The 222,598-nt window shown below is 71.8% G+C and carries 220 protein-coding genes, 3 tRNA genes and 10 pseudogenes (2 of these 233 cut by a window edge); 115 read left to right on the forward strand and 118 right to left on the reverse strand.

The features are described 5' to 3' along the window. The 3 genes from QE370_RS04330 to QE370_RS04340 all read left to right on the forward strand — a co-directional run. Positions 1 to 386 carry the 3' portion of a universal stress protein gene (locus tag QE370_RS04330; RefSeq protein WP_067860848.1) on the forward strand. 1 nt of this gene lie to the left of the window's left edge, so the window shows 386 of its 387 coding nt (coding positions 2–387); the start codon is cut by the window's left edge — 2 of its three bases fall inside, at positions 1 to 2; its stop codon occupies positions 384 to 386. Between the two features lie 155 nt (positions 387 to 541). Beyond that, positions 542 to 712 carry a hypothetical protein gene (locus QE370_RS04335; protein WP_202967686.1) on the forward strand — a complete coding sequence of 57 codons (171 nt, stop codon included), beginning with the start codon at positions 542 to 544 and terminating at the stop codon, positions 710 to 712. Between the two features lie 192 nt (positions 713 to 904). Continuing rightward, positions 905 to 2,080 (forward strand): MFS transporter, encoded by a 1,176-nt coding sequence (locus QE370_RS04340; protein ID WP_253021438.1) that lies wholly within the window; start codon positions 905 to 907, stop codon positions 2,078 to 2,080. 28 nt (positions 2,081 to 2,108) lie between these two features. Here the strand turns inward: QE370_RS04340 and QE370_RS04345 are convergent, their stop codons facing one another. Beyond that, positions 2,109 to 3,107 carry a LacI family DNA-binding transcriptional regulator gene (locus QE370_RS04345; RefSeq protein ID WP_253021439.1) on the reverse strand — a complete coding sequence of 333 codons (999 nt, stop codon included), beginning with the start codon at positions 3,105 to 3,107 and terminating at the stop codon, positions 2,109 to 2,111. Positions 3,108 to 3,181: 74 nt separating this feature from the next. Here QE370_RS04345 and QE370_RS04350 point away from each other — a divergent pair, with 74 nt between their 5' ends. Further along, the gene (locus tag QE370_RS04350; protein ID WP_253021440.1) at positions 3,182 to 3,973 is read left to right on the forward strand and encodes an HAD-IIB family hydrolase; all 792 of its coding nucleotides are present in this window, start codon (positions 3,182 to 3,184) and stop codon (positions 3,971 to 3,973) included. Positions 3,974 to 3,998: 25 nt separating this feature from the next. Here the strand turns inward: QE370_RS04350 and QE370_RS04355 are convergent, their stop codons facing one another. Together QE370_RS04355 and QE370_RS04360 are read right to left on the reverse strand one after the other, a co-directional pair. Then, positions 3,999 to 4,754: a helix-turn-helix domain-containing protein gene (locus QE370_RS04355; RefSeq protein ID WP_309633565.1), complete on the reverse strand. Its 756-nt coding sequence runs from the start codon at positions 4,752 to 4,754 to the stop codon at positions 3,999 to 4,001. 41 nt (positions 4,755 to 4,795) lie between these two features. Further along, positions 4,796 to 5,716, reverse strand: a complete 921-nt coding sequence (locus QE370_RS04360; protein ID WP_253021442.1) for an oxidoreductase — start codon at positions 5,714 to 5,716, stop codon at positions 4,796 to 4,798. Between the two features lie 112 nt (positions 5,717 to 5,828). Between QE370_RS04360 and QE370_RS04365 the strand changes: the two genes are divergently transcribed. Continuing rightward, positions 5,829 to 6,806, forward strand: a complete 978-nt coding sequence (locus QE370_RS04365; RefSeq protein ID WP_253021443.1) for an SDR family oxidoreductase — start codon at positions 5,829 to 5,831, stop codon at positions 6,804 to 6,806. A 15-nt stretch (positions 6,807 to 6,821) separates the two neighbouring features. Continuing rightward, positions 6,822 to 7,706: an alpha/beta hydrolase gene (locus QE370_RS04370; protein ID WP_309633566.1), complete on the forward strand. Its 885-nt coding sequence runs from the start codon at positions 6,822 to 6,824 to the stop codon at positions 7,704 to 7,706. Between the two features lie 129 nt (positions 7,707 to 7,835). Here the strand turns inward: QE370_RS04370 and QE370_RS04375 are convergent, their stop codons facing one another. The 11 genes from QE370_RS04375 to QE370_RS04425 form a co-directional block, all read right to left on the reverse strand. Beyond that, positions 7,836 to 8,348: a barstar family protein gene (locus QE370_RS04375; protein WP_309633567.1), complete on the reverse strand. Its 513-nt coding sequence runs from the start codon at positions 8,346 to 8,348 to the stop codon at positions 7,836 to 7,838. A 106-nt stretch (positions 8,349 to 8,454) separates the two neighbouring features. Beyond that, on the reverse strand, positions 8,455 to 9,057 hold the full coding sequence (locus QE370_RS04380) for a hypothetical protein (RefSeq protein WP_309633568.1): 603 nt from the start codon (positions 9,055 to 9,057) through the stop codon (positions 8,455 to 8,457). 58 nt (positions 9,058 to 9,115) lie between these two features. Next, entirely contained in the window at positions 9,116 to 9,523 is a 408-nt protein-coding gene (locus QE370_RS04385) for a hypothetical protein (RefSeq protein WP_309633569.1), read from the reverse strand. Positions 9,524 to 9,599: 76 nt separating this feature from the next. Beyond that, a complete protein-coding gene (locus tag QE370_RS04390; protein WP_309633570.1) occupies positions 9,600 to 9,842 on the reverse strand; it encodes a hypothetical protein in 243 nt (80 codons plus the stop codon). A gap of 473 nt (positions 9,843 to 10,315) precedes the next feature. Further along, entirely contained in the window at positions 10,316 to 10,624 is a 309-nt protein-coding gene (locus QE370_RS04395; RefSeq protein ID WP_309633571.1) for a hypothetical protein, read from the reverse strand. A gap of 179 nt (positions 10,625 to 10,803) precedes the next feature. After that, positions 10,804 to 11,133, reverse strand: a complete 330-nt coding sequence (locus tag QE370_RS04400; protein ID WP_309633572.1) for a hypothetical protein — start codon at positions 11,131 to 11,133, stop codon at positions 10,804 to 10,806. Between the two features lie 78 nt (positions 11,134 to 11,211). Next, entirely contained in the window at positions 11,212 to 11,445 is a 234-nt protein-coding gene (locus QE370_RS04405; RefSeq protein WP_309633573.1) for a hypothetical protein, read from the reverse strand. Positions 11,446 to 11,943: 498 nt separating this feature from the next. Next, on the reverse strand, positions 11,944 to 12,294 hold the full coding sequence (locus QE370_RS04410; protein ID WP_309633574.1) for a hypothetical protein: 351 nt from the start codon (positions 12,292 to 12,294) through the stop codon (positions 11,944 to 11,946). 81 nt (positions 12,295 to 12,375) lie between these two features. Further along, the gene (locus QE370_RS04415; protein ID WP_309633575.1) at positions 12,376 to 12,822 is read right to left on the reverse strand and encodes a PH domain-containing protein; all 447 of its coding nucleotides are present in this window, start codon (positions 12,820 to 12,822) and stop codon (positions 12,376 to 12,378) included. A 156-nt stretch (positions 12,823 to 12,978) separates the two neighbouring features. Beyond that, positions 12,979 to 13,461 carry a hypothetical protein gene (locus QE370_RS04420; protein ID WP_309633576.1) on the reverse strand — a complete coding sequence of 161 codons (483 nt, stop codon included), beginning with the start codon at positions 13,459 to 13,461 and terminating at the stop codon, positions 12,979 to 12,981. A 314-nt stretch (positions 13,462 to 13,775) separates the two neighbouring features. Next, positions 13,776 to 14,129 carry a hypothetical protein gene (locus QE370_RS04425; RefSeq protein WP_309633577.1) on the reverse strand — a complete coding sequence of 118 codons (354 nt, stop codon included), beginning with the start codon at positions 14,127 to 14,129 and terminating at the stop codon, positions 13,776 to 13,778. A 376-nt stretch (positions 14,130 to 14,505) separates the two neighbouring features. Between QE370_RS04425 and QE370_RS04430 the strand changes: the two genes are divergently transcribed. Next, positions 14,506 to 14,712: a hypothetical protein gene (locus QE370_RS04430; protein ID WP_309633578.1), complete on the forward strand. Its 207-nt coding sequence runs from the start codon at positions 14,506 to 14,508 to the stop codon at positions 14,710 to 14,712. An 8-nt stretch (positions 14,713 to 14,720) separates the two neighbouring features. Here the strand turns inward: QE370_RS04430 and QE370_RS04435 are convergent, their stop codons facing one another. The 11 genes from QE370_RS04435 to QE370_RS04485 all read right to left on the reverse strand — a co-directional run bounded on the left by QE370_RS04435 (position 14,721) and on the right by QE370_RS04485 (position 29,932). After that, a complete protein-coding gene (locus QE370_RS04435) occupies positions 14,721 to 15,374 on the reverse strand; it encodes a hypothetical protein (protein ID WP_309633579.1) in 654 nt (217 codons plus the stop codon). A gap of 89 nt (positions 15,375 to 15,463) precedes the next feature. Continuing rightward, positions 15,464 to 15,721, reverse strand: a complete 258-nt coding sequence (locus tag QE370_RS04440; protein WP_253021458.1) for a hypothetical protein — start codon at positions 15,719 to 15,721, stop codon at positions 15,464 to 15,466. 159 nt (positions 15,722 to 15,880) lie between these two features. Further along, positions 15,881 to 16,372, reverse strand: coding sequence for a hypothetical protein (locus tag QE370_RS04445; protein WP_309633580.1), 492 nt, complete (start codon positions 16,370 to 16,372; stop codon positions 15,881 to 15,883). Between the two features lie 42 nt (positions 16,373 to 16,414). After that, positions 16,415 to 16,693 carry a hypothetical protein gene (locus QE370_RS04450; protein WP_309633581.1) on the reverse strand — a complete coding sequence of 93 codons (279 nt, stop codon included), beginning with the start codon at positions 16,691 to 16,693 and terminating at the stop codon, positions 16,415 to 16,417. Positions 16,694 to 16,938: 245 nt separating this feature from the next. Then, positions 16,939 to 17,355, reverse strand: a complete 417-nt coding sequence (locus tag QE370_RS04455) for a hypothetical protein (protein WP_309633582.1) — start codon at positions 17,353 to 17,355, stop codon at positions 16,939 to 16,941. Positions 17,356 to 17,632: 277 nt separating this feature from the next. Next, positions 17,633 to 17,998 carry a hypothetical protein gene (locus QE370_RS04460; RefSeq protein ID WP_253021461.1) on the reverse strand — a complete coding sequence of 122 codons (366 nt, stop codon included), beginning with the start codon at positions 17,996 to 17,998 and terminating at the stop codon, positions 17,633 to 17,635. A gap of 377 nt (positions 17,999 to 18,375) precedes the next feature. After that, the gene (locus tag QE370_RS04465) at positions 18,376 to 18,786 is read right to left on the reverse strand and encodes a hypothetical protein (protein ID WP_253021462.1); all 411 of its coding nucleotides are present in this window, start codon (positions 18,784 to 18,786) and stop codon (positions 18,376 to 18,378) included. Between the two features lie 1,066 nt (positions 18,787 to 19,852). After that, a complete protein-coding gene (locus tag QE370_RS04470; RefSeq protein ID WP_253021463.1) occupies positions 19,853 to 20,086 on the reverse strand; it encodes a hypothetical protein in 234 nt (77 codons plus the stop codon). Next, positions 20,083 to 26,820: a polymorphic toxin-type HINT domain-containing protein gene (locus QE370_RS04475; protein ID WP_309633583.1), complete on the reverse strand. Its 6,738-nt coding sequence runs from the start codon at positions 26,818 to 26,820 to the stop codon at positions 20,083 to 20,085. Before QE370_RS04475 ends, QE370_RS04470 begins: the two co-directional genes overlap by 4 nt. Before the next feature lies 1 nt (position 26,821). Next, a complete protein-coding gene (locus QE370_RS04480; RefSeq protein ID WP_309633584.1) occupies positions 26,822 to 29,461 on the reverse strand; it encodes a hypothetical protein in 2,640 nt (879 codons plus the stop codon). Positions 29,462 to 29,846: 385 nt separating this feature from the next. Next, positions 29,847 to 29,932, reverse strand: a tRNA-Leu gene (locus tag QE370_RS04485). Between the two features lie 283 nt (positions 29,933 to 30,215). Between QE370_RS04485 and QE370_RS04490 the strand changes: the two genes are divergently transcribed. From QE370_RS04490 to pknB, 6 genes are read left to right on the forward strand one after another with little or no spacing between them, the layout of a single operon-like run. Continuing rightward, on the forward strand, positions 30,216 to 30,941 hold the full coding sequence (locus tag QE370_RS04490; protein ID WP_309633585.1) for a DUF3662 and FHA domain-containing protein: 726 nt from the start codon (positions 30,216 to 30,218) through the stop codon (positions 30,939 to 30,941). Then, entirely contained in the window at positions 30,938 to 31,423 is a 486-nt protein-coding gene (locus QE370_RS04495) for an FHA domain-containing protein (RefSeq protein ID WP_286690954.1), read from the forward strand. The genes QE370_RS04490 and QE370_RS04495 overlap by 4 nt, the downstream gene beginning before the upstream one ends. 4 nt (positions 31,424 to 31,427) lie before the next feature. Continuing rightward, on the forward strand, positions 31,428 to 32,741 hold the full coding sequence (locus QE370_RS04500; RefSeq protein WP_309633586.1) for a protein phosphatase 2C domain-containing protein: 1,314 nt from the start codon (positions 31,428 to 31,430) through the stop codon (positions 32,739 to 32,741). Beyond that, on the forward strand, positions 32,738 to 34,114 hold the full coding sequence (locus QE370_RS04505; RefSeq protein WP_309633587.1) for an FtsW/RodA/SpoVE family cell cycle protein: 1,377 nt from the start codon (positions 32,738 to 32,740) through the stop codon (positions 34,112 to 34,114). The genes QE370_RS04500 and QE370_RS04505 overlap by 4 nt, the downstream gene beginning before the upstream one ends. Next, positions 34,111 to 35,580, forward strand: coding sequence for a penicillin-binding protein 2 (locus tag QE370_RS04510; protein ID WP_309633588.1), 1,470 nt, complete (start codon positions 34,111 to 34,113; stop codon positions 35,578 to 35,580). Before QE370_RS04505 ends, QE370_RS04510 begins: the two co-directional genes overlap by 4 nt. Before the next feature lie 28 nt (positions 35,581 to 35,608). Further along, on the forward strand, positions 35,609 to 37,387 hold the full coding sequence (gene pknB / locus QE370_RS04515) for a Stk1 family PASTA domain-containing Ser/Thr kinase (RefSeq protein ID WP_309633589.1): 1,779 nt from the start codon (positions 35,609 to 35,611) through the stop codon (positions 37,385 to 37,387). A gap of 30 nt (positions 37,388 to 37,417) precedes the next feature. Here the strand turns inward: pknB and QE370_RS04520 are convergent, their stop codons facing one another. Then, positions 37,418 to 38,161 (reverse strand): DUF881 domain-containing protein, encoded by a 744-nt coding sequence (locus QE370_RS04520; RefSeq protein WP_309633590.1) that lies wholly within the window; start codon positions 38,159 to 38,161, stop codon positions 37,418 to 37,420. Positions 38,162 to 38,246: 85 nt separating this feature from the next. On the opposite strand from QE370_RS04520, the gene QE370_RS04525 reads away from it, so the two are divergent. Next, a complete protein-coding gene (locus tag QE370_RS04525; protein ID WP_253021478.1) occupies positions 38,247 to 38,702 on the forward strand; it encodes a cell division protein CrgA in 456 nt (151 codons plus the stop codon). A 3-nt stretch (positions 38,703 to 38,705) separates the two neighbouring features. On the opposite strand, the gene QE370_RS04530 is transcribed toward QE370_RS04525, so the two are convergent. Beyond that, positions 38,706 to 39,338, reverse strand: coding sequence for a histidine phosphatase family protein (locus QE370_RS04530; RefSeq protein WP_309633591.1), 633 nt, complete (start codon positions 39,336 to 39,338; stop codon positions 38,706 to 38,708). 98 nt (positions 39,339 to 39,436) lie between these two features. Between QE370_RS04530 and idi the strand changes: the two are divergent. The 3 genes and pseudogenes from idi to crtI form a co-directional block, all read left to right on the forward strand. Next, positions 39,437 to 39,967 (forward strand): annotated as a pseudogene (gene idi / locus QE370_RS04535) (isopentenyl-diphosphate Delta-isomerase); the annotation flags it as partial. Positions 39,968 to 40,171: 204 nt separating this feature from the next. Then, positions 40,172 to 41,092, forward strand: a pseudogene (locus QE370_RS04540) (polyprenyl synthetase family protein); the annotation flags it as partial. Then, complete coding sequence (crtI, locus tag QE370_RS04545; RefSeq protein WP_309633592.1) at positions 41,089 to 42,573, forward strand: phytoene desaturase family protein; 1,485 nt, start codon at positions 41,089 to 41,091, stop codon at positions 42,571 to 42,573. The pseudogene QE370_RS04540 and the gene crtI, both read left to right, overlap by 4 nt. A gap of 99 nt (positions 42,574 to 42,672) precedes the next feature. Here the strand turns inward: crtI and QE370_RS04550 are convergent, their stop codons facing one another. Beyond that, entirely contained in the window at positions 42,673 to 43,809 is a 1,137-nt protein-coding gene (locus QE370_RS04550) for a lycopene cyclase family protein (protein WP_309633593.1), read from the reverse strand. A gap of 62 nt (positions 43,810 to 43,871) precedes the next feature. On the opposite strand from QE370_RS04550, the gene QE370_RS04555 reads away from it, so the two are divergent. Then, positions 43,872 to 44,828 carry a phytoene/squalene synthase family protein gene (locus QE370_RS04555; protein WP_309633594.1) on the forward strand — a complete coding sequence of 319 codons (957 nt, stop codon included), beginning with the start codon at positions 43,872 to 43,874 and terminating at the stop codon, positions 44,826 to 44,828. 71 nt (positions 44,829 to 44,899) lie between these two features. Here QE370_RS04555 and QE370_RS04560 read toward each other — a convergent pair. The 4 genes and pseudogenes from QE370_RS04560 to QE370_RS04575 form a co-directional block, all read right to left on the reverse strand. Next, positions 44,900 to 47,593 (reverse strand): annotated as a pseudogene (locus QE370_RS04560) (FAD-dependent oxidoreductase); the annotation flags it as partial. A 3-nt stretch (positions 47,594 to 47,596) separates the two neighbouring features. After that, positions 47,597 to 48,331 carry a methyltransferase domain-containing protein gene (locus QE370_RS04565; RefSeq protein ID WP_253021490.1) on the reverse strand — a complete coding sequence of 245 codons (735 nt, stop codon included), beginning with the start codon at positions 48,329 to 48,331 and terminating at the stop codon, positions 47,597 to 47,599. A gap of 105 nt (positions 48,332 to 48,436) precedes the next feature. After that, on the reverse strand, positions 48,437 to 49,096 hold the full coding sequence (locus QE370_RS04570; protein ID WP_253021492.1) for a fasciclin domain-containing protein: 660 nt from the start codon (positions 49,094 to 49,096) through the stop codon (positions 48,437 to 48,439). A gap of 32 nt (positions 49,097 to 49,128) precedes the next feature. After that, positions 49,129 to 50,700 (reverse strand): molybdopterin-dependent oxidoreductase, encoded by a 1,572-nt coding sequence (locus QE370_RS04575; RefSeq protein WP_309633595.1) that lies wholly within the window; start codon positions 50,698 to 50,700, stop codon positions 49,129 to 49,131. A gap of 149 nt (positions 50,701 to 50,849) precedes the next feature. On the opposite strand from QE370_RS04575, the gene QE370_RS04580 reads away from it, so the two are divergent. Beyond that, positions 50,850 to 52,295: a hypothetical protein gene (locus QE370_RS04580; RefSeq protein WP_309633596.1), complete on the forward strand. Its 1,446-nt coding sequence runs from the start codon at positions 50,850 to 50,852 to the stop codon at positions 52,293 to 52,295. Positions 52,296 to 52,416: 121 nt separating this feature from the next. Here the strand turns inward: QE370_RS04580 and QE370_RS04585 are convergent, their stop codons facing one another. From QE370_RS04585 to QE370_RS04595, 3 genes are read right to left on the reverse strand one after another with little or no spacing between them, the layout of a single operon-like run. Then, on the reverse strand, positions 52,417 to 53,082 hold the full coding sequence (locus QE370_RS04585) for a nitroreductase (protein WP_309633597.1): 666 nt from the start codon (positions 53,080 to 53,082) through the stop codon (positions 52,417 to 52,419). Then, complete coding sequence (locus QE370_RS04590) at positions 53,079 to 53,852, reverse strand: enoyl-CoA hydratase-related protein (protein WP_253021500.1); 774 nt, start codon at positions 53,850 to 53,852, stop codon at positions 53,079 to 53,081. Before QE370_RS04590 ends, QE370_RS04585 begins: the two co-directional genes overlap by 4 nt. Continuing rightward, complete coding sequence (locus QE370_RS04595; RefSeq protein ID WP_309633598.1) at positions 53,849 to 54,718, reverse strand: alpha/beta hydrolase; 870 nt, start codon at positions 54,716 to 54,718, stop codon at positions 53,849 to 53,851. Before QE370_RS04595 ends, QE370_RS04590 begins: the two co-directional genes overlap by 4 nt. 86 nt (positions 54,719 to 54,804) lie before the next feature. Here QE370_RS04595 and QE370_RS04600 point away from each other — a divergent pair, with 86 nt between their 5' ends. Continuing rightward, entirely contained in the window at positions 54,805 to 55,659 is an 855-nt protein-coding gene (locus QE370_RS04600) for an NAD(P)-dependent oxidoreductase (RefSeq protein ID WP_309633599.1), read from the forward strand. 69 nt (positions 55,660 to 55,728) lie between these two features. Next, on the forward strand, positions 55,729 to 56,355 hold the full coding sequence (locus QE370_RS04605; protein ID WP_309633600.1) for an AraC family transcriptional regulator: 627 nt from the start codon (positions 55,729 to 55,731) through the stop codon (positions 56,353 to 56,355). A gap of 10 nt (positions 56,356 to 56,365) precedes the next feature. On the opposite strand, the gene QE370_RS04610 is transcribed toward QE370_RS04605, so the two are convergent. From QE370_RS04610 to QE370_RS04625, 4 genes are all read right to left on the reverse strand, one after another. After that, the gene (locus tag QE370_RS04610) at positions 56,366 to 57,136 is read right to left on the reverse strand and encodes an EAL domain-containing protein (protein ID WP_396127800.1); all 771 of its coding nucleotides are present in this window, start codon (positions 57,134 to 57,136) and stop codon (positions 56,366 to 56,368) included. Positions 57,137 to 57,242: 106 nt separating this feature from the next. Continuing rightward, positions 57,243 to 57,740, reverse strand: coding sequence for a hypothetical protein (locus QE370_RS04615; protein ID WP_309633602.1), 498 nt, complete (start codon positions 57,738 to 57,740; stop codon positions 57,243 to 57,245). Positions 57,741 to 57,747: 7 nt separating this feature from the next. Then, entirely contained in the window at positions 57,748 to 58,353 is a 606-nt protein-coding gene (locus QE370_RS04620) for a hypothetical protein (protein WP_309633603.1), read from the reverse strand. Positions 58,354 to 58,387: 34 nt separating this feature from the next. Further along, positions 58,388 to 58,957, reverse strand: a complete 570-nt coding sequence (locus tag QE370_RS04625) for an RNA polymerase sigma factor (RefSeq protein ID WP_253021515.1) — start codon at positions 58,955 to 58,957, stop codon at positions 58,388 to 58,390. 21 nt (positions 58,958 to 58,978) lie between these two features. Between QE370_RS04625 and QE370_RS04630 the strand changes: the two genes are divergently transcribed. Next, entirely contained in the window at positions 58,979 to 59,827 is an 849-nt protein-coding gene (locus QE370_RS04630; RefSeq protein WP_309633604.1) for a serine/threonine-protein kinase, read from the forward strand. 13 nt (positions 59,828 to 59,840) lie between these two features. On the opposite strand, the gene QE370_RS04635 is transcribed toward QE370_RS04630, so the two are convergent. Next, the gene (locus tag QE370_RS04635) at positions 59,841 to 60,254 is read right to left on the reverse strand and encodes an OsmC family protein (protein ID WP_067860915.1); all 414 of its coding nucleotides are present in this window, start codon (positions 60,252 to 60,254) and stop codon (positions 59,841 to 59,843) included. A 121-nt stretch (positions 60,255 to 60,375) separates the two neighbouring features. On the opposite strand from QE370_RS04635, the gene QE370_RS04640 reads away from it, so the two are divergent. From QE370_RS04640 to QE370_RS04650, 3 genes are all read left to right on the forward strand, one after another. Beyond that, positions 60,376 to 60,699: a 4-fold beta flower protein gene (locus QE370_RS04640; protein WP_253021520.1), complete on the forward strand. Its 324-nt coding sequence runs from the start codon at positions 60,376 to 60,378 to the stop codon at positions 60,697 to 60,699. A 54-nt stretch (positions 60,700 to 60,753) separates the two neighbouring features. Beyond that, positions 60,754 to 62,259 (forward strand): SDR family oxidoreductase, encoded by a 1,506-nt coding sequence (locus tag QE370_RS04645; protein WP_253021522.1) that lies wholly within the window; start codon positions 60,754 to 60,756, stop codon positions 62,257 to 62,259. Between the two features lie 67 nt (positions 62,260 to 62,326). Further along, on the forward strand, positions 62,327 to 63,799 hold the full coding sequence (locus QE370_RS04650) for an amino acid permease (protein WP_253021524.1): 1,473 nt from the start codon (positions 62,327 to 62,329) through the stop codon (positions 63,797 to 63,799). Here QE370_RS04650 and QE370_RS04655 read toward each other — a convergent pair. Genes QE370_RS04655 through QE370_RS04675 form a run of 5 tightly spaced genes read right to left on the reverse strand, consistent with a single transcriptional unit; the run spans position 63,796 to position 68,440 of the window. Beyond that, positions 63,796 to 64,464 (reverse strand): class I SAM-dependent methyltransferase, encoded by a 669-nt coding sequence (locus QE370_RS04655; RefSeq protein WP_309633605.1) that lies wholly within the window; start codon positions 64,462 to 64,464, stop codon positions 63,796 to 63,798. The genes QE370_RS04650 and QE370_RS04655 overlap by 4 nt on opposite strands. Before the next feature lie 52 nt (positions 64,465 to 64,516). Next, entirely contained in the window at positions 64,517 to 65,359 is an 843-nt protein-coding gene (locus tag QE370_RS04660; RefSeq protein WP_309633606.1) for an ABC transporter ATP-binding protein, read from the reverse strand. Beyond that, complete coding sequence (locus tag QE370_RS04665; protein WP_309633607.1) at positions 65,356 to 66,399, reverse strand: iron ABC transporter permease; 1,044 nt, start codon at positions 66,397 to 66,399, stop codon at positions 65,356 to 65,358. The genes QE370_RS04660 and QE370_RS04665 overlap by 4 nt, the downstream gene beginning before the upstream one ends. Then, on the reverse strand, positions 66,396 to 67,451 hold the full coding sequence (locus tag QE370_RS04670) for an iron ABC transporter permease (RefSeq protein ID WP_253024502.1): 1,056 nt from the start codon (positions 67,449 to 67,451) through the stop codon (positions 66,396 to 66,398). Before QE370_RS04670 ends, QE370_RS04665 begins: the two co-directional genes overlap by 4 nt. Then, the gene (locus QE370_RS04675; RefSeq protein WP_309633608.1) at positions 67,448 to 68,440 is read right to left on the reverse strand and encodes an ABC transporter substrate-binding protein; all 993 of its coding nucleotides are present in this window, start codon (positions 68,438 to 68,440) and stop codon (positions 67,448 to 67,450) included. The genes QE370_RS04670 and QE370_RS04675 overlap by 4 nt, the downstream gene beginning before the upstream one ends. Before the next feature lie 151 nt (positions 68,441 to 68,591). On the opposite strand from QE370_RS04675, the gene QE370_RS04680 reads away from it, so the two are divergent. Together QE370_RS04680 and QE370_RS04685 are read left to right on the forward strand one after the other, a co-directional pair. Continuing rightward, positions 68,592 to 69,182, forward strand: coding sequence for a hypothetical protein (locus QE370_RS04680; protein WP_309633609.1), 591 nt, complete (start codon positions 68,592 to 68,594; stop codon positions 69,180 to 69,182). A gap of 58 nt (positions 69,183 to 69,240) precedes the next feature. Further along, the gene (locus QE370_RS04685) at positions 69,241 to 70,446 is read left to right on the forward strand and encodes a DUF222 domain-containing protein (protein ID WP_309633610.1); all 1,206 of its coding nucleotides are present in this window, start codon (positions 69,241 to 69,243) and stop codon (positions 70,444 to 70,446) included. A 116-nt stretch (positions 70,447 to 70,562) separates the two neighbouring features. On the opposite strand, the gene QE370_RS04690 is transcribed toward QE370_RS04685, so the two are convergent. Both QE370_RS04690 and QE370_RS04695 read right to left on the reverse strand, forming a co-directional pair. Then, on the reverse strand, positions 70,563 to 72,749 hold the full coding sequence (locus QE370_RS04690) for a 3-hydroxyacyl-CoA dehydrogenase NAD-binding domain-containing protein (protein WP_309633611.1): 2,187 nt from the start codon (positions 72,747 to 72,749) through the stop codon (positions 70,563 to 70,565). A gap of 20 nt (positions 72,750 to 72,769) precedes the next feature. Then, positions 72,770 to 73,984 (reverse strand): acetyl-CoA C-acetyltransferase, encoded by a 1,215-nt coding sequence (locus QE370_RS04695; RefSeq protein ID WP_309633612.1) that lies wholly within the window; start codon positions 73,982 to 73,984, stop codon positions 72,770 to 72,772. 130 nt (positions 73,985 to 74,114) lie between these two features. Between QE370_RS04695 and QE370_RS04700 the strand changes: the two genes are divergently transcribed. Next, entirely contained in the window at positions 74,115 to 74,843 is a 729-nt protein-coding gene (locus tag QE370_RS04700) for a MerR family transcriptional regulator (protein WP_236749767.1), read from the forward strand. A gap of 195 nt (positions 74,844 to 75,038) precedes the next feature. Further along, positions 75,039 to 76,004, forward strand: a complete 966-nt coding sequence (locus tag QE370_RS04705; protein ID WP_309633613.1) for a TerC/Alx family metal homeostasis membrane protein — start codon at positions 75,039 to 75,041, stop codon at positions 76,002 to 76,004. Positions 76,005 to 76,060: 56 nt separating this feature from the next. On the opposite strand, the gene QE370_RS04710 is transcribed toward QE370_RS04705, so the two are convergent. Continuing rightward, a complete protein-coding gene (locus QE370_RS04710) occupies positions 76,061 to 77,203 on the reverse strand; it encodes an acyl-CoA dehydrogenase family protein (RefSeq protein WP_309633614.1) in 1,143 nt (380 codons plus the stop codon). A gap of 13 nt (positions 77,204 to 77,216) precedes the next feature. Continuing rightward, the gene (locus QE370_RS04715) at positions 77,217 to 78,362 is read right to left on the reverse strand and encodes a CaiB/BaiF CoA-transferase family protein (RefSeq protein WP_253024520.1); all 1,146 of its coding nucleotides are present in this window, start codon (positions 78,360 to 78,362) and stop codon (positions 77,217 to 77,219) included. Between the two features lie 97 nt (positions 78,363 to 78,459). On the opposite strand from QE370_RS04715, the gene QE370_RS04720 reads away from it, so the two are divergent. Then, positions 78,460 to 79,248 carry an alpha/beta fold hydrolase gene (locus tag QE370_RS04720; RefSeq protein WP_253024532.1) on the forward strand — a complete coding sequence of 263 codons (789 nt, stop codon included), beginning with the start codon at positions 78,460 to 78,462 and terminating at the stop codon, positions 79,246 to 79,248. A gap of 81 nt (positions 79,249 to 79,329) precedes the next feature. Here the strand turns inward: QE370_RS04720 and QE370_RS04725 are convergent, their stop codons facing one another. After that, a complete protein-coding gene (locus tag QE370_RS04725) occupies positions 79,330 to 80,943 on the reverse strand; it encodes a GMC oxidoreductase (protein ID WP_309633615.1) in 1,614 nt (537 codons plus the stop codon). A gap of 69 nt (positions 80,944 to 81,012) precedes the next feature. On the opposite strand from QE370_RS04725, the gene QE370_RS04730 reads away from it, so the two are divergent. Continuing rightward, positions 81,013 to 81,558, forward strand: coding sequence for a helix-turn-helix domain-containing protein (locus QE370_RS04730; protein WP_309633616.1), 546 nt, complete (start codon positions 81,013 to 81,015; stop codon positions 81,556 to 81,558). A 7-nt stretch (positions 81,559 to 81,565) separates the two neighbouring features. Here the strand turns inward: QE370_RS04730 and QE370_RS04735 are convergent, their stop codons facing one another. Then, positions 81,566 to 82,336: an AraC family transcriptional regulator gene (locus tag QE370_RS04735; RefSeq protein ID WP_309633617.1), complete on the reverse strand. Its 771-nt coding sequence runs from the start codon at positions 82,334 to 82,336 to the stop codon at positions 81,566 to 81,568. 50 nt (positions 82,337 to 82,386) lie between these two features. Between QE370_RS04735 and QE370_RS04740 the strand changes: the two genes are divergently transcribed. Further along, positions 82,387 to 82,803: a DUF2000 domain-containing protein gene (locus QE370_RS04740; RefSeq protein WP_289016691.1), complete on the forward strand. Its 417-nt coding sequence runs from the start codon at positions 82,387 to 82,389 to the stop codon at positions 82,801 to 82,803. Between the two features lie 37 nt (positions 82,804 to 82,840). Further along, positions 82,841 to 83,974 (forward strand): FAD-dependent oxidoreductase, encoded by a 1,134-nt coding sequence (locus QE370_RS04745; protein WP_309633618.1) that lies wholly within the window; start codon positions 82,841 to 82,843, stop codon positions 83,972 to 83,974. Here the strand turns inward: QE370_RS04745 and QE370_RS04750 are convergent. The 7 genes and pseudogenes from QE370_RS04750 to QE370_RS04775 all read right to left on the reverse strand — a co-directional run bounded on the left by QE370_RS04750 (position 83,952) and on the right by QE370_RS04775 (position 88,716). Then, positions 83,952 to 84,305 (reverse strand): adenylate/guanylate cyclase domain-containing protein, encoded by a 354-nt coding sequence (locus tag QE370_RS04750; RefSeq protein WP_309633619.1) that lies wholly within the window; start codon positions 84,303 to 84,305, stop codon positions 83,952 to 83,954. The genes QE370_RS04745 and QE370_RS04750 overlap by 23 nt on opposite strands. Positions 84,306 to 84,678: 373 nt before the next feature. Then, a pseudogene (locus QE370_RS18145) lies at positions 84,679 to 84,942 on the reverse strand (adenylate cyclase regulatory domain-containing protein); the annotation flags it as partial. After that, positions 84,939 to 85,946, reverse strand: coding sequence for an alpha-hydroxy acid oxidase (locus QE370_RS04755; RefSeq protein WP_309633620.1), 1,008 nt, complete (start codon positions 85,944 to 85,946; stop codon positions 84,939 to 84,941). The pseudogene QE370_RS18145 and the gene QE370_RS04755, both read right to left, overlap by 4 nt. A 9-nt stretch (positions 85,947 to 85,955) precedes the next feature. Further along, positions 85,956 to 86,696, reverse strand: coding sequence for an amino acid ABC transporter ATP-binding protein (locus QE370_RS04760; RefSeq protein ID WP_309633621.1), 741 nt, complete (start codon positions 86,694 to 86,696; stop codon positions 85,956 to 85,958). Then, a complete protein-coding gene (locus QE370_RS04765) occupies positions 86,696 to 87,583 on the reverse strand; it encodes an amino acid ABC transporter permease (RefSeq protein WP_253024550.1) in 888 nt (295 codons plus the stop codon). Before QE370_RS04765 ends, QE370_RS04760 begins: the two co-directional genes overlap by 1 nt. Beyond that, a complete protein-coding gene (locus QE370_RS04770; protein ID WP_253024552.1) occupies positions 87,538 to 88,404 on the reverse strand; it encodes an ABC transporter substrate-binding protein in 867 nt (288 codons plus the stop codon). Before QE370_RS04770 ends, QE370_RS04765 begins: the two co-directional genes overlap by 46 nt. Before the next feature lie 27 nt (positions 88,405 to 88,431). Next, positions 88,432 to 88,716 (reverse strand): YciI family protein, encoded by a 285-nt coding sequence (locus QE370_RS04775; RefSeq protein WP_253024553.1) that lies wholly within the window; start codon positions 88,714 to 88,716, stop codon positions 88,432 to 88,434. A gap of 59 nt (positions 88,717 to 88,775) precedes the next feature. Between QE370_RS04775 and QE370_RS04780 the strand changes: the two genes are divergently transcribed. Beyond that, on the forward strand, positions 88,776 to 89,321 hold the full coding sequence (locus QE370_RS04780; RefSeq protein ID WP_253024554.1) for a PadR family transcriptional regulator: 546 nt from the start codon (positions 88,776 to 88,778) through the stop codon (positions 89,319 to 89,321). On the opposite strand, the gene QE370_RS04785 is transcribed toward QE370_RS04780, so the two are convergent. Then, complete coding sequence (locus QE370_RS04785) at positions 89,269 to 89,520, reverse strand: SCO4848 family membrane protein (RefSeq protein ID WP_253024555.1); 252 nt, start codon at positions 89,518 to 89,520, stop codon at positions 89,269 to 89,271. The two genes, QE370_RS04780 and QE370_RS04785, sit on opposite strands and share 53 nt — an antisense overlap. Before the next feature lie 9 nt (positions 89,521 to 89,529). On the opposite strand from QE370_RS04785, the gene QE370_RS04790 reads away from it, so the two are divergent. Together QE370_RS04790 and QE370_RS04795 are read left to right on the forward strand one after the other, a co-directional pair. Beyond that, entirely contained in the window at positions 89,530 to 91,623 is a 2,094-nt protein-coding gene (locus QE370_RS04790; protein WP_309633622.1) for an NADPH-dependent 2,4-dienoyl-CoA reductase, read from the forward strand. Between the two features lie 29 nt (positions 91,624 to 91,652). After that, complete coding sequence (locus QE370_RS04795; RefSeq protein WP_309633623.1) at positions 91,653 to 92,690, forward strand: NADP-dependent oxidoreductase; 1,038 nt, start codon at positions 91,653 to 91,655, stop codon at positions 92,688 to 92,690. Positions 92,691 to 93,190: 500 nt separating this feature from the next. On the opposite strand, the gene QE370_RS04800 is transcribed toward QE370_RS04795, so the two are convergent. Beyond that, positions 93,191 to 94,135, reverse strand: a complete 945-nt coding sequence (locus tag QE370_RS04800; protein ID WP_309633624.1) for a lipid kinase — start codon at positions 94,133 to 94,135, stop codon at positions 93,191 to 93,193. 40 nt (positions 94,136 to 94,175) lie between these two features. Then, positions 94,176 to 95,357 carry a macrolide family glycosyltransferase gene (locus QE370_RS04805; protein WP_309633625.1) on the reverse strand — a complete coding sequence of 394 codons (1,182 nt, stop codon included), beginning with the start codon at positions 95,355 to 95,357 and terminating at the stop codon, positions 94,176 to 94,178. 57 nt (positions 95,358 to 95,414) lie between these two features. Here QE370_RS04805 and QE370_RS04810 point away from each other — a divergent pair, with 57 nt between their 5' ends. The 7 genes and pseudogenes from QE370_RS04810 to QE370_RS04840 all read left to right on the forward strand — a co-directional run bounded on the left by QE370_RS04810 (position 95,415) and on the right by QE370_RS04840 (position 99,322). Further along, positions 95,415 to 96,002: a TetR/AcrR family transcriptional regulator gene (locus QE370_RS04810; RefSeq protein ID WP_309633626.1), complete on the forward strand. Its 588-nt coding sequence runs from the start codon at positions 95,415 to 95,417 to the stop codon at positions 96,000 to 96,002. A gap of 61 nt (positions 96,003 to 96,063) precedes the next feature. Next, complete coding sequence (locus QE370_RS04815; protein ID WP_309633627.1) at positions 96,064 to 96,318, forward strand: GlsB/YeaQ/YmgE family stress response membrane protein; 255 nt, start codon at positions 96,064 to 96,066, stop codon at positions 96,316 to 96,318. Between the two features lie 88 nt (positions 96,319 to 96,406). Next, positions 96,407 to 96,922, forward strand: coding sequence for a DUF1697 domain-containing protein (locus QE370_RS04820; protein WP_309633628.1), 516 nt, complete (start codon positions 96,407 to 96,409; stop codon positions 96,920 to 96,922). Positions 96,923 to 96,931: 9 nt separating this feature from the next. After that, a pseudogene (locus tag QE370_RS04825) lies at positions 96,932 to 97,204 on the forward strand (PhzF family phenazine biosynthesis protein); the annotation flags it as partial. A 91-nt stretch (positions 97,205 to 97,295) separates the two neighbouring features. Then, positions 97,296 to 97,778: a PhzF family phenazine biosynthesis protein gene (locus QE370_RS04830; protein ID WP_309633629.1), complete on the forward strand. Its 483-nt coding sequence runs from the start codon at positions 97,296 to 97,298 to the stop codon at positions 97,776 to 97,778. Between the two features lie 47 nt (positions 97,779 to 97,825). Further along, the gene (locus QE370_RS04835; protein WP_309633630.1) at positions 97,826 to 98,686 is read left to right on the forward strand and encodes a nuclease-related domain-containing protein; all 861 of its coding nucleotides are present in this window, start codon (positions 97,826 to 97,828) and stop codon (positions 98,684 to 98,686) included. Between the two features lie 24 nt (positions 98,687 to 98,710). Next, complete coding sequence (locus QE370_RS04840) at positions 98,711 to 99,322, forward strand: Pr6Pr family membrane protein (protein ID WP_309633631.1); 612 nt, start codon at positions 98,711 to 98,713, stop codon at positions 99,320 to 99,322. 3 nt (positions 99,323 to 99,325) lie between these two features. Here the strand turns inward: QE370_RS04840 and QE370_RS04845 are convergent, their stop codons facing one another. Next, positions 99,326 to 99,922, reverse strand: a complete 597-nt coding sequence (locus tag QE370_RS04845) for a TetR/AcrR family transcriptional regulator (RefSeq protein ID WP_309633632.1) — start codon at positions 99,920 to 99,922, stop codon at positions 99,326 to 99,328. Positions 99,923 to 100,028: 106 nt separating this feature from the next. On the opposite strand from QE370_RS04845, the gene QE370_RS04850 reads away from it, so the two are divergent. Next, positions 100,029 to 100,862, forward strand: coding sequence for a Sir2 family NAD-dependent protein deacetylase (locus tag QE370_RS04850; RefSeq protein ID WP_309633633.1), 834 nt, complete (start codon positions 100,029 to 100,031; stop codon positions 100,860 to 100,862). Between the two features lie 20 nt (positions 100,863 to 100,882). Next, on the forward strand, positions 100,883 to 101,515 hold the full coding sequence (locus QE370_RS04855) for a DUF4389 domain-containing protein (protein WP_309633634.1): 633 nt from the start codon (positions 100,883 to 100,885) through the stop codon (positions 101,513 to 101,515). On the opposite strand, the gene QE370_RS04860 is transcribed toward QE370_RS04855, so the two are convergent. From QE370_RS04860 to QE370_RS04895, 8 genes are all read right to left on the reverse strand, one after another. Next, complete coding sequence (locus tag QE370_RS04860) at positions 101,502 to 102,512, reverse strand: class I mannose-6-phosphate isomerase (RefSeq protein ID WP_309633635.1); 1,011 nt, start codon at positions 102,510 to 102,512, stop codon at positions 101,502 to 101,504. The genes QE370_RS04855 and QE370_RS04860 overlap by 14 nt on opposite strands. A 4-nt stretch (positions 102,513 to 102,516) precedes the next feature. Next, positions 102,517 to 103,773, reverse strand: a complete 1,257-nt coding sequence (gene serA, locus QE370_RS04865; protein ID WP_253023060.1) for a phosphoglycerate dehydrogenase — start codon at positions 103,771 to 103,773, stop codon at positions 102,517 to 102,519. A gap of 165 nt (positions 103,774 to 103,938) precedes the next feature. Next, positions 103,939 to 104,274 carry a hypothetical protein gene (locus QE370_RS04870; protein WP_309633636.1) on the reverse strand — a complete coding sequence of 112 codons (336 nt, stop codon included), beginning with the start codon at positions 104,272 to 104,274 and terminating at the stop codon, positions 103,939 to 103,941. 2 nt (positions 104,275 to 104,276) lie between these two features. Continuing rightward, complete coding sequence (locus tag QE370_RS04875; RefSeq protein WP_253023064.1) at positions 104,277 to 104,705, reverse strand: PaaI family thioesterase; 429 nt, start codon at positions 104,703 to 104,705, stop codon at positions 104,277 to 104,279. Positions 104,706 to 104,727: 22 nt separating this feature from the next. Next, positions 104,728 to 105,576, reverse strand: a complete 849-nt coding sequence (locus QE370_RS04880; protein ID WP_309633637.1) for a tetratricopeptide repeat protein — start codon at positions 105,574 to 105,576, stop codon at positions 104,728 to 104,730. 1 nt (position 105,577) lies between these two features. Beyond that, positions 105,578 to 106,816: an AAA family ATPase gene (locus tag QE370_RS04885; protein WP_309633638.1), complete on the reverse strand. Its 1,239-nt coding sequence runs from the start codon at positions 106,814 to 106,816 to the stop codon at positions 105,578 to 105,580. Next, positions 106,813 to 107,682 carry a tetratricopeptide repeat protein gene (locus QE370_RS04890; RefSeq protein ID WP_309633639.1) on the reverse strand — a complete coding sequence of 290 codons (870 nt, stop codon included), beginning with the start codon at positions 107,680 to 107,682 and terminating at the stop codon, positions 106,813 to 106,815. The genes QE370_RS04885 and QE370_RS04890 overlap by 4 nt, the downstream gene beginning before the upstream one ends. Next, entirely contained in the window at positions 107,679 to 108,125 is a 447-nt protein-coding gene (locus QE370_RS04895) for a hypothetical protein (protein WP_309633640.1), read from the reverse strand. The genes QE370_RS04890 and QE370_RS04895 overlap by 4 nt, the downstream gene beginning before the upstream one ends. A 95-nt stretch (positions 108,126 to 108,220) precedes the next feature. Here QE370_RS04895 and QE370_RS04900 point away from each other — a divergent pair, with 95 nt between their 5' ends. From QE370_RS04900 to QE370_RS04955, 12 genes and pseudogenes are all read left to right on the forward strand, one after another. Next, the gene (locus tag QE370_RS04900; protein WP_309633641.1) at positions 108,221 to 108,781 is read left to right on the forward strand and encodes a DUF305 domain-containing protein; all 561 of its coding nucleotides are present in this window, start codon (positions 108,221 to 108,223) and stop codon (positions 108,779 to 108,781) included. Positions 108,782 to 108,832: 51 nt separating this feature from the next. Further along, a pseudogene (locus QE370_RS04905) lies at positions 108,833 to 109,087 on the forward strand (metal-sensitive transcriptional regulator); the annotation flags it as partial. A 43-nt stretch (positions 109,088 to 109,130) separates the two neighbouring features. Then, positions 109,131 to 109,349: a heavy-metal-associated domain-containing protein gene (locus QE370_RS04910; RefSeq protein ID WP_309633642.1), complete on the forward strand. Its 219-nt coding sequence runs from the start codon at positions 109,131 to 109,133 to the stop codon at positions 109,347 to 109,349. An 83-nt stretch (positions 109,350 to 109,432) separates the two neighbouring features. After that, positions 109,433 to 111,574, forward strand: a complete 2,142-nt coding sequence (locus QE370_RS04915) for a heavy metal translocating P-type ATPase (RefSeq protein ID WP_309635234.1) — start codon at positions 109,433 to 109,435, stop codon at positions 111,572 to 111,574. A gap of 147 nt (positions 111,575 to 111,721) precedes the next feature. Continuing rightward, entirely contained in the window at positions 111,722 to 112,405 is a 684-nt protein-coding gene (locus tag QE370_RS04920; RefSeq protein ID WP_309635235.1) for a hypothetical protein, read from the forward strand. Positions 112,406 to 112,505: 100 nt separating this feature from the next. Next, on the forward strand, positions 112,506 to 113,024 hold the full coding sequence (locus QE370_RS04925; protein ID WP_253023085.1) for a hypothetical protein: 519 nt from the start codon (positions 112,506 to 112,508) through the stop codon (positions 113,022 to 113,024). A 34-nt stretch (positions 113,025 to 113,058) separates the two neighbouring features. Then, entirely contained in the window at positions 113,059 to 113,613 is a 555-nt protein-coding gene (locus QE370_RS04930) for a copper resistance protein CopC (RefSeq protein WP_309633643.1), read from the forward strand. Continuing rightward, a complete protein-coding gene (locus QE370_RS04935; RefSeq protein WP_309633644.1) occupies positions 113,610 to 114,164 on the forward strand; it encodes a copper chaperone PCu(A)C in 555 nt (184 codons plus the stop codon). The genes QE370_RS04930 and QE370_RS04935 overlap by 4 nt, the downstream gene beginning before the upstream one ends. Next, positions 114,157 to 115,353: a Dyp-type peroxidase gene (locus QE370_RS04940; protein WP_309633645.1), complete on the forward strand. Its 1,197-nt coding sequence runs from the start codon at positions 114,157 to 114,159 to the stop codon at positions 115,351 to 115,353. Before QE370_RS04935 ends, QE370_RS04940 begins: the two co-directional genes overlap by 8 nt. Positions 115,354 to 115,377: 24 nt before the next feature. After that, positions 115,378 to 116,811, forward strand: coding sequence for a PepSY domain-containing protein (locus QE370_RS04945; protein WP_309633646.1), 1,434 nt, complete (start codon positions 115,378 to 115,380; stop codon positions 116,809 to 116,811). A gap of 154 nt (positions 116,812 to 116,965) precedes the next feature. After that, a complete protein-coding gene (locus tag QE370_RS04950) occupies positions 116,966 to 117,460 on the forward strand; it encodes a DNA starvation/stationary phase protection protein (RefSeq protein WP_309633647.1) in 495 nt (164 codons plus the stop codon). A 602-nt stretch (positions 117,461 to 118,062) separates the two neighbouring features. Further along, positions 118,063 to 118,410, forward strand: coding sequence for a hypothetical protein (locus QE370_RS04955; RefSeq protein WP_309633648.1), 348 nt, complete (start codon positions 118,063 to 118,065; stop codon positions 118,408 to 118,410). 22 nt (positions 118,411 to 118,432) lie between these two features. Here QE370_RS04955 and QE370_RS04960 read toward each other — a convergent pair whose 3' ends face one another. Further along, positions 118,433 to 118,915, reverse strand: a complete 483-nt coding sequence (locus QE370_RS04960) for a GNAT family N-acetyltransferase (protein ID WP_309633649.1) — start codon at positions 118,913 to 118,915, stop codon at positions 118,433 to 118,435. 80 nt (positions 118,916 to 118,995) lie between these two features. On the opposite strand from QE370_RS04960, the gene QE370_RS04965 reads away from it, so the two are divergent. The 11 genes and pseudogenes from QE370_RS04965 to QE370_RS05010 all read left to right on the forward strand — a co-directional run bounded on the left by QE370_RS04965 (position 118,996) and on the right by QE370_RS05010 (position 136,815). Beyond that, positions 118,996 to 119,679 (forward strand): 4'-phosphopantetheinyl transferase superfamily protein, encoded by a 684-nt coding sequence (locus QE370_RS04965; protein ID WP_309633650.1) that lies wholly within the window; start codon positions 118,996 to 118,998, stop codon positions 119,677 to 119,679. 37 nt (positions 119,680 to 119,716) lie between these two features. Beyond that, the gene (locus QE370_RS04970; protein WP_253023094.1) at positions 119,717 to 120,526 is read left to right on the forward strand and encodes a phytanoyl-CoA dioxygenase family protein; all 810 of its coding nucleotides are present in this window, start codon (positions 119,717 to 119,719) and stop codon (positions 120,524 to 120,526) included. 22 nt (positions 120,527 to 120,548) lie between these two features. Then, positions 120,549 to 123,746, forward strand: a complete 3,198-nt coding sequence (locus QE370_RS04975; protein WP_309633651.1) for an amino acid adenylation domain-containing protein — start codon at positions 120,549 to 120,551, stop codon at positions 123,744 to 123,746. A gap of 1 nt (position 123,747) precedes the next feature. Further along, complete coding sequence (locus QE370_RS04980; RefSeq protein WP_253023096.1) at positions 123,748 to 123,936, forward strand: MbtH family NRPS accessory protein; 189 nt, start codon at positions 123,748 to 123,750, stop codon at positions 123,934 to 123,936. Positions 123,937 to 123,955: 19 nt separating this feature from the next. Beyond that, positions 123,956 to 126,130 carry an AMP-binding protein gene (locus tag QE370_RS04985; protein WP_309633652.1) on the forward strand — a complete coding sequence of 725 codons (2,175 nt, stop codon included), beginning with the start codon at positions 123,956 to 123,958 and terminating at the stop codon, positions 126,128 to 126,130. Next, positions 126,030 to 129,605 carry an amino acid adenylation domain-containing protein gene (locus QE370_RS04990; protein WP_309635236.1) on the forward strand — a complete coding sequence of 1,192 codons (3,576 nt, stop codon included), beginning with the start codon at positions 126,030 to 126,032 and terminating at the stop codon, positions 129,603 to 129,605. Before QE370_RS04985 ends, QE370_RS04990 begins: the two co-directional genes overlap by 101 nt. Next, positions 129,602 to 130,456 carry a class I SAM-dependent methyltransferase gene (locus QE370_RS04995; protein ID WP_253023100.1) on the forward strand — a complete coding sequence of 285 codons (855 nt, stop codon included), beginning with the start codon at positions 129,602 to 129,604 and terminating at the stop codon, positions 130,454 to 130,456. Before QE370_RS04990 ends, QE370_RS04995 begins: the two co-directional genes overlap by 4 nt. After that, positions 130,456 to 131,088: a phosphopantetheine-binding protein gene (locus QE370_RS05000; RefSeq protein ID WP_309633653.1), complete on the forward strand. Its 633-nt coding sequence runs from the start codon at positions 130,456 to 130,458 to the stop codon at positions 131,086 to 131,088. The genes QE370_RS04995 and QE370_RS05000 overlap by 1 nt, the downstream gene beginning before the upstream one ends. Positions 131,089 to 131,091: 3 nt before the next feature. Further along, positions 131,092 to 134,253, forward strand: a pseudogene (locus tag QE370_RS05005) (amino acid adenylation domain-containing protein); the annotation flags it as partial. A gap of 79 nt (positions 134,254 to 134,332) precedes the next feature. Next, positions 134,333 to 135,619, forward strand: coding sequence for a condensation domain-containing protein (locus tag QE370_RS18150; RefSeq protein ID WP_396127830.1), 1,287 nt, complete (start codon positions 134,333 to 134,335; stop codon positions 135,617 to 135,619). Beyond that, the gene (locus QE370_RS05010) at positions 135,616 to 136,815 is read left to right on the forward strand and encodes an MFS transporter (RefSeq protein ID WP_309633655.1); all 1,200 of its coding nucleotides are present in this window, start codon (positions 135,616 to 135,618) and stop codon (positions 136,813 to 136,815) included. The genes QE370_RS18150 and QE370_RS05010 overlap by 4 nt, the downstream gene beginning before the upstream one ends. Before the next feature lie 23 nt (positions 136,816 to 136,838). Here the strand turns inward: QE370_RS05010 and QE370_RS05015 are convergent, their stop codons facing one another. Together QE370_RS05015 and QE370_RS05020 are read right to left on the reverse strand one after the other, a co-directional pair. Further along, entirely contained in the window at positions 136,839 to 137,063 is a 225-nt protein-coding gene (locus QE370_RS05015; protein ID WP_253023105.1) for a phosphopantetheine-binding protein, read from the reverse strand. Positions 137,064 to 137,108: 45 nt separating this feature from the next. Continuing rightward, a complete protein-coding gene (locus QE370_RS05020; RefSeq protein WP_309633656.1) occupies positions 137,109 to 138,107 on the reverse strand; it encodes an LD-carboxypeptidase in 999 nt (332 codons plus the stop codon). A 130-nt stretch (positions 138,108 to 138,237) separates the two neighbouring features. On the opposite strand from QE370_RS05020, the gene QE370_RS05025 reads away from it, so the two are divergent. Both QE370_RS05025 and QE370_RS05030 read left to right on the forward strand, forming a co-directional pair. Continuing rightward, positions 138,238 to 139,182: a TauD/TfdA family dioxygenase gene (locus QE370_RS05025; RefSeq protein ID WP_309633657.1), complete on the forward strand. Its 945-nt coding sequence runs from the start codon at positions 138,238 to 138,240 to the stop codon at positions 139,180 to 139,182. A gap of 67 nt (positions 139,183 to 139,249) precedes the next feature. After that, positions 139,250 to 140,086: an SDR family oxidoreductase gene (locus tag QE370_RS05030; RefSeq protein ID WP_309633658.1), complete on the forward strand. Its 837-nt coding sequence runs from the start codon at positions 139,250 to 139,252 to the stop codon at positions 140,084 to 140,086. A gap of 4 nt (positions 140,087 to 140,090) precedes the next feature. On the opposite strand, the gene QE370_RS05035 is transcribed toward QE370_RS05030, so the two are convergent. Next, positions 140,091 to 141,068 (reverse strand): NAD-dependent epimerase/dehydratase family protein, encoded by a 978-nt coding sequence (locus tag QE370_RS05035; RefSeq protein WP_309633659.1) that lies wholly within the window; start codon positions 141,066 to 141,068, stop codon positions 140,091 to 140,093. Positions 141,069 to 141,141: 73 nt separating this feature from the next. Between QE370_RS05035 and QE370_RS05040 the strand changes: the two genes are divergently transcribed. Genes QE370_RS05040 through QE370_RS05050 form a run of 3 tightly spaced genes read left to right on the forward strand, consistent with a single transcriptional unit; the run spans position 141,142 to position 144,259 of the window. Continuing rightward, positions 141,142 to 141,444, forward strand: a complete 303-nt coding sequence (locus QE370_RS05040) for a YbaY family lipoprotein (protein ID WP_309633660.1) — start codon at positions 141,142 to 141,144, stop codon at positions 141,442 to 141,444. Next, a complete protein-coding gene (locus QE370_RS05045; protein ID WP_309633661.1) occupies positions 141,444 to 143,405 on the forward strand; it encodes an ABC transporter ATP-binding protein in 1,962 nt (653 codons plus the stop codon). Before QE370_RS05040 ends, QE370_RS05045 begins: the two co-directional genes overlap by 1 nt. Before the next feature lie 53 nt (positions 143,406 to 143,458). Continuing rightward, positions 143,459 to 144,259, forward strand: coding sequence for an alpha/beta hydrolase (locus QE370_RS05050; protein ID WP_309633662.1), 801 nt, complete (start codon positions 143,459 to 143,461; stop codon positions 144,257 to 144,259). Between the two features lie 15 nt (positions 144,260 to 144,274). On the opposite strand, the pseudogene QE370_RS05055 reads toward QE370_RS05050, so the two are convergent. Beyond that, a pseudogene (locus QE370_RS05055) lies at positions 144,275 to 145,730 on the reverse strand (NAD-dependent succinate-semialdehyde dehydrogenase). Positions 145,731 to 145,840: 110 nt separating this feature from the next. Between QE370_RS05055 and QE370_RS05060 the strand changes: the two are divergent. Next, positions 145,841 to 146,890, forward strand: a pseudogene (locus tag QE370_RS05060) (DUF222 domain-containing protein); the annotation flags it as partial. Between the two features lie 164 nt (positions 146,891 to 147,054). On the opposite strand, the gene QE370_RS05065 reads toward QE370_RS05060, so the two are convergent. Together QE370_RS05065 and QE370_RS05070 are read right to left on the reverse strand one after the other, a co-directional pair. Continuing rightward, positions 147,055 to 147,945, reverse strand: coding sequence for an ABC transporter substrate-binding protein (locus QE370_RS05065; protein ID WP_309635237.1), 891 nt, complete (start codon positions 147,943 to 147,945; stop codon positions 147,055 to 147,057). Beyond that, complete coding sequence (locus QE370_RS05070) at positions 147,942 to 148,634, reverse strand: DedA family protein (protein ID WP_253026951.1); 693 nt, start codon at positions 148,632 to 148,634, stop codon at positions 147,942 to 147,944. The genes QE370_RS05065 and QE370_RS05070 overlap by 4 nt, the downstream gene beginning before the upstream one ends. A gap of 65 nt (positions 148,635 to 148,699) precedes the next feature. Between QE370_RS05070 and QE370_RS05075 the strand changes: the two genes are divergently transcribed. After that, positions 148,700 to 150,175, forward strand: a complete 1,476-nt coding sequence (locus QE370_RS05075) for a hypothetical protein (protein ID WP_309633663.1) — start codon at positions 148,700 to 148,702, stop codon at positions 150,173 to 150,175. 42 nt (positions 150,176 to 150,217) lie between these two features. On the opposite strand, the gene QE370_RS05080 is transcribed toward QE370_RS05075, so the two are convergent. After that, positions 150,218 to 150,694, reverse strand: coding sequence for a MarR family winged helix-turn-helix transcriptional regulator (locus QE370_RS05080; RefSeq protein WP_309633664.1), 477 nt, complete (start codon positions 150,692 to 150,694; stop codon positions 150,218 to 150,220). A gap of 109 nt (positions 150,695 to 150,803) precedes the next feature. Here QE370_RS05080 and QE370_RS05085 point away from each other — a divergent pair, with 109 nt between their 5' ends. Further along, on the forward strand, positions 150,804 to 151,463 hold the full coding sequence (locus QE370_RS05085; RefSeq protein ID WP_309633665.1) for an NAD(P)H-dependent oxidoreductase: 660 nt from the start codon (positions 150,804 to 150,806) through the stop codon (positions 151,461 to 151,463). A 45-nt stretch (positions 151,464 to 151,508) separates the two neighbouring features. Continuing rightward, the gene (locus QE370_RS05090; RefSeq protein ID WP_309633666.1) at positions 151,509 to 152,654 is read left to right on the forward strand and encodes an MFS transporter; all 1,146 of its coding nucleotides are present in this window, start codon (positions 151,509 to 151,511) and stop codon (positions 152,652 to 152,654) included. 56 nt (positions 152,655 to 152,710) lie between these two features. On the opposite strand, the gene QE370_RS05095 is transcribed toward QE370_RS05090, so the two are convergent. Next, positions 152,711 to 153,295: a M23 family metallopeptidase gene (locus tag QE370_RS05095; RefSeq protein WP_309633667.1), complete on the reverse strand. Its 585-nt coding sequence runs from the start codon at positions 153,293 to 153,295 to the stop codon at positions 152,711 to 152,713. 149 nt (positions 153,296 to 153,444) lie between these two features. On the opposite strand from QE370_RS05095, the gene QE370_RS05100 reads away from it, so the two are divergent. Beyond that, positions 153,445 to 154,296, forward strand: a complete 852-nt coding sequence (locus QE370_RS05100) for an MOSC N-terminal beta barrel domain-containing protein (protein ID WP_309633668.1) — start codon at positions 153,445 to 153,447, stop codon at positions 154,294 to 154,296. Positions 154,297 to 154,307: 11 nt separating this feature from the next. Here the strand turns inward: QE370_RS05100 and dnaB are convergent, their stop codons facing one another. Then, positions 154,308 to 155,708: a replicative DNA helicase gene (gene dnaB / locus QE370_RS05105; protein WP_083516529.1), complete on the reverse strand. Its 1,401-nt coding sequence runs from the start codon at positions 155,706 to 155,708 to the stop codon at positions 154,308 to 154,310. Between the two features lie 393 nt (positions 155,709 to 156,101). Here dnaB and QE370_RS05110 point away from each other — a divergent pair, with 393 nt between their 5' ends. Further along, a complete protein-coding gene (locus QE370_RS05110; RefSeq protein ID WP_309633669.1) occupies positions 156,102 to 157,436 on the forward strand; it encodes an MATE family efflux transporter in 1,335 nt (444 codons plus the stop codon). A gap of 3 nt (positions 157,437 to 157,439) precedes the next feature. Here the strand turns inward: QE370_RS05110 and QE370_RS05115 are convergent, their stop codons facing one another. The 6 genes from QE370_RS05115 to rpsF form a co-directional block, all read right to left on the reverse strand. Further along, the gene (locus QE370_RS05115) at positions 157,440 to 158,243 is read right to left on the reverse strand and encodes a siderophore-interacting protein (RefSeq protein ID WP_309633670.1); all 804 of its coding nucleotides are present in this window, start codon (positions 158,241 to 158,243) and stop codon (positions 157,440 to 157,442) included. Between the two features lie 19 nt (positions 158,244 to 158,262). Continuing rightward, a complete protein-coding gene (locus QE370_RS05120) occupies positions 158,263 to 159,897 on the reverse strand; it encodes an ABC transporter family substrate-binding protein (protein WP_309633671.1) in 1,635 nt (544 codons plus the stop codon). A gap of 103 nt (positions 159,898 to 160,000) precedes the next feature. After that, positions 160,001 to 160,447, reverse strand: coding sequence for a 50S ribosomal protein L9 (gene rplI / locus QE370_RS05125; RefSeq protein WP_067861074.1), 447 nt, complete (start codon positions 160,445 to 160,447; stop codon positions 160,001 to 160,003). A gap of 19 nt (positions 160,448 to 160,466) precedes the next feature. Further along, the gene (gene rpsR, locus QE370_RS05130) at positions 160,467 to 160,703 is read right to left on the reverse strand and encodes a 30S ribosomal protein S18 (protein ID WP_067861076.1); all 237 of its coding nucleotides are present in this window, start codon (positions 160,701 to 160,703) and stop codon (positions 160,467 to 160,469) included. Positions 160,704 to 160,747: 44 nt separating this feature from the next. Further along, on the reverse strand, positions 160,748 to 161,311 hold the full coding sequence (locus tag QE370_RS05135; protein ID WP_253027239.1) for a single-stranded DNA-binding protein: 564 nt from the start codon (positions 161,309 to 161,311) through the stop codon (positions 160,748 to 160,750). Positions 161,312 to 161,438: 127 nt separating this feature from the next. Next, complete coding sequence (gene rpsF, locus QE370_RS05140) at positions 161,439 to 161,729, reverse strand: 30S ribosomal protein S6 (RefSeq protein ID WP_083516666.1); 291 nt, start codon at positions 161,727 to 161,729, stop codon at positions 161,439 to 161,441. Between the two features lie 150 nt (positions 161,730 to 161,879). Here rpsF and QE370_RS05145 point away from each other — a divergent pair, with 150 nt between their 5' ends. Continuing rightward, positions 161,880 to 162,476 (forward strand): molybdenum cofactor biosysynthesis protein, encoded by a 597-nt coding sequence (locus QE370_RS05145; RefSeq protein WP_253027240.1) that lies wholly within the window; start codon positions 161,880 to 161,882, stop codon positions 162,474 to 162,476. Here the strand turns inward: QE370_RS05145 and QE370_RS05150 are convergent. Together QE370_RS05150 and QE370_RS05155 are read right to left on the reverse strand one after the other, a co-directional pair. Next, positions 162,467 to 162,811 carry an MGMT family protein gene (locus tag QE370_RS05150; RefSeq protein WP_309633672.1) on the reverse strand — a complete coding sequence of 115 codons (345 nt, stop codon included), beginning with the start codon at positions 162,809 to 162,811 and terminating at the stop codon, positions 162,467 to 162,469. The two genes, QE370_RS05145 and QE370_RS05150, sit on opposite strands and share 10 nt — an antisense overlap. A 40-nt stretch (positions 162,812 to 162,851) precedes the next feature. Further along, entirely contained in the window at positions 162,852 to 164,258 is a 1,407-nt protein-coding gene (locus QE370_RS05155) for a PLP-dependent aminotransferase family protein (RefSeq protein ID WP_309633673.1), read from the reverse strand. 55 nt (positions 164,259 to 164,313) lie between these two features. Here QE370_RS05155 and QE370_RS05160 point away from each other — a divergent pair, with 55 nt between their 5' ends. Next, positions 164,314 to 165,000 carry a pyridoxamine 5'-phosphate oxidase family protein gene (locus QE370_RS05160; RefSeq protein WP_309633674.1) on the forward strand — a complete coding sequence of 229 codons (687 nt, stop codon included), beginning with the start codon at positions 164,314 to 164,316 and terminating at the stop codon, positions 164,998 to 165,000. Positions 165,001 to 165,120: 120 nt separating this feature from the next. Here QE370_RS05160 and QE370_RS05165 read toward each other — a convergent pair whose 3' ends face one another. Continuing rightward, on the reverse strand, positions 165,121 to 166,227 hold the full coding sequence (locus QE370_RS05165; RefSeq protein ID WP_309633675.1) for an aldo/keto reductase: 1,107 nt from the start codon (positions 166,225 to 166,227) through the stop codon (positions 165,121 to 165,123). Positions 166,228 to 166,372: 145 nt separating this feature from the next. Here QE370_RS05165 and QE370_RS05170 point away from each other — a divergent pair, with 145 nt between their 5' ends. Continuing rightward, positions 166,373 to 166,792: a hypothetical protein gene (locus tag QE370_RS05170; protein ID WP_067861093.1), complete on the forward strand. Its 420-nt coding sequence runs from the start codon at positions 166,373 to 166,375 to the stop codon at positions 166,790 to 166,792. Here QE370_RS05170 and QE370_RS05175 read toward each other — a convergent pair. The 3 genes from QE370_RS05175 to QE370_RS05185 are packed head-to-tail and all read right to left on the reverse strand — an operon-like array spanning position 166,776 to position 170,148. Further along, positions 166,776 to 167,669, reverse strand: a complete 894-nt coding sequence (locus tag QE370_RS05175; protein WP_309635238.1) for a transglutaminase family protein — start codon at positions 167,667 to 167,669, stop codon at positions 166,776 to 166,778. The two genes, QE370_RS05170 and QE370_RS05175, sit on opposite strands and share 17 nt — an antisense overlap. A 2-nt stretch (positions 167,670 to 167,671) precedes the next feature. Then, the gene (locus QE370_RS05180) at positions 167,672 to 168,598 is read right to left on the reverse strand and encodes an alpha-E domain-containing protein (RefSeq protein ID WP_253022419.1); all 927 of its coding nucleotides are present in this window, start codon (positions 168,596 to 168,598) and stop codon (positions 167,672 to 167,674) included. Next, a complete protein-coding gene (locus tag QE370_RS05185) occupies positions 168,598 to 170,148 on the reverse strand; it encodes a circularly permuted type 2 ATP-grasp protein (protein ID WP_253022417.1) in 1,551 nt (516 codons plus the stop codon). The genes QE370_RS05180 and QE370_RS05185 overlap by 1 nt, the downstream gene beginning before the upstream one ends. Before the next feature lie 128 nt (positions 170,149 to 170,276). On the opposite strand from QE370_RS05185, the gene QE370_RS05190 reads away from it, so the two are divergent. The 6 genes from QE370_RS05190 to trxA all read left to right on the forward strand — a co-directional run bounded on the left by QE370_RS05190 (position 170,277) and on the right by trxA (position 175,323). Further along, a complete protein-coding gene (locus tag QE370_RS05190; protein ID WP_309633676.1) occupies positions 170,277 to 171,353 on the forward strand; it encodes a YihY/virulence factor BrkB family protein in 1,077 nt (358 codons plus the stop codon). A gap of 19 nt (positions 171,354 to 171,372) precedes the next feature. Continuing rightward, positions 171,373 to 171,705: a hypothetical protein gene (locus tag QE370_RS05195; RefSeq protein WP_253022413.1), complete on the forward strand. Its 333-nt coding sequence runs from the start codon at positions 171,373 to 171,375 to the stop codon at positions 171,703 to 171,705. 79 nt (positions 171,706 to 171,784) lie between these two features. Beyond that, complete coding sequence (locus QE370_RS05200; protein ID WP_253022411.1) at positions 171,785 to 172,222, forward strand: HNH endonuclease; 438 nt, start codon at positions 171,785 to 171,787, stop codon at positions 172,220 to 172,222. A gap of 66 nt (positions 172,223 to 172,288) precedes the next feature. Beyond that, positions 172,289 to 173,869, forward strand: a complete 1,581-nt coding sequence (locus QE370_RS05205; protein WP_309633677.1) for a protein kinase family protein — start codon at positions 172,289 to 172,291, stop codon at positions 173,867 to 173,869. Positions 173,870 to 173,960: 91 nt separating this feature from the next. Beyond that, positions 173,961 to 174,959: a thioredoxin-disulfide reductase gene (gene trxB, locus QE370_RS05210; RefSeq protein ID WP_253022397.1), complete on the forward strand. Its 999-nt coding sequence runs from the start codon at positions 173,961 to 173,963 to the stop codon at positions 174,957 to 174,959. Between the two features lie 40 nt (positions 174,960 to 174,999). Beyond that, positions 175,000 to 175,323: a thioredoxin gene (gene trxA, locus QE370_RS05215; protein WP_067861107.1), complete on the forward strand. Its 324-nt coding sequence runs from the start codon at positions 175,000 to 175,002 to the stop codon at positions 175,321 to 175,323. Positions 175,324 to 175,511: 188 nt separating this feature from the next. On the opposite strand, the gene QE370_RS05220 is transcribed toward trxA, so the two are convergent. The 8 genes from QE370_RS05220 to rpmH all read right to left on the reverse strand — a co-directional run bounded on the left by QE370_RS05220 (position 175,512) and on the right by rpmH (position 180,375). Beyond that, complete coding sequence (locus tag QE370_RS05220) at positions 175,512 to 176,411, reverse strand: ParB/RepB/Spo0J family partition protein (protein ID WP_253022395.1); 900 nt, start codon at positions 176,409 to 176,411, stop codon at positions 175,512 to 175,514. After that, positions 176,411 to 177,424: an AAA family ATPase gene (locus tag QE370_RS05225; RefSeq protein ID WP_308207023.1), complete on the reverse strand. Its 1,014-nt coding sequence runs from the start codon at positions 177,422 to 177,424 to the stop codon at positions 176,411 to 176,413. The genes QE370_RS05220 and QE370_RS05225 overlap by 1 nt, the downstream gene beginning before the upstream one ends. A 50-nt stretch (positions 177,425 to 177,474) precedes the next feature. Continuing rightward, positions 177,475 to 178,026 (reverse strand): 16S rRNA (guanine(527)-N(7))-methyltransferase RsmG, encoded by a 552-nt coding sequence (gene rsmG, locus QE370_RS05230; RefSeq protein WP_309633678.1) that lies wholly within the window; start codon positions 178,024 to 178,026, stop codon positions 177,475 to 177,477. 79 nt (positions 178,027 to 178,105) lie between these two features. Further along, complete coding sequence (locus tag QE370_RS05235) at positions 178,106 to 178,579, reverse strand: R3H domain-containing nucleic acid-binding protein (RefSeq protein WP_253022383.1); 474 nt, start codon at positions 178,577 to 178,579, stop codon at positions 178,106 to 178,108. A 7-nt stretch (positions 178,580 to 178,586) separates the two neighbouring features. Then, a complete protein-coding gene (yidC, locus tag QE370_RS05240) occupies positions 178,587 to 179,558 on the reverse strand; it encodes a membrane protein insertase YidC (RefSeq protein ID WP_067861118.1) in 972 nt (323 codons plus the stop codon). Next, positions 179,543 to 179,860, reverse strand: a complete 318-nt coding sequence (yidD, locus tag QE370_RS05245) for a membrane protein insertion efficiency factor YidD (RefSeq protein WP_309633679.1) — start codon at positions 179,858 to 179,860, stop codon at positions 179,543 to 179,545. Before yidD ends, yidC begins: the two co-directional genes overlap by 16 nt. Further along, positions 179,857 to 180,234 carry a ribonuclease P protein component gene (rnpA, locus tag QE370_RS05250; RefSeq protein ID WP_308207021.1) on the reverse strand — a complete coding sequence of 126 codons (378 nt, stop codon included), beginning with the start codon at positions 180,232 to 180,234 and terminating at the stop codon, positions 179,857 to 179,859. The genes yidD and rnpA overlap by 4 nt, the downstream gene beginning before the upstream one ends. 3 nt (positions 180,235 to 180,237) lie before the next feature. Continuing rightward, the gene (rpmH, locus tag QE370_RS05255) at positions 180,238 to 180,375 is read right to left on the reverse strand and encodes a 50S ribosomal protein L34 (RefSeq protein WP_067862010.1); all 138 of its coding nucleotides are present in this window, start codon (positions 180,373 to 180,375) and stop codon (positions 180,238 to 180,240) included. A 344-nt stretch (positions 180,376 to 180,719) separates the two neighbouring features. On the opposite strand from rpmH, the gene dnaA reads away from it, so the two are divergent. From dnaA to QE370_RS05280, 5 genes are all read left to right on the forward strand, one after another. Next, complete coding sequence (gene dnaA, locus QE370_RS05260) at positions 180,720 to 182,267, forward strand: chromosomal replication initiator protein DnaA (RefSeq protein WP_253022370.1); 1,548 nt, start codon at positions 180,720 to 180,722, stop codon at positions 182,265 to 182,267. Positions 182,268 to 182,718: 451 nt separating this feature from the next. After that, positions 182,719 to 183,861: a DNA polymerase III subunit beta gene (gene dnaN / locus QE370_RS05265; protein WP_067852972.1), complete on the forward strand. Its 1,143-nt coding sequence runs from the start codon at positions 182,719 to 182,721 to the stop codon at positions 183,859 to 183,861. 46 nt (positions 183,862 to 183,907) lie between these two features. Next, positions 183,908 to 184,828, forward strand: a complete 921-nt coding sequence (gene gnd, locus QE370_RS05270) for a phosphogluconate dehydrogenase (NAD(+)-dependent, decarboxylating) (protein WP_309633680.1) — start codon at positions 183,908 to 183,910, stop codon at positions 184,826 to 184,828. A gap of 3 nt (positions 184,829 to 184,831) precedes the next feature. Next, positions 184,832 to 185,965 (forward strand): DNA replication/repair protein RecF, encoded by a 1,134-nt coding sequence (gene recF, locus QE370_RS05275; protein WP_309633681.1) that lies wholly within the window; start codon positions 184,832 to 184,834, stop codon positions 185,963 to 185,965. 1 nt (position 185,966) lies between these two features. Next, entirely contained in the window at positions 185,967 to 186,485 is a 519-nt protein-coding gene (locus tag QE370_RS05280) for a DUF721 domain-containing protein (protein WP_253022364.1), read from the forward strand. 729 nt (positions 186,486 to 187,214) lie between these two features. Here the strand turns inward: QE370_RS05280 and QE370_RS05285 are convergent. Then, positions 187,215 to 188,057: a phosphatase PAP2 family protein gene (locus tag QE370_RS05285; RefSeq protein WP_309633682.1), complete on the reverse strand. Its 843-nt coding sequence runs from the start codon at positions 188,055 to 188,057 to the stop codon at positions 187,215 to 187,217. Positions 188,058 to 188,277: 220 nt separating this feature from the next. Here QE370_RS05285 and gyrB point away from each other — a divergent pair, with 220 nt between their 5' ends. The 6 genes from gyrB (at position 188,278) to QE370_RS05315 (ending at position 194,498) form a co-directional block, all read left to right on the forward strand. Then, positions 188,278 to 190,308, forward strand: a complete 2,031-nt coding sequence (gene gyrB / locus QE370_RS05290) for a DNA topoisomerase (ATP-hydrolyzing) subunit B (protein WP_370201035.1) — start codon at positions 188,278 to 188,280, stop codon at positions 190,306 to 190,308. 55 nt (positions 190,309 to 190,363) lie between these two features. Further along, positions 190,364 to 192,982 carry a DNA gyrase subunit A gene (gene gyrA / locus QE370_RS05295; protein WP_253022359.1) on the forward strand — a complete coding sequence of 873 codons (2,619 nt, stop codon included), beginning with the start codon at positions 190,364 to 190,366 and terminating at the stop codon, positions 192,980 to 192,982. Continuing rightward, positions 192,979 to 193,815, forward strand: a complete 837-nt coding sequence (locus QE370_RS05300) for a DUF3566 domain-containing protein (RefSeq protein ID WP_253022357.1) — start codon at positions 192,979 to 192,981, stop codon at positions 193,813 to 193,815. Before gyrA ends, QE370_RS05300 begins: the two co-directional genes overlap by 4 nt. Positions 193,816 to 193,888: 73 nt before the next feature. Then, positions 193,889 to 193,966, forward strand: a tRNA-Ile gene (locus tag QE370_RS05305). Positions 193,967 to 194,117: 151 nt separating this feature from the next. Further along, a tRNA-Ala gene (locus QE370_RS05310) sits at positions 194,118 to 194,190 on the forward strand. A gap of 119 nt (positions 194,191 to 194,309) precedes the next feature. Further along, positions 194,310 to 194,498, forward strand: coding sequence for a hypothetical protein (locus QE370_RS05315; RefSeq protein ID WP_253022329.1), 189 nt, complete (start codon positions 194,310 to 194,312; stop codon positions 194,496 to 194,498). A gap of 88 nt (positions 194,499 to 194,586) precedes the next feature. Here QE370_RS05315 and QE370_RS05320 read toward each other — a convergent pair whose 3' ends face one another. Then, positions 194,587 to 195,162 carry an ImmA/IrrE family metallo-endopeptidase gene (locus tag QE370_RS05320; RefSeq protein WP_253022327.1) on the reverse strand — a complete coding sequence of 192 codons (576 nt, stop codon included), beginning with the start codon at positions 195,160 to 195,162 and terminating at the stop codon, positions 194,587 to 194,589. A 91-nt stretch (positions 195,163 to 195,253) separates the two neighbouring features. Continuing rightward, the gene (locus QE370_RS18155) at positions 195,254 to 195,535 is read right to left on the reverse strand and encodes a helix-turn-helix domain-containing protein (RefSeq protein WP_396127803.1); all 282 of its coding nucleotides are present in this window, start codon (positions 195,533 to 195,535) and stop codon (positions 195,254 to 195,256) included. Positions 195,536 to 195,820: 285 nt separating this feature from the next. Between QE370_RS18155 and QE370_RS05325 the strand changes: the two genes are divergently transcribed. From QE370_RS05325 to QE370_RS05340, 4 genes are read left to right on the forward strand one after another with little or no spacing between them, the layout of a single operon-like run. Beyond that, a complete protein-coding gene (locus QE370_RS05325) occupies positions 195,821 to 196,057 on the forward strand; it encodes a hypothetical protein (protein WP_253022323.1) in 237 nt (78 codons plus the stop codon). A 2-nt stretch (positions 196,058 to 196,059) separates the two neighbouring features. Next, complete coding sequence (locus QE370_RS05330) at positions 196,060 to 196,425, forward strand: hypothetical protein (protein WP_253022321.1); 366 nt, start codon at positions 196,060 to 196,062, stop codon at positions 196,423 to 196,425. Between the two features lie 23 nt (positions 196,426 to 196,448). After that, positions 196,449 to 197,789: a ThiF family adenylyltransferase gene (locus tag QE370_RS05335; protein WP_256474915.1), complete on the forward strand. Its 1,341-nt coding sequence runs from the start codon at positions 196,449 to 196,451 to the stop codon at positions 197,787 to 197,789. Further along, positions 197,786 to 198,376: an SDR family NAD(P)-dependent oxidoreductase gene (locus tag QE370_RS05340; RefSeq protein WP_309633683.1), complete on the forward strand. Its 591-nt coding sequence runs from the start codon at positions 197,786 to 197,788 to the stop codon at positions 198,374 to 198,376. Before QE370_RS05335 ends, QE370_RS05340 begins: the two co-directional genes overlap by 4 nt. Positions 198,377 to 198,428: 52 nt before the next feature. Here QE370_RS05340 and QE370_RS05345 read toward each other — a convergent pair whose 3' ends face one another. From QE370_RS05345 to QE370_RS05355, 3 genes are all read right to left on the reverse strand, one after another. Continuing rightward, on the reverse strand, positions 198,429 to 199,904 hold the full coding sequence (locus QE370_RS05345; RefSeq protein WP_309633684.1) for a M4 family metallopeptidase: 1,476 nt from the start codon (positions 199,902 to 199,904) through the stop codon (positions 198,429 to 198,431). A gap of 239 nt (positions 199,905 to 200,143) precedes the next feature. After that, positions 200,144 to 200,617, reverse strand: a complete 474-nt coding sequence (locus QE370_RS05350) for a GNAT family N-acetyltransferase (protein WP_309633685.1) — start codon at positions 200,615 to 200,617, stop codon at positions 200,144 to 200,146. 35 nt (positions 200,618 to 200,652) lie between these two features. Next, a complete protein-coding gene (locus QE370_RS05355; RefSeq protein WP_309633686.1) occupies positions 200,653 to 201,489 on the reverse strand; it encodes a hypothetical protein in 837 nt (278 codons plus the stop codon). Between the two features lie 107 nt (positions 201,490 to 201,596). On the opposite strand from QE370_RS05355, the gene QE370_RS05360 reads away from it, so the two are divergent. From QE370_RS05360 to QE370_RS05380, 5 genes are all read left to right on the forward strand, one after another. After that, a complete protein-coding gene (locus QE370_RS05360; protein WP_309633687.1) occupies positions 201,597 to 203,480 on the forward strand; it encodes a penicillin-binding transpeptidase domain-containing protein in 1,884 nt (627 codons plus the stop codon). 89 nt (positions 203,481 to 203,569) lie between these two features. Next, a complete protein-coding gene (locus tag QE370_RS05365; RefSeq protein WP_309633688.1) occupies positions 203,570 to 204,517 on the forward strand; it encodes an ABC transporter ATP-binding protein in 948 nt (315 codons plus the stop codon). After that, positions 204,514 to 205,290 (forward strand): ABC transporter permease, encoded by a 777-nt coding sequence (locus QE370_RS05370; RefSeq protein WP_309633689.1) that lies wholly within the window; start codon positions 204,514 to 204,516, stop codon positions 205,288 to 205,290. The genes QE370_RS05365 and QE370_RS05370 overlap by 4 nt, the downstream gene beginning before the upstream one ends. A 17-nt stretch (positions 205,291 to 205,307) precedes the next feature. After that, the gene (locus QE370_RS05375) at positions 205,308 to 206,429 is read left to right on the forward strand and encodes a histidine kinase (RefSeq protein ID WP_309633690.1); all 1,122 of its coding nucleotides are present in this window, start codon (positions 205,308 to 205,310) and stop codon (positions 206,427 to 206,429) included. Further along, positions 206,426 to 207,034, forward strand: coding sequence for a response regulator transcription factor (locus QE370_RS05380; RefSeq protein ID WP_309633691.1), 609 nt, complete (start codon positions 206,426 to 206,428; stop codon positions 207,032 to 207,034). Before QE370_RS05375 ends, QE370_RS05380 begins: the two co-directional genes overlap by 4 nt. Positions 207,035 to 207,056: 22 nt before the next feature. Here QE370_RS05380 and QE370_RS05385 read toward each other — a convergent pair whose 3' ends face one another. Continuing rightward, a complete protein-coding gene (locus QE370_RS05385; RefSeq protein ID WP_309633692.1) occupies positions 207,057 to 207,614 on the reverse strand; it encodes a copper resistance protein CopC in 558 nt (185 codons plus the stop codon). Positions 207,615 to 207,743: 129 nt separating this feature from the next. On the opposite strand from QE370_RS05385, the gene QE370_RS05390 reads away from it, so the two are divergent. Together QE370_RS05390 and QE370_RS05395 are read left to right on the forward strand one after the other, a co-directional pair. Beyond that, positions 207,744 to 208,139 (forward strand): metalloregulator ArsR/SmtB family transcription factor, encoded by a 396-nt coding sequence (locus QE370_RS05390; protein WP_083516142.1) that lies wholly within the window; start codon positions 207,744 to 207,746, stop codon positions 208,137 to 208,139. Further along, positions 208,139 to 209,053 carry a cation diffusion facilitator family transporter gene (locus QE370_RS05395; protein ID WP_309633693.1) on the forward strand — a complete coding sequence of 305 codons (915 nt, stop codon included), beginning with the start codon at positions 208,139 to 208,141 and terminating at the stop codon, positions 209,051 to 209,053. Before QE370_RS05390 ends, QE370_RS05395 begins: the two co-directional genes overlap by 1 nt. Before the next feature lie 241 nt (positions 209,054 to 209,294). Here QE370_RS05395 and QE370_RS05400 read toward each other — a convergent pair whose 3' ends face one another. Beyond that, positions 209,295 to 210,119, reverse strand: a complete 825-nt coding sequence (locus tag QE370_RS05400; RefSeq protein WP_309633694.1) for a DUF3152 domain-containing protein — start codon at positions 210,117 to 210,119, stop codon at positions 209,295 to 209,297. 82 nt (positions 210,120 to 210,201) lie between these two features. On the opposite strand from QE370_RS05400, the gene QE370_RS05405 reads away from it, so the two are divergent. Further along, positions 210,202 to 211,191, forward strand: a complete 990-nt coding sequence (locus QE370_RS05405) for a pirin family protein (RefSeq protein ID WP_309633695.1) — start codon at positions 210,202 to 210,204, stop codon at positions 211,189 to 211,191. A gap of 26 nt (positions 211,192 to 211,217) precedes the next feature. Next, positions 211,218 to 211,562, forward strand: a complete 345-nt coding sequence (locus QE370_RS05410; RefSeq protein WP_309633696.1) for a GNAT family N-acetyltransferase — start codon at positions 211,218 to 211,220, stop codon at positions 211,560 to 211,562. 19 nt (positions 211,563 to 211,581) lie between these two features. Here the strand turns inward: QE370_RS05410 and QE370_RS05415 are convergent, their stop codons facing one another. Continuing rightward, positions 211,582 to 212,046 (reverse strand): PGPGW domain-containing protein, encoded by a 465-nt coding sequence (locus QE370_RS05415; RefSeq protein ID WP_309633697.1) that lies wholly within the window; start codon positions 212,044 to 212,046, stop codon positions 211,582 to 211,584. A gap of 266 nt (positions 212,047 to 212,312) precedes the next feature. Between QE370_RS05415 and QE370_RS05420 the strand changes: the two genes are divergently transcribed. Beyond that, positions 212,313 to 213,401, forward strand: a complete 1,089-nt coding sequence (locus QE370_RS05420; protein ID WP_309633698.1) for an S-(hydroxymethyl)mycothiol dehydrogenase — start codon at positions 212,313 to 212,315, stop codon at positions 213,399 to 213,401. Further along, positions 213,401 to 214,039: an MBL fold metallo-hydrolase gene (locus QE370_RS05425; protein ID WP_253022283.1), complete on the forward strand. Its 639-nt coding sequence runs from the start codon at positions 213,401 to 213,403 to the stop codon at positions 214,037 to 214,039. Before QE370_RS05420 ends, QE370_RS05425 begins: the two co-directional genes overlap by 1 nt. Positions 214,040 to 214,057: 18 nt before the next feature. On the opposite strand, the gene QE370_RS05430 is transcribed toward QE370_RS05425, so the two are convergent. After that, positions 214,058 to 214,642, reverse strand: coding sequence for a TetR/AcrR family transcriptional regulator (locus tag QE370_RS05430; RefSeq protein ID WP_253022281.1), 585 nt, complete (start codon positions 214,640 to 214,642; stop codon positions 214,058 to 214,060). A gap of 81 nt (positions 214,643 to 214,723) precedes the next feature. On the opposite strand from QE370_RS05430, the gene QE370_RS05435 reads away from it, so the two are divergent. Continuing rightward, a complete protein-coding gene (locus tag QE370_RS05435) occupies positions 214,724 to 215,215 on the forward strand; it encodes an FBP domain-containing protein (RefSeq protein ID WP_253022279.1) in 492 nt (163 codons plus the stop codon). Positions 215,216 to 215,217: 2 nt separating this feature from the next. Here the strand turns inward: QE370_RS05435 and QE370_RS05440 are convergent, their stop codons facing one another. From QE370_RS05440 to QE370_RS05475, 8 genes and pseudogenes are all read right to left on the reverse strand, one after another. Further along, entirely contained in the window at positions 215,218 to 215,421 is a 204-nt protein-coding gene (locus tag QE370_RS05440) for a DUF3618 domain-containing protein (protein WP_253022277.1), read from the reverse strand. Further along, positions 215,418 to 215,807: a phage holin family protein gene (locus tag QE370_RS05445; RefSeq protein ID WP_253022275.1), complete on the reverse strand. Its 390-nt coding sequence runs from the start codon at positions 215,805 to 215,807 to the stop codon at positions 215,418 to 215,420. Before QE370_RS05445 ends, QE370_RS05440 begins: the two co-directional genes overlap by 4 nt. After that, positions 215,804 to 216,217 carry a hypothetical protein gene (locus QE370_RS05450; protein ID WP_309633699.1) on the reverse strand — a complete coding sequence of 138 codons (414 nt, stop codon included), beginning with the start codon at positions 216,215 to 216,217 and terminating at the stop codon, positions 215,804 to 215,806. Before QE370_RS05450 ends, QE370_RS05445 begins: the two co-directional genes overlap by 4 nt. A 96-nt stretch (positions 216,218 to 216,313) precedes the next feature. Continuing rightward, positions 216,314 to 217,174 carry an oxygenase MpaB family protein gene (locus QE370_RS05455; RefSeq protein ID WP_309633700.1) on the reverse strand — a complete coding sequence of 287 codons (861 nt, stop codon included), beginning with the start codon at positions 217,172 to 217,174 and terminating at the stop codon, positions 216,314 to 216,316. A 241-nt stretch (positions 217,175 to 217,415) separates the two neighbouring features. Continuing rightward, positions 217,416 to 217,781 (reverse strand): ABC transporter ATP-binding protein, encoded by a 366-nt coding sequence (locus QE370_RS05460; RefSeq protein WP_309635239.1) that lies wholly within the window; start codon positions 217,779 to 217,781, stop codon positions 217,416 to 217,418. A gap of 85 nt (positions 217,782 to 217,866) precedes the next feature. Next, positions 217,867 to 220,182: pseudogene (locus QE370_RS05465) on the reverse strand (ATP-binding cassette domain-containing protein); the annotation flags it as partial. Further along, positions 220,182 to 221,276: an ABC transporter permease gene (locus tag QE370_RS05470; protein WP_309633701.1), complete on the reverse strand. Its 1,095-nt coding sequence runs from the start codon at positions 221,274 to 221,276 to the stop codon at positions 220,182 to 220,184. The pseudogene QE370_RS05465 and the gene QE370_RS05470, both read right to left, overlap by 1 nt. 84 nt (positions 221,277 to 221,360) lie before the next feature. After that, positions 221,361 to 222,598: the 3' portion of an ABC transporter substrate-binding protein gene (locus QE370_RS05475; protein ID WP_309633702.1), read on the reverse strand. 346 nt of this gene lie beyond the right edge of the window; 1,238 of the gene's 1,584 nt are visible here — the last part of the coding sequence; its start codon lies off the right edge, out of view; the stop codon is at positions 221,361 to 221,363.

A 222,598-nucleotide genomic window follows, 5' to 3' on the forward strand; every position in this document is an offset into this window, starting at 1 on the left:
TGACCACGATCGTCGCCGGATACGTCCCGACCCCCGAGGGTGAGGCCGCGCTCGCATGGGCACTCGCTCAGGCCCAGCGCGATTCCGCGCGGCTCACGGTGGTCGCGACGCCGGGCGCCGACACGGCCGAGGCGATCTCCGAGGAGCAGCAGATCGACGCGCTGCAGGCGCGGCTGGCGGAGGCCGGCGTCGAGGGCGACGTCGTGCACTTCCGCGGCGCGGGCGGTGCCGCTGACTCGATCCTCGACCACGCGAAGGGCGACGACGTGTCGCTCGTCGTCATCGGCCAGCGCCGCCGCTCGCCCGTCGGCAAGCTGGTGCTCGGCAGCACCTCGCAGCGCATCCTCCTCGAGGCCGACGCGCCCGTCGTGGCCGTCAAGGCCTGACCCTGAGCGACGCGGGCCCCTCGGACGGCCCTGCCGAGGACGAGCACTACTTCGTCGTCAGGGGTCGACGCTGGCGCCGCACCGACCCCTGCCTGCCCGACGACGTCGTCGAGCGGCTGACGTCGCACCTGGGTCGCGGCCGCTCCGGCGTGCGCGTGGCGAAGAAGGCGGGCGACGACGACGCAGTGGCGGCCGCCCGGCACCGCGTCGGCCTGGCGAAGCACGGTCTCGGGGAGCGCGGACCCCGCTGGTGGGACGACGAGCCCGCCGCCCGCCTCGCCCGAGCCCGCGAGGCGCTCGACGAGCTGGACGCGCTCGACGACTGACCGAGGGCGGTGTCCGAGGCACCGTGGCGGGTCGTCGCGGGACGGCTCACTGTCACCCCGTCTGCTGGTCCTCGACGGTCTTGTCCACGCGTCAAGTCATACGTATGATCTCTCGTCGACGACGAGGATGCCTCCGACGCGGGAGCTGACCGAGGTCTCGCTGAGCCGTCACGACGTCGAGAGGAGGCTCGCATGACCAGCCAGATCGCGGTCCTGCAACGAGCGCACGTCCCCCGCCTCCTGACGAGTGGACTCATCGGACGGATTCCGAGCGCGATCGCTGCGCTGGCGGCGACCCTCGTCATGCGCGACGCGGGACTACCGTTCGACCGCGTGGGCGCTGCGGTCGGGCTCTTCGCGCTCGGGCTGGCCGTCGGTGGACCCACGCTGGGACGCTGGGTGGATCGACGCGGACAACCACGCGTCCTCGTCGTCTCGTCCCTCGTCGCCGCCGTGGGCTTCCTGACGGTCGACGCCGTGGACGACCACTGGCAGCTGATCTGCGTCGCGATGTTCGTCGCCGGCTTCGCGACGCCACCTCTCGAGCCCTGCCTCCGCGCCCTCTGGCCGGACCTGGTCGACGACGACCAGCTCGACGCGGCCCTCAGTCTCGACGCGGCGGCCCAGGAGATCGTCTTCATCGTCGGCCCCCTCATGGTCGCGGTCAGCACGGCCGTCGTAGGCCCGTCGGCCGCCCTGTGGCTCGCCGCCGCGCTGGGGGTCGCCGGCGCGCTGGTGTTCGCGCGCTCCGAGCCGTCCCGGCTCTGGCGACCGCAGCCCGGCGAGCGGCACTGGTTCGGACCCCTGAACAGCGTCGGCCTCGTGCTGCTGTTCTCGACGCTCTTCTTCTCGGGGGCGGCGATCGGTGCCCTCACCATCACGGCCGTCTCCTACGCCGAGGACACCCGCTCCCCCGGCGGCGCGGGCCTCCTCCTGGCCGTCAACGCCGTCGGCGCGCTCGCCGGGGCCCTGATCTACGGGTCCCTGCGCTGGACCATGCCGCACCCCCGACGCCTGGTCGTGTGCTGCGTCGGCATGTGCGCCACCTATCTCACCCTCGTCACGATCCCGAGCCCCCCGGGGATGTTCGCAGCGATGTTCGCGACTGGAGTCTTCCTAGCCCCGCTGCTGGCAGTGTCGTTCTCGATGGTCGGCCGCCTCTGCGATCCCGTGCACGTCACGGAGGCCTTCGCCTGGCTCGTCACGCTGTTCACGATGGGCAACGCGGTGGGCTCGCCGCTGGCCGGCCTGGCCGCCGACGGCGGCCTCTCGGGCTCCGCCTGGGTCGCAGCCGGCACGACAGCCGTCGGTCTGCTGGTCGCCGTCGCGTCCCTACGACGGTGGATGACTGCCGAGGAACGCACGTGACTGCGCGCCCGTCGCCCGAGGCGCGAGCTCAGCCGACGCGGACTCGCGTGACCGAGCCTCGGATCACGATGCGCGGCGGCGCCACGGCCGCGACGGGTGCCGCCGTGTCGAGGACCGCGCGCACCCCGCCCGCGCCGAGGTCCTCCGCCGGGAAGGAGATGGTGCTCAGCGGCGGGTCGAGGAGGCGCGCCGTCGGCGAGTCGTCCATGCCGAGCACGCCGACGTCGCCCGGGATGCTCAGCCCTCGCGCGCGGGCCGCGTGGTAGACACCCGCAGCGATGACGTCGTCGTCGCAGAGGATGACCGTCGGAGGGTCGGGAAGGTCGAGCAGGAATCCCGCTGCCGCGGCACTGCCGCTCACGCCCTGCTCCAGGTCGACCGGCGCACGGACCACGTCGAGGTCCTGCGCCGCCACGTCGAAGGCGAGCTGCCGCGCCCGGAAGGTGTGGGAGGCGATCGATGACTCGAGCCGACCGACGCGCACGTGTCCCAGTCGGCGGGCGTGGGACACCAGGAGGTTCATGCCCTCGGCGACGTCGAGGGTGATGACGCGCTCGACCCCGCTCGTGTGCGGGTCGGCGTCGACGAGGACCACCGGCGTCGCGCCGAGGTCGCCGCGGAGCATGCCGTCGGTCGGCGAGCACAGGATGGCACCGTCGAACCGAGCGCCGGCGACCGCCTCCGAGACCTGACGTCCTGACCATCCGGAGGCGAGGACCACGGAGGCGCCCGCCTCCTCGGCCGCCCGCTGCGCGCCGTGCAGGACGCGAGCGAAGAAGGTGGAGCGGACGTCCGGGACGGCCAGCAGGAGCAGTCCGGTGCGGCCCAGCCGGAGGGCTCGTCCCGCACGTTGCGGTCGGTATCCGAGCTCGTCGGCGATCTGGACGATGCGCGCACGGGTCGCCGCGGAGACACGCGTGGACGACGGGTCGGAGAGGGCCAGCGAGACCGTCGCCTGGGAGACGCCGGCCCGTGCGGCGACGTCGTGCCCCGTGGGACGGGCGGGCCTCTCGGGCGACTCGGACATCGCTGCATCCTCTCGTCATTCCACCTGTCGGTCCAGCAGCGGGGCCCCTCCCCCGACGTTATACGTTTGACCTCATGCGGCGCGCGTTCGTCTTCGACCTCGACGGGACCCTGCTCGACTCCGATGGCCAGCTGTCCGCGGCGACCGTCGAGGCACTGCGAGAGGAGAGGGCGCGGGGGTCGCTCCTCGCGGTCGCGACAGCGAGACCGCTGCGGCTCGCGCGGTCAGCGCTCGGGCGCCACGTCGGGCTCGTCGACGCGCTCATCGTGTCCAACGGTGCCGCGACGCACGAGGGCCCCTCGAGCACGCTGGTCGACGAGGCACCTCTGCCCGCCCGCCGCGTCGCCCACGTGCTCTCCCGCTCACGTCGCCTGTGGCCCGGCTGCGGGATCGGGTGGGAGCGCGGGGACGGCTTCTTCCACGATCCGTCCTTCGCGGGCATCGCGACCCAGCGCAGCATCACCCGCTTCCTCGACCACCCCCCGGCGGACGGGCCGACGGGACCGATCCACCAGCTGGTGATCGCCACGACGACCCCGCACAGCTCTGCGGACCTGCAGCGGCTGAGGTCCCACCTCGGCCGCCGCACCTCGGTCACCGACTCGGCCGGCGGCGTGATCGAGGTGTCGTCGCGCCGCGCCGACAAGGCGATGGCGATGCTGCGTTGGGCGAGCAGGCACGGTGTCGGCGCACCACGGATCACGGCCTTCGGCGACGGGCTCAACGACATCGGCATGCTGCGCTCGGCCGGGACGTCGGTGGCCATGGGGAACGCGGCGGCCGAGGTCGCGGCCGCCGCCACTCACCGAGCCCTTGCCCACGACCAGGACGGCGTCGCCCAGTTCCTGCAGTCGCTACGTCGATGAGTCCGGCGTCGTCGCCTCGCGCGTCTCAGCCCCCGACCGCACGGGGCGACGCCGAGCCGACCTGAGCGAGGACGCGGACGAGTCGTTGGCCGGTGGTCGCGTCGGTCGATCCACCGAGGACGGCGGCGTGGACGCCGCGGACCCCGGCGACGATCCCGACCGCGAGGTGGTCAGGGTCGTCGTCCGGGCCGAGCTGGCCGAGCCGCTGCGCCTCGTGCAGGAGCCGCGCGACCACGTCGACGAACAGCAGGTGCCAGCGGCCGGTGTCGACGACCTCGCGCGGGAGGCCGACGTCGCAGAACAGCACGTGGGCGCCCTGGACGGCGTAGACGCATCGCGCCGCGACCACCAGGAGCTCCTCCAGCTGCTCCAGGGGCTCCGGGCTGAGGTGGCGAGGCGTCTCCTGCGCGATCCGCTCGATGATCTCGGTCGCGGCCGCGTCGACGGCGGCGCCGAAGACGTCCTGCTTGGTGTCGAAGCGCTGGTAGGCGGACCGCACGGAGACCCCGGCGCGGCCCGCCAGCATCTTCATGGTGACGGCCGCGTACTCGTGCTCGCGCAGGAGCTGCTGGGCGCTGCGCACCAGCCGGCTCGACACGTCCTCGTGACCGTCGGGACGCTGCTCGGCGCGGCTCCCGATGAGCTCTCCCGCCCACCGGTAGATCGTGGCGGGGTGGACGTCGAGCTCGGTCGCGACCTGCTCGGGTCCCACGCCCTCGTCGAAGGCGCGGACGACCGCGGCGCGACGTCGTGCGACGTCGAAGCGGGACGGTCGGCTCACGGGCTCAGCATAGGGACGCCGCCGACGGTGACCGTCGCCCGTCAGACGGGGAAGGCGAGACCCACCGCCTGCTCGGAGGCCGACCAGAGACGCTCGGCGAGCTCCTCGTCGCGCGCGCGGGACGGCATGCGCACGAGGACCGGGCGACCGCGGGTGTGGCCCGGCCACGACGGTCCGACGTAGTCGCCCGACGCGAGCGTGGTGTCGAGGGCGGCGCGCAGGATCGGCTGCGCACCGGCGTGCGCGCTCTGGAGCCCGGGTCGGATCGCACGGGTGAGGAGCCAGCCGAGGACCGGGTGGCCCATCGCCATGCCGGTCTGGGTGATCTCGGTCGCCGCGAGGCCCGGGTGGGCGGCCACGGCCGTCCGCGCGCTCCCGCCAGACGACAGGCGTCGCGCGAGCTCGCGCGTGAACAGCAGGTTGGCGAGCTTGGACTCCGCGTAGGCGCGCCAGCGGCGGTCGCGGCGTCGGGCGCCGGGCGACGTCCACGTGTCGAGGTCGAGGCGGCGCGCGCTCGCGGCGGCGACGGAGCTCACGGTGACCACACGACCCGTGGGCGTCAGGTGCGGGAGCAGGTGCGCGGTCCACGCGAAGTGGCCGAGGTGGTTGGTGCCCATCTGCAGCGGTAGGCCGTCGGCCGTGGGCACGTCGGGGGCGAGCATGATGCCGGCGTTGTTGACGACGACGTCGATCGACGGCGTCCGCTCGCGCACCTCCTGGGCTCCGCGGGCCAGCGACCCGAGGTCGGCGAGGTCCGCCTCGACCAGGTGCAGACGTTCCTGCGAGGCACCGGAGGTCAGCCGGTCGAGCAGGTCGGCGCCGCGGCGGAGGTCGCGCACGGTCATGTAGACCTCGGCCCCACGGTCCGCCAGCGAACGTGCCACGTGGAAGCCGAGGCCGCCGGTGGCACCGGTCAGCACGACGCGTGTGCCGGCGACGTCCGGCGGAGGTGTCCAGGTCATACGACGGGACGGTAGAGCAGATCTGCGAGTTTTGCGAATGACGTCTGCATCGTGCATAGTTCGCATCAAGGAGCCCGCGGCCGAGGCCGCCAGAGGTGAAGGGTGGACGCTCATGTCGGACCTGATCGTCGTGACGAGCGCTGCGGGCGGGGTCGGTCGACCGCTCGTCGAGCGCCTCGCCGCCGCGGGCGAGCACGTTCGCGCCTTCGTCAAGAACGACCAGCAGGCGGGCGTCGCGCGTCGGGCGGGCGCCGCCGAGGTCGTCGTCGGCGACCTGCGCGACGCGTCCGCCCTGACCGACGCGCTGCGCGGCGCGGGTCGCGCGTACCACGCGGCCCCGACGCAGATCATCGACGAGCAGCCGCTGCTCGACGCCTTCATCGACGCGGCGACGAGCGGCGACCTGCGGCACCTCGTGTTCCACTCGGTGGTCCACCCCGACCTGCACGTCCTCCCGCACCACCACCAGAAGGACGTCGCCGAGCAGCGGTTGAAGGAGTCCGGGATCCCGGTCACCGTGCTGCGGCCGTCGCACTACATGCAGAACTACCTCGAGCTGTGGGACTTCATCCGGGTCGGCTCCATGCCCTACCCGGTGAGCACGCAGAGCGTCATGGGCGTGGTCGACGTCGAGGACGTGGCCGAGGCGGCCGTGCGGGTGCTGCGCGACCCGTCAGGTCACGTCGGGCAGACGTACGACCTGTCGGCGCAGGAGCTGACGCGGGAGGAGATGGCGGCCGCGTGGTCGGAGGTCGTGGGTCATCGCGTCACGGCGGTGCGGATCCCGCCGGCGTCGATCACGAACCCGCTGCGGTCGGTGCACGTCCTCCCCCGCCTGGTCGCCGCACTGCCGTCGCCGCGGGCGACGTCGGCGGTGCGTCTGCTCAAGGCGCTCGACGGTGCGCGGAACGTCCGGGGCATCAACACCTGGAGCCGGGATGCCGTCGACACGTACCGGATCATGATGAGCCACTACGACCAGCACGGCCTGCCGGCCGGCGACCTCTCCCACCTGCCGACCCTGCTCGACCGAGCACCGACGTCGTACGCGCAGTTCGCGCGTCGCGAGGCCGCGCGCCGCGGCATCTGAGGGGAGGGTCGGGCGATGGGTCGCGAGGTCGAGTGGGAGAGCAGCGAGCGCACGGTGCAGGTGGGCGGGGCGGACCTGCGGCTGGTCGACGTCGGCGACCCGGACGCCGAGCGGGTCGTCGTGCTGCTGCACGGCATCGCGGCCAGCTGGCGCTGGTTCACGCCCGTCATCCCGGCGCTGTCCGAACGGGCACGCGTGCTCGCGGTCGACCTTCCGGGGTTCGGGCGCTCGGCGATGCCGCCCGGCGGGCTGACGTTCGACGGCATGGCTGCCGCGGTCGACGAGCTGGCGGACCGGCTGGGGCTGGGGGTCGTCGACGTCGTGGGCCACTCGATGGGGTCGATCGTCGGCACCCGACTCGCCGTCGACCACCCGCAGCGGGTCCGGCGTCTCGTGCTCACCGGAGGTCCGGTGCTCGCCCTGACGGACCTCCCGCGGCACCCGTTCCGCACTCTGACCAGCGAGCCGCGCGCCGTGACCACCCTCGTCAAGCAGCTCGCGACCATCGGGCTCCCGCTGCCGGCGGCGGCGGCCAGCGTCGTCGCGGAGTCGGCGCTCGTGCGACGCGTCCTCATGCGCGGCTACGTCGCGCGCCCCGCGGACCTGCCGCCCGACGTCGTCCGCGACGTGATGCGCGAGCTGGGCGCCCGCGGGTCGCTGCCGGCGCTGCTGTCGGCGTTCAGGAGCGACCCGTCCGCCGGGCTCGAGCGCATCTGCGCGCCGACACTCATCGTCCGCGGCGCCGAGGACCCCCTCTCCACCGCCCGCGACGTCGAGCGCTTCGCCCGCACCGTCCCCGACGTCCGCGTCGTCACCCTCGACGGCGTCGGGCACTGGCCGCAGATCGAGGCGCCGGAGAGGTTCGCGCGCGAGGTGGTGGGGTTCCTCGACGAGGAATGAACCGTGAGATCCGCCCCGCGCGCGGCTGCCGCGGTGACGTGCTCGGCTCCAGGACTGAGGGTCCTTCAACGTCCACGCGGCGAGGCAGGCGCTCGCTCGGCGCGGAGACACCGTCAGCGCTCACCTGTCTCAGTTCCCGGCTGACCCGAACGCAACACCAGGCAGTCCGACGTGCGCCCACCGGCGCGACTCGGCCTCGAGCCGTGCACGATCCCCAGCCAGCACCACGTGAAAGGCGACGGGAGGCCGATCCCACCACGCACCGACCTCGACGGGCTGGGCCCACTGACTGGCTGCCGACGCCAGCGAATGCGCGAACCACTCGAACGCAGCGTCGCTCTCCTCCGCCAACAACTCAGCCGGCTCGACGATCACGACGACGTAGCCGTTGCCGCGTGGAAGCCCTTCGAGGTCTGCGATGCACTCGTCGAACGCGTCGAGATTCTCGCCGAAGTAGGTGGGGAACTGGAGCGCGGCCGCGAACTCATCGAACAGTCCCTGAAGAGTCCGGGCCTTCCTCCCTCGAACAACGCGGGCGGCAAGACCACCCTCGAGCCACGCCGCCACGGTCGAACTGACCGAGTCCGCCTCGCTCTCGAGAAGATAGGGCCGGAGTGTGGCGTCGACCTTGGTCAGGGACATGGGATCCATCGTCTGGCCGGCTTTCGTCTCGTCTCGTCGGGAGGCTGACGTCGTCGTCGCCCGTGCCGCGGCGCTCCAGGAGGAGGTCGCCGATGCACGGCGCGCATCAGTGCGCTCGGAAGGTCGCGAGAAATCGTGCGCGGTCTGCCGGGGCTAAGGGGATCTTGAAGTCGGGCTCGGTGAACCAGTCCAGCGCTTCCTGCGCGGACACCCAGGCGACGTCACTCGCCGCAGGAGGCTCCCACGGTCGCTCCGTCGCGACCACGCCGACATCCCACGACCGCTCGGCCCAGACCGCCCACCGGTGGGAACTGCCCCACATCGCGACGATGTCCGCCGACTCGAAGATCGAGCCGGTCGGGTCATCGTCCGGCTCGTGGCTGAGCGCGTCCCAGAACCTCTCCTCCAGGTCGGCTGCGGCGATCCTGAAGGCGGGATAACCGCCGTAGTGCAGTCGGTAGGAGGTCGGCGAGGGATCTCGCGCGACGCAGGAGACCTGGTCGTCCCCGAACGCCTGCACGAGGTCGGACAGGTCAGAGCCGAAGCGTCCGGAGAGGACCGCGTCGAACTGACCCAGACGGAAGTTCGTGAGTCGACCGGCGAACGGTGAGTGCGGCAGCGTCCGGGCGCCCGGGGCGACGGACGCGCGATCGTCCTCGAAGGCGGCGAACGCGTCGCCGTCCCGCGGGAAGAGGTCGAAGCCGGTCATCGCTCGCAGACTAGTAGCGGCTCCGGACGTCGCGTCGTCCGTTCTCTGGGCGCGTCGCTCACCTCCGGATGATCATCCCAGGATCGATCCCTCGTGCGCTCAAGTCCGTCGCGACCCTGTCGACGAATCGCCTGCAGCACCGGACGACGTCGGCGAGCTCGACTGGCCGGCTGGTGGCGTCAGGCTCGAGGACCGACCCGAACGTCCAGCCCGAGGCAGTGCGTCGGATGAAGACGGTGCCCCGCTCCTCGAACGACATCGAGTCGAACTCGAAGTCCTCGCCCTCAACCCGCGGCAGCCATGACAGCAGGCTTCGCGCGAGCTCCACGACAGGGAACGCCGGCTCGTCGAAGATCACGGCGTCGTTCTCCAGCATCTGGAGGTGGGCGTCGAGGGCGATCAGGTAGTCCGCCTGCGTGGTCCCCCTCAGCTCGTCCGCGCAGAGCCGGTCGTACGTGAGCTGCATGCTCCTCCTCGTCGCTGGCACGGGCCCCTGGTCATCCTGTCCCCAGCCGTGTTCACCACGCCAGCACGACCCGGGCTCAGCCGATCATGCGTCCACCTCTCACCCGGCCCGTCGCGAGCTCGACCGCGACGTCGCGTGGCTCGTCATCGTCCGGATCCGCCACCCCTCGGACCCACCCGCCGTCGGCCTCGTCCAGGCGGATGCAGTCGACGGCGAGGCGTGGGGTCGTCCAGAGCACGCCGCGCCCGCCGACGGCCGTGATGGCCCACGGGCTCAGGAGGAGCAGCACCTGCTCGCGCGGCAGTGCTTCCGCACTCACGACAGGCCCTGTGGTCGCGATCTCCTCGAAGCTCGCGGGTTCGAGCACGTCGCCGAGGAACGCGGCGCCCCGCTCCACGATGCACAGACCCGCTGGATCGGGAGTGCCGAGCAGCGCACTCAGAGCAGGGCGGCCGGGGTCGGGCGCCGCGAACGTCCCGGTCCACACCTGCCCGCCCCGCGGTTGCACCGTCACCACCCTGGACCGCGACCCAGAGCCCTCGGCAGCACAGGTGACGTCGGGTGGACCCGTCGGCAGGTCAGCCGTCGTGGCATCGAAGGTGGAGACGAACCGGCCGTGATTGATCATGAGTGCCCGTTCCGCGCCGTCCGATCGCTTTTCGCGACTCTCTCATCCCGTGGCCACGCGTCGGCTCACGTCGGATCGGTGTCGACGTACTGATGGACAGACAGCACCGCGCCCGCCGCCGCGAGCCACCTGATGGCTGCGGAGTCCAGGTTCAAGCCGGTGTCCTAAGGCCGCTCGGCGAGCTCCTGGTGGACGATGAGCACGACCTCGCGCCCTGTCGCGGCGAGCTTCGCTGCTCGTTCGGCCATCGCCATGCCCAGCGATGCGATCGCCGTCGCCAACCCCCCGGTGCCTGCATGAGTGTCACGTGGCAGCCGCAGTTCCATCGACCACGAGGTCCAGTCCCTTGTCCATGTGGAAGAGGGCGCGACAGATCCGCGTTCGAAGCCTCGATCGGGCTCGCGCGTCATGGCGGCACTGATCTCGTCGAGCGTCAGGTCGCGGCTCTCGATGGCAAGAGATGCCTTGATCATGGGCTCGATCTTCCCAGGACGGAGCCGCACGTCAGGCTCACAAGGCTCAGTTCGCGATCAAAGGCGTGGCCACTGAATGTCGTCTCCAACAAGGCCTCCCGCGCCCCACGCTTCTCCCGATCGGTGTTCGAGGGTCGTGCGAACTCCCGCGTCGCGAGCGAGATGTTGTTCCTGCCGCACTACCCGTCGCGCAGAAGGCGATCACCATCCACGCGCCACGCATGCTCGCCGTCCGCCGCGTCACGGACGAGCAGAACCTCGCCCTCCCATCTGGCGACGTCGATCACCGTCAGCCCGGAGTCCGCCGAAGTGGGCAGCTCGACCAGCTCCCGAGCCGACCAGACGTAGCCGACGTCACCGCAGGCACCGAACGACACCGTTCGCCACCCCGCAACGGTCGTCGACCATTCATACCGACTGTCCACCGTCACCGTCAGCACCGCCAACCGGGCGGCGCCATCCCCCGACAGGCGCACGTCGTAGACACGATCGCCGAGGATGAAGGTCATGGCGTTCACGGTGACACTCGTGCCTCGGCGAACTTGCCGATGAAGTCTGCGCCGGGACCGGCGCAGCTTTTGCGAACCTCACGGGCGCGGCGGGTTCCAGTGCTCTCCCGTGGCTCGCGCCTCGTCCTCAGCCGCGCCAATGCTGTCCAGGAACCGCTCCGCGTCCTCTCGGAACATGCCCAGGATGTTGCGGAAGTCGTGATCTTCCATCGCGACCCCGTACAGCGCATGCGTCAGCAGCAAGTACACGAAGATGTACTCGTCCTTCGTCAGGTCGAGTTCGACACCATCACTTCTGAATCTCGCCATCATGGCTGTCACCGTCCCACCGCGTTCTCTCGAGAGGAGCCTCGTGAGTCGAGTCCGACCCGGACGCGAAGTCTGACGATCTTCGGGGGCGGTTCCACAAGATCTTCACGAAGTACTCGACACCATCTCGCGTGACCTCATTCAGTCGCGCGGCCTCGGCGTCCGCCTCGGCGAGGTCGGTGAACCACCTCATCAGATCGACGCACTGAGCAGGTGTAGCACCGTCGTAGTGCCTGTACCGAACGACGACGGCCAGTTCCTGCCCCTCAACCGCCATGAGCATTGCTCCCCATCAACTCGTCCCCCGTCCTCGGATCTCAAGTATCGCCGGTCGGACCGAACGAGACAGCGGCGTCAGGTGGCAGAGATTCTGCCTTCCTCGTTGTATGGATCTGCATCCGAGACTGGCCTCCGTCTCCCTTGGCCTCCCGGGCGGGGGGCGTCACGTCTCTCGAAGCTCGCTCCACCGGGTGCGCAGGTGCCGTGACCGGCGGAACAAGACTAGAGCTTGATCAGTGCCTCGGAGGCCAGCTCCCGCACCCGCGCCCACTCCGGGGACTCACGCAACGAGTCGACGTGCCAGAAGTCCTTGTGAACCGAACCGCTCCACTCTCCGAGCACAGCATCCAGTGCTTCGACAGCCCGGCGAGCCTCAGCCGTGACCCAGCCGGCTCGTTCGAACTGCGGCAGCAAGAGCACACCGCTCTCGAGCTCGAGTGCGAGCTCATCGGCGTACAGAGGAGCGCCCAGACCCAGCGACTCGAGCCAGGCGATCTGAGCGTCGGCCGGCATCGCCAGCAGAGCGACACTCCGCACGAACGTCGCGAGAGTACGAGGGTGGAGGTCCGTCATCGCGAGACCGTACCGTGCCAGCGATCCCGCGACGATGCTGCTGATCGTGGCGCAGCCGCATCTCCAACGTCCAGCAGAACCTCAGGGCTCGGGCGAATCGACGTACCCCTCAAGGATCACCTCACGGCCGCGTCCGGCAGCCACGTCCCGGATGGCTCGGACCGCGCGGTCGGTTGCCGTGTCGAGACGAAGCATGAGACTCAGGTTCCCCTTCTGAAGGGCACTGGCAGTGACCGAGCGACCGTCCACCGTCGTGAAGCGTGCACCCTCGTAGGTCGACTCGATCCGGGCGAGGTCTTCGACCGGCAGACGGACGGTGCGGCGCCAGGTCCTGATCACCACCGTCGCCTCGTCGAGCGACGCTTTGGGCCACCAGATGACCCACAGGAGCGCTGCTGTCATCGGTGTGACGACGAGCGCGACGGACCACCCACCGCTGGCCGCCACGACCGTGCAGAAAAGACTCATGACCACGCCGAGCGTGACGATGACGAGCCACCGCCATCGCCCGAAGGTTCGCCACTCCATTGCGTCATCCGCCTTCTCTCGACCGTCGAGGCGCGACCAGCGAGACCGTCGGGAAGAGCGCTCTCCGTCGTGAGCGCGGCAGTCCGCCTGGAAGCAGCATCGGACGGCGACCGTCATGGACGTCAGCTCCTTCGCTCGCGATGCTAACCAGCACTGTCAGTCGGTGCGGATACCCGTGACCTCAGCCACGCGCCCGGGAATCTCCTCGTCCGAACGGACGCAGACTTTTGGGAAGGTCACGTGCGTCCCGTCCCGGAGGGTGAAGACTGCCCGTGGAGTGTCCGGCGAGTAGAGGGCCTCGAACGACGTGTTGTACGTGTACCAACCTTCCGCGAGAGCGACGACGTCTCGAATGAGGACGGATGCCACCTTCTCGTCGCCCCGCCAAGCCTCGACACGATCCTGGAAGAACCGGTACTCGACCGGCAGGATGCGGCGACGTATGTACACGTGGACCGCCAGGAGGTACGCGCCGATGACGAGGGTTGCTGCTGTCAGACCGTAGACCTGACCGGACCGCAGCGGGCTGCCGTCCTCGTTGCCCGCCACCATCAGGAGCAGGGGGACGAAGGGGATCCATCCGCGACTCTTGAGCCAGAACCTTGGGTAGCTCGGGTCTCCGCGAAGCACGAGCATCATGCGCTCCTCATGCATCGAACGGCCGCGCGGGTACCGGCGGCCGATACGACGCGCACGGGCTCAGGCTCTGCCATGGCAGCCGATCGCGACGCGCACGCCACACGTGACGAGCCAAAACACGTACACGAACGGCCCAGGTCGTCGAACCGACCACTCCATCAGTACCCCTGACTCATGAAGAAGGCTCGCGACCCAGTATGCCCGCATCGTGTCGCTGCGATGACTGCAGGAACTCCCCGCCGGTGCAGTCGACGCCTGCTTGGTGCACTGACGCGCGCTTCTGCTGCCACAACCACCTGGGCGGACGGTTCACGTCATCCGAACCAGCTCACCACTCCGATGGCGACGATGAGTGCGACCTGAGACGCGCGGCCCCATTGCAGGTCTCGTGCGCTCTGAGCCTCCCGGTCGGGCCAGCCGTCGACCATGACGAGAGCCGGCCTCGCGCCCGTCACCACCGTCACGACCACCAGCACCACAGCCGCATCGCGCAGCGCCTGAGCGGCATCAGCGTTTCTCGTGATCGCGCCACTGAGGCGCAGCGCGGGATACACACCGAGCCACGACAACGCCGGCAGCCAACGATCCTCATGACGCCACACTCGGTCCTGCCAGGTCCGAACGACAAGAAGAGTGGTGAGGAGGACGACGAGTCCTAGCTCGAGCATGCGCGATCCCTTCACCCCACACCATGGCCGAGGCCGTACCCGGTCACGCGAATGTAGCCACGACGCGAGTGTCCTCTTCCACCGGCGAGGCTCTCAGCACGCCGCCACCCAGCCGGCCCACGGCACTCCGCCGCTCCGAGATGGCCTCTCAAGCGCCTCTCAGCTGGCCCGACCTTCCCCAGGCGGCGGCGTCTGTCTGCCGGCTGGACGAGCTTCAACTCGCATGCTCGAGTTGCCGGCACGCCGCCTCATACTGGACCCTTCGCGCCAAGTCGAGCTCCCGTCTGAAGGGGCGCCAGTGCGCGCCCGCTGCCTCGGCGTCGGACCGCTTCCACGCCTCGTCGCCCGCGGCGAGCGCGGCTCTCCGCCCTAGCCCGTGACGACCTTGACCAAGCTCGTCGCGAGGACGTCCGCCAGCGCCACGAACATCGCTCCCGACGAACGCGGACCCCAAGACGAATCCCTGCGGCCCCACCTCGCCGCGCTCGACCAGCTCGACCCCAACGAACGCAACAGCATCCGCGCCCGCATCGAATGCGCCCTCCTCCGCCACCAAGCACGGCGACTCGCCGAGACCAGCTGATCGGACGGTTAGCGGGAATTCTCGACGAAGCGGCCTAGAAAACCGACGACTCGTTCCAAGCCGGGCTCATCGGCCTGGGGTTCGCTCCACGGTCGCCAGGCTCGGAAGATCGTGCCCGCATTGGATCGCGACAGGGCGCTCTGGTTCAGGCCCGACAACAACTGCTCCTCTTCGGCCACTGCACGCGAGCCAAGTTGAGGTGCCCAGAACCATGTCGTCGGCCAGAGCCTTGAGCGCTGGCTCCCCACCAAAGCGGCCGGCGTCGGGAAGGTTGCCTCGATCCCGATCGCTCCGTACTGAGCCTTGGTCGGCCCGACCAGGGCGAGCAGCAACCTCTCCATCCAACCCATGAGGCGCTTCGCGGATTGCCGGTCGGACTTGGACCAGAGCTCGACCGGCATGGACAAGGGTCCAGCGTGGATCGCGACTTCAAGCGGATGCGGTTCACCAAACTCGCCGGCCGACGAGAGACCCAGCGCAACAATGCCGATGCTCCGGTGACGGAACTGGATCCGAAGAACGTCGCGTCGCACCAGCAGGTCGCGCGGCGAACCGCTCGGCCGGATCACCTCGCGCTCGACATCGCTCACGCCTCGGAACCACTCGTGTTCGCGCGCGACCAGGACCTCGCCAGCGAACGCACAGCCCTGGCCGTTGAGCACGTCCCAAGCCAGTCCGAGCGCCTCCCACGAATCCAACGCGGGCGCGACGAATGCTGACAGGTGGGGCGGGTCTGGATACAGATCTGTCATCACTGCCCCAGCAGTCGCAGCATCGCGCTGCGCTGATCGTTCTTCGGGACGAACGCGGTGACCAGGTCACCGCTCCCGCGGTCGAACTGCGCCACGAAGTACTTGCCGTCAGTTCGGGCGATGTGCGCGTCGGTCAACGTGCTGCCAGAGCTCCACAGGCCCCTCCGAGCTGCCCGCAACCACGACCACCACCCACGATGCCAGAACGCCGAGGTCCAGCAGGGCATCACGGGATTGAAGAAGGTCCGGATACGCATCAGTTGAAAATCTCGCCCACCGTGTCGTTCGCCTCGGGAGTGTGCTCAGTCGCGCCATAGAGTGCGACGACTTCGCCGAGTCTACGAATCATCAGAGAGGCGCCGTGCCGTGTCGGCCAAACGCCATACGCTGGCGTGGATGCGTCCGCGGTGATTCCGTCAGTTCGGTCGACATCGCAGCCAGATGCACCTGTTGAACGGCCACCCGCTCTCTTCCTCAGGGCTGGAACGCCACGCCGAGTAGACCACGTCGAAACCTTCCGGCGCTCGTGGATGTTCGAACACCCTCCGGTACTCCACGCTCTCTTCCTCACGCAACCAACGCACGCGTTCAAGCAGATAGAGGCCCGGGACCTCGTGGCCGGGACCGTTCCGCCACGCGCGGTCGAGAAGCTCTCCCAGGTCGGGAACGGCCGTCGGAATCCGCTCATCTTCGAGCGGCGGCAAGGGAACGCACGCAGCGACCTCGAGCACAGAGTGCGCCTCATCGAGCACGGAGCGCACAGCGCGGACACAGTCCACCGCCAACGGAACTGCCGCAGCGGGCAACTGCTCGTCAGTCAGCTCGTCGATATCAACCTGCTCGAAAGTGGATCCGCGAGCCAGCGACCGACGGGCCCAATCGGCAGCAGCCGTAGTCCAGTCGCTCATAGGTTCCATCCGTTCGCCATCAGCCGCGATGGAATCTGGCCATCATGGCCGTTCACCGTCCTTCGCATGTTCCTCCTCGGAGGCAGGCCGCGAGTCAAGTACGACCGGGCCCACAGCTGGTCGCTTGGGCGAACGGTTCTGCAAGATCTTCACGAAGTACTCAACGCCTTCGACCCGAACCTCATTCAGACGGACGGCCTCGGCGTCAGCGTCATCGAGATTGGTATACCACCGCATCAGATCAACGCACTGTTCGGGAGTGGCGCCGTCGTAGTGCGAGTAACGCACCACGACGGCCAGCAGTTGCGCTTCATGTGCCATAGAGGTTCCCCCGTCAACTCGCCCGCTGGCCGATTCCGCACGTTGATGGTCGGACCGAGCGAGACATCGAACTCAGGTGGCAGAGCTTCTCTCTTCCCCATCCTATAAATGTGCGTGCCGAACTGGCTGCATTTCCCCTGACCCCCCGGGTGGAGGCGGGGCGTCACACCTCTCGAAACTCCGGCCCTCTGAGTACGGCACCTTGAGCGAAGTGCTGTCCTCCGCGCTCTTCGCGGCTCGCCGGATCACTCTTCGTTCGCATACCACGAGTCCAACTCCTCACGCACGAGTCCGCGAGTCGGCAAGCGATGCCACCACCACCTCGAGGACAGGCTGGGCTCCGGCTCGCCGTAACGGACCACCACGCCACGACGGTCTTCCTCGGTGATCTCGCGCAGCAGCTCGTCCGTTGCCGCCACGCTGGCCGCGACGAGGTGATCGTGTCTGCGGGCCAGGCCGTAGCGGCCAGTCTCGACGAGATCCCGAAGACTGAGCGCAGCGAAGTAGTCGTGCGCTCCCCACGTCTCCTGACGCACTGGACCTCGCATCTCCTCAGCGAGGCGCGCGATGTGTCGCTGCCAACCAACGACCACTCCCTGCATCGTGAAGGTACGGTCATGCGCCAGCTGGACGCGGATGCCTTCAAGGTCTGTCATGATCACCGTCCCGGTGAGTACCTTGCAGGGACGCCAAAGCGCCGCGCAACCAGGGGTCGTTGGCGTCGCAGGTATTGCCTTGGTCGTGCTTCGTAGGCGGGCAGCGGTGCGCGAGTCGCGCGAAGCCCGGCACGCAACTGGCGGGGTTGCAGCAGCGGAAAGCCAGGCGGGACGGCGCTGACGTCTTGGCGGCGGCCGCTGCGGGAGGAGCGAGTCCTCTCCGGGCAACCAAGGCCCGGAATCCTGGCGATCACGCACCCCACGAGGTGCCTCCCAGGGAGTCTCATCGGCTCCCTTCCGGCCGATCCGCGCCATCGCCGGACTGCGGCGACTGCGTCAGGTGAATTCGACGCGCCGTCGCTACTCGTCTGCTGAGCAAGTCAAGTTCCGTCATGGTGAGACCTACTCTGATGGCCATCTCCCAAGGCTCGATCGACACTGCGACATGGCGAAGAGAGCGATCAATGACCTCCAGACTGGCGACATCGCCTGAAACCTGTCTCCCGCTCGATAGGTCTGCCAGGAGTTCGTCGGCTCGAGCGAGGATGTCAGGCTCAACGTCAAAGATCTCGTCGGTGACCGCCTCCAGCACAGCCGCCCGAGCGCCGTGGAGCTCTCTGTACGTCACCTCAAGACTGATCTCGATCATAAGAACTCGTCATGGTAATGGATTGCGGCCTCGATACTCGGCTCACTCGACGCGGTGCCGCCGTGTGCTGGTGTGGGGTCGCTGATGATGATGTTGCGGCCGTCCCGCCATAAAGCCCGCCCGGGTTCGCCGGGCCACCAGATGACTCACAGGAGCGCTGGTCTGACGACGAGCGCGACGGACCACCCACCGCTGGCCGCTACGACTATGCAGAACAGGCTCATGACCACGCCGAGCGCAACGATGACGAGCCACCGCCATCGCCATCGCCATCGCCATCGCCATCGCCCGAAGGCTCGCCACTCCGTTGCGTCATCCGCCTTCTCTCGACCGTCGAGGTGCGACCAGCGAGCCCGCCGGGAAGAGCGGACCACGCCCTAGTCCAAGAAGTCTTTCAGCTCAACCAGAGGATCCCACTCATCGACCCTCGCGAGAACTCTCCGGCGTCCAGTGCCTCTCGCCACGTGGGTGGGGGGCGGGGTGTCGCGGCTCTCGAAACTCGCTCCACTCAGCGCAGGAGTTCCAGACAGCCGTCTTGCGACGTCCCGGAACTTCCCCAATCTCGTTGCCGTGTACGCCAAAAGCTCCAGCACGACTGCACGGTCGCGACGCTCGACGGCATCCTCAACGAGGAGGACCGCACGCGTCCCAGCGACGAGCCATTCGGTATCCCCGCTGCCCAGGGCAACTGAGGCGCACCGCTCGCTCCAACCGAGCAGGGCCCAGACTTGTTCGACCGTCAAGTGCTGGAACTCAACCGGCGCGGCTTTGGAGACCGCCTTCTTCACGGCCTGGTCCCAGCGTCCTCCCAGGTCCTCAAGTGCCGCCGGCGCATCTTTCAGGCTTTCCGTCAACCTCATGAGGGCGGTACCAGGTAGTCCCCGTTTCGCCTGTAGCCAGCATCTCGAAGTTGTCGAAGCTCTCGGGCGAAAATGGTCGGTTGGCCTGCGAAGGAACCTTTGCGCTGCACCATGTTTCCCTTCGTCGGAGAGGCACGGCAGACGGTCCTATTCTGCGCTATCGCGCCTCGGATGAACTCGTCGTTCAGGTCCAGCGACCACTTCTTCGATGCCAGGACAGAATGCCCCGGCCAGGACTGCGCGATCGCCGTAACGGTCTGCCGTCCAAGCACCACGATGTTGCCTGCGGGCCCGAGTTGTGCAGCGGCCTCCCCCTTCAGGGCCACCGTAGCGCGTGCCCCTGTGCCGAAGCGCGACGCGCCGAGACAACTCGTGGAGTCCCGCTCCCAAGGCCTCGCCCTCAGCATCGGTGAGTTTGATGCGGTCGACCTCGGCGCTGGCAGTACCTCTGTCGATGATCTTGAGCACGCTATTCAGCAGTCCGCGCATCCCTTCCCGACAAACCTCGTGATGCTGGTGGGCTCGACGGATCGACATCCGCGCGAGCCGACGGGGAGATCGTGGCTCTGCCCCCGCAAGACGTCGAGGCCCACTGCCGCCACTGCCGTCCCACCTGAGAAAGATGCCTCTCCTGGCTCGCGCCCGGCACGCCGCCTCCCTCACGGGTTCAAAGAGGTCGCCGGTCACCTCCGACTCGTCGCGCGAGCAGTTTTCTGGACGAGCGTTTCCCTATGGCCTGTACGAAGCACTCCATGCCGTGTTGCCGGACTCCACCCCAGCGCGGCCGCCGCGTCGGAGTCCGCGACGTAAACATGCCACCCCTACTATTCGACACTATGAGCGTGAGGGACGCCGTCCTCGTGCGAGTCCACCACGATGATAAGCAATCTCGCGTCGTCCTTCATGATCGATGCACCCATCTCGTTTGCCGTCCGTGGATGTCGGGGGCCGACACTCCACAGCAAGACGGACGGCGCCCGCCGACTGGCCTGCCTCACGCGCGCAGCGGATTCCAGTGATCTCCCCTGGCTCGCGCCTCGCGCTCAACCGCGCGAATGCTCTGCATGAGTCGCTCCGCGTCGACTCGAGACATACCCAGGATGTTGCGGAAGTCGTGGTCCTCCAACTCGACACCGTGCAGTCCGTACGAAAGCAGCAGATACACGAAGATGTACTCGTCCTTGGTCAGATCGAGTTCGACACCGTCCCTTCTGAAACGTGCCTTCATGACTTGTTTACCGTCCTATCCATTGCCTCATCAACAGCATGCGCAAAGTTGTCCGGGCGGTAGACCGAGCCCGGAACGCCAGCATTCGGACCTCGGAAGACGATAGCGGAGTTGCCATAGTCGACCCAGAACCGTGAACCGTCCTCACGAAGATGCCCAGCGCTGGAACTCATCACCTTGTCGACGTATGCTCCCATCTCTTCAACGGACTTGAAACCCATCTTGGCGCCGTGCTTGTCGAACGCCTTCATCGCGATGTCCCACGCTGCATCCGAGCAATCGTTATGGACGAGGATCGCATCGCCGCCGACGTGATAGGTGTGCACCCCAGCGATGGAAAGGTTGTAGGCCAGCGCGGTGCGGTTCGTGCCGGGCCGGAACCCGCGAACCTTGACGTGACGACCGCCGTCACCCAACACGAGCTCGCCTGCACCAAGGTCGTCAGCTCGTTCGAACTGCTGATCTGACACCGACCAGAAAAGGTGGTCCTCGGTAGTGGTGATGACCTCGCCGTCAAGAACCAGGTCGAGAACTTCGTCCTCATGGACCCAGAGACGCGTGACCCTGCGGATCACTCTCTCACCGGTCTCGGGATCGGTCGCGACGACCTTGTCGCCGACCCTGATCTTGCTGATCGGTCGTTGCGAACCATCAGCCATGAGCACAGCGGTCTCGCCTGCGAAGGAGCGCAGACAGGAGCGCGCGCCTGTGGTGCCGGCGCGTTCAGCGTCTCCCGCACTGCGAGCCGAACCGCTGCCCTTCTTCGCCTTGGAGCCGGCTCCACCGACGTTGTCGATAAGTTTCAGCGGCTTCGCGACCTTCAGGATCGGGATGGCCATCGCGATCTCGGCCGCGCACGCTCCCTTGCTTCCCTGTGTGCAGCTTCTCTCGTCGAAGACCCCCACTCGCCAGAGGCCGAGCGCCATGTCCTTGAAGGACTTCGCGGGCGCAGTGCGTTGCTTCTGGTACTCCGCGACGAGCGCGTCGTGGCTGGCCTGGACCCGCTTGCTCGCAGCGTGGTTCTCGCCCAGCGCACGAGCCGTGTCATAAGCCTGGATCCGAGACTCGGTCAGCTGCCACGGATCGCCCGAGTACCCGACGTAACGCCCCGGCGTCACCGTGCCCGCCGTCTGGTGCCACCCGTTCTTCGTCTTCGTCGGAGCCGTCCGGTTGCTGCCACACTCACACGAGACGAACTCACCACTGGGGTCAGAGAGCGTCACCGGCGAGTTGTTCGCATACGCGTACCCGTTCAGCTGCTGCGGGTCGCCATAGTCCGCGATCGGGTCGACCGAGATGAACCGCCCCGCACCCGGATCGAGCTCACGCGCCTCCAGGTGCACCGTCCCCGGACCAGCATCAGTGATCTTGTTCAAGAAGCCCCGGTTCGACAACCACGTCGCCGACGCATCCGTCAACGCCTCCCCGAACGGGGAGTAACGACGCTTCTCCACACTCGCCGTCGTCGACGTCACCGACACCAACGGCGTGCCCTGATGATCCACCGCCGTGTGCTTGAGCCCACCAGAGTCACGCGTGGCCACCGCCTCACCGTCCAGTGAGTACGTACGCACCGCCGAGCGGGTCGTGCCCTTCACCTTCAGCTGCGTCGACCCGAACAACAGGGTCGTCGAACCATCGAACCCGTCACGCTCGATCAGACGATTGCCGTCAGCGTCGTAGAGGTACTCCACGCTCTTGCCGGTCGCCAGGTCCGTGACCTTCTTGACGTTGCCCTCACGGTCCCACTCGTACGACTTGCCCTCCGTGCTCGAGGTCGACCGCTTCTTCATGTTGCCGACCTCGTCGTACGCGTACGTCGTCGTACCCGTCTGCCCACCAGACCTCGTCGTCGTCAGGGCAGCGTGAGGACGATCCGAAGTCGCCGCAGGGTAAGCCGGATCATGCGTCGTGGTGACGATGCCCGACGTCCCCGCGCGCATCGAGACGACCTTCTCGCGGTTGCCGTTCTTCGCGAACGTGTACACGTCCGAGTACGGAGCCGTCGAGCCCAGGTTGCTCGCCGTGGGAGCGACGCACGAGTTCCCCGACGACGTCCAGGCGTTCGTCATCCGACGCAGGTAGTCGTACGTGAAGCACTGGCGCCACGTCGTCGCGGACGTCTGGTTCGTGTCACCTGGAGCGACGTCGTTCAGCTTCTTGACGTTGCCCATGGGGTCGTAGGTGTAGCGCAGGTCCAGCTTCGGAGCCGTGGCACTGCCCTGCAGCGAGAAGGCACGTCGCGTCGTCCGACGCGTGGCGTCGTCGTACTCGCGGGTGTCGTACACGGCCTTCCCGGCCGTGCTTCCCGACGTCCGTTGGAGCACCTCGCCCAACGGCGAGTAGAGGTTGTCGGTGACGATCACGACGGCGCCGGTCAGCTTCTTCACGTTGCCGAGCCGGTCGTACGTGTACGTGAGGTTCTCGTTCGTGATCCCCGTGACCAAAGGCTGGGTGATCTTCTGCACCGAGCCGTCCGGGTTGTAGTCCACACCCGTCACGTAGCCGCCGGAACGCGAGAGGAGGCCCTCCTCCGTAGGGATCGTCAGCGTGCTCGACGTGGGTCGACCTGCACTGTCGTAGGCCGTGACCTCGTCCTTGTACTCCTTGCCGTCAGCCACACGGACGGCGGACGCCAAGGCGCCCTTGCGGACGGTGTCGTACGTCCACCTCGCTCGGACGAGACCAGTGGCGGAGTCGTCACGCAGCGCGATCTTCCGGCCGAGCGCGTCGTAGTCAGTCCACAAGGTCACACCGCGCTTGTCCGTCGCCGAGACCGGGCGGTCGAGCTCGTCGTACGTGAAGGTGCTCTCGCCCTTGTCCGGGTCGTCGTCGGCGATCAGGCGCCCACGGATGTCGTAGGTCTTCGACCACTCGGTGCCCGAGGCGTCGGTGACCTTCTTGAGCTGGCCCGACGGCGTGTACGTGTAGGAGGTGACGTCACCCCCGCCTGTCGGAGTCGACGCGGTGTGCTGAGTGAGGCTCGTGACCTGCCCTCGCGCGTCGGAGACCGTGGTCGTAGCGGTTCCGCCTGTCGGCGGCGTGACGAGGACCCGATCGCCCCCGTAGGCCGTGCTGGTCGACCACTTGACTCCACCGAGGGAGGCAAGCGCCTCCCTCGTGACGCGGCCGGCGAGGTCGTACGTGTAGTTGGCGTAGCGGGGGACGGCGTTCTCCGCGGCCGACACGAGCGTCGTATCGACGTCGCCGGAGTTGTAGTACGGGCCGCGGGACGAGCTCACCCACCCGCGGTCGTCGTAGATCTTCTCGGTGATCACGCGTCCACCATCGGCGCTCGGCGAGGCCTTCTGCGTCGACCTCTCCCGCATGAGGCCGTCGTAGAATGCCACGGTCGCGACGTACTCCTGCGCAGCGTTCAGCCGCTCGGTCGTGACGGTGTTCGGTGCCGTCGCGCTCACCTTGTAGGAGAACTTCACCGACGGCGTCTGCGTCGCCTTGTCCCGACCCGGTCCCCAGACCGCGACCACACGGCCCAGGCCGTCGTAGGAGTAGTTGGTGACAGCGCCGGCAGCGTCGGTCTCGCTCGTCGGTGTGCCCCACGAGCGGGAGGGACTGACGACCGTGACGTGGTCCAGTGCGTTGGTCACCCTCACCTCCTCGGCCGGTCCGCCGGTGGCCGGGACGTAGGCAGTCGTCGTGGTCTTGCCCTTGGCGTCGGTGACGCTCGTCGGACGGCCGTACACGTCGTACTGGGTCTCGGCGTCCACTTGGTAGGTGATGCCGTTGGACCAGCCGGAGACCGTCTCGAGGCGCGTCGGGCGCCCCTGCGTCGGCGCTGCGCCGAACGCCTGCCCGTCGTACGACGTGCGGCTCGCGGAGATGATGTGACCAGGCGCCGACGGTGCCGTCCCACACGCGAGTGCCGTGGTGACCTGGGACGCGGGGTAGTCGTACATCCCGAGAGTGGCGTTGGTGGCGAACGACGTCGTGGTGCACCGGTTGTCGGCCGCCGTCGACGTGTCCCCGAGGTCGTTGACGGCGACGGGCTGACCGCGGTCGTTGTAGTCCGTCGTCGTCTTCACCGTGCGGTACGAGCCTGACGAGAGCCGCGTCCGGGTCTCGGTCTCCCCGAGCCTCACGATGTGCGCGGACCGCCCGTTCGACGTGGCGGTCGCGGGGGAGGTCCAGGGCGTGTTGACCGTGATGTCGACGACCGCGCCCGAGGCTCCCAGCTGGGTGCGTGTCCGGCGCTCGAAGCCGGCCCGTTCGTCACGGTCCTGGATGTCGGCGCTGTCCCCGAGCGGGTCGGTCACGGTGACCGACTTGGTCCCTCCCCCTGCCGCGCGGTCACCGTGCATGCCTCGCAGGTACAGCGACTCGCTCCAGGTCTTGCCCGACTCCGCCCCGACCTCGGTCCTCACCCGGGAGTAGCCACGCCACTCGCCCCAGGTGCGGTACTTCGGCTCGACGAGGTTGGACGTCGTGTAGTGCCAGCCGTCGCCTCCGCCGTAGGTGTAGCTCGTGGTGACGTTCGCTCCGCCCGAGGTGTTGTCGGCCTCCACGACACTGTCGACCCGGTACTTGTGGAAGAACTCGAGCTGGGAGTCCTCGCTCCACCACGGCCTGAACCAGACCGGGAAGCAACGCCTGGCGTTCGTGTCGAGCGAACCGGCGGCCGGCTTGTCGCTCGCCGTGCAGTCGCGAGGCGAGTAGTTCACCGCGATGGACCCGCCGGTGCCGTTGTCGATGGCGTTGACGCGGAAGCGGGCGAAGGAGTCCACGCCGTTCGTGTCGTAGACCCGGTTGTCGAGAAGCTCCTTGTTGAAGCGCACGGGCGGCAGGCTGACGTCGGTCCCCACCTTGCCCGTCTGCTGCACCTGCGCGAGCCAGAGCGTGCGGACCTGGGCCTGCTCCGCGTTCTCCTCGTTCGTCATGTCGCCGGTCGCAGGGAACTCGTGCGTGAGGTTCCACTCGTTCACGGCCGACCACGAGTTGCTCGTCGCCTTCACGAAGGTCGTGATCTTCGCGAGACGCTTTCGGGAGAAGAACGTGGGAGAGGTGCGCGTGGCGCAGGAGGTGTCGCTGGTGCAGATCCGGTCGTAGGGGACGTCCGGCCAGTGCGAGGCGGTGTCCTTGGTCAGGGACTCGCAGGTGACCTCGCTGGTCTTCAGGCACCGCTCGGCGGAGGTGAAGACGACCTTCGCCGAGGCGGCGTCGCTGCCCTGACGGGTGCCGTACTCGATCGACGTCAGCAGCGCCGCGCGTCGGTCGTAGCTGCGGACGATGGCGTTCTTGTTGGCGCCGTACTTGTTCTTCTCCTGGTCGTAGAAGTACGACATCGTGTTGCCGTTCGGGTCGACGACGTAGTCGAGACCCCAGCGCCACGCCTGGTCGCAGGCCGACGCCGCGAAGGTTGAGCCGTGGCACGGCTCACCCGCGCGAGCGCCGTAGACCGGGACGGTCGAGACCGAGTCGGTCCGGCGGTCGTCACCGTCGAAGCGCTGGTTCCTGCCGTAGTAGTACCGGGTGCCATCGGGCGTGGTCACCCGCCAGTACTCGCCGTTGTCGTCGCGGTTGATGCCGTCCTGCTTGAGCAGCTCGACGCGCGTCCCGTCGTCGTTCTTCATCCGCCACTGGCTGGTCGAGCCGTCCTGGACGAGCTCGGAGCTCTGACCGTTCAGCGAGATGGTGAGGTTGTCGTCGCGCCAGCACATGTCGCCGACGTCCTCGGGGGTTCCGCCGACCTGGTCGCACGACTCGTAGGACCGCTCGACGAACCCGGGATCGAGGGAGAAACCCTCACCGATCCACGACGTCTGGTTGTTGGTGGACGAGGTCCGCCCGTCGACGGAACCTGAGGAGTAGCTCAGTGCGAGGTCCGGCGTGGGGCCGTTGATCGCCGGCGGCGTCGCGATCGGGTACGACCACGCGAAGTCGCCGGACTGGTTCCCGGCGGACCACGACGACGAGGGCGCGAGGGAGGACGCCTTGTAGTCGCCCTGCGGTCCCGAGGGACCCGGCGCTGCCGCCACCGTCATGGTCGAGGCCGACGTCGAGCTGGAGCGCTGGGTCGGCACGGTCGCGGTGAGGGTGTTGTTCTTCGCGTCCGCGGTGGTCTTGAGCGCCTTCATCGCGCCGCAGTCCAGGCCGCTCCCTGACTCGTCGCAGTCCTCGAAGGTCACCAGCCGCAGCCGACCTGCCCAGTCGGCCCCGAAGGCGTTGACGAAGTCGGTGTAGTCGAGCTTGACGTCGACGGTCGCAGGCAGGTCCTCCTGGCGCGCGGTCGCGGCAGAAGGTTCCGGGGAGGGGCTGGCCACCGACGCCGACGGAGCTCCCTCTTCCTCGCTCGCGTCGGTCTTCGCCTCTTCGGCAGCGACCGGCTGGGGTGTCAGGTCGATCGTGTACGCCGGGGCGGCAACCGGCTCGCCGTCGAGCGTCACGGTCTCGGTCGAGAGCGTGGCCTTGGCCGACTCCTCGGCCCCCTTCGAGCGGACCGAGAATCCCTCGACCTCCCGCGTCCACGAGTCGGCGACGCTCGTCTCGATCTCGACGCCCGCACGCGGGAGCTCGTCGGCCGTGACGGGTTCGCCCGACGGCTTGATCGACAACGTGTCAGCGTCGACCGGTGCGACCGGCACCGAGGGCATCACCTGCGTCTTCGGAGGTGCGTCGTCCCCCTCGGCAGAAGCGGACACAGTGGCCGAGACGGCCAGGAGGGAGGTGATCAGAGCTCCCACGAGCGCCCAGATCGTCCAGCGACGACGTGTGGTCATGTCAGCAGCCTCCGCTCACGGCGACGCACTCGGTGCGGTCCCAGATCTTCAGGAAGTTGGATATCTCGTCATCGGTGAGAGGACCGCGGGCGACGACGACCTGGTCGAGGAAGCCGGTCCACCGACGGGTCGCGTCGTAGGAAGCTCCCACCGTCAACCGCTGGCGGACGAAGGACTCAGGGAGCGTGGCCGTCCCTGGCGTGACCGCGGTCGCGGCGTTGGCTCCGAGCACTCGGAGCGTCGCCTTCTTCGTCACGACGTCGTACGAGGCGACGACGGGTCGCGTCCCCGGTTGGCCATCGTCGCCCGGCACGCGCGCGACGACCCACGCTGCCGTCTGGCTGTCCCAGACGCGCAGGACGTAGTCGAAGCCTGTGCCGTTCACCTCCGCGCCGATCTCGAGGCCGGGAGAGTTCTCCCCTCCGAGCGAGAGAGCCGTCATCTGGTTGCTGCTCGTCGCCGTCTTCGCGGGATCGACGAACAAGGCCAGGTCGAAGGACCTCTTCGGGTCGACGAAGGAGCCGACCATCGCCGGAGGCTGCGAGCTCTCGGAGAGGCTGATCATGGCGTCACGAGCACGGTTGTCGGGGTCGTCGTCCACGTAGAGCGAACGCGTCGAGCGGGTGGCGTCGCCGATGTCGAGCGGGAACTCACCGGTGCTGTCGACCGCCAGCGACCCGTCCTCGTCGTCGAACGTGTAGGTCGAGCGGACGAACCGTTCAGGGTCGAGGACCTCGAACTCGTGGACGAAGGGCACTTCGCTCCGATTCCCTGAGGCCTCGTAGGCCCAGACCCTCAGCTTGTGCGTACCGACGCTCTGCGCAGGCAGGTCGAGAGTGTGGGTCTTGCCCGAGCCGGACGCAGCGAGCATCGCCGTCGTGGGAGGTTGGTCGGACGTGAAGCTGTACCGGTAGCCGACCACGTCGTCCTTCGTCGATCCCGGCGCGAAGGTCAGCTGGTAGGACTTGTCCGGTTCCCAGCTCGTGGACGGGTCGTCGACGCCGGGCAAGCCGAGGACCCGAGGAGGTGCGGCAAGGGTGGAGTCGATGGTGAAGGTGCACTCGTCGGAGGCCGCGCTCCGCAAGCCTCCGGAGTCCTCGGCAGATACCCTGAAGGTCCAGGTACCGGACTTGACGGTGTCGTTCTCGTCCCGGCTCAGCGCGCTGAGGCTGCGAGCGGCGGTGGAGCCGCTCGCCACGTAGCTGCCCGTGATGTCACTGTGGGCGGAGGTGATGTCGGAACCCGCGTTCCAGTCCCAGAGAGCGCGGACATTGTTGCCGTCGGGGTCGGCCAGCTTGGCCCGCATGACCGGGTAGGACGTCATCCTGCCGAGCCGGACGGCGCCCGTCGTCGGGCAGGCGATGCCGTTGATGGTGCGGGACGTCGGGACGCTCGGGCGTCGGTTGTACTCGACGGTGATGGACGCGTTGTGCTTGAAACGCCTCCAGTTCACCGGGTCTGATTCGTCCTCGGCGATGAGCGCGAGGCCGATGGTGGGGCGGCCGTCGCCGGCCGCGGCGGCCATGCCGTTCTTAATGTTCCACACGACGTCCCGACCGCCGGGGTTGCACCCGGAGTGGCCGGCTGAGTACGACTTCCTGTCCTGGAAAGCCCCCAGCGACGGCTGGTCGTTCCAGGTCGTGTCCGACGACACTCCCCCGGACCGGTAGACCTTGATCGGCCGCGTCGTGCACGAGGGCGACCACACCATCGTCGCCTTGAAGGTCGCCGATCGGATCTGGTGCCCCGAGAGCGAGCTGATGCCGTACTGGAAGAAGAGTCGTTTGTTCGAGACCCCGATGTAGTTCTGGTAGCCGGTGCCCTGACCCTCCTCGTCTGTCCACTTGTAGAACGAGGAGCTCGGGTGCTGCTTGAACACCATGGCCCACGCGAACGCGCGCCCGCCGACCTTCGGATCGATGTAGACCGGATACTGCACGTCTGCACCCGTCAGAGCGTCGCGGTGCGGCTCCAGCACGATGTCGCCGCCCGTGACTGCCAGCTTCACCGGGGCGACGTCGTCGTTCTCCACCGGCCCCTGGGTCCGCCGATCGACAGCCTCCGCGCTGCTGTCGACGACAGGATGGCCGCCGTCGCCGACGACCGTCCCGCTCGAGTCCCACATGATCGGAGCGGGCGCATCGCCGACCGTGCGCCCCACGTCGTCGAGGACGCTGAGTCCGCCGCCGTCCGCCACCTCGACGCGTCCGTTGTCCACGTCCGTCGCGAGCTTGAGCTGGGCGAGGCGCGGGTCCGCTGCCGCCGCTGCCGTCCTCACCACCAGGACCTGGGAGACACCGCCGTCGGTGACCGTCATGCGGAGGTCGACGTCATCGATCACGTCGACGTAGGTCGCGGTCGGGCCGTCCAGCACGGGCGCCGGCAGCGCACCGGGCCAGGAGATCGACGTCGTGACGTCTCCGACGGTCACCTGGAGCAGCGGGTCGCGCCCACCCGCCGAGAGCTCGACGTCGCCAGGCGCGGCTTGAGGTCGAACCACGCCGTCACGCTCGACGAGATCGAAGTCGATGGACTCCCATCCGTCGTCGCCCTTGACCCGCACGGGCGCGTTCGAGATCTTCGTGGAGAAGGTTCCCCGCGGCGTCGCCCACACGGTCTCGGTCTCCGTTCGGTCCTCCACGATCTCGACGTTCTTGCCCGTCGCCGCGGCTTCCGCGAAAGCCTTCGCCTCAGGATCGAGAGGAGCCGTGTCCTCGCCTTGCGCTTGCGCCTGCAGGCCGGTCACCACCAGACACGACGACACCAGACCAACGACAAGACGGCGCACGGCGACCTCCAGAGCAGCTCACAACGCCACCCCGAGTGAGTTGCGCAGGCACTGTCTACCAGCGGACGTCCTGGTCACGAGTCTTTTTCTCAGAAATTTTTCATGTTTTAGTGTGAGCGGACGGAAACTGGGTAGGAGGCGCATCCTGAGGACCAGAGCGAGGGGAGGTCCTGGCGCAAGAAAAGAGCCGCGGGCGCTGTCGCCCACGGCTCTTGCCATCTCCGTCATGCTGCTTGCTTGGTGCGCGAGGGGGGATTTGAACCCCCACGCCCTTGCGGACACTGGCACCTGAAGCCAGCGCGTCTGCCGTTCCGCCACTCGCGCGTCGTTCCCTGAGGAACAGTCGCCGAGTCTAACACCACGGCTCCGCCGCCCCCGCACCCGCCCGTCGGCGGCGGGGCAACCGCAGCAGGGCTCCTGGGGGTGCTGAGGCACCGATGCCGGCGCGCGGGTTGCTGAGCCACCGATGGAGAGGGCGGCGGGGCTGGGGTGGGGCAGGAAGAATGGAACGCGTTCCCACGTCAATTCGCGTGCGTCGTGCCTGCCGATACCATCGTCGGGACCACCGACGACCCCACGCACGTGACCCGGCAGGAGGCGAGAACCGATGGCAGGTGTGCTCAGCCGCTTCGAGCAGCGGCTCGAGGGCGCAGTCACCGGCGCGTTCGCCCGAGCCTTCCGCAGCGCCGTGCAGCCGGTGGAGATCGCCGCCGCGATCCAGCGCGAGGTCGACAACTCCGCCCACGTGCTCTCACGCCAGCGGATGCTCGTCCCCAACGACTTCACCGTCGAGCTCTCGCCCACCGACCACGGCCGGCTCGCCCCCTTCGGCGACACCCTCACCACCGAGCTCGCCACGCTCGTGCAGGAGCACGTCACCGAGCAGCGCTACACCCTCGCCGGGCCCCTGCGCATCGAGCTCGTCGAGTCGCCCGACCTCGGCACCGGACGCTTCCGCGTGCGCAGCCGCACCAACGCGGCCGTCCGGCCCGTCGAGGGCGCCCGCATCACCGAGACCGCCGTCCGCAGCTCGCAGGTCGTGCTCGAGGTCAACGGCCTCAAGCACCCCCTCAGCCCGCCCGGCGTCGTCGTCGGACGCGGCAGCGAGGCCGACCTGCGCATCGACGACCCCGGCATCTCCCGCCGGCACGCCGACATCAAGGTCCACGAGTCCGGCGGAAACACCACCGTCACCATCACCGACCTGCAGTCGACCAACGGCGTCGTCCTCAACGGGCACCGCGTGCAGACCGCGTCGGTCGGAAACGGCTCGGAGATCCGCCTCGGCAACACGGTCCTCACCATCCGCATCACGACGAGCGAGGACCGATGACGGACCTGACCCTCACCCTCATCAAGATCGGCTTCCTCGCCGTCCTGTGGCTGTTCGTGCTGTCCGCCGTGTCGGTCATCCGCTCCGACATCTTCGGCGCGAAGGCACCGAACCAGAAGCCCGCCAAGCAGCCCCGCGCCGCAGCCGCCGCGAAGCCCGCCAAGAGCCGCAAGCAGCGCACCCCGCGCGGCGCGCCCACCAAGCTGCAGGTCGTCTCCGGCCCCAACTCCGGCCAGAGCGTGCCGCTCGGCGACGGACCCGTCCTCCTCGGCCGCGGCACCGACGCGGCCATCCGCCTCGACGACGACTACGTCTCCACCCGCCACGCCCGCTTCGCCACCAACGGCGAGCAGTGGTTCGTCGAGGACCTCGGCTCCACCAACGGCACCTACCTGGGCAGCCAGCGGATCACGTCCCCCACCCCGATCGGCCTGAACATCCAGGTCCGGCTGGGCAAGACCATCGTCGAGCTGCGGAAGTAGGACGATGTCCCTCACCCTGCGCTACGTCGCGCTCACCGACGTCGGTCTGCGCCGCTCCAGCAACCAGGACTCCGGCTACGCGAGCAGCCGCCTCATCGCCGTCGCCGACGGCATGGGCGGCGCGGCCGCCGGCGACCTCGCCTCGGCCGAGACGATGAACGTCATCCGCCAGCTCGACCGCGAGCTGCCCGAGATCGACCCGCTCGAGGCGCTCCAGAAGGCCGTCGCCCACGCCAACCAGCGGCTCGGCGAGCTCGTCGCCGAGGACCCGTCGGTCGAGGGCATGGGCACCACGCTCGAGGCGATGCTGTGGGACGGCGAGCGCTTCGCGACCGCCCACATCGGCGACTCGCGCGCCTACCTCCTGCGCGACGGCGAGCTGACCCAGATCAGCACCGACCACACGTTCGTGCAGAGCCTCGTGGAGGAGGGGAAGCTGACGCCCGAGGAGGCGCGCGTGCACCCGCACCGCTCCCTCCTGCTGCGCGTCATGCTCGGCCGCGACGACAACGACGCCGACCTCGAGTGGTTCGAGGGCCAGGTCGGCGACCGCTTCCTGCTCTGCAGCGACGGTCTGTCCGACATGGTCGACGACGCCACCATCCAGCAGCTGCTCAGCGCCGAGACCATCGACCAGGCCGCGTCCGACCTGGTCCGCACCGCGCTCGAGAACGGCGGCTACGACAACGTCACCGTCGTCATCGGCGAGCTCGTGCCCTCCGGCGCCGTGTCCGAGGAGGAGCTCTCGTCGGCCGACGGACGCCCGCAGCTCGTCGGCGCCGCCGCCGAGGGACCCCGCCCCCGCACCGGCAACGCCGCCGGTGGCTCCGGGAAGGCCCGCTCGCGCGAGGAGCGCAAGGAGCGCAGGCGCGAGAAGGAAATCGACCCAGAGGAGCTGCGCTACGCGCCGCGCCCGCCGAGCAAGTGGCGCTGGGTCCGCCGCCTCGTCGCCCTCGCCGTCGTCGTCGGCATCGTCGCCGCCGGCGCGTTCTACGCCTACCGCTGGTCGCAGGACCAGTACTACGTGGCATCCGCCGACGGCAAGGTCGTCATCTACCGCGGCGTCCAGGCCGACCTGCCGCTCGTCACCCTCAAGCACGTCGACGAGGTCACCGACGTCGAGCTCGACACCCTGCCCACCTTCCGCGCCCAGCAGGTGCGCGGCGGCATCGAGGCCGACAGCCGCGCCGACGCCGAGCAGATCGTCGAGAACCTGCGCGGCCTCGCCGACGAGCCCGAGCCGTCGCCCTCGCCGAGCCCCTCCCCCTCGCCGTCCCCCTCCGCGTCGCGCACCGCCGACCGGGAGCGGTCCGCATGAGCACACCCACCCTGGTCCCGCGCAAGCGACGCGGGGCCGAGCTCACCCTGACCCTGCTCGCCGTGCTCATCGGCGTCGGCGCCTACTGCGCCGTCGGCCTCGGCGCCGAGGGTCGCGTGCCCGCCGACGCGCTGCGGCTCGTGATCTTCCTGGTCGCGGCCGCCGTCGCCACGCACCTGCTCGTCCGCAAGGTCGCGCCCTACGCCGACCCCGTGCTGCTCCCGCTGGTCATCTGCCTCAACGGCCTGGGACTGGCGATGATCTACCGCATCGACCTCGGCTACCAGGCGATGGGCAACGACGCGTTCGGCCCGCTCGCCACCAACCAGCTCCTGTGGTCGGGCATCGGCATCGCGCTGTTCGCCGTCGTGCTGCTCGTCATCCGCGACCACCGCCGCCTGCAGGCCTATACCTACACGTTCGGCTTCGTCGCCCTCGCGCTGCTGGTGCTGCCGCTGCTGCCCGTCATCGGCCAGAACATCCGCGGCGCGCGCATCTGGATCAACATCGGCCCGTTCAGCTTCCAGCCCGGCGAGGCCGCCAAGATCTGCCTGGCCATCTTCTTCGCCGGCTACCTCGTCGTGAAGCGCGACGCCCTCGCGCTCGCCGGCCGACGCTTCGCCGGCATCGACCTGCCGCGCGGTCGCGACCTCGGCCCCATCGGCGCGGCGTGGCTGATCAGCATCGCCATCCTCGTCTTCCAGCGCGACCTCGGCTCGTCGCTGCTGTTCTTCGGCCTGTTCGTCGTCATGCTCTACATCGCCACCGAGCGGCCCGGCTGGCTCGTCGTCGGCGGCAGCCTGTTCGTGGCCGGCGCCTACTTCGGCTACCTCGCGTTCGGGCACGTGCGCGTGCGCTTCGACGCCTGGCTCGACCCGTTCTCCGACCCCGACCGCAACGGGCAGATCATCAACGGCCTGTTCGGCATGGCCTACGGCGGCGTGCTCGGCACCGGCTGGGGGCAGGGCAGTCCGCAGCTCACCCCGTTCGCGTTCTCGGACTTCATCGCCTCCGCGATGGGCGAGGAGCTCGGCCTCACCGGACTCATGGCGATCCTCGTCATCTACGGCCTCGTCGTCGAGCGTGGCATGCGCATCGCGCTGACCTGCCGTGACGCGTTCGGCAAGCTGCTCGCCGCCGGCCTCGCCGTCTCGATGGCTCTGCAGATCTTCGTCGTCATCGGCGGCGTCACCCGCCTCATCCCGCTGACCGGCCTGACCACCCCGTTCATGGCACAGGGCGGCTCGTCCGTCGTCATGAACTGGGCCATCATCGCGCTGCTCCTGCGCATCAGCGACCAGACCCGACGCCCCGCGCCCGAGGTGTCGCAGTTCGACCACGACGAGGAGACCCAGGTGGTGAAGCTGTCGTGAACAAGCCCATCCGCAACCTCGCCGTCGCCTGCCTCGTGCTGTTCGCGGCGCTGCTGATCAACGTCAACTACGTGCAGTTCGTCGAGGCCGGCGACCTCAACGCGCGCCAGGGCAACAAGCGCGTCATCGACGCCGACTTCAGCCGCGACCGCGGCGCGATCCTCGTCGGCGACGAGCCCGTCGCCGAGAGCAAGCCGAGCAAGGACCAGTACAAGTTCCAGCGGGTGTACCCGCAGTCGACGCTGTACGCGCCGCTCACCGGCTACTTCTCCTACATCTACGGCAGCGCCAACCTCGAGCGCTCGCAGAACCAGGTGCTGTCCGGCAGCGACAACCGGCTCTTCGTCAGCCGCGTCGTCGACCTGCTGGCCAACAAGAAGCCCCAGGGCGGCAGCGTCGAGCTGACCATCAACCCGCGCGCGCAGAAGGTCGCCGCGAGCGGCCTGGAGGCGCTCGGCGAGGGCACCAAGGGCGCCGTCGCCGCGCTCGACCCCAAGACCGGCGCCGTGCTCGCGATGGTCAGCCAGCCCTCCTACGACCCGAACGTGCTCGCCAGCCACAACTTCTCCAAGGTCACCGAGGCGATGAAGCGTCTGCAGGCCAACGAGGACGACCCGCTGACCAACCGTGCGACGCAGCAGATCCTCCCGCCCGGCTCGACGTTCAAGCTGGTCACGGCGGCCGCGGCACTCGAGGACCTGAACCTCAAGGCCGACAGCCGCGTGAAGGGTGGCGCCAGTCTCTCCTTCCCCGGCATCCAGTACACGCTGCCCAACGAGAACGGCGGCAACTGCGGCGGCGACCCGATCACCTTCGAGCAGGCGCTGCAGGTCTCCTGCAACGTCTCCTTCGGCGACCTGGCCGGCAAGATCGGCCAGGACAAGCTCGAGGAGCAGGCCCGCAAGTTCGGCTTCGGCACCGACCCGCTCGAAGGCCTGGCCAGCAGCGCCAGCCAGTTCACGGCCGAGGGCACCGACCTGGAGGCCCCGCAGCTCGCGCAGAGCGGCATCGGCCAGTTCGAGGTCGCGGCCACCCCGCTGCAGATGGCCATGGTGGGCGCCGGCATCGCCAACGACGGCGTCGTCATGAAGCCGCAGGTGGTCAAGTCGGTCCGCTCGCCCAGCCTGCGCGTCCTCGACTCCCTCGAGCCCGAGGAGCTCGACCGCGCCATGAGCGCCGACAACGCCGCGATCCTGCGCTCGATGATGGTGGCGACCGTCCAGTCGGGCACCGCCACGTCGGCGCAGATCCCGGGCGTCCAGGTGGGCGCCAAGACCGGCACCGCGCAGTCGACCCCCGACCGACCCCCCTACGCCTGGTTCGTGGCTCTCGCGCCGGCGAACGACCCCAAGGTCGCCGTCGCCGTCGTCGTCGAGTCCTCGAGCACGGCCCGCAACGAGATCGCCGGTGGACGCCTCGCCGGCCCCATCGCACGCTCCGTCATCGAGGCGGTGCTCGGTGAGTGACTTCGACCCCCCTAGGGAGAGTGACCCCATGACCGGATCCGGCGACGAGCCCATCCTGCTCGGCGAGCGCTACGAGCTCGGCGGGCTGCTCGGTCGCGGAGGCATGGCCGACGTCCGCGTCGCGCGCGACCTGCGCCTCGGCCGCACCGTGGCCATCAAGCAGCTGCGCGCCGACCTGTCCTCCGACGACACCTTCCAGGCCCGCTTCCGCCGCGAGGCGCAGTCGGCCGCCGCCCTGAACCACCCCGCCATCGTCGCCGTCTACGACACCGGCGAGTCGACCGACAAGCACGGCAACCACATCCCGTACATCGTCATGGAGTACGTGGAGGGCCAGACGCTGCGCGAGATCATGCGCGACGACCGCAAGATCCTGCCCGAGCGCGCCCTGTCGATCACGGCCGACGTGCTCAGCGCGCTCGACTACTCGCACCGCTCCGGCATCATCCACCGCGACATCAAGCCCGCCAACGTCATGCTGACGCCGTCGGGCCAGGTCAAGGTCATGGACTTCGGCATCGCGCGCGCGATCGCCGACTCCTCCAGCGCGATGACGCAGACGGCCGCGGTGATCGGCACCGCCCAGTACCTGTCGCCCGAGCAGGCGCGCGGCGAGACCGTCGACGCCCGCTCCGACATCTACTCCACCGGCTGCCTGCTCTACGAGCTGCTCACCGGCCGTCCGCCGTTCGTCGGCGACAGCCCGGTGTCGGTCGCGTACCAGCACGTCCGCGAGGACGCCCGCCCGCCGTCGCAGCTCAACCCGGAGGTGACGCAGGCGGTCGACCACATCGTCGCGAAGTCGCTCGCGAAGCGCACCGACGACCGCTACCAGTCGGCCGCCGACATGCGCAAGGACCTCGAGCGGGCCATCGCCGGCCAGCAGGTCGAGGCCCCGACGGCCGCGACATCGGTCGTGCCGGCCGCCACCGCCGTCGCCCCGGCCGTCGCTGCCACCGCGGCCACCGGCACGCAGCCCGCCGTCGAGGACGAGGAGGAGCGCAAGAACCGCAAGCCCCTGTACTGGGCGCTCGCGATCCTGCTGCTCCTGCTGCTCGCCGGCATCGGCATCTACGCCTACAACCAGGCCAACCAGCCCCCGCCGGCGCCCGCCCAGGTCGAGGTACCCGACGTCACCGGCCAGGACGCCGTCGCCGCGCAGCGCACGCTCGAGCGCGACGGGTTCACCGTGCAGACGCAGGAGCGCGCCGACGGCGACGTCGAGGAGGGCAACGTCGTCTCCCAGGACCCCGAGGGCGGCACCGAGGTCGACAAGGGGACCGAGGTGACGCTCGTCGTCTCCACCGGGCCGGCGCAGGTCCAGGTGCCCAACGTCGTCGGCTACACCTTCGACGAGGCGAGGGCCGCGCTCGAGGGGCAGGGGCTGAAGGTCAAGCGCGAGGAACGCGCGTCCGACCAGAGCCGCAACTCCGTCATCAACACCAACCCTGCGGCCGGGGTCAGCGTCGACGCCGGCACGACCGTGACCGTCATCGTGTCGCAGGGCGAGGTGCAGGTGCCCAACCTCGTCGGCATGACGCAGGAGGAGGCGGAGAAGACGCTGCAGGAGGCCGACCTCGAGGTCTCGGTCACCGAGGACCCGGCCGCCACCGCACCGAAGGGCCAGGTCACCAACCAGGGCACGCCGGCGGGCACGTCGGTGCCGCCGGGCACCACCATCGAGATCACGGTGTCGAGCAACGAGGGCGACGACCAGGGCGGCGACCAGGCCGACGGCAACGGCGACGCCCCCGCGGACGGCAACGTCGACGGCGGCGCCGACCTCGACATCACCCCCGGGCAGTAGCCGGGCTCTCCTGGCCGGCGGCGACGGCGGTCAGGAGAGCGCCGACGCGTACCGCAGGACGGTCGCGCCGCCGTAGGGCGCGACGACCAGGTCGTCGCTGGTCGCGACCTTCAGGCCGAGCCGGAACTTCGTCACGTAGCGCTCGAAGTTGGCCACCTCGGGGGACGAGCCGAGCGAGTAGGTCATGCCAGGCACGTCGCCGACCGCCTCGATGACGTACGGCGGCGAGAAGGGCCGCCCGTCGATGATGACGTTGGAGCCGACGCACACGATCGCCGTCGTCGACACGAGCCGCTGACCCTGCAGGCTGACCGCCTCGGCGCCCCCGGCCCAGAGGGCGTTGACGAACGCCTGCAGGTCCTGCTGGTGCACGACGAGGTAGTTGGGGTCGATCCCGGCCGAGTCGGCGTCGCGCGGGGCGTCGGTCAGCGTGACCCGCATGCCGGGCCCGCGGACGGTGCTGAGCCCGGCCAGGTCGCGCATGGTGCGCAGCCGTCGCACGATCGACTCGACCCCGCTGGCGTCGTCGGCGGCGGCGGTCGCGGCGTCGATCTCGCGCTGCAGGTCGACGACGTCGGCCTGGCGTCGCTCGACCCGACGCTCCCGCTCGCCCACCAGCGACGCGACGTCGCCGCCCGCCGGCCGAAGGTCCTGGCCGTCGGACGTGCGGTGCGCGGCCGCGGCGGTCAGGCCGGCCACCAGGCAGACGCCCAGCACCGCGACGGACCAGGCGCGCGACGACGTCGTCCGCGAGCGTGCACGCGTCCCCGACATGCGAGCACCTCTCCCCACTCCGACACCGTCCGCGACGCCGACTACGCTAGCCCAGAACCCGCAGACGGCACCGAAAGAGATCCCCGTGGCCAAGAACAGCACCCCGAGCACGGTCCGCACGCGCCGAGGCGGCTGGGCGCACCCGCTCGCCCTGCTGCTCCTGGTGGTGGCCGTCGCCTGGGCGGTCGGCGCCTTCTTCACGGTCTCCGACCGCTCGTTCCCCAAGATCGGCGCCATCCCCGGCCTCTTCGACCTCGGCGGCTGGAACTTCGCCATCGCCGCGGTCATCGCGTTCGCCGCGTCGTCGATCGCCTCGCGCACCCGCCCGGAGCCCGAGCCGGGCACGCCCACCGGCAGCCGCTTCGCCGCGCCGCTGATGATCGCGTCGGCCGTCGTCGGGCTGCTGTGGATCGTCGTCTTCTACGTCATCTCCGGCACCGACATCACCATCCCGGTCTACTCCGACCTCGGCGACTGGAACATCGTCATCGGCATGGGCTTCATCGTGGCCGCGTTCGGCTTCGCGATGAAGTGGGAGTGAGCCCTACCGGAAGGTGACCTGGTCGGCGGGCACGTGGCCGTGCTCGTTGTAGGTCAGCAGGCGTGTGCCGCCACGGCCGACGATGAGCGTCGTCACCGACGCGTTCACCACCACCCGGTTGAGCGGGATGAACAACGACGCGTCGCCGGCCAGCAGGTGCGACGCGACCAGCGCGATCGGCCCGCCCGACGTGAACACCGCGACCCGTCTGCCCGACCCCGCCCGCGCGACGGCCTCGTCGAGCGCGCGCAGCACCCGGGCGGAGAACTCCGCGAACGACTCCACCGGTGACGGAGCTCCGCTGACCCACGCCCCGAGGGCGGCGTCGAGGTGCGCCTGGAACTCGCGCGGGTCCGTCGTCGGCGTGACCTTCTCGCCAGCCAGCGCGAGGTGGTCGTACTCGTCCCACCCGGCGTCGAGGTCGTAGAGGTCGCCGTCGACCGCGTCGAGCACCGCGACGGCGGTCTGGGCGTGGCGTCGCAACGAGCCCGCCACCGACCAGTGCGGCCGGAAGTCGGCCGCCTCCCACGCGAGCCCGAGCCAGCCGCCCTGACGGGTGCCGAGGGCGGAGAGCTGGTCGTAGTCGTCGCTGCCGAACGAGGCCTGGCCGTGACGGATCAGATGGATGGCGCCCACCGTCGCAGGCTAGCGGGTGCCGGCCGGTCACGTCGCCGGGCGGACTCGGCCCGCGTCCCCGAGGATGGAAGCACCGACCGAGCGGAGGATGCGGCGCGATGACCGCGATCGAGAACGAGCAGGACCTGGTCGTCCTGCTGGATGACGACGGCACGCCCGCAGGCACGGCACCACGGCTCGACGTGCACGGAGCCGACACGCCGCTGCACCAGGCGTTCTCGGTGCACCTGTTCGACGACGCCGGCCGCGTGCTGCTGACCCGCCGGGCGCTGTCGAAGCGGACCTGGCCCGGCGTCTGGACCAACTCCTGCTGCGGGCACCCGCGCCCCGACGAGCCGATCGCCGACGCCGTGCAGCGCCGCGTGCGCGAGGAGCTCGGCGTCGGGGTGCACGACCTGCGGCTGCTGCTGCCCGACTTCCGCTACCGCGCGGTCGACGCCAGCGGCGTCGTGGAGAACGAGATCTGTCCGGTCTTCGTGGCCCGCGTCGACGGGCCGCTCGCCCCCGACCCTGCCGAGGTCGGCGAGCACACGTGGGTCGCCTGGGCCGACCTCGTGGCCGCCGCCCGCGCCACGCCCGCGGTCTACAGCCCGTGGTCGGTGCTGCAGGTGCCGCAGCTCGACGCCGAGCGTGCCCGGCTCCCCCTCGGCCCCCAGCCCGCGGTCCCGCTCGAGCCGTCGGACGCGGACGCGTCGGTGCACGTCACGCTCGACGCCGTCAGCGACCTGCTGACGGCCGAGCTCGCGTGGGTGGGCACCGTCTGGGACGGCCTGGCGCCTGCGGGCACCCCCGGTCCGCTCGCCGACGACCTGCCCGGCTGGCTGCACACGCTGCTGCAGGGTCGGGGCAAGCGGCTGCGTCCGCAGATGTGCCACTGGGGGTTCGTCGCCGCTGGCGGGTCGCTCGGCACCGCGGCGCACGACGACGTCGTCCGGGTCGCTGCGGCGCTGGAGACCCTGCACCTCTTCGCGCTCGTGCACGACGACGTGATGGACCAGTCGAGCGAGCGTCGCGGGGCGGCGGCCGCGCACGTCGTGGCCGCCGCGCAGCACCGCGGGGCAGCGGCCCACGGCGACGCGACCCGCTTCGGCGAAAACGTCGCGATCCTGCTCGGCGACCTCGCCCACCACGAGGCCGACCGCCTGGTGCACACGCTCCCGCCCGCCCTGCGCGACTTCTGGTACCAGCTCACCCTCGAGCTGATCGCCGGACAGCGCGCCGACCTCACCGGAGCGGCCAGCCGGCGGACCGACCTCGCGCACGTCGAGGCCGTCGCCGCCCTGAAGTCGGGCGCGTACACCGTGGGCCGACCCCTGCAGCTGGGTGCGATCGCCGCCGGCGCCACCGCCGCGCAGCGCGACGTGCTCGAGCGGTTCGGGCTGCACCTCGGCCGCGCGTTCGCCTGGCGCGACGACGTCCTCGGCGTCTGGGGCGACCCCGACGTCACCGGCAAGCCCTCGGGCGACGACCTGCGTGAGGGCAAGGCCACCGTGATCTGGGCTCTCGGCGCCGAACGCCTCACGGGCGAGGCCGCCACCGCGATGGCCCGCGTCGGCACGTCCGACGCGCGTCCTGGCGACGTCGCCCTGCTGCAGCGCGCGCTGGAGGAGTGCGGCGTCCGCCAGGACGTCGAGCAGCGCATCGTCGACGAGACCGAGCGTGCCGCGCGCGCCCTCGTCGGCTCCCCCCTGACCGCGGCCGGCGTCGCCGGGCTGCGCGCGGTCGCCCGCACCGTCTCCTGGAGGTCCGCATGAGTCACGTCGTCGTCGTCGGAGCGGGGCTCGCGGGCCTGGCCGCTGCCTGCCACCTGGTGGGTGATGGGCACCGCGTGACCGTGCTGGAGCGCGAGGACGTGCCCGGCGGCCGGGCCGGCATCCTGCAGCGCGACGGGTTCACGTTCGACACCGGACCGACGGTGCTGACGATGCCCGACCTGATCGACCGGCCGCTGCGCGCGGCAGGGTCGAGCCTGGCCGAGCGGCTCGAGCTCACGCTCCTCGACCCCGCCTACCGCGCGTTCTACGCCGACGGCTCGACGCTGGAGGTGCGGCACGGCCACGAGGCGATGCGGGCGGAGATCCACCGCGAGTGCGGCAGCGTCGACGCCGCCGCGTTCGACGAGTTCGTCACCTGGCTGCGGCGGCTGTACCTCACGGAGATGCCGCACTTCATCGACCGGAACTTCGACCGGCCGACGGACCTGCTGTCGCGGCCCGCTGCGGCGGCCCGGTTGCTCGCGATGGGTGGCTTCGGACGGCTGGGTCCGATGATCCGGCGCCGGTTCGCCGACGAGCGCCTGCACCGCCTGTTCTCGTTCCAGGCGATGTACGCCGGGCTCGCGCCCGACGACGCGCTGGCGCTCTACGCCGTGATCACCTACATGGACTCGATCGAGGGCGTCTACTTCCCGAAGGGCGGCATGCGTGCCGTGCCCCGGGCACTCGCCGACGCGGCCACCGACGCCGGCGCGGAGATCCGCTACGGCACCACCGTGACGGCGCTCGTGCGCGACTCCGGAGGTCGGGTGCGCGGGGTCGCGACGGGCGAGGGCACGGTCGCCGCCGACGCCGTCGTGTGCACCATCGACCTGCCGACCGCGTACACGTGGCTGCTGCCCGACCTGCGCCCGCCGCGTGCGGTGCGCGGCGTGGGTGGGCGGCTGGGCGGCGACTACTCGCCGTCGTGCGTCGTGTGGCACGTGGGCGTCAAGGGCGTGCCGGAGGGCAAGGCGCACCACAACATCCACTTCGGGCAGCAGTGGAACGAGGCCTTCGAGGACCTCATGAAGCGCGGCACGCTGATGCGCGACCCGTCGCGGCTCGTCACCGTCCACTCGCTCGACGACGACGAGGCCGCGCCCGAGGGACACAGCACCCTCTACGTGCTGGAGCCGACCCCGAACCTCGACGTCGGACGTCTGGACTGGAAGGCCGAGCGCGAGCCGATGCGCGAGCGACTGCTGGCGTTCCTGGAGCGGTCGGGCTACCCGACCGACGTGGTCGTCGACGAGCTCGTCAGCCCGCTGGAGTGGCAGGAGCAGGGCATGGCCGCAGGCACCCCGTTCGCGCTGGCGCACACGTTCGCCCAGACGGGCCCGTTCCGTCCGGCCAACGTCGACAAGCGGGTCCCCGGCCTCGTCTTCGCCGGCTCGGGCACCGTCCCCGGCGTCGGCGTCCCGATGGTGCTCCCGTCGGGCCGTCTCGCGGCGGAGCGCGTCAACCAGCTCGTCCGCTGACCACCCCTCCCCCTCCCCTCCCCCCCCCCCGCGTTTTGTGGAGTTGGTGACGGTTCTCGGTGCAGAAATCGTCACCAACTCCACAAAACGCGGGGAGGGCTAGGGGAGGAGGGTGGCGCGGGCGAGCTCGCGGCGGCCCGACCAGGGCATCTGGCGGAACATCGACCACATGGCGGCGGCGACGTCGGCGAGGTCGCCGTCGCGCGACATGTAGGCGCGCTGCAGGTGGGCGGGGAGGTGGCCGAAGCCGTCGAAGAGGGCGAGCGTGCCGTCGACGTCGAGGCGCAGCACCGCACGCAGGCCCGCCTCGCGCAGCGCGTCGGCCGGCGCCAGGGCGTCGACCCGACGCGGCACCTGTCCGGCAGCCAGCTCGTCGGCCAGCGCACGGGACCGACGCAGCGCGTGCGCCACCGAGTAGCCCGTGACGACGTGCCCGCCGCGTCCGGCGACCCCGTGCGCCAGGGTCCCGTCGACCGGCGGACGACCTCGACCGCGCATCGGGATGTGCACCGCCTCGCGGTGCAGGGGAGTGTCGACGGCCGACGGGTCGACGCCGCGCGCCGCGAGCCGGCGGCGCAGCCGCGCCTTCAGCTCCTCGACGGGCAGGGGCGGAACGGCGGCGAGGCAGGTCTCCTCCAGCAGGACGGTCCCGTCCCCCAGGGGGATCGCGTAGAGGAACGACGGACGCAGACCTGCGGTCCCCGCCCCGACCTGGTCCGTCCGCCAGTCCGTCCGCCAGTCCATCAGCAGCGCCTCCGCGTCCTGCAGCGCCGGGGCCGCGACGTCGGCGGGCACGACCACGCCGAACGCGGTCTGCGCGGGGGCGGGATCGTCGGGACGCAGGCCCTGCGTGCGGGCGCCGCGCGCGTCGACCACGACCCGCGCCGACGACGTCAGCGCTGCGACCTCGGCGTCGTCGAGCCGGGCGCGGCGCACCTCGACGTCGTCCAGCGGCAGGGCACCCTGCAGCGCGGGGTTGTCGAGCACGACGTACGGACGCGCGAGGCGGTGCACGCCGACGGCCCGGACCTCCGGCGCCGCCAGACGGGACCGGACCACCGTCGGGGACAGCTCGGCGAGCTCGTCCTCCCAGACCCCGTACGTGGGCGTCCAGACGGCGGCGGGACGCGGGTCGACGGCGACGACGCGCAGTCCCCGCGCCGCGCACGCCGACGCCAGCGAGCGTCCCGCGGGCCCGAGACCCACGACGGCCACGTCGACCCGTCCGCCGCTCACGTCCGCCCGCGATCCACGGGACCCATCGTGGCACGGCCGCTCGCCCTAGGCTGGGTGTCACCATGGCCCGACCCCTGCACCCCGACCCGCGGCTCGCGGCCGGCTACGCCCGGTGCGCCGAGCTCACGCGGGCGCACGGCACCACCTACTACTGGGGCGCCCGGCTGCTGCCCCGCGAGCAGCGGATCGACGTGTACACCGTGTACGCCCTCTGCCGGCTGGCCGACGACATCGTCGACGAGCCCGAGCGCGTCGACCCCGCGGTGCCCGGGCACGACGAGACCGACCCGGCCGCCCGCCTGCGTCGCTTCGAGCAGCACTTCTGGGACAGCATCGCGGCGGGCGGGTCCGACGAGCCGGTCATGGCGGCCGTCGTCGACAGCCTCCAGCGCAGGGGCACCGACCCCGAGTGCTTCGACCGGTTCTTCCGGGCGATGGAGCTCGACCTGACGCGCACCACCTGGGCCACCTGGGAGGAGCTGCGCGACGGCTACATGGAGGGCTCCGCCGCCGTGATCGGGGAGATGATGCTGCCCGTCCTGCAGCCGCTCACGCCCGCGGCGAAGGAGCCAGCGCGCGCGCTCGGCCACGCGTTCCAGCTCACCAACTTCCTGCGCGACGTCGGCGAGGACCTCGACCGCGGTCGCGTGTACCTGCCGCAGGAGGACCTCGCCCGCTACGGCGTCGACCCGGCCGAACGTCGTGTGACGCCGGCGTGGCGCTCGATGATGGCCGAGCAGGTCGAGCGCAACCGGGCGCTCTACCGTCAGGCGGCACCGGGCGTCGCCATGCTGCCGCCACCGGGTGCGCGCTGCGTCGCCACCGCCCTGCGGATGTACGCCCGCATCCTCGACCTGGTCGAGGCCGCCGACTACGACGTCTTCTCGGGCCGCCACCGGGTGAGGCCGCGCACGAAGGTCGCGATCCTGGCCGACGTGCTCGTGCGGGGTCCCCGCCGCGGGCTGCCGCCGTCGGGTCCACCGTCACCGAGGGCGAGCCTGGCCCCGCGCAACCAGTAGCCCGCGACGAGGTGGTCCCACCCCAGCTCGGGCTCGGCCACCAGACGCGGCTCGAGGGCGAGCAGCCGGAGGAGCAGCGCGTCGGTCTCGAGCAGGGCCAGAGGCTGGCCGGGGCACTTGTGCTCGCCGTCGCCGAACGCCAGCACGGGCTCGCCCACGCCGGCGGGCAGCGTCCGCCCGGGGCAGAGGTCGAGCGGCGCTGCGCCGACGGCCTCGGGGTCGGCGTTCGTGGACCGCACGCACACGTCGACCAGGTCGCCCGGCTGGATCGTCCAGGACTGGTCGCCGTCACTGACGTCGATGGGCCGCTGCGCGCGCCGGTAGAGGTGCCCGACCACCGGCTCCAGACGGATGACCTCGCCGAGGATCGCCAGCCGCTCGGGCTCCGACGCGACGAGGTACCGCGCGCGCAGCGCGTCGTCGTCGAGCAGGTGCAGTGCCGCCATGACCACGAACTCGCGCGTCGTCACCATGCCCGCGGTGCCGTAGGTGACGCACTCGACGAGGATGCTGGCCGTCGAGTACCCCTCGGCGAGCAGGTGGCTGACGATGTCGTCGCGCGGCTCGCGCCGACGTGCCCGGACCGCGGGGCGGACGTCGGCCAGGAAGAGCCGCCCGACGGGGACGAGCCCGTTGACGGCGGCCTGCATCCACTGCCGTCGGGTGCGGCCGAGGTCGCGGCGGGTGACGTCGAAGGGCGGCTGGCTGAACATGGCCTCGAGCCGCCGGGCCATGCGCGGCACGGACGACTCGGTCAGTCCGACCACCTCGGCCGTGACCTCGACGGTGTAGAGCAGGGCCAGCTCGTCGAGCGTGCAGCCGCCCGCCGCGACCGCCTCCGCGAGCAGACGGTCGGCGGTGGCGTGCATGAGGTCGGTGTAGCGGTCCGCGACGACGGTGGGCGCGAGGAAGCGCGCGACCTTGCGTCGCTGCTCGTCGTGCTGCGGACCGTCGGACACGAGGATCGGGTGGTGCTCGAGGTAGCCCTGCGGGATGGCCTCGGCGGTGAACCCCGCCTGCGTGGTGGCGTGCCGCGCACGCAGCACCTGGCGCGCGGCCTCGAGCGAGCGCAGCCGCCACACGGTGCTGACGCCGGGCCTGCCCCCGCCGTCGACGCGCTCGACGCGGGGTGCGTCCGGCTCGTCCTCCACGACGGCACGCCGCCGGCCCTGCCCGGTCGGGCTCACGACGGTCGCCGACCGCGACCGGGGAGCCGGTGCGCGAGACCCTGCAGGGGCACCGTCCACACGTCCTCGCCGCGCACGCCCCAGCCCTCCAGCAGACGGTTCGCCGCGAGGACGCCGGTCGTCGCGGCGCGCTCCATGAGGGCGATCGGCCAGTCGACGCGCAGCCCGTCGCCGGCCAGCACCAGCCCGGGGTACGGGGTCTCGACGGTGAGCCGGTCGCGCCACAGCCCGGTGCCGACGAGCCCGCAGTCGTCCTCGACGAGCAGCTCCTCGTGCACGACGCCGAGGTCGCGCGTCCTCCGGGTAGACCTCGTGCAGCCCGGCGAGCAGCCGTGCGCGCAGCCGCTCGACGTCGATCCCGTGGGGTCCGTCGCCCGCCAGCTCGGTGTCGCGGGTCGGGTCGGCTGCGTAGGCGTGCAGCTCGACGACCGATCCCCCGTGCTCCGCCGTCCACCGTGCCGCGCCCGCCTCGAAGCGCTCGAGGACGGTGACGTTGTCGAGCAGGTCGTAGCCGCTGGTCCCGAGGAACGCCTCCCGCTCGGGCGCGACCCGCCCGTCGAGCCACACGCGCAGCACCCCGAAGGGTGGCGCGTTGCGGCCCGCCGCGACCCTGCGGTGCCAGGCGGTGCGCTCGTCGTCCCCCGCCGGCAGGGACGAGACGAGCGCACGGGTGGTCCGCGGGTCGGTGGCGACGACGACCGCGTCGGCCGTGAGCGACCCGCCCGCGCCGTCGACCCGCCAGCCGTCTCCCTCGGGCTGCAGGCCCTGCACGACGGTCCCGAGCCGCACGTCGGCGCCGAGCCCCTCGAGGTAGCGGCCGAGCGGCGCCCACAGGACGGTGTCGTAGTCGTCGTCGGGGACGTCGAACATCAGCCCCTCGGAGCTGCCCGTGAAGTACGTGTGGAACATGCCCACCAGCTCGCCGGCCCCGAACTCGCTCGGGTGGGCGAAGAACGACCGCGCGAACACCTCCAGCGCCAGGTGGCGGGCACCCTCCGGGAAGTTCAGCCGGTCGAGGAAGTCCTGGGCCGACTCGCCGTCGTAGCGCTCATGGCTGGCGGGGTAGTTGGCGGCGACGAGCTCGAGCGCGCTCGGCACGTGCACCGACGGCAGCGCCGCGACCGGGAACGTCGGGCTGCGCAGCACGAAGGCGAGCAGGTTGAGCGGCGGCGTCGTGGGGAGCGCGGCGAAGGAGTCGGTGAGCCCGTCGCCCCGCCGCAGCGGGTAGTCGGGCACCGGCACGAGGTGCGCCAGCGTCGGGTCGACGCGGCGCAGCAGGGAGCGCAGCGTGTAGTACTGCCGGAAGAACGCGTGGAACCCGCGGCTCATCGTGCGCCCTCCCCCGGCGGCGCCCGTGTCGTCGAGCGGCCACGACCGCACGCGTCCACCGAGCTGCTCGCACGCCTCCAGGAGCGTCACCCGCACCCCGCGCTCGGCCAGCACGACCGCAGCCCCGAGACCGGCGATCCCGCCGCCGACCACGACGACGTGCCGCGGCTCCGCCAGCCGGGCGCTCCCCGGCGCGGCCGCGTGCAGGACGGCGTGGCGGTCACGCCCCGGCGGGATGCGTCGGACCATGCGTCAGAGGGGCTTGCGGGCGAGGACGGTGTGCAGGATGCCGTGCTGCCAGCCGCCGGCGGTCGACCAGGTGACGTCGGTCAGCCCGGCCCGCTCGAGCCGGGCCTGCAGCTCCGCGGTGGAGTCGTTCTCGAGCACGCTGCGCCAGAGGTAGCGGTAGATTGAGGGGTTGCCGCGCACCGCGACGGACAGCGGAGTGACCACGCCCCAGCAGACGGCGCTCCACACCGCCTGCGCCGCCGCGGAGCCCTTCACGTGGTAGTCCTGCAGGGCGATCCAGCCGCCCGGACGGACCTGGTCGGCGATCGCCGCGACCGTGGCGTCGCGCTGGTCGACCGGCACGTTGCGCAGCAGGTAGGCGCCGAGCGCGCCGTCGGCGGGGCCGTCGAGGTGCAGGCGCGCGACGTCGGGCAGGTCCTGCGCGAGGGCCTGGACGAAGCTGACGCCGTCGGGCCAGGTCTTCTCCTGCGCCTCGGCGAGCATGCCAGCGGAGGCGTCGAGCCCGACGATGCGGGCCTCGCGGCCGGCCGCCTCGACGAGGGCCTGCGTGGAGAGCCCGGAGCCGCAGCCCAGGTCCCACAGGGTCGGCCACGTCTCGCGGCGGGGCAGCCGGGCCACGAGCTGGCGCGCCGCGTCGCGCAGGGCGCCGTGGTAGCCAGGGTTCAGGGCGGTGAGCAGGTCGTAGCGTGGGGCTGCGCGGTCGAACTCGTCCGCGAGCCGGGTCCCAGGTGTCCGCACGTCAGCAGCCTACGGGCGAACCAGCCGGGCCGCCGGGCCCGGCAACGGGACGGGGCCCGACTCCCCCGAGGAGAGCCGGGCCCCGTGACCGGAGGGATGCCGTGATCAGCTGGCCGGCGGCATGAGCACCGAGTCGATCAGGTACACCGTGGCGTTGGCGGTCTTGACGCCACCGCAGATGACGGCGGCGTTGCCGTTCACCTTGATGTCGTCGCCGGAGCCGGTGACCTCGAGGTCGGCGCCGTTGACCGTCTTGTGCGTGCCGTCGATCTCGTCGGGCGCGATCTGGCCGGGGATGACGTGGTAGGTCAGGACCGACTCGAGGGTCTTGGCGCCCTCGGGGGTCTTGAGCGTCGCGACCGTGTCGGCCGGCAGCTTGGCGAACGCGTCGTCGACCGGCGCGAACACCGTGAACTCGCCACCGTTGAGGGTGTCGACGAGGTCCACGTCGGGGTTGAGCTGGCCCGAGACGGCCTGGACGAGCGTCTTCAGCAGCGGGTTGTTGCTGGCGGCGGTGGCGACCGGGTCCTGGGCCATGCCCTCGACCGAGCCGGCGCCGTCCGGGACGGCCTTGGCGTAGTCGGCGCAGCCCGGGCCGACGAGGTCGGAACCGGCGTCGGACGCAGCCTCCGACGACGGGGTCGAGGAGGACTCGCTGTCGGACGAGGCGCTGTCGTCGCTGGACGAGCCGCAGGCCGCGGTGAACAGGGACAGCGAGGCCACGGCTGCGATCGCGAGGCTCTTGCTCTTGGTGGTCGTGCGCATGTTTCTTCTCCTTGGTTGGGTGTTTCGTCCTGCTACTCGACGCGGAATCTGACGTTGTGCCAGCCGGTCGACCCGTCCGGTGCGATGGGCACACGGTCGGAGGTCTGTGTGGTGCCGTCGGCGTCGGTCGCCCGGACGGTCACCTGGTGGGTGCCCTCGGTGGCGTCCTCCCAGGTCCAGGACCACTGACGCCACGTGTTGACGTTGTCCTGGGCGGCGAGGTCGACGTCCTGCCAGTCACCGTCGTCGATCTTCACCTCGACGCGCTCGATGCCGACGGACTGGGCCCAGGCGACGCCGCCGATGCGGACGTTGTCGCGCGGGAGGGCCTCGAACGCCTTCGGGACGTCGATGCGGGAGGAGAGCTTGATGGGTGCCTCGGCGTCGTAGCCGCGGGTCGTCCAGTAGGCCTTGAAGTCCGAGAACTTCGTGACCTCGATGTCGACCAGCCACTTGGTGGCGGAGACGTAGCCGTAGAGACCGGGGACGACCATCCGCACCGGGAAGCCGTGCTCCAGCGGGAGCGGCTCGCCGTTCATGCCGACGGCGATGAGCGCACCGCGCTCGGTGTCGGTGAGCGCCTCCAGGGGCGTGCCGATGGTCATGTCGTCGGCGCTGGTGGTCTTGACCGCGTCGGCACCGTCCTTCACGCCGGCCCGGGCGAGCAGCTCGGCCACGGGGACGCCGAGCCACGCGGCGTTGCCGACGTAGGGCCCGCCGACCTCGTTGGAGACGCAGGTCAGGGTGATGCGGCTCTCGACGAGGCGCTCCTTGAGCAGGTCCTCGAAGGAGAGGTTGAGCTCCCTCTCGACCATGCCGTGGATGCGCAGGTTGAACGTGTCGGCCGGGACCTGCGGGACGCGCAGGGCGGTGTCGATGCGGTAGAAGTCGCGGTTCGGCGTGATGTAGGGGCTGACGCCCTTCACGTCGGCCTGGGCGCCCGCCGGGACGGCCGGGGCCGGGGTCGCGGGCTGGGGCAGCATGACGTCGGCCCGGGAGTCCTTGGCCGCCGACGAGCCGAGGAAGCGGGTGACGCCACCGCCGATGGCCATGGCGGCGCTGGCGATCAGCACGGCCTGCAGGAACGCGCGGCGGTCGAAGCCGGCGGGGGTCTCGTCGCCGACCTTGCGGGACAGCTCGAGGGCCTTGAGCAGACGGGCCAGCAGCAGCAGGCTCACGGCCAGCGTGACGAGCGAGGGGATGACGGTGACGACGACGTTGGCGGTCGACGTCCGGTCGAGTGCGGCGGTGACGAGGGCGGCCAGGCCCAGCAGGGCGGTGATGCCGAGGGCGAGCCGCGGCCGTCGCAGGCCCAACCAACCGGCGACGGCCGCGGCGACCAGGAGGGTCGCGGCGACGCTGCCGATGAGCACGGGCTTGTCGTTCGTCCCGAACTGCTCGATGGCGAACTCCTTGAGCGGCCTCGGGACGAGGTCGATCACCCGGTTGCCGACCGACTCGATCGGGGTGGGCACACCGAGCAGCGTCGCGACACCCGATCCGAGGGCGACGCCCGCGACCGCGGCGAGCAGACCCGACAGTGCGCCGGTCCACCACGGGGCGGTGGCCCGGGTGGCGGGTGCTGCGGTGGTCGTCTCGCTCATGCCCCTGATTCGGGGCCCGTCGCCGTCTGGATGGGTGCTCACGGAAAAAATTGTTCAAGGGGTCTGCGGATGAGCAACCTGGTACGTCACTCCCAGTTACCTTCGATGCCCGTTCTGCCCTGCCCTTGCAGGGTTCCTAGGGTGGTCCCATGAACACGCACGAGGGAGTCGCGTTCCGTTCCGAGAGCACGTCGGCGACCGCCCGGGAGGTGCTGGCGGACGCCCTGCGGCCCGCCGACCCGGTCGGCTCGCGCGCCGTCGAGCGGGAGACCGCCTGGCGTCGGCAGTACCTCGAGCACTTCCGTAGAGCCGTCGAGGCCGGGATCGGCGACGCAGCAGCCGCGCAGGCCATCGCGGCTGCCGGGCTGCGCAGCGCGCACGCGGCGATGCGGTTCGGCGACGTCGGCCTCGACGCCGCCGTCACCGACGCTCCGCTGGACCAGGTGCTCCACACGACCACCGTCGAGGGCGGCGCCGAGCCGGAGACGGAGCTGACGCTGCCCTACCGCGGGGAGCGGCTCCGGGGCGACGCCCTGCTGCGCCAGCTCGACGCGTGGGTGGAGCGAGGCGTGGTGACGGCCTCGTGCGCCGAGGCCGTGCGGCACGTGCACGAGAACCCCGACTGGCTGCGGCTCGAGGGCGACGTCGTGGCGGTGCTCGGCGCGGGAGCGGAGATGGGCCCGTACCGGGCGCTGCAGCGCTGGGGGGCCGAGGTCGTCGCGCTCGACCTGCCCCGCGCCGACGTGCAGGAGCGCATCGCCCGGGTCGCGACCGACGGTGCGGGGCGGGTGCACGTGCCGACGCGGATCGTCACGAGCGGGCGGGGCGACGGCGGGGCCGACGTCGGCGCCGACCTCGTGCGCGAGCTGCCGGCGGTCGTACACTGGCTGGGCTCGTTCGCCGGGTCGTCGCGGCTGGTGCTCGGCAACTACTGCTACGCCGACGGCGGCCTGCACGTGCGCGTGTCGATGGCGGCCGACGCGCTCGCCGCGCACCTGGTCGCGGAGCACCCGCGGACCGCGCTGGCGTTCCTCGCGACCCCGACCGACGTGTTCGCGGTGCCCGCCGAGGAGGTGGCCCGGTCGCAGGAGGCGTACCGCAAGGGCCGGGTGGGGCGGGTCGCCCGGCACGCGACGCGGGTGGTGAGCGGCGGCCGGCTGCTGCAGCGCAACTACCCGCCCGGCGCCGACCCCGGGCTCTGCGACGCGCTCGTGCCGCAGCAGGGCCCGAACTACGCCCTGGCCAAGCGCGTCCAGCGCTGGCGTGCCACCGACGCGCGAGCCGGGGGCACGACCGTGTCGCTCAACGTCGCGCCCGCCACCCGCACGCGGTCGGTGGTGAAGAACAAGGCGCTGGCCGCCGCGTACGCGGGCGCGCACCGCTTCGGCGTCGAGATCTTCGATCCGGCGACGTCGAACACGCTCATGGCGGCGCTCCTCGTGCACGACCTGCGGGCCGGTCTGGCGCCGGAGGCCGAGCCGTGGCGGGACGAGGCGCGCGGAGCCGCGCACGGCGGGCTCTGGACCGCGGCCTACCACCCCCGCTCCGCCCTCGGCCTCGCCGCCGTCCTCGGCGTCGGGGCCCTCCGCAGCTGATTCCCCCCTACCCTCCCCCCACCCGCCCCCTGCCCTCCCCGCGTTCTGTGGACTTGGTGACGGTTTTCGGGACAGAAACCGTCACCAAGTCCACAGAACGCGGGGAGGGGGCGGGCTGGGGTCAGAGGCGGAGGTCGGCGGCCTGGTCGAGCGGGGCGCGGGTGGTGCGGTAGGAGGCGGTGGGGTGGTCGGGGTCGGGGTGGCCGAAGGAGATGCCGCAGACCACCTGACGGTCGTCGTCGAGCTCGAACCACTCACGGAGCAGCTCCGAGCGCATGGCGAGCGCCGCCTGCGCGCACGCGCCGAGCCCGAGCGCCTGCGCGGCGAGCAGGAACGACTGCACGTAGAGCCCGCAGTCGACCGCGCCGTACACGCCGAGCGAGCGGGTCGTCGTCACGATCGCGACGTGGGGCGCGCCGAAGAACTCGAAGTTGCGCATCGTCTGGGCGGCCGAGCCGGCCCGGTCGCCCTTCACGACGCCGACCGCCTCGTAGAGCTGCCAGCCCGACTCCCGGCGACGCTCCGCGTAGACACCCTCGTAGGAGGGCGGGAACTCCAGGTCGGGCCCGAACCGCTCGTCGTCGGCCATGGCCTGCTTCAGCCGCTCGGTCTCGCCGCCGGCCGTGACGACGACGTGCCACGGCTGCGTGTTGCACCACGACGGCGTGCGCTGCGCGGCGGCCAGCAGCCGCTCGATGGTGGCGGTGTCGACCTGCTCGTCGGTGTAGCCGCGACAGCTCCAGCGGTCGGCGAGCAGACCCTCCAGGACGTCGATCGGCGCGCTCATCGGCCCTCGAAGCGGGCGGGCCGCTTGTCGAGGAAGGCCTGGATGCCCTCCTGGGAGTCGGCGGTGTCGGCGAGCTCGCGCTGCAGCCGCAGCTCACGCTCGAGGGTCTCGTCGAGGCTGCGCAGCGTGGTGGCGTTCATGGCCTGCTTGGTGGCGGCGTAGGCGCGCGTGGGACCGCCGGCCAGCGTGGCGACGAGCCCGGCCACCTGGTCGGCGTAGTCGTCGCCGCAGCACCGGTCGATGAGTCCCATCTCGGCCGCCCGGCTGGCGGGGAGGCGTTCGCCGAGCAGCGAGAGCCGAGCCGCCCGGGCCCGACCCACCGACGCCGCCAGCAGCTCGGTGGCGCCGCCGTCGGGCATCAGGCCGATGTTGACGAACGCCTGGAGGAAGTACGCCGACTCGTGCGCGACGGTGACGTCGGCGGCGAGCGCCACCGACATCGCGATGCCGGCGGCCGGACCGTTCACCGCGGCGACGACCGGACGCTCGGTCGCCACGATCGCGCGCACGAGCCGGTTGCCGTTCTCGTGCGTGCCGCCGCGCTCGAGCCGACGCAGGTCGGCGCCCGCGCTGAAGGCCGCGCCCGCTCCGGTGACCACGACGACGCGGGCGTCGGTGGTCTCGACGGCCTCGGCGGCCCGCGCGAGCATGGCGCCGTCGACGGCGTTCATGACCTGCGGCCTGTTGAGGGTGATCGTGAGGACGCCCTCGGCGTCGTCGAGCAGCAGCTCCGACGCGGTGTCGGGCTCGTCGGTGGTCGACTCGGTCACGGTCGTCTCCATTCTCCGGTGATCGCTTGCACGACGGCGGCGAGGACGAGGGGTTGGTCGAGCATCACGTGGTGCCCGGAGTCGCGGACCACCGTGACCGGCACGTTCCCGCCGAGGCGGGCGGCGACGGTGTCGGTGATGTCGGTCGTCGCCATGCCGCGGTCGCCGCGCAGGAGGGCCACCGGGCAGTCGGCCTCGGCGAGCTCCTCGGGCTCCATGCGCGAGCGCAGGAAGATGCGCGGGTCGAACTTCCAGCGCCACCCGCCCTCCACCTCGCGGACCGACGTGCGGGCGACGTGCTCGTGCACGTAGTCGAGGGTCGCGTCGTCGGCCGGCAGCGTGCGGAAGCGACGGAGGATGCTGGGCAGGTCGGGGTAGACCTTCTGCGGCGGCAGCCCCCGGCCCGACGCGACCCAGGCACGCGTCTCGCTCGACATCTCCTGGACGGGGGAGTCGACGGCGACGGCACCGGCGAGCGAGGCGCCGTGGTCGCGTGCGGCCGTGAGGGCGACGAAGCCGCCCATGCTGTGCCCGACGACGACCGGCGGTGACGGGCTGAGCTGGTCGGCCGCCACCGCGACCACCTCGTCGGCCCACGTCTCGAGCGTGTAGGCGTCGCGGTGGTCGCTGTCGCCGTGGCCGCTCAGGTCGAGCGCGACCACCCGGTGCGGGGAGGAGGGCGCGTCGAGCAACGGCCCGACGTGGTCCCACCAGCCGGCGTGCGCGGCGCCGCCGTGGACGAGCACGGTGACGGGCGCGTCGGCCGGGCCCCAGGCGCGGTAGGCGATGCGGGCGCCGTCGACCTCGACCGACGCGTGCTCCGGAGCGCAGGCGAGTGCCTCGTCGAACCACGCGGGTCGCTCCACGTCGCCTCCAGAGAAACCATCAGCCTTGACTGTTCCTGATCCCCCCAGCAGGCTACCGATGACAGCAGACCACCTCGGAGGCACCCATGACCCTGGCCGGAACCACGATGATCATGTCCGGCGGGAGCCGCGGGATCGGCGAGGCGATCGCCGTCCGCGCGGCCCGTGACGGCGCGAACGTCGTGCTGCTCGCGAAGACCTCCGAGCCGCACCCGCGGCTGCCCGGCACCATCCACACCGCGGCCGCCGCGATCGAGGAGGCGGGCGGTCGCGCGCTGCCGCTCGTCGGCGACGTCCGCGACGACGCGTTCGTGGAGGACGCGGTCGCCCGGGCCGTGGAGACCTTCGGCGGCATCGACCTCGTCGTGAACAACGCCAGCGCGATCGACCTGTCCCGCACCGAGGACATCTCGATGAAGAAGTACGACCTCATGACGCAGATCAACGCCCGCGGCACCTTCCTGCTCTCGAAGCTGTGCATCCCGCACCTGCGCGCGTCGGCCAACCCGCACGTCCTCACCCTCAGCCCGCCGATCAGCACCGACCCGCGCTGGTTCGGCACGTTCACGGCCTACGCGATCGCGAAGTACGCGATGAGCCTCGTGACGCTCGGTCTGGCCGAGGAGCTGCGCGCCGACGGCATCGCCTGCAACTCGCTGTGGCCGCGCACCGCCATCGACACCGCCGCGGTGCGCAACGTCGTCGGACCGGGCCTGGAGTCGAGCTCGCGGACGCCGGCGATCATGGCCGACGCCGCCTACGCGATCCTCACGCGTCCGAGCCGCGAGTGCACGGGGAACTTCTTCATCGACGACGACGTGCTGGAGGCCGAGGGCGTCACCGACTTCTCCGTCTACCTCAACGGCGGACGCGAGGAGGGCCTCGCGCTGGACTTCTGGGTCGACCCGAAGGGTCCCCACGACGCGAGCAAGCGGCTGTAGGAGATGCCGCCGGGCGTCGGCCGTGCGACGGTCGGCGCATGAGCCCTGCGCCTCACCGCTCCATCGCGCGTGCCGTCGTCGGCGGAGCCGTCCTGCTGGTCCTCGCCGTCGTCGCGGGCGCCGTCGCGATCGACCTACGCGACGACGGCCGCCGTCGGCGACCGGCTCCTGCGGGCGCTGCCCCCCGTGGTGGTGCTCGCGCGGGAGAGCTGGTCGGCCGACCTCGTCGACCTGCTCTGCGCGGAGGTGCAGCGCGACGCCCCGGGGCAGGACGTGTTCCTCGACCGTCTGCTCGACCTGGTGGTGCTGGCCGCCGTCCGCGCCTGGCTCGCGACCGACGACCGGGCGCCCGCCTGGCACCGCGCCGGCGCCGACCGGGTCGTCGGGCCGGCACTGACAGCGGTGCACGAGCGACCCGAGCAGCCCTGGACGGTCGCCTCGCTCGCCGCCGAGGCCGGTGTGTCCCGGGCCGCGTTCGCACGTCGGTTCACCGAGCTGGTCGGCGAGCCTCCCGGGCAGTACCTGACCTCGTGGCGGCTCGCCGTCGCGGCTGACCTGCTGGAGCGGACCGACGCCACCCTCGAGTCCGTGGCCCGCCAGGTCGGCCACGGGAGCCCGTTCGCGCTCAGCGCCGCGTTCAGCCGGGTGAGGGGCGTCAGTCCGGCGACGCACCGCGCTCGCGCGAGGGTCGGCTGACGTCTCGGCCTCACCGCGCGGCTGCCGCGACCGCAGCGGCGTCCGGATGGACGGGGGAGAGCGCCTCGAGCGTGGGACGGCCGAACCAGTACCCCTGGAAGAGGGGTACGCCGAGGTCGAGGAGGGTCGCGTACTCGGCCTCGGTCTCGACCCCCTCGGCCAGCACGACGACGTCGAGCGTGGAGGCCATGACGACGACGGCCTGGACGACGGCCTGGCGGGCAGGGTCGGTGTCGATCCCGCGCACGAGGTGCATGTCGATCTTCACCAGGTCCGGCCGCAGGTCGACGAGCCGGGTGAGTCCGGCGTGGCCGGCGCCGAAGTCGTCGACGGCCATCGTGAAGCCCTGGCGGCGGTACTCCTCGACGATCGACACGAGGTGCTCCGGCTCGTCCACGCGCTCGTCCTCGGTGAGCTCGAAGACGAGGGAGGCGAGCGGGAAGCCGACACGGGCCGCGGTGGCCAGGGTGGCGCGCAGGCAGGCCACCGGCTCGTAGACCGCGTTCGGCAGGAAGTTGATGGAGAGCCGCAGGTCGTCGTCGGCGGGGAACAGCCGCGCCGCCAGCTCGATCGCCCGCACCCGGCAGTCCTGGTCGAACCGGTAGCGGTTCGCGTCCGTGACCTGACCGAGCACCGACGTCGCCGACTCACCGCCGGGGCCGCGGACGAGCGCCTCGTGCCCCCACACCCGCCCGTGCTCGGCGTCGAAGATCGGCTGGAAGGCCATCGTGAAGTCCAGCGACTCCGCGTCGTCGCGACATCCTGCACACCCCACGAGCACACTCCCTGGTGTCCCGGTCCGGCCAGGACGCGAGTCTGATTATTCTCTCAGGTTTTCCGCCACGCCGCAGGCGCTGCTCCGCGGCGGGTCGGCGTCCGGGCCCGGCTCACGGGACGACCTTGACGAACTGCGCCCCGCGCAGGGCGGCACAGGCAGAGGGGAGAGTGACGGATCCCTCCGTCGCACCGCTCTCCAGCGACCTGACGACGCCGCCGACCTCGATCTCCTGCCCGATGCGCGTGACCTCCCGGGTCCCGTCCACCCGACGCCGGACGAGCGTGGTCCCGTCCCACGAGACCAGCGTCCGCGCGAAGGCGGGGACCACGACCTCCGTCCCCGTTCCGATCACGACGCACCCATTGCGCGTGGAGAGCGTGCTGCTCAGCAGGGGCAGCCTGAAGGACTCGTCGGGGTCGTAGGTGAACGTCGCCAGCGCGGCCGACGGCCCGGTGGGCTCGGCCGACGACGTCGGGCTCGGCGTCGCGCTCGCCGCCGTCCGCGGTGCAGGAGCGTCGCCTTGAGCGACCACCGACGCGACCACACCGGTGGCGCCGCCGAGCGCGAGCGCGACGCACAGGGCGGCGACCGCGAGCCTCGTCCTCATGCCGGCCTCAGCAGCCGTCGCGGACGAGCTCGGGCCGCGCGCCCTTCGTCACCTCGACGAACGAGACGCGCGACGCGTCCGTCAGCCGGTCCGGCGACTCGTCGAACAGGAAGCCGATCCAGGTGCCGGCCGCGCTGTCCTCGATGAACACGCCGGTCTGCCCGTAGCCGACGGCCTCGGGCTCGGACGTCGACCCCTTCAGCTCCCCGTACCTGCTGCCGACGCCGAAGCCCGCCTCGGTGTCCACGCCCTCGCCACGCACGCCGATCGAGCGCACCTCGCCGGCCCGCGACGTCTGCACGTCCACGGCGTCCACGTACTCGTCGCGCCACGCGAGCGGCCGGACGGGGCACCCGTCGGTGGGGTCGGCGACGTCGGCGACGAAGTAGCCCGTCGCGAGCGCCTGCTGGCGAGTCATGCCGACCCGCACGGGACCGACGGCACCCGGCGCGACGACGAGCCGGTCCGGCGCCAGCAGGCCCGGTCCGGCCGACGGCACGCCCTGCTCCCCGCCCTGCGAGCCCCGTTCGGGGGCTGCGGCGACCCACGCGGTGGCGACGCCGAGCACGACGGCGACCCCCAGCACGGCGGCGGCGATCCTGGTCCTCATCATGGTGTTCCTCTTCCTGAAGGTGTCTGTCCACCCTTCAGATGCCGGCCGGGCCCGAAAAGTTGTCGACGTCGCGCAGCTTCTCGCGCACCTCGCGGCGCGCGGCGTGGATCCTCGCCTTCACGGTGCCGAGCGGCGCACCCGTCAGCGCCGCGACCTCCTCGTAGGGCAGCGTGCCCAGGTCGCGCAGGACGAAGGCCTCGACCGCCGCGGGGTGCGTGCGCTCCAGCTGCTCCAGCGCCTCGAGGAGGTCGATGCGCGTGCCCGCGATGACGCTCGTCGTGCGGGGGTCGACGGCGTCCGGCAGCACGTCCCTCGACTGCTCGTCGAAGCGGCGCCGCAGCGAGCGGTAGACCTGACGGGCGGTGTTGGAGGTGACGACGGTGACCCATCCGCCGAACGAGCCGCGACCGCTGTACGTGTCGAGCTTCTGCGCGACCAGCAGGAGCGCCTCCTGGGCGGCCTCCTCCGCGTCGTGCGCGTACGGGAGGAACGCCGCGCACCGGCGCACGACGTGCGGACGCAGCCGACGCAGCAGGTCGTCGAGGGCGTCCGGATCCCCGGCCCGGGCACGGTCCACGAGCGGAAGCAGCTCCTGGTCGTCCATGAGACCCCATACTGTCGCGTGATGAGACAGATCGGACGCTACCGGCTGGACGCCGTCCACGGGTCGGGCTCGTTCGCGACGGTGTGGCGCGGGCACGACACGGCCCTCGACGTGCGCGTGGCGGTGAAGGTGCTCGCCGACAACTGGTCGCACCATGCCGACGTGCGCGAGCGGTTCCTCGAGGAGGCGCGGCTGCTGCGCCGCATCGAGAGCCCGCGCGTCGTGCGCGTCCACGACGTCGGCACCGACGAGGACGACCGGCCGTACTTCGTCATGGACTTCGCGGGAGGCGGGTCGCTCGACGCGGTGGCCGACGGCTCCCTCGAGCCCGACGTCGCCCTCGGCCTCGCGGTCGAGGCGTGCCGCGCCGTGCAGGTGCTGCACGACGCCGGGGTGGTGCACCGCGACGTGAAGCCCGCGAACCTGCTCCTCGCCGACGACGGCCGCGTGCTCGCGGCCGACCTCGGCAGCGCCAAGCGGGTCGCCGAGGCGTCGGGCTACACGGTCACGACGGGGACGCCCGCGTACATGGCCCCGGAACAGGCTCGCGGCGACGGGATCAGCGTCCGGACCGACGTGTACGCGCTCGCGGTGCTCACCTGCGTCCTGCTCACCGGCGCGTTCCCGTCGGACCCGTTCCGTCCGCTGGCCCGCACCGATCCGCGGACCGCCGCGGTGCTGCAGCGTGCGCTCTCCGCCGACCCGGCCCGACGTCAGGCCAGCGCCGCCGACCTGGGCTCAGAGCTCGACGCCGTCCTCTCGGGCGAGGCGGCGGAGCGGGGTCGTCGCTGGCCGACGCGGTGGGTCGCGGCGGCGGCCGTCGGCGCGTACGCCGGGTCGGCCACCGGCGCCTATTACCTCCTGACCTGAGGAGGGTCCGCGGCTACTGCGTGTCGACCGGCGTGCCCAGCTCGACCGTGCGGCTCACCGTGCACAGGCGGTCGTGGGAGCGGCGGATCGCGTCGGGGAGGCGCTCCGTCGCGGCGCGGCCGGCCTCGTCGTCGCCGAACGCGACGTCGAAGCGGACCGTCAGCCCCTCCATCCGGTTGCCGTCGTCGTCGCGCACCTTCTCCCCCGCCGAGGTCACCGAGAACCGCTCGGGCTCCGTGCGCTTGGTGGTGAGGAGGTCGACGTCGATCGCCGTGCAGCCGGCGACGGCGGCCAGCAGCAGCTCGACGGGCGTGAAGTCGTCGCTCGAGCCGTCGCCGATCACCATCTCCCCGCCACGGGCGTTCGTGACCCGGTACCGGCCCCGGCCGAGCCGCTCGAGGCCGACCTGACGATGCGTGTCGCTCATGCCCCCATCCTGCCGAACTAGTCCGACCGGATCATCTTCGGCGGGTTCGACCCGCGTCATGACCTCGCCGTTCTACCGTCTTCATCACGACGGCAACAGCTGGATCTCGGGAGCTGAACCCATGAGTGACTACCTCTACGACCTCGACGGCGACGTGATCGCCTTCCGACGGTCCTGGGACGACGAGCACGTCTTCGACACGTCCGGTCGCTGGATCGGGTGGATCCCGTGGGACGGCACCGACGTCGTCGACGAGCGCGGCCACTACCTCGCCTCGATCGTCGGCGACCGGCTCGTGCGCCGCAACGACTGCGGCAACCGGCGCTGCGCCCAGGCCGTCGAGCACCCCGACCGCGCCGAGCCGTCGGGCCGGCCGACCCGTCCGCTCGAGTTCCCCAACCGGTTCGCCTACGACGACGTGGAGCAGCTCCACCGCGCAGGCTGACCGGCCGCGGCGACTCGGGATGCCCCGAGCACCCGCCGCCCCGACGATGGAGGCATGACCCTCTCGCTCGTCACCGGTTCGACCGGCTACGTCGGCGGACGCCTCGTGCCCCAGCTGCTCGACGCGGACCACGACGTCCGCGTCCTCGTCCGCAGCCCCGAGAAGGCCGAGGCGCACGAGTGGGCCGACCGCGTCGAGATCGTGCCCGGCGACGCCACCTCCGACGACGACGTCCAGCGCGCGATGGAGGGCGTCGACGTCCTCTACTACCTGCTGCACTCGATCGGCGCGGGTCGCGACTGGGTCGAGACCGAGCGTCGCATGGCGCAGACGTTCGCCGACGCCGCAGCGGCGGCCGGCGTGCAGCGGATCGTCTACCTCGGTGGCATGGACCCCGAGGGCGAGGAGCTCTCGGAGCACCTGCGCTCGCGCAAGCAGGTCGGCGAGGTGCTCCTCGCGTCGGGCGTCCCGACGACGGTGCTGCAGGCCGGCGTGGTGATCGGGTCGGGCTCGGCGTCGTTCGAGATGCTCCGCTACCTCACCGAGCGCCTGCCGGTGATGGTCACCCCGACGTGGGTGCACACCCGCATCCAGCCCATCGCCGTCCGCGACGTGCTGCGCTACCTCGTGGGGAGCGCGTCGATGCCGTCCGACGTGAACCGGACCTTCGACATCGGCGGCCCCGACGTCCTCACCTACCTGGAGATGATGCAGGGCTACGCGCAGGTCGCGGGTCTGTCCCGACGCCGCGTGGTGCCGGTCCCCGTGCTGACACCGGGCCTGTCGAGCCACTGGGTCGGCATCGTGACCCCCGTCCCGGCGAGCATCGCCCGCCCGCTCGTGGACTCGCTGAAGAACACCGTCGTCGCGGCCGAGGACGACATCAGGCAGTACGTGCCCGACCCGCCCGAGGGGCTGATCGGCTTCGAGCGGGCCTGCGAGCTCGCGCTCACCAAGATCCAGACGCTCGACGTGCCCACGCGCTGGTCGTCGGCCGCGACCGCCGGCGCACCGTCGGAGCCCCTGCCGTCGGACCCCGACTGGGCGGGCGGGTCGCTGTACAAGGACGAGCGGACGCGCGAGGTCGACGCGTCGCCGGAGTCGCTCTGGACGATCATCGAGGGCATCGGCGGACGCAACGGCTGGTACTCCTGGCCGCTGGCCTGGTGGATCCGCGGTCTCATGGACCGGCTCGTCGGCGGACCGGGGCTGCGGCGCGGTCGGCGCAACCAGAGGGACCTCGTGGTCGGCGACGCACTCGACTTCTGGCGCGTCGAGGCCACCGACGACAGCACGTTCCTGCGGCTGCGGGCCGAGATGCGGGTCCCGGGCCTGGCCTGGCTCGAGCTGCAGGTCGGCTCGACGGAGGGTGGCACGACCACGTTCCACCACCGGGCGCTCTTCCACCCGCGCGGGCTGCTGGGCCACGCGTACTGGTGGGCGGTCTGGCCGTTCCACGGCATCGTGTTCGGCTCGATGCAGCGCAACATCGCCCAGGCGGCGGAGCGGCTCGAGCGCGGTGAGGACCCCAAGGCCCACCACGGCATCCGGCGTCGCTAGTAACCGAGCCGACGCGGGTGGGACCGGGAAATTTGCGTCACACCCCGGCCGGGTGCACGATCCTTCGGTGAGCCTCTTCCGCACGAAGACCGTCGAACGGTCGATCGCCGAGACCGACGAGCCCGACCACCGCCTGAAGAAGGACCTCTCCGCCTGGGACCTCACGGTCTTCGGCGTGGGCGTCATGATCGGCACGGGCATCTTCGTGCTCACCGGCCAGGAGGCGCACAAGAACGCCGGTCCGGCCATCGTGCTGTCGTTCGTCATCGCCGGCGTCGTGTGCGGCCTGGCCGCGCTCTGCTACGCCGAGTTCGCGTCGACGGTGCCCGTCGCGGGCAGCGCCTACACGTTCTCCTACGCGACCCTGGGCGAGTTCATCGCCTGGATCATCGGGTGGGACCTCGTGCTGGAGCTCGCCCTGGGTGCGGCGGTCGTGTCGCGTGGCTGGTCGGCGTACCTGCAGGAGCTGTTCGACCTGCCGACGTGGCTCGCCGGCGGCGACGCCCTGCCCGACATCGCCGCCATCGCGATCGTCGTCGGGCTCACGACGCTCGCCGTGTTCGGCACCAAGCTGTCGGGACGCTTCACCGGCGTGCTCGTGGTGGTGAAGGTCGCCGTCGTGCTGTTCGTGATCGTGGCCGGCCTGTTCTTCGTGAAGGCCGCGAACCTCACCCCCTTCGTGCCCGCGTCGCAGTCTGCCGACCCGAAGAGCGTCGGCTCCGGCCTCGACTCGACGCTGCTGCAGTCGATCTTCGGCGTCGAGCCGACGGTCTTCGGCATCTACGGGATCATCGCCGCCGCGTCGGTCGTGTTCTTCGCCTTCATCGGCTTCGACATCGTCGCCACGTCGGCCGAGGAGACCAAGAACCCGCAGCGCGACATGCCGCGCGGCATCATCGGCTCCCTCGCGATCGTCACCGTGCTCTACGCGGCCGTCGCGTTCGTCGTCACCGGGATGCTCAAGTACAGCGACGACCGCATGAACACGGGGGCGCCGCTCGCCGCCGCCTTCTCGGCCAACGGCCTGGAGTGGGCCAGCAAGATCATCTCCGTCGGCGCCGTCGCCGGCCTCACCACCGTCGTGCTCGTGCTCATGCTCGGCCAGGCGCGCGTGCTGTTCGCCATGGCGCGCGACGGCCTGCTGCCGCAGGGCCTCGCGAAGGTGCACCCCCGCTTCGGGACGCCCTACAAGATCACGATCATCACGGGCGTGTTCGTGGCCGTGCTCGCGGGCTTCGTCCCGCTCGACGAGCTCAGCAAGCTGGTCTCGATCGGCACCCTGTTCGCCTTCGTGGTCGTCTCGGCCGGCGTCATCGTCCTGCGTCGCACCCGACCCGAGCTCGACCGCGCCTTCCGCGTGCCGCTCGTGCCGCTGATCCCCGTCCTGTCGATCGCGGCCTGCCTGTGGCTGATGGTCAACCTGTCGGTCGAGACGTGGCTGCGGTTCCTGGTGTGGATGGTGCTCGGCATCGTCCTGTACTTCGTGTACGGACGCCGTCACTCCCGGCTCGGGATCGACCAGGCGGCCGGCAGGGCCTAGCCGCGCTTGACGCCCGCGTGGAAGACGCGGACGTTCTCTCGCCAGCCGCCCAGCGCGTCGTACGGCATCGGGTCCTCCGCAGCCTTCTTGCGCACGTCGCGACGCCGCTCGGTGGTGTCGAAGCCCAGGTCGAGGGTGTCCGTGCCGCGCATGAGCGACTCCAGCGCCTCCGGCGTGTACCGCCAGTAGTCGATGGGGCACGGGTGGTAGCGCCAGCTGAACAGCGTCGACGTGTACACGAGCCCCCCGGGCCGCAGGATCCGCACGATCTCCTCGCCCGCGAGCCACGGGCGGTCGATGTGCTCGAACACGTCGACGCTGAGCACGACGTCGAACGAGTCGTCCTCGATCTCGGGGCAGTGCGTGATGTCGCCGAGGATGACGCCCGGGCCCGTCTCGGCGAGGTCGAGGTTGAGGTACTCGAAGCGCTCCGCGTCGAACACGCGGTCGCGGGGGTGACCGCGGCCGCCGATCTCCAGGACCCGACCCCCGGTGATGCCGGACTTCGCGAGGACGAGCGCGAGGTGCTCGTTGATGCGCTCGTCGCGCACGGGGCCGTGCGTCCACTCGTCGCGCAGCCGGTCGAGCTCGACCAGGTCGGGGTCGCGCGGCGGGGGCGGAGGCGTCCAGATCCGCCGCGCGAGACGTTCACGGAGTCCGGGCATGCGCGCGACGCTAGGCCCGGTGCATGACGATCGGGTGGAGTGCAGGCGAACGTCAGACGGCCGCCGGCGACTCCGCCTCCGACGTCAGCGCCCGCACGTGGTGGCGGCTGCGCGGCACGACGAGCGGCGTCCCGCTGACCGGGTCGGGGACGACCTGGCAGGCCAGCCCGAACACGTCCTCGACGACGTCGGCGTCGATGACGTCGGCCGGACGTCCCTGCGTGACGATCGCGCCGTGCTTCATCGCGATGATGTGGTCGGCGTAGCGGAACGCGAGGTTGAGGTCGTGCAGGACCATCGCGATGGTCTTGCCGTGCTCGCGGTTCAGGTCGGTGAGCAGGTCGAGCAGCTCCACCTGGTGGTTGATGTCGAGGTAGGTGGTGGGCTCGTCGAGCAGCAGCAGGTCGGTGTCCTGCGCGAGCGCCATGGCCACCCAGACCCGCTGCCGCTGGCCACCCGACAGGGCGGTGATCTGCCGGTCGGCGAGATCGGCGGTGCCGGTGGCCTCGAGCGCCTGCGCCACGGCGGCGTCGTCCTCCGCGCTCCACCGCCGGAACCAGCCCTGGTGCGGGTAGCGGCCGCGACCGACCAGGTCGGCCACCGTGATGCCGTCGGGGGCGACCGGGGTCTGCGGCAGCAGCCCCACCACCCGCGCCACGTCGGTCGGACGCTGGTCGTGCACCGACGTGCCGTCGAGCAGGACCGTGCCGGTGCGCGGCTTGAGCAGGCGCGCGAGCCCGCGCAGGAGCGTCGACTTCCCGCAGGCGTTGGCGCCGACGATCACCGTGACCTGGCCGGGCGGCACCTGGACGTCGAGGTGGGACACGACGTCGGTGTCGGCGTAGCCGAGGGTGAGGTCCTCGGCCCTGAGATCGTGTTCGCGGGAGTCGGTCATCCTCCGCGTCCTTCCCGGTTGACGGTGGCGAGGAGCCAGATGAGGTACGGCGCCCCGACGGCGCCGGTGACGACGCCCGTCGGCAGCGAGACGGGCAGGGCGTGCTGGGCGACGAGGTCGGCGGTGAGCACGATGATCGCGCCGACGAACGCGGCAGCCGGCAGGCTCGCGGCGTTGCCGACCAGTCGGACGGCGATGGGCCCGGCGATGAGCGCGACGAACGACAGCGGCCCGGCCGCGGCCGTCGCGAGGGCGACGAGCACGACCGAGAGCGCCAGGAGGCCGAGCCGCGAGCGCTCGACCCGGACCCCGAGCGCCGACGCGGCGTCGTCGCCCAGCTCGAGCGCGCCGAGGCGTCGCGAGAGGACGAAGGCGACGGGCAGCAGCACGGCCACGGCGACGAGCAGGGCGCGCAGCTCGAACGGGCCGGCCGAGCCGACGGACCCGACCAGCCACGTCATGGCCTCGCGCGCGTCGCTGAGGTCGGCACGGGCGATGACGTAGCCGGTGAGCGCGGTGAACAGCTGGGAGAGACCGATGCCGACGAGGATGAAGCGGTAGCCGGTGATGCCGCCGCGCCACGCGAGCAGGTAGATGGCGATCGAGGCGAGCAGGGCGCCCACCAGGGCCATGACCGACGTCGCGACGGCACCCCAGCCGGTGAACAGGATCGCCGAGACGGCGAACAGGCTCGCGCCACCGGAGATGCCGACGAAGTCGGGCGAGGCGAGCGGGTTGGCGAGCAGACGCTGGAACACCAGGCCCGCCACGCCGAGCGCGAGGCCCGAGCCCAGGGCCGTCGCCGCGGTGGGCAGGCGCAGGTCGAGGACGATGAAGTCGACGCTCGGGTCGTCGGTGAGCCGGAACGCGCTGCCGACGACCTCCCAGGGCGACAGGACGAAGCTGCCGATCATCATCGTGACCACGAAGAGGGCGAAGGTGACCGCGGCGAGCACCAGCGTGATGGTCGTGGTGCGGGCGCGGTGGGCGCGGCGCTGCGCGCGGACGGCGCGACGCAGGGGCGTCTCGAGGGTGCTCACAGCTGCGCCAGGTCCTTGCGTCGGACCAGCAGGATGAAGGCCGGCGCACCGACCACGCCGAGCACCACGCCCACCTGCAGCTCGCTGGGGCTGACGAGCACCCGACCGAGCACGTCGGCGCAGAGCAGGATGATCGGGCTCAGCAGGAACGTGTACGGCAGGATCCAGCGGTAGTCGGGTCCGCAGAGGGCGCGTGCGATGTGCGGGACGACGAGGCCGACGAACACGATCGGCCCGCAGGCGGCGGTCGCGGCGCCACCGAGCAGGGCGACGGTCACGAACACGACCACACGGGTCAGGCGCACGCGCTGGCCGAGGGCGACGGCGAGGTCGTCGCCGAGCGCGAGCCCGTTGAGCGAACGACCCAGCAGCAGGGCCACGGCGATGCCGGCGACCAGGAACGGCCAGGTCTGCGACAGCACCGGCAGGTAGCGTCCGCTGAGCGAGCCGACCTGCCAGAAGCGCAGCTCGTTCAGCGCCTGCAGGTCGGTCATGGTGACGCCCGTGGTGACGGAGTACAGCGATGCGCTGACCGCGGCGCCGGCGAGGGCGAGCTTGACCGGGGTCGCCCCCTCGCGTCCGAACGAGGCCACGCCGTAGACCACGACGGTCGCGATGCCTGCGCCGGCGAACCCGACCCACACGGACGTCGACTGGCTGAGCCCGTCGAACAGCATGACCGCGACGACGATGCCAGCCGCGGCACCCATGTTGATGCCCATGATCCCGGGATCGGCGAGCGGGTTGCGGGTGACGCCCTGCAGGAGTGCTCCGGCGAGCCCGAGGCCGGCCCCGACCAGCAGGCCCAGCAGCGTCCGGGGCACGCGCAGCTCGCGGATGACCGTCTGCTCCGCCGACGACGGGTCGTAGTCGGTGAACGCGGTCCAGATCGTGTGCAGCCCGACACCGCGCGCGCCGATCGTGATGCTGACGAACATCACGACGGCGAGCGCGCCGAGGAGCAGGAGGGCGCCGAGCCCCAGCCCCACGGTGGAGCGGTGCCGCGGGGCGGGGGCCTCGACGGGCTGCGGGCGCTGGACGGTGGCGGTCACGTGAGGTCCGGGTCGGCCTTCTCGACGGCATCGCTGAGCTGGTCGAGCTGCTCGGCATAGTCGCGGTAGGTGCTGATCCAGTAGGCGGGCCAGGGAGTGACCGCGCCGGCCTCGACGGCCTTGATCTTGCGCCACGTCGGCTGCTTCTCGGCGGTCTTCGTGCTCTGCTCGAGGGTGCGGTCGTCCATGAGGACGAGGTCGGGCTGGTACTTGTCGGCGTTCTCCCACGACAGGTTCTCCCAGTAGGAGAAGTCGGGATCCGGAGAGTCGGGCACGATGATGTCGAGGCCGTAGCGGGCGAAGTCGGACAGCTCGGCCGAGTGCTTCGGCACGGCCACGTACAGGATGTCGTCGGCCGGGGAGACGCCCATCGCGGTGAGGCCGTCGGCCTCGGCGACCGTCGTCTTGAACCGCTCGCGCGCCTGCTCGAAGGCCTCCTTGTCGGACACGATCTCCTCGGAGTCGAGGTCGGCGCCGAGGGTCCCGGAGAGCTCCTCGAAGCCGTCGAGCATCTTCTCGACGGACTGGTCGGCGACCGGACCGACGACGGGCGCGAGCTTCGCGACCTTCTTGCTCGACTCCTCGACACCGTTCTCGAGGCCGCCGTACGCCTTCTCGGTGGTCCAGTAGCCGCTGACGATGAGGTCGGGCTTGAGGGCCGCGGCCTTCTCGGCGTCGATCTTGCCCCACGTCTCGCCGATGATCTCGATGCCGTCGAGGTCGACGCCCTGCAGCGCCTTGGTGTCCTTCAGCGGCTGGCTGAGGAAGATGCCGACGGGCCGGATGCCGTGCGCGATGAGCGCGGCGGCGGACTCGCCCTGCGCGATGATCCGCGTCGGCACCTCCTCGGCGGTGTACGTCTTGCCGTCGCCGGAGGTGTAGGTCCAGGCGTCGCCGGAGGCTGCGTCGTCCCCCGAGCCGGAGCCGCAGCCGGCGAGCACGAGTGCTGCCGCGGCGGCCAGCAGGGTGAAGCGCGGGCGCAGGGTCATGGGACGTCCTCTCGTAGGCCGTAGGACACACTAACTTAGGTGAGCCTCAACTACGCAAGGGGCGGTGAGCGGGGTCACGCGACCGTCGTCCCCGGCCGGTCGGCTACCGTTCCTGGCTGACCCGTGGTGCGACGAGCGGAGGAGGAGCGACGTGACCCTGGAGCTCGTCGACGACGTCCCGGAGGCCGCGTGGTTGTGTGCCTCTGAGTCCGACCACGTCGCCGCCGAGTCGACCCTGTGGTTCGGGTCGGCAGGGTTCGAGGCCCACGCGCGCGTGCTCCAGCTGCCCGATCCCGCGTACGACCGGCAGCCCGAGGCCGAGCTGGCCGACGAGGTGCTCGACGGGGCACCGAGCGACGTCGAGCTCGTCACGGGCATCGTCGACGTGCTCGGCTCGTCGTCGGACGACCTCCGCTTCTTGCTGTGGGACGGGTACCCCTACCGGCCCGCGCTGCCCGCCACGTCACGGTTCGACCTCGTCGGGCTGCGCCAGTACGTGCTCGCCCGGGGCACGGTCGGCGACTGGGCTCGGTGGGTGGCGGACGCTGCCGAGCCGCACGGTCGGGCCTTCCCCCCGGCGTTCGCGTGGCCCGCCGACCGCACGTGGTGCGTCGCCTTCGACGTCGACGCGCACTTCGCCGGCGTCGGTGCGTCGGAGGAGGCGATCACCCGCCTGCTCGACGCCGAGGGGCTCACGACCGTCCGGGCGTCTCGCGAGTCCAGGCCCCCGCTCTACGGCTGATCCACAGGGCGGATCCGGGCCGAAGGGGGGTGTCCGAGGGTGTCCCTAGGTTGGGGACATGGACGGGAACGGCAACGCGGGAGTGCTCGAGGGACTCACGTCCCTCGCGCGTGAGCGCGCGCGGGCCGAGGCCTCCGAGCTGGTCGCGATGCTGCGGTTCCGCGACGCCGAGCTGGTCCGTACCGCCGGCATCGAGTCGCCGATGGTGCGGCTCGTCGATCGTTCGGCGATCGCGCTGGAGATGGGCCAGGCGATGGGCCTGTCCGAGGGGCAGGTGACCGGCCGACTCGCCGCCGCCGAACGCCTGCGCGAGCGAGCGCCCCAGACCTGGCTCGCGTTCCGCCGCGGCGACGTCGACTGGGCCCGCGGGCGCGAGATCGCCTCCACCCTCCTGCTCCTCCAACGACCCGAGTCCCACGACCGGCTCGACGACACCGTCGTCGCCTACGCCAAGGCCCACACCGTGGCCGAGCTGCGGGCCTGGCTGAAGCGGTTCGTCGCCCGGGTGGAGGCCGAGGAGGCCGCAGCCCGGGCGGAGGCCGCCCGCCGCCAGCGCGACGTGCAGGTCACCCACGTCGACGACGCCATGGCCTGGATCAACGCCTTCATCCCCTCCCACCAGGCCGCCGCCATCGACGCCCGCCTGCGCCGCACCCCACGCCCCGACGGCGACGACCGCACCCGCAGCCAGCTGCGCGCCGACGCGTTCGTCGACCTCCTCCTCGCTCAGGACACCCCCACCACCGGCCGCGCCCGCACCGACATCGGCGTCGTCATCGACGCCGACGTCCTCGCCGGCGCCGAGCCCGGACCCGCCGTGGCCGACGACGGCACCTGGACCGTCCCGGCCGAGTGGGTGCTCGAGCACCTCGACCCCGACGACACCTTCTTCCACCGCCTCCTCGTCGACCCCATCACGCGCGACGTCCTCGCCCACGAGTACGTCGGCCGGTTCGCGCCCGACGTCCTCGCCACCGCCATCAGCTTCCGCGACGGCGTCTGCCAGGCCCCCGGCTGCCTACGCCCCGCCCGCGACTGCGACCTCGACCACCGAGAACCCCACCCCAGAGGCCCCACCCAGGGATCCAACCTCTGGGCACTGCACCGCCGACACCACGCCATGAAGAGCCACAGGACGCTCCGCTGGATCCTGCCCTCCGGACGCACCGTCGACGCCGAACCCGCCACCCACGGCGTCCCCGACGGCAACACCTCCGACGTCGAACGCGCCGTCGCGCGAGGCCTCAGCGACGACGAGCGCTAACCACACATCGCCGCAGAAGTGTGGATAGCGAGCCATGGCTATCCACACATGCACGCCCCTGAACGCCGACGCCCCCGCGACCAGCAGGTCGCGGGGGCGTCGGACGAGCGGTCGGCTCAGACGAACTTCTCGCCGTTCTTCGCCTTCTCCAGCAGCAGGGCCGGGGGCTCGAAGCGGTCGCCGTAGGTGGCGGCCAGCTCCTGGGCGCGACGCGTGAACGCCTCGACGCCGATCGAGCCGTCGGCAGCCTCGTAGCCGTTGACGTACTGGATCGCGCCACCCTGCAGGGCCGGGAAGCCGATGCCGAAGATCGAGCCGATGTTGGCGTCGGGCACCGTGCGGAGCACGTTCTCCTCGAGGCACTTGATCGTCTCGAGGCTCATGATGAACGTCAGACGCTCCTTGAGGTCCTCGAAGTCGGGCTGCGTGTCCGACGTCGGGAACTGCTCACGCAGACCCGACCAGAGGCCGACGCGCTTGCCGTCCTCGTAGTCGTAGAAGCCCGCACCCTTGAGGCGGCCCGAGCGGCCGAGCTCGATCATCGTGTCGATGACGCCCTCGCCCGCGTTGCCCTGCCACGTGCCGCCGGCAGCCTCGACGGCCGCCTTCGACTCGTTGCGGATCTTCGTCATCAGCTCGAGGTTCAGCTCGTCGCTGAGCTGCAGCACCGGCGCGGGGAAGCCCGCGATGGTCGTGGCGCGCTCGATCGAGACCGGGTCGACACCCTCGGCCAGCATGCCGATGCCCTCGTTGACGAACGTGCCGATGACGCGGCTCGTGAAGAAGCCACGGCTGTCGTTGACGACGATCGGCGTCTTGCGGATCTGCTGGACGTAGTCGAGCGCACCCGCGATGGCGGCGTCGTCGGTCTTCTCACCGGCGATGATCTCGACCAGCGGCATCTTGTCGACCGGGGAGAAGAAGTGGATGCCGATGAAGTCCTCGGGACGCTCCACGCCCTCGGCCAGACCCGTGATGGGCAGCGTCGACGTGTTGGAGCCGAGCAGGGCGTCGGGCTTGACGACCTTCTGGATCTCGCCGAAGACGTCGTGCTTGAGCTTGACCGACTCGAAGACGGCCTCGACGACGAGGTCGCAGCCCTCCAGGTCGGCGTAGTCGGCCGTCGGCGTGATGCGCGCGAGGAAGGCGTCGACCTTCTCCTGCGTCGTGCGGCCACGCTCGAGCTTCTTCGCCAGCAGCTTCTCGCTGTAGGCCTTGCCCTTCTCGGCCGCCTCGAGCGAGACGTCCTTGAGCACGACCTCCATGCCCGCCTGCGCCGAGACGTACGCGATGCCCGCGCCCATCATGCCGGCGCCGATGACGGCGACCTTCTGGAACGTCTTCGGCTCGATGCCGGCCGGACGCGAGCCGCCGGCGTTGATCGACCCGAGGTCGAAGAAGAAGGCCTGCGTCATGTTCTTGAACTGCTGGCCGACGAGGAGCTCCACCAGGTAGCGGGACTCGATGCGGCTGGCGGTCTCGAAGTCGACCTGCGCACCCTCGACCGCGGCGGCGAGGATGTTGCGCGGCGCCTTGTAGGGCGCACCCTTCGTCTGCTTGCGCAGCATGGCCGGGAACGCGGGCAGGTTGGCGGCGAGCTTCGGGTTCGACGGGGTGCCGCCGGGCATGCGGTAGCCCTGACGGTCCCACGGCTGCTTGGCCGCGTCGTCGTCGCCCTGCACCGACTCGATCCACGCCTTCGCGGCGTCGAGGAGCTGGTCGGCGGGCACGACCTCGTCGACGAGGCCGATCGACTTCGCCTTGGCCGGCTGCATGCGCGGACCCTGGAGCAGGATGTTCATGAGCGCGTCCTGCAGGCCGAACATGCGGACCGTGCGGGTCACGCCGCCGCCACCGGGCAGCAGGCCGAGGGTCACCTCGGGCAGACCGATCTCGAGGCGGACGTCGGCCGCGATGCGGTGGTGCGCGGCGAGCGCGATCTCCAGGCCACCGCCGAGCGCGGCGCCGTTGATCGCCGCGACGACGGGCTTGCCGGCCGTCTCGAGCTTGCGCAGCGTGGCCTTGATGCCCTCGACGTTGTCGAAGAGCTTCTGCGCGTCGGCCGGGGTGGCCTGCGTCATCAGCTTGAGGTCGCCGCCGGCGAAGAAGGTCTTCTTCGCCGAGGAGATGATGACGCCCTTGATGCTGTCGGCGTCGGCCGCGATCTCGTCGACCAGGCGGTCGACGGCCTTCGCCATGGACGTCGCGTAGGCGTCGTTCATGGTGTTGGCGTTCTGGTTGGGGTCGTCGAGGACGAGGTTGACGATGCCGCCCTCGACCTCGTAGCGCACTGCTTCGGTCATGGTGTCTCTCTTCTCCTGGGTCAGACGCGCTCGACGATGGTGGCGATGCCCATGCCGCCGCCGATGCACAGCGTGGCCAGGCCGTAGCGCTTCTCGCGGCGGTGCAGCTCGTCGACGAGCGTGCCGAGGATCATCGCGCCGGTCGCACCGAGCGGGTGGCCCATGGCGATCGCGCCGCCGTTGACGTTGGTCTGCTCGTGCGGGTAGTCGTCGAGGTCGCGCATGAGCTTCATGGCGACGGCGGCGAACGCCTCGTTGATCTCGATGAGGTCGATGTCCTCGATGGAGAGGCCGGCCTTGTCGAGCGCCTTGCGGGCGGCGGGGCCGGGGCCCGTCAGCATGATCGTCGGCTCGGAGCCGATGACCGCGGTGGAGACGATGCGGGCGCGCGGCGTGAGGCCGTGGCGCTGGCCGGCGTTCTCGTTGCCGATCAGCACGAGCGACGCGCCGTCCACGATGCCCGAGCTGTTGCCCGCGTGGTGGACGTGGTTGATCTTCTCGACCGTCGTGTACTTCTCGAGCGCGACGGCGTCGAAGCCGGCGAAGTCGCCGAGGTCCTTGAACGACGGCTTGAGACCGGCGAGCGACTCGGCGGTGGTGCCCTCGCGCACGAACTCGTCGTGGTCGAGGATCGTCATGCCGTTGACGTCCTTGACGGGGATGACGGAGTTCGCGAAGTAGCCGTTGGCGATCGCCTTGGCCGCGCGCGCCTGGCTCTCGGCGGCGAACTGGTCGACGTCGTCGCGGCTGAAGCCCTCGAGGGTCGCGATGAGGTCGGCGCCGATGCCCTGCGGCACGAAGTCGGTGTCGAGCGCGGTCCGGGGGTCCATCGCCCAGGCGCCACCGTCGGAGGCCATGGGCACACGGCTCATGGACTCGACGCCGCCGGCGACGATGAGGTCCTCCCAGCCGGACTTCACCCGGGCCGAGGCCTGGTTGACGGACTCCAGTCCGGAGCCGCAGAAGCGGTTGAGCTGCACGCCGGCCACCTGCTCGCCGAACCCGGCGGCGAGGACGGCGGTGCGGGAGATGTCGGCGCCCTGGTCGCCGACGGGGGAGACGACACCGAGGACGACGTCGTCGACCTGGTTCGCGTCGAGGTCGGGGTTACGGGTCTTGATCTCCTCGAGCAGGCCGTTGAGCAGCGAGATCGGCTTGACCTCGTGCAGCGAGCCGGTCTTCTTGCCGCGTCCGCGCGGGGTGCGGATCGCGTCGTAGATAAAAGCCTCGGTCATGTCAGTGTCCTTCGTGTAGAACCTTCGGTGCCGATTGTGACACCACTGCTGTCAGAGTCGCTAGTGACCCGGCTGATCGTGACGCGGGTCACTCCGACCGGCCGCCGGTCTTGACGCTACGCTCTCGCAGGTGACCGACGGCCCGAACGAGACGATGAGCGTGGAGCAGCTGGCCACACGTGTCGACATGACGGTGCGCACGGTCCGCTTCTACGCCGGTCGGGGGCTCATCCCGCCGCCCCGACGCGCGGGGCGCAACGGCTACTACGGGCCCGACCACCTGGCGCGGCTCGAGCTCGTCAAGGAGCTGCAGGCGCACGGCTTCACCCTGGCCGCCATCGAGGGCTACCTCGAGCAGATCCCCGCCGACGCGACGCCCGAGCAGGTGGCTCTGCACCGCACGCTCCTCGCGCCCTGGACGCCGGAGATGCCCGAGACGCTCGACCGCTCGATGCTCGAGAGGCGCGCCGGTCGCAGCCTCAGCGACGACGACCTCGAGGTGCTGGTGGCCATCGGCGTCGTCGAGCCGACGCCGACCGAGGACGTGTTCCGGCTCGCGCCCGCCCACCTGGCCGTCGGCATGGGCTTTCTCGACGCCGGCCTGCCCGTCGACGCGGCACTCGCCGCACGGAGGGTGATCACGGAGCACGGCCGGGCGCTCGCGGTCGAGCTGACCGAGCTGTTCCGCACCCTCGTCTGGCCGCACCTGGTCGCGTCAGGTCAGCCGCCGGAGCTGATCACGGCGATGATCGAGCGGTTCAAGCCGCTCACCGTGCAGGCCCTCGTGACGTCGTACGAGGAGGCCGTCGACGACGAGAAGCGGCGCACGGTCCGGCGTCGGGCCAACGAGCGCGACTGAGGTCACGCCCCGCTCGTCGAGCGCCCCTTCCGTGCCCTCGGTACGCTGACACACGAAGGGAAGTATCCCGACGACCTGGTGCGTCAGCACGGTCCGGCCATCCGGACCCGCGCCAGGTGGCCCTCCCGGGTGGAGAAACCTTCGCGACATCCCTGTCATCCCTGACATCGTCACCGCGAAGGAGCGCACTCCCCCATGCCTCTCGGTTCCTCACTCGACTGGACCCTGCTGTTCGTCGCGATCATCGTCCTGCTCGCCGTCGACCTGCTGCTCACCCGCAAGCGCGACGAGATGCCGGTCAAGGTGGCCGCCGTCTGGTCGATCGCCTGGATCGCGATCGCCCTCGCCTTCGGCGGCGTGCTGTACCTGTTCGGCACCTCCGAGCAGGCGGGCACCTACCTCGCCGGCTACCTCGTGGAGAAGTCGCTGTCGCTCGACAACGTCTTCGTCTTCCTGGTCGTGCTCGGCGCCTTCGCCATCCCGACGCCGAAGCGTGTGCGTCTGCTGACGTACGGCATCGTGCTGGCGCTCGTGCTGCGCCTGATCTTCATCCTGGTCGGCGCCGCGGCGCTCGACGCCGCCTCCTGGTTGACCTACCCGTTCGCCGCGCTGCTCGCCTGGACCGGCTGGCGCCTCTGGAAGCACCGCAACGACCACGACGGTGACGAGAAGCTCGTCGAGGGCGTGAAGAACCGCATGACGATCGCCGAGGGCGACCACGGCGACAAGCTGATCGCCAAGGAGAACGGCAAGCGGATGCTGACCACGGCCGGCGCCGCGCTGGTGGCCATCGCCGTCGTCGACATCATCTTCGCCGTCGACTCCGTGCCCGCCATCCTCGGCATCACGACCGACACGTTCGTCGTGTTCGCCGCGAACGCCTTCGCCCTGCTGGGCCTGCGCCCGCTCTTCTTCCTGGTGGCGGAGCTGGTGGCCCGCCTGAAGCACCTCAAGGCCGCGCTCGCCGCGCTGCTGGTCTTCATCGCCGCGAAGATGGTCTACGGCGAGGTCCTCAACACCAAGGTCGGTGTGGAGTGGTCGCTCGGCGGCGTGCTGCTGATCCTGGGCGCCGGCGTCGTCGCCTCGCTCCCCGCGTACAAGCGCGAGAAGGCGCAGGAGGAGGACGCCAAGGTCCAGGAGGGCGACGAGCCGCTCGTCTGACCCTCACGCGAACGGCCCCCACGCAGCTGCGTGGGGGCCGTCGTCGTGTGCGGAGGTCAGAGTCCCATGCCGCGGCCGATGATCTCCTTCATGATCTCGGTCGTGCCGCCGTAGATCGTCTGGATGCGCGTGTCGAGGTACGCCTTGGAGATCGGGTACTCCGACATGAACCCGTAGCCGCCGTGCAGCTGCAGGCACCGGTCGACCGTCTTCTTCTGCAGCTCGGTCGTCCACCACTTGCCCATGGCGGCGTCGGCGACCGTCAGGTCGCCGCGGTTGTGCTGGGTGATCGACTCGTCGACGAACACCTGCGCGATCCGCGCCTCCGTCTCGAGCTCGGCGAGCACGAAGCGGCTGTTCTGGAACGAGCCGATCGGCTTGCCGAACGCCTTGCGCTCCTTGACGTAGTCGAGCGTCATGTCGATGGCCGCGCGGCAGGCGGCGGCCGCCACGACCGAGATCGACAGCCGCTCCTGCGGCAGCTTCTCCATCAGGTAGATGAAGCCCTGACCCGGCTCGCCGACGAGGTTCTCCTTCGGCACGCGCACGTCCTCGAAGTACAGCTCGGCGGTGTCCTGCGCCTTGAGGCCGATCTTGTCGAGGTTGCGACCGCGCTCGAAGCCAGGCGTACCCCGCTCGACGGCGATGAGGGAGAAGCCCATCGCGCCGGCCTCGGGGTCGGTCTGGCAGACCACGAGCACGAGGTCGGCGTTGATGCCGTTGGTGATGAACGTCTTGGAGCCGTTGATGACGTACTCGTCGCCGTCGAGCACGGCCCGCGTCTTGATGCCCTGCAGGTCCGAGCCGGTGCCCGGCTCCGTCATGGCGATGGCGGTGATCATCTCGCCGCTGCAGAACCTCGGGAACCAGCGCGCCTTCTGCTCGTCGGAGGCGTACGACAGCAGGTAGCCGGACACGAGGTCGGTCTGGATGACGAAGCCGATGCCGCTCGCGCCGATCCGGGTGACCTCCTCGGACAGGATCGCGTTGTAGCGGAAGTCGGTGATCCCGCCTCCGCCGTGCTCCTCGGGCATCATGAACCCGAGCAGGCCGAGCTCGCCGGCCTTCTCCCACACCTCGCGGGGGACGATGCCGTCCTTCTCCCACTGGTCGTGGTGCGGCGCGATCTCCTTCTCGCAGAACGTGCGGACGGTGTCGCGGAACGCCTCGTGGTCGGCGTCGAAGATGGTGCGCTTCATGGTGTGTTCCTTCCTAGGCCTGGACGGCGACGCCGTCGGCGATGAGGGTCTCGACGTCGTCGATGCCCCAGGCGGTCAGTGCCTCACGGGTGTTGGCGCCCGGCCCGACGGGCGGGGTCGTGAGGTGAGGTGCGGTGCGCGAGAAGCGCGGGGCCGGCGCGGGCTGCGTGGTGCCGTGGTGCTCCACGTAGGTGCCGCGGGCGACGTTGTGGGGGTGCTCGTACGCCTCGGTCAGCGGGAGCACGGGGTGCACGCAGGCGTCGGAGCCGTCGAAGACGTCGGTCCACTCGGCCTGCGTGCGCGACGCGAACCGGCGCTCCAGCTCGCCGCGCAGCGTGCCCCAGTCCTGCAGGTCGTACTGGCCGGGCAGGTCGCCCCCGACCAGCTCGACGAACGCGGCGAAGAACTGCGGCTCGAGCGGGCCGACCGACATCCAGCGACCGTCCGACGTCCGGAAGACGTCGTAGAACGGGGCGGCTCCGCCGAGCAGGTTCGTGCCGCGTCGGCCGTCCCAGATGCCGGCCTGCTGCATCGTCACGGCCATGGTCAGGAGGTGGGCGGTGCCGTCGGTGATGGCGGCGTCGACGACCTGGCCCTCGCCCGACGCGCGGGCGTGCAGCAGCGCCGCGAGCACGCCGGCCACCAGGTAGAGCGAGCCGCCGCCGAAGTCGCCCAGCAGGTTCATCGGGAAGGCAGGAGCGTCGTCGGGTCGTCGACCGAGCGGGTCGAGCGCACCGGCGACGGCGATGTAGTTCATGTCGTGCCCGGCCGTCTGGCTCAACGGGCCGTCCTGGCCCCACCCGGTCATCCGGCCGTAGACGAGCGCGGGGTTGCGGGCGAGGCAGTCGTCCGGGCCGATGCCGAGACGCTCGGTGACGCCCGGGCGGAAGCCCTCGAGCAGCACGTCGGCCTGCTCGACGAGCCGCAGCACGGTCTCGACGCCGCGCGGGTCCTTCAGGTCGAGGGCGACCGACGGTCGACCGCGGCCGAGCAGGTCCTGCTCGGGGCGCGTGACCTGCAGGCCACCCCCGCCGGGCCGGTGGACGCGCACCACGTCGGCGCCGAGGTCGGCGAGCATCATGGCCGCGAACGGCCCGGGCCCGATGCCGACCATCTCGACGACGCGTACGCCGTTCAGGGGTCCAGGGTTGATCGTCACACCACCATTGTGACAGTTGTACTGTCACGATGTCGAGCGCCCTCTGTGCTGACCCTCACCCTGTTCGGATACCGCCGGTATGTGGCAGCATCTCCCCGTGCACCCCGACCTCGCCTACACCCGCCGCGGCACCCCCGGTGCCCCTCCGCTCGTCCTCCTGCACGGCATCGGCCACCGTCGCCAGGCCTGGGACCCGGTGATCGAGGAGCTCGCCCGCGACTACGACGTCATCGCCCCCGACCTGTCCGGGTTCGGGGAGTCGCCCGCCTTCGCCGGTGGCGTCCGGTACTCGATGGACAACGCGTGCGACCACCTGCTGACCCAGTTCGAGCGGTGGGGCGTGACCAAGCCGCACGTCGCCGGCAACTCCCTCGGCGGGGCGATCGCCCTCGAGCTCGGCGCGCGCGGGCTGGTGGCGTCGGCTACCGCGCTCAGCCCCGCCGGCTTCTTCGGACCGATCAACCGCTTCCAGGCCCTGCTGCCCCTGTTCCTCATGCGGCTCTCGGCGATGGTCACGCCGAAGCGCCTCCTGCAGCGCCTCGCCGCCGACCTGCGCGGTCGCCGTGCCATCGGCTGGATCCTCTACGCCCACCCCGAGCGCCACGACGCCGAGCACACCTACGGCGACTCCCTCGCGCTCAAGCACGCCACCGCCTTCGAGCGGACGGCGAAGGAGGGCGTGATCTACCGCTTCGACAGCCAGGTGCCCGTCCCCGCGACGATCGCCTGGGGCACCCGTGACCGCATCCTGCCCTACGCGCAGTCGAAGGTCGCCCGCCAGCGCCTCCCGCAGGCCCGCCACGAGCCCCTGCCCGGCAGCGGGCACGTCCCCATGGCCGACGACCCCGAGCGCGTCCTGCGGCTCATCCGCGAGACCGCGGTCTGAGCACTCCCCACGATTCGGAACACCATCGCCCGTTCCTCGCCCAGGAATGGGCGATGACGTTCCGAAACGGCGGCACGTTCCTCAGATGATGGTCCCGACGTCGTCGCGGACGATGCGGCTCAGCGCGCGCTCGGCGACGGCCGCGATGGTCATCGACGGGTTGCAGGCCGCGGCCGAGCCGGGCAGCAGCGCGCCGTCGAGGACGTAGAGGCCCTTCTGACCCTTCACCCGACCCTCGTGGTCGCAGGCGTCACCCATGTTCATGCCGCCCATGGGGTGCCAGGTCGAGGGGACGAGGGCGTTCGTGTCGACCAGCAGGGTGTCGAGGCCGGCGATGGCCGCGACCCGCGGGGCGATCGTCCGCGTCTGCAGCTCCCGGTCGCCCTCGTAGCGCCACGACAGGGTCGCGTCGTCCGTGAGCGCGTTGTAGACGAAGCGCCCGCGCTCCCGGCTGACGCCGTAGGCGACCATCATCGTGCTGCGCAGGTCGAGGTCGAGCCCCGCGATCCCGATCGGCGGCAGCGACGCCTGGATGACCGTGTTCGCCGTGGCGGGGTCGGACCAGGCCTTGCTGCCGAAGACCACCGGTCCGCCCTGCGGCGTCGGGAAGGAGCCGAGCAGGCTGGTCCACACGTAGATGCGGTCGGCGTTCGTGCCGAAGCCGTGGCCGGTGGCGTCCGGCAGGTCCGGGATGCGACCAGTGGCCTTGGCCCGCACCAGCATGCGGCTGGTGCCACCGCTGCCCGCACCCATGACCAGGGTCGGGGTCGTGATGACCTGCTGCTCGAGCGGGGTGCCCCGCTCGTCCGTCCGGGTCAGCTCCACCTGCCAGGCACCGGTCGACGTGCGCGACACCGCGTCCACGCGGTGCAGCAGCCGCACCTCCAGCAGACCCGTCGCCTCGGCGGCCTTGAGGTAGGTGACGTCGAGCGACTGCTTGCCGCCGTTGTTGACCCCGAAGGCGCAGTCGCCATTGGTGTAGGACGGCTTCATCTCACCCCGCAGCTCACGCAGGGCGAAGCTCCAGTCCACCGGCATCGGGATGCGCTCGACGTCGAAGCCGGCGGCCTCCGCCCGACGCTTGAACTCCCGCGAGGTCGCGTAGTTCGGGCTGTCGACGATGCCGTCGGGCGCGGTCTGCAGACGCAGCATCCGGGCGACCGTGGCGTAGTGCCCGACCATCTCGTCGTAGTCGAGCGCGGCCGGGAACTCGTGCTCGAACACCGCCCGGGAGGGCTGCAGCGACATGCCCTGGTACGTCAGCGAGCCACCGCCGTAGCCGACCCCGCTCATGATCGACATCGTCGGTCCGAGGAGCGTGTTGAACAGGCCGGCGTAGGGCGCGAGCGACACGGGGCGACCGAAGAGCCGCGGCGCGGACCCGTAGAAGAGGGCGCGCTGGTCGATCGTCTTGACCGTCGGGAAGGTGTCGCTGTTCGGTCCGCTGGGCCAGCGGCGGCCCTGCTCCAGCAGCGTGACGGGAACACCGGCCTGCGTGAGGCGCAGCGCGGTGACCGCTCCACCGAAGCCCGAGCCGATGATCACGACGCGCCGCTGCTCACGGGTCAGGCGAACCCTCGCCGACGCCGGGCGGGCGCTGGCCCCGATCGTCGCTGCGACGGCCGCCATCCCTCCCGCGGCGAGGACGGTGCGACGGGAGGCGACGGACGACGGGCTCTGGCTCTCGGCAGACATGCAACGAAGGTTTACACCTGTCTCGTTTGAGTGGTCAACCCCTGGCGCACCGCCGTCTAGCATGGTGGGATGACGCACGGGACAGCGCAGCGCGCCGACGCCGTGCGCAACCGTCGCGCCATCCTCGACGCCGCCGGCCGGCTGCTCCTCGAGCACGGCGACCTGTCCATGACCGACCTCGCCCGCACCGCCGGCGTCACCCGGCCCACGCTCTACCGCCACTTCCCCGACCGAGAGCACGTGCTCGACGCCCTCGCGCGCGACCTCGGCCCGCTCGTCGTGGCCCGCCTGCTCGAGACCTTCGAGGGACTCCCGCTCGCCGACGCGTTCGACCGGCTCGCGGCCGACGTCGTCGACGTCGCCCGCCAGCACCGCGAGCTGCTCGACGCCGGCCACCGACAGCTGCACGAGCTGGCCCGGCTGATCGTGCCGGGCGAGCCCATCGCGCGACTGCTCGAGGAACGACGCACCTCGGGAGAGCTGCGCCCCACGCACGACGTCGACTGGCTCGCCCGATGCATCCGGGCCCTGTGCCTCACCGCCATCGACGACACGCGCCCCGCGGAGGTCGTGCGGGCGGACCTCGCCCGCTCGCTCCAGGCCGTGACGTCCTAGCTCAGGCTCAGGTACCCGACGCGAACCGGGCCGGGGTCGTGCCGACCGTGCGGCGGAAGTGCCGCGTCAGGTGCGCCTGGTCCCAGAACCCCGCCTCGACGGCCGTCTCGGACACGGAGGTCCCGCGCAGCAGGAGCCGTCGGGCCGTGTCGACCCGCCGACCGACGAGGTAGCGGTGCGGCGCGATGCCGTACGTCTGCGTGAAGGTGCGCGCCAGGTGGGCCGGCGAGCGACCGAGCAGACGACCCGCCTCCTCGAGGCTCAGGCCGTCGGTGACGTGCGCGTCGAGCAGGTCACGCAGCGCCCTCGCGGCCGGCGCGTCCGAGGCGTCGGCACCCGCGTCGTGGCGCAGGACGACGTCGCGCAGCCCCAGCAGCAACGACTCGGACTGCCACGCGTCAGCAGGTCCGTCGAGCACGGCGTGCAGCTCCTCCACCAGCCCCCGCGCCCGCGGCACGACGGGCTGGTCGACGGCGCGACCGGTCATGGTCGGTGGCAGCCAGTCGGCCTCGAGGTAGAGCACCCGCTTGCGGAACCCCAGACCGGCGCGCGCCGACCTGCCGTCGTGGGCGACGTGCGGGGGCAGCAGGCTGACCCGTCGCTGGGGGGACGTGCGGGGGTGGCGGTCGAGGTCGTAGGTCACGCACCCCTCGTCGACCAGCAGCACCGTCCACGTGTCGTGGGTGTGCGCGGGGTACGCGTGGCCGGTCATCGTCGCGTGGAAGACCTCGCGCACGAGCGGCACGTCAGGCGCCCACGCCCGCACCCTCTCGACCATGCTCGGAACGTACAAGACGGGAGGTCATCGCAAGGCACATCGTGTCGGTCATGGAAGAGATCCGCTTCGACACCAAGATCGCCGTCGTCCTGCGGGACGACCTCCTGCCCTGGCAGGAGCTCAACGTGACCGCGTTCCTCGTGAGCGGCATCGCCGCGAACCCCGAGCTGCTCGGCGAGCCGTACGAGGACGCCGACGGCCAGCGCTACCTCCCGCTGCTGCGTCAGCCGGTCGTCGTGCTCAGCGCCGACGCCGCGACCCTCGCGCGCGTGCACGCGAAGGTCGTGACCCGGGGCATGCCGCTGGCCGTCTACACCCACGACATGTTCTCGACCGGTCACGACGCCGCCAACCGCGCGACGGTGGCTGCCGTGCCGACCGCCGAGCTCGACCTCGTCGGCATCGCGGTGCACGGTCCGAAGAACCCCGTCGACAAGGCCCTGAAGGGCACGCGGCTGCACGACTGACGGGCATACGCGCAGGGCGCACGACGTTGCCGACGACGTGGACGTCCTGCAGAGCGTGGTCATCGGTGCCGGTCAGGCGGGGCTCTCGGCGTCGTACCACCTGGCCCGACGGGGCGTCGAGCACGTGGTCCTCGACGCCGACGACGCACCGGGCGGAGCCTGGCAGCACCGGTGGGACGCGCTGACGATGGCCGACGTGCACGGGGTGGCCGACCTGCCCGACGCCCCGCGCCCACCGGCCGAGGGGCACGAGAGGGCCAACGTGTTCGTCCCCGCGTACTTCGCGGCCTACGAGCGCGAGCACCACCTGCCGGTCGAGCGACCGGTGGCGGTCGACCGGGTCGACTCCGACGACGAGCTCCTGGTGGTTCGTGCCGGCGAGCGGACGTGGCGCACCCCGACCCTGGTGAACGCCACGGGCACCTGGCGTCGCCCGTTCGTGCCGCGCTACCCCGGCCAGGAGCTGTTCCGCGGCGAGCAGCTGCACACCGTCGACTACCCCGGGCCCGAGCACTTCCGCGGGAAGCGGGTGCTCGTCGTCGGCGGCGGCGCGTCGGCGGTCCAGTTCCTCGGCGCGCTGCGTCCGATCACGGACACCCTCTGGGCGACCCGACGCGAGCCCGTGTGGCGCACCGAGCCGTTCGACCCGGAGGCCGGCCGCGAGGCGGTGGCCCGGGTCGAGGAGCGGGTGCGGGCGGGGCTGCCGCCGCGCAGCGTGGTGAGCGTGACCGGCCTGATGCTGCGCGAGCAGGAGCGGGAGGCCGAGCGGCTCGGCGCCTACGAGCGGCTGCCGATGTTCGACCGGCTCGTCGCCGACGGCGCGGTGTGGGGCGGCTCCCCGGCGGGGGTGCCGGGCCGTGGGCGGCGGGGCGCCCCGGCGGGGGTGCCGGGCCGTGGGCGGCAGATGGAACGGTTCGAGCGCGTCGACGTCGTGCTGTGGGCCACCGGCTTCCGGCCCGACGTCGACCACCTCGCACCGCTGCACCTGCGCTCGCCCCGCGGCGGCATCCAGCTGGGCGCCACGCTCGCGACGTCGACGACGTCCGTCGCCGACCCTCGGGTGCAGCTGGTGGGCTACGGACCCTCGGCGTCCACGATCGGCGCCAACCGCGCCGGGAGGATCGCTGCGAGTGCAGTGGTGCGGACGCTCAGCGCTCGCGCTGACGCTTGAGCGACCACGGCTCGAGGTGCTCGTAGCCCTTCACCGACACCCGCCGCGTGCGCCGGAGGCGGAACTCGTCGTGGTCGAGCAGCTCGGCCAGGTCGGCGTCGACGAGCACGCGGGCGGGGCGCGCCACGGAGGTCAGGCGCGCCGCGATGTTGACCGTCGAGCCGAACACGTCGCCCAGGCGCGCGAGCACCGGGCCGTGGGCGAGGCCGACGCGGACGTCGGGGAACTGCTCGTCGGCCTCGGCCCGCTCCACGAGCTCGAGCGCGAGGAGGGCCCCCTCCGTCGGGTCGTCCACGGTGAACAACGCCTCGTCGCCGATCGTCTTGATCACCTGCCGCGCCGTGCTGCACGACCAGCTCGGTGACGACCCGCTCGAACCACTCGACCATGGCGCCCAGCGCGCGGGGGCTCATCTGCCGGCTGCGCGACGTGTAGCCGACGATGTCGACGAAGCCGACCACGAGCTGGCGCTCCGTCTCCGAGCGCACGTCGCGCAGGGCGATCCGCGACGCCGTGGCGAGCAGGTGACGACGCCAGACGTATCCCTGCACCTCCTCGACCATCGGGATCACCTCGGCGAGCACGTCGAGCGGCGGCTGCTCGCCGTCCTCGGCGGTCTGCAGCACGCCGAGCAGCAGCCTGGTCTGCCAGTCGGCGAGCCGGGCGAACGTCCGGCCCAGGGAGCGCACGAACTGCGGGAGCCGGTCCTCCTCGAGCACGCCGAGGTCGATCAGCCGTTTCGTCACCCGCAGCGCCTCGACGTCGGCCTCGGTGAAGGCAACACGGTCGTCCTCGACCTCGGGGAAGCCGAGGTAGCGCCACAGGCTGTTGGCGAGGTCGAGGTCCATGCCGGCCCGGTCGGCGACCTCCCGCTGGGTGAGCGTCGGGGCGCTGTCGAAGAGGTACTCGCCGGCGACGTCGATGAGCAGGCTCGGGTCGAACGCGGACTGTTCCGCGTGCTCGTTCATGCCAGGAAGGATAGGTCCAGATCGACGGCCCTGGGGCAGCCGAGCAGGGCGAGGGTGGAGTCGAGCTCGGCGACCAGCTGCTCCAGCACCGCCTGGGCGCCCGCGCGACCGTCGCGCGCGAGACCCCACAGGACGGGACGCCCGACGAGGGCCGCGTCGGCACCGAGGCACAGGGCCTTGGCGACGTCCCACCCGCGACGGATCCCGCCGTCCACGAGCACCGCGGCCCGGCCGGCCACCGCGTCGACGACCGGCGGCAGCGCCTCGGCCCCGGTGAGCACGGTGTCGAGCTGTCGGCCGCCGTGGTTCGACACGATCACGCCCGCCGCGCCGACGTCGACGGCCCGCTCCGCGTCGTCGGGGCGCAGGATGCCCTTGAGCAGCAGCGGCATGCCGGCCGCCTCGGCGAAGGCGTGCACGTCGTCCCAGGTGAGCGTGGGGTCGTGCATGGCGAAGATCTGCTCGGTCGTCAGCGGGGTCCCGCCCGGGTTGAGCGCGATCGGGTGGGTGATGCTGAACCCGGTGCGCTTGTCGCGCTCGCGCCAGCCGGCCACCGGGAAGTCGACGGTGAGCACGAGCGCCTCGTAGCCGGACTCCCGCGCCTCGGCGACGAGGTCGAGCGAGACCTGCCGGTCCTTGAACACGTACAGCTGGAACCAGCGGTCGGGGCCCGCCACCTCGGCCACGTCGCGCGGCGCCGTCGTGGTCTGCGACGACAGCACGAAGGTCGACCCGGTCGCCGCGGCGGCCTCGGCGGTGCCGCGCTCTGCGTCCTCGTGCGCGTGCCGCTGGTAGGCCATCGGGGCGACGACGAGCGGGTGGGCGCGACGTCGGCCGAGCAGCTCGACCGACAGATCCCTCTCGCCGACGTCGACCAGCACCTTCGGCGCGAGCCGCACGTCGCTCCAGCTGGTCTCGTTGGCGCGCAGGGTCAGCTCGTCGCCCGCACCTCCCGCGAAGTAGCCGTACGCGCCCGCGCCGAGCAGGTCCTCGAGGTCGTCCATGCCGTCAGGCTAGTCGCGGAACCGCGCCAGGAAGGCTGCGGTGCGCGGGTCCTGCGGGGCGTCGAACAGCTGCTCCGGCGGCCCGATCTCGACGATCTCCCCGTCGGCGAGGAAGGCGACGACGTCGCTGGCCTCGCGGGCGAACGCCATCTCGTGCGTCGCCATGACGACCGCGATGCCGTCGGCGCGCAGGCCCTTGACGACGTCGAGCACCTCGCCCACCAGCAACGGGTCGAGGGCCGACGTGATCTCGTCGAGGAGCAGCACCTCCGGGTCCATCGCGAGCGCACGGGCGAGCGCGACCCGCTGCTGCTGGCCGCCGGACAGTGCGTCGGGGTACGCGCCGGCCTTGTCGGCCAGGCCCACCCGCTCCAGGAGCACGAGCGCCCGCTCGCGCGCGGCCTGCCGCGAGACCCCCGCCGCACGGGTCGGCGCGAGCACGAGGTTCTGCAGCACGCTCAGGTGCGGGAAGAGGTTGTAGGCCTGGAACACGATGCCCACGCGACGTCGCACGGCGTCGACGTCGACCCGGGGGTCGGTCACGTCCTGCTCGGCGCCCGACTCGTCGGCCAGCCAGACCGTGCCGTCGTCGACGGTCTCCAGCAGGTTGAGGCAGCGCAGCAGCGTCGACTTGCCGCTGCCGGAGGCGCCGATGAGGCAGACCACCTGGCCCGGCTCGACCGTGAGGTCGATGCCGCGCAGCACCTCGGTGCCGTGGTAGCTCTTGCGCAGCTGCTCGATCCTCAGCATCAGAGCCCTCCTGCCTCGCGGCGCATGCTGCGGACGGTCAGCCAGTCCGCCAGCCGGGCCAGCACGATGGTCGCGGCGATGAACAGGACCGCGGCGACCACGAGCGGCGTGAACACGAAGTCGCGGTTGGAGATGATGTTGGCCTGCCGCAGCGCCTCGACCAGGCCGATGACCGAGAGCAGCGCGGTGTCCTTCTGCAGCGACACGAAGTCGTTGAGCAGCGGTGGCGTCACCCGGCGCAGGGCCTGCGGGAGCACCACGTGGCGCAGGGTGCGTCCGTACGACAGGCCGAGCGCGCGTCCGCTGGCCCACTGCGTGGGGTGCACGGACAGGATGCCGGCGCGGATCACCTCGGCGACGTACGCGCCGTAGCTGAGGGTCAGGGCGATGACGCCGAGCCAGAACAGGCTGGTCGGGGCACCCGCGAGGTCGAGGGCCGGGACGCCGAACCCGACCAGCAGGACGACGAGCAGCGTCGGCGTGCCGCGGAAGACGTCGGTGTAGATCGTCGCCAGCAGCCGCAGCGGCGCCATCGCCGGCGACGGCACCACGCGGACCACCGCGACCACCAGCGCGACGACGAGGATGAACACCTCGCACACGACGAACAACCGGACGTTCAGCCAGAACGCCTCGGTGATCGGGCCGACCGAGTCCTTCGCGTCCTGCCAGTCGAAGAAGGTGCGCTGGACCCGGTCCCAGCCGGGTGAGCTGACGACGCCGAGCAGGAGCAGGCCGAGGACCACGACCGTCGAGACCGCGGCGACCGACCCGCGCCGCAGCGCCCGGGAGCGGCGGTACCGCTCCCGGGCCTGCTGGCGCTCGCTCGGCTGGTGGGTGCTCAGGACTGGCTCAGCTCGGGCACGTCGACGGCGTCCGACAGCCACTGCTGCTGCAGCTTCTCGAGCGTGCCGTCGTCCTTCAGCGCGTCGACGGCGGCGCTCACGCACGGGGTGAGCGCCGAGTCCTTGTCGAGCAGCAGGCCGAACTCCTCGGACTCACCCGTGCGCGGCTCGAACTGCCCGACGAGCTTCGCGCCGTCGAGCTCGGCGGCGACGAGGTAGAAGGCCGACGGCACGTCGGCGATGATCGCGTCGACCTGCCCGTTCTGCAGGGCCTGGGCGGCCTTCGTGGTGTCGTCGTAGACGAGCGGGTCGGTCGTGAGCCCGAGCTGCTGCGTGGCCTCCAGCGACGTGGTGCCGACCTGCGCACCGACCTTGGCGTCCTTGAGGCCCGCGAGGCTCGTGACGTCGGCGTACTTGGAGTCGGCGAGGGTGATGACACCCTGCTTGGCCTTGTAGTACGGGCTGGAGAAGTCGACGACCTTCTCGCGCTCGCTCGTGATGGAGAACTGGTTGATGTCGAAGTCGAACGACTTCGCGCCGGGCTTGATCGCCTCGTTGAATCCCTGGGTGACCCAGGTGACCTTCTCGGGCGCGAAGCCGAGCTTCTCGGCCACCGCGCGGGCGACGGCACCCTCGTAGCCCTTGCCGTTCGTCGGGTCGTCGTCGGTGAACCACGGCTCGTAGGCCGGCGAGTCGGTCGCGATGGTCAGCGTGCCGGCCTTGTAGAGGTCCAGGTCGGCGGGCTTGCACTGGTCGAGGGAGACCGAGGAGGAGCTGTCGGACGAGGGCGACTCGTCGGCGGGGGCGCAGGCGGTGGCCAGGGCGAGCGTGGCAGCAGCGGCCGCGAGGGGGGTCAGGCGCATGCCGGAAAGCGTACGGCGCGCCTCCTGTCAGGAGTCGAAGTGCCCGCTCAGTGGACCGAGGATCGGCTTCCAGTCGCGCACCACGTGCTCGGCGACGAAGCCGGCGGACACGAACGGGTCGGCAGCCACGAGCGACTCGACCTGCTCGCGCGTGTCGGCGCGGAAGACGAGCAGCGCCTCGCGGCTGCTCGACGCCGGACCGCTCACGAGCAGCTCGGGCAGGTGGGCGAGGTAGTCCCGGTGCTCGGCGCGCAGCGTCGCGAGCTGGTCCTCGGGGGCTCCGTAGGTGTAGGTCACGGCGAAGATCGACATGACGTCAGCGTAGGCGCCACAGTTGCTGTGCAACTGGTTGCATATGTACCCTCGGACGCATGGCCCTGGAGCACGCGATCCTCGTGTCCCTCGCGGAGCGCTCCGGCACGGGCTACGAGCTCGCCCGCCGCTTCGACGCCTCCATCGGCAACTTCTGGAAGGCCAGCCACCAGCAGATCTACAAGGTGCTCGGTCGCATGGAGGCCGACGCGCTCGTGACGTCGCAGACCGTGACCCAGGACGGTCGGCCCGACAAGAAGGTCTACGCCCTGACCGACGCCGGTCGCTCCGAGCTGGCGCGGTTCACGACCGAGCCGTCGGCACCCGAGCCGCTGCGCTCCAGCTTCGCCGTGAAGCTGCGCGCGCTCGAGCACGGCGACCGCGAGGCGATCCTCGCCGACGTGCGCCGCAAGCGGGCCCACCACGCCGAGCGGCTCGCCTACTACGAGACGAGCGCCGAGCGCTTCTACCCCGACCCCGACTCGCTCGACCCCGCCGACGTCGGCCCCTGGCTCGTGCTGCGGGGCGGCATCATCGGCGAGCAGACGGCGCTCAGCTGGTGCGACGAGATCCTCGAGCGCCTCGAAGGGCGCGCACCCCGATGACGAGGACGCAGATCCCGAGCGTCATCGCCGTGGCGATGAGCACGGCGTGCACCCACAGGAACGACGTCGGGGCGCTGCTCCACGCCTCGCCCGACCACGCCCGGTCGTCGTCGACGATCGCCTTCGCGAACCGCGGCCAGATGACCACGTTGAACACGCCCGCCACGACCAGCACCCACGCCGAGACTCTCGAGATCACAGGACCAGTATGAGCAGCCCGTTCACCCAGCCCGACCACCCGGACTACCCGCACCTGCTGACGCCGCTCGACCTCGGTCACACGACGCTGCGCAACCGGGTGGTCATGGGCTCGATCCACAGCAAGCTCGAGGACCGGCGCAAGGACCTGCCGAAGCTCGCCGCCTACTTCGCCGAGCGCGCCAAGGGCGGCGTCGCCCTGTCGGTCACCGGCGGCTTCTCGCCCAACCGCACCGGCTGGCTGCTGCCGTTCGGCGGCACCATGAACAACCGCTCGTTCGCCGACGCGCACCGTGTGGTCACCGACGCCGTGCACGAGCACGACGGCAAGATCGCGATGCAGATCCTGCACGCCGGTCGGTACGGCTACCACCCGTTCGTGAAGAGCGCGTCGCGGCGCAAGAGCCCGATCAGCCCGTTCCGGCCGCGCGCGTTCTCCGCGAGGGAGATCGACCGCACCGCCACCGACTTCGCGAAGGCCGCGGCCCTGGCGAAGCGCGGCGGGTACGACGGCGTCGAGATCATGGGCTCCGAGGGCTACCTCATCAACCAGATGATCACGGCCCGCACGAACACCCGCGACGACGCGTGGGGCGGCACCGCCGAGAAGCGGATGCGGTTCCCCCTGGAGATCGTGCGGCGCACGCGCGAGCTGGTCGACGAGGACTTCATCGTCATGTACCGCCAGAGCCTGCTCGACCTCGTCGACGACGCGCAGTCGTGGGACGAGACCGTCGAGCTCGCGCTCACGCTGCAGCAGGCGGGCGTCTCGATCATCAACACCGGCATCGGCTGGCACGAGGCGCGGGTGCCCACCATCGTCACGTCGGTGCCGCGCGCGGCGTTCGTGTCGTACACCGCGCGGCTGCGCGAGGCCCTGCACGAGAACGGCACTCCCGTGCCGGTCGTCGCCTCCAACCGCATCAACACCCCCGAGGTCGCGGAGGGCATCGTCGCCTCCGGCCAGGCCGACCTCGTCTCGATGGCCCGGCCGCTGCTCGCCGACCCCGACTTCGTCGCGAAGGCCGCCGAGCGGCGCAGCGACGAGATCATCACCTGCATCGCGTGCAACCAGGCCTGCCTCGACCACACGTTCAAGAACCAGCGCGCCAGCTGCATGCTCAACCCGCGCGCCGGGCACGAGACCGAGCTGGTGCTGCTCCCGACGCAGCGCGCCAAGCGCGTGGCCGTCGTCGGCGCCGGACCCGCGGGACTGGCGGCCGCCGTCGAGCTGGCCGGCCGCGGTCACACGGTCGAGCTGTTCGAGGCCGACGAGACGATCGGCGGGCAGTTCAAGCTCGCCGCGCGCATCCCCGGCAAGGAGGAGTTCACCGAGACCCTCCGCTACTACACGCGCATGCTCGAGGTGCGTGGCGTGACCGTGCACCTCGGCCGTCGGGCCGACGTCGAGTCGCTGCGCCCCTTCGACGAGGTCGTGCTCGCGACCGGCGTCGAGCCGCGCGTGCCGTCGATCCCCGGCCTCGACTCCGGCGTCGGCCCCACCGTGCTGCGCTACGACGAGGTCGTCGGCGGCGGCGCCGAGGTCGGACAGGCCGTCGCCGTGCTCGGCGCCGGCGGCATCGGCTTCGACGTCGCCGAGTTCCTCCTGCACGACCCGCACGAGTCGCTCGAGCACTGGATGGAGCGCTGGGGCGTCACCGATCCCGACGTGCACGTGGAGGGCGGCTCGCGCGGCGGCCTGACCACCAAGGTGCAGGCGCCTCCGCGTCGGCAGGTCTACCTGCTGCAGCGCAAGCACAGCGCGCACGGCAAGGGCCTGGGCAAGACGACCGGCTGGGTGCACCGCCAGACGCTCAAGGACTCCGGCGTCGACTTCGTCGGCGGCGTCACCTACGACCGCGTCGACCACGAGGGCCTGCACGTCACCGTCCGCTCGAGCGAGAAGGACGAGACCGGCGAGGAGCTCTTGCTCAAGGTCGACACCATCGTCCTGTGCACCGGACAGGAGTCGGTGCGCGACCTCGTCGAGCCGCTCGAGGCGGCCGGCGTGACCACCCACGTGATCGGCGGCGCCGACGTCGCCGCCGAGCTCGACGCGAAGCGCGCCATCAAGCAGGCCACCGAGCTGGCCGCGCGCCTCTGAACCCCGCACCACGAGAGAGGGAGAACACCATGTCCACCACCCCCGGACAGACCACCCAGGTCCGACTCGCCGCCTACCCGGACGGCGAGCCCCAGGACTCCGACTTCGAGACCGTCACCGTCGACCTGCCCGAGCTGCAGGACGGCCAGGTGCTGCTGCGCTCGATCTACCTGTCGCTCGACCCGTACATGCGTGGCCGGATGAGCCAGGCGAAGTCGTACGCCGCCCACCTCGAGCTCGGCGACGTCGTGCTCGGCGGCACCGTGTGCGAGGTCGTCGAGTCGCGCGCCGAGAACCGCAAGCCCGGCGACGTCGTCCTCGCCTTCATCGGCTGGCAGACGCACGCCGTCGTCGACGCACGGCAGATGAAGCGCCTCGACCCCTCCACCGCGCCGGTCTCGACCGCGCTCGGCGTGCTCGGCATGCCCGGGTTCACCGCCTACGCCGGCCTGCTGGAGATCGGCAGGCCCGCCGAGGGCGAGACCGTCGTCGTCGCCGCGGCCGCCGGACCGGTCGGCTCGGCGGTCGGCCAGATCGCCCAGCAGAAGGGCGCGCGGGCCGTCGGCATCGCCGGCGGCGAGGAGAAGGTGCGCCTGCTGCGCGAGCACTTCGGCTTCGACGTCGCCCTCGACCACCGCTCCCCGACGTTCGTCGACGACCTGAAGGCAGCCACCCCCGACGGCGTCGACGTCTACTTCGAGAACGTCGCGGGCCCGGTCGGGGAGGCGGTGCTGCGCCGGATGAACACCTACGGTCGCGTGCCGGTGTGCGGTCTCGTGGCGAACTACAACGGTCCCGCCGCGTCCTCGTTCGGCTTCCCGGCGTTCATGGGCGCGGTGCTGGCGAAGAGCCTGACGGTGCGCGGCTTCATCCAGGACGAGTTCGTGCCCACCCACACCGAGGCGTTCACCCGCGAGATGGGCCAGTGGGTCGCGAACGGCGACGTCGCCTACCTCGAGGACGTCGTCGACGGGCTCGGGAACGCCGTCGACGCCTTCCGCGGCCTCCTCACCGGCCGCAACGTCGGCAAGCTCCTCGTGAAGGTCGGCGACGACCCCACCCGCTGACCCCACCCCCTCCGCTGGACGCGTATCGAGACCACCCGGCAACTGCCCAGCGCGGGTCAGCTCCCCAGCGGAAGCCCAGAGTGGTCTCGATACGCCCGACCGAGCTCCTTCGTCGCCGGTCGGCCTACTCGACCAGCGGTGGGTCTCGCCGGTCGAGTAGCAGGGACGAGCTTGCGAGGTCCCTGCGTATCGAGACCACCCGGCAACGGATCAGCGCGAACCGGCTCCCAGCGACAGCCCAGAGTGGTCTCGATACACCTCCCCTCGCTGGCGCTCGTGGAGGCACTCGACCAGCGGTGGATACTGCTGGTCGCTGCGTATCGAGACCACCCGGCAACGGATCAGCGCGAACCGGCTCCCAGCGACAGCCCAGAGTGGTCTCGCTCCGTCGCGGCTACGCCCCTCCTGCGACGGCTCCAGCACCTCCCCTCGCTGGCGCTCGTGGAGGCACTCGACCAGCGAGACTTTCCGCCTACTCGACCAGCGAGACGTTCCGCGGGTCAGGCGGCGGCGTCGAGGCGGGCGGCGCGGCTGCCGCGGGGGACGGCGACGCGCAGGACGTTGCGCTCGACCGTGACCTCGGCGGGGGTGGTGGCGGCGATCTCGCCGTCGAGGTTCACCGGCAGCGGCTCGTCGGTGACCACCCGCACCCGGCGGGTCGTGAGGTGGTGCACCCGCTCGTGCTCGACGAACCGGCCGCTCTTGAGCAGCCGCGCGATCGACACGTGGTCGGCGAGCCGGCCGCGCTCGATGGCGTAGACGTCGAGCAGGTGGTCGTCGAGCGACGCGTTCGGCGCGACGGTGTTGCCGCCGCCGTAGTGCCGACCGTTGCCGACCGCCAGCTGGAGGAGGTCGGTCAGCTCGACCGGGTCGTGGTCGCCGTCGGGGAACTCCAGGCGGGCCGCGAAGCCACGGTGCTGGCGGAACGCGCCGAGCGTGGCCACCGGGTACGCGACGGGTCCCAGACGACGCTTCAGGCCCGGGGTGAGCCGCTCGGTGACGGCGACCGACAGACCGATGGACGCGACGTTGACGAACGCGCGACCGTCGACGCGCCCGAGGTCGACGTCGACCACCTCGCCGTCGAGCACCGACGCGACCGCGGCGCCGACGTCGGCGGGGATCTCGAGGGTGCGGGCGAAGTCGTTGGCCGTCCCGAGCGGCAGCACCGCGAGCACCGTCGACGTCCCCGCGACGCGAGCCGCGGCGGCCGAGACGGTGCCGTCACCGCCGCCGACCACGAGCAGCTGCGGCTCGTCGGCCGCGACGCGGTCGAGCGTCTCCACCAGCTCTGCGCCGGAGTGGACGGCGTGGGTGCGCACGACGGCGCGGTCACCGACGAGCCGCGTCGCACGCTCCAGCGCCGTCGCCCCCTGCCGGGCCCCCGTGTTCACCACGAGGTCGACGACGGCGTCAGGACGGGCGAGGAGCGTGCTGAGATCCATGACCTCCACGCTAGGCACCGTCGATGAGCGGACGATGAGGTCAGGATGTGGATCCTCTCAGGATCTCCTCGACGATCTCCACGGCACGCGCGGCGCCACCCGCCCGGCCCAGCTGCGCGGCGACCTCGCGCGACCGTGCGCGCACCTCCTCCGACGTGACCGTCGCGTAGGCGTCACGCAGCGCGTCGACGGTGGCGTCGGCGGTGTCCAGCCGGACGGCCACGCCGAGGGACACGAGCGCGTCGGCATTCTCGAACTGGTCCACGGCCTGCGGCACGGCGATCATCGGCGTCCCCGTCACGAGGCCCTCGCTGGACCCGCCCATGCCGGCGTGGGTGACGAACACGTCGGCGACCTCGAGCATCTCGCGCTGGGCCACCCACGGGTGGACCTCGACGTGAGCGGGAAGGGGCGTCCCACCGGACACCTCCTCGACCGTGACGTCGCGACCCACCTGGAGCACGAGCCGTGTGTCGGGCAGGGCGGCGAACGCGGCGAGGCAGGCGCGGTAGAACGCCGGCTGGCGGGTGAAGGCGCTGCCCAGGGAGACCAGGACCAGCCGCCGGTCGTCCGACGGCGACCACAGCGTCGGGTCGGCGCGCCGGACGGCCGGACCGACGAACGTGTACACGTCACGGTCGACCCGATCGGCGTACGGCTGCAGGGCCTCCGGCACGACCACGACGCTGCGCGCCGGGTGCGCCACCCACAAGAGCGGGTCCGCGTCGACGCCGTGGTCGGCCAGCATCCGTGCGGCGTCGGCCAGGTACGCCTGACCCCGGGGGTCGGCGCGGACGCCGTCCAGGAACTCGGCCATGTCGTCCTCGTAGCCCTGCCAGGCGACGTAGGTGGGCGACAGCTGCAGCTCCGGCACGCCACGCTCGACCGCCAGGAGACGTGCGGGTACGCCGGCGATGTCGTGGAGCACGAGGTCGGCCGGGTCGCGGTCGAGCAGGCTCTCGACGGCGGGCAGCATCGCCTCGTACTCGCGCTGGAAGAGGGCGAGGTGGTCGACGGCGTCGGCCTGGTCGTCGAAGGCGTGGTCGGCCAGGACGGAGGGGTAGGGCATGCAGGTCGCGCCGAGCGCCTCGACCTGCGCGGCCCAGGACGCGTCCTGGACGTAGCTCACGCGGTGCCCCCGCTCGACGAGGCGGCGCACCACCTCGGCGTGCGGGTTGACGTGGCCGGGCGCGGGGATGCTCGCCATCACGACGTGGGCCATGGCCGGCTCCTCTCAAACTGAACGATACGTTTCGTTTCGTCACGGTAGCATGGTCCCGTGCCAGCCTCGCCCTCGCGCCGGTCCGACCGCGCCCGTACCGCCGTCCTCGACGCGGCACTCGCCCTCGTCGTCGAGGTGCCGTACGCCCGGCTCACCATGGAGGCCATCGCCGGTCGCGCGGGGGTCAGCAAGGCCACGCTCTACCGGTGGTGGACGTCGAAGGGCGAGGTCGTCGTCGAGGCGCTGGCCGAGCAGAACCGGCAGCAGTCTGCCTACGCACTGCCCGACACCGGCGACCTGCGCACCGACCTCGGCGCGGTCCTGCGCGCCATCGTCGACGAGCTCGCCGACCCGACCTACGACGCGCTGCTGCGGGCCCTCAGCGTCGAGACGCTCCTCGACCCGCGCCTGCGCGACCAGGTGCTGGAGACCATCTTCCGGCCGCAGCTGGCGACGTTCGCCGACCGGTTCGCGGTCGCGCGCGAGGCCGGCCAGATCGGCGACGTCGACCCGCTCGAGGCGATGGAGCTGTTCGTCGCACCGGTGTTCCACCGCTGGCAGCAGGGCACCGCGCCGCTCACGCACGCCTACGCCGACCGGGTGGCCGCCCGTGCCGTCAAGGCGCTCGACATGCGAACTTCCTGAGAATCCCTAGCGTGGAGCTACCGGACGCAACCGGTCCGGTACCCAACCGAAAGGAACTGTCATGGGACTCATCACGCTTCTCATCGTCGGCCTCGTCGCCGGCCTCCTCGCCCGCGCGATCGTCCCCGGCAACGACTCGATGGGCATCCTCGCCACCATCGTGCTCGGTGTCGTCGGCTCGTTCGTCGGCGGCATGATCGGCGCCCTGTTCTCCTCGCGGAGCGTGCTGGACTTCACGACCAGCGGCCTGATCCTGTCGATCGTCGGCGCCATCGTGGCGCTGCTGATCTACCGCCAGGTCCGCGCGCGCGCCTGACCCGCGACCTCGAGACCCCGCACCGCTCAACGGTGCGGGGTCTCGTCGCGTCCGCCCTCGTGTCGGCGGACGCTGCCATCCTGGCCGCATGAGAGTCCACCTCCTGCGTGCGGTCAACGTCGGTGGAGCGACGCTGCCGATGGCCGAGCTGCGTGAGCTCGCCGCCGACCTCGGCGCGAGCGACGTCCGCACCCACATCGCGTCCGGCAACCTGCTGTGCACCCCGCCCACCGAGCCCGCCGTGTTCGACCGCGCGCTCGAGCAGGCGATCGAGGCACGCTTCGGCTTCTTCCGCGAGGTCGTGTCACGCTCGCCCGACGAGCTGCGCGCCGCCCTGGCCGACCACCCCTTCGAGGTAGTCGAGCCCAAGCTCTCGCACGTCTACTTCCTGCTCGACGAGCCGACGCCCGACGCCGTCCGCGCGTTCGAGGCGGAGGACTGGCGCGGCGACGATGTCCGGGTGCTGGGTCGCGACCTGCACGTGCGCTACCGCGACGGGGTGGCCGGCTCCCGGATCACGCCGGCGCGGGTGCAGCGACTCCTCGGGCACCACGGCACCGGACGCAACCTCACCACGGTGCAGAAGCTGATCGACCTCGCCTAGGGTCGGAGCATGCTGCCGTTCCACCAGGTCGACGTCTTCTCCGACACGCTCGGCCTGGGCAACCCGGTCGCCGTCGTCCACGCGGCCGACGACCTCGACGACGCCACGATGGCCGCGTTCGCCCGGTGGACGAACCTCAGCGAGACCACGTTCCTGCTCCGCCCGACCGACCCGGCGGCCGACTACCGCGTCCGCATCTTCACGCCCGGTCGGGAGCTGCCGTTCGCCGGCCACCCGACGCTCGGCACGGCGCGCGCCTGGCTCGAGGCCGGGGGTGCACCCCGCTCCGACGACGCACTGGTCCAGGAGTGCGGGGTGGGGCTGGTGAGGGTGCGGCGCGACGGCGAGCGGCTGGCGTTCGCCGCCCCCGATCGTGCTCGCGCAGGACGCGGTCGACCCCGCCGAGGTGGCCGCCGTCGTCGCCACGCTCGGCCTGGGGCCGTCCGACGTCGTCGGCGCGCACTGGTGCGACAACGGCCCGGGCTGGATGGGCCTCCTGCTGCGCGACGCCGACCTCGTGCTCGGGGTCGACGGTGCGCGCGCCCACCTGCTCGGCGCGTCCGGCGCGCACGACAAGGTCGGGCTGGCCGGGCTGCACGCCGACGGCTCCGACGTCCAGCTCGAGGTGCGCGCGTTCTTCCCCGGCGGCGTCGGCGAGGACCCCGTGACCGGCAGCCTCAACGCCGCGCTCGCCCAGTGGCTCGTGGCCGACGGTGTCCTGCCCGAGCACTACGTCGCCGCCCAGGGCACCGCCCTCGGCCGCCGCGGCCGGGTGCACGTCGACGTCGTCGACGGCACCGTCTGGGTCGGCGGGCACACCGTCGTCGGCGTGACCGGCACGGTCGCATTGTCCTAGGCACGCGCTCCTCGACGCGACCGTCCTGCGCCTGGTACCGATGAGGGATGGCGGGAGACTCGGCGCGTGAGCGGGCGCGCAAGACGCGGGAGAAGGCAGAGCGGCTACAGCGTTCTGCCGAGAAGTGGGAGAAGGGTGCCGCGGGCGAGGCCCGGACCGCAGAGGTCCTGGCGTCGGGCCTCGGCCCGGCGTGGACGGTGCTGCACGACGTCCGCTGGCCCGGTCGACAGCGCGCGAACATCGACCATCTCGCCGTGGGGCCGACGGGCGTCTTCGTCATCGACTCCAAGAACTGGTCGGGTCGCATCACGCTGGCGGACGGCGTGCTCTTGCAGAACGGCCGACGTCGTCAGTGGGCCATCAGCGGGTGCGCCGACGCGGCGACAGCCGTCGCCCTACGGCTTCCCGATCTGACTGCGCAGGTCGAGCCCGTCCTGTGCTTCACCCGCGACGATCCGATGCACGAGCGAAGCAACGGCGTGCTGCTCTGCTCGACGTCGACGCTGGTCGAGCTGCTCACCTCGCGCCCGACGGTCTGGGACGCCCACGACGTGCGTCAGGTCGTCGACAGGGTGCGCTCGTTGGAGATCGTCGAGATGGAGGGAGGGGACAAAGCCCCGCAGCGGAGACGAACCGCCGCACCCGCGCCGACCGCCCGGCTGGAGCGTGAGCCCAAGGCGACGTCCGCGCCTCACGCGCCCCGGCGTCGTCGACCGGCATGGGTCTCGCGGGCCGCGCTGGGGCTCTTGACGTGGCTCGTCCTGTGCTCCTTCACGTTCCAGGCATTGAGCCCCTTCGTTCAGCGAGCCGACGCACCCGAGCTGCTGATCGCCGTCTACCTGCTCCTGGCTCTGATCATCGTCTCGGCTCTGACACCCAAGCGGCGTCGACGACGGCGTCGGCGCTGACCCTCACGCGACTAGCGTGATCCCGTGACCCGCACCTGGCACGCCCTGACCGCCGTCGTCGGACTCGTCGCGCTCGTCGGGCAGACGATCGTGTCGGCTCGACGGGGCGACGACCTCGTCAACCTGTTCAGCTACTTCACCATCGAGTCGAACATCCTCGTCGTCGTCACGTGCACCCTCCTCGCGCTGCGACCGGACCGGGGTGGGCGGGCCTTCGGGATGCTGCGGCTCGCCAGCCTCACCGGCATCACCGTGACCGGCGTCGTCTACGCCACCGTCCTGGCGGGCAACGTCGACCTCTCCGGTGCCGAGTGGTGGTTCGACAAGGCCTTCCACTACGTCGTGCCGCTGCTGACGGCGATCGGCTTCGTCGCGCTGCGGCCCCGGACCCACCTCGCGTGGTCGGCGCTCGGCGGGCTCGCGTTCCCGGTCGTCTGGCTGGCCTACACGCTCACGCGCGCCGAGGTCGTCCGGCCGACGTTCACCCTGACCCCGACGACCACCGGCCCCGTGCCCTACGCCTTCCTCGACGCCGGCGAGCTGGGCACCGGGACCGTCGCGGTCACGTGCGTGGTGCTCACCCTCGGGTTCGTCGCCCTCGGCTCGGCCGCCGTCGCGTGGAGCCGGCGCGACTGAGGGTCACGACCGGCGCGGCGGCGCGGCGAGCTCGCGCAGCGCGTGCTTCCAGGCCTCGACCACCGACGACGTGCCGGAGCGCGACCGCAGGATGCCGGCGAGGTGGGCACCGGTCAGCAGGTTGATCGTGAACTGCACCAGGATCGGTCCGCGGGGGTGGGACGGTCCGACCAGCCGGACGACGCTGCGGTGCACCGTCTCGTAGATGCGCTCCTGCATCGGCAGCAGCGCCTCCCGGAGGTCGTCGTCGGTGCGCGCCGCGACCCACAGCTCGAGCAGCACCGCGAAGGCGGGCGAGCGGAGCTCCGTCCACACGAGGTCGACGACGTCGTTCCACCCCGCCGGCGCCGACGCGTCGTCCGCCGCGGCCGACAGCTTGAGCCGGCGGTCGACGACGTCCTCGAGCACCCCTGCCATCAGCAGGTCACGGGTCGGGAAGTGGTGCAGCAACGTGCCCCGGGCGACCCCCGCACGCTGCTGGACGTCGCCCACGGTCGCTGCACCGTAGCCACCCTCGAGCAGGCTCGCGTACGCCGCCTCGAGGAGGCGTTCGCGCATCGCCACGGACCGCTGCTGCTGGGGCCTGCGGGCAGTCGGCATGGCGGCGACCCTACCCGTCATCCCCGGACCTGGCAGGAAACTCCGGTTTTCCCTCCGGACGGACGTTCGACCTGAACACCGCGGTGCCCCGACCTACGCTGGACGGGTGAACGGCTCGAGGACGCCCGGCAGCGCCGACGTCGACCGGCTCGCGGACCTCCTCGACGGGCGACGGTCGCTCGTGCTCACGGGCGCCGGCGTCTCGACCGACTCCGGCATCCCCGACTATCGCGGCCCCGACCGGCTCGTCGTGCCGACGCCCATGACGATCCAGCAGCTGCGGTCGAGTCCCGAGGCGGTGCAGCGCTACTGGGCCCGCGCGCACCTCGGCTGGTCGCGCATGGGCCATGCCGAGCCCAACGCCACGCACCACGCGCTCGTGCAGTGGCAGCGCGACGACCGCCTCGTCGGGCTCATCACCCAGAACGTCGACGGCCTGCACGAGCGCGCCGGCCACCGCGACGTCGTCGACCTGCACGGCCGGGTCGACCGGGTGGTCTGCATGGACTGCGGCGACCGCACCCCGCGCGAGGCGGTGCAGGCGCGGCACGACCGGCTCAACCCCGGCTGGAGCGCCCAGACCGTCGTGCACGGACCGGACGGCGACGTGCAGCTCGACGACACGAGCGACTTCGTGGTCGCGCCCTGCCTGGTGTGCGGCGGACGGCTGCGCCCCGACGTCGTGTTCTTCGGCGACTCCGTGCCGAAGCCGCTCGTGGAGCACTGCTTCGAGCTGGTGGCGCGCGCCGACGTCCTGGTCGTGATGGGCTCGAGCCTGCAGGTCATGAGCGGTCTGCGGTTCGTCCGCCGGGCCGCCGCGCTCGGCACACCAGTGGTGATCGTCAACCGCGGCAGCACCCGGGGCGACCACCTGGCGGACCTGAAGCTGGATGCTGGATGTGCTGAGACGCTCGGCGCTCTCGCGGTACCTTTCGCCTGACCTCAGGAAAGGCGACGCCCATGACCACCCTGCCCCCTCAGCCTGCAGCAGCGGCCGGGCCCCCGGCCCCCGCCTACCCGGCGACCCTCACGTTCGCCCTGCCGGAGCGGATCGCCCGCTGGCGGCCGTTCCTGCACTGGATCCTCGCGATCCCGCACTACGTCGTGCTCGGGCTCGTCGGGATCGGCCTGTTCTTCGTGCTGATCGCCGCATGGTTCTGCGGCGTGGTGCTGGGGAAGGTGCCCGCGCCCCTGCTCGGGTTCCTCGCGATGGCCCTGCGCTACAGCGCGCGGGTCGGGGCGTACGTGTACTTCCTGACCGACCAGTACCCGCCGTTCGACCTCACGGTCGGCACCGCGGACTCCGGGCGCTACCCGCAGGTGCGGTTCGACGTGGTGCCACAGGTCGACGGGCGCAGCCGGCTCACGATCTTCTTCCGTGCCCTGATGATCATCCCGCACTACGTCGTCCTGTACTTCCTGTCGATCGCGGCGGGCGTGCTCGTGTTCATCGGCTGGTTCGCGGTGGTCTTCACCGCGCGCTGGCCCGAGGGCCTGCGCGACTTCGTGGTCGGGTACCTCCGCTGGAGCCAGCGGGCCTCTGCCTACTACGTCCTGCTGACCGACGAGTACCCGCCGTTCAGCCTCGACTGACGCCGGGGCGGGCGACGAGCACGCGCGCGTCGCCCGCCACCGTCCAGTCCCCCGCCGCGGCAGGCACGGCGAGCACCTCGCCGCGACGTAGCGACGTCGAGCCGTGGCCGCCGACCAGCTCCCCGGTGCCGTCGAGCACCACGAGCGCCGCGAAGCCGGCGTCGAGCTCCGCGCCCTCGGTGGCGAGGTCGAGGCGGAAGAACGGGTCCGCCTCGGCGGGCAGCAGCGACGTGAGCGGACGGGTCGACCCGTCGAGGTCCGTCCAGGTGGCGACGGACGCGAGCCGGTCGGCGGTCATCGCCTCGTGCCCCAGCGCCTGCATGGCGAGGTCGAACCCGAGGCCGAGGTGCGACTCGTCGCGCGTCGAGGTCGTGACCGACCACTCCAGCAGGATCGAGAAGTCGGTCGGCTCCTGCGCCTCGGCCACGAAGACCCCCGCACCGATCGCGTGCGGCGTGCCGGCCGGCACCAGGAACGCGTCGCCTCGTCGCACCGGCAGCCGGTGCATGCGCTCGAGCATCCAGGCGCCGTCCTGCTCGTCGCGCGCCCGGACCACGTCGGCCGGGTCGACGTCGCGGTCCCAGCCGAGGTGCACCGCCGCTCCCGGCTCGGCCTCGAGGACCAGCCAGGCCTCCGTCTTGCCGTAGGGGCAGTCGAGGTGCCGAGCGGCGAACGCACGGTCGGGGTGGACATGCACGGGCAGCCGCTGACCGGCGTCGAGCAGCTTGAGCAGCAGACCCGTGTCGCCGGGCCAGGCGCCCGGGGTGCCGGTCCAGCCGACCGGGTCGGCCGCCACGAGGTCGCGCAGCACGGTGCCGTCCTCGGTCGAGGACAGCCCGAGCGTGGCGTGGCCGTCGCGCGACACCGTCGCCGCGATCCACTCCTCGGGCTGGCGCGGCGACGTCGTGACCACGCCGCGCAGGTCCGCGATCCGCCGACCACCTCGGTAGAAGTGGTCGATCAGGTTGGGTCGCAGGCGGACCGGCGCGGCGGGCACGAGGTCAGCTCAGCAGCCTCAGCCGGACCGTCTCGGGCAGCTCGGCCAGCTCGGTGAGCACCTCCGACGGCACGGCGTCGGCGACGTCGGTGACCACGTAGCCCAGCGGGCCGCGCGTCGACAGCGACTGCGCCTCGATGTTGACGTCGTGCTCGCCCAGGAGACCGTTGATCCGCGCGAGCACGCCGGGGGCGTTCTCGTGCACGAGCGCGAGGCGGCAGCGCGTGTCGTCGGCCGGGAGGTTCATCTCCGGGAAGTTGACGCTCAGCGACGTGCTGCCGAACGCGGCGTAGGAGCGCAGCTTCGAGGCGACGAAGCGGCCGATGTCCTGCTGGGCCTCCTCCGTCGAGCCGCCGACGTGCGGCGTGAGGATGACGTTGGGGATGCCGCGCAGCTCGGACTCGAACGGGTCGCCCTGACGCTTCGGCTCCACCGGGAACACGTCGAGCGCGGCGCCGGCGATGTGCCCCGACTCCAGGTGCGCGCGCAGGGCGCTCGTGTCGACCGCGATGCCGCGGCTGAGGTTGAGGAACAGGGCGCGCGGCTTCATGAGGCGCATCTGCTCGTCGCCGAACAGGCCGGCGTTGCCCGGTCGGCCGTCGACGTGCAGCGTCACGACGTCGGCCTCGGCGAGCAGCTCCTCCAGCGTCGAGCAGCGCTTCGCGTTGCCGAGGGCGAGCTTGTCGTCGATGTCGAAGAAGATCACCTTGAAGCCGAGCGCCTCGGCCACGACCGACAGCTGGCTGCCGATGTTGCCGTAGCCGACGATGCCGAGCGTGCGACCGCGCACCTCGTGGCTGCCGGCGGCCGACTTGTTCCAGACGCCGCGGTGCATGTCGGTCGACTTCTCGTGCAGACGCCGCGCCAGGGAGATGATCTCGGCGATCGCGAGCTCCACGACCGAGCGGGTGTTGGAGTAGGGCGCGTTGAAGACGGCGATGCCCCGCTGAGTCGTCGCCTCGAGGTCGATCTGGTTCGTGCCGATGCAGAACGCGCCGATGGCGATCAGGTCAGGAGCGGCGTCGAGCACCCTCGGCGTGATGTAGGTGGTGGAGCGGATGCCCAGCAGGTGCACGCCCTGGATGGCCTCGATCAGCTCGTCCTCGCCGAGCGCGCCGGCGTTGGTCTGCACGTCGTAGCCCTTGCCGCGCAGGAAGTCGCGGCCGTCGGCGTGGATGTTCTCGAGCAGCAGCACCTTCACGTCGGCGTCGTCGAGCGTCGTGGGCGTCTGGGTGGCGAGTGCGTTCACGGTCATCATCATGGGGGATTCCTCCGGTCAGCGTGGTGGGGGCTGACGCGTGGGCCCAGGCGAACGGTCCCTTGTCGGGTGGTGCAGTCGATGCGGTGCCGGGCTCCCTGGTGGATGTCCACCTCAACGCCAGTCGCGCCGACGACCCCAGCCTACCGGGTCGTGGACGGCCCTCGTTCAGACGACGACGACAGCGAGACGGTCGTCGACCGCGAACTCCTCGTTCGCGATCCAGGTCATCTCGAGCGTCACGCGGTCGAGGTCCTGGAGGTCGCGCTGCCACCAGCGGCGCCGCCTCCAGGGCAGGCCGAGGGCCGTGCGGTCGCTGAGCCGCAGGGCCCAGGGCGGCTCCAGCGCGTGTCCCAGGTAGGACGTGATCAGGATGCTGCGAGTGCTCTCGTCCCAGCGTCCCTCGGGCGGCGCCTGGATGCCCCACCGTGCTGGGTCGAGGAACCGCTCGGTGAGCGCGCGCCCGACGGCGTCGGCCTCGGCCGGCGTGGGAGCGCGGCGCACGGTCAGCCGGTCGTCGTCCCCGTGAAGGCGGCGAGCGCCTCCGGCGGGACGGGCTGGTCGAGGTTGGCCAGGCGCACCTGGCCCTGCGCGACCAGCCGGCCGTCGGCGCCGACGGAGTCGAGGTGCCACAGCTGCTGGGTGCGGCCGCGGTGGATCGGGGTCGCGGTCACGGTGATCGTGTCGCCCAGCTTCGCCTGCCGGATGAAGTCGGTCGAGTTGTTGGTGCCGACCACGACACCCTTCTCGCCGAGCCAGATCTGCGCGGCCACGCTGGCAGTCGACTCGTGGACGGCGCAGTAGATGCCGCCGTGCGGGATGCCGAAGGGCTGCAGGTGCTTCTCGGTGATCGTGAAGCGCACGACCACCTTGTCTGCCGTCAGCTCGACGTGCTCCACGCCGAGCACGCCGTCGAGTCCGGGGAGGTCGCTCATGGGGCGAGCCTAGACCTCGGCATCAGTCGAGGACCCAGACGGCGACCGCGTGGGCCACGGCCAGCCACACGACCAGCAGCAGGGTCACCGCCAGCATCGCCCCGCCGACCACCGCGTCGCCGACGACGAAGACCCGCGCCGACACCCACAGCAGGACGAAGCAGCCCGCTGCGGCCCAGCCCGGGTGCACGCGCAATGCCGGGAGCAGCAGACGCCCGGGGTAGCGGTCCAGCACGCCCGCCTGGCGGGCCCGGGCGACGGTGAACCGGTCACCGAAGTCGTCGAGCGCGGCACGACGCAGATGGCCGACTCCGGCCACGTCGCCGGACCGTGCCGTCAGCTCGCCGAGCATTGCTCGGGCCTGCGGATCGGCAGGGTCGACCTCGAGTGCCTCCAGGACGTGACGCCGGGCGTCCTCGCGACGTCCGAACTCCAGGTGCCAGTGCGCACGCAGCCGGGCGACGCGCGCCGACCCCGGCTCGAGCGCGGCGAGCGCCTCGACCGCCCGCTGCGACTCCTCGCGGAACCGGCGGGCGACGAGGTTGGCCGCGAGCTGCGCGCGCACGTCGACGTCCTCCGGGGCGTCGGCCACCGTCGAGGCGAGCACCTCGGCCGCCTCCTTCAGACGCCCGGAGCCGGTGAGCGCGTGCGCGAGCACGCGGCGCAGCTCGACCGACCCGGGATCTTGCGCGAGACCGGACCGTGCCACGGCCTCGGCGTCGGCCCAGCGCTCGAGCCCGGAGAGCGCCCACGCCCGCAGCAGCTGCACCTGCGGGTCGGTCGGGTCGGCACCGTCGAGGACCTCCAGGCAACGGTCGGGACGGTCGGTCTGCAACCAGTGCCAGGCGAGGGTGAGGCTGCGCTCGTCCACGTCAGCGACCCGTGAGCCGCCGCCGCACGGCACGCTGGCCGAGGTAGGACTCGACGTCCGCCCACTGACCACTCGCGTTCGAGAACTCGACGTAGTCTCGGGCCCGCGCCAGCCAGTCCAACGCCGACGGCGTGACCTGCGCCAGCGCCGACGTCAGGTGCTGCTGGCCGACCGGGATCTCCTCGCCGGTGTCGAGCACCGTCTCGATCACGTCGTCCAGGGCACGCTCGACGGTGGCGCGCAGATCGGCACCGGTGAACAGCTCGCTGGCCCGTGCGAGCGCGCGCAGGTCCACGCCCGAGGTCTCGACACCCCGCAGCCTGACGTCGAGGATCGCCTCGCGCGCGGCCTCGTCGGGCGGCGGCACGAAGACGCGACGGTCGAAGCGGCCGGGCCGCAGCAGCGCGCTGTCCACGTCCCAGGGGGCGTTGCTCGCCGCCAGCACGAGCAGACCCTCGGTCGAGCGTCCGACGCCGTCGAGCTCCTGCAGGAGGGCGTTGGTGAGCCGGCGGCCCATCTCACCCTGCGCCCGCTGACGCGCGTAGCCGATGGCGTCGATCTCGTCGATGAACACGACCGCCGGCCGCAGGTCGCGCGCCTGGGAGAAGATCTCGGACACGTTCAGCTCGGCCTGGCCCTGGAAGGGCGAGACGACGTCGTCGATGCCGACCGAGAAGAACGGCAGGCCGCACTCCCCGGCGATCGCCCGGGCGAGCAGCGTCTTCCCGCACCCCGGAGGCCCGTAGAGGAGCACACCGCCGCCGGCGCTGCGGTTGTACTTCGCGTACAGCTCGGGCCGGACGAACGGCAGGATGATCATCCGGTGCAGCAGCTTCTTGACGTCGTCCATGCCGCCGACCTCGGCGAAGGTCAGGTTGACGTCCTCGGCCAGGCTCGGCGCCGTGTCGGGACCGGCGTCCAGCGCGACGCCCCGCCGCGCGATCGCCTGCTGCAACGAGGCCTCCAGCTCGGCCAGGCCCTCGACGAGACCGCCACCGCGCGCCACCTCGAGCGCACCGCGGGCGACGTCGAGCCGGTCGACGTCGAGGGCGCGTCGGGTCAGCACGAGGGCGTCCTCGGGTCCGAGGTCGCCGGCCGCCAGGAGACCGGCCTGCAGCGTGACCGCCTCGTCGATCCGACCGGCGTCGACGAGCAGGTCGGCGAGGAGCCCCACCAGCGCGACGTTGGTCGGGTCGGCGGCGACGGCGGCCCGCAGCGCGTCGATCCTCGGGTCGGTCATCGGTTCCTCCTGCTGGCAGCACGACTGACGAGCACGGCGATCCAGAACCATGCGACGAAGACCAGGAAGGCCGCGAGGAGCACCGCACCGGCCGCCTGGGTGGGACGGTAGCCGAGCAGGAGAGCTGCGGCCAGGACGACACCGAGCTGGACAGGCACGACCGCCGCATCGGGGAGACGTCGGACGAGCCGCAGCGGCCAGGCGAACCAGCGCGCCTCGCGACCGACCTCCCGCGCCCCGCTCGCGAGCTCGCGGTCGTCCAGGTTGCTGAGCGCAGCACTGCGCAGGCGGGGTGCCGCCTGCCTGCTGAGACCCCGCTCGTGCTCCAGCGCGCCCAGCAGCCACAAGGCGTCCGCACGTGTGGGGTCCTGGGCGAGCACTCGGCGGACCACCTCGACGGCGTCCGCGTCGCGCCGCCGGACCATCAGCAGGCGTGCCCGGACCATCTCGACGTCGGGCGAGCCGGGCGCCTCCGCCGCAGCACGCGTGAGCACCCGCTCGGCCTCGTCAGCGTGTCCGTGGCGCAGCAGCAGCGACGCGTAACCGTTCAGCAGGACGACGTTGCGGGGCTGCGCCTCGAGGCACGCGAGGAGGAGGCGTTCGGCCTGCGCGACGTCGCCCAGCTGCTCGACGGCGACGGCGCGCTGGAAGCGCAGCTCGAGGTCGTCGGGGGCGAGGGCCAGACCGCGGGCCGTGACGTCGACGCACTCCTGCCACCGCTCGAGCTGACGCAGCGCCATGGCCTGCAGGGCGAACCCGTGCGGGTCCGGTTCCGCACCCGCCCGCGCGAGCTCCTCGAGGCACCGCTCGGGGCGCCCTACCTCGAGCCAGTGCTCGGCTCGCGCCAGCGCGGAGTCGCTCGTCACAGGGTGTCCCGGATGCCCGGGACGGACAGACCGATCACCACCGACGCCAGGAGGCCGGCGATCGTCGCCGCCACGCCGACTCCCCAGAACGATGCCACGTCGTCACCGCGGGCCTGCCAGGCGCGGAAGGGTCGCAGCAGCAGCGGCAGCTGGCCGGCGAAGGCGGCCAGCCCGCCCGCACGGAACGACACGGCGTTGCTGAGCGTCGTCCCGAGCGCGAGCGCGACACCGATCGCCACCCCGACGACACCGATCCCGACGACGGCAGCCTGGACGGCAGGCGACACCCGCAGCCGGCGCGCGATCGCCAGCATGCCGAGAGTCGTGCCGACGCTGCCGCCGATGATGGCGGGGAACACCCCGGAGAACACGTTGTAGGACGGCTCGACCGGCTGGTGGTCCTGCAGGACCGGCCGGAAGGGCGCGTCGCGCTGGTCGGGCATGCGCACATTCCACCACGCCGGTCGCTCGGGTCCGGGACGTTTCCCTCAGACAGTTACGACTTGAAACCCGTACCCCCTAGGGGTATACAGGAGGTATGAACCGACGCCTGCTCGCCATCGTCCTGGCCGCCGCGGCCCTCCTGCTCGCCGGGTGCGGCTCGCCCAACACGAGCGACGAGGGCCACGACGACGCCGACGTCACGTTCGCGCAGCAGATGATCCCGCACCACGAGCAGGCCGTGGAGATGAGCGACCTCGCGCTCGACCCCGCCCGCGGCGCCTCCGCCGACGTCACCGGCCTCGCCACCCGCATCCGCGCCGCCCAGAAGCCGGAGATCGAGGAGCTGACCGGCTTCCTCGAGGGCTGGGGCGAGGACGTGCCCAGCGGGCACGGAGACCACGGCGGGCACGGAGGCGCAGGCCACTCGATGACCGGGATGATGAGCGAGGACCAGATGTCCCGGCTCGCCGACGCCGACGGCGCGACCTTCGACCGACTCTGGCTCGAGATGATGGTCGAGCACCACGAGGGCGCCGTCGAGATGGCCCAGACCGAGATCGCCGACGGCCAGGACTCCCGCGCGAAGGCGCTCGCCCGCGCCATCATCGACGCCCAGACCGCCGAGATCACCCAGATGAAGGGACTGCTCGGATGAGCGCCACGCACGAGCACCCCGAGGCACCCGGCCTACTCCGACGACAAGAAGGCGGTCCTCGCGCGACTGCGACGCATCGAGGGCCAGGTCCGCGGCCTCACCCGCATGGTCGAGGACGACACCTACTGCATCGACGTGCTCACCCAGGTGAGCGCGACCACCAAGGCGCTCGAGGCGGTGGCACTCAAGCTGCTCGACGAGCACCTCGCCCACTGCGTCGTCAACGCGGCGCGCGCGGGCGGGCCGGAGGCGGACGCGAAGGTCAAGGAGGCCTCCGACGCCATCGCCCGACTCGTCCGCTCCTGAATTGACCCGAACCCACCCGACCCCGTCCCGAGAGGGGACCAGCATGACCACCACCTACGACGTCACCGGCATGACCTGCGCCCACTGCGTCGCCGCCGTCACCGAGGAGCTCACGGCCCTCGACGGCGTCACCGACGTCAGCGTCGACCTCGTCGCCGGCGGCACCTCCCACGTCACCGTCACCGGCGACCCCTCGTCCGACGCGGTCCGCGAGGCCGTCGCCGAGGGCGGGGTACGCCCTGGCCTGAGGAGGCCACCGTGAGCGACCACGACACCGACCACGACACCGACCAGGTCATCGGCCAGGTCATCGGCCAGGAGACCGTCCGGCTCGACGTGCACGGCATGAGCTGCACCGCCTGCGCAGCACGCATCGAGAAGCGGCTCAACCGGCTCGACGGCGTGGAGGCGAGCGTCAACTACGCCACCGAGAAGGCGACCGTGCGCGTGCCCGAGGGCACCGACCACCAGGTGCTGCTCGACACCGTCGCCGCCACCGGCTACTCCGCGACGCTGCCGCACCAGCACCACGGCGGTGGTCACGACCACACGGGCGGTCCTCACGGTGACGGTCTCCACGGGGCGGCGTCCATGCGTCGACGCGCGCTCGTCTCCGGCGTGCTCAGCCTCCCGGTCCTCGTGCTGTCGATGGTGCCGGCGACCCAGCTCCCCGGCTGGCAGTGGCTGGCCCTCGCGCTGGCGACCCCCGTCGTCACCTGGGGCGCCTGGCCGTTCCACCGCGCCGCCGCCACGAACCTGCGCCACGGCGCCGCCACGATGGACACCCTCGTCTCGGTCGGCGTCGGCGCGGCGTACCTCTGGTCGCTGTGGGCCCTCCTCCTGGGCGGCGCCGGCGAGATCGGCATGCGCATGCAGTGGTCGTTCACCGGCGGTGGGGCACACGAGATCTACCTGGAGGTCGCGACCGTCGTGACCACGTTCGTGCTGCTCGGCCACTACCTCGAGGCCAACGCGAAACGTCAGTCGAGCGCCGCGCTCCGAGCGCTGCTCGACCTCGGCGCCAAGGACGTCGCCGTGCTGCGCGACGGGCGGGAGACGCGCGTGCCGGTCGACGACGTGCGCGTCGGCGACCACTTCGTCGTCCGGCCGGGCGAGACGATCGCCACCGACGGCGAGGTCGTCGAGGGGGCCTCGGCCGTCGACGAGTCGATGCTGACGGGCGAGTCCGTGCCCGTGGAGGTCGACGAGGGTCGCGCGGTCACCGGCGCGACCGTGAACGTGGGCGGCCGGCTCGTCGTCCGGGCGACGGCCGTGGGCGCCGACACCCGACTCGCGCAGATGGCCCGGCTGGTCGAGGAGGCCCAGGAGGGCAAGGCGGAGGTGCAGCGGCTCGCCGACCGCGTCGCCGCCTGGTTCGTGCCTGCCGTGATCGCCCTCGCCGTCGTCACGTTCCTCGGCTGGATCCTGCTCGGGGGCACCGTGACGCAGGCGTTCGTCGCGTCCGTGGCCGTGCTCATCATCGCCTGCCCCTGCGCCCTCGGGCTCGCGACGCCGACCGCCCTCATGGTCGGCACCGGTCGCGGTGCGCAGCTCGGCGTCCTCATCAAGGGCCCCCAGGTGCTGGAGTCGACTCGCCGCGTCGACACCGTCGTCCTCGACAAGACCGGCACCGTCACCACGGGCGAGATGCGCGTCGTCGACGTGCGTCCCGCGCCCGGCGTGGAGGTCGGACGGCTGCGTGCCCTCGCGGCCGGGCTCGAGCACGCGTCGGAGCACCCGGTGGCCCGCGCCGTCGCCGCCCTCGTCGACCAGCCGCTCCCCGTGCGCGAGTTCGCCAACCACCCCGGCCAGGGCGTGAGCGGCGTCGTCGACGGCAGCCTTGTGCGGGCCGGACGCGCGTCGTGGCTCGGGCACGACGTCGAGCCCACCGACGTCGTCGGCACGACGATCGTCGTGGAGGCCGACGGCCGGCTCGTCGGCACCGTGACGGTGGCCGACACGGTCAGGCCGACGTCGCGGCAGGCGGTCGCCGACCTGCGCGACCTCGGGCTCGAGCCGGTGCTGCTGACCGGCGACGCGCGCCGCGTCGCCGACGCCGTGGCCGCCGAGGTCGGGATCGAGCACGTCGAGGCCGAGGTGACGCCCGACGACAAGCTGCGCACGGTCCAGCGGCTGCAGGCCGAGGGTCGCGTGGTGGCCATGGTCGGCGACGGCGTGAACGACGCCGCAGCCCTCGCCGCCTCCGACCTGGGCATCGCGATGGGCACCGGCACCGACGTCGCGATCGCCGCCTCGGACCTGACGCTCGTCTCCGGCGACCTCTCGTCGGCCGTCGTCGCGGTGCGGCTGTCGCGGGCGACCCTGCGCACCATCCGGACCAACCTGGTGTGGGCGTTCGGCTACAACGTCGCCGCCCTGCCCCTCGCCGTCGCCGGCCTGCTGAACCCGATGATCGCCGGCGTCGCGATGGCGGCCAGCAGCGTGCTCGTGGTGACCAACAGCCTGCGTCTGCGCGGCTTCTCCTGACCGTCGTCGGGGCGCCACCGATCCGCCGCCGCTGGCGTGACCTGGGTCTCTCTCGAGCGCAATCGACGCTCCCGGCCCATCTCTCGGTGCCGCCGCCGCGAACCACAGGTACACCAACAGATCAAGGATGTGGCTCTCGTGAGCACCATGAACCCCAGCAAGAAGTTCTTCGCCAGCCTGGCCGTCGTGGCCGTCGCCGCGCTGCCCCTGGCCGCATGCAGCTCCGGCTCCGATGCCAGCTCCTCCAGCAGCACCTCGTCGAGCGCGACGCCCCCGAAGCCCGTCGCCTCCATCACCGCGCTCACCGGCGACGACACCGCCGTCGCGCTGGACTCGGGCTTCACCGACGCCCTCACCTCGCTCGGCCTCACCCCCGGCACCGTCGGTGACGGCGCCCTGACCGACGGATCGCTCGTCTTCCCGATCACCGGCGGCAACGTCGAGGTGTTCAAGCCGGGTCAGGTCTCGCCGTACGTGATCGGGCAGATCCAGCACGAGGGCTCCGGCTTCTCCCTGTCCGCCGGAGGCACGACCGTCGAGATCACCAACCTGAACGTCGATCCCGGCGTCTCGCGCGTCTACGGCGACGTGTCGGTGAACGGCAAGTCCGTGGTGAACAGTGCGTACATCTTCACGCTGAACGGCAGCACGCTGAAGCCGCTGCAGACCGAGGGCGACACGGCGATCCTCGAGGGCACGAAGGTCTTCGTGAGCCCGGTCGCCGCCGATCTGCTGAACCAGACGTTCAAGACCGACGCCGTGACGTCCGACCTCCTCGTCGGCGTCGCCAAGATCACCGTGAACACCACCTCTGGTGACGACGGAAACTGATCTCCCGGTTGGGGAGAGACCACTGCGGGCAGGACCTCCGGGTCCTGCCCGCAGTGCGTGTGGCTCCTGCGTCTACGACACCGCGTAGTACCGTGTGCCGGTGAGCGCAGACCGCCGCCTGACCTCGGGCCACGCCCGCACGGTCCGTGCTGCGTTCGTCGGCGCGCTCACCACGGGCCTCGGCGTCGGGGCGCACGAGGCCGCCGGGGGCGCCGCGCCCTCGCTGGGTGCGCTGGGTGCGATCACGGTGGGCGTCGGTGCGCTCGCGTGGATGCTGAGCGGCCAGCGCTGGACCCCTCGCACGCTCCTCGCGGCCTTCCTGCTCACGCAGGGCGCCGTCCACGGCGTGTCGATGGCGCAGCACCCCGCCATGGGCGGCGGCGGCACGCTCATGCTGCTCACCCACGGCCTGGCCGCCGCGCTCCTCGTGGCCGTGGTCCCCCGCGCCGAGCGCGCCCTCCTGTCGATCCTCGACCACCTCGCCCTGCGGGCGCTGCGCATCCGGCGCGTCCTCACGCCTGCGCCGCGCACCGTCCTCCTCGTCTCGACGACGTCGTCGCTGCACGCCGTCGCGCGCATCGCGCTGCCTCCCGGAAGGGCACCCCCGGCATCGGTCTGACCACCGATCCACCCCCTTCCCGGAAGAGACACCCATGCACCCGACCCTCCGGGGTCGGTCCGTGCTGCTGTGCCTGCTCACCGGCCTGCTCGTGCTGCTGCCCGGGCTCGCCGCGTCGGCGCACAGCGCACTGATCGGCTCCAACCCCCCGACCGGCTCGACCGTCCAGGCCCTGCCGGAGCAGCTCGAGCTGCGCTTCAACGAGCCCGTCAGCGACATCAGCCCTGCCATGGTGCTGCGCCGTGACGGCGACACCGTGGCCACGCTGACGCCTCGTGCCGACGGCACCCGGCTCCTGGCCGACGCACCCGGCACCACGCTGCCCGACGGCCGCTACACGCTCGTCTGGCGCGTCGTGTCGGCCGACGGACACCCGGTCGACGGCGTCGTCGCGTTCACCCTCGGCGACGGTCGGACCCCGGCCACCGCCGCACCCACCCAGCGCACGGCGACCGACGTCTCCTCGACGTCGCGCCACGGCGCGTACGCGCTGGGCGGCCTCGCTGCCCTCGTGCTGCTCGCCGCCGTCGTCGTCCTCGTGCGCCGCTCCCGCACCACCCCGACCTCCGACAAGGACCACACCCGATGAAGCGACTCACCACCCTCCTGCTCGTCACCGTCACCGCCGTCGGCCTGACCGCCTGCGGCTCCTCCACCGACGCCTCGACCGCCACCGAGGCGTCGACCGTCTCGGTGCAGGACCCCTGGGTCAAGGCCGCCGACTCCGGCATGACCGCCGCGTTCGGCACCTTCCGCAACGCCGCCGACCGCGACGTCACGATCGTCTCCGCCACGACCGACGGCGTCGCGGGCCGCGTCGAGCTGCACGAGATGGCCACCGACGAGGACGGACAGATGGTCATGCGCCAGAAGAAGGGCGGCATCGTCGTCCCCGCCGGGAAGACCCACACGCTCGAGCCCGGCGGCGACCACATCATGCTCATGGACCTCACCCGACCGGTCGAGCCCGGGCAGGACGTGCGCGTGACGATCCGGTTCTCCGACGACTCGACGATGTCGTTCACGGCTCCGGCCCGCTCCTTCTCCGGTGCCGAGGAGGACTACCAGGGCGGCACCGACCACGGGGACATGGACCACGGGGACACCGGCGAGCACGCGGACCACGGCGACCATGGGTGAGCCGCGTCGCGGACTCTCGCGGCGGGCGCTCCTGACGTCCGGCTCGGTCGGTGCGGCCGGTGTCGTCGTGGGCGCGGCCGGGGCGTCGGCCGTGGCCCACGAACCGCCCGCCGCCGACCCCGGCACGCGGACCGTCGCGTTCCGTGGGGCGCACCAGGCCGGCGTCGTCACCCCGCCGCAGGACCACGGCGTGCTCGTCGCCTACGACCTCCGCGACGGTGTCGACGCCGACGCCCTCCGCCGGCTGTTCGCCATCTGGACCGACGACGTGGAGCGTCTGACGGCGGGACGCGCGGGCCTCGCCGACACCGAGCCCGAGCTGGCCCTGCGCCCGAGCGGACTCACCGTCACGCTCGCCGTGGGGCCCGGCGCGGTGGAGGCTGCCGGCGTCGCCGTGCCGTCGTGGCTCGGTCCCTTGCCGGACTTCACCGTCGACCGGCTCGAGGACCGGTGGAGCGGGGGGGACCTGCTGCTGCAGATCTGCTCCGACGACGAGCTCGTCGTCTCGCACGCCCTCCGTCTGCTCACGAAGGAGGCACGCACGTTCACGACCGTCCGGTGGGTGCAGCGTGGCTTCCGCGGCCCACTCGGGCGTGACCGCACGCCACGCAACCTCATGGGCCAGGTCGACGGGACGGCCAACCCCCGGCCCGCCGACCACGACGCACTCGTGTGGCGCAGCGCCACGACCACGCCCGACGGTCCGGCCTGGCTCGACGGCGGCACGACCATGGTGGTGCGGCGCATCCGCATGGAGCTCGACACGTGGGACGAGGTCGACCGGACTGCGCGCGAGCGCACGATCGGGCGCCGGCTCGACGACGGGCGGCCGCTCACCGGCGGACGCCTCGAGGACGACCCCGACCTCGAGGCGCTCGACGCCAACGGGCTGGAGGTCATCGACCCCTTCGCCCACGTCCGCCGGGCCAGGACGAAGGACCGTCGTCAGCGCATCCTGCGCCGGCCGTACAACTACGACGACCCGCCGCCAGCCGGCGAGCTGACCGACGCCGGCCTCGTCTTCGTGTCCTTCCAGGCCGACCTCGAGGCGCAGTTCGTACCCCTGCAGCGTCGGCTTTCCGAGCTCGACCTGCTCAACCAGTGGACCACCCCGATCGGCTCCGCCGTGTTCGCGGTGCTGCCCGGCGCCCGCCGCGGCGAGCAGCTCGGCCAGTCCCTCCTCACCTGACCTCCTCCCCTGCGAAGGACCACCATGACCTCCACCACCGACGCCCGACCGGGCGTCTGGGCGCAGCTCAAGCCCCTCGTGCTGCGCCTGCACTTCTACGCCGGCGTCCTCGTCGCGCCGTTCATCCTCGTCGCCGCCGTGACCGGGCTGGTCTACACCGCGGCACCACAGATCGAGCGCGCCGTCTACGCCGACGAGCTCACCGTCGAGCCTCGCGGTGCGCAGCTGCCGCTCTCGGAGCAGTTCGCCGTCGCCCGCGAGGCGCACCCCGACGGGACCCTCGTCGAGATCCGGCCGCCCGCGACCCCCGACAGCAGCACCCGGGTCGTGTTCACCGACGCCGACGTGCCCGAGAACTCCTACCGCGCCGTCATGGTCGATCCCTACACCGGCGAGGTGCTCGGCCAGGAGCGTCAGTACGGCCAGTGGCTGGGCGTGCGCGCCTGGCTGAACGAGCTGCACAGCAACCTGCACCTCGGCACCGTCGGGCGCTACTACAGCGAGCTCGCCGCCAGCTGGCTCTGGGTCGTCGTGCTGGGCGGCCTCGCCCTCTGGTTCACCAAGCGGCGCACCGACCGACGCGCACGCCGCCTGCTGCTGCCGGAGCAGTCGGCGACGGGACGCCGCCGCACCCTGTCGTGGCACGCGACCCTCGGCATCTGGCTGGCCCTCGGAGCCCTCTTCCTGTCGGCCACCGGACTCACCTGGTCACGCTTCGCCGGCGAGCACGTGGCCGAGGTGCGCACGGCGCTCTCCTGGACCGGCACGACCCTGACGACGTCGCTCGACGGCGAGGACAGCGGGTCGTCGGGCCACGGTGCGCACGGGGGTCACGGGGGACCCGGGTCGGGCGTCTCCGACGACGTCGTGAGCCGCGGCGTCGGCGTCGACGGGGTGCTCGCGGCGGCGCGCGCGGCGGGGCTGCAGGACCCGCTCCTGCTCACCGCGCCCGTCGACGACGCGTCGGCGTGGACCGTCGCCGAGAAGAAGCGCAGCGCGCCCACGCGCCTGGACTCCGTGGCCGTCGACCCCCGCGACGGATCGGTCGTCGACGAGATCCGCTTCGCCGACGAGCCGCTCGCGGCGCAGCTCACCCGCTGGACCATCGACGCCCACGTCGGCGTCCTGTTCGGGCTGCTCAACCAGCTGGTGCTGGCCGCGGTCGCGCTCGGGCTGATCGCCGTGACGTTGCTCGGCTACCGGTCGTGGTGGCAGCGTCGTCCCACGCGCGGCACGGCCCGGGTCGGGCGTGCGCCGGCGCGCGGCACGTGGCGACGCCTCTCGCCGGGGGTGCTCGTCGGCGTGGTCCTGGTGACGCTGGCGGTCGGGTGGTTCGTGCCGCTGCTGGGCGCCTCCCTGGCGGTGTTCCTGCTCCTCGACCTCGTGCTGGCCGCCCGCGCTCGTCGGTCCGCGGCCGACGAGGCCGACCGCCCGCGGGAGGACCTGCCGGTCGGCTGAGCGCTCCGTACGGCTCGCCTCGCCCGTCGTTCCAGGCGGGCGAGGCAAGCCTGGGCTCCGTGAGGCGAGCCTGATCTACGTTGCACACGATGGAATTCTTGGGAACGATGTGCGTTGTAGAGATCAGAGACCCTGACTGAGAAGGACGTGCACCATGACCTCGACCACCCACACCGACGCCCCCTCGGCCCTCGCGACCACGTCGGAGATCGCGGCCGGCGTCGCCCAGTTCCTCACCCCCGTCGTCCACGACCTCGAGGCCCTCGTCGTCGACGGCAAGCAGGCCCACTGGCACGTGCGCGGCAGCGCCTTCGCCGGCGTGCACGAGACGCTCGACCAGCTCGTCGCCCACGCGCAGGACTACGCCGACACCGCCGCCGAGCGCATCGTCGCCCTCGGCCTGCCGCTCGACTCGCGTCTGGCCACCATCGCCGCGAAGTCGACGCTGCCCGCGCTGTCCGACGGCTTCCAGCCCTGGCAGACCACGGTCGCGCAGACCGTCGCCCAGATCGACGCCGCCCTCGTCACGATCCGCACCGCGATCACCGGCCTGGACGACATCGACCTGTCGAGCCAGGACGTCGCCATCGAGATCGAGCGCGGCCTGACGAAGGACCGCTGGCTGCTCCAGGCGCACATCGCCGCCTGATAGCCCGGTCGTCGAGCCCGGTCCGCCACACGCGGGCCGGGCTCGCTGCGTCCTCGGCCGCGGTCTGCCCTCGGCGCCGTCGACAGCTTCGGGTCGGGACTGCGTTGGTGCGGCCGGTGCCGGGGGCGGTCTCCGAAAGGCCGCGACGGAGCAGGCGCGCCCCGCGTGGTCGGCCGTCCCGGCCTTCGCCCCCATCGGTGGATCTGCAACCTCAGAGAGGCCGCTGCGGTTGCTGAGCCACCCATGCCGGGGCCATGGTGCGTCCTCCACCGAATCCCCGCCCCGGGTGGCGACTCCTCCACCGTCCCAGCGCTCAGAGGGTGGAAACCACACCGCGCACCCCGGCCGACCGGTCCATTCGGTGGAGAAGTCACCGCCCGACGAGGGAACAGCGCAGCGGCAGCCCCCAGGCCCGGTCGAGGCGCTGGGGTCATCCGGTCGAGGCCCCTGCGGAGGCCCCCGCCCCGTACCGGCCGCACCAACGCAGCCCCGCGCCCACGACGGTCGGAAGCGACGCAATCCGCGCCACAAGCAAACCGAACCGCTCGTGTGAGATAGGCAACCCTTGCCTCAGGCGGCGCAGGTAAGCCTATACTCACCTCATGAGGTCCCACCGTCGCCGCGTCCCGCTGCAGCACGTGCTGCTCGCCGGCTGCGCCGACGACCTCGTGGTGCTGCAGTCGGCGCTGGCCCTGCTGCCCGACGACGTGTACGGCCAGGTGGTCGTCGAGATCGATCCCGACGTCGACCTCCCCGTCCTCGAGACGCCCGCCCGTGTCACCGTCCACCGCGTCTGGCCCGGCACCGCCGACCGCGCCGTCGCCGCGTGGATCGCGGAGTGGGTCCCCAGCGAGCCCGACGCCGCCCGCACCGTCGGGCTGTGGATCAGCGCCGGGTCGAGCGCCCGTAGCGTGCCGGTCGAGCTCGACGTCGTCGCCCAGACGATCTGAGCGGCGCCTTGAGCGGTGCCTGTCAGCGCAGGTGCAGCGCCATCCACGTGTCGTCCACGGGTGAGCCGTCGATGAGGAACTCGCCGACGAGTACCCCCTCGACGCCGAAGCCGCAGCGCTCGTAGAGCCGCTGCGCCGCCGGGTTCGTGCCCAGCACCCGCAGCGTCACCTTCGCGGCGCCCTCGGCGCGCGCCCGCTCGACGGCCGCACGCACCAGCAGCTCGCCGATCCCCCGACCCTGGGCCGACGGGTCCACCGCCAGGCCGTCGATCGTGCGCACGTGCGCGTGCGTGGCCAGGTCGCCCGCCGGGTGGAGTGCCACGTAGCCGACGACCGCACCGTCCCGCTCCGCGACGAGGAAGCCGCCCGGACCGCCGTTGCGCTCGCCGAAGAACGTGTCGCGAGCCGGCGGCTCGCCCGGCGACCACCGAGGGCTCCAGGTCGCGAGGTCGAGACCGAGCAGGGCGGTGTCGTCGGCGAGCGCCGCAGGGCGGACGTGGGTCATGCGTCCGATCCTCGCACCCGCGACGACTAGCCTGTCGCCGTGGACCGTCGCCGCCGACCTGCCGGCCGCAGGGTCGAGCCGTGACCCCGCTCGTCGCGTCGCTGCTGCCCCCCGATGTGGTGGTCCACGAGGCTCGACGGTCCGGCACGCCCGGTCGAACCTGGGACCTCCTGGCCGAGGAGGAGCGCCGTCAGGTGCCCGGCGCGGGGGAGCGGCGCCGGGACGACTGGGCCACCGGACGACTCCTCGCGCACGCAGCCCTGTCCGAGCTCGGCCGGGACGTGCCCGTCCTCCCGCGAGGCGACCAGGGCGAGCCGCTGTGGCCGACCCCCGTGGTCGGCAGCATCACGCACTGCGACGACTACGCGGCCTGCGCCGTGACGCGGGCCGGGGAGGTCCGGGGGCTCGGGATCGACGTCGAGCCGAGCCTGCCGCTGCCACCCGGCGTGCTCGAGGTGGTCGCCTCGCCGGCGGAACGTCGTCACCTGGCCGAACGAGCCGACCAGGACGGCTCCGTCCCCTGGGACCGACTGCTGTTCTGCGCCAAGGAGGCCTGCTACAAGGTCTGGTTCCCCCTGGAACGGCGGTGGTTGGGCTTCGAGGACGCGACCGTGCACCTCGACCTCGACGGCACCTTCGAGGTCACCCTCGACGCCGACCTCCGAACGTCGCTCCCGGCCCGTCTGCCGGGGTGCTGGGGCGCACGCGACGGTGTCGTGGCGGCGGCGATGCACTGGCGTCCTGCCGTCCACGGGCGGTGTTAGGGTCGTCACGACCGATGCATCCCGGGGGGGGACTTCGATGACCGGTTTCGACCAGGCCGCGTACGACCGCGACGGATTCGTGGTGCTCCAGGACCACCTCGCACCCGCCGAGGTGGACGTGCTCGTCACGGAGTTCGAGCACCTCGTCGCGACGCCGTCACCCGCGCTCATCCTCGAGTCGGACGGCACGACGGTGCGGGGTCACCACGGCGGCCACCTCGTCAGCGACGTCTTCGCCGACCTCGTCAGGCTCCCGCGGTTCCTGAGCCTGTCCGAGGACGTGCTCGGCGGGCCGGTCTACGTGCACCAGTTCAAGATCAACGCCAAGCGCGCGCTCGTCGGGGACCACTGGGAGTGGCACCAGGACTTCACCTTCTGGCACCTCGAGGACGGGATGCCCCGGCCCCGTGCCGTCAACTTCGCCCTCTTCCTGGACGACGTCACGGAGTTCAACGGACCCCTGACGTTCGTGCCCGGGTCGCACCGCGGCGGGCAGGTCTCGACCGAGACGCGGGCCGGGACCTCGTGGACGGACACCCTGTCCTCGACGCTGCGCCACCAGATCACGCCGGCGACGCTCGAGGCCGCTCTCGCCGGCCGGGAGATGGTGGCACCGAAGGGGCCGCGCGGCACCGTGGTGATGTTCGACAGCCTCCTGCTGCACGCGTCGTCGTCGAACCTGTCGCCCTTCGACCGCCGGATGGTGGTGCTCACCTACAACAGCGTCGAGAACGCGCTGGCGACCGTCGAGGACCCCCGTCCGGAGTTCGTGGCCGCCCGCGACGTCGACCCGCTCGAGGCCGTCCCCGACCACGCGCTGGAGCGGCGCGTCGGATCGAGCCGATGAGCTGGTCCTCCGGAGGACCTCGATGACGACGATCCCCCTCACCCCTGGCCAGGAGGGGATCTGGATCCAGGACTCGCTGGGCCGGGGCGCGGCCTACCACGTGCCCTTCGCCTACGCGATCGGGCACGGCCTCGACCCCGACCGTCTGGTCCGTTCCGTGGAGACCGTCCTCGACGCCCACGTCGCGTTCCGGATGCGGGTGCGCAGCGACGGGGGTCGTCCGTTCGGGTGGGCCTCGGAGCCCGGCACCGGGGCCCGGGTCGAGCGGCGCCGCGTCCACGCGCACGAGGTCGATCGTGTCCTCGACGAGCTGGCGGACCGGCCCTTCGACCTCGCCCACGACCTCCCCGTCCGAGCGCTGCTGCTCGAGGCGGAGGACCGCCACGTGCTCGCCGTCGTCGTGCACCATCTCGTGTTCGACGACTGGTCCATGGACCTCGTGCTCGAGGAGGTGGCCCGGTGCTACCGCGACGGGGCCTCCGCGGCGCCGCCCTCGGACGACGAGATCCTGCCCACCCACCTGCGCGCCTGGCAGGAGGAGCTCCAGGCACGTGGTCCGGGACGGGACGACCGGATCGCCCGACGCGCACGGGCCTTCGCGGACCCGCCGGCACGGCTCGACCTCCCGCGTCGCGAGACGAGCGGGAGCGGTCCCGACGTCGGTGGCGCACATGCCACCTCCACGGTCGACCTCGCGACCAGCGCCGCGGTCCGCGACCTGGCCGCCGCCCACGCCTGCACGGAGTACGTCGTGCACCTCGCTGCCTGGGCGACGCTGGTCGCCTTCCACGGCCAGCACGACGACGTCGCCGTCGGCACCCCCCTCGCGCAGCGGTCCCGTCCCGGCGCGGGCGACCTCGTGGGCTACTTCCTCGACACCCTGGTGGTCCGCCCGCACCTCCCGGGGCACCGGACGTTCGACGACGTCGTGGAGTCCACGCGGGACGCGTTCTTCGACGCGCTCGAGGCCTCGACCGAGATGGCGTACGAGGAGGTGGCGCGCGCGGTCACGGGCCGCGAGCCGGACGGGCCGCTCTTCACGGTCTGGTTCGCCTGGCAGCCCCCCGGTGACGGTCTCGTGCTCGAGGACGTCGCGGACGTACGACGGATCGACCTGCCCACGCGGACGGCGAAGTTCGACCTCGCCCTCTTCGTCGAGCCGACGGACGAGGGCCTGCGCCTGCACCTCGAGCACCGCGCCGACGCCGTCGACACCGCCACGGCGGAGTCGCTGCTGCGACGCTACGGTCGCCTCCTGCGGGAGGTCACCGGGTCGCCCGGCACTCCCCTTGCCCAGATCGACCTCCTCGACGACGCCGAGGAGCGCCGCCTGCTCGACCTCGGCCGAGGTCCGGACGCCGGACGGGGCCCGGTCGCCCACCAGCTCGACGAGCCGATCCTGCGCTGGGCGCGCGCCCGGCCGGACGACCCGGCCGTCCTGCACGAGGGGCGGACGACCAGCTACGCCGAGCTCCTCGACCAGGCGTCCCGGTGGACCGCCGCCCTCGTCTCGCGCGGGGTCGCCGTCGGTGACGTCGTGGGGGTGTCCGTGCCCCGTTCGCCCGACATGGTCGCGGCGGTCCTCGGCGTCCTCGGCGCGGGCGCGGGCTACGTCGCACTCACGCTCGACCATCCCGCAGCGCGTCTGCGTCACGTCGTGACGGACTGCGCCGTCCGGGTGGCGCTCACCGGCGAGGACGTCGGAGTCCTTCCTGCGCTCGGCGTCGAGACCATCGACCGCCCAGCCCTCGACGAGGCGCCGCTCCCGGTACCCGAGGTCGCGAGGAGGCCCGCGGGAGAGGCCCTCGCCTACGTCACCTACACGTCCGGCTCGACCGGGCGACCGAAGGGCATCCGCATGACCCACCAGGCGGTGGGGAACCTGCTCGACTGGCAGGAGCGGACCTACCCCGGGATCGGGGCCGGCGACCGGACGCTGCAGTTCGCGTCGCTCGGCTTCGACGTGTCCGCGCAGGAGATCTTCGGGACGCTGCAGACCGGCGGCACGCTCGTGCTCATCAGCGAGGAGCAGCGCGACGCGGTCCACCGGACGATGCGTCTGGTGCAGGAGCACGAGGTCTCGAGGCTGTTCATGCCCGCTCCCGCACTCCTGGAGGCGACCGCTGGGGCCGTGGCGCAGGGTGTCGCACCCGCGAGCCTGCGGGTCGTCGTGTCCGGCTCCGAGCAGCTCGTGGTGACCGACGCCCTCCGCGCGTTCTTCCGGTCCGTGCCGGCGGCTCGCCTCCACAACGAGTACGGACCCAGCGAGACGCACGTCGCGACGATGTACGCCGCTGCGCAGGACCCGGACACGTGGCCGGCGTGGCTCCCGATCGGCGCTCCTGTCGGCGCCACGTGCGTGCACCTGCTGGACGACCACGGTCGACTGGTGCCCCCCGGTGCCGTCGGGGAGGTGTACCTGAGCGGCCCCGGCCTCGCGCAGGGATACGCGGGCATGCCGGTCGCCACGGCGCGCGCGTTCGTGCCCCACGCCCGCGGGACTGGACCGGGCGAGCGGGCCTACCGGACGGGTGACCTCGCGCGCTACACCGAGGACGGTGCACTGGAGTACCTCGGCCGCCGCGACTCCCAGGTCAAGATCCGCGGTTTCCGGATCGAGCTGGAGGAGGTCCGCACCGTGCTCGACGCCGCCGACGGAGTCGCCCAGGCCTACGTCACGACGCGTGGCGCGGGAGGTCACGCGGAGCTGCTCGGCTACTGGCGGCGGTCCGGCGAAGGTGGGACCACCGAGGAGGACCTGCGCCGCCACCTCGCGGACCACCTCCCCCCGGCGATGCTCCCCGCCAGGCTGTACGAGGTCGAGAGCTTCCCGCTCACCCCGAACGGCAAGATCGACGCGCGTGCCCTCGAGGACCGCTGGGCCCGCACCGACGTCGAGCGCGAGCCCGTCGCACCGGCCGACGATCCACTCGTGGCCGCCGTCGCCAGCAGTATCGCGAGCGTCCTGGAGAGGCCCGCCGTCGGCCCGACGAGCGACTTCTTCGATCTCGGCGGCAACTCGCTCCTGGCCAACCGCCTCGTGTGGACGCTCGCCGCCGACGGTGTCGCTGCGGTGACGCTTCGCGACGTGATGGACGGACGGACGGCCACCGCGATCGCCCATCGCGCCCGACCGGTCGAGGTCGAGACGACGCGACCCGACACCGCGCAGGCGCACGAGCGACTCGACACCCTGATGAGAGACCTGGAGGACGTCTGACATGAGCACCGACGTGACACCGGAGGAGCACGCCGTCGTGGTCAACCACGAGGAGCAGTACTCCACGTGGCCCACGAGCCGACCTCTCCCTGTCGGCTGGCAGGCCGAGGGGTTCGTCGGCTCGAAGGAGGCGTGCCTCGACCATGTCGAGTCCGTCTGGACCGACATCCGGCCCGCGTCGGCCCGCTGATCGAGAGACGAGACCCCTCATGGTGGACCAGACCTCCGTCGTCGAGCACTTCGCCGCGGCCCTGCAGCGCGACCCCGACGCGGTCGCCGTCGACGGCGTCGACGGCCGGTTGAGCTTCGCCGACGTCGACCGTCGCGCCGAGCGGGTCCGGCACGAGCTGGAGGCGCTCGGCGTCACGCCCGGCGACCCGGTCTTCCACGTCGGCACGAGAGGGCCGCACTTCGCCGCGGCCCTGCTCGCCACCTGGCGGCTCGGGGCGGTCTGGCGGCCGCTCGAGCCCGACGCGGCCCCGGCGCGACACGCACGCGTGGTGGGCCGTGACCGCGGTGCCGTGGCCCTCGTGATGGGCGGGCCCGACGAGGACCGCGCCCGTGACCTCGGGCTCCGCCCGTTGCGGGTCGACCTCGCGGACCCTGCGGCGCAGGGGACCGCCGGCACCCGCTCCCCAGGAGCGACCGATGCGGCCTACGTGACCCTGACCTCGGGGACCACCGGCGAGCCGAAGGGAGTGGTCAGCTCGCACCAGGGTCTGGCGCGCCTGGCGACGCGCCTGGCCACCCACCTGCGGCTCGTCCCGGACGACGGGGTGCTCCAGCTCCACCCGTCGTCCGTCGACATCTCTCTCGAGGAGGTCGTCACCACCTGGCGCGCCGGGTGCCGCAGCGTTCCCGTGCCCGACGACGTCCGCACCGACCTCGTCGGGCTCGACCGGCACCTGCGCGACCACCGGGTGACGGTCGTCGACCTGCCCACGTCCCTGTGGATCGTCTGGCTCGAGGCCATCGAACGGGGGGAGGTCCCCCGCCCGCCGACCCACCTGCGGGTGGTCGGCGTCGGGAGCGAGCCGGTGCCGCGCGACGCGATCGCGCGGTGGCTGCAGACCTGCGGGCCCGGCCCCGCCCTCTACAGCCTCTACGGCTCCACCGAGACCGGCATCACGACCCACGCGGCGGGCCCGCTCACGCTCCAGGACGACACCGAGGAAGGCACGCCGCTCGGTCACCCGCTTCCCGGGGTGGTGGGCTACGTGCTGGACGAGTCCCTGACGCCGGTGGCGGCAGGCGGGCGCGGCCAGCTGTACGTGCGAGCCGACGTCGCCGCGCTCGGCTACCGCCAGGCTCCTGCGGCGACGGCCACGGCCTTCGTGCCCGACCCGTTCGCCGTCGAGCCCGGCGGGCGCATGTACGCCACGGGAGACTGCGTGAGCGAGACCGCCACCGGTGCCCTCGTCCACCACGGCCGGATCGACGCCACGCTCTCGGTCAACGGCTTCTCCGTCCGTCCCGAGGGCGTCGCCCGTGTGCTCGGCCAGGTCCACGGCATCGAGTCCGCCCGGGTGCACACGGTGCGCGAGGGCGGCGTCACGACGCTGGTCGCCGACCTCCAGCCCAGCCCGCCCGGTGACGACGACTGGAGGCCCGTCTACGAGGCGCTCTACGCCGACGACCGGACGTCCTACCCTCTCGGTCTCGACGCGACGTCGTGGCTCAGCGCCGTGGACGGCTCGCCCGTGCCGCTCGCGACGATGGAGGCGTGGCGCGACGCCGCCGTCGCGCGGGTGCTCGACCTGGAGCCCCGCCGGGTCCTGGAGCTGGGCTGCGGCACCGGGATGGTCCTGCACGGCATCGTGGACCACGTCGAGCGCTACGTCGGCATCGACTTCGTCCCGGACGTGGTGGAGACCCTCGAGACGCAGGTCCGGGAGCGTGGCGTCCGCGCCTCGGTCGAGCTCCACGTCGGCGACATCCGGTCGAGCCTGCCGATCAGGGACGAGACCTTCGACGTCGTCGTGCTCAACTCGGTCGTGCAGTACCTGCGCGGCGGGCGCGAGCTGCGCGCCGTGCTGGATCGCGCGGCCGCTGCCCTGGCGCCGGGGGGGACACGTCGTGGTCGGCGACGTCCGCAACCTCGACCTCGACCCCGCCTACCGCGACTGGCTCGCCGCCCAACCAGGCTTCTCCCCGCAGGGCGCACGGTCGGGCGCGGAGATCGAGCTGCAGCTGGCACCGCGCTGGTTCCACGACCTCGCCGTGCTGGACGACAGGCCCGTACGGGTGGCGACGCGGAGCAAGGACGTCGACACCGTCGACGAGATGTCGCTGTTCCGCTACGACGCGGTGCTCGAGCTCGACGCCGACCCTCGTGCCACCCGCCCCGTCCGCGAGCTCGCCGCAGCGGACCTCACCGTGCATGATCTCCAGCAGCACGTGCAGCCCGGCGCCCCCATCGTGGCGCGTGCCCTGCCGCGGGGCGCGGGCGTCGCCACGCTACGGTCGCAGGCGCAGGCGCTCGGACTCTCGTGCGAGGCCGCGCCGCACCCGCTGTCGCCCGACCACCTCGACGTGGTGCTGTTCACGGAGCAGGACCGGGCGGAGGCCGAGGAGGCGCTGGCGACCGTGGCGCGCTCCTACGCGGCGCCCCGCACCGTCAACCAGCCGCAGGTCGACGACGACTCCACGCTCGTGCACCGCGCCGCGGAGCAGGCACGTGATGCCCTGGCGCCCCACGAGCGCCCCTCGGTCTACCGGGTCGTCCGGGACGGCACGCCGGTCGTCGTGCCTGTCTCGCTGCGCACCGAGTCGGCGACCGCCGAGACGGGTGCGGGCAGCACGCCGCTCGAGCGCGAGGTCGCGGCCGTGTGGTCCGAGGTGCTCGGTCAGCTGCCGGGCCCGGACGACAACTTCTTCGACCTGGGTGGCAACAGCCTGAACCTCGCCCGCGTCCTCGTGCGGCTGCGGTCGCAGTACTCCACCGACCTCGCGGCCGAGCAGTTCTTCGCCGCCCCGACCGTACGCGGCACCGCCGCCCTGCTCGGCGACGTGCGTCCATCGACCGGCGGGCCCGAGGACGCACCGTCGGTCACCACCGGGGGCCGGGACTCGCCCGTGGCCCAGGGCCTCTCCGTCGGCCCCGCGTCCTTCGCGCAGGAGCGGCTGTGGCTGCTCGACCAGCTCGCCCCGGGCTCCCGGGCCTACCACTCACCCTTCGTGTTCGACGTCGACGGCGAGGTCGACGTCGACGTGCTGGAGCAGGCGGTCCGCGCCGTCGAGCAGACGCATCCCGCGCTCCGAACGGCACTGCGCATGGTCGACGGCACGCTGCAGCAGCAGGTGGTCGAGAGCGCAGCAGCCGAGAACCCCACGACGGTGACCCGGGTCGACGCGACCGTCGCGGACGACCGGTCCGGCCTGTCCGTCGGGGAGCAGGCGTTCGTCGACGTCCCGTTCGACCTCTCCTCCGGAGCGCTCCTGCGGGTGGGCGTCCTTCCCCGAGCCAGCGGCGGGACCCGGATCCTCTTCGTCCTGCACCACGTGGCCGTCGACGAGCTGTCCCTCGGCCGGCTGTTCGACGACGTCGCCTCGGCCTACACCGCCATCGCCCGCGGCACGACGCCGCGACTGCCCACGCCAACGGTCAGCTACCTCGACGCAGCGATCCACGAGCGGTCGTCCGGCCCGGCGCGGACGGCGGGGCGGACGTTCTGGCGCGACCTCCTCGCGGGAGCGCCGACCGCGCTCGACCTCCCCGTCGACCGCACGACCGCAGTCCAGCGCAGCGGGCGCGGCGCACGCCGACCCGTCCCACTCGGGTCCGACGCTCTCCGCCGCGCGGAGGCGTCCGCGCGACGCGAGGGCCTGACGACCTACCAGTGGTGGTTCGCGTTGTTCTCGCTGTTCCTCGCACGTGAGTGCGGCGCAGACGACCTCGTCGTGGGAGCACCGAGCGCCAACCGGCCGCCCGGCACGGAGGACGTCGTCGGCTTCTTCGTCAACACGTTGCCCGTGCGCTGCCACCGACCGACGAACCCGACCGTCTCCGACCACCTGCGCAGCACCGCCCGCGAGCTGCTCGCCGCGCAGCAGCACGAGGACGTCCCGCTGCAGGAGGTGCTCAGGGACCTCGGCGTCGGTCGCAGCGCCGACACGAACCCCCTGTTCCAGACGATGGTCGTGCTGGAGCCGGCCGAGCCGCTGACCATGCGCCTCGACACCCTCGAGGCCGTGGCCTTCGACCTGCCGGAGTCGACGTCGACGATGGACCTCACCCTCGTCGTCCGGCCTACGCCGGGCGACCCACGCATCCACCTCGTGCACGACCTCGACGTGGTGTCCGAGGAGGAGGCGGAGCGCATGGCCACCACGTTCGCGCTCCTGGTGGACGCGGTGCTCAGCGATCCGGAACGACGTTGCCTCGACCCCGTCGACCTGCCCGACGACCTCGCCTCGGTGCTCGGGGGCGGCGATGGCGACGTCCCCTCCCGCACCGTGGCCGAGGCCTTCCTCGACGGTGCACGGGACCATCCTGAGGCGACGGCCGTGGTCTCGGGTGGCCGTTCCGTCACGTACGGCGCGCTGCGCGACCTCGTGGCCGACGTCGTCGGCCGGCTCCGCGAGGCCGGTGCCGTACCGCCACTGGTGCCTGTGGTCCTCCCGTCGTCGCCCGAGCTCGTCGCGGCGATGCTGGCGGTCAACACGGCGGGCTCGGCGTTCGTCCCGCTGGCGCCCGACTGGCCCGCCGCGCGACTCGAGCGGGCCCTGGAGAACATCGGCAGCCCGGTCGTCGTCGGGGACGAGGAGGTCCTGTCGGCTCTCGACGGCTCGCGGACCGTCGTCACCGTGCCTCGACACGCCCGCCCGACCCCGCCGTCCGGACTCGCGGCGTCGTTCGTCGGCGCGCTCGACGAGCCCATGTACGCGATGTTCACGTCCGGCACGACGGGCGAGCCGAAGGCGGTGAAGATCGCTCACCGGGGCGTCCTCAACCGGCTCGCGTGGATGAGTCAGGAGCTGGGTACCCGAGCAGCCCGACGCGTGCTGTGGACCACCGCCCCGCAGTACGACAGCATGGTCTGGGAGTCCCTGTGGCCGCTGACGCTCGGCGGCGCGACCGTCGTCGGCGACCCGACGCTGCAGGCGAGACCGGAGGCGTTCTGCCGCTCCGTGGCCGAGCACCAGGTCTCCACCATCGACCTCGTGCCCGGGGTCCTGCGCGGTCTGCTCGAGCACGCCGCGCACGACCCGGCGGCCGCGTCGATGCTGCGGGCGCTCGAGGTCGTGGTCGTGGGCGGCGAGGAGCTGACCCCGGGGGTCGCAGCCCTCCTCCCGCGGCTCGACCTCGGGGCGCGGTTCCTCAACCTCTACGGCCCCACGGAGGCCACCATCGGCTCCGTCGCCCATGAGCTCCACCCCTCCGAGCACGGCGACGTGCCGATCGGGCGACCGATCACGAACACCTCCGCGGCCGTCCTGGACGAGCACCTCCAGCCGGTCCCGCGGGGCGTGCGGGGCGAGCTCGTGCTGGGCGGCGCCTGCGTCGGACTCGGGTACCACCGCGACGCCGTCCGCACACGAGCGCGCTACCTGGACCACCCGTCCCTGGGCCGTGTCTACCGCACGGGCGACCTCGCCCGCGTGCGCCGCGACGGGTCGCTCGCGTTCCTCGGACGCGATGACGACCAGCTGTCCATCAACGGTGTCCGCGTCGAGACCGCCGAGATCGTCCGCGCCCTGGAGGACCTCGACGGCGTGGCCGACGCGGGCGTCACGTCCGTGTCCCTGCAGAACGACGTCCTGCGCCGCCTGGGCACGCACCTCGCCGCCCGGTCCACCGACCCCGAGCTGCACGACCTGCTCGACTCGATCCTCGACCAGCTGGAGACCGACACGTGAACGACGACAGCACCGACAGGTCCCTGCGCGCGCGTCAGGTGCGCCGACGGCTGCGGGACGTCGAGATCACCCTCGAGTTCCTGCGGTCCTCCTACATCGGCGCGCCGCGCGGGGAACAGCGTCACTGGGTGACGAACCGCGCCGTCGACGAGCTCGTGGAGCAGCTGCACCACCTCGACCTCGTCGCCCCCGACTTCGTCGGCAGCGACACCCGACGCGCCATCAGCCCGGGTGCGTGGGAGAAGAGCGACGCCACCTACGTGGACGGCCAGCTGCTGATCGAGGACCAGCAGGTGATGCAGGACTGGGAGATCCCGCTCATGCGCCGGATGGCGGAGGTCGTGACCGCCTCGCACGGCGACGTGCTGGAGATCGGCTTCGGCCTGGGGCTCTCGGCGGGCTTCATCGAGGACTGCGGCGTGCGGTCCCACACCATCGTCGAGCTCAACGACCGCGTGGCCGAGGTGGCCCGCGACTGGGCGGCCACGCGCCCCCACGCGGACATCGAGGTGGTGTCGGGCCACTGGCAGGAGCAGGTGCCTCGGCTCGGCCTCTACGACGGGGTCTTCTGGGACGCCTTCCCGACGAGCGAGCAGGAGTTCGACGAGTTCGTCCTGCGCGACTCCACCGTGGCGGAGGCGTTCTTCCCGGCCGCAGCCAGTCGGTTGCGTCCGGGTGGCGTCTTCACCTACTACACCAACGAGCGCGACTCACTCAGCCGGCGACACCAGCGCAGCCTCCTGCGCTACTTCTCCTCCTTCGCCGTCGAGGTCGTGGACGGACTGGCTCCGCCACCGGACTGCGAGTACTGGTGGACCGACTCCATGTGCGTCGTCACGGCGGTGAAGTGATGGGGGTCTCGATCGAGCAGTTCGTCGAGCGCCTCGGCGAGCTCGAGCCCGGACGGACCTTCCGCGCGTGGGAGCTGCTGACCGGGGAGCGTGTGCCGACCGTGCCCGTGGCCTACGTGGTCCCCGCACCTTCGGCAGATCTCGACGCCCTCGAGGTCCGACGACAGCTGCTCTCCACGCTGCCGCGCTCGAGCGTGCCGGCGCACGTCGCGATCCTGCCCGAGGTGCCCCGCGACGCGCAGGGCAAACGTGACCGGGCCGCGCTGGCCCGCCTCGTCGATGCACAGGTGAGCGCGCCCCCGCCGCCCCCGCCGCCCCCGCCGGCGACGACCTCCGTCGACCCTCTCGACCAGCTCGTCCGAGCGGTGTGGTCGGCGCACCTGCCGGGCACCGCGGCCACCGACGACCTCGACTTCTTCCGCTCCGGCGGCGACTCGCTCACCGCGATCCGCGTGGTGAGCGCGTTGAACGAGGCGCTCGGCAGCTCCATCGCGCTGGTCACGCTGTTCCGCTTCCCGCGCACGGACCTCTTCACGACGCACCTGAGGACGGAGCCGACGGCCACCGGCCTCGCGCCGGAGGTCCTCCTGGCACGCGCCGCCGACACCGCCCCGCCGACGAGCGAGGTCTAGTCGATGGCGCTGCACGAGCAGTTCGAGTCGCTCCCGGCGGCCCGTCGCGCGACGTTCGTGGAGCGGGCGCTCGACGACCCCGTCACACGCGCCGCGATCACGCCGTCCGCGGTGCAGGAGCGGATGATCGTGATGTCGTCCTGGAGCGGTGGTGCGGCGGCCTACAACCTGTCGACCGCCACGCGGTTCCACGGTCCGCTCGACGTGGTGGCCCTGCACGAGGCGTACCGACGGCTGCAGCTCCGGCACGAGCAGCTCACCCGGCGCTTCGTGCACCACGAGGGCATGCTGCTCGCCCTGCCGGGCGAGCCCCGGGAGGCCCGGCCGGTCCTCGACGTGGCGATCCCCGCCGAGGACCGGCCCGACGATGCACGCCGTCGGGCCCGCGCCGCCGCCGCGACCCCCTTCGAGGTGCTCGGCGCACCGCTGACCAGGCTCCAGGTGGTGCGCTACGACGCCACCGACCACCTCGTCCTCCTCGACGTCCACCACGCCGTGGCGGACGGTCGGTCGCTCGAGATCATCGACCGCGACCTGGCCCGCTGCTACGACGACGCGCACCGCCGGCTCGACAGCGTCTGGCCGGCACCGGCAGGACGCTACGCCGACTACGTCCTCGGGGAGCAGCAGGCCGAGCGGGACCAAGGCACCGAGCAAGCCTTGCGCCGCGTCCTCGACCGGCTCGCGGGCGCACCGGCGCTCCTGGACCTCCCCACCGACCAGCCCCGTCCGTCGACGCAGGACTTCGCGGGGGCCACCGTCGTGCGCGAGCTCGACCCTCGGACCAGCGCGGCACTCCTGCGACTGGCCCAGGCGGCGAGGACGACGCTCTTCTCCGTCGGGCTCGCGCTGTTCGCCGACGCGATCCGCCACACGAGCGGTCAGGACGACCTCGTCGTCGGCGTCCCGGTGCTCGGACGCCCCTCGCTGGGGCTCGACGACGTGGTCGGCATGTTCGTCAACACCGTCCCGGTCCGCCTCGACCTCACAGGGACGACCGTCCCCCGTGCCGTCGCCCGGCGCGTCCACGACGCCTGGGTCGACGCGGTGGAGGACCAGCTGGTGCCACTCGACGCCGTCGTCGACGCGGTCGGGGCCGATCGTGACGCGAGCCGACCCCCCGTCTTCCAGGTGACCTTCGCCCTCGCCGAGGACACCGGGGAGCGGGCTGCGTGGCCGGACCTCGTGGCCGAGCCGGTCGAGGTCGACGGCGGGAGCGCGAAGTTCGACCTCGCGCTCACCCTGCACCGGCGGGGCGACCGCCTGCGTCTGGAGCTCGAGCACGCCACCTCCGTCGTCGACCGCGCCTCGGCCGATCGTGTGCTCGACCTGGTCCAGCTGCTCGCCGACGCCGCCACGCAGGACCCCGACGACGACGTCCGCGGCCGCTTCCGCCACCTCCCGGGAGCACTGCCCCAGACCCCCGCCTGGGACACCGAGCGAGTCGACGTCGAGCTGCCGGCCGCGGACCACGTGTGGGACCTGGTGCGCGCCGCGGCACGCCGCACCCCGGAGACCGTGGCCGTGCGCACGGCGACGACCTCGCTCACCTACGCCGGGCTCGTCGGACGCGCTGGGGTGCTGGCCCGCCGCCTGCACGCCGAGGGCGTGGCCCCCGGTTCGCGCGTCGGCGTGATGCTGGCGCGCTCCGAGGAGCTCGTCCCGGCGCTGCTCGCGGTCTGGGCCCACGGCTCCTCCTACGTGCCCCTCGACCCGACCTACCCGACCGAGCGGCTCGCCTTCATGCTGCGCGACGCGGGATGCCGGGCCCTGCTCGTCGACGACGCCGTCCCCGAGCCCCTCGGCGAGGTGTGCGACCCGATCGACGTGCGCAACGCAGCCGGACCGACGACGGACGACCTCCCCGTCACCCAGGTCACGGCCGAGCACGAGGCCTACCTGCTCTACACCTCCGGGTCGACCGGCACGCCGAAGGGCGTGTCGATCCCGCATCGCGCCGTGCTGGCCATGGTCCGAGGGTCGCTGCAGGTCTTCGGCACCGCGCCGCTGCGTCGCTCCCTCGCCGCGACCTCGATCTCCTTCGACGTCTCGACCGTCGAGCTGTACCCGACCCTGTCGACGGGTGGCACGGTGCACCTCGTCGACTCCCTGCTCGACGGCCCCCGCGAGGTTCCGGCGTCGACGTTCACCGCCGGTGTCCCCACGCTCCTGTCGGCCGCGCTCGACATCGGGTCGCTCGACGTCTCCGGCATGGTCGTGGCGGCAGGTGGCGAACCCCTGCCACGCAGCCTGGTCGAGCGCCTGACGGCCGCCGGCGCGCAGCGGGTGGTCAACATCTACGGGCCCTCCGAGGACTGCACCTACTCGACCGCAGCCGTCGTGGCCGCCGGCGAGGCGCCACCGATCGGATGGGCCGTTCCCGGCGGGCGGGCGTACGTCCTCGACCGCGACGGCTACGTGGTGCCTCCCGGCGCGGTCGGCGAGGTCCACCTGGCCGGCGCCGGGCTCGCCGACGGGTACGCGAGCCGCCCACGGCTGACCGCCGAGCGGTTCGTGCCCGACCCCGTCGGGGACGAGCCGGGCGGACGCTGCTACCGCACCGGCGACCTGGCGCGGCTACGGCCGGACGGTGCACTCGTCTACCTGGGACGCTCCGACCGCCAGGTCAAGGTCAACGGGCTGAGGATCGAGCTCGGCGAGGTGGAGGCTGCGCTGCTCGCCTCACCGGGCGTCACCTCCGCCGTCGCGCTGGTGCAACGGGACGCTCGGTCGGCGCGCCTCGCCGCTGCCGTCACGGGGGACGTCGGACTCGACCCGCGGGCGTTGCGTCGCGACCTGGCCCGACGGCTCCCCCGAGCGCTCGTCCCCGCCGTCGTCGTGCCCGTCGACTCGCTCCCGCGTCTGGCGAACGGCAAGACGGACGTCACGGCCGTGCGCGACCTCCTGCCGGCGTTCGGGACCTCGGTCCGGACGACCTCCGAGCCGCCGCCGACGGCGGTCGGCACGCAGCGTGAGGACGACGACGCGGAGCGACTCGTGCGCGAGTGCTGGATCGAGCTGCTCGGGTCCAGTCACGGAGGGGACTTCTTCGCCGAGGGCGGGACGTCGCTCACGGCCCTGCGCCTGGCACTGCGACTGACCGACCGCTCCGGCACGCGCGTGACCCTCGCAGACGTCTTCACCGGACGCACGGTCGAGGCGCTCGCCGCCCACGTCCGGGCCCGACCGAGGCCGGCCTCGGGGCCGGCCATCCGCACGGTGCCTTTCCCAGGACCCCGTCGTCCTGTCACCCGCCCAGCAGTCCCTCTGGTGGGTCGAGGCGGCCCAGGACGTCGGCGCCGCCTACGTCATACCCCTGGCCTGGCAGCTCGAGGGGCCGCTCGACGAGCACGCGCTCGCGGCGGCCGTCGAGGCCCTGCAGTGGCGCCATCCGCTGCTGCGGCACCGGATCGACCCCGCCGCCATGCCGCCGGCCACCCGACCCGGGCCACCGACCCCGCTGCGGCGGGGCGAGCCGCTCGGCCCGAGCGACCTGCAGGAGCGGTTCCGGTCCTTCGCCGACGCACCGCTCGACGTGCACGGCGGACAGCCGCTGTTCGTCGCGGAGCTGTGGCCACGCGACACCAGGAACAACGCTCTCGCGCTGAAGGTCCACCACCTCGTCGCCGACGGCTGGTCCCTCGGCGTCGTGGCCGAGGACCTCGCCGAGCTCTACGCCCGGTGCCGCAGGGACGCCGTCGCGGTGCTCGCGGACGTCCGCCGGCACGAAGGACACTCCGTGACCACCAGGTCCTGGGACCCGACCGAGCTCGCCGACCTCGTGCGACGTCGTGCCGACGCCCTCGACGGCGCGCCGACCGTGCTGCACGTCGGATCGCTCGATCGCCCCGCCCGCCGTGCCTTCGTGGGCCGTGCCAGCGAGCACGACCTCGGCGCCGACGCGGCGCGGGCCCTGACGACGCTGGCCCGTCGTGCCGACAGCACCGTCTTCGTCGTCGGCTCCCTGGTCCAGGCCCTCACGCTCATGTCCCTCACGGGTGGACGCGACCTCCTCCTCGGCACGCCGGCCAACGGGCGCGACGACCCCAGCCTGGAGCGCGTCGTCGGCATGTTCGTCGAGACCGCCGTCCTGCGCGTCCACGCAGCGGACGACCCGGCGATCATCGACCTCGCCCTGGCACACGCCCGCCAGGTGCTCGACGTGACGAGCGCGCCGGTGCCGCTGGCCTCGCTCGTCGACGCCGCGGCGCCGGAACGTCGACCGGGCACCAACCCGCTCGTGCAGGTGCTGTTCGCGCACGACCACGGCGCGGGGACCCCGCTGACGCTCGACGGTCTCCGGGTCACCCCCGTCACGGCACCTCAGGACACGTCCAAGTTCGACCTCTTCGTCACGCTGGACACCAGTGACGACGGCGCACGCCTCGTCGTCGAGCGTGCCGCGGACGCCCTCACGGACGAGGACGTCGCGCAGCTCGTCGACACCTACCGTCGGGTCCTCCTCGCAGCCGCGCTCGACCCCCACGCGACCGTCTCGACGACGCTCGCCACAGCAGGACAGGACGCATGAGCGACTACCGCAAGATCTGGACCGGCAACGCCTCGTCGAACCTCGCCGACGGCGTCACGTTCGTGGCCCTGCCGCTGCTCGCCGTGACCCTCACCCAGGATCCCCTCGAGATCTCGGCGCTGTCGGTCGCCTACACCGTCCCCCGGCTGCTCTCGGTGCTGGGGATCGGTGTCCTCGTGGACCGCGTCGACCGGCGTCGCCTGCTCCAGGCAGCGAGCTTCTCGCGAGGCGTGCTCTTCGCGGCCCTCACGATGCTCGTCGTGAGCGGCCACGTCTCGATGGTCGCGCTCTACGTCGTCTACGCGCTGATGGGTGTCGTCGAGACGCTCGCCGACAGCGCCGCCGTCGCCATCCTTCCGCAGGCCGTTCCGGCAGCGGGTCTGGACCGCGCCAACTCCCAGATCACCGGGACCCAGGTCGTCATCGACGAGTTCGTCGGGCCGCCGCTCGGCGGATTCCTCTTCGGGCTCGCCGCCTTCGCGCCGTCGCTGCTGAACGCCGTCGCGTTCACCCTGGCAGGCCTGGCCTACCTGAGCCTGCGCGGGCACTACACCCTCCCGCCCCCGCAGGAGCACCGCAGGTTCACGCAGCAGATCTCCGACGGCACCCGGTGGGCGTGGCGCCACGAGCTGGTGAGGACCCTCGTCATCGTCGGCGGCCTCGCCTGCGTCGGGTACATGATCCCGTTCTCCTACCTCGTGCTGTACGCGAAGGAGGTGCTCGGGCTCCGTCCGGAGGGCTACGGGCTCCTGCTGTCGGTCTCGGCCGTCGGCGGACTCCTCGGCAGCCTGGTGGCGGCGCCGTTGAGACGTCGCCTGGGCTACTGCACCACGACCATCGGGGCGTTGCTCGTCGGCGCCGCGTCCTTCGCCGTCATCGCTGTCGTCGACCAGGTCTGGGTCGTCGGCCTCGCGCTCGCCACCTACATCGCGCACTCCGTCGTCTGGAACGTCATGGCGGTGACGGTGCGCCAGAAGATCACACCGACCGACATGATGGGCCGGGTCGGGGCAGTGGGACGCTTCGTCGGCATCGCCGGTCTCGCTGCGGGTGCCGCCCTGGGCGGGCTCCTCGCCCGCTACCTCGGGTACACCGCGCCGTTCGCGGTGGCGGCCGGGTTCTTCGTCCTCGGCGCCGTCCTGGTGGCCGGCGCTCGGAGGAGCTTCGCCGTGGTCGAGGACCCGCAGGAGTCCTGAACGGCCCGCGCCGGGGCATCGGCTCAGGCCGTCGGCCGCGCGGCCTCCGCGACGTCGAGCAGCCGCGTGCTCTCCACGAACACCCGCGCCGGGACGGCGACCCCGAGCTCACGCAGGCGACCGATCGCCTCCACGACGAGCAGCGACGATCCTCCCGCCTCGAAGAAGTCGTCGTCGAGGCCGACGTCGGCTCGTCCGAGCACGTCACGCACGACCGTCAGGACCGTCTCCTGCACCTCGGTGTCCACCGCTGCCCCCGATCTCTCCAGCGTCGCGCACCGCGACCTGGTGCGTCATCGGTCGATCGTGATGCCGCGAGCGGCGTCCACGACGACGACCTCACCGTACGGCAGCAGCCACGCGGGCTGGTAGTGCCCCAGGTCGCCACCGACCATGACCGGTCCATTCACCCGCGGCCCACCCTCCCGAAGCCGCGCGCCGATCTGCGTGGTCCAGTCCTCGAACGGGAGCGAGGGGTTGTCCGCCACCAGCAGCGCCGCCACCGGCACGCCCTCCAGCAGCGGCCACAACCGGTCCAGCACCTCCTCGGCGTACTCGGGCCCGTCGTCGACCACGTCGAGCCAGAGCACCGAGCCGGTCACGTCGAGCAGACCCGCCTCGAGCAGGTCGGCGAGGATGCCCGCCTCCGCGCCGAGCAGGCGACCGGCACTCCTGCCGTGCTGCAGCCAGACGTCCGTGCCGGCGCGTCCCCCCGACCACCGGTGGACCTCGCCCGCGTAGCTGGCCGGCACGGAGTTCTGCGTGCGCACGGGTGAGCTCTCCAGCCGCAGCGGCCCCGACCCCAGCAGCACGTCCTCGACGGATCGCGACGTCTCCGGCGGGACGTCGGACTCCCCGAACTGCGTCACGAAGGAGGCGCCGGTGAACGACGTCAGCCCGGCCCGTGAGTAGAGGAAGGCGTTGAGGAAGGTGTTGTCGCTGCGTCCGACGAACGCCGTCGGGTGGCTGCGCAGCAGGTCGGCGTCGAGGTGGGGCAGCAGCTCGTGGCTGGCCAGGCCGCCGACGGCACTCATCACGACGCTGACGTCCGGGTCGAGGAACGCGCCGTGCAGGTCCTCCGCGCGCTGGGCCGCCGTCCCCGCCGACCGGCCGTCGTCGGAGATCTCGAACGCGTTCGGCGCGAAGTCGCACCGCAGACCCATGGCGGCCAGACGCGCCACGGGCACGTCCACGACACCGCGGGAGTAGGCCAGCGACGGCAACGACGGGCTCACCACGCGGACCAGGTCGCCGCGACGAGGTCGTGGCGGTCGGACGATCTCATCGACCACGGAGCGACCCTTCTGCCAGGACGCGCCCACCTGACGCCCCCGAGTGTGGAGTGGACTCGACTACCTTAGATCGCGGAGGCGTCTCCTCCTCGCCGCGTGCGCACCGGGACGCCACGACGATCGGGGGATCATGAACGACCACGTCCGCGAGCACACCACGATGGAGCGCGCGAGCATCGAGCGGATCGAGCTGTCGGAGCAGGAGCGACACCAGGTCGCGAGGCTCGCGACCGAGCTGGCTCCCGCCTTCGTCGGGGGGCGGTCGCCCCTGCCGACGCGCCTGCTCGGCGAGGCTGCAGGCCGGCTGCCGGCCCGGCTGGTCGCCGAGGTCGCGCAGGTGCGCGAGCGTCGCCTCCCCCACGCCTGCGTCGTCTCCGGCGCGCCGCTGCTCGCGGAGCGTCTCGAGCCCACGCCGCAGCACTGGCGCGAGGCCCAGACGGCGGGCTCCGTCGTCCACGCGTGCGTGCTGCTGCTCGTCGCCGACCTCCTCGGCGAGTCGTTCGGCTGGGCCTCGCAGCAGGACGGTCGCGTCGTCACCGACGTCGTGCCCTCACCGGGGCAGGAGGACTCGCTCGTGAGCTCGTCGAGCCGCGCCGAGCTGGCCTGGCACACCGAGGACGCCTACTTCGAGCAGCGCGCGGACTTCGTCGGCCTCTTCTGCCTGCGCGCGGCGACCGGCGGCGCCACCACGGTGTCCTTCCTCGACCCCGCGCAGCTGTCGGCGGACGTCGTCGAGGTGCTCCAGCAGCCACGTTTCCTGCTGCGGCCCGACGACGCCCACGACGTCCACCCGGACGACCTGGCGCGCACCTGGCTGGTCGACCCGTCCGACGCACGCAGGATCCGCGTCGACCGCGACTTCACCGACGCCGTCGCCGACGACCCGGAGGCGGCCCGCGCGCTCGACGACCTCGTCGAGGTCCTCGACGCCAACCTCCAGGACCTCCCCCTCGCCCCCGGCGACATCGCCTTCGTCGACAACGCGGTCGCGGTGCACGGTCGGCGCTCGTTCACGCCGCGCTTCGACGGGACGGACCGCTGGCTCAAGCGCGTCAACGTGAGGACGAGAGCGTGACGTGCCGTCGCCCTGCGTCCGTCCCCGGCGCGGAACATCGGGCCGGGCTCGTGTCGTTGCACCGGGCATGACCACCATCGCCGTCACCGGCGCCACCGGGACCGTCGGCGGGCTCGTCGCCCGCCACCTCGCCAAGGCCGGGGCCGAGGCCCGCCTGCTCGTCCGCGACCCGAGCCGCGCACCCGACCTGGGGCTGCCGGTGTGGCAGTGCGCGTACGACGAGGGGCCGGCGCTCGGGGAGGCGCTGGCCGGCGTCGACGCCCTTTTCTTCGTCTCCGGGCACGAGAGCGCCGACCGGATGGCCGACCACCGCTCCGTCGTCGAGGCTGCCGTCGAGGCCGGGGTCGGGCACGTCGTCTACACGTCGTTCGTGGGCGCGTCGGCCGACAGCACGTTCACGCTGGGCCGCGACCACGGCGCCACCGAGGACCTGCTGCGCGACGCCGGACTCGCGTGGACGTTCCTGCGCGACAGCTTCTACGCGGAGGTGTTCCCGCACTTCGCCGACGAGGACGGCGTGATCCGCGGCCCCGCTGGCGAGGGACGGGTCGCGGCGGTCTCGCAGCGCGACGTCGCCGCCGTGGCCGCGGAGGTGCTGCTCCACCCCGACGACCACGCGGACCGCGCCTACGAACTCACCGGGCCCGAGGCGTTGACGCTCGCGGAGATCGCCACCGTCCTGACCGAGGTCACCGGCCGACCGCACCGCTTCCACGACGAGACGCTCGAGGAGGCCCGCGCCAGTCGCGCGCACTACGGCGCCCCCGACTGGCAGGTGGACGCGTGGGTGAGCACCTACACCGCGATCCGCGACGGCGAGCTCGCCGCCGTCAGCGACGACGTCCCGCGCCTGCTGGGGCGGCCGGCCCTCTCGCTCGCCGAGGCCCTCACCGCGTCTCGCTGACGCGTCACGCCGTCGCGGCGGCCAGGACCGCCAGCTCCTCCTCGCGCGTCAGGCCCGCCAGGCGGGGTCGGTCCAGACCTCGTGCGCGCTCGTCGGCGAGCACGTCGGCAGCCGTCTCCTCGAGCGGACGTCGGACCAGCCCGGCAGCCTCCGCCCGGGCGGTGTCGATCCGCGTCATGCCGCCGTAGCCGTCGGGCAGCCAGAGCGGCAGCGACCGCCCGCCCGACCACGGCCGCACGTCGAGCGCCTCCAGCCGATCCGGGCCGACGGGCACGAGCCGTCCGGGAAACCCGACGCTCTGCGCGACCCGGAGCAGCGCCTCGCCCAGCGCGACGCCCTCTCCGGCGACGTTCAGGACACCCGTGACGCCACGTTCGGCCGCATTCACCACGAACGTCGCGACGTCGCGCACGTCGGCCACCTGGCACCGCGCTCCCGGCGGGTCGGGCACCAGCACGTCGCCCGTGTCGGCCCGGGCGAACCGGGCCGGCCAGTAGCCGAACCGGTCGGACGGGTCGCCCGGGCCGGCCAGCAGGCCCGACCGCAGCACCAGCGGAGCAGCGTGCTCGAGGACCGCCTGCTCGCACGCGACCTTGCCCTCCCCGTACAGCTCGGCGTCCACCTCGTCCGTCGTCACCGGCTCGCGCAGCGGATCGTCCTCGTGCAGCGGTCCCGACAGGTCCGCGTAGACGTTGGCGGTGGAGACGAACGTCCAGTGGGCGCTCGTCGCAGCCAGCGCCGACAGGGCGGTCCGGACGTGTCCCGGCTGGCGGGCGACGTCGACGACGGCGTCCCACGGGCCGGCCACCTGGTCGTAGGCGTCGGCAGCGTCGCGGTCGGCGCGCACCCAGCGCGAGCCGTCGACGACCTCGCCGCTCTCGCCGCGCGCCAGGCACGTGACGTCGTGCCCCCGCTCCAGCGCGCTCCGCGCGACCTCGCGGCCGAGCCATGCCGTCCCGCCGAGCACCAGCCACCGTCCCATGCCTCCACCTGAGCAGGCCCGGCGCCGACTCGCCAGAGGTGTTCACCGAGGGCTGACGGCCTAGGCTCAGGGCATGGCCTCCATCAGCACCCTCTCCGTCACCGGGACCGCCTCGATCCGCGAGAAGGTCGCGCTGCCCGACGGCGGCGTGCTCACGGTCAAGCTCGTCTCGCCCGACGGCGAGGTGCTGGCCGCCTCCGCCAGCGTCGCCGGCGACGGCCCCACGCCGTTCGAGCTGTCCGTCGACGCGGCGCTCGTCCCCGACGCCGACACGCTGCGTCTCTGGGCGATGCTGCGCACCGACGTCGGCGTGTGGGGCACCCCCGAGCTGGTCACGGTGCGCGAGGAGCTGCAGCTGTCGCGAGTCGACGCCTGATGCCGCGGGGTGCCCAGGTCACGCACCTGTCGCGGGAGGAGGTCGCCGCCGCGGACAGCCCCGTGCTCGGACGCATCGCCTCCCTGCTGCGCCCCTACCGCCGGCAGCTGGTGCTCGTCTGCGTCGCCGTCGTTGCCGGCGCGGCGCTGACGTCGGTCATCCCGTTCCTCACCCGCGCCGTGTTCGACCAGGCGCTCTTCCCCACCGACGGGAGCCCCGCCGACCTCGGCCTGCTCGGGCGGCTCGTCGGTCTCATGTGCCTCATCCCCGTCGTGACCGCCCTGATCTCCGTCGGGCAGAACTGGCTCACCGCCACGATCGGGAACTCCGCCATGGCCGACCTGCGCAGCCAGCTGTTCGCGCACCTGCAGACGATGGAGCTGGCCTTCTTCACGGCCACGAAGACCGGTGCCATCCAGTCGCGGCTCGCCAACGACGTCGCCGGGGTCCGGACGGTGCTGACCGACACCGCGACGACGATCCTGCAGAACACGGTCACGGTCGTCGCGGCCGTGGTCTCGATGGTGCTGCTGTCGTGGCAGCTGACGGTCCTGACCCTCGTGCTCATGCCCGCGTTCATCGCCATCCAGCTGCGGGTCGGTCGCCGTCGCCAGAAGCTCGCGCGCCGCACGCAGGAGTCGCTGTCGGAGATGACGGCGATCACCGAGGAGTCGCTGAGCGTCTCGGGCATCCTGCTGTCGAAGGTGTTCGGTCGCGCCGAGTCCGAGACGGAGCGCTACCGCGAGGCCAACCGGGAGCAGGCGCGTCTGCAGGTGGCGCAGGCGATGACCGGCCGCACGTTCTTCGCGACGGTCCAGACGTTCTTCGCGATCACGCCGGCCCTCATCTACCTGTTGGCCGGGCTGATGATCACCGGCAGCCTGCCCGGTGGGGCCGACACGCTCACCGCCGGGACGCTCGTCGCGTTCACGACCCTCCAGGCCCGGCTCCAGATGCCGCTGCTGCAGCTGATGCGCGTGACGCTCGACGTGCAGACGTCGCTCGCCCTGTTCCGCCGCATCTTCGAGTACCTCGACCTCCAGCCCGCCGTGGTCGAGAAGCCGGGCGCGGTCGCGCTGCCCGCCGTCCGGGGCGAGGTCGAGATGCGCGGCGTCTGGTTCCGCTACCCCGAGCCGCGCTCGCTCAGCGGGGGCCGCACCGGTGACCGGTTCGGCGACTCGACCGTGCGCATCGACCGGCCCGACGGCGTCGCCGCTCCCGTGTCCGACGACGCCTGGGCGCTGCGCGACGTGTCGCTGCGCGTCGAGCCGGGCCAGCTGGCGGCCATCGTCGGGCCGTCGGGGTCGGGCAAGACGACCGCCACCTACCTCGTGCCGCGCTTCTACGACGTCACGCGCGGTGCCGTGCTGATCGACGGGCACGACGTGCGCGACCTGACCCTCGACACTGTCACCGGCGCCGTCGGCATGGTCACGCAGGAGCCGTACCTGTTCCACGGCACCATCCGCGACAACCTCGCCTACGCCCGACCCGACGCGAGTGCCGAGGAGATCGAGCAGGCCGCCCGCGACGCCAACATCCACGACCGGATCCTCAGCTTCGCCGACGGGTACGAGACCGTCACCGGCGAGCGCGGGTACCGGCTGTCCGGCGGCGAGAAGCAGCGGCTCGCGATCGCCCGCGTGCTGCTCGCCGACCCCCGCATCCTCATCCTCGACGAGGCCACGTCGGCGCTCGACACGGAGACCGAGCGGCTCGTGCAGCAGGCGCTCGAACGCGCCCGCGCCAACCGCACGACCATCGCCATCGCCCACCGCCTGTCGACCATCCACGACGCCGACGTGATCTTCGGCGTCGAGGACGGGCGGGTCGTCGAGCAGGGCACGCACGACGAGCTGCTGGCCGCCGGCGGCCTCTACGCCCGGCTCTACGTCGAGCAGTTCCAGTCGGGCCGGGGCCCGCGGCGCGTCGACGAGCGTCGGGCCGACGTCAGCGTGTGACCCGCCTTCCCTGGCGGGCGGCTTCCGTCGGAGGGCAGCGCTACCGTCGTCGCGTGATCGCTCGAGTCGAAGGGACGGGTCGCCCCCTCGTCGTGCTGCATGGCTTCGGGGTGGACCACCGGATCATGCTCCCGCTCGAGTCCATGGTGAGCGACGTGTCCTGGCGCCGCGTGTACGTCGACCTGCCATGGGCGGAGGGCGTGCACGACGCGGCCGCCTCGAGCGCGCAGGACGTGGCCGAGGGCGTCCTGGCCGAGGTCGAGGAGCATCTCGGCACCGAGCCGTTCGCCGTGATTGGGAACTCCTTCGGGGGGATGATCGCGCGGTGGCTCGCGCACGAGCGTCGAGACCGGGTCCTCGGTCTGGCCACCGTCGCCGGGCTGGTCCAACCGGACCACGCTGCACGCGACGTCCCGCCACGCACGGTCCTGCACCGCGACGACGCGGTCCTCGAGCGCGCCGGCGACGCACGCGACGACTTTGCGGCGGTGAGCGTCGTGCAGGACGATCGTTCGCTGGAGTCGTTCGAGGAGTACGTCCTCCCCGGCCTGCGCGGCGCGGACCCGGGCGCCCTGGAGCGCATCGCGTCGGCGTACGCCCTCCCCATGGTCCCCGAGGTGGCGCACCCGGAGCCCTTCGCCGCACCCACCCTGCACGTCCTTGGACGCCAGGACGACGTGGTCGGCTACGAGGACGCGCTCACCCTGCGCGACCACTACCCACGCGGCACCTACGCGGTCCTCGACACGGCGGGCCACAACGTCCACCTCGAGCAGCCCGGTGTCACGGGCGCCCTCGTCCGGGACTGGCTCGCGCGCGTCGACCGTCACGCAGCGCACCACGACGCGGCGTGAGCGGTCAAGCTGCGGTCAGAGCCCGCCGAGGCCCACGTACTTCGTCTCGAGGTACTCCTCGATGCCCTCGGCGCCGCCCTCGCGGCCGAAGCCTGACGCCTTGACGCCGCCGAAGGGGGCGGCCGGGTTCGACACGATGCCCTGGTTCATCCCGACCATCCCGGTCTCGAGACCCTCGTAGACCTTCACCGCACGGGCGTAGTCGGTGGTGAAGGCGTACGCGACGAGGCCGTACTCGGTGTCGTTCGCCATGCGGATCGCGTCGTCGTCGTCGGTGAACGTGAAGACCGGCGCGACCGGGCCGAAGATCTCCTCGGTGGACACCTTCGCCGACAGCGGCACGTCGGTGAGGACGGTCGGCGGGTAGAACCAGCCGGGACCCTCAGGCACCTCGCCGCCGGTGACCACGGTGGCGCCCTTCTCGACGGCGTCGTCGACGAGCTCGGCCACCTTGTCGCGCTGCTTCTCCTCCACCAGCGGGCCGACCTTCACGCCGTCCTCCAGGCCGGGGCCGATCTTCAGGGCGCCCATCTTCTCGGCGAGCTTGGAGGAGAACTCCTCGGCGACGTCGGCGTGGACGATGAACCGGTTGGCGGCCGTGCACGCCTCACCGATGTTGCGCATCTTCGCGAGCATCGCGCCCTCGACCGCCGCGTCGACGTCGGCGTCGGCGAAGACGAGGAAGGGCGCGTTGCCACCCAGCTCCATCGACACCCGCAGCAGGCCTTCAGCGCTCTGCTCGACGAGGGAGCGCCCGACCTCGGTGGAGCCGGTGAAGGTGAGCTTGCGCAGCCGCGGGTCGCGGATGATCGGCTCCATCACCTCGCCCGTGCTCTTCGTCGTGACGACGTTGAGCACGCCCTCGGGCACGCCCGACTCCTCCAGCACCTTCGCCAGCCACAGCATGGTGAGCGGGGTGAGTCCGGCGGGCTTCACGACCATCGTGCAGCCGGCGGCGATGGCAGGCGCGATCTTGCGGGTGCCCATCGCGAGCGGGAAGTTCCAGGGCGTGATCATGAGGCACGGTCCGACGGGCTGCTTCAGGGTGAGCAGAGCGTGTAGCGCCGTTCGGGGCGACGGAGTAGCGGCCCGACACGCGGACGGCCTCCTCGGAGAACCAGCGCAGGAACTCGGCGCCGTAGGTGATCTCGGCCTGGCTCTCGCTGAGCGGCTTGCCCATCTCGAGCGTCATGATCGTGGCGAGCTCGTCGGCACGGTCGACGACCGTCTCGAACGCCGAGCGCAGGATCTCGCCGCGGTCGCGCGGCGGCACCTTGGCCCAGTCGGGCTGCGCGGCGACGGCTGCGTCGATGGCCGCCTTGCCGTCCGCGACGGTCCCGTTCGCGACCTCCACCAGCGTCGAGCCGTCCGCGGGGTTCTCGACCGCGAAGGTCGCACCGCCGCTCGCGTCGCGCCAGGAGCCGCCGATGAAGAGCTGGGTGGGGACGTCGGGCAGTGCGGAGGAGGTCATGTCCCGAGGCTACGACGGACGCGACAGGTCGGCACCTGGTGACCTTCGACTTCCTGCAATGATGGCTTTGGTTGGTGTTTTTCCGCTGTTGTGTTCGATATCTTTGATCCATGTCCAGCACGAAGCTCGCCGACCGGCTCGAGGCCGTCGCCGCCGAGCTGCGCGCCTTCCCGACGAGCACCGATGCGTTGCGGCTGCTGCAGGGACTCTCGAACGCGATCGACGCGGAGAAGGTGGCGCTGGTCGCGGAGGTGGACGAGCATCGCGACTTCGAGACCGAGGGCTGCTCGAGCCTGAAGAACTGGCTGCGTGACCAGCTCCACCTCGACGGCAGACAGGCGTCCCAGCTGGTCCGCTCCGCTCGGACGCTGCGGGACATGCCCGACCTGGAGTCACTCGCCGTCGAGGGCGCCGTCTCGCTCGACCATGTGGACGCGTTCGGCTACGCCGCCAAGTACATCGACCCGATGGTCGTGGAACGCTCCATGGACTGGATGCTGCGTCTGGCCGAGCGGGCCGAGCCGGTCCAGATCCGCAAGGCCGTCAAGAAGCTGCGCGCCACCGCCCACCCCGACGACCTCGACGAGGCCTGGATCAAGGGGATGGACCGGCACGACATCAAGGTCTCCGTCGTCGGCGACGGCGTGGCGGTCACCGGGTTCCTGCCCTTCGACACCGGCACCAAGCTCAAGACCCTCCTGCAGTCACTGTCCGCACCCACCTGCGCCGAGGACGACCGACCCGTCAGCATCCGCCGCGTCACGGCTCTCGACGCCCTGCTCTCCTCCGTGCTCGCCTCCGGCCTGCCGCAGGACAAGGGCGTGCGCCCCCACGTCGACCTGACCGTCGACCTCGCCCAGCTCGCCACCGACGCGAGCACCGCGACCGGCGAGCTCGCCGGATTCGGGAGCGTCGGCCCCGCCCAGCTGCAGCAGATGCTCTGCGACGCCGACCTCACCCCCATCCTCACCGCCGGCAGACACGCCGTCCTCGACGTCGGCCGCACCCACCGCCTCGCCACCCCGAACCAGCGCAAGGCGATCGTCACCCGACAAGGCGGCACCTGCGCCGGACCCGGCTGCAGAGGACCCGTCGTCCACGTCCACCACGTCCAGTACTGGTCCGACGGCGGCACCACCGACCTCGCCAACCTCATCGGACTCTGCCCGAGCCTGGGGGTCCCCCCACACAAGGCGCGTAGCGGTGGGGGAGCATGCAGCAGTGCACCAAGGGTTCTTCACCATCGACCCCCACACCCACCAGACCCACCGCACCCTGCGCACCCGACACGCCAGCTCCCGCCGCACCCGAGCCGGCTGAGTAGCTACGGCACGCGGCGGACCAGGGCGGACCGGTCGAAGAGCTCCGGGTGCAGCACCGACGCGAACGCCTCGACGCCGTCGACGAGTCGCGGACCGGGTCGCACCACCACGGCGTTGCCGTCGACGGCCCACACCTGCGCGCCCGGCAGCTCCCGCGCCACCACAGCCGCCTGCTCGGCAGCCCCGTCGAGCCCGAAGCCGCACGGCGCCACCAGCACCACCTCTGGGTCGTTCGCCCGCAGCGCGCCCCAGCCCGACGGACCCGACGGCGTCCCCGCGTGCATGCCGACCGGCTCGCCACCCGCGGCCGCCACCTGGTCCGGGATCCAGTGGCCGCCCGTGAAGAGCGGGTCCACCCACTCGACCACGGCCACCCGAGGACGCCGTCGACCAGCCACCCGGCCCTCGACGTCGGCCAGCCGCCCCCGCAGACCCGCCACCACCGCCCGGCCGCGGTCGACGACACCAGCCGCGGCAGCCACCCGCTCCACCGATGCCAGCACGTCGTCCAACGTGTGCGGGTCGAGCGTCAGCACCTCGGCGCTGCACCCGAGGTGCGCCAACGCCTCATCCACCCGGTCGGTCGGCAGGGCGCACACCCGACACAGGTCCTGCGTCAGCACGAGGTCCGGGTCGACGTCGGCGAGCGCACCCTCGTCGAGGGTGTACAGGTCCACGCCCTCCTCACGCCGCGCCCGCACGTAGGCGTCGATCTCTCCCGGCGTCCACCCACTCGTGTCGGCACCCGTCACCACCACACGGTGCTCCGACCGCGCCGACACCGGCTCGTCGCACTCGAACGTGACGGCCGCGAGCCGGTCCTGCAGGCCCAGGGCGTAGACGATCTCCGTAGCCGACGGCAGCAACGACGCGATCCTGCGCGCGCCGCTCACTGGGGGCGGCGCGGACGGCGACGCGGGTAGCGCGGCAGCTGCCGCACCCGCACCACCACGAACACGGCGATGACGAGCAGGACCGCCAGGATCACCAGCTTCTGGAACGTGTCGGCGTAGGGCTCGACCTGCTCCCAGTTCTCGCCCAACCGGTAGCCGGCGACGACGAAGATGCTGTTCCAGATCAGGCTGCCCGCCGTCGTCAGCGCCAGGAACAGGCCGAACGACATCCGCTCCACGCCGGCCGGCAGGGAGATCAGGCTGCGGAAGATCGGCACCATCCGGCCGAAGAAGATCGCCTTCGTGCCGTGCTTCGCGAACCACGCCTCCGTCCGCTCGAGGTCGCTGACCTTCAGCAGCGGCACCTTCTCGAACACCCACACCGTGCGGTCGCGGCCGTAGGCACGGCCCAGCCAGTAGAGGATCGCCGCACCGATCACCGAGCCCGCCGTGGTCGCGAACAGCGCTCCGGCCAGGCTGAACGTGCCCTGCGCAGCGGCGAAGCCGGCCAACGGCAGGATGATCTCGCTCGGGATCGGCGGAAAGATGTTGTCGGCGCCGACCGCGAGCGCCACGCCGAACAGGCCCAGCTTCTCCATCAGGTCGACCGTCAGACCGGCCAGGCCGCTGTCCGGGCCCGTCGAGCTGGCGGACTGCACGAGGGCGGACGTCACGGCTGCGCTGATCACCAGGCGAGGGTACCTGCGCGCACCCGAGCCAGGGTCCGACGCCGACCCGGGGATACCGTCGCGGTATGCGATCTCGGGTCACACGCAGCGCCACCGTGCTCACCGCGACGCTCCTCCTGCTCTCCGGCTGCACCGGCGGCCACGACGAGGGCGGGGACGCGACGACGACGTTCCGCACCCCGTCGCGCGCGGTCGACGTCGTGGCCGGCCGCACCCCCGCCCAGAACGCCGTGGGCACCTCCCGGCGGCTGTTCGAACGCTCGGACGTGGCCATCGTGTCGGCCCGCGACGCCCGCTCGCAGCAGCGGTCCGTGAAGGCGGCCGCGCGGCTGGGCGTCCCCGTGCTGCTCGTCGGACCCACCACCCGCGCCGAGCTCGACCGGCTCGGCGTACGCACGACGCTCGCCGTCGGGCCGAAGGACGCCGACTGGCCCGACCTGCCCGGACGTCGCCTCGTCGGCGACGAGCAGGCCGACGTCGACCGCGCCGTGGCCCGGCTCCCACGCACCTCGCCCCGCGACCACGACGTGGTGGTGCTCGTCCACGCGCCCGGTACCGACCTCACCTCCGTCGGCACCGCGCGCGCTGCCGGCGCGACGGTCGTCGGGGTGAAGGGCGGCGACCCGCGTGCGGACCGACGCGCGATCCGAGCCCTGCGCAACCAGCCCGACGCACCCGTGGTCGGCGTCGGGACGACGTTCCGTCGCGGCCTCGGCTACGAGGTCACCGCCGTGCGCCGCGACCTGACCCAGCCGGGCGGCGGACTCCTCGTGTTCCCGGGGCGTCACGTGGTCGCGCTCTACGGGCACCCCGGCACCCCGTCCCTCGGCCTGCTCGGCGAGCAGGGCACCGCCGCGACGGTGCGTCGGGCCGCGCGACTGGCGCGCGAGTACCAGGAGCTCTCGGACCAGCCCGTCGTGCCCGCGCTGGAGATCATCGCGACCGTGGCCTCCTCCGAGGCCGGGGACGACGGCGACTACTCCGCGGAGAGCAGCGTGCGCGACCTGACGCCGCTCGTGAACGCGGCCGAGAAGGCCGGCCAGTACGTCGTGATCGACCTGCAGCCCGGCCGGACCGACTTCCTCACCCAGGCCAAGCGCTACCGCTCGCTGCTGGAGCGACCGCACGTCGGCCTCGCCCTCGATCCCGAGTGGCGGCTCGCGCGCGACCAGAAGCACCTGACCCAGATCGGGTCGGTCGGCGCCTCGGAGGTCAACGCCGTCGCCGACTGGCTGGCCGACCTGACCCGTGAGCGCCGGCTGCCGCAGAAGCTCTTCGTGCTCCACCAGTTCTCGACGTCGATGATCCGCGACCGCAGCACCCTCGACGTCGGCCACCCGGAGCTGTCGACCGTGGTCCACGTCGACGGCCAGGGCACGCCCGGCGCGAAGACCGGCACCTGGAACACGATCCGTCAGGGCTCCCCGAAGGGCGTCCACTGGGGCTGGAAGAACTTCCTCGACGAGGACGAGCCGATGCTCACCGTGCCGCAGACCTGGCGCGACGTCCGACCTCGACCGGACCTCGTGACCTACCAGTGACGGCGACGCGGGCGTTCAGCGTCGGCGTTCAGCACTGGCCCTTCAGCACTGGGGGACGTCGCCGGTGCAGAGCGAGGGATCGGCACTGCTGCCCTCCGCCACCCGCGCCAGCAGCGTCCTGAACGTCTCGGCATCGGCGTCGGAGAGCCCGCCCAGGACCGTCCGCTCGACCTCCTCGATCCGCTGCGAGGTCTCCCGCAGGACCCGCTCGCCCTCGGCGAGCAGCACGACCCGGCGGGCACGTCGGTCGGCGGGATCGGGTCGACGCTCCACGAGCGCAGCGCGTTCGAGGTCGTCGACGAGGTAGGTCATGACCGTCCGGTCGATGCCCAGGTCGGCCGCGATCATCGCCTGGCTGTTGCACGACTCCGAGCCTGCGACCGTCAGCACCTGGAAGCCACGGGCGCCGCCGGGGAGGTCCGCGACCACGTCGTGCGCCGCGTCGAGGTAGCGCCGCAGGACCGCACCCAGCGCCTGGCCGAGGTCGGCTCGGCTCACGGCGGGCGGGTTCTGGCTCACAGCGCCAGGGTACCCGGCCTCAGGTGGTCGTGACGACGATCACTCGTCACGATCATCGTCTACATATATGATCTGTCGAGCAGACTATCTTTTGTCGTCAGGAGCACCCATGAGCACCATCTTCCGGCTGGACTCCAGCATCCGCCTCGACGGCTCGACGAGCCGCGCCGTGGCCGACACGCTCGAGGAGGCGATCGTCGAGGCCGAGGGCGGCGGCACGACCGTCGTCCGTCGCGACGTGGGCACCCGGCCGCTGCCCGGCGCAGCGTGGGCCGCGTCGGCGTTCGCCGGCTTCGCGCCCGAGGAGACGTGGACCGAGGAGCAGCGGGCCGCGCGCGCCCTCGCTGCGGAGCTCGCCGACGAGGTCGCCGCCGCCGACGCGCTCATCATCACCGCACCGTTGTACAACTTCGGCGTCTCCGCCCACCTCAAGCTCTGGATCGACACCGTCATCACCGACCCCCGCTTCGCGCCGGGGACGGAGACGGTGAAGGGGCGCCCCGCGTTCCTGGTGGTGGCGAAGGGCGGCGGCTACGGCCCCGGCACACCGCGTGAGGGCTGGGACCACGCGACGGCGTACCTGCGACGCATCCTGGAGGACGTGTGGGGTCTCGACCTCGACGTCATCGAGACCGAGCTGACCCTCGCCGACGTGACTCCGCAGATGGCGGAGCTGCGGGACCTGGCCCGCGCGCAGCTGGCCGAGTCCCACGACTCCGCGCGGTCGGCCGGGCGGTCGGTCACCCTCAAGCTGCGTCCTGTGGCCTGAGGTCGACGCGGCCGCGCGACCCCCGCGCCGTCCTAACCTGACGGCATGGACCGGACCCGCGTCGCCGTGAGCACCGGCTTCCTGCTCCAGGGCTTCACGTTCGCGGCGCTCGTCACGCAGACACCGCGCCTGCAGGACCGGTTCGACCTCGGCGAGGGCGACGTGACCGTCCTGCTGGTGGTGGTCGCGGTCGTGGCAGGACTCGGCAGCGTGCTCGCGGGCGTCCTGGCCACCCGTCGCTCGAGCGGGACGGCGCTGATTACGTCGCTGGTGGGGATCGGGGTGGGGGCTGCCCTGGTCGGCTGGGCGCCGTCGTACCCGCTGCTCGTCGCCGCCTTCACCGCCTACGGCATCGCGCTCGGTGGGGTCGACGCCAGCATGAACATGCAGGGCGTGCGGGTGGAGGCGCTGCGGGGACGCAGCGTGATGACCGGGTTCCACGCGTGCTGGAGCGTCGGCGGCATCGTCGGCGCCGGCTACGCCGCCCTCGGTCTGCCCCTGGGCGCCGGGCTGTCGGTCGTGGCGGTGGTCGTCGTCGCGCTCGCCGTGGCGTCGGCCCGCCACCTGGCCGCGGACGCGCCGGGGACGCAGGTCGACGACCTCGCGACCGCCGCGACGGTCCCTGTCCCCTGGCGACCCGTGCTGCTCTTCGGCCTGGTGATCTGCCTGTTCTACTCGGCCGACACGGGCACGGGGACGTGGAGCAGCGTGTACCTGCGCGAGGCTCTGGCGGCCCCCGGCTGGGTCGTGCCGCTCGGTTACGCCGCCTACCAGGTGGGCGCGCTGGCCTCGCGGGTCGTCGGCGACCAGCTGGTGCGACGAGTGGGAGCAGCGCGCGTCGTGGCGGGCGGCGCCGCCCTCGGGCTGGTCGGTTTCGCGGGCGTCGTCGCGGCCCCGGACGCCACGGTCGCCGTCCCGGCGTTCCTCGTGGCCGGGCTCGGCATCGCCGTCGTCGCACCGCTGTCGTTCGCCGCGGTCGGTGCGGCCGTCCCCCCGGAGGCGGCCGACGCGGCGATCGCCCGGATGAACATCGCCAACTACGTGGGCGCGATCCTCGGCGGCGCGGTCATCGGGGCGGTCGCGCAGGCCGGCAGCCTGCGGCTCGCGTTCCTCGTGCCACTCGTGCTGGTCGCGCCGATCCTGCTGCTGTCACGCTCCTTCGTGGACCCGAGGGCGACACGTGTCGGCTGAGCGGCCCGCGCGCGGCCCGGCCGACGGGTCCGAGGACCCGGCGGCTGGGGAGCCCGTCAGCTGCACATGGTGGTGCGCTTGTACAGGGCGTCGCCCCAGTACTTCGCCTTCGTGGTCTTGAAGTAGATGCCGGCAGCGGAGTCGTTGTAGCGCTGCTCGTAGTGCAGGTGCGCCGACGACTGGCCTCCGCTCTTGCCGACCCGGCCGATTCCGTTCGTTGCCAGGATCTTCTGACCCTTCGCGACGGAGATGACGCTGAGGTGCGCGTAGCGGGTGGACCACCCGTTCGCGTGGTAGACGTCGACCATCTTGCCGTACCCGCCGGGCCCCGTGCCCGCGAAGGTGACGACACCGCCGTTGCTGGCCTGGACCGGCTTGCCGAGGTCGCTGTCGCCGCCGGTCGGCAGGTTGAAGTCGATGGCGTTCAGCGGGTCGTGGTTCTTGCGGGTGTTGCCGCGCCACTCCTGTCCGCAGGGAAACGGGACCTCGAGCGAGGGTCGCTCGGCGGCGGCGGTCGACGCCCCGGACACTGTCGTCGACTGCTCGGCTGCACCCGCCGCTCCTGCCACGCTGGACACGGCCGTGCCGGCGCAGAGGGCGACTGCTGCCAGGGTCGAGGTGAGGGCTGATCGTCGGTTCATGAGGTGCTCCTGCCGTCGAGGGGCCCGCGGGTCGGGCCGTCGCTCCACGAGCCTGTTCCTCGGCACTGCGAACCCGCTGCGACGTCGGTGCGAACGCCTCGCAGCGGTGGCGCGGTCGCGTCGCACCTGGCCCGTGCGACAGTGTCGGCGTGCAGCCCACCGTCGCGTCGCTCTGGCGCTACCCGGTCAAGTCGTGCCGCGGCGAGTCGCTCGCGCGCGTCGAGGTGGAGCCGTGGGGACTGAGGCAGGACCGGCGGTGGATGGTCGTCGACCTGGCCGGGACCATGGTCACCGCCCGCGAGCTGAACCGGCTGCTGGTCGTGCATCCGACGCTCACCGACGTCGGGCTGCGGCTCACGGCCCCCGGTGCGCAGGCGGTCGACGTGCCGGCTCCGGACCCAGCGGGCCAGGTGCCGATCTCGATCTGGTCGTCCCGCCTCACGGCGGCCGACGCCGGCGACGGCGCCGCGGCATGGTTGGGCGAGGTGCTGGGCCGTGACGTGCGGCTGGTCCACCTGGACGACCCCCGACGCCGGCCGACGAGCCCGACGTACTCCGAGCCGGACGACCGCGTGAGCCTGGCCGACGGGTACCCGCTGCTCCTCACCACCGCGGCGTCGGCCGACGCCGTCTCGGCGGCGGCCGAGACGCCGGTGCCGATGCACCGCTACCGTCCGAACCTCGTCGTCGAGGGCACCGAACCGTGGGGCGAGGACACCTGGCGACGGTTCCGGATCGGCGACGTCACGTTCCGCGTGGTCAAGGGCTGCGCCCGGTGCGTGATGACCACGATGGAACCCGACCACGACGCCGGCACGGTCGCCCGCGGACCCGAGCCGACCCGCACCCTCGCCCGACTGCGTCGCTTCGGCAAGGGCGTCTGGTTCGGCGTCAACGTCATCCCCGACCGCCCGGTGCCGACCGGCGCGACGATCGCGGTCGGCGACCCGGTCGAGGTGCTCGAGGCCGTCGAGCCCGGCACGCCGCCGATCGGGTCGTAGGCGCGGGAGCGTCAGCCGCCGTAGAACTCGCCGGCCGCCGCGCCCGGGGGCGCCTCGGCCTCGCGGGCCATGGGGGTGAAGCGGGAGTAGTGGCCCTGGAAGCTGACGGCGACCTTGTTGACCGGGCCCGAACGGTTCTTCGCGACGATGATGTCGGCCTCGCCGGGGCGCTCGGACTCGCCCGCACCCGTCGCGTCGGGACGGTTGATGAGGAAGACCATGTCGGCGTCCTGCTCGATCGAGCCCGACTCGCGCAGGTCGGAGATCTGCGGCGTCTTGTCGGTGCGCTGCTCAGAGCCACGGTTCAGCTGGCTGATCGCCACGACGGGGACGTTGATCTCCTTGGCGAGCAGCTTGATCTGCCGGCTGAACTCCGAGACCTCCACCTGACGGTTCTCGACCTTCTTGCCCGACGTCATCAGCTGCAGGTAGTCGATGACGATGAGGCCGAGCTTGCCGTCGGCGGCCTTCTGGATGCGACGCGCCTTCGAGCGGATCTCCGGCATCGTCATGTTGGGCGAGTCGTCGATGGTGATCGGTGCCGACTGCACGCGCGGCATGACCCGGCTGACCGCGTCCCAGTCGCGGTCGGTCATGCCGCCGCCGCGCATGTGGTGGATGGCGACCTTGGCCTCGGCCGACAGCAGACGCATCGCGATCTCCGCGCCCGACATCTCCAGGCTGAAGATGGCCGACGGGACGCCGTTCTTGATCGACGCGGCGCGGCAGAAGTCGAGCCCGAGGGTGCTCTTGCCGACACCGGGGCGGGCCGCCACCACGATCATCTGGCCACCGCGGAAGCCGGTCGTGAGCTTGTCGAGGTCGGGGAACCCGGACTCCAGCCCGGCCATGTCGCCGTCGCGGGACTGGATGTCGTCGATCTCCTGGATGGTCTGCGCCATCAGCTCGGAGATCACCTTGTAGTCGTCGGTGCCGCTGCTGCCGTCGACGTCCAGGACCTCGGCCTGGGCGCGGTCGACGATCTCGGCGATCTCGCCGGTCTCGGCCCAGCCGAGCCCGGCGATCTTCTGCCCGACCTCGATGAGGCGGCGCAGGATCGCCTTCTCGCGCACGATCTCGGCGTAGTAGTCGACGTTCGACGCGATCGGGACGCCCGCCACGAGGGTGTGCAGGTAGGGAGCGCCACCGACCTTCGTCAGCTCGCCACGCCGCTGCAGCTCGGCTGCGACCGTGATCGCGTCGGCCGGCTCACCGCGCTGCGCGAGGTCGACGATCGTCTCGAAGATGGCCTCGTGCGCGGGACGGTAGAAGTCGCGGCCCTCGAGGAGGTCGTTCGCCGGGTCGATCGCCTGCTTGCTGAGGAGCATGGCCCCCAGCACGCTCTGCTCGGCCGGAAGGTCCTGCGGCGGGACACGTCCGGCGGGGACGTCGTCCTCGGGCTCGGGCCCCATGGCGTGCAGATCTGCGACAGTCACGCAGCAGCCTTCCTCTCTCGACCCACCCCACGGTAGGTCGAACCTCCGACACGTTCGCGCAGCCTCCCCGGTGGGCAGGTCCCTCGTCCTGTGCGACAGCCGACGCGTCACACTAGGGGCCCGGCGGGGGCCGAGGAAAGCCCGGCACGCACAGCCCGTGTGGACAAGGCTGGGGAGAATGTGGAAATCGCCGGAAAGCCTGTGCACAGTCCGTGGACGGCCTTGTGGAGAACGGGGGGAACGGGGCGTGGAAACGGCGTCTGACCTGCGGCGATGCCGTGCACACACTGTGGGCCCACATTACGTGGACGTCATCCTCCGGCCACCTGCTGGTCGCATCGACATGTCGACAGCGGTGGTGAAGTTCCGGTGAAATCCACAGCCAGGCACAGAAACCTGTTCACCTGGGGGGCCGCCGACCGGCAGATCGTCGCGGTCGCCGTCCCGGCCTTCTTCGCCCTCGTCAGCGAGCCCCTGATGCTGCTCGCCGACACCGCGATCGTCGGCCGGCTCGGCGTGGCCGAGCTGGGCGGCCTGGCGGTCGCGTCGAGCGTCCTGCTCACGGTCGTCGGCCTGTGCGTGTTCCTCGCCTACGGCAGCACCGCGACGGTCGCGCGACTGCACGGCGCCGGCCGGGAACGGGCGGCGTTCGACGGTGCCACCGGGGGATTGTGGCTCGCGGTGGGGCTCGGCGCGGTGCTCGGCGGTCTGCTCGCGGCCGCGAGCCGTCCGCTGGCCGGCGTGCTCGGCAGCTCACCGGAGGTCGAGGGACACGCGACGACCTACCTCCTCGTCTCCGCACCGGCGGTGCCCGCCATGCTGCTCGTGCTCGCGGCGACCGGCGCGCTGCGCGGGGTCCTCGACCTGCGCACACCGCTCGTCGTCACCGTCGTCGCGAACCTGCTCAACGTGGCGCTGAACCTCCTGCTCGTGCACGGGGCGGGGCTCGGCGTGGCCGGGTCCGCTGCCGGCACGGCCATCGCCCAGTGGGTGGCAGCGCTCTGGCTGGTCGTCGTGGTGCTGCGGCGGGCCCGCGCGGCCGGGTCGTCGGGACGTCCCGACGTGGCGAGCGTCGTGAGCGCGGCGCGCGACGGCGTGCCGCTGCTGGCCCGGACCGCGACCCTGCGCGCCGCGCTGCTCCTCGGCACGGCGGTGGCCGCGACGTTCGGCGACGCGCCCCTCGCGGCGCACCAGATCGCGACGTCGCTCGTCACCTTCCTCGCGTTCGCGATGGACGCGATCGCCATCGCCGGCCAGACGCTCACGGGGCGCACCCTGGGCGCCGGGGACGCCGAGGGCACCCGGGAGCTCACGCGGCGCATGATCACGTGGGGCGTCGGCACCGGTCTGCTCGCGGGGCTGCTGCTGCTCGCCGTCTCCCCGGTCGTGGGGTCGTGGTTCACCTCCGACGAGCAGGTGCACGCGGCGCTCGTCCCGGCGCTCGTGGTGGTCGCGGCGGTGCAGCCCGTCTCCGGTGTGGTGTTCGTGCTCGACGGTGTCCTCATCGGGGCGGGCGACGGCGTGTACCTGGCGTGGGCGGGTCTCGCGGTGCTGGCGGCCTACGCGCCGCTCGCGCTGCTGGCCGGTTCGCTCGGTGCCGGGCTCGCCTGGCTGTGGCTCGCCTACGGCGGGTTCCAGCTCGCCCGCCTGGTCACCCTGTGGCTGCGGCAGCGCGGCACCGCCTGGATGGTGCTGGGCGCCTGAGCGTCAGCGTCGCCAGTACCCGGACACGTCGAGGCAGTCGCGCGGGACGGACCGGTCGGCCCGCCAGTGGGTCCGCACGTCGCGGGCGGCGGTCGACTCGCCGGCCATCCAGGCGTAGACCTGCCCAGCCGGCCAGTCGAGGTCGCGGACGGCGTCGAGCAGCAGCGTCGTGGTCCCCGCCTCGGCGCCCGCCGGTCGGTGCAGCCAGGTCACCTCGACGCCGTCGCGCGTGGTGAGGTCCTGCTCGTCCTGGGGTCCGGAGACCTCCACGACGACGTGGGCCGGCGGACCCGGAGGCAGCTCCTCGAGGAAGCGTCCGATCGCCGGCAGCGCGGTCTCGTCGCCGGCCAGCACGAACGCGTCGACGTCGTGCGGGAAGGCCTGCCCGACGGTGGGTCCGGCGATCCACGCGAGGTCGCCGGGCCGGACCTGCTCGGCCCAGCCGGCCGCCTGTCCGTGGCCGTGCCGCACGAAGTCGAGGTCGACCTCGTCGGAGGTCACCCGGCGCGGCGTGTAGTCCTTGCCGAGCGGGCGCACGCCCTCCGTCGTGTAGTCGAGCCCGTCGGGACGCTGCCGCGGGAGCACCGGCCGGTCGGCCTCCGGGGCGGGCACGAAGACCTTCACGTGGTCGTCGAAGCCGGGCGAGGCGAACGCAGGCAGCGTCGACCCGTCGAGGCTGCGCTCGGCGAGGGCCGGACCCGCGAGCGTGAGCCGACGCATGCCCGGCGTCACGTCCTCGACGCGGACGACCTCCAGCTCGCGCAGCACCGCCACGTGGGTCGTCGTCGTTCGTCGCAGCTTCGGCACGCGCACACCCTAGACCGGCTCAGTCGTCGGCCTGGAAGCCGACCGTGGCCCATCGCGGCTGCTCGAACGACGCGGCGCCGACGTTGACGACGCCTGGGCGGACGGCCAGGACCGTGGGCGTGACCGCGAGCGGGACGACGACGGCCTCGCGGCGCAGCGCCGCCTCGAGCCGCGCCGTGGCCGCCGTCCGGGCCCGCGCGCTTCGGGCGGCGCGGACGGCGTCCCAGGGGGCCGCCGGGGAGGCGACCCCGGTGACGTTCGCGGGAGACGTGATGGGCAGGAACCGGTCGCGTGCGGCGTCGGGGCCGAGCAGCGACGGACCCCAGCTGAAGGTCAGCAGGTCGAAGTCGAGCGGCACGAGCACCCGGGCGGCGAAGTCGTCGGGGGCGACGGTGCGCAGCCGCACCGCGACCCCCGCCTCGGCCAGCTGCGACCGGATCGCGCGGGCGCGGGCCGCCAGGGCCTCGCTGCCTCCGGCCACCGGCAGGGAGAGCCGCAGGGGACGGGCCTCGGTGTAGCCGGCCTGGGCGAGCAGGCGGCGCGCACGGTCGACGTCGCGCGTCGTCGGACGGGCCACGGCGTCGTAGCCGCGCTGTCCGGGCAGGACGAGCAGGCTGTCGGCCGTGCGCGGCTCGGCACCCACCGGGGCCGCCACGTCGCGCGCGAGGGCGTCGCGGTCGAGCGCGAGGGCGACGGCCCGGCGCACCGCCACGTCGCGCAGCGGACCTCGCCCGGCGTTCATGGTCAGGTGCGACCACTGCGAGCCCGACGTCCGCTGCACCTGGGCGGCTGGGACGTCGCGGTCGGTGTCGAGCGTCGCGACGTCGAGCTCGCCCGCGGCGAACGCCTCGGCCTGGACCGACGGTTCCGCCACGCGCCACACGATGCGCCGCAGCCGCGGCGGGTCGCCCCACCAGCGCGGGTTCGGCTCCTGCGTGATGGTGCCGGTGTCCTCGTCCAGCTCACGGGTGACGAAGGGACCGTTCGACGGCAGCGGACGGTCGCGGAAGCCGCGGTCGAAGGCGCGCGGGCTCGACGCGACCTGCGCCGGCAGCCGCGGCGAGACGTACAGCGGCCAGTCACTCCGCCGCTCGGCGAAGCGCACCGTGTAGCCGAACCGGTCGCGGCCGGGGCGGACGTCGGCGATCGCGTCCCACCCGTCGCTGCTCGCCACCGCGTAGCGCTCGTCGGTGCCGCGCAGGGCGCGCCAGGTGGCCACCATGTCGGCAGCCGTGACGGGTGTGCCGTCGTCCCACACGGCGTCGGGGTTCAGGCGGACGGCGATGGTGAGCGGGTCGTCGGCGACGACCTCGACCCGGCGGGCGTGGTCGGGATCGACCTCCCAGCCGCCGTCCTCGGTGATCCGGACGACCTGACCGGTCGTCGGGCTGGCGAGCCGCTCGACGTCGGTGCCGACGGCGTCGGCGTGCAGCGGGTTGAAGGTGGCGGGCAGCGACCCGAGACCGATCCTCAACGTGCCGCCGCGTCGGACGTCGGAGACGTCGGCGCGCACCCACGCGGTGGTCCCGTCGCGCGCCTCGGCCGACGCCGACGGCCGGGGTCGGGCGTCGCGGTCGGACCCGCCGGTGCACCCGGCCAGCACGAGGGCGAGCAGGAGCAGCGGGACCAGGGCGGTGCGCGGGGGACGGGGCACGGGAACCTCGGGGGAACGGGGTCTCGGGGGAACGGGGTCTCGGGACGGGTGAACGACGACGGGGCCCGGCCCGGCAGTGCCGGACCGAGCCCCGTCGCAGGACCTACTTGGACGCGACCACGTTGAGGCGGACCTGGGCGGTCACCTCGGGGTGGACGCGGACGGTGACCGTGTGGGCACCGAGCGCCTTGATCGGGTTGCCGACCTCGATGCGACGCTTGTCGACCGAGCCGCCGGCCGCCTCGAGGGCGGTGGCGATGTCGGAGACGGTGACGGCGCCGAACAGGCGGCCGCCCTCGCCGGCGCGGACCGCGACGTTGACCGGCTCGGCCTCGAGACGACCCTTGATCTGGCGGGCCTCCTCGAGGTCGTGCACGGCGCGCGCGTCGCGGGCGGCCTTGATGGACTCGACCTGCTTGGCCGCACCCTTGCTCCAGCGGATCGCATAGTTGCGCGGGAGCAGGAAGTTGCGTCCGTAGCCGTCCTTGACCTCGACGATGTCGCCGGGCTCTCCGAGGTTGCTGACCTCGTGCGTCAGGATGAGCTTCATCGGTGGATCAGTCCCTCTCTCAGCGTCCGCTGGACGTGTAGGGCAGGAGCGCCATCTCGCGGGCGTTCTTGATCGCCTTGGCGATCTGACGCTGCTCCTGGACGGAGACACCCGTCACCCGACGCGCGCGGATCTTGCCGCGGTCGGAGATGAACTTGCGCAGGAGCGCGGTGTCCTTGTAGTCGATGGTGGTGACGCCGGCGGCCGCGAGCGGGTTGCTCTTCTTCTTCGGCTTCCGGACAACTGGCTTGGCCATGGTTCTCCTTGAACGGTGTATCTAAAGAACGGGGTGTGACTGGATCAGAACGGGGGCTCGTCGGCGGCTGCGCCGCCGCCCCAGGCGTCGTTCCCACCCTGCGGTGCGGACTGCGGCTGCGACCAGGGGTTGGCGTTGCCGCCACCGGCGTTGCCGCCGCCCTGTCCGCCGCCGTAGCTGCCGCCACCGCCGCCGAAACCACCGCCGCCGCCACCGAAGTCGCCGCCGCCACCGCCGCCACCGCGCGAGGCCTTGGTGACCTTGGCGGTGGCGAAGCGCAGCGACGCTCCGACCTCGTAGACGTTCATCTCCACGCTGGTGCCGCGTCCGCCGTCCTGGCGCTCGTACTGCCGGACGTTGAGGGCGCCGTGCACGATGACGTGCTGGCCCTTCTGCAGCGACTCGGCGACGTTCTCGGCCATCTGGCGCCACACCGAGCATCGGATGAACAGCGGGTTGCCGTCCTTCCACTCGTTCGACTGACGGTCGAAGGACCGCGGCGTCGAGGCGACGGTGAAGTTCGCGACCGCCGCACCGGACGGGGTGAACTTCAGCTCGGGGTCGTCGGTGATGTTGCCGACGACGGTGATGACGGTCTCGCCTGCCATGGGACCAGCCTTTCGATGGTGGCTGTGGTTGCCGGGGGTGGGATTCGATCCAGTGAACGCTGTACCAGTGAACCCCGGGGTGCGGACAGTGAGCGGGTCACCGTCCACAGGGAGCTCGGGTGAGCCCTTACTTCGCGTCGGGTCGGGTGACCTTCGTGCGGACGACGGACTCGTTGAGCCCGAGCTGGCGGTCGAGCTCCTTGACCGTGTCCGGCGTGGCGGTCAGGTCGATGACGGCGTAGATGCCCTCGTTCTTCTTGTTGATCTCGTACGCGAGGCGGCGCTTGCCCCACACGTCGACGTTCTCGACGCTGCCCCCGTCGTTCTTCACGACGTTGAGGTAGGTGTCGAGGCTCGGGGCGACGGTGCGCTCGTCGAGCTCGGGGTCGAGGATGACCATGACTTCGTAGTGACGCAACGACAAGGTGCGTCCTCCTTCGGTCTGAACGGCTACGGACGGTCCGCAGCAGGAGGTGTGCCCGGATCGGGCAACCACGGAAGTCTAGCCGTGCCCACGATCCCGGGCCAAATCGCGGGGTCCCGACCACCCGGGGGCTAGCGTGTCAGGGTGCAGGACGCCCTCCCCCTCGACGTCGAGCCGGTCGACCTCGAGATCGTCGGCCTGGTCGTGTCGCCACGGCACCGCTACGACGGTCGGCCCTCCGACGGTCCGCGACCGGCGATGGGCTCGGACCGCCAGACGTCGATCGACGTGCGGGCGCACAAGGGCGTGGTCGGCGACCGCTACTTCGGCACGCGGCACCGGTTCGCGGCGGTGACGTTCCTCGCGGTCGAGGAGGTCGAGCGGGTCGGCGCGAGCCTCGACGCGCCGGGGCTCGACCCGTTCCTGGCGCGCCGCAACGTGCTGACGCGTGGGCTCGACGTCGAGTCGCTGGTGCACAGCGAGTTCACGCTCGAGCAGGGGGGCCGCAGCCTCACCTTCCGCTCGCTCACCCGGGCGAACCCCTGCGCGTGGATGGACGTGGTGCTCGCGCCGGGGGCCCACCAGGCGATGCGTGGCCACGCGGGCATCCGCAGCGAGCCGCTCGGCGACGGGGTGCTGTCGGTGGGCCCTGCCCGGCTGGTGGCGGTGCGTCACCTCAGCCCCGACGACGCCGCGCAGCTGCGCCGCGAGGCGCTCGCGACGGCACGTCGTCAGGCCTGACGGGAGCCCGACCGGACGCGTCCCTCGTCGTCCACGACGTGCCCCTCGGCCTGCAGGAGCGGGGTGGCCGCCTCGCGGTGCTGGCGGTACAGCCGCCCGTTCGTGGGCAGGACGCGCCACCAGGGCAGTCCCGGGACACGACGCAGCACGTTCGCGACCGCCTGGCCCGCGCCGGGGTGACCCGCCTCGAGCGCCACCTCGCCGTAGGTCAGCAGGTCCCCGGGTCGCAGGGCCTCCACCACGTCGGCGACACACTGCTGGAACGGCGTGAGCCGCTCCGGCGGGTCGGCGTGCCCGCCGCCGGGCAGCGGCATCGTGGAGGCTTCGTCACCCATGGCACCAGTGAACCCCAGGGCCGTGGTGCCTGCAGCCGCGTCACCGTCGTCGGCGCGGGTCCGCTCCGTCCGTGTGGTCGTCGAGACCCCGGGCGATGGCGTCCAGCGCGGTGTCGAGCTCGACGTCGCTCACGCCGCCGAAGCCGACGACGAGCCCGGTGAGGGTGGAGCCGCGCGTGTAGTCCGCGAGCAGCGGCACGTCGAACCCGACGGCCCGCGCTGCGGCGCGCGCGGCGAGCGCACGGTCGGTCGGGAGGAGCCAGGTCGAGTACATGCCCGCGCTCGGACCGGCCGGCTCCGCGTGGGCGGCCAGCACGGCGGCCACGCGGGGCGCGCGGTCGGCGTACACCCGACGTGCCGAACGGACGACGCGGTCGACGTACCCGTCGCGCAGCATCGACAGGAACGCCCGCTGCACCGGCCACGAGACGCTCTCGTGCCGGAGCGTTCGGGCGGCGCGGACGGCGTCGAGCAGGTGCGGCGGTGGCACGAGCCAGCCGAGGCGCAGGCTCGGCGAGACCGACTTCGACGCGGTGCCGAGGTACGCGACGCGGGAGCGGTCGAGCGACGACAGTGCAGGGACGGGTGCGACGTCGTAGCGGAACTCGGAGTCGTAGTCGTCCTCGACGACCACGGCGTCCTGTGCCGTCGCCGCCGCGAGCAGCGCCACCCGGTCGGCTGCGGGCATGACGTGGCCGAGCGGGTGCTGGTGGGCGGGGGTCACGTAGGTCGCGACGACGTCCGGGGGCACGACCGGTACACCGCGGGCGGGGACGTCGACGACCGTGCGGCCCGCCGCGCGGACGGTGGCGACCGCCGCCCGGTAGCCGGGGTCCTCCACCGCGACGGCGCCGTCGGGCAGCACCTCGAGCAGGGCGCGCAGGCCGTCGGTGGTGCCCTGCGTGACGACGACCTGGTCGGGGTCGCAGTCGACGCCACGCAGCCGGCCGAGACGTTCGGCGAGCGCGGCGCGCAGCGCGGGGACACCGCAGGGGTCGTCGTAGCCGGCGGGCGGGACGGCGGCGGCCACGTCGCGCCACGCCCGCCGCCATCCCGCCCGGTGACGTGGGTCGATCCAGGGGGTGCCGGTGTCGAGGCGCACCAGGGTCGGCGCAGCGGGGTCGGCCGCTGCGCGTGGCGTCGGGGTGGTCGGCGCCGGGCCGGACGGGGGTCGGGCGGTGGCCGTCCCGGCGACGAAGGTGCCCGAGCCGTGGCTCGCGTCGAGCCAGCCCTCGGCGACCAGCTGCTCGTAGGCCTGCGTGACCACGGCGCGGGAGACCCCGAGCTCGACGGCCAGCGCCCGGCTGGCGGGCAGCCGCGTGCCGCGGCGGAGCGTGCCCGCACCCACGAGGCGACGGATCCCGGTGGCGAGCTGCGTCGCCAGCGGGGCGTCGGCCGTCCGGTCGAGGCGGAGCGGCAACGTCGGCGGTCCCGAAGTGGTCTGCACGTCCTGCAAGATAGTGGACCTGGACGTCGGTCCACTTGCGCAGGAGGCTGGGGTCATGTCGACGATCGATGCCACACCGCTGTCGCCCACCCCGCGCACGACCCTCGGGCGCTCGCGCGAGCGGGGCCTCACCGACCGGGCCGCGCTGCACGCGATCCTGCGCGAGACGCTCGTCGCGCACCTGGGCGTCGACGTCGGCGACCACCCGGTCGTGCTCCCGGTCGCGATCGCCGTCGACCTCGACGGTCCCGACGCGGACGGCACGCTCTACGTGCACGGCTCGGTGGCCGCGCGGTGGCTGACCCGCTCGGACCGACGGACGGTGTGCGTCACGGCGACGCTGCTCGACGGGCTGGTCGTGGCGCGGTCCGGCTTCCACCACTCGATGAACTATCGCTCCGCCGTGGTCGTGGGGGAGGCGCGGATCGTCGAGGACCCGCAGGAGAAGGCGCACGCCCTCGACCTCACCGTCGACCACGTCGTGCCCGGCCGCTCGGCGACCCTGCGCCCGCCCACCCGCAAGGAGGTGGCCGCGACCGCCGTGCTGGCGATCCCGCTGCGCGAGGCGTCGGTGAAGGTGCGCGCCGGCGACCCGGTGGACGACGACGCCGACGTCGAGGCCGGCGCGTGGGCGGGCGTCGTGCCCCTGTCGACCGTCGCGGCGAGCCCGGTGTCGGCGGCGGACTCGCACGACGACGTACCGGCCGACGTGGTGAGCCGGGCCGCGCAGCTGGGTGCCTGAGCACACAGGGTCGAGCGAGGCACGGTTTTCTCAGGCAGGCACGGGTTGCTCTCCGTGCTCACCTGAGGAAACCGTGCCCAGCGGAGATTCCCAGGTCGACCTGGGAATCTCCGCTGCGGGTCAGAGGTCGCTGGAGACGTCCCAGATGTTGACGCCCTCGACGGTGCCGGCGAGCTCGTCGATGCGGGTGAGCTCCTCGTCGCTGAAGTCCGTCTGCGCGGCGGCGGCGAGGTTCTCGTCGAGCTGCTCGGTCGAGGACGCGCCGATGAGGGCCGACGTGACGCCGCCCGGCCGCAGCACCCAGGAGATCGCGAGCTGGGCCAGGCTCTGGCCGCGCCGCTCGGCGACCTCGTTCAGCCCGCGCAGCCGCTCGACCATGTCGGGCGTGACGACGTCGTCGGTGAACGAGCCGCGTTCGCCCGAGCGCTTCGCCGGCTCGTCGCCCAGGTACTTCGACGTCAGCAGGCCCTGCGCGAGCGGCGTGAACCCGATCGACCCCATGCCGTGCTCGTCGAGCACCGTCAGCAGACTCTTCCCGCCTGCTGCCCCTGGCCCGGCACCCCCGCCGTCCTCGATCCACCGGTTCACCATCGAGTACGACGGCTGGTGGATGACCAGCGGCGTGCCGAGGTCCTTCGCCACGGCCACGGCCTCGGCCGTCCGCTCCGGCGAGTACGACGAGATGCCGACGTAGAGCGCCTTGCCCTGGCGCACGGCGGTGTCGAGCGCGCCGATCGTCTCGGCCACCGGCGTGCCGGGGTCGGTGCGGTGGGAGTAGAAGATGTCGACGTAGTCGACGCTCATCCGCTCCAGCGACGCGTCGAGGCTGCTCAGCAGGTACTTGCGCGACCCGAGCTTGCCGTACGGGCCCGGCCACATGTCCCAGCCGGCCTTGCTCGAGAGCACCAGCTCGTCGCGGTAGGGCTTGAAGTCGGTGCGCATCATCCGCCCGAAGTTCTCCTCCGCCGAACCGTACGGCGGGCCGTAGTTGTTGGCGAGGTCGAAGTGGGTGACACCGCGGTCGAACGCGTGCCGCAGGATCTCGCGCTGCGTCGCGAAGGGCCGGTCGTCGCCGAAGTTCCACCACAGGCCCAGCGAGATCGGCGGCAGCAGCAGCCCGCTGTCGCCCACCCGCCGGTAGTCCAGGTGCTGGTAGCGGTCCTCGGCCGCGACGTACGGACGGTGGGTCTCGGGCACGGCGTCGGCCCAGTAGCGCTCCTCGGTCATGGTCCCGACGCTAGCGACCGCCGACGGACCCCGCCCCTCGGCACTCGCGCCTCTGAGCAGCCAGGACCGCGACGTCGCGCGACGCGTGACGGAACACGCTCCGTCCTGACGTGACGAAACGCCCGCGACCCGTCACCCTAGGGGCATGCGAACGGTCGTCGGCGTGGTGCTCGGGGCGTGTGCCCTCGGCATCGTCACGGCCGCGGCGCTCGGCACGGCACCGTTCCTCGTCACGCCGACACCGTGGGTGGTCGGGCTGATCGGGGTCGCGATGCTGGCCGTCGTCGCCCAGCCGGCGGCGGCACCATCGGCCCGACGCGTCGCGAAGGTCCTCACCGTGGTCGGCTCCGTCGGCGCGGTCGTGGCCTGGGCCGCCTACCTGCGTGGCTTCAGCGACGAGAACGGCCTGCGCGGCTGGCCCGACGCGCTCGACTCGATGGTCGACCTCGGGTCCTCCACCGCGGCCCTCGCGCTCGCCGCGCTGCTGGTGGTCGCCGGCTCGGCCACGGCCCGACGGCAGCCGCCCGGGATCGACGACGGGACACCCGTCAGCGCAGACGCGTGACCTCGACGCTCACGAACAGCTCCGACGCGCCCGGCGTCGAGTAGATGCCGCGGAGCGGCGGGCAGTCGCCGTAGCCCCGCCCCCGCGCCACGAGCACGTGCCGGTCGCCCGGCACGACCGCGTTCGTCGGGTCGAACCCGCGCCAGTCGCCGTCCCAGTACTCGACCCACGCGTGCGACTCGCCCTCGACGGTCTCGCCGACCACCGGCTCGGTCGACGGGTGCAGGTAGCCCGACACGTACCGGGCCGGGATCCCCGCCCGCCGCAGGGCGCCGAGCGTCGCGTGCGCGACGTCCTGGCACACCCCCGCGCCGGCCTCCCACGCCTCCGCCGCCGTCGTCGACACCTGCGTGACGCCCGGCAGGTAGCGCAGGTGGTCGTGGACCAGGCCGAAGACGCCCACGGCGTACTCGCCGGGAGTGTCCGACGACGCCTGCAGCGCGTCGAGCTGCGCCCCGAGGTCGTCGTGCGGACGCACCCACGTGTCGAGCACGAGGAACTCGCACCACTCGTCGCTCACCGCGGCGAGGTCGGCCCACCCCACGGGCGCGACGTCGACCGCGTGCGGCGTGCTCTCGACCGTCGACGTCGCGACGACCGTGAGCGCGTCGTGCGGCTCGTGCACCTCGAACGCCGTGACGACCGTGCCCCAGTAGTCGCGGTACTCCTGCGACCACGCCGTCGGCGACACCTCCACCCGCGACCGCAGGACCACCTGGTCCGACGTCGTCAGCGGCGTCATCCGTGCCTCGTTGTACGACGCCTCCGCGCCCTCGGCGTACGTGAAGCCCGTCGTGTGCCGCACCCGCAGCTGCATGGGTCGCGGCGACCCGCTCTGCCACTGCGACGCCGACCCCTGGCCCACCTGTCCCTGCATGCTCACAGCGAGACCCCTCCCGTCCACGCGTGCGTGTCCGAGTGCGAGAAGTACCGCGCGCCGACCGCCTCGCTCGCGGCCGCGCACGTGCGCTGCAGCCGCTCCATCTCGATCGGCATCGCCTCGACGATCTCCGCCAGCGGCCGGTACTCCAGCTCCGTCCGCGCCCGGCCCAGCAGCCGCTGCGCCTCGTCGCCGAACCCCGAACGCTGCCCGCGCGCCTCCAGCCGGCTCAGCGCGCGCTCGGCCTCCATCAACGCCGACACCACCGACCGCGGGAACCACCGGTCCAGCAGCAGGAACTCCGCCGCCTGACGGTCACCCTCCAGACCCCGGTAGGCGCGGATGAACGCCTCGTACGCACCGCACGCCCGCAGCGTCGTCGGCCAGGCCACCTGCGTGTCCGACGCCAGCGCCGCCGTCGACAGCAGCCGCGCCGTCATGTCGACCCGCTCGATGCTGCGTCCCAGCACGAAGAAGTTCCAGCCCTCGTCGCGCGGCATCGTCCCGTCGGCGATGCCGTTGACCATCGCCGTCCGGTTCCGCACCCACGCGAACATGTCCGGCGGCCGCTTCGTCCGCGCCGACGGAAGACCGCGCCACATCGTGTTGATCGACGCCCAGATGTCGGTCGACAACGTCTCGCGTGCGCCCCGCGCGCCCTCGCGTGCGGCCGTGATCGCCGACGCGATCGAGCCCGGGGAGTCGACGTTGTGGGCCAGCAGGTCGAGGATCGTCCACCGGTTGACCGCACCCGTGTGGCCCTCCACCCCCATCACCGACAGGAGCTGCTGGCACGACGCCGCCTCGTCGATCGCCGGGTCCTCCACCAGCACCTGCAGCTGGACGTCGAGGATCCGTGCGGTGTCGTCCGCACGCTCGAGGTAGCGGCCGATCCAGAACAACGACTCCGCGATCCGGCTCAGCATCAGAGGTCGCCCCCGTCCTCGGTCAGGACCGACGGCGCGGCCGCTCGCATGCTCTTGGCCTTCTCGGGACCGTCGGCCTCCTCGTCGACCGCGTCCTTGGGGTCCGCGGGCGTCGACGGGTCGGCCAGCACCCACGTGTCCTTCGAGCCACCTCCCCGGGAGGAGTTCACGATCAGCTCGCCCTCGGGCAGCGCCACCCGCGTCAGGCCGCCCGGCAGCACGTAGACGTCGTCGCCGTCGTTCACCGCGAACGGCCGCAGGTCGACGTGCCGCGGTCGGATGCCCTGCTCCACCAGCGTCGGCACCGTCGACAGGGAGATCACCGGCTGCGCGATCCAGGCGCGCGGGTCGGCGTCGATCTTGACCCGCAGCTCGTCGAGCTCCTCGCGCGACGCCGCAGGACCGATGACGATGCCCTTGCCGCCCGACCCGTCGACCGGCTTGAGGACGAGCTCGTCCAGACGGTCGAGCACCTCCTCGCGCTGGTCGGCGTCGCCGAGGCGCCACGTGTCGACGTTGCGCAGCACCGGCTCCTCGCCGAGGTAGTAGCGGATCAGGTCGGGCACGTAGGTGTAGATCAGCTTGTCGTCGGCCACGCCGTTGCCGACGGCGTTCGCGATGGTCACGTTGCCGGCGCGGGCCGCGTTGACCAGGCCCGGCACGCCCAGCACCGACTCCGGGTAGAACTGCATGGGGTCGAGGAACTCGTCGTCGATGCGCCGGTAGATCACGTGCACCGGCTCCAGCCCGCGCGTCGTGCGCATCGAGACCCGGCCCTGCTGGCACACCAGGTCGCGGCCCTCCACCAGCTCGACGCCCATCGTGCGAGCCAGCAGCGTGTGCTCGAAGTAGGCGGAGTTGTAGACGCCCGGCGTCAGCACCACGACGTTCGGGTCGCTCACGCCCGACGGTGCCGCGGCACGCAGCGCCGCGAGCAGGTTGCGCGAGTACTGCTGGACCGGACGGATGCGGTGGTCGGCGAACACCTCCGGCAGCGCCGCGGACATGGCCGGCCGGTTGGTCATGACGTAGGAGACGCCCGACGGCACGCGGCAGTTGTCCTCCAGCACCCGGAAGTCGCCCTGCCCGTCACGGATCAGGTCGATGCCCGAGATGTGCACCCGCACCCCGTTCGGAGGCTCGATCCCCGCGACGACGCGGTGGTAGTGCGGCGACGTCAGCACCGTCTCGCGGGGCACGATCCCGTCGGTGAACACCTCGCCCGGTCCGTACACGTCGGCCAGGAACGCCTCGAGGGCCTTCACGCGCTGACGCACGCCGGTGTCGACGTCGGTCCAGTCCCGCGCCTCGATGATGCGCGGCACGATGTCGAGCGGGAAGGGCCGCTCCTCGCCGCCGACGCCGAACGTGACGCCCTGGTCGAGGTAGGCCGACGCGAGCGACTCCGCGCGGGCCCGGATCTCGTCGTTGCCCATCCGGGTGAACGCCGCGTGCACCTGCGCGTACTCGGACCGCAGGGTCGAGTCGTCGAACATCTCGTCGAACCCGGCCACAGGTCCGTAGCCGTCGAAGAGGTGCGCGTCGCTCACGGGGGCCACCCTAGGGAGGAGAGGTGTCGATCATGTTTCGTGACCTGTCTAGCGGAGAGCCGGTCGGCCTGCACCCCAGAAGGCCCGGCCGGTTGGCCCCGACCCGCGCTTCCTCCTAGGGTCGAGCCATGAGCGGCGACGGGGAGCGGACGGAGTCGGGCGAGGAGTCCAAGCCCGGGATCAAGGACCGGATCGCGGGCTGGCACCCCGTGCTCGCCCACGTCATCCGCACCCTCGACCACTACGGCGCGCACCGGGGCAACCTCGCCGCCGGCGGTGCCACCTACTTCGGCTTCCTCAGCTTCTTCCCGCTCCTGGCCGTCTCCTTCGCGGTCGTGGGGCAGCTGTCGGAGATCTACCCCGGCGCCCAGCAGGACTTCGTCGACGCCCTCAGCGGGGTGCTGCCCGGCATCGTCTCCGTCGACCCCGAGCCCGGACGCATCGCCCTCACCGAGATCGCGTCCAACGCGCCCGCCATCTACACCGTCGGCCTGCTCACCGCGCTCTACGCGGGCCTCAACTGGGTGAGCGGGCTGCGCGACGGGCTCAACCAGATGCTCGACCTGCCCACGTCCGAGACCGGCAACCTCGTGAAGGCCAAGGGGACCGACCTGGTCACGCTCGTGGTCCTGGGCTTCATCCTGCTCCTCTCGGTGTCCGTCGGCGGGCTGCCCGTCGCGCTCGGCTCGTTCCTGCTCGACCTCGTCGGACTGCCCGGACCGGTCGGCGCCGTCCTCCTGACGCTGCTGTCGGTGGTCGTCGGCGTCGCCGTCAGCACCGTGCTGTTCTGGGCGATCTTCCGCCTGCTGCCGAAGCCCGACCTCCCCGAGCACGCGCTCTGGCGCGGCGCCCTGTTCGCCGCCGTCGGCTTCGAGCTCATCAAGCAGTTCGCGAGCCTCGTGCTGCGCGGTGCCAGCTCGGTGCCGGTGGCCTCGCTCGCCATCGCCCTGACGCTGGTGGTCTGGATCTACTTCTTCTCCCGCCTGGTGATGTACGGGATCTCGTGGGCGTGCACCGACGAGTCCACGCTCGCCGAGCTCGCCGAGCTGGAGGACGCCGACGACGAGGCGCAGGCCGCTCGCGTTGACGCCGCGGACCTCGAGGAGGAGCCCGTCGACGTGGGCTACGTACGCCCGCTCGTCGTGGGCCTCGGGCTGGGGACGCTCCTCGGCGCGGTGCTGGGCCGCTCCACCCGCGACGACTGACGGCTCCTAGGCTGCTGCCATGAGCAGCCACGGCTCGCAGCCCCGCCCCTCGGCCCGCACCATGTCGGCCGAGGAGACCCGCGCGCTGCAGGTCGTGCGCCGCCGGACGACCGCCATCTGCTTCTTCGTCGTCGCGATCCACGGCGTCGTCGGCCTCGTCGTCGTGGCCGACGTCATCGCCCGCCAGGGCCGGCAGAGCGGGGCCGTCATCCTCGTCGTCATGTCGGCGTTCCTCGCCATCGGCATCAGCGTCGCCGTGCGCGCGATCCTGGCCGCACGGCCGGTCCTCTCGTGGCCGTGGGTCCTGCTCTCGCTCGTCCCGTCGGCGGCCGGTCTGGTCTGGGTGATCTGACCTTCACCGACGCGACACCGGCGCTTCACGCCCCGATGTCGGGCGTGGCGGATACTCTGGCCGTGGAAAGGGTCCGCCCATGGCCGAGCACGTCCTGGTCCTGAACGCCAGCTACGAGCCGCTGCAACGCGTGTCCCTGCGGCACGCCATCAAGATGCTGGTGCGCGAGGTCGCGGTCATCGAGGAGGAGGCCGAGGGCACCTTCGGCCCGTTCCCCAAGCCCAAGGTCCTGCGGCTCGTGCGCTACGTCGTCACCCGCTGGCGGCACCGGCGGGGGCACCTGTGCACGAAGTCGGCCGTCAAGGCCCGCGACCAGATGTGCGCCTACTGCGGCGGACGCGCCGAGACCGTCGACCACGTGCTGCCGCGCAGCCGCGGCGGTGCGCTCACCTGGGAGAACGCCGTCGCGGCGTGCCTGCGGTGCAACCACCGCAAGGCCGACCGCACCCCGGCCGAGGCCGGCATGACGCTGCTCATCACACCGGCCGCCCCGCCACCCGGCTTCCTCGTCGGCTGACCGCTCGGGGTGCGGGCGCCGTGGGGTCCGTCGGCCTACGATGGACCGCACACGGAAGAGGTGACGATGACCGAGCGGCGGGCCCTGGGCGCCGGTGACGTGCTCGACGGTCGCTACGTGCTGCAGGACCTCGTCACGGAGAAGCTCGGGTCGTCCACGTGGCGCGCGCACGACCGCGTGCTGGCACGCAACGTCGGCATCGAGATGGTCCCGAGCGACGACCCGCGCGCCGACAACTTCCTTGAGGCGGCCCGCCAGTCCACGTCGGTCACCGACCCGCGGTTCCTCCGCGTGCTCGACCTCGTCGAGGCCGACCACGACCACCACGTCATCGTGCGGGAGTGGGCGCGGGCGTTCCCGCTCGACCAGCTGCTGCGCCAGTCGCCGCTGCCGAACCGACGAGCCGCGACGGTGGTCGCGGAGGTCGCCGAGGCCCTCGCGCACGCCCACGAGAAGAACCTGTTCCACCGCCGCCTCACGCCGCACCACGTGCTCCTCAAGCAGACCGGGGCCGTGCGCATCGTCGGCCTCGGCGTCGCGACCGCCCTGGCGCCGGCCGGCCACCAGGACACCTTCGAGGACCTGCGGGCGTACGAGCAGATGGACGTCGAGGCCCTCGGCAAGCTGCTGTACGCGTGCCTCGTGGCCCGCTGGCCCGGGGTCGGCGTCGACGGGCTGCGCGCCGCGCCGGCCGAGGGCGGCAAGCTCCTGCGACCCCGTCAGGTGCGCGCCGGCGTGTCCCGCGACGTCGACGCCGTCGTCGACCGGATCCTCGGGCGTCCGCCGCTGAACCACCGCACGCCGTTGCGCACGGCCGCCGACATCGGTCGCGCGCTGCGGCTCACGGGTGAGGACGAGGCCGACGTCGACGACCCGAGCCCGCTGCACATCTCCTCGCCCGACCTGCTGCGCCTCGACCCCGTCATCGTGCCGGAGGGCCCGCCGCCCGGTCTGGAGCCGCCCCGACGACGGCCGAAGGCCTTCGAGCCGGCCCCGCCCACCACGTTCGAGCGCAGCGTGCACCGCGCGAGGCGTGCCACCGCGGGCGGCGACCGCAAGCTGGTCCTCGCCGGCGTGGCCCTGACGCTCGCGGTCGTCGGGCTGCTGGCCTTCGCCGTGGGACGGTTCACCGGGGAGGACCGCCGACCGCCGACCGCCTCCGTCGCCACCGAGGAGGCGCCGGCCCGCACCCTGGGGATCGCGTCGGTGCGCGACCTCGACCCGCAGGGCCAGGACGGGCAGGAGAACCCCGAGGACGTGGGGCTCGCCGTCGACGGCAACCCCGAGACGGGCTGGCGCACCAGCACCTACTACCGCCGTGCCGACCTCGGTGGCCTGAAGGACGGCGTGGGACTCGTGGTCGACCTGGGTGGCCCGCGTGAGGTCGACTCGATGCGGATCCTCCTCGGCGGAGCCGGCACCGCGCTCACCGTCTACGCGACGAGCCCCGGCGGCGAGGTCCCGGGCAGCCTGCGCGACCTGCGCCGCATCGCGACGCTCGACGACGCCGGCACCGACGTCACCGTCACGTTCCCGGCGAACACCATCACCCGCCGGGTCGTGGTGTGGCTGAGGGCCCTGCCGCAGGTGGGTCCCGGCGAGTTCCAGGGCGACGTCCGCGAGATCAGCCTCAAGGGCCGACGCTGACGATCCTGCCCCCGTCGCTCTGGTCGGGCAGCGGAATGATCCCCACCTAGACTGCGTTGAGCAGAGCAAGACCGTCTACGAGAAGGCACCCATGAGCACTGAGTCGTCCGCCAATGACGTCCGCAACCTGATCATCATCGGCTCCGGCCCGTCGGGCTACACCGCAGCCGTGTACGCGGCCCGCGCGAACCTCGCCCCGCTCGTCTTCGAGGGCTCGGTCACCGCCGGCGGCGCGCTGATGAACACGACCGAGGTCGAGAACTTCCCCGGCTTCCCCGAGGGCATCATGGGCCCGGCGCTGATGGACAACTTCCGCGCGCAGGCCGAGCGCTTCGGCGCCGAGCTGATCGCCGACGACGTCACGTCGGTCGACCTCACCGGCGAGGTGAAGTCGGTCTCGCTCGCCGACGGCACGACCTACCGTGCGCACGCCGTCGTCCTGGCCATGGGCTCGGGCTACCGCAAGCTCGGCGTCGCCCGCGAGGACGAGCTCTCGGGCCACGGCGTCAGCTGGTGCGCCACGTGCGACGGCTTCTTCTTCCGTGAGCAGAACATCGTGGTCGTGGGCGGCGGCGACTCCGCCGTCGAGGAGGCCACGTTCCTCACCCGCTTCGCGTCGAAGGTGACGCTCGTGCACCGTCGCGACGAGCTGCGCGCGTCCAAGATCATGCAGGACCGCGCGATCGCCAACGAGAAGATCGAGTTCGCCTGGAACTCCGAGGTCGCCGAGCTGCACGGCGAGGGCCGTCTGGAGAAGGTGACGCTGCGCGACACCGTCACGGGCGAGACCCGCGACCTCGACGCGACCGGCCTGTTCATCGCGATCGGCCACGACCCGCGCTCGGAGCTGCTCACCGGTCAGGTCGACCTCGACGACGAGGGCTACGTGCTGGTCCAGCAGGGCAGCACGGCCACGAACCTGTCCGGCGTCTTCGCCGCCGGCGACCTGGTCGACCACACCTACCGCCAGGCGATCACCGCCGCGGGCACCGGGTGTGCTGCGGCCCTCGACGCCGAGCGCTTCCTCGCCGACCGCGAGCAGGCCGGTCAGCCCGCACCCGACGTCGCCATGGCCCAGTGGGCCGAGTGACCCCGATCCCCACGACCCCCATCCGCTGAAGGAGAACCCCATGCCCGAGATCACCCCCGTCACCGACGCCGACTTCGCCGAGAAGGTGCTGCAGGCCGACGGTCCCGTGCTCGTCGACTTCTGGGCCAGCTGGTGCGGCCCGTGCCGTCAGCTCGCGCCGATCCTCGAGGAGATCGCGTCCGAGAAGGGCGAGGCGCTCACCATCGTCAAGATGGACGCCGACGCCAACCCGAAGACGCCGAGCGACTACCGCGTCACCGGCCTGCCCACGATGAACCTGTACTACAAGGGCGAGGTCGTGAAGTCGATCGTCGGCGTCCGCCCCAAGTCCGCGATCCTCAACGAGCTCTCGGAGTATGCCTGAACCCGAAGGCGCCTAGCGCCTGAGCAGTTCAGGCAGGTCGAGTGGTGCGCGCCGCAGGCGCCCCGCTGTATCGAGACCTGGCAAGCGTCGAAGCCCCGGTGCGATGCACCGGGGCCTCGTCGTATGTGGAGCACCGCAGGTTCCGACGCGGACTGACACAACAATCTATCGCTTTGTCGACATGTCGATCAATGGTTCCGCGGCGGGTCCATCAGACCCACGATCCGCTCCAGGTCGTCGATCGTCGCGAACTCGACGGTGATCTTGCCCTTCGCTTTGCCGAGATCGACCTTGACGCGGGTGTCGTAGCGCTCGGAGAGCCGTGCGGCGAGGTCGGCCAGGCGGGGAGCGGAGACCGTGCGGCCGGGGGTGCGCGACCGAGAGGTGGCCGGGTCTCCGGTGTCGCCGAACTTCACGATCTCCTCCAGCGCACGCACCGAGATGCCCTCGGCGACGACACGTGCAGCCAACCGGTCCTGCACCTCGGGGTGCGACACCGAGAGCAGCGCGCGAGCGTGCCCGGCGGACAGCACGCCGGCCGCGACCCGGCGCTGTACTGCAGGCGGCAGCTTCATCAGGCGCAGCGTGTTGGTCACCTGGGGGCGCGAGCGACCGATGCGGTCGGCGAGCTCCTCCTGGGTGCAGCCGAAGTCGTCGAGCAGCTGCTGGTAGGCGGCGGCCTCCTCCAGCGGGTTGAGCTGCGACCGGTGGAGGTTCTCGAGCAGCGCGTCGCGCAGGAGGTCCTCGTCGGTCGTGTCGCGCACGATGGCGCCGATGGTCTCGAGTCCCGCCGCGCGCGAGGCACGCCACCGACGCTCCCCCATGATCAGCTCGTAGGCACCCGGCGCCGTCTCGCGGACCACGACCGGCTGCAGCAGACCGACCTCGCGGATCGAGTGCACGAGCTCGGCCATGTCCTGCTCGTCGAAGACCTGACGCGGTTGTCGGGGGTTCGGGACGACGGCGTCCAACGGCAGCTCGGCGAAGCGGGCGCCCTGGACCTCCTGCAGCCCGGACTCCTTCGCCTCGGCGGGGGTCGACGGGATGAGCGACTCGAGCCCTCGGCCGAGTCCACGACGTGGTGCCATCAGGCGCCCCTCTCGCTGGTGGTCGGGTCGGACGTCCCCGCCTGCGCGATCTCACGGGCGGCCTCCAGGTAGGAGAGCGCACCGGACGAGCCCGGGTCGTAGGTGAGGACGGACTGCTGGTAGCTCGGTGCCTCGGAGATCCGTACCGAGCGAGGGATCGCGGTGGCCAGGACCTTCGGGCCGAAGTGGCTGCGCACCTGCTCGGCGACGCCGGCGGACAGGCGCGTGCGTGCGTCGAACATCGTCAGCAGGATGGTGGTGATCTCGAGGTCCTGGTTGAGGTGCGCGCGCACGAGCTCGATGTTGCGCACCAGCTGGCCCAGGCCCTCGAGCGCGTAGTACTCGCACTGGATCGGGATGAGCACCTCGCGCGCGGCGACCAGCGCGTTGACGGTGAGCAGACCGAGGGACGGCGGGCAGTCGATGACGACGTAGTCGATCCGATCGTCGGCTCGCTCGCGCTCCTCCAGGTGGGCAGCGAGCGCCTTCTTCAGGCGGGTCTCACGCGCCACGAGCGACACGAGCTCGATCTCGGCGCCGGCCAGGTCGATGGTCGCGGGGAGCACCGTGATGCCCGGCAGCTGTGGCGCGGGCCGGACGAGCTCGGAGAGGGGGACGTCCTCGACCAGTGCCTCGTAGACCCCGGGCGTCCCCTCGGTGTGCGCGATGTCGAGCGCCGTCGACGCGTTGCCCTGCGGGTCGAGGTCGACCACCAGGATGCGCAGTCCCTTCTGGGCGAGGGCCGCAGCGACGTTCACCGCCGTGGTCGTCTTGCCGACCCCTCCCTTCTGGTTGGCCACGACGAAGATCCGCGTGCGGTCGGGACGGGGAAGCTGGGTCGTGCTGCGGGCCCGACGGGCGAGGTCCACGTGGTCCCGCGCCTCGCGGGCGAGCGGGGTGTCGAACGGCTGGTCCGGCTCGGACGACGTGAAGCTCGACGCCGGTGCCGCGCCTGAGGCCACCGAGCTCAGCGGCGTCGACGGGCCAGGGGTCTGCTTGTCGTCAGCGCTCACAGAACCTCGTTTCACGTGAAACATGCCCCGCCCGGTCCGGGCGAGGGTCGTCACTTCGACACTTCCACCACGGTGGTCGGAATCTCGACATCACCGTACGTCCGGATCAGCGTAGCGGTCGCCCCGAGACGTCCGAGGGTGCGCTTGGCATCCTTCACCTCGTCCGCCGCCGACTGGCCCTTGAGCGCGAGCAGCACCCCACCGGGCGCGACCAACGGCATGCACCACTTTGCGAGCTTCTCCAGAGCGGCCACCGCGCGCGCCGTCACCACGTCGAACTGACGATCGACGTCCTCGGCGCGGGCACGGAGCACCTCGACGTTGGCCAGCTCAAGCTCGTCGACCACCTCCTGCAAGAAGGTCGTCCGGCGCAGCAGCGGCTCGATCAACGTCACCTTCAGGTCCGGCCGGGCGATGGCCCAGACGAGACCAGGCAGACCCGCACCCGATCCGACGTCGGCCACGGAGGCACCAGCGGGGAGTCGGGGCACGACCACGCCGCTGTTGACGAGGTGGCGGTCCCACAGTCGGGGGACCTCGCGAGGACCGATCATCCCGCGCTCTACGCCGTCGTTCGCGAGGATCGCCGCGTACTGCGTCATGAGGGGCAGCTGGTCATGGAACACCCCCGCAGCCGAGGAGGGCGGCGGGGGTGTTTCACGTGAAACACTCATGCGGACCTCAGGCGTCCGCCGCCGGCAGCACGACGACGTGACGACTCCGGTCGGCGCCCTCGGACTCGCTGGAGAGTCCAGCAGCCGCCACGGCGTCGTGGACGACCTTCCGCTCGAACGGGCTCATGGGGTCGAGCGCCACACGGGCCTCACCGGAGCGGACCCGCTCGATCGCGCCCGCCGCCACCGACTCCAGCGCGACCCTGCGCTGCGCCCGGAAGCCACCGACGTCGAGCATCAGCCGGCTCCGCTCACCCGTCTCGCGGTACACGGCCAGGCGGGTCAGCTCCTGCAGCGCCTCCAGCACCTCACCACCACGACCCACCAGGTGGTCCAGGCCGCCACCGACGACGGAGACCGACGCGCGGTCGTTCTCCACGTCCATGTCGATGTCGCCATCGAGGTCGGCGATGTCGAGCAGCTCCTCGAGGAAGTCCGCGGCGATGTCGCCCTCGGCCTCCAGCTTCGCAGCGTCGGTCATGACCGGATCACTTCCTCTTCTTCTTGTTCGGGCTCGGCTTGGACCCGGAGGTCCGCTGGTTGCGCGTCTGCTTCTTCGGCTGGTTGCGCTGCAGACCGGGGTGCGGCTTCTCGATCTCCTTCAGCGGGTCCTCCGGCACGTTCTTGCCGTGCTTCGCGTCGCGCTCCTGCTTCGCCTTGAACGCCGGCGTCCCCGGCGCAGGGTTGTTGCGGATGACGTAGAACTGCTGGCCCATGGTCCAGAAGTTCGAGGTGGTCCAGTAGATCAGGACGCCCACCGGGAAGGCGATACCACCGACGGCGAAGACCACGGGCAGCACGTAGAGCAGCAGCTTCTGCTGCTGGGCATACGGTCCCGACAGCGCGTCCGGCGGCATGTTCTTGCTCATCAGCTGACGCTGCGTGATGAACTGCGTGGCGCACATCGTCAGCACCATGATGACCGCGATGATGCGCGTCTCGACGTGCGTGGCACTGACGAGCGTGTCGGCGATGCGGCCGCCGAGGAACACCGCGTCCTGCAGCTCCTCGGCCAGCTTGGCCGTCATGAAGCCGCGGGCGCCGTCGGCACCGTTCTTGGCGGCCTGGTCGATCACGCGGAACAGCGCGAAGAACACCGGCATCTGCAGCAGCAGCGGCAGGCACGACGCGAACGGGTTGGTGTTGTGCTCCTTCCAGAGCTTCATCTGCTCCTGGGCCAGGCGCTCCCGGTCGTGACCGTACTTCTTCTGCAGCTCCTTGATGTGCGGCTGCAGCAGCTGCATGTTGCGGCTGCTCTTGATCTGCTTGACGAACAGCGGGATGAGCAGCGCGCGGATCGTCACCGTCAGGCCGACGATCGCCAGCGCCCACGACCACCCGCCCGACGGGTCGAGGCCGAGCCGCGTGAAGATCTCGTGCCAGACGAGCAGCACGCCGGACACCGCGTAGTACAGCGGCGTCATGATGGCCGAGCCGATCGAACCTAGGAAGTCGAACATGGTTCTCCAGGGGTGGGGGTGACCGTCGCCGCGGCGACGGGAGGTTCAGAGGGATGCTGCTCGTCCTCGGGCGTGACCTCGGTGCCGCGGCGTGGCGGCACCGGGTCGACGCCGCCGGCAGCCCAAGGATGACACCGGCACACACGTCGTGCGGCGAGCCACGACCCGCGGGCGGCGCCGTGCGTCTCGACGGCCTCGAGCGCGTAGGCGGAGCAGGTCGGGTAGTAGCGGCAGACCTGGCCGTACAGCGGGCTGATCGCGAACCGGTACGCCCGGAGCAGCCAGACGAGCACGGTCCTCACCGACGCACCCCGCCCCGACGCTCCGCCTTCTCGACCGCGGAGGTCAGCACGTCCGTGAGGTCGGCCGACAACGTCGGACCGTCGACGGACGCCGCGCGGGGCAGCGCCCGCACCACGAGCCGGGACCCCGCGGGCACCGAGGCGAGCGCCCCGTGCTCGAGGTGGTCGCGCACGCGGTGCCGCAGACGACGCTTGACGCGGTTGCGCACGACGGCCGGCCCCACGGCCTTGGACACGACGAAACCGACGGAGGTGTCTCCGTCGGTTCCGATCGAGAGATGCGCGACGAGGGTCGGCGACGACGCCTTCACCCCGCGGCGGACGGCGACCTTGAAGTCACCGGCCTCACGCATGCGGTGGGGCCGCCCGAGCACGGCTCAGGCGGAGAGGTTCGCGCGGCCCTTGCGGCGACGGTTGGCCAGAATGGCGCGGCCCGCACGCGTGCGCATGCGCAGGCGGAAGCCGTGCTTCTTGGCGCGACGACGGTTGTTCGGCTGGTACGTACGCTTGCTCACGAGTTTGGTCCTTCGACGATTCGGGCCGGGGATCGACGGCCACCGCTCGCCCACGGCGAAGATCTCGGTCGTGGGCATGCGGCAACGGTCGTGTTGCACGACTGCTCCACGGTACGGGGCGGTCGGAGCGTGGTCAAACCCGCCCCATAGGCTACCTGCGACCAACCGGTCCACGCGACACGCCGGGCGCACTGCTGCAATCTTCCCAACCCGCTTGAAACGACCTCGCGACCGCTGCTAGCGTCGCCGCTCTGCGCCTTTTTCCACAGCGCAGGACCAGCGGGTAGCTGGATGCACACCGTGTGGACAACTCTGTGGACCACGCGACCCCTCGGGAGACCTGCATGACCGACGCCTCAGGGCAGACCTCGGACGACCTCGAGCTCTCCACGGCGTGGGACCACGCCGTCTCGACGCTGTCGAACGGTGCCCGCGTCTGGGTCTACAGCGCGGAGCCGATCAGCCGGCACCCGGGGATCTTCATCGTCGGCGTCCCCGACGACCTGAGCCGTGCGCAGCTGGAGTCCCGCGTGCGCCCCGCCCTGGAGCACGCGCTCTCGTCGCACCTCGGCGAGCAGGTCCGGCTCGTCGTCACGATCGAGCCGTCGCTCACCGACCGCGCGCGGGACCGCCCGTCCTCCACGACGTCGCAGGCCGACGACCGTCCGCACCCCGCCGGCCCGCAGAACACCGCGCCGCAGGCACCGGGACCGCAAAATGACGACAAGTCGACACATCCACTTTCCGTGGTGCCCCCGGCGCCCGAGGAGGACGGCGACGACATCGACGTCGACGAGTTCGTCCCGAGCTGGGCCCAGGAGCCCGACCCGGTGCAGCGCCGGACCAGCGCCCACGAGGCGCGGCTCAATGCTCGGTACCTGTTCGAGAACTTCGTCATCGGCTCGTCGAACCGCTTCGCCCACGCCGCCGCGGTCGCGGCCGCCGAGGCACCCGGCAAGGCGTACAACCCGCTGGTCATCCACGGCGACTCGGGACTGGGCAAGACGCACCTCCTGCACGCCATCGGCCACTACGTCCTGAACCTCTACCCCTCCTCGCGCGTGCGCTACGTCAACAGCGAGGAGTTCACCAATGACGTCATCAACGCCATCCGTGAGAACCGGACCGCCGCGCTGCGCCAGAAGTACCGCGAGATCGACGTGCTGCTCGTCGACGACATCCAGTTCCTCGAGAACAAGGAGTCGACGCAGACGGAGTTCTTCCACACCTTCAACGCGCTGCACAACGCCAACAAGCAGATCGTGATGACGTCGGACCGCCCGCCGAAGAACCTGCGCACCCTCGAGGAGCGGCTGCGCAACCGGTTCGAGTGGGGCCTGCAGACCGAGATGCTGCCGCCGGACCTCGAGACCCGCATCGCCATCCTGCGCAAGAAGGCCGCGATCGAGAAGCTCACCGCACCGGCCGACGTGCTCGAGTTCATCGCCAGCAAGGTGCAGACGAACATCCGCGAGCTCGAGGGTGCGCTCATCCGCGCCACGGCCTACGCCAACCTGCAGGGCGCGACGGTCGACCTCCAGCTCGCGCAGATCGTGCTGAAGGACCTCGTCGCCGAGGGAGAGGAGCCGGAGATCACCGCCGGCGTCATCCTGGCGCAGACCGCCGCCTACTCGGAGTTCACCATCGAGGAGCTGTGCGGAACGAACCGCAGCCGCGACCTCGTCCTCGCCCGCCAGATCGCGATGTACCTGTGCCGCGAGCTGACCGACATGTCGCTGCCGAAGATCGGCGCCGACTTCGGCGGCCGGGACCACACGACGGTCATGCACGCCGACCGCAAGATCCGCAAGCTGATGGCCGAGAAGCACGCCGTCTACAACCAGGTCACGGAGCTGACGAACCGCATCAAGCAGCAGGCCCGTCAGAACTGACCCCCACGCGGCACCTGCCGCAGCCACCAGGCCGACGTCCGAGGGACGTCGGCCTCGTCGCGTGGTGCCCGCAGGCTTCATGCACACCTGGGGACGACACTGTGGGAAAGTCTCGACCTCAGGTGGACAGACGCGACCGACGTGTGAACGAGGTGTGAACGACGCGCGGACGTGCACAGCCCCTCGGGGTGCGTCCACGGCACGCCCACACGGTCGTCCACGGGACGACACGCCGCCTGACCAGCGCCGACGCCGGTTGTCCACGGGATCCACACCGCCTACGACGACGACGAGAGAGTTACATGTCCGGATCCCCCGCAAGAGTGACGGGACGGCCTGGGTGTGGACGAGCGGGACGACGTCCTCAGGACGTCTCGCCCGACCTACGCTTCACACCGTGTCCGTGGCAGGATGCAGTCCTAGTCTTCTCATGCCCGAAAGGCCTCGATTCGTGAGATTCCGCATCGATCGCGACACGTTCGCCGACGCCGTGGCGTGGACCGCACGCAGCCTGCCCACCCGGCCGAGCGTGCCCGTCCTCGCCGGGCTCCTGATCGAGACCGCCGGCGACGGTCTGACGTTGTCCGGGTTCGACTACGAGACCTCCACCCGCGCGACGCTGCCCGCCGAGGTCGCCGACGACGGCCGGGCCCTCGTCTCGGGCCGGCTGCTGTCGGAGATCGTCAAGTCGCTGCCGTCGAAGCCGATCGACGTGAGCCTCGACGGCACCAAGGTCCAGGTCTCGTGCGGGAGCGCACGGTTCAGCCTCTCCACGATGCCCGTGGAGGAGTACCCGCAGCTGCCGCAGATGCCGACCTCCTCGGGCACGATCAAGGCCGACGAGTTCGCGACGGCCGTCGCGCAGGCGAGTGCTGCCGCAGGTCGCGACGAGATGCTTCCCCTGCTCACCGGCGTCCGGCTCGAGATCGACGGCTCGACGATCTCCCTCATGGCCACCGACCGCTTCCGCGCCAGCCTGCGCGAGCTGCAGTGGTCGCCCGAGGCGAGCGACGCCTCCGGCCACGCCCTGGTGCCTGCCCGCGTGCTCGGCGAGACGGCGCGGTCCCTGGTCTCCGGCTCCGACATCACCATCGCCATCTCCTCGGGCGAGACCGGCGACGGTCTCATCGGCTTCGAGGGCACGGTCGGCAACGGCACCCGCCGCACCACGACCCGCCTGCTCGAGGGCGACTTCCCGCGGGTGCGCCAGCTCTTCCAGGCGCAGTCCGAGACCGTCGCGCACGTGCGCACGTCGGACCTGGTCGACGCCGTCAAGCGCGTCTCGCTCGTCGCGGAGCGCAACACGCCCGTCCGGCTGACGTTCTCCGACGGCCAGGTGCTGCTCGAGGCCGGCAGCGGCGACGACGCGCAGGCGTCGGAGTCGATCGAGGCCACCATCGACGGCGCCGACATCTCGATCGGCTTCAACCCCGGCTACCTGCTCGAGGGTCTCGGCGTCATGTCCGACCCCGTCGTGCACCTCGCGTTCACCCAGCACACCAAGCCGGCCGCCATCTCCGGCGTCCGCGAGATCGGTGACGCGCCCGACGGCGCGTTCCGCTACCTGATCATGCCGGTGCGTCTCCAGGGCTGACCCGCCCACCGCACCGCACCACACGTCGTCACCTGGAGGGACCTCCATGCACCTCGGACTCGTCGGACTCGGCAAGATGGGCGGCAACATGCGCACCCGTCTGCGCAACGGCGGCATCACCGTCACCGGCTACGACCGCAACCCCGACGTCAGCGACGTCGACTCGCTGCAGGCCCTGGTCGAGGAGCTGCCCTCGCCCAAGGTCGTGTGGGTGATGGTGCCCGCGGGCGACATCACCCGTGCCACGGTCGAGGAGCTCCTCGAGCTGCTCGGCGAGGGCGACGTGATCGTCGACGGCGGCAACTCCCGCTGGACCGACGACGAGAAGCACGCGGCGCTGGCCGCCGACAAGGGCATCGGCTTCGTCGACTGCGGCGTGAGCGGTGGTGTCTGGGGCCTGGAGAACGGCTACGCGCTGATGGCCGGCGGCGACGCCCACGACATCGCGAAGGTCCAGCCGGTCTTCGACGTCCTCAAGCCCGAGGGCGAGTCCGGGTTCGTGCACGCCGGTCGCGTGGGCGCGGGCCACTTCTCCAAGATGGTCCACAACGGCATCGAGTACGCGATGATGCAGGCCTACGCCGAGGGCTTCGAGCTGCTCGAGAAGGCCGAGCTCGTCGAGAACGTCACCGACGTCTTCGACTCCTGGCGGGTCGGCACCGTCGTCCGCTCGTGGCTGCTCGACCTGCTCGTCAAGGCGCTCCAGGACGACCCGGGCCTGTCGAAGATCCGCGGGTACGCCGAGGACTCGGGCGAGGGTCGCTGGACGGTCGAGGCCGCGATCGACCACGCCGTCCCGGCGCCGACGATCGCCGCGTCGCTGTTCGCGCGGTTCGTCTCGCGCCAGGACGAGTCGCCCGCCATGCAGGCGGTCGCCGCGATGCGTCAGCAGTTCGGCGGCCACGCCGTGCAGGCGGCCGAGGAGACCGGGCACGCGCCGGCCGACCTCGACGCCGACCCCTCCTGACGCATGCGCGTCGCCCGTCTCTCGCTGCACGACTTCCGGTCCTACCCCGAGGTCGAGATCGCGCTGGAGCCCGGGCCGACCGCGTTCGTCGGGGCGAACGGCCAGGGCAAGACGAACCTGGTCGAGGCGATCGACTACCTGTCCCGGCTCGACTCGCACCGCGTCTCGTCCGACACCCCCCTCGTGCGGGCGGGTGCGGAGCGAGCGGTCGTGCGGGCCGAGGTCGTGCGTGGTGACCGCACGGCGCTGCTCGAGCTCGAGATCACGCCCGGTCGGGCCAACCGGGCGCGGGTGAACCGAGCGGCGCTGCCGCGCACGCGCGACCTGGTCGGCGTCCTGCGCACGGTGACCTTCTCGCCCGAGGACCTGGCCCTCGTCAAGGGTGACCCGTCGGACCGTCGGCGCTTCCTCGACGGCCTGCTCGTGCTGCGCACGCCGCGCCTCGCGGGCGTCAAGGCCGACTACGAGCGCGTGCTGCGCCAGCGCAACACGCTGCTGAAATCGGCGCGCTCCGGCAGATATACAAACCGACAAGTAGATTTGTCGACTCTCGACATCTGGGACGACAAGCTGGCGACGCTGGGCGGGGAGATCGTCGCCGCCCGCATCGCCCTGCTGCACGACCTCGCCCCGTTCCTCGTCGAGTCCTACCGCACGGTCGCCACGCGCGCCGCTCCCGAGCGTCGTGACGTCACGGCCAGCTACCGGGGGTCCGTCGTCGCTGACGACGAGAGTCCGGCGGGCGTCCGCGAGGCGCTGCTCGCTGGCATCGAGGAGCGTCGACGTGACGAGCTCGACCGGGCGGTCACGCTCGTCGGACCGCACCGCGACGAGGTGGAGCTGGCCATCGGCGAGCTCCCCGCGAAGGGGTACGCCAGCCACGGTGAGTCGTGGTCGCTGGCACTCGCGCTGCGTCTCGCGTCGTTCACCCTCCTGCGCGACGACGACGGCGACGACCCCGTGCTGATCCTCGACGACGTCTTCGCCGAGCTCGACGAGGGTCGTCGCGAGCAGCTCGCCGAGCTCGTGGGCGATGCGGAGCAGGTGCTCGTCACGGCGGCCGTCGCGGACGACGTGCCCACGGCTCTCGCCGGGCACCGTTTCGACGTGCACGCCGGCAAGGTCACGGAGGCCTGAGGTGTCTGGCACCCCACCCGACGACGACGGGACCGAGCCGCCCGACTCCGACGACCCGCTCGGCCTGGCCCGTGAGATCGCCGACAGCTACCGCGGGACGGGCGCTCCGTTGCGTCCCCGTCGTCGACGCACCGACGGCTCCACCCCTCGCCGCCGCAAGAGTCGGGAGGACCCGACCACCGTCGCCGACGCCCTCGGTGCACTCGTCCGACAGCAGGGCTGGGACGACCGGCTGTCGGCACAGCGCGTCTTCACCGACTGGGCCTCCATCGTCGGCCCCGAGGTCGCCCGCCACTCGACCGTCGACGGCTACGAGGACGCGGTCCTGCACGTGACCACCGACTCCACGGCGTGGGCCACCCAGCTGCGCCTGCTCGCCCCCCGCCTCGTCGCCCGCCTCAACGAGGAGCTCGGCGACGGCGCCGTCCTCCGCATCGAGGTCCGCGGCCCCCAGGCCCCCTCCTGGAAGCGCGGCCCCCGGTCGGTCAAGGGTCGCGGTCCGCGGGACACGTACGGCTGATCGCTGGGCCTGGCGTCCTGAGCCGCTGATCGTGGGGTCCTGACCTTGCTGGTGCGCTGCCGCAGGGGGTTTCGTCCTGCTGCTGCGCTGCCTCGGCTCGCGCTGGGTGTGGTCTCCGAAAGGGGCCTCGACCGGGTGGCTGGCGGGCGCGCTGGTCCGGGGTCTCGGGCTGTGGGTTGGTGCTGGGGGACGCACGATGCTGCGTTCGTGTGCGGGAGGGCCAAGGCTTCTGCGTTGGCGACGGGATCCCGTCGTGAACGCAGAAGCGTTCGGCCTTGAACGCTCGAATGAAGAATCGTGGGTGCCCTTTGCGTTGGGGTGACGCGAGATTCTCCCTTCTCGTGGACCGTTCCACGCGAAGGGAGAATCCCTGCCGCCCCGCTCGCCATCGGTGGATCTGCAACCGGAGGAGCGCTCCTGCGGTTGCAGATCCACCGATAGGACGCACCAACGAAGAACCGTGGCTCCAGAACGCACCAACGAAGAATCGTCCGTCCAAGGGCGGGCGCGGGCCAGACCCCGCGACCCCAAGCCGCCCCCAGCCCCGCTGCCGGTCGAGGCCCTTTCGGAGACCGCCCCCAGCGCAGGCCGAGGCAGCGCACCAGCAGGCACAAGCCCCCTGCGGCCGCGCACCAGCAGGACGAGACCCCCGCAGGCATCGCACCAGCGCGGTCACGACGACCGCAGGCCGCGCACCACCCTACCGGCGAGAATGCGACCCGACCCGTCCTAAGACGTCGGCGTCGCCCGGTTCCCCGCAGCGACGGCGAGGCCGAGGGTGACGCCGACGGCGCCGAGGACGAGGGCGGCGTCGGTGAAGCCGTCCCAGCCGTAGGAGGGGCGCACGCCGATGGCGACGAGGGCGCCGATCGCGGCGACGGCGCCGACGAGGGCGAGCAGCCACGTGCCGCGGACGGCCACGTGCTCGCGACCCAGGACCCACGACACGACGGCGGTCCAGGCCGTCGTCACGAACACGGCGCCGACGACGTCCGAGGGTCGGTGCCACCCGGCCACCACCGTGGATGCGCCGGTGAGGGTCACGGCGAACGCGCCGAACGGCACGACGAGGGGCCGCATCCAGCGCGGCGACACGAGGCACAGTGCCCCGACCCCGGCGGCGACGACGGTGGTGTGGCCGCTCGGGAAGCTGTTGAGCGGGGCGACGACCCCGTCGACGACGTCGGCCCGGGTCAGCAGGGCGTGCTTGAGGACCTGGGTGGTCACGTTGGCACCCGCGATCACGGTCAGGGCACCGAGGGCGAGGGCGGCGCGACCGCGGACGAGCGCGACGACGACGCAGGCGAGCGCCACGGCGACGATCGCGCCGATGGAGACGTAGCCGAGCACGCTGAGCACCTGCAGCTGGGTGTCGCGACCGGCGACCACGGTGTTCATCGCGCGCTCGTCGAGGCGCTGCCCGAGCGGCGTCCGCAGCACGAACCACGCCAGCACCGTGCACGCGAGCGTCGCGCCGAGGGCCACGACGGCGGCGGTGCCGCGCACGCTCGAGCCCGTCCGGCGGGTCGATCGGGCCGGCGCGGGAGCGACGTCGGGGTCCACGAGGGTCATGCCTCCTACGATGACGGACGGGGTCAACTGCGTCGAGGCGCGCGAACGGGCCTCAGACGCCCGAACTCCCCTCGGGGGCGATCGGGGCATGGGTCCCCACCCCGCGCGGCGCTCCTGGAGGGGCTGCGAGCCCGCTCAGCACCACTCTGGACCCGCCGAGCCCGCGGTGACACGAGGGCAGGTGCGCTGGGAGCCACACAATCGCCCGTATACTGGAACAGTGACCACCTCTCCTGACGACGAGACCACGCCCGAGCCCATCGCGGAGGAGCTGGTCTCCCGCTCCCAGGTCGAGGGCTCGTACGACGCGAGCAACATCCAGGTGCTCGAGGGTCTCGAGGCCGTCCGCAAGCGTCCCGGCATGTACATCGGCTCCACGGGCGAGCGCGGTCTGCACCACCTCGTCTACGAGGTCGTCGACAACTCCGTCGACGAGGCGCTCGCGGGCCACGCCACCCACATCGAGGTCGTGCTGCAGGACGACGGCGGCGTGCGCGTGGTCGACGACGGTCGCGGCATCCCCGTCGACATGCACCCGACCGAGAAGATCCCGGCCGTCACCCTCGTCATGACGTCGCTGCACGCGGGCGGCAAGTTCGGTGGCGGTGGCTACAAGGTCTCCGGCGGTCTGCACGGTGTCGGCATCTCCGTGGTCAACGCGCTCAGCACCACGATGCACACGGTCATCAAGCGCGACGGCTTCGTCTGGCGCCAGACGTTCGACAACGGCGTGCCCACCGGCGAGCTCGAGCAGGGCGAGGCGACCGACGAGACCGGCACGACCCAGACGTTCTACGCCAACGCCGACATCTTCGAGACGACCGACTACTCCTTCGACACCCTCAAGAGCCGCTTCCGCGAGATGGCGTTCCTCAACAAGGGCCTGGAGATCCACCTGCGCGACGAGCGCGACCTCGGCAGCGACGACGAGGACGGTGCCGACGACCTCGAGCGCGAGGTGCGCTTCCGCTACGACGGCGGACTCGTCGACTACGTGCACCACATCAACGTCGGCACCCGCTCGCCCATCCACGGCGACGTCATCTCCATCGAGCGCGACGACGAGGAGAACGGCCTCTCCCTCGAGCTGGCGATGCAGTGGAACGACTCCTTCAGCGAGTCGGTGCACACGTTCGCGAACACGATCAACACCCACGAGGGCGGCACCCACGAGGAGGGCTTCCGCACCGCGCTCACCACGACCGTCAAGCGGTTCGCCGACACCAACAACCTGCTCAAGGGCAAGGAGGAGCTGTCGGGCGAGGACATCCGCGAGGGCCTCACCGCGATCATCTCCATCAAGCTCGCCGAGCCGCAGTTCGAGGGCCAGACGAAGACGAAGCTCGGTAACTCCGAGGCGCGCAGCTTCGTGCAGAAGGTCGTCAACGACGAGCTCGCCGCCTGGCTCGAGCGCAACCCGGCCGAGGGCAAGATCGTCATCCGCAAGGCCATCGACGCCGCCTCCGCCCGGCTCGCCGCGCGCAAGGCCCGCGACCTCGCCCGCAACCGCAAGGGCTTCCTGGGCGGTGGCGGTCTCCCCGGCAAGCTGGCCGACTGCTCCAGCCGTGACCCCGAGAAGTGCGAGCTGTTCGTCGTCGAGGGCAACTCCGCCGGCGGCTCGGCCAAGAACGGCCGCGACCCGGGCACGCAGGCGATCCTCCCGCTGCGCGGCAAGATCCTCAACGTCGAGAAGGCGCGGATCGACAAGATCCTGCAGAACGCCGAGGTCCAGGCGATCATCAGCGCGCTCGGCACGGGCGTGCACGACGACTTCGACATCGCCAAGCTGCGGTACCACAAGATCGTGCTCATGGCCGACGCCGACGTCGACGGCCAGCACATCTCCACGCTGCTGCTCACGCTGCTGTTCCGCTTCATGAAGCCGCTGATCGACAACGGTCACGTCTACCTCGCGCAGCCGCCGCTGTACAAGATCAAGTGGACCAACCACGCCCACGAGCTCGCCTACTCCGACCGTGAGCGCGACGCGCTGCTCGCGGCCGGCGAGGAGGCCGGCTACCGCCTCCCCAAGGAGGCGCCGGTGCAGCGGTTCAAGGGTCTGGGCGAGATGAACGCCGGCGAGCTGTGGGAGACCACCATGGACCCCGACGCCCGCGTGCTGCGTCAGGTCACCCTCGCCGACGCCGCCATGGCCGACGAGATCTTCACGATCCTCATGGGCGAGGACGTCGAGCAGCGTCGCAGCTTCATCCAGCGCAACGCCAAAGACGTCCGCTTCCTCGACATCTAGGCCGTCCGGCCGCCCACCCGCTCCCGCGACGCCTTCCTGAAACGAGAACCGACACATGACCGACACCCCCATCGAGCGCGACCGCATCGAGCCCGTCGAGCTGCAGGACGAGATGCAGCGGTCCTACATCGACTACGCGATGAGCGTCATCGTGTCGCGGGCCCTGCCCGACGTCCGCGACGGGCTCAAGCCGGTGCACCGGCGCGTGCTCTACGCGATGTTCGACGGCGGGTACCGTCCCGACCGCGGCTTCTCCAAGTGCAGCCGCATCGTCGGTGACGTGATGGGTCAGTACCACCCGCACGGCGACACGGCGATCTACGACACCCTCGTCCGGCTCGCCCAGCCGTGGGTCATGCGGGCGCCGATGATCGCCAGCCAGGGCAACTTCGGCTCCGTCGGCGACGACCCGGCGGCCGCCATGCGGTACACGGAGTGCAAGCTCGCGCCCATCGCCATGGAGATGGTGCGCGACATCGACGAGGACACCGTCGACTTCAAGCCCAACTACGACGGCCGCTCCTCCGAGCCGACGGTGCTGCCCGCGCGCATCCCCAACCTGCTCGTCAACGGCTCGGCCGGCATCGCGGTCGGCATGGCCACGAACATCCCGCCGCACAACCTGCGCGAGGTGGCCGACGGCGTCCAGTGGGCGCTCGCCCACCCCGACGCCGGCAAGGCCGAGCTGCTCGAGGCGCTCATCGAGCGCGTCAAGGGCCCCGACTTCCCGACGCACGGCCTCATCGTGGGCACGCGCGGCATCGAGGACATGTACCGCACCGGCCGCGGCTCGGTGCAGATGCGTGCCGTGGTCAACATCGAGGAGGACACGAAGGGTCGCATCCAGCTCGTCGTCACCGAGCTGCCCTACCAGGTCAACCCCGACGCGCTCATGCGCAAGATCGCCGACCTGGTCAACGCCGGCCGCGTCCAGGGCATCTCCGACCTGCGCAACGAGTCGTCCGACCGTGCCGGCATGCGCATCGTCATCGAGCTGCGCCGCGACGCCGTGGCTCGCGTCGTGCTCAACAACCTCTACAAGCACACCGACCTGCAGTCGAACTTCAGCGCCAACATGCTGGCGCTCGTCGACGACGTCCCGCGCACGCTCACCCTTGACGGGTTCGTGACGCACTGGATCGCCCACCAGATCGAGGTCATCCAGCGGCGCACCGCCTACCGCCTCAAGAAGGCCGAGGCCGAGGCCCACATCCTGCGTGGTCTCGTGAAGGCGCTCGACGCGCTCGACGAGGTCATCGCGCTCATCCGCCGCAGCCCCACCGTCGAGGAGGCGCGCGACGGCCTGATCGCGCTGCTCGAGATCGACGAGCTGCAGGCGCGCGCTATCCTCGACATGCAGCTGCGTCGCCTCGCGGCCCTCGAGCGGCAGAAGATCATCGACAACCTCGCCGACCTCGAGGCCAAGATCGCCGACTTCAAGGCCATCCTCGCCAGCGAGGAGCGTCAGCGGGCCATCGTCAGCGAGGAGCTGGCGGAGATCGTCGACAAGTACGGCGACGACCGCCGCACGCCGATCGTCCCGGGTGACGGCGACCTGTCGATGGAGGACCTCATCCCCGACGAGGACGTCGTGGTCACCATCACCCGCGGCGGCTACGCCAAGCGCACCCGCACCGACCAGTACCGGGTGCAGGGTCGCGGCGGGAAGGGCGTGCGCGGCGCGCAGCTGCGCGACGGCGACTTCGTCGAGCACCTGTTCCCCACCACGGCCCACCACTGGATCCTGTTCTTCACGACGGCCGGCCGCGTGTACCGCACGAAGGCCTACCAGCTGCCCGAGGCCGGCCGCGACGCCAAGGGCGGTCACGTGGCCGGGCTGCTGAGCTTCCAGCCCGACGAGGAGATCGCGCAGGTCCTCGCCATCCGCGACTACGACCAGGCGCCCTACCTGGTGCTCGCCACCCGCAAGGGCCTGGTCAAGAAGACCCGGTTGGCCGACTACAACAGCCCGCGCCAGGCCGGCGTCATCGCGATCAACTTCCGCGACGAGGACGACGCCCTCATCGGCGCTGACATCGCCGGACCCGACGACGACCTGCTGCTCATCAGCAAGAAGGCGCAGGCCATCCGGTTCCGTGCCGACGACGACCAGCTGCGGCCCATGGGTCGCGCGACGTCCGGCGTCACGGGCATGAAGTTCCGCGAGGACGACGCGCTCCTCTCCATGACGGTCATCCGGCACGAGCACGCCGACGTCGCCGTCGAGGACGTGCCCGAGGAGGACCGGCTCTACGTCTTCACCGTCACCGACGGCGGCTACGCCAAGAAGACCTCGATCGACGAGTACCGCCTGCAGGGCCGCGGCGGCCTGGGCATCAAGGCCATGCAGATCACCGAGGCCCGCGGCGAGCTGGTCGGCGGACTGGTGCTGAAGGACTCCGACGACGTCATCTCCGTCACCGCCGGGGGCCAGGTCACGCGCAGCCAGGTGGCGGGCGTGCCGGCCAAGGGTCGCGGCACGATGGGCGTCACCTTCGTGAAGTTCAAGGGCGACGACCGGGTGGTGACCATCGCACGGAACACCGACCTGAGCGGCGCGGCGGAGCCGGACAGCGAGGCCGACGACGCCCCGGCCGGTACGGTGGACCCGGTGACGCCCGACGAGACGGGCACCGAGGTCACTGACACGACTGACGAGGGGCACGACGAGTGAGCGACCAGCAGAAGCCTCAGGACCGGGCACCCAGCTCGGGCGCCGGTGACGCCGCGCGGACGCAGCAGATCCCGCGCCTCGACCGTGACGGCAAGCCCGTCGGCGGCAGCAAGGACGCGACGCAGGGCGGCGCGAACCGCCGTCCCGCCGGTCCCGCCCGCCCGGCCTCCGGCCGTGGTCGCCCGAGCGGCTCAACCTCGGGGAGCGCCTCGCCCGCGAAGCCTGCGGCGTCCAAGCCGTCCACCGACGGTCCCAGCACGGCGAAGAAGGCGACGCCGAGCCCGGTCGGCCGGCCCGACCCTGCCAAGAAGTCGGCCCCCGCCAAGAAGGGTGCGGCGGCCCGGGAGAAGACCCCGACGGCCGCCGACTACGCCGGCACCACGTCGCAGTCGCCCGACAGCACGGCGGTCATCCCTGCCGTCAAGGACGAGCCGAAGGCCTCCGCCTCGCCGGCAGCGGCGTCGGCGTCGGGTCGTCAGGCCCGGCTGCGGCTGACGCACGTCGAGCCGTGGTCGGTCACCCGTCTGGCGTTCGTCGTCTCGGTCGCCCTCATGATCGTCTCGGTCGTCGCGGTCACCATCTTCTGGGTGGTCCTCGACCTCACCGGCATCTGGGACCAGCTGAACGGCACGGTCTCCAACGTGCTGTCCGACAGCGCCGGCAGCTTCGACCTCACCGACTACCTCGGCCTGGGTCGCCTCGTCGGCCTCACGCTGATCTTCAGCGCGGTCAACGTCGTGCTGATGACGGCGATCGCCACGATCGCTGCCCACCTGTACAACCTCGCCGCCCAGCTGCTGGGCGGCATCGAGGTGACGTTCACGGATCACTGATCCGCGAACTCCGGCGGTGCTGCCCCCGGTTCGCCCGGTCGCCCGGGCGTGGGGTAGAGTTCATCGCTGTTGCGGGCCTATAGCTCAGCTCGGTTAGAGCGCTTCCCTGATAAGGAAGAGGTCGCTGGTTCAAGTCCAGCTAGGCCCACCACCGGACGCCCGAGGAGGACGGCGATGAAGAAGCTTCTCGCGGTCGTCCTCGCCGCGCTCGGGGTGCTGTGGGCCGTGGCTCGTCGCGACGACGGGACCGCCGCCACCCGCACCACCTGGGAGCAGGCCACCGACTCGGTCTGATCCCGCGAGGGGCTGTGGCGCAATTGGTAGCGCACCTGCTTTGCAAGCAGGGGGTTAGGGGTTCGAGTCCCCTCAGCTCCACCGAAGGCCTCGATGCCGTCGGCGGGTCTTACCCCTCGCCCAAGGTGCGCACGGTCCGCCAGAACCTGGATGCGCGCGTCTGTGAGTTAGGTGTCGGTGCTCGCGTTCAGAATGGCGACATGTCGTGGGTCGAGTGGGTGCCGCCGTTGCTCCGTGCCGCGCCTCGCCGCGCCCGCGACGTCGTGGGCGTCGCGTTTGTCGCCGCGGTCCTTCTCGACGTCGATTCTGTCGTGAGGGTCATCCAGTGGCTAGGTGAGGAAGTTGCGAGAGCTCGCGTCACCGAGTTGATCGAGTCGACCGGCGCCTGAGAGTCGTCCCGCCGGCTACCCAATCTGCAGAGCCGGTGCGAGGCGTCGTCGCTGTTCGTCAGTGGACAGCGCCTGCCTCAACCTCGGACTAACGCCGAGAACTGCTGGCGGCGATGCGCCGGCCGCCGTTAATGTTGTACCGCCACCGCGCGAGTTCGATGCTCGTGCCGAAGTGCTGCGCGATCTCGTCGATTCCCTTGCCGACCTTTGCCCAGTAGCGGACGCCGCGAGCCGGAATGAGTAGGCACGCGCCGAGGTGGGTTGCCTCCGCCTCGACGCGGTCATCCCACGCGCGGCAGCCCAACTCGTCGATCGCGGTTGTCGGCTCGTGGAGGAGCAGTCCGTGGGCTGCTTCATGCGTGATGTCGGCGGCCTGCCGGCCTGCCGTCGCCGTGTCATTGAAGACGACGAGACGCTCGGTGCCCCGGAACACAGTGAGAGCCGAGAAACTCCCGTTCTTCGCGAGCAACTCGACCGCGTCCGCGATCCCTGGGTGCGCGAGAGCGATCAGTGCGGAAGTTGGCATGGCGGGCAGATCGAGGTGCTCGAGGAGTTCGAGCGGACGAAGGCGGTCGGAGGGCCGAAGGCCAAGTTCATCGCGGATCTCGAGGGCGAGTTCCTCGGCCATCTTCGTGAAGGCACCCGGGAGCTTGTAGGAGGCCACCGCGACTTAGAGCTTCTTCCCGCCGCCCACGGCGGCGTATGTCGCCTCGATTACCGTCTCGAGCGCGCGGGCTGCTTCGGGGCTGAGGCTCTTATCTGCGCGAAGGAACGTGGCGATGCGTGCCACGGTTGGTGTCTCGGCGTCCGGCGTCGTCGGGAGCTAGTACGAAGTCGTTGGCGTTGAGCCTCGCCCATGACACGAGGGCGGCGAGGCTGTCCACATCGGGCCTTTTTCCTTGGGCAAGTCGGGTCAGAGTGGACTGACTGACCCCGGCTTCGAGTGCAACTTGTCGCCATGTCTTGGATTCGCTGGCTCGGGTCTTGTCAATGGCGGAGAAGAAGCTGTCGTGGTCGAAGGTTGCGCGTTCGGACATTCACGTTCCTGGCGTTGAGCGAAGTTTGGGAAGTTGTGACCAAAGTCCCGAGACGGAACTGGCGGCGACGCGTCACGCGTCTCGGTGCTGCAGTTGCAGCGCTTTCGGCTCATCGGCCTCGTGTCGGCCGGTCGCTACTCGCGGTGCGAGAAGGCGTCGCGAACATTTGCAAGAGTCGAATAGGTTGCAAATGTCGAACAAACCCGGGTAGCGTCACCTTTGCAAGGTAGACCAGCGGTACCGACCTTGCAATAGCCCGTAGGACAACTCACAGGAGGAACTTCCATGAACGAGAAGCGGAAGAAGATCCACTTCACCATCGACGGCACTCAGTACGAGACGCGCGACGACGACCAGGAGGCCGCTCAGCTTCTCCGTCTCGCTGGTCTCAACCCGGACGAGTACGACCTCGCGAAGGTCAAGCGCAACGGCGAGACCAAGACGTACAAGGATCGCAAGGTCGTCGACATCGACGACGGGGACCGATTCGTCACCGTCCGACACAGCGCCCCGGTCGCCTGACCATGTCCACCACGACCGTGACGGACGGCGCGGACGGCTTCGTCGCCGACCTCCACCGAGAGGGTCTACGCCCCGAGCGAGACGGGGACGTCGTCTACTACGACCTCGTCCCAGTCGCCGGCGCCTTCGCCGGCCAGACGGTTCGTACTGGCGTCACGGTCGCGGAGCTCGCAGGGTGGCCGGCCGCGCCGCCGCACTGGGTGCACCTCAAGGACGACGTCGAGTTCGCCGCGACGAACGCAGATGGGCAGTATTGCCCGCCCGGCTGGAGGCGTCACTCGCGGGACACCGGCCAGTGGGACACCGACCGTCCCGCCATCCACGTCTGGCTGGCTCACGTGCGCGGCGTCCTTGGGGAGGCGCTGTGACCGGGGCGTCGCTGTCAGTCGCGATGACCGCTGAACTCAACACGGCTCTCCGGAGCCACCTGTTGCGGCCAGATGGCGACGAGGACATCTGTCTTGCCACCTACTCTGTGTCGACCGGGGCGCGGCGCGTCACACACTTGATCGATGATGTCCTCTTGCCAGGACGCGAGGACCGGATCGTCCACGGCAACGCAACAATCCGCGGCGAGTACGTCCTCCGTGAGGCTACGGCCGCAGCAGCGGCAGGGCGCGGCCTAGCCATCCTGCACAGCCACCCGCGAGGACGCGGTTGGCAGCAACTCAGTCGGTACGACCACGACGCTGAGCGCTCCTACGCCACCTTGGTCCGCGAGGTGACAGGCCTTCCGCTCATCGGGCTCACGCTGGCTGGTGGCGACGGAGCTTGGTCGGCACGGTCGTGGGACACGACCGAGCCGACGTGGAGCGAGTCGGTGCGGGTGGTGGGCGGCCGCCTCGAGGTGTCGTGGAACGACGCGCTCGTCCCGAAGCCCGCCGCGCAAGCCGCACAGGCTCGCACTGTCTCGGCCTGGGGCGAAGCTGCGCAGGCTGACATGGCTCGTCTCAAGGTCCTCGTCGTTGGAGTCGGCAGTGTCGGGCTCGACGTCGCGCTGCGCCTCGCGGCATCCGGCGTTCAGCATGTCGGGGTCATGGACGCCGACGTCGTGGAGCGCCGCAACCTTGACCGGCTCGTTGGCGCGACCCGATGGGACGCTCGACTGCGTCGCAGGAAGGTCGCTGTCGCCGCCCGCCTCGCCCGACGTGCCGCCACGGCCGACGAGTTCACGGTCGAACAGCACGCCTTCAGCCTGTGCACACAGCAGGGGGTAGCGGCTGCCCTCGACTACGACGTCATCTTTTCTTGTGTCGACAGGCCCTGGCCCCGTGCCGTGCTCAGTTCCATCGCGTATGCCGATCTCATCCCGGTCATCGACGGCGGCCTCGACCTCGCTCCCCATCCACAGGGTGGAATCCTGCGTGCCAGCGCACGATTCCAGACGGTTGTGCCCGGAAATCCCTGCCTCGCTTGCTCCCGACAGATCAACATGTCGGAGGTGACCCTCGAACGGCAGGGCCTCCTGGACAACCCTGGGTACCTGGAGCAGGCCGGACGCCAGAGCCAAGACGGCGCTCCGAACGTTGCCGCGTTCAGCGCGACGGTCATCGCCGGACTTCTTGAGCAGTTCGTCGTGCTGACTGCCGCCAGGCGTTGGGAGGTCGGCCCACCGATTCAGCACATCTTTAGCCTGCAGACTCGTCGTACGCTCGAGTACACGACCGGTAGCGCCTGCAGCATGGAGGGTCGCCTGTTGGCCGGAGATCGGCGCGTCAGCCTCGTCGGGTGACCAGGAACGACCACGTGCTCGACGTCCTGCCCGACGTCGACGTCGTGGTGAACAACGCGGGGATCCAGCGCCGGGTCGCCCTCGCGGACGACCACGACCCGTGGTCGGTGCGGGAGGGGGAGCTGCACGTGCTGCTCAGCGGCCCCGTCCACCTGAACCACCTGCTGGTCCCGCACCTGGTGCGTCGCGGCACACCCGCACAGGTCGTCAACGTCACCTCCGGAGGCGCCTTCGTCCCCCAGCCCTTCGCGCCGCTCTACTCCGCGCTGAAGGCGGCCCTGCACAGCTGCACGCTCACCCTGCGCCACGCGCTCGCCGGGACCGCCGTCCGGGTCACCGAGCTCGCTCCGCCCGCGGTGGCCACGGGCCTGTCCGGCCTCGACGCCCCGCACGGCGCCCCCGTCGACGTCTTCGCCGACGCGGCGTACGCCGGCGTCACGGCGGGGCGCGAGTTCGTCGGTCACGGCGCCACTGCCGCGCCGGAGGTCCTGGCGCGGGTGCGTGCCGAGCAGGAGATGTTCGACGCCCTCGCGTCGAGGTTCGCCGTCAGCACGTACGCGGACACCTCAGGGCAGGACCGCGGATGAACGGATCGCCCGCACCGCGCAGGCGGTACGGGCGATCCACTCGGTCGTCTGCCTACATCCGCGTCGCGGTCACGACCTTGCTCACCTGCTGGCAGTCGCTCGACGTGAACCCGGCGGTCCCGCCCGAGGCGAGGGCCGAGCACGACGACTTCAGCGTCTGGCCGAGCTGGGCGTAGTTCGACGAGCTCGTCAGCGCGTTGAGCGTGCGCCAGTACAGCTGCTCGGCCTTGGCCTGACCGAGACCCGTGATGGTCTGGCCGTTGAACGTCCCGCCGTCGGTGATCAGGAACGCCGCCTTGTTGCCGACGCCCGAGTTGGTGTGGACACCACCGTTGTCGCTCGAGCCGCTCTGCCAGTACTGGCCGCGGTAGGACGAGGGCTGGCTGCCGCGCTCGGGCGTGCGCATGTCGCGGATCGCGCCGATGGGCAGGTCCTCACCGAGCAGCCACCGGACGGACGACGTGTCGGTGCCGGTGCCGTTGTCGAGGTCCTCGAACTCGCCGAACACGTCGGCCATCGACTCGTTGATGGCGCCGGGCTCGTAGGAGTACACCAGGTCCGCGGTGTTCTGGATGACGCCGTGCGTCAGCTCGTGGGAGACGACGTCGTCGGCGGAGGCGAAGCCCTGGCCGAAGACCATGCTGCGTCCCGTCCAGAACGCGTTCTCCATCGGGCAGCCGTAGTCGCCACCGGAGTCGCGGTAGCAGGCGCGCACCGTCGCCCGCAGTGCTCCGCCGCCGATCTGCGTCGTCAGGTCGTACCCGAACCGGCTGCTGTAGAACGACGACGTCGCACCGAGCTGGTCGTAGGCCACGTTGACCTCCGAGACGCTGCTGGCCGCGGACCCCTCGGTCCGCACCGGGCTCGGGCAGTCGAGGTTGGTGACGTACTGGTTGCGGGCGTCGCACACCCGACGGTTGGTCGCCTCACGCTGCGTGGTCTCGGTGTAGACCGGCGTGCCGTCGTTCGCGTCGACGAGCACCCGGCCGCCGACGGCGTCGACCGCGGTCGGCGTCACCTCGACGTCGTGCACGAGCGTCACGGCCCCGCTCGACGGCGCCCCCTGGAACAGGCCCGCGTCGTACCAGGCGAGGTCGGTCGCGGCGGCTGCGGTCGCGTCGACCTCCGCCGCTCCGGCCTTGCGCAGCGACGCCTTGGCCGTCCTCTCGGCGCTCGCCTCCGTCCGTGCGGGTGCCGCCGTGACGCTGCGCGGCGCCGACGTGACGGCGCCGGTGGTGCCGTGGATCTTCCCGCGGGCGTCGAGCTGGACGACGACCTCGGCACCGATCACCGGCTTGCCGGCGAGGTACTGCTGGAAGTGCGCGACGCTGCCGCCGGGCACCTGGACGGTGCGGTCGAGCCGCAGGTCCGCGCGCGGTGCGCCGTGGTGCCGGGCGTAGGAGTCGGCGGCGGCGACCGTCGGTGCCCCGTCGCGTGCCGACGCGCTCGTGGTGCCGAGCCCGACGATGCCGGCGGCTGTCGTCGCGGTCACGATGGCCGCGACGCAGCCCATCATCTTTCGTGTCATGAGTTCCCCCGAACTGTGGGTGCCGAGCTCGTCCCGGCACCGCTGGAGAAACTGTAGGACTCCGGCGTCCTGGAGGTCGACGTCCTCGACCTGTGCCGGCAGACACGTCTCCGGCGTTCCCTGGCGTCGGCGGCTCTCGAGGCCTCAGCACGTCGCCGTGGTCGCCGGCGCAGGACCAGTAGCGGGGTCGGGGCGCCTCCGTAGCAGGCGGCCTTCCTGGTGGGGCGCGGCCGGCCGGCTCAGAGGCGCTTGCGCATCTGGAGGATGGTGACCTCGAACCCCATCTGCTCGTACAACGCCCTGGCGCCGGAGTTGAAGCCGAACACCGACAGCCCGACCTCGACCACCCCGCGGTCGCGACACACCTGCTCGGCCGCCTCCATGATCGCCCGGCCGTAGCCCCGGCGGCGCTGCTCCGCGGTGACCATGAAGTCGTACCCGAAGGCGACCAGCCCGTCGGACCGCTCGGTGAACCCGAGCCACAGCATGCCGATCTCGTGGTCGTCGTCCCACGCGGTCCAGAGCTCGTGGTCCGCGGTGTCGACCCCGTCGGGCAGGGAGCTCGCGAAGTCGTCGGCGGCCTTCCGGCGGGCCTCCTCCTCGGGCATCATCCCCGCCGCCTCGATGTTCTCCGCGTACTCCTGCTCGGCCAGCTCGCGATAGGCGGGGAACTGCTCGGCGGTCATCGGGACCAGGCGCACGGAGGGGGACACACCGCGATGCTACGAGCAGTGCGCGACCCTAGAGGTCACCGCTGCGGGACGGCGTCGCGCGGGGTGTCGTCGACGGGGGTACCGCCCGCGCCGGCATCGCCCGTCTCCCGGTCGACGGCCCTGTCGACGGCGCTGTCGACGTCGCGGTGGGTGAGGGCCAGGAAGGTGACGAGCCCGGCGAACAGCGCGAGACCGGCGAGCGTCACGGGCCCGGTGCCCCAGCCGACCCCGCCGTCCCTCGTCCCCTTGCCGAGCCAGTCGGCCACCGACGCACCGAGCGGGCGGGTCATCACGTACGCCGACCAGAAGGTGACGGTCGGGTTCAGGCCCGCGCGCCACAGACCCCACGGCACGAGGATGGCGACCCCGAAGACGAGGATCGACCAGACGAAGCCGAGGCCGGCGTCGACCGCGGCTGCGTCGCCGAGCGCGGTACCGAGCCCGAACGTCAGCAGCACGACGCCCCAGTAGAAGCGCTCGCGCCGTGCGGTCGTGATCGAGTGCACCGAGATCGTGCCCTCGCTGCGCCGCCACCACGCGAGCACCGCACCGAGCAGCACCAGGTAGACCAGCGAGTCGACCCAGTAGGGCGTGCCGAGGACGACGTGCGGACCGTCGGCGATCATCGTGCCGAACACCGCGACCGCGAGCACCGTGGTCCAGTAGCGGACCGGGTGGTAGCGGTCGGCCCGCAGCTGCGTCCACAGCGCCACGGCGAAGCCGCCGACGCCGATGGCTGCGGCGAGCGGGATGCTCACCGTGCCCAGGTAGTCCGACCCGGTCTCGCCGATGCCGGTGGTGAGCAGCTTCACCACCCAGAACGTCGCCAGGACGGACGGGACCTTGGTGGCGGCAAAGGTGCGCGTCGTCATGGGTCGGACCGTAGGGACGCGAACCTGCGGACAACCTGAACAGGGCCCAGTGCAGCCTGCCGCGCGTCGTCCTCGCCCCTGCTGGTCCAGGCTGGTCTACTGCCGTCATGCGTCAGCGTCGTCCAGCCCGTCTCCGCATCGTCGCCGCGACTGCCGGCCCGCTGGTGGCTGCCGGGGTCCTGGTCGGGTGCAGGCTGGGCGGGCCCGACCCCGAGGATCCGGCCCGGGCGCTCGCCGAGGGGCTGTCGAAGGGTGACGTCACGTCGGTGCCGACCACGGGAGACGGCGCGCGCCACCAGGCCGACCTCGAACGGGTCGTCGCCGACGTCGGTGGGAGGCGCCAGGTCGAGGTGACCTCCGTCGAGGAGGACGACGGTTCTGCCACGGCCGAGCTCCAGCACCGGTGGACGATCGGCGGGTCCACCTGGTCGTACGAGACCACCGCGACCCTCGTGCAGCAGGACGGCACCTGGCGCGTGCGGTGGGAGCCGTCCGTCGTCGCACCGGTCAGGGAGGGCGAGACGCTCGCGGTGCGGACGACGCCGGCCGAGCGGGGCGACGTGCTCGGCGCCGACGACGCCGTCCTCGTCACCGCACGACCGGTCGTGCGGGTCGGGATCGACAAGTCCGCGGTCGACGCCGGAACTGCCGCGACGTCGGCCGAGCGGCTGGCGCGTCGGCTCGACATCGACCCGGGGGCGTACCGCCGGCGGGTCGAGGCGGCCGGCGACCAGGCGTTCGTCGAGGGACTCGTCCTGCGCGCCGACGGTGACGTGCCCACCCGGCAGGAGCTCGCCGCGATCCCCGGGTCGCTGGCCGTCGAGGGCACCCTGCCGCTGGCTCCGACGCGTGCGTTCGGGCAGCCGTTGCTCGGCACCGTCGGCGAGGCCACCGCGGAGGTCGTCGAGAAGTCCGACGGTGCGGTCCGGCCCGGCGACCAGGTGGGACTGTCCGGGCTGCAGGCGCGCTACGACGAGCAGCTGCGCGGCACCCCGGGCCTCGAGGTCCTCGCCGTCGACGACGACCCCGAGACTGAGTCCCGGCGACTCTTCTCCAGCGCCCCGAAGGCCGGGAAGCCGCTTCGCACCACGCTTGACCCCGACCTGCAGGGCGCGGCCGACCGGATCCTCGCCGACGTCCGTCCGGCCAGCGCGATCGTCGCGATCCGACCGTCGACGGGTGCGCTGCTGGCCGTCTCCAGTGGCCCCGGCGGCGACGGTGCCGACACGGCGTTGACGGGCCGGTACGCGCCGGGCTCGACTTTCAAGGTCGCGACGGCCCTCGCCCTCCTACGCTCGGGACTCGCCGTCGACGACCGGGTGCCGTGCACGCCGACCGTCACGGTCGACGGACGACGGTTCACGAACTACTCCGACTACCCCGCCTCGGCGCTCGGCGACGTGCCCCTGCGGACCGCCTTCGCGCAGTCCTGCAACACCGCCATGATCGCCGAGCGCGACCGAGCGTCGCAGGAGGAGCTCGCGGCCGCGGCGGCCGGGCTCGGGCTGGGCCGCGACGTCGACCTCGGGATGCCTGCCTTCCTCGGGCAGGTGCCGACGGAGGCCGACGGCACCGAGCGCGCCGCATCGGTCATCGGCCAGGGCCGCGTGGAGGCATCGCCGCTGGCCATGGCCGTGGTCGCCGCCTCCGTCGCCCACGGTGGCACGGTGACGCCGGTGCTCCTGCCCGACCGGCGGGCGAAGGAGGCGCCGGAGCCCGACGAGCCGGTGACCCGGGCGCAGGCCCGGAGCCTGGCCGGCCTGATGCGGGCCGTCGTCACGGACGGCAGTGGCGCGTTCCTGCGCGACGTGCCGGGCGGCCCGGTCCGGGCGAAGACCGGCACCGCCGAGTACGGCGACGACCAGCCACCACGCACGCACGCCTGGATGATCGCGACGCAGGGCGACCTCGCCGTCGCCGTGCTCGTCGCGGACGGCGACTCCGGCTCGGCCACCGCGGGCCCGCTGCTCGAGCGGTTCCTGCGCCGCTGACCCGGCGGGGCGGACCCCTGACATCCGTCACGGTGAGGTCGTGACGCGCGATCCGGGACCGGACCCGCCGCGCGGACCATGCTCGAGGCATGAACCAGACCAGCACCCTGTCGCCGCGGTCCGCGACGACCCGACCTGACGCGGTGCGCCTGCAGCAGGTGCGTCGCTCCTTCGGCGACGTCGAGGCCGTGCGCGGCATCGACCTCGTCGTCCGCCCCGGCGAGGTGGTGGCCTTCCTCGGCCCCAACGGCGCCGGGAAGACCACGACCCTCGACATGGTCCTCGGCCTCGCTCGACCCACCTCCGGCACGGTCCACGTGCTCGGCCTCGACCCGCGCGAGGCCGTCGGCCAGGGCCGGGTCGCCGCGGTCATGCAGAGCGGCGGGCTGCTGAAGGACCTCACGGTCGCCGAGACGGTCCGCTACGTGCGCAGCCTCTTCACCCACGTGCGCGACGTCGACGACGTGCTCGAGCGCGCCGGGCTGACGGCGGTCGCGGACCGCCGGGTCGGGCTGTGCTCCGGTGGTGAGCAGCAGCGCCTGCGGTTCGCGCTCGCCCTGCTCAGCGACCCCGACCTGCTGCTGCTCGACGAGCCCACGACCGGCATGGACGTCGAGGGACGCCGCACGTTCTGGAGCGCCATCCGCGACGACGCGCGGCACGGCCGCACCGTCATGTTCGCGACCCACTACCTCGAGGAGGCCGACGCCTACGCCGACCGGATCGTGCTCGTCAGCGGCGGTCGCATCGTCGCCGACGGGACGGCGGCCGAGATCAAGGCCCGTGCCGTCGGCCGCACCGTGCGGGCGACCTGCCCCGACGTCGACGACGCGATGGTCGCCGAGATCGCCGCCCTGCCCGGCGTGGAGGGCGTCGACGTGCGGGGCAGCAGCGTCGTCGTGCACGGCACCGACTCCGACGCCGTGGCCCGCCACCTGCTCACCCGCACCACCGCACGCGACCTGGAGATCGTCGGGCGGGGCCTCGAGGACGCGTTCCTGAGCCTCACCGGCGCCGACGAGAGGACCCCCGCATGAGCACCGCCACCGCCGCCACCCGCCCGGCTCCTCGACTCGGGGGCTTCAACCGGGTCCTGCTGACGCTCGAGCTGCGGCGGATGCTGCGCAACCGACGCACCGTCTTCTTCTCGCTCCTGTTCCCCGCGGCACTCTTCTTCGCCTTCGCGGGCAGCAGCGGCGGCGACGAGCGCGTCGGGCACGGCAACGTGTCGGCCTACGTGATGGTCTCGATGGCGCTCTACGGCGCCGCGCTGACCACCGCGTCGGCGGGCTCGTCGGTCGCGCTCGAGCGGTCGGTCGGCTGGTCGCGGCAGCTGCGCCTGACACCGCTGCACCCGCTCGCGTACATCGCCACGAAGGCTGCCTGCGCCCTGGTGCTCGGCGCGCTCGCGGTCGGCGTCGTCAACGTCGCCGCAGTGGCTCAGGGTCGGGCGGAGATGCCGACCGGGCGGTGGCTGGCGTGTGCGCTGCTGGCCCTGCTCTGCTCCTTCGTGTTCGCCGCCCTCGGCCTGTTCGTCGGCTACGTCGTGCCCGGCGAGAACGCCATGCAGCTGCTCGGGCCGGGGCTCGCGCTGTTCGCCTTCCTCGGCAACCTGTTCATCCCCATCACCGAGGGCAGCGCGCTGTGGCACGTCGCGTCGCTCACCCCGATGTTCGGCGTGGCGGAGATCAGCCGCGCACCGCTCACGGGCGAGCTGCCCTGGTACGCGGTCGTCAACGCCGTCGCGTGGCTGGTCGTCTTCGTGGGCGGTGCGGCCTGGCGGATGAGCAGGGACACGGCCCGCGGGTGAGCCGTACGCTGCCCGACATGAGCACGCCACGGACCGTCGCCGTCCCCACGGGGCGCTACGGTCCGTGGTTCGCACTGATCTGGCTGTTCTTCCTCGGCGACCCGCTGCTCGCGGCCTGGGCGCGCCGCGACGAGGCGGCCGGGGTCGGCGGTCTGGTCGTGACCGTCCTGTTCGCCTCGCTCTACATGCTCATCTGGTGGCAGGCGCGCCGCGAGCGCTGGATGGCCGACCGGACGCCGCCGCCGGCGCAGGCACTCGGTCTGTTCGTCGGGCTGGTCACGCTGTGCGCCGCCGACGTGGCCCTCCTGGGCGAGGTCGGCATGGCGTGCGTCGTCTACGTCGCGATCTCCGGGGTCCTGCTCTTTCGACCCGTCGTGGCCGCCGCCCTCGTCGTGCTCGCGGTCGTCGGCTCCCTCGGTCTCGGGGCGCTCGAGGACTGGGGCAGCCAGGCCGGGCTCGCCTTCGCCGTCCTTGCCGGGTCGGTCGCGATCTTCGGTGTCCGTGCCCTGATCAGCCGCAACGCCCAGCTGCTCCTCGCGCAGGCCGAGAACGCCGAGCTGGCCGTGGAGAACGAGCGCACGCGCTTCGCCCGCGACCTGCACGACATCCTCGGCCACTCGCTGACCGTCATCACGGTCAAGGCCGAGCTGGCCCGCCGGCTGCTCGAGTCCGGCGACGACGCCGACCGGGCCAGGGCGCTCGGCGAGGTGGGCGACCTGGAGCGACTCGGTCGCGACGCGCTCGCCGACGTCCGTCGCGCGGTGGAGGGCTACCGCGAGATCACCCTGCCCGGAGAGATCGCCCGGGCCCGCACGGCGCTGGCCGCCGCGGACGTCGAGGCGTCGCTGCCGGGCACGGTCGACGACGTCCCCAGCGACCTGCGCGACCTCTTCGCGTGGACGGTCCGCGAGGGGGTCACGAACGTCGTGCGCCACGCCGCCGCGCGTCGGTGCACCGTCACGGTCGACACCCGAGCGGTGGAGGTGCGCGACGACGGGCGCGGGTGGGACGAGGGCGGGTCCGCCGGTGGCCACGGGCTGGCCGGCCTGCGAGAACGTGCCGCAGCGGTGGGCGCGACCGTCGTGGTGCGCTCGCTCGACCCCGGGCTCAGCCTGCGCGTCGGACGGGAGGCGTCGTGACCATCCGTCTGCTGCTCGCCGACGACCAGGCGCTGGTCCGCGGTGCGCTCGCCGCGCTGCTGTCGCTGGAGCACGACCTCGACGTCGTCGCGGAGGTCGGCTCCGGCGCCGACGTGCTGGACGCCGTCCGGGAGCACCGCCCCGACGTCGCGCTGCTCGACATCGAGATGCCGGGCCTGGACGGCATCGAGGCCACCCGCGCGGTGGTCGCGGCGGGCCTCGGGACGCGGGTGCTGGTCGTCACCACGTTCGGCCGGCCGGGCTACCTGCGGCGGGCCCTGCAGGCCGGTGCGTCGGGGTTCGTCGTGAAGGACGTGCCCGCCACGCAGCTCGCCGACGCCGTGCGCCGGGTGCACGCGGGCCTGCGCGTCGTCGACCCGACCCTGGCCGCGGACAGCCTCGTCACCGGCGACTCACCGCTCACCGAGCGGGAGACCGACGTGCTGCGCGCTGCCCGCGACGGTGCGAGCGTGGCGGTCGTCGCGCAACGTCTGCACCTGTCGCAGGGCACGGTCCGCAACCACCTGTCGGCCGCGATCGGCAAGACCGGGGGCGAGAACCGGGCCGCCGCGGTGCGCGTGGCCGAGGCCAACGGCTGGCTCTGACGGCGGGCCGACGCGGCGCGCGTCAGTCCTCGTCCTCCTTGGCCGACGACGTGAGCCCGGCCTTGACGATGTAGATCAGCAGGCCGGAGGAGATGACGAGGAAGCCCATCACCCACAGCGGCGCCCACTTCTGGGAGGGGTCGTCCTCGACGTCGGTCACGGTCACGTCGTCCTGGGAGCCCGGCGCGGAGGCGGCCCCCGAGGTGCCGGCGCCGTCGGTCGAGGGCTTGACGGTGAAGGGGATCTCGCCGCTGACGGGGTGCCCGTCGGCCGACACGACGCGGTAGACGATCCGGTAGGAGCCGGCGGCGGCCTCGCCCGGCCGGACCCCCACGAGCACGCGACGTCCGGCCACGGTCACGTCGCCGTCGTCCAGGCGGGTGCCCGACGAGGTCAGCACGCGCAGCACGGCGCCGCTGCCCACGTCCTCGCTGAGCGTGATCGACACCGTCTCGGGCAGGGCCGTCAGGGCGGCGCCGTCCTGCGGGTCCGACGACTCGACCGACGCGTGGGCCAGGGCGGGCGACGGAGCGGCGAGCAGGGCGACGGTCGCGACGAGACCGAGGACGAACGAGCGCACGGGAGACCTCCTGGGGCGACCGCAGGATGCGGTCGACGGCTACGACGCATCGTAGTAGCCGTCGCCTGAGCGTCCGTGCGCGCCGGCGGGGGTCTCGCCAGCAGCGTCGGTCGGCGTTATCATCGACGAATGGCGATCAATCACCACAGTGGCGACGGCCACCGCGCCCGCGGGCACGACGCACCGCGCGAGCACGAGGGGCACCGTCACCCTGAGCTCACGGGGGCCGACGGCTCGGTCGTCGCCGCCCGCCTGTTCCACGGCCTGGCCGACCCCGGTCGGCTGCGCATCCTGCGCCACCTGCAGCTCGGCGAGCACCGGGTGGTCGAGCTCACCGCCCACCTCGGTCTGGCGCAGTCGACCGTCTCGGCGCACGTCGCCTGCCTGCGCGACTGCGGCCTGCTCGACGTCCGTCACGAGGGCCGCTCCTCCTACTACCGGCTCGCGCACCCCGAGGCCACGGACGAGCTGCTCGCCACCGGGGCCCGGCTGGTCGGGCTCGCCGCACCGGAGGAGGTCGGCTGATGAGCCACGGTCACGGTCACGGCGGACCCGCCAGCCAGCGCCACCGCGGACGGCTCGCGGTGGTGTTCGCGCTCGTCGCCGCCTTCTTCGTCGTCGAGCTCGTGTACGGGTTGCTCGCGTCGTCGCTGGCGCTGCTCTCCGACGCCGGCCACATGGCCGCCGACGTCGTCACGCTCGGTGCCGCGCTGGCCGCCACGCGCATCGCCACCCGCACCGACCGCACCGGACGACGCACCTTCGGCTCCTACCGGGCCGAGGTCTTCGCGTCGGGGTTCGCCGTGCTCATCATGCTCGGCGTCTCGGTCTACGTCGTCGTCGAGGCGGTCTCGCGGATCGGCTCGCAGGTCGACGTGCAGACCGGCCCGATGATCGTCGTCGGCGTCCTCGGCCTCCTCGTCAACGTCGTCTCGCTCGTGCTGCTGAACGCGGGCGCAGGTGAGTCCCTCGTCGTGCGCGGCGCCTACCTCGAGGTCGTGGCCGACGCCGCCGGCTCGGTCGGGGTCGTCGTCGCCGGCGTGCTGGTCGCGACCACCGGCTCCGCGTGGTGGGACACCGTGGTGGCGCTGGCGATCGGCGTGTTCGTCGCCGTCCGCGCGGTGGTGCTGGCGCGCCAGGTCCTCGCCGTCCTCGGCCAGCACGTGCCCGACGGCATGGACGTCGACGCCGTCGTCGCCGACCTGCGCGCCGTCGAGGGGGTCGACGACGTGCACGACCTCCACGTCTGGGTGCTCACGTCGGGCATGAACGTCGCGACGGCCCACCTGGTGGCCGCCGGCGCGAGCACCGGTCCGGCCGCGCTCGACCGTGTGCTCGCCGACGCGCGCACGGTGCTCCGCGAGCGGCACCACGTCGAGCACGCCACCCTCCAGGTCGAAGGGTGCCGCGCGCCGGAGTGCCACAGCGTCGACTGGTGACCGCAGGCCCGCGTCGAGGTCTACGCAAACGAGGCGCCGGAGTACCGAGGTCGGCGCTGACCCTGCAGGTGGCCGCGGCACGCCGTGCGACGGTCGAGACGTCGGACGGTGCGGTCTCGCACTCGGGATCGTGGACGAGACTCCCAACTGCACCGTCCGACGCCCACCGGGCCCGGCGCCTTCCGCCGGGCCCGGTGTCACGCGGGCACGACGTTGGTCGAGGACGTCCGGAGCGGTCGGATCAGGGCCAGGGGTTCTTGACGCAGCCCTGGAGTCCCTTGCTCTGCTGCAGCATCACGGGCGCCTTGGCGCCCGGCGCGGGGCACCCGACGTGGTACTTGCCGAGCGCGTGCCCGACCTCGTGGTTGACGAGGTAGGTGCGGTAGCCGGTCAGGTCGTCGCCGTAGTACGTCACGCCGCGCACCCAGCGCTTGACGTTGAGCACCACGCGGTCACCGCTGCGGCACGACACCTCGCCGCGGGTGAGCAGCGGCGCGCACAGCCGGTCGACCGTGTCGGGGCTCGCGAGCATGACGCGCACGTCGGGGTTGCGCGCCACCTGCGTGAACGACCAGCCGTCGGTGCGCCAACCGCGCTCGTGCCCCAGCACGCGCGCCACGTCGCGCGCGAACGTCGCCCGGTCCTGCAGGAGTCCCTTCTCGACCTCGACCGTGTAGGTGCGGTCGCGGCCGCCGCCCGAGCCGGCCACGTCGACGACGGCTGCCGTGCGGAACGTGCCGGCGCCAGACTGCGGGAACGTCGTGGGCTCCACCTCGGCCGAGCGACGGGCTGTCGACGACGTTCCCGACGGCGACGGCGAGGGGGACGGCGTGACGGTCGGCAGCGTGGCCTCGGTGCCCCAGGTCGACGCGGTGTCCTCGGTCGCCACCCGCTCCTCGGGCGACGGCCGGACCGCCGAGAGCACGACCACGACGAGCGTCACCAGCAGTGACGCGGCGAGTGCGGCCACGCGTCCGCGGCGCACGGTGCGGGCGCGCGGGACCCGGTGCCGCCCGACCACGTCGGGGTCGGGGCGACGCGGGGGTCCGGGATCACGCTGCGTCACCCGACCAGCCTACGCGGGGATACGCTGGCCGCGTCGGCTGCCGCAGGGTGGCCAGCCACCGCAGCAGGAGGGCCGGACGACCATGAGCAACACCGAGACCTCGCCCGACGAGATGGTCTGCGGCGCGGACGCGCCGGCCGGTCTGCAGGTCCTCACGCCGCGGGACGTGCCGCTCGGCGGACCCCGTGCGATGACCGTCCGGCGCACGCTCCCCCAGCGCGAGCGGTCGCTCGTGGGCGCCTGGTGCTTCCTCGACCACTACGGTCCCGACGACGTGTCCGAGACCGGCGGCATGGACGTCCCGCCGCACCCGCACACCGGGCTGCAGACCGTCAGCTGGTTGTTCTCGGGCACCGTCGAGCACCGCGACAGCGCCGGCTTCCACGCCGACGTGCGGCCCGGCGAGCTGAACCTCATGACGTCCGGGCGCGGCATCAGCCACTCCGAGCGGTCCACTGCCGACACCACCGTGCTGCACGGCGCCCAGCTCTGGGTGGCGCTGCCGCAGCACGCCCGCTTCGTCGAGAAGACCTTCGAGCACTACGCCCCGCCGACCGTCGACGGCCGCACTGCGGAGGGCGCGTGGTCGGCGCAGGTCTTCCTCGGCAGCCTGCTCGGATCCACCTCCCCCGTCGTCACGCACACGCCGCTGCTCGGCGCGGAGCTGCGCCTCGAGCGGGGCACCGTCCTCGAGGTCGACGTCGACCCGACGTTCGAGCACGGCGTGCTCGTCGACACCGGCGCCGTGCTGGCCGACACCGACCCCGTCGCGAAGGACGAGCTCGGCTACCTGGCGCCGGGTCGCGACCGCATCACCCTGCGGGCGACCGAGGACAGCCGGGTGCTGCTCATCGGCGGGCCCCCCTTCGGCGAGCAGATCGTCATGTGGTGGAACTTCGTCGGCCGCAGCCACGACGACGTCGTCGAGTACCGCGCCGCGTGGCAGGCCGAGATCGACGGCAAGCAGGCCGGGGAGGGCTCCGACGGACCGTTCGGGCTGCCCGAGGGCGACCCGGAGGCTCCCCTGCCGGCACCCGCCCTCCCGAACGCCCGCATCCGACCGCGCGGCTGACCGCGCACCCGACGAGAGGACCTTCGATGAGCCTGCCCCCCACCGAGCACCAGGATGACGAGGGACGCGTGGTCGTCGTGCGCCACGCCCCCGAGCAGCAGCGCTACGAGCTCCTGGACGACGGCACCGTCATCGGCCACGCCGACTACCGCGACCTGGAGGGGAACGGCGCGGGCGTGCAGCGCGACTTCCTGCACACGGAGGTCGACGAGGCCTACGGCGGACGCGGCCTCGCGTCGGTGCTCGTCGCCTACGCGCTCGACGACGTCCGCGCGTCGGGCCTGCGGATCGTCCCGCACTGCCCGTACGTCGCGAGCTGGCTCCGCAAGCACGAGGGTCGGTTCGACGACCTCGTCGACTGGCCCGCCTGACCGGGACCTCCCGGCAGGCTCAGGTCTCGGCGATCTCGCGGCGGACGTCGTCCATCGAGCGGCCGCGGAAGCGGCGGAAGCTGTAGACGATGGTCGCCAGGGCGATCAGGCCCGACACGATGAGCGTGGCTCCCGTGCCCCAGCCGCCGAGCAGCCACCACGAGTCGCGCAGCGGCCACCAGTCGGGCGCGGGCGGTCGCAGGCCCCACACGACGCCGAGGCCGACGAGCCACACCACGCCGGCCAGCGAGGCGAGGATGCGCGGCCACGTCTGCACGCCCTGGGCGGCCGTGCGCAGGGCTGCGTCCTTGACCGGCTCGACGCGACGCCGCGCCCACTCGTAGCGCTGCGACAGCAGGGCGAGCCCGCCGAACAGCAGGAGCAGGCCCGGCCCGGGCAGGAAGATGGCGGCGATGCCCAGCAGGACCATGAGCCAGCCGAGGATCTCCAGCGCGATGGTCTTGCCGTGGTGGATGACGCCCATGTCGTCCTCTCGTCGTCGGTCGCCAGAGCCTACCGAGCGAGGGGAAACAGCGGTCAACGCTTCTTCAGGACCAGCTGTGCGACGTAGATGATCGCCAGGATGACGAGGATGATCAGGAGGATGCGCATGGTGGGCCCCTTCGCCGGACGCGCGGGTCGCGTCGGTGCCTGAACGGTAGGTCCACCGGACCCCGGCCGCACCCCGAGCAGGTGTCCTCGCGACCCGATAGCGTCGTGGTGTCCGCACGTCAGCACCAGGAGGACCGCATGCCGCAGACCGTCAAGGCCGTCGTCGCCCGCAGCAAGGGCGCGCCCGTCACCGTCGAGGACATCGTCGTCCCCGACCCGGGTCCCGGCGAGGCGGTGGTCGCGGTCCAGGCCTGCGGCGTCTGCCACACCGACCTGCACTACCGCGAGGGCGGCATCAACGACGAGTTCCCGTTCCTGCTCGGCCACGAGGCCGCCGGCGTCGTCGAGTCGGTCGGCGAGGGGGTCACCGAGGTGGCGCCGGGCGACTTCGTCGTCCTGAACTGGCGCGCCGTGTGCGGCGACTGTCGCGCGTGCCGACGCGGACGCCCGCAGTACTGCTTCGCCACGTTCAACGCCGAGCAGAAGATGACGCTCGTCGACGGCACGGAGCTCTCCCCCGCGCTCGGCATCGGCGCCTTCGCCGAGAAGACCCTGGTCGCCGCCGGGCAGTGCACCAAGGTCGACCCCGAGGCCGACCCGGCTGCCGTCGGCCTGCTCGGCTGCGGCGTGATGGCCGGCATCGGTGCCGCCATCAACACCGGCGGCGTGGGTCGCGGCGACTCGGTCGCGGTCATCGGCTGCGGCGGCGTCGGCATCGCCGCGGTGGCCGGCGCCCGACTCGCCGGCGCGGCCAAGATCATCGCCGTCGACCTCGACCCGCGCAAGCTCGAGCAGGCGAAGGCGCTCGGCGCGACGCACGTCGTCGACGCGTCGAAGGACGACGTGGTCGAGACCATCCAGGGGCTCACCGACACCTTCGGCGCCGACGTCGTCATCGAGGCCGTCGGGCGCCCCGAGACGTGGGAGCAGGCGTTCTACGCCCGCGACCTCGCCGGCACCGTCGTCCTGGTCGGCGTGCCCACCCCCGACATGAAGATCCCCGAGGTGCCGCTCATCGACGTCTTCGGACGCGGGGGCTCGCTCAAGTCGAGCTGGTACGGCGACTGCCTGCCGAGCCGCGACTTCCCGATGCTGGTCGACCTCTACCGCCAGGGTCGGCTCGACCTCGACGCCTTCGTCACCGAGCGCATCGGGATCGACGACGTCGAGGCGGCGTTCGACAAGATGCACCACGGCGACGTCCTCCGCTCGGTGGTGATGATCTGATGTCCCCGGCAGCACAGGTGCAGAAGGTCGTCACGTCGGGCCAGTTCGAGCTCGACGGCGGCAGCTGGGACGTCGACAACAACGTCTGGCTGGTCGGCGACGACAGCGAGGTCGTCGTCGTCGACGCCCCGCACGACGCCGACGCCATCGCCGCGGCGGTCGACGGGCGCTCCGTCCTGGCCATCGTGCTCACGCACGGGCACAACGACCACCTCAACGCCTCGGTGCGGCTGCGCGAGCTCACCGGCGCACCCATCTGGTTCCCGCCCGCGGACACGATGCTCTGGGAGGCCGAGCACGGCCAGGAGGCCAAGCCCGACCACGACCTCGTCGACGGCACCACCTTCTCGGTCGCCGGCAGCACGCTGCGCGCCATCGCGACGCCGGGCCACTCGCCCGGCAGCACGTGCCTCTACGCCGAGGACCTCGGCGTCCTGTTCAGCGGCGACACCCTGTTCCAGGGAGGCCCGGGCGCGACCGGGCGGAGCTACTCCAGCTTCGAGACCATCGTCGACTCCATCCGCGACCACCTGCTGACGCTGCCCGCGGAGACCGTCGTGCACACCGGTCACGGCGACGACACGCGCATCGGCGACGAGGCGCCGCACCTGCAGGAGTGGATCGACCGGGGCCACTAGACCCTCCCTGCTCGGCGCTCAGTGGTCGGTGCTGCGCGCTCCCGGCCAGCCGCGCAGGGCGACGTCGACGGCGTCGAGCACCCGGTGCCAGCTGACGTCGGCCGACGGATCGCTGTGGTCGAAGGCGCCCGAGGCCTGCAAGGTGACGAAGCCGTGCACGGCCGCGCCGACGAGCCGCGTCGCGTGCACGATCTCCCCTTCCGGCACCGGGTAGCCGCGGAGCACGGCGGCGAGCAGGTCGCCGTGTCGGCGGCCCGCGGTGACGGAGCGCGCGCTGGCGTCGGTCCCGCGTCGACTCGCGGCGTACCGGCCGGGGTGCTGTGACGCGTACAGCCGGTACGCGTCGGCGAGCGCGACGAGGGCATCGCGACCGGAACGGCCGGCGAGGGCCTCGGTCCCGCGATCGGCCAGCTCCTCCAGGGCCAGGGTGGTCACCCCGTCGAGCAACGCCTGGGCCCCGGCGACGTGGGCGTAGAGGCTGGGTGTCCGCACGCCGACCGACCGGGCGACGGCGGAGGGGGTCACCGCGTCGAGGCCTTCGCGATCGGCGAGGTCGGCGGCCGCCGTCAGGACGGCGGTGGTGGAGAGTCCGGCTCGGGGCACGTCACGACCCTACCAGCGCGCCTGGCTATGTTAGGTTGATGCCTAACAGCATTAGGCACAGTGACGAGGTGAGGAGGGACCATGCAGCCGCTCGACCCGCGCCAGGTGCGCGCCAGCATCGTCAACAGCACCAAGAGCCGGATCGCGACGATGACGCTCCCGGCGCCGTGGCCGCCGGAGCGTCTCGACGAGCGTGACTACCTCGGCTGGATCGACCCGAAGGCACCGCTGCGGGCCTACGTCGTGCTCGGCGAGGAGATCGTCGACGAGCCCGTCGGCGTGGAGCTGAGGTTGGCCGACTCGATCGGTCCGGCCCGCACCACGCTCTGCGACTGGTGCCGCACCGACGACGGCACGTCGACCGCACGGCTGGTGGTGGCGCGCCGTGCCGGGCCGCGCGGACGCGCCGGCGACACGGTCGGCCAGTACGTCTGCGGCGACCTCGCCTGCTGGACGCGGGTGCGCCGACCTCTCAAGGCGCACGAGAAGTCGGTCACCGGCGCGCCCGACCTGCGCGTCGACGACCTGCGTCTGCGGGTGCTGGAGTTCGTCGACCGGGTGCGGGCGGACTGAGCTCAGCCGCGACGCAGGAGCACGATGCCGACGACGGCCGCCACGGCGGCGCCGGCGAGGATCGCGATACGGCCCTTGTCGGCCTCGGCGACGGCCTCCTGGGCGCGTCCCTTCACGTCGAGCTTGTCGCCGAGCGCGTCGACGGTCTCGGCGAGGTGCTCGCGGGTCGCGTCGATCTCGGCCTCGAGGCGGGCGCGGTCGCTCATGGGTGATCTCCCTTCGCGGCGGCCACGTCGGCCTGCACGCTCTCGACCCGGGCGGCGGGCGCCTGGGTCACCTTCGTGACGTTCCGCTTGCCCAGGAGGGCGGCCACACCGGCGACCGCGAACAGCACGACGGCCACGACCAGGGCGGCGAGCCACGGATCGGTGACGTTCGCCAGGCCGAGGACCGCGGCGCTGATCAGCACGCCCAGCCCGTACAGGGCGATGACGCCCGCGGCGCCGAAGAGCCCCGCGCCGACGCCGACGCGCTTGCCCGCCTGGGCGAGGTCGTCCTTGGCGAGCTGCATCTCCGCGCGGATGAGCGTCGAGATGTCCTCGGTGGCCTGCGCGATGAGCCGTCCGGTCGACTCGTCGGACGGGGAGGTCACAGGCGCCTCGTCCGCGGCTCGGCCAGGTCGGCGGCGGTCGCCGGGTTGTTGGCGGGCCGCTCCGACGTGACCTCGGTGTCAGCCTCCGCGAGGGCGGCGTCGACGTCGTAGGAGGCGTCGGCCGGGTCGGTCGAGACGCGAGCGTCGTCCGAGCCGTGGCCCTTGACGACGTCGGCGACCTTGGAGCCCGCGGCGCTCGCGGCCGACGAGGCCGCGTCGGCGGCGGCCGAGCCGGCTGCGCTGGCGGCACTCTTGGCGGCGTCGGCCGCGTGGTCGACACCGCTCTGGACGGTCGGTGAGTTCCAGACCTTCTGGGTCTGGGTGCGGATCTGGTCGTAGCGCTCGCGACCGGCGCGCGTGCCGAGCACGTAGCCGGCGACGCCGGCAGCCGCGATGAACAGCTTGTTCACGTCAGGTTCCCCTTCGCAGACGACTCCCCCATGGTGGAACACATAGAGGTCCACAGCATCCCGGGACTGGCCGCGTCCCGCAACCGCAGGGAGGCATCACGGGGTCGGCGGGCGCTCCGGCGGTGTCATGGCCCATCGGATCGAGCGCGTGACGACCTCGCCCCCGATGCGTACGGCGCTCGCCTCGGCGACGGGCAGGTACGGCAGACGCAACGGCCAGCGCGTCCAGCGCGGCATGAGCCCGACCGCCGCCGCCGCGAGCACGCCGTACGGCACGCGGACGGCGAGCGGCACGGGCGGGTGCACCAGCAGGTAGCGGGCCGTGCGCCGTGCCGCCGCCGTGCTCGCGAGCTCCGGACGGAACGCGGCGAGTGCCGCGTCGAGCTCCGCGACCGTCGTGGGCACGTCGCTCGCCCCGAGCTCGCGGGCCACCACGGCCGCCTCGGCCACGTACGCGTCGCGTCCGGCGTCGTCGAGCGGACGCCGGCCGTACCGGTCGTGCGCCCGCAGGAAGCTGTCGATCTCGGCGACGTGCACCCAGCGCAGCAGGTGCGGGTCCGACGCGCGGTAGGGCCGGCCGTCCGGCGCCACCCCGGTGATCGTCTCGTGCACGGCACGCACACCCCGGATGGCGCGCGTCGCGTCGGCGTCGGTCCCGAACGTGGTCACGGCGAGGAACCCGCTCGTGCGCTGCAGCCGACCCCACGGATCGCCGCGGAAGCCCGAGTTCTGGTCGACCGCGGCCATCGCCAGCGGGTGCAGCGACTGCAGCAGCAGCGCCCGGATGCCACCGACGAACATCGACGCGTCGCCGTGCACCGTCGCGATCGCCGAGTCGGGCCCGAAGCGCCGTGGCCCCGGCGCGAACATGATCCGCTCACGCCGCTGCGGTCCCTCGTCACCCGCGACCCGGGCAAAGATCATCCGCCCCAGCCGGTCCCGCACGTCGAGGTCCATGCCCTCCAGTCTCGCCGAGCTGACGAACTTCGCACGGGAATCTGCGGTCCGCCCGGAAAGCTCTCCGGGCGGACCGCAGAAAACCGTGCGCGGCGCGAGATTCCCAGGTCGACCTGGGAATCTTCCTGCACGTCAGCCAGGCACGGGAATCTTCGATAGGCCCGGAAAGCTTTCCGGGCAAACCGCGGGAAACCGTGCCTGGTGGGAGATTCCCAGGTCGACCTGGGAATCTTCCTCGACGTCAGGGCATCGGGGTGGGGCGCCGGCGACGCTGCTCGGCCGGGTCGGGGACCGGGACGGCGGCGATGAGGCGCTGCGTGTAGGCCTCCTGCGGGCGGCGCAGGACGTCCTCGCGCGACCCCTGCTCCACCAGCCGACCGTGCTGCAGCACCGCCACCCGGTTCGCGAGCGAGTCGACGACGGCCAGGTCGTGGCTGATGAACAGGCACGCGAACCCGACCCGTTGCTGCAGCTCGGCGAACAGCTCGAGCACCGTCGCCTGCACCGACACGTCGAGCGCTGACGTCGGCTCGTCCGCGATGAGCAGGTCCGGGTCGAGCGCGATCGCGCGCGCCAGGCTGATCCGCTGACGCTGACCACCGGACAGCTCGTGACCGAACCGCGCCGCGTACGACGGCCGGCAGCTGCACCGACTCCAGCAACGACGCCACCTTCGCGTCCACCTGCGCCGCCGTCAGGTCCGTCTGCACCCGCAGCGGCTCGGCGATGCAGTCGCCGATGCTCATCCGCGGGTTCAACGACGACGCCGGGTCCTGGAACACGAACCCGAACCGCGAGCGCAGCGGCCGCAGTCGGGCGTCCGACAGCCCCGACACGACCGTCCCCGACACCGAGACCGTGCCGCTCGTCGGCTGCTGCAGCCCGACCGCCGTGCGACCGATCGTCGACTTGCCCGACCCCGACTCCCCGACCAGGCCGAGCACCTCGCCGCGCCGCACCTGCAGCGACACGTGGTCGACCGCCGTGAACGCCGGCTGGCCGAGCCGTCCGGCGAACTCGACGACGAGGTCGTCGACGTCGAGCACCACCTCGTTCGACGGGTCGACCGGCTCCGGGCCGTCCTCGCGGCCGAGGTGTGGCACCGCGTCGAGCAGGGCCCGCGTGTACGGGTGCCGCGGCTCGGCGAACAGCCGGTCCACCGGCGCCGTCTCCACCAGACGGCCGCGGTACATGACCACCACGCGGTCGGCCACGTCGGCCACGACGCCCATGTTGTGGGTGATCAGCACGATCGCCGTCCCCAGCCGGTCGCGCAGGCTCAGCAGCAGGTCGAGGATCTGCGCCTGCACCGTCACGTCGAGCGCCGTCGTCGGCTCGTCGGCCACGATCACGTCCGGGTCGCACGCGATCGCCATCGCGATCACCACCCGCTGCTTCTGCCCGCCCGACAGCTGGTGGGGGTAGTAATCGACCCGCTGCTCCGGGTCGGGCAGCCCGACCAGCTCCAGCAGCTCCACCGCCCGCGCCCGCGCCTCCTTCGCGCTCACCGACCGGTGCGCGCGGATGCCCTGCACGATCTGCCAGCCGACCGTGCGCACCGGGTCGAGAGCCGTCGACGGCTCCTGGAAGACCATCGACACCTCGTCGCCACGGACCGACCGCAGCTCCCGCTGGCTCCGGCCCACGAGCTCACGTTCTGTGCTGCTTCGCCGCCCGTCGCCCGGCACCCCCGCCGGGCCGGTCCGCCGCCCGTCGCCCGGCACCCCCGCCGGGCCGGTCCGCCGCCCGTCGCCCGGCACCCCCGCCGGGCCGGTCTGCCGCCCGTCGCCCGGACCGTCGCCCGAGCGCAGCACCGCCGACCCCTCGACCGACGCGGTCGAGGGCAGCAGCCCGAGGACGGCGCGAGCCGTCACCGACTTGCCCGAGCCCGACTCGCCCACCACGGCCATCACCTCGCCGGGTGCCACGTCGAACGACAGGTCGCGCACGGCGCGCACCCGCCCCGCGTCGGTGCTGAACGAGACCGACAGGTCCGACAACGACAGCACCGCCGCACGGCGCACGTCCGTCGGCACGTCCTCGGCGACGGTAGCGGCCGCGTCGTCGTCGAGCTGGATCTCGCTCTCGGAGCCGTCGCCCGCACGGGTGCGCAGCAACGGGTTCAGCACGTCGTTGAGGCTCTCGCCCACCAGCGTCACGCCCAGCACGACCAGCACGATCGCCAGGCCCGGGAAGACGCCCGTCCACCAGATCCCGTTGGTCGCGTCCGGCAGCGCCTTGTTCAGGTCGTAGCCCCACTCGGCCGCCGCCGACGGCTCGATGCCGAAGCCCAGGAAGCCCAGGCCCGCCAGCGTCAGGATCGCCTCCGACGCGTTGAGCGTGCCGATGATCGGCAGGTTCTGGGCCACGTTGCTGAACACGTGCCGGAACATGATGCGCGGGGTCCGCACCCCCACGACGCGCGCCGCGTCGACGTACGGCTCGGTCTTCACCGACAACGTCGCGTTGCGGATGACCCGGAAGTACTGCGGCACGAAGATCACGGTGATCGACAACGCCGCCGACATGATGCCGCCGAAGGCCCCGCTCGACCCTCCCGACAGCACGATCGAGACGACGATCGCCAGCAGCAGCGACGGGAACGCGTACAGCGCGTCCATGACCAGCACCAGCACGCGGTCCAGCGCACCGCCGACGTAGCCCGACACGAGCCCGAGCGGCACGCCCACGACGCTGGAGAGCACGACGGCCAGCGCGATGACGATCATCGCGGTCCGCGTGCCGTACACGACCCGCGAGAACACGTCGGTGCCGCCGACGGTCGTGCCGAACCAGTGCGCCGCGGACGGCGGCTGCTGCGCACCGAACACGACCCCGTCGCTCGTGCGGTCGGCGTCGAAGCCGTACGGCGCGATCCACGGGGCCAGGACGGCCACGACGACGAACAGCAGCACCAGGCCGAAGCCCAGCAGCAGCATGAACCGCTGCAGCCCGTGGCTCTGCCGCACGACACCGGGCACCAGGCGCTGCACCCCTGCGCGCGCCATCAGAACCGCACCCTCGGGTCGACGAGCGCGACGATGACGTCGATCACGAAGCTCGCCACGCACACCACGAGCGCGATCACCGTGACGATCCCCTGCACCGCCAGGAAGTCGCGCGCCTTCAGGTACTCCGCGAGCGCGTAGCCGATGCCCTTCCACTCGAAGGTCGTCTCCGTCAGCACCGCGCCGGCCAGCAGCATCGCGACCTGCATGCCCATCACCGTCACCACGGGCACGAGGGCGTTGCGGAACGCCACCTTGCGGATCACGCGACCCTCGGCCATGCCACGGGCCCGCGCCGACGTCACGTACTCGGCGCGCATCGTCTGCAGCAGGTTGATGCGCACGAGGCGCAGGAACACGCCACCGGTCAGCAGGCCCAGCGCGAGCGCGGGCAGCAGCGCGTACTGCAGCACCTCCAGCACGTACCGCGGGTCGCCCCACAAGATGGCGTCGACCAGGAGGATGTTGGTGCGCGGGTGGACCTGCTCGAGCGTCAGCAGCGTCGACGTCGAGGCCCGCCCCGACGACGGCCAGCCGAAGGGCGTGAACGCCAGCTTCAGCAGCAGGCCGACGAAGAACACCGGCGCGGCGTACGCGACGATCGCGAACAGCCGCAGCGCCACGTCGGGCAGCCGGTCGCGGTAGCGCGCGGCCAGCCGGCCGAGCGGCACGCCGACGGCGAACGCGACGACGAGCGCGTAGAACGACAGCTCCAGGGTCGCCGCGCCGTTGACGCGCAGCACCTCCGAGATCGGCTGGTTGTCGGTCAGGGACCGACCGAAGTCACCGTGCAGCAGACCCGACAGGTACTCCCAGTACTGCACCAGGAGCGGCCGGTCGAGCCCGGCCTCGGCCTTGCGCTCGGCGATCTGCTCAGGCGTCAGGCGCCCGCCCTGCGCGGCCGTGATCGGGTCGCCGATCACCCGCAGCAGCACGAACACGAGGGTGACGAGCACCCAGATCATCGGGACGACGAGCGCCAGCCGGACGAGCAGGTAGCGCGCCAGTGGCGGCAGGCCGCGGCGCGAGCCCGACGGCGCGGCCGGGACGGGGGTGGGCGGCTCGCCGGCAGCGAGCACCTCGGCGGAGGACATACGGCTCCTCAGGAGTGGAGGGAGGTCGGACGGGTGGGCACGCGAGAGGGGGTGGGTCCGCCGGACCCACCCCCTCCTCCTGCGTCAGCCCTTCGACAGGGACGCGAAGCGGAACTTGAACGACGCGTCGAGCGTGTCGTCCACGCCCTCGACGTCGTCGCCGGAGACCGCCACCTGCGAGCCGGTCAGCAGCGGCAGGATCGGCACCTGCTGCGCCACCCGCTCCTGCACCTCGCCGAGCGTCTTCGCCCGCGCCGTGGCGTCGGACTCGGTGCGCTCGGTGTCGAGCAGCTTCGTCGTCGTCGTGTCCTCGTAGTGCGACTGGAGGAAGTTGTTCGGCGCGAAGAACGGCGTCAGGTAGTTGTCCGGGTCCGGGAAGTCCGGGAACCAGCCGAGCTGGTACATCGGGTAGGCGTCCTTGACCCGCTCCTCGGAGTACGTCGTCCACTCCGTCGACTGCAGGTCCACCGTGAACAGCTTCGTCGCCTCGAGCTGACGCTTGACCATCGCGTACTCCTGGTCGGAGTTCGAGCCGTAGTGGTCGGGGTTGTACTGCAGGTTCAGCTCGACCGGCGTGGCCACGCCGGCCTCGTCGAGGAACGCCTTCGCCTTGTCGACGTCGGGCTTCTCGCCGTAGAGCTCCTTGAACGGCTCGGTGGCCGCCGTCTGGCCCTCCGGCACCGCCGAGTAGGCCGGCGTGTAGGTGCCCTTGTAGACCTGCTCGGACAGCTCGTCGCGGTCGATCGAGCTCGCGACCGCCTGGCGGACCGCCGTCTTCTGGGCGTCGTCGTCGCCGGGCATGGTCTTGAGGTTGAAGACGATGTAGCGCAGCTCGCCGCCGTCGCCCTTGTGGACGGTGACGCCGTCGGCCTTCTCCAGGCTGGCGATGTCGGTGGGCGTCAGCGAGCGCCACGCGACATCGATCTTGCCGTTCTGCACGTCGAGCTTCAGGTTGTTGGCGTCGGCGTAGTAGGTCAGCGTCACGGCGTCGTTCTTCGGCGTGCCGAACGCACCGTCGTAGTCCTTGTTGCGCGTGAACTCGGCCAGCTCGTTCTTCTTGTAGCTGCCGATCGTGTACGGACCGGAGAAGCCCTGCGCCTTCACGGCCGCGGCGTCGTCGAGCACCTTGTCGGCCGGGTAGGTCTCCTCGTCGACGATCGGTCCCGCCGACGTCGCGAGCACCTGCGGGAACGTGACGTCGTTCGGCGCAGCGAGGGTGAAGACGACCGTCGAGTCGTCGCGCGCCTCGACCTTCTTCATGGCGCCGAGCAGCGAGGCCGGGCCGTTGGGGTCGTTGATGTCGACGATCCGCTGGAAGGAGA

The sequence above is a fragment of the Aeromicrobium sp. SORGH_AS_0981 genome (genome assembly GCF_031453195.1).
In the GTDB taxonomy this organism is placed as follows: domain Bacteria; phylum Actinomycetota; class Actinomycetes; order Propionibacteriales; family Nocardioidaceae; genus Aeromicrobium.

Excerpts from the sequence above, each read along its gene's own strand:
- QE370_RS04940 (WP_309633645.1), top strand. The coding sequence starts at position 114,157 with ATGGGTGAGCCGCGTCGCGGACTCTCGCGGCGGGCGCTCCTGACGTCC.
- QE370_RS05190 (WP_309633676.1), top strand. The coding sequence starts at position 170,277 with ATGAGCGGCGACGGGGAGCGGACGGAGTCGGGCGAGGAGTCCAAGCCC.
- QE370_RS04575 (WP_309633595.1), bottom strand. The coding sequence starts at position 50,700 with ATGAGCGAGACGACCACCGCAGCACCCGCCACCCGGGCCACCGCCCCG.
- recF (WP_309633681.1), top strand. The coding sequence starts at position 184,832 with ATGCGCGTCGCCCGTCTCTCGCTGCACGACTTCCGGTCCTACCCCGAG.
- QE370_RS04645 (WP_253021522.1), top strand. The coding sequence starts at position 60,754 with ATGACCCTCTCGCTCGTCACCGGTTCGACCGGCTACGTCGGCGGACGC.
- QE370_RS04400 (WP_309633572.1), bottom strand. The coding sequence starts at position 11,133 with ATGACCTTCATCCTCGGCGATCGTGTCTACGACGTGCGCCTGTCGGGG.
- QE370_RS04615 (WP_309633602.1), bottom strand. The coding sequence starts at position 57,740 with ATGAGGACGAGGCTCGCGGTCGCCGCCCTGTGCGTCGCGCTCGCGCTC.
- QE370_RS04910 (WP_309633642.1), top strand. The coding sequence starts at position 109,131 with ATGACCACCACCTACGACGTCACCGGCATGACCTGCGCCCACTGCGTC.
- QE370_RS05220 (WP_253022395.1), bottom strand. The coding sequence starts at position 176,411 with ATGGCACCACGTCGTGGACTCGGCCGAGGGCTCGAGTCGCTCATCCCG.
- QE370_RS05355 (WP_309633686.1), bottom strand. The coding sequence starts at position 201,489 with ATGACGACGCGCACCTTTGCCGCCACCAAGGTCCCGTCCGTCCTGGCG.
- QE370_RS05085 (WP_309633665.1), top strand. The coding sequence starts at position 150,804 with ATGAGCACCATCTTCCGGCTGGACTCCAGCATCCGCCTCGACGGCTCG.
- QE370_RS05010 (WP_309633655.1), top strand. The coding sequence starts at position 135,616 with ATGAGCGACTACCGCAAGATCTGGACCGGCAACGCCTCGTCGAACCTC.
- QE370_RS05040 (WP_309633660.1), top strand. The coding sequence starts at position 141,142 with ATGGCCTCCATCAGCACCCTCTCCGTCACCGGGACCGCCTCGATCCGC.
- QE370_RS04795 (WP_309633623.1), top strand. The coding sequence starts at position 91,653 with ATGTCCACCACCCCCGGACAGACCACCCAGGTCCGACTCGCCGCCTAC.
- QE370_RS05315 (WP_253022329.1), top strand. The coding sequence starts at position 194,310 with ATGTCGTGGGTCGAGTGGGTGCCGCCGTTGCTCCGTGCCGCGCCTCGC.
- QE370_RS04690 (WP_309633611.1), bottom strand. The coding sequence starts at position 72,749 with ATGACCGAAGCAGTGCGCTACGAGGTCGAGGGCGGCATCGTCAACCTC.
- QE370_RS04620 (WP_309633603.1), bottom strand. The coding sequence starts at position 58,353 with ATGATGAGGACCAGGATCGCCGCCGCCGTGCTGGGGGTCGCCGTCGTG.
- QE370_RS04960 (WP_309633649.1), bottom strand. The coding sequence starts at position 118,915 with ATGACCCACGTCCGCCCTGCGGCGCTCGCCGACGACACCGCCCTGCTC.
- QE370_RS04470 (WP_253021463.1), bottom strand. The coding sequence starts at position 20,086 with ATGAAGGCACGTTTCAGAAGGGACGGTGTCGAACTCGATCTGACCAAG.
- QE370_RS05075 (WP_309633663.1), top strand. The coding sequence starts at position 148,700 with ATGCGATCTCGGGTCACACGCAGCGCCACCGTGCTCACCGCGACGCTC.
- QE370_RS04415 (WP_309633575.1), bottom strand. The coding sequence starts at position 12,822 with ATGGAGTGGCGAACCTTCGGGCGATGGCGGTGGCTCGTCATCGTCACG.
- QE370_RS05195 (WP_253022413.1), top strand. The coding sequence starts at position 171,373 with ATGAGCAGCCACGGCTCGCAGCCCCGCCCCTCGGCCCGCACCATGTCG.
- QE370_RS04920 (WP_309635235.1), top strand. The coding sequence starts at position 111,722 with ATGAACCCCAGCAAGAAGTTCTTCGCCAGCCTGGCCGTCGTGGCCGTC.
- QE370_RS04945 (WP_309633646.1), top strand. The coding sequence starts at position 115,378 with ATGACCTCCACCACCGACGCCCGACCGGGCGTCTGGGCGCAGCTCAAG.
- QE370_RS04740 (WP_289016691.1), top strand. The coding sequence starts at position 82,387 with ATGGAAGAGATCCGCTTCGACACCAAGATCGCCGTCGTCCTGCGGGAC.
- QE370_RS05035 (WP_309633659.1), bottom strand. The coding sequence starts at position 141,068 with ATGGGACGGTGGCTGGTGCTCGGCGGGACGGCATGGCTCGGCCGCGAG.
- QE370_RS05180 (WP_253022419.1), bottom strand. The coding sequence starts at position 168,598 with ATGCTGAGCCGGATCGCGGAGTCGTTGTTCTGGATCGGCCGCTACCTC.
- QE370_RS04855 (WP_309633634.1), top strand. The coding sequence starts at position 100,883 with ATGACCACCCTGCCCCCTCAGCCTGCAGCAGCGGCCGGGCCCCCGGCC.
- pknB (WP_309633589.1), top strand. The coding sequence starts at position 35,609 with ATGACCGGATCCGGCGACGAGCCCATCCTGCTCGGCGAGCGCTACGAG.
- QE370_RS04370 (WP_309633566.1), top strand. The coding sequence starts at position 6,822 with ATGGGTCGCGAGGTCGAGTGGGAGAGCAGCGAGCGCACGGTGCAGGTG.
- QE370_RS04445 (WP_309633580.1), bottom strand. The coding sequence starts at position 16,372 with ATGAGCGACTGGACTACGGCTGCTGCCGATTGGGCCCGTCGGTCGCTG.
- QE370_RS04970 (WP_253023094.1), top strand. The coding sequence starts at position 119,717 with ATGACCGGTTTCGACCAGGCCGCGTACGACCGCGACGGATTCGTGGTG.
- QE370_RS05095 (WP_309633667.1), bottom strand. The coding sequence starts at position 153,295 with ATGAACCGACGATCAGCCCTCACCTCGACCCTGGCAGCAGTCGCCCTC.
- QE370_RS04495 (WP_286690954.1), top strand. The coding sequence starts at position 30,938 with ATGACGGACCTGACCCTCACCCTCATCAAGATCGGCTTCCTCGCCGTC.
- rplI (WP_067861074.1), bottom strand. The coding sequence starts at position 160,447 with ATGAAGCTCATCCTGACGCACGAGGTCAGCAACCTCGGAGAGCCCGGC.
- gnd (WP_309633680.1), top strand. The coding sequence starts at position 183,908 with ATGCACCTCGGACTCGTCGGACTCGGCAAGATGGGCGGCAACATGCGC.
- QE370_RS05470 (WP_309633701.1), bottom strand. The coding sequence starts at position 221,276 with ATGTCCTCCGCCGAGGTGCTCGCTGCCGGCGAGCCGCCCACCCCCGTC.
- trxA (WP_067861107.1), top strand. The coding sequence starts at position 175,000 with ATGCCCGAGATCACCCCCGTCACCGACGCCGACTTCGCCGAGAAGGTG.
- QE370_RS05160 (WP_309633674.1), top strand. The coding sequence starts at position 164,314 with ATGTCGACGATCGATGCCACACCGCTGTCGCCCACCCCGCGCACGACC.
- QE370_RS05165 (WP_309633675.1), bottom strand. The coding sequence starts at position 166,227 with ATGACCGAGGAGCGCTACTGGGCCGACGCCGTGCCCGAGACCCACCGT.
- QE370_RS04875 (WP_253023064.1), bottom strand. The coding sequence starts at position 104,705 with ATGAGCGACCTCCCCGGACTCGACGGCGTGCTCGGCGTGGAGCACGTC.
- QE370_RS05455 (WP_309633700.1), bottom strand. The coding sequence starts at position 217,174 with ATGGACCTCGACGTGCGGGACCGGCTGGGGCGGATGATCTTTGCCCGG.
- QE370_RS04980 (WP_253023096.1), top strand. The coding sequence starts at position 123,748 with ATGAGCACCGACGTGACACCGGAGGAGCACGCCGTCGTGGTCAACCAC.
- QE370_RS04685 (WP_309633610.1), top strand. The coding sequence starts at position 69,241 with ATGGACGGGAACGGCAACGCGGGAGTGCTCGAGGGACTCACGTCCCTC.
- QE370_RS04460 (WP_253021461.1), bottom strand. The coding sequence starts at position 17,998 with ATGATCGAGATCAGTCTTGAGGTGACGTACAGAGAGCTCCACGGCGCT.
- QE370_RS04630 (WP_309633604.1), top strand. The coding sequence starts at position 58,979 with ATGAGACAGATCGGACGCTACCGGCTGGACGCCGTCCACGGGTCGGGC.
- QE370_RS05415 (WP_309633697.1), bottom strand. The coding sequence starts at position 212,046 with ATGGGCGTCATCCACCACGGCAAGACCATCGCGCTGGAGATCCTCGGC.
- QE370_RS04625 (WP_253021515.1), bottom strand. The coding sequence starts at position 58,957 with ATGGACGACCAGGAGCTGCTTCCGCTCGTGGACCGTGCCCGGGCCGGG.
- QE370_RS04725 (WP_309633615.1), bottom strand. The coding sequence starts at position 80,943 with ATGTCTGCCGAGAGCCAGAGCCCGTCGTCCGTCGCCTCCCGTCGCACC.
- QE370_RS05200 (WP_253022411.1), top strand. The coding sequence starts at position 171,785 with ATGGCCGAGCACGTCCTGGTCCTGAACGCCAGCTACGAGCCGCTGCAA.
- QE370_RS04600 (WP_309633599.1), top strand. The coding sequence starts at position 54,805 with ATGACCCTGGCCGGAACCACGATGATCATGTCCGGCGGGAGCCGCGGG.
- QE370_RS05000 (WP_309633653.1), top strand. The coding sequence starts at position 130,456 with ATGGGGGTCTCGATCGAGCAGTTCGTCGAGCGCCTCGGCGAGCTCGAG.
- QE370_RS05370 (WP_309633689.1), top strand. The coding sequence starts at position 204,514 with ATGAGCACCGCCACCGCCGCCACCCGCCCGGCTCCTCGACTCGGGGGC.
- QE370_RS05410 (WP_309633696.1), top strand. The coding sequence starts at position 211,218 with ATGAGCCTGCCCCCCACCGAGCACCAGGATGACGAGGGACGCGTGGTC.
- QE370_RS04705 (WP_309633613.1), top strand. The coding sequence starts at position 75,039 with ATGCCTCTCGGTTCCTCACTCGACTGGACCCTGCTGTTCGTCGCGATC.
- QE370_RS04790 (WP_309633622.1), top strand. The coding sequence starts at position 89,530 with ATGAGCAGCCCGTTCACCCAGCCCGACCACCCGGACTACCCGCACCTG.
- QE370_RS05030 (WP_309633658.1), top strand. The coding sequence starts at position 139,250 with ATGACCACCATCGCCGTCACCGGCGCCACCGGGACCGTCGGCGGGCTC.
- QE370_RS05175 (WP_309635238.1), bottom strand. The coding sequence starts at position 167,669 with ATGCAGGGACAGGTGGGCCAGGGGTCGGCGTCGCAGTGGCAGAGCGGG.
- QE370_RS05375 (WP_309633690.1), top strand. The coding sequence starts at position 205,308 with ATGAGCACGCCACGGACCGTCGCCGTCCCCACGGGGCGCTACGGTCCG.
- gyrA (WP_253022359.1), top strand. The coding sequence starts at position 190,364 with ATGACCGACACCCCCATCGAGCGCGACCGCATCGAGCCCGTCGAGCTG.
- QE370_RS04375 (WP_309633567.1), bottom strand. The coding sequence starts at position 8,348 with ATGTCCCTGACCAAGGTCGACGCCACACTCCGGCCCTATCTTCTCGAG.
- QE370_RS05025 (WP_309633657.1), top strand. The coding sequence starts at position 138,238 with ATGAACGACCACGTCCGCGAGCACACCACGATGGAGCGCGCGAGCATC.
- QE370_RS04440 (WP_253021458.1), bottom strand. The coding sequence starts at position 15,721 with ATGCGTATCCGGACCTTCTTCAATCCCGTGATGCCCTGCTGGACCTCG.
- QE370_RS04820 (WP_309633628.1), top strand. The coding sequence starts at position 96,407 with ATGAGAGTCCACCTCCTGCGTGCGGTCAACGTCGGTGGAGCGACGCTG.
- QE370_RS04985 (WP_309633652.1), top strand. The coding sequence starts at position 123,956 with ATGGTGGACCAGACCTCCGTCGTCGAGCACTTCGCCGCGGCCCTGCAG.
- QE370_RS05285 (WP_309633682.1), bottom strand. The coding sequence starts at position 188,057 with ATGACCCTCGTGGACCCCGACGTCGCTCCCGCGCCGGCCCGATCGACC.
- QE370_RS05150 (WP_309633672.1), bottom strand. The coding sequence starts at position 162,811 with ATGGGTGACGAAGCCTCCACGATGCCGCTGCCCGGCGGCGGGCACGCC.
- QE370_RS04345 (WP_253021439.1), bottom strand. The coding sequence starts at position 3,107 with ATGTCCGAGTCGCCCGAGAGGCCCGCCCGTCCCACGGGGCACGACGTC.
- QE370_RS04420 (WP_309633576.1), bottom strand. The coding sequence starts at position 13,461 with ATGATGCTCGTGCTTCGCGGAGACCCGAGCTACCCAAGGTTCTGGCTC.
- QE370_RS04380 (WP_309633568.1), bottom strand. The coding sequence starts at position 9,057 with ATGACCGGCTTCGACCTCTTCCCGCGGGACGGCGACGCGTTCGCCGCC.
- QE370_RS04340 (WP_253021438.1), top strand. The coding sequence starts at position 905 with ATGACCAGCCAGATCGCGGTCCTGCAACGAGCGCACGTCCCCCGCCTC.
- QE370_RS04805 (WP_309633625.1), bottom strand. The coding sequence starts at position 95,357 with ATGGCCCACGTCGTGATGGCGAGCATCCCCGCGCCCGGCCACGTCAAC.
- QE370_RS05360 (WP_309633687.1), top strand. The coding sequence starts at position 201,597 with ATGCGTCAGCGTCGTCCAGCCCGTCTCCGCATCGTCGCCGCGACTGCC.
- QE370_RS04770 (WP_253024552.1), bottom strand. The coding sequence starts at position 88,404 with ATGCGCCTGACCCCCCTCGCGGCCGCTGCTGCCACGCTCGCCCTGGCC.
- QE370_RS04760 (WP_309633621.1), bottom strand. The coding sequence starts at position 86,696 with ATGCTGAGGATCGAGCAGCTGCGCAAGAGCTACCACGGCACCGAGGTG.
- QE370_RS04950 (WP_309633647.1), top strand. The coding sequence starts at position 116,966 with ATGACCTCGACCACCCACACCGACGCCCCCTCGGCCCTCGCGACCACG.
- QE370_RS04710 (WP_309633614.1), bottom strand. The coding sequence starts at position 77,203 with ATGAAGCGCACCATCTTCGACGCCGACCACGAGGCGTTCCGCGACACC.
- QE370_RS04675 (WP_309633608.1), bottom strand. The coding sequence starts at position 68,440 with ATGACCCTGCGCCCGCGCTTCACCCTGCTGGCCGCCGCGGCAGCACTC.
- QE370_RS05170 (WP_067861093.1), top strand. The coding sequence starts at position 166,373 with ATGCGAACGGTCGTCGGCGTGGTGCTCGGGGCGTGTGCCCTCGGCATC.
- QE370_RS04775 (WP_253024553.1), bottom strand. The coding sequence starts at position 88,716 with ATGTCGATCTTCGCCGTGACCTACACCTACGGAGCCCCCGAGGACCAG.
- QE370_RS04555 (WP_309633594.1), top strand. The coding sequence starts at position 43,872 with ATGGCCCGACCCCTGCACCCCGACCCGCGGCTCGCGGCCGGCTACGCC.
- QE370_RS05365 (WP_309633688.1), top strand. The coding sequence starts at position 203,570 with ATGAACCAGACCAGCACCCTGTCGCCGCGGTCCGCGACGACCCGACCT.
- QE370_RS04780 (WP_253024554.1), top strand. The coding sequence starts at position 88,776 with ATGGCCCTGGAGCACGCGATCCTCGTGTCCCTCGCGGAGCGCTCCGGC.
- QE370_RS04585 (WP_309633597.1), bottom strand. The coding sequence starts at position 53,082 with ATGAGCGCGCCGATCGACGTCCTGGAGGGTCTGCTCGCCGACCGCTGG.
- QE370_RS05420 (WP_309633698.1), top strand. The coding sequence starts at position 212,313 with ATGCCGCAGACCGTCAAGGCCGTCGTCGCCCGCAGCAAGGGCGCGCCC.
- yidC (WP_067861118.1), bottom strand. The coding sequence starts at position 179,558 with ATGTTCGACTTCCTAGGTTCGATCGGCTCGGCCATCATGACGCCGCTG.
- QE370_RS04385 (WP_309633569.1), bottom strand. The coding sequence starts at position 9,523 with ATGCAGCTCACGTACGACCGGCTCTGCGCGGACGAGCTGAGGGGGACC.
- rsmG (WP_309633678.1), bottom strand. The coding sequence starts at position 178,026 with ATGACGCAGTACGCGGCGATCCTCGCGAACGACGGCGTAGAGCGCGGG.
- dnaB (WP_083516529.1), bottom strand. The coding sequence starts at position 155,708 with ATGGGGCCCGAGCCCGAGGACGACGTCCCCGCCGGACGTGTCCCGCCG.
- crtI (WP_309633592.1), top strand. The coding sequence starts at position 41,089 with ATGAGTCACGTCGTCGTCGTCGGAGCGGGGCTCGCGGGCCTGGCCGCT.
- QE370_RS04730 (WP_309633616.1), top strand. The coding sequence starts at position 81,013 with ATGACGCACGGGACAGCGCAGCGCGCCGACGCCGTGCGCAACCGTCGC.
- QE370_RS04915 (WP_309635234.1), top strand. The coding sequence starts at position 109,433 with ATGAGCTGCACCGCCTGCGCAGCACGCATCGAGAAGCGGCTCAACCGG.
- QE370_RS04885 (WP_309633638.1), bottom strand. The coding sequence starts at position 106,816 with ATGACCGACCCGAGGATCGACGCGCTGCGGGCCGCCGTCGCCGCCGAC.
- QE370_RS18155 (WP_396127803.1), bottom strand. The coding sequence starts at position 195,535 with ATGTCCGAACGCGCAACCTTCGACCACGACAGCTTCTTCTCCGCCATT.
- QE370_RS04900 (WP_309633641.1), top strand. The coding sequence starts at position 108,221 with ATGAACCGACGCCTGCTCGCCATCGTCCTGGCCGCCGCGGCCCTCCTG.
- QE370_RS04395 (WP_309633571.1), bottom strand. The coding sequence starts at position 10,624 with ATGATCAAGGCATCTCTTGCCATCGAGAGCCGCGACCTGACGCTCGAC.
- QE370_RS04350 (WP_253021440.1), top strand. The coding sequence starts at position 3,182 with ATGCGGCGCGCGTTCGTCTTCGACCTCGACGGGACCCTGCTCGACTCC.
- QE370_RS05045 (WP_309633661.1), top strand. The coding sequence starts at position 141,444 with ATGCCGCGGGGTGCCCAGGTCACGCACCTGTCGCGGGAGGAGGTCGCC.
- QE370_RS04425 (WP_309633577.1), bottom strand. The coding sequence starts at position 14,129 with ATGCTCGAGCTAGGACTCGTCGTCCTCCTCACCACTCTTCTTGTCGTT.
- QE370_RS04640 (WP_253021520.1), top strand. The coding sequence starts at position 60,376 with ATGAGTGACTACCTCTACGACCTCGACGGCGACGTGATCGCCTTCCGA.
- QE370_RS05330 (WP_253022321.1), top strand. The coding sequence starts at position 196,060 with ATGTCCACCACGACCGTGACGGACGGCGCGGACGGCTTCGTCGCCGAC.
- dnaA (WP_253022370.1), top strand. The coding sequence starts at position 180,720 with ATGACCGACGCCTCAGGGCAGACCTCGGACGACCTCGAGCTCTCCACG.
- QE370_RS04975 (WP_309633651.1), top strand. The coding sequence starts at position 120,549 with ATGACGACGATCCCCCTCACCCCTGGCCAGGAGGGGATCTGGATCCAG.
- QE370_RS04520 (WP_309633590.1), bottom strand. The coding sequence starts at position 38,161 with ATGTCGGGGACGCGTGCACGCTCGCGGACGACGTCGTCGCGCGCCTGG.
- QE370_RS04365 (WP_253021443.1), top strand. The coding sequence starts at position 5,829 with ATGTCGGACCTGATCGTCGTGACGAGCGCTGCGGGCGGGGTCGGTCGA.
- QE370_RS04405 (WP_309633573.1), bottom strand. The coding sequence starts at position 11,445 with ATGATGGCGAGATTCAGAAGTGATGGTGTCGAACTCGACCTGACGAAG.
- QE370_RS05390 (WP_083516142.1), top strand. The coding sequence starts at position 207,744 with ATGGCGATCAATCACCACAGTGGCGACGGCCACCGCGCCCGCGGGCAC.
- QE370_RS04800 (WP_309633624.1), bottom strand. The coding sequence starts at position 94,135 with ATGGATCTCAGCACGCTCCTCGCCCGTCCTGACGCCGTCGTCGACCTC.
- QE370_RS04930 (WP_309633643.1), top strand. The coding sequence starts at position 113,059 with ATGCACCCGACCCTCCGGGGTCGGTCCGTGCTGCTGTGCCTGCTCACC.
- QE370_RS04955 (WP_309633648.1), top strand. The coding sequence starts at position 118,063 with ATGAGGTCCCACCGTCGCCGCGTCCCGCTGCAGCACGTGCTGCTCGCC.
- QE370_RS04490 (WP_309633585.1), top strand. The coding sequence starts at position 30,216 with ATGGCAGGTGTGCTCAGCCGCTTCGAGCAGCGGCTCGAGGGCGCAGTC.
- QE370_RS04450 (WP_309633581.1), bottom strand. The coding sequence starts at position 16,693 with ATGGCACATGAAGCGCAACTGCTGGCCGTCGTGGTGCGTTACTCGCAC.
- QE370_RS05435 (WP_253022279.1), top strand. The coding sequence starts at position 214,724 with ATGCAGCCGCTCGACCCGCGCCAGGTGCGCGCCAGCATCGTCAACAGC.
- QE370_RS05135 (WP_253027239.1), bottom strand. The coding sequence starts at position 161,311 with ATGGCAGGCGAGACCGTCATCACCGTCGTCGGCAACATCACCGACGAC.
- QE370_RS04990 (WP_309635236.1), top strand. The coding sequence starts at position 126,030 with ATGTCGCTGTTCCGCTACGACGCGGTGCTCGAGCTCGACGCCGACCCT.
- QE370_RS04735 (WP_309633617.1), bottom strand. The coding sequence starts at position 82,336 with ATGGTCGAGAGGGTGCGGGCGTGGGCGCCTGACGTGCCGCTCGTGCGC.
- QE370_RS04360 (WP_253021442.1), bottom strand. The coding sequence starts at position 5,716 with ATGACCTGGACACCTCCGCCGGACGTCGCCGGCACACGCGTCGTGCTG.
- QE370_RS04660 (WP_309633606.1), bottom strand. The coding sequence starts at position 65,359 with ATGACCGACTCCCGCGAACACGATCTCAGGGCCGAGGACCTCACCCTC.
- QE370_RS05425 (WP_253022283.1), top strand. The coding sequence starts at position 213,401 with ATGTCCCCGGCAGCACAGGTGCAGAAGGTCGTCACGTCGGGCCAGTTC.
- QE370_RS04755 (WP_309633620.1), bottom strand. The coding sequence starts at position 85,946 with ATGGACGACCTCGAGGACCTGCTCGGCGCGGGCGCGTACGGCTACTTC.
- QE370_RS04655 (WP_309633605.1), bottom strand. The coding sequence starts at position 64,464 with ATGCCCGGACTCCGTGAACGTCTCGCGCGGCGGATCTGGACGCCTCCG.
- QE370_RS04500 (WP_309633586.1), top strand. The coding sequence starts at position 31,428 with ATGTCCCTCACCCTGCGCTACGTCGCGCTCACCGACGTCGGTCTGCGC.
- QE370_RS05440 (WP_253022277.1), bottom strand. The coding sequence starts at position 215,421 with ATGAGCGACCGCGCCCGCCTCGAGGCCGAGATCGACGCGACCCGCGAG.
- QE370_RS04635 (WP_067860915.1), bottom strand. The coding sequence starts at position 60,254 with ATGAGCGACACGCATCGTCAGGTCGGCCTCGAGCGGCTCGGCCGGGGC.
- QE370_RS04695 (WP_309633612.1), bottom strand. The coding sequence starts at position 73,984 with ATGACCGAGGCTTTTATCTACGACGCGATCCGCACCCCGCGCGGACGC.
- QE370_RS04935 (WP_309633644.1), top strand. The coding sequence starts at position 113,610 with ATGAAGCGACTCACCACCCTCCTGCTCGTCACCGTCACCGCCGTCGGC.
- QE370_RS04505 (WP_309633587.1), top strand. The coding sequence starts at position 32,738 with ATGAGCACACCCACCCTGGTCCCGCGCAAGCGACGCGGGGCCGAGCTC.
- QE370_RS05235 (WP_253022383.1), bottom strand. The coding sequence starts at position 178,579 with ATGACCGACGCTGCGAAGCTGGAGGCCGAGGGCGACATCGCCGCGGAC.
- QE370_RS05395 (WP_309633693.1), top strand. The coding sequence starts at position 208,139 with ATGAGCCACGGTCACGGTCACGGCGGACCCGCCAGCCAGCGCCACCGC.
- QE370_RS04410 (WP_309633574.1), bottom strand. The coding sequence starts at position 12,294 with ATGACGGACCTCCACCCTCGTACTCTCGCGACGTTCGTGCGGAGTGTC.
- QE370_RS05090 (WP_309633666.1), top strand. The coding sequence starts at position 151,509 with ATGGACCGGACCCGCGTCGCCGTGAGCACCGGCTTCCTGCTCCAGGGC.
- serA (WP_253023060.1), bottom strand. The coding sequence starts at position 103,773 with ATGATGATGACCGTGAACGCACTCGCCACCCAGACGCCCACGACGCTC.
- QE370_RS05205 (WP_309633677.1), top strand. The coding sequence starts at position 172,289 with ATGACCGAGCGGCGGGCCCTGGGCGCCGGTGACGTGCTCGACGGTCGC.
- QE370_RS04895 (WP_309633640.1), bottom strand. The coding sequence starts at position 108,125 with ATGCCCGACCAGCGCGACGCGCCCTTCCGGCCGGTCCTGCAGGACCAC.
- QE370_RS04835 (WP_309633630.1), top strand. The coding sequence starts at position 97,826 with ATGGCGGGAGACTCGGCGCGTGAGCGGGCGCGCAAGACGCGGGAGAAG.
- QE370_RS04570 (WP_253021492.1), bottom strand. The coding sequence starts at position 49,096 with ATGCGCACGACCACCAAGAGCAAGAGCCTCGCGATCGCAGCCGTGGCC.
- QE370_RS05325 (WP_253022323.1), top strand. The coding sequence starts at position 195,821 with ATGAACGAGAAGCGGAAGAAGATCCACTTCACCATCGACGGCACTCAG.
- QE370_RS04815 (WP_309633627.1), top strand. The coding sequence starts at position 96,064 with ATGGGACTCATCACGCTTCTCATCGTCGGCCTCGTCGCCGGCCTCCTC.
- trxB (WP_253022397.1), top strand. The coding sequence starts at position 173,961 with ATGAGCACTGAGTCGTCCGCCAATGACGTCCGCAACCTGATCATCATC.
- QE370_RS04475 (WP_309633583.1), bottom strand. The coding sequence starts at position 26,820 with ATGACCACACGTCGTCGCTGGACGATCTGGGCGCTCGTGGGAGCTCTG.
- rpsR (WP_067861076.1), bottom strand. The coding sequence starts at position 160,703 with ATGGCCAAGCCAGTTGTCCGGAAGCCGAAGAAGAAGAGCAACCCGCTC.
- QE370_RS04845 (WP_309633632.1), bottom strand. The coding sequence starts at position 99,922 with ATGCCGACTGCCCGCAGGCCCCAGCAGCAGCGGTCCGTGGCGATGCGC.
- QE370_RS05335 (WP_256474915.1), top strand. The coding sequence starts at position 196,449 with ATGACCGCTGAACTCAACACGGCTCTCCGGAGCCACCTGTTGCGGCCA.
- QE370_RS05345 (WP_309633684.1), bottom strand. The coding sequence starts at position 199,904 with ATGACACGAAAGATGATGGGCTGCGTCGCGGCCATCGTGACCGCGACG.
- QE370_RS05405 (WP_309633695.1), top strand. The coding sequence starts at position 210,202 with ATGAGCAACACCGAGACCTCGCCCGACGAGATGGTCTGCGGCGCGGAC.
- QE370_RS04580 (WP_309633596.1), top strand. The coding sequence starts at position 50,850 with ATGAACACGCACGAGGGAGTCGCGTTCCGTTCCGAGAGCACGTCGGCG.